The sequence below is a fragment of the [Roseibacterium] beibuensis genome (assembly GCF_039542305.1).
In the GTDB taxonomy this organism is placed as follows: Bacteria; Pseudomonadota; Alphaproteobacteria; order Rhodobacterales; family Rhodobacteraceae; genus Roseibacterium; species Roseibacterium beibuensis.
In genome coordinates this window covers 55,670-279,735 of sequence record NZ_BAABHW010000002.1, presented here as the reverse complement: position 1 = coordinate 279,735, position 224,066 = coordinate 55,670, and the positions used below count along the sequence as shown (strand labels likewise).

Annotated in this window: 219 protein-coding genes, 4 tRNA genes and 4 pseudogenes (2 of these 227 running past the window's edge); 150 read left to right on the top strand and 77 right to left on the bottom strand. The window is 65.4% G+C overall.

Translation table 11 applies throughout. From position 1 onward, the window contains the following. Positions 1–583, bottom strand: the 5' portion of a protein-coding gene (locus tag ABD923_RS07790; protein ID WP_259550113.1) for an enoyl-CoA hydratase. 203 nt of this gene lie to the left of the window's left edge; only the first 583 of its 786 coding nucleotides appear in the window; the start codon lies at positions 581–583; its stop codon lies beyond the left edge, outside the window. 27 nt (positions 584–610) lie between these two features. Beyond that, on the bottom strand, positions 611–1,834 hold the full coding sequence (locus ABD923_RS07785) for a CaiB/BaiF CoA transferase family protein (RefSeq protein WP_259550112.1): 1,224 nt from the start codon (positions 1,832–1,834) through the stop codon (positions 611–613). 119 nt (positions 1,835–1,953) lie between these two features. Between ABD923_RS07785 and ABD923_RS07780 the strand changes: the two genes are divergently transcribed. The 4 genes from ABD923_RS07780 to ABD923_RS07765 all read left to right on the top strand — a co-directional run bounded on the left by ABD923_RS07780 (position 1,954) and on the right by ABD923_RS07765 (position 7,511). After that, complete coding sequence (locus ABD923_RS07780) at positions 1,954–2,646, top strand: GntR family transcriptional regulator (RefSeq protein ID WP_259550111.1); 693 nt, start codon at positions 1,954–1,956, stop codon at positions 2,644–2,646. A 42-nt stretch (positions 2,647–2,688) separates the two neighbouring features. Then, on the top strand, positions 2,689–4,212 hold the full coding sequence (locus ABD923_RS07775; RefSeq protein ID WP_259550110.1) for a malonate--CoA ligase: 1,524 nt from the start codon (positions 2,689–2,691) through the stop codon (positions 4,210–4,212). Positions 4,213–4,315: 103 nt separating this feature from the next. Beyond that, entirely contained in the window at positions 4,316–6,127 is a 1,812-nt protein-coding gene (locus ABD923_RS07770; RefSeq protein WP_259550109.1) for an SLC13 family permease, read from the top strand. Positions 6,128–6,515: 388 nt separating this feature from the next. Beyond that, entirely contained in the window at positions 6,516–7,511 is a 996-nt protein-coding gene (locus ABD923_RS07765; protein ID WP_425584027.1) for a polysaccharide pyruvyl transferase family protein, read from the top strand. 30 nt (positions 7,512–7,541) lie between these two features. Here ABD923_RS07765 and ABD923_RS07760 read toward each other — a convergent pair whose 3' ends face one another. From ABD923_RS07760 to ABD923_RS07745, 4 genes are all read right to left on the bottom strand, one after another. Beyond that, on the bottom strand, positions 7,542–8,681 hold the full coding sequence (locus ABD923_RS07760) for a polysaccharide pyruvyl transferase family protein (RefSeq protein ID WP_259550107.1): 1,140 nt from the start codon (positions 8,679–8,681) through the stop codon (positions 7,542–7,544). Positions 8,682–8,727: 46 nt separating this feature from the next. Next, the gene (locus tag ABD923_RS07755; protein ID WP_259550106.1) at positions 8,728–11,355 is read right to left on the bottom strand and encodes a glycosyltransferase; all 2,628 of its coding nucleotides are present in this window, start codon (positions 11,353–11,355) and stop codon (positions 8,728–8,730) included. Between the two features lie 8 nt (positions 11,356–11,363). Further along, positions 11,364–12,779 (bottom strand): DUF6212 domain-containing protein, encoded by a 1,416-nt coding sequence (locus tag ABD923_RS07750; protein WP_259550105.1) that lies wholly within the window; start codon positions 12,777–12,779, stop codon positions 11,364–11,366. A 613-nt stretch (positions 12,780–13,392) separates the two neighbouring features. Beyond that, the gene (locus ABD923_RS07745) at positions 13,393–14,841 is read right to left on the bottom strand and encodes an NAD-dependent succinate-semialdehyde dehydrogenase (RefSeq protein ID WP_259550104.1); all 1,449 of its coding nucleotides are present in this window, start codon (positions 14,839–14,841) and stop codon (positions 13,393–13,395) included. Positions 14,842–14,956: 115 nt separating this feature from the next. Between ABD923_RS07745 and ABD923_RS07740 the strand changes: the two genes are divergently transcribed. The 9 genes from ABD923_RS07740 (at position 14,957) to hpaI (ending at position 22,775) form a co-directional block, all read left to right on the top strand. After that, entirely contained in the window at positions 14,957–15,709 is a 753-nt protein-coding gene (locus tag ABD923_RS07740; protein ID WP_259550103.1) for an IclR family transcriptional regulator, read from the top strand. A gap of 201 nt (positions 15,710–15,910) precedes the next feature. Next, positions 15,911–16,807, top strand: a complete 897-nt coding sequence (gene prpB / locus ABD923_RS07735; protein ID WP_259550102.1) for a methylisocitrate lyase — start codon at positions 15,911–15,913, stop codon at positions 16,805–16,807. A 27-nt stretch (positions 16,808–16,834) separates the two neighbouring features. Further along, positions 16,835–17,806, top strand: a complete 972-nt coding sequence (locus ABD923_RS07730) for a Bug family tripartite tricarboxylate transporter substrate binding protein (protein WP_259550101.1) — start codon at positions 16,835–16,837, stop codon at positions 17,804–17,806. A gap of 60 nt (positions 17,807–17,866) precedes the next feature. Beyond that, positions 17,867–18,253 (top strand): 5-carboxymethyl-2-hydroxymuconate Delta-isomerase, encoded by a 387-nt coding sequence (locus tag ABD923_RS07725; protein WP_259550100.1) that lies wholly within the window; start codon positions 17,867–17,869, stop codon positions 18,251–18,253. Positions 18,254–18,284: 31 nt separating this feature from the next. Further along, positions 18,285–18,728 (top strand): tripartite tricarboxylate transporter TctB family protein, encoded by a 444-nt coding sequence (locus tag ABD923_RS07720; protein WP_259550099.1) that lies wholly within the window; start codon positions 18,285–18,287, stop codon positions 18,726–18,728. Beyond that, the gene (locus ABD923_RS07715) at positions 18,728–20,251 is read left to right on the top strand and encodes a tripartite tricarboxylate transporter permease (RefSeq protein ID WP_259550098.1); all 1,524 of its coding nucleotides are present in this window, start codon (positions 18,728–18,730) and stop codon (positions 20,249–20,251) included. The genes ABD923_RS07720 and ABD923_RS07715 overlap by 1 nt, the downstream gene beginning before the upstream one ends. Before the next feature lie 48 nt (positions 20,252–20,299). Next, positions 20,300–21,190 (top strand): fumarylacetoacetate hydrolase family protein, encoded by an 891-nt coding sequence (locus ABD923_RS07710; protein ID WP_405048308.1) that lies wholly within the window; start codon positions 20,300–20,302, stop codon positions 21,188–21,190. Continuing rightward, complete coding sequence (hpaH, locus tag ABD923_RS07705) at positions 21,187–21,993, top strand: 2-oxo-hept-4-ene-1,7-dioate hydratase (protein WP_259550097.1); 807 nt, start codon at positions 21,187–21,189, stop codon at positions 21,991–21,993. The genes ABD923_RS07710 and hpaH overlap by 4 nt, the downstream gene beginning before the upstream one ends. A gap of 8 nt (positions 21,994–22,001) precedes the next feature. After that, the gene (gene hpaI, locus ABD923_RS07700; RefSeq protein ID WP_259550096.1) at positions 22,002–22,775 is read left to right on the top strand and encodes a 4-hydroxy-2-oxoheptanedioate aldolase; all 774 of its coding nucleotides are present in this window, start codon (positions 22,002–22,004) and stop codon (positions 22,773–22,775) included. Between the two features lie 31 nt (positions 22,776–22,806). Here hpaI and ABD923_RS07695 read toward each other — a convergent pair whose 3' ends face one another. Then, positions 22,807–23,580 (bottom strand): IclR family transcriptional regulator, encoded by a 774-nt coding sequence (locus ABD923_RS07695; protein WP_259550095.1) that lies wholly within the window; start codon positions 23,578–23,580, stop codon positions 22,807–22,809. A 158-nt stretch (positions 23,581–23,738) separates the two neighbouring features. Between ABD923_RS07695 and ABD923_RS07690 the strand changes: the two genes are divergently transcribed. The 5 genes and pseudogenes from ABD923_RS07690 (at position 23,739) to ABD923_RS07670 (ending at position 26,926) form a co-directional block, all read left to right on the top strand. Continuing rightward, a complete protein-coding gene (locus tag ABD923_RS07690; RefSeq protein WP_259550094.1) occupies positions 23,739–23,882 on the top strand; it encodes a hypothetical protein in 144 nt (47 codons plus the stop codon). After that, positions 23,845–23,946 (top strand): annotated as a pseudogene (locus ABD923_RS07685) (IS5/IS1182 family transposase); the annotation flags it as partial. The gene ABD923_RS07690 and the pseudogene ABD923_RS07685, both read left to right, overlap by 38 nt. Before the next feature lie 178 nt (positions 23,947–24,124). After that, positions 24,125–24,262: a hypothetical protein gene (locus tag ABD923_RS07680; RefSeq protein ID WP_345229452.1), complete on the top strand. Its 138-nt coding sequence runs from the start codon at positions 24,125–24,127 to the stop codon at positions 24,260–24,262. A gap of 431 nt (positions 24,263–24,693) precedes the next feature. Further along, positions 24,694–25,971, top strand: coding sequence for a threonine/serine exporter family protein (locus tag ABD923_RS07675; RefSeq protein ID WP_259550092.1), 1,278 nt, complete (start codon positions 24,694–24,696; stop codon positions 25,969–25,971). A 343-nt stretch (positions 25,972–26,314) separates the two neighbouring features. Further along, complete coding sequence (locus ABD923_RS07670) at positions 26,315–26,926, top strand: DUF2238 domain-containing protein (RefSeq protein ID WP_259550091.1); 612 nt, start codon at positions 26,315–26,317, stop codon at positions 26,924–26,926. A 198-nt stretch (positions 26,927–27,124) separates the two neighbouring features. Here the strand turns inward: ABD923_RS07670 and ABD923_RS19130 are convergent. Then, positions 27,125–27,199, bottom strand: a pseudogene (locus ABD923_RS19130) (hypothetical protein); the annotation flags it as partial. A 38-nt stretch (positions 27,200–27,237) separates the two neighbouring features. On the opposite strand from ABD923_RS19130, the pseudogene ABD923_RS07660 reads away from it, so the two are divergent. The 11 genes and pseudogenes from ABD923_RS07660 to ABD923_RS07610 all read left to right on the top strand — a co-directional run. Further along, positions 27,238–27,411: pseudogene (locus tag ABD923_RS07660) on the top strand (integrase core domain-containing protein); the annotation flags it as partial. A 264-nt stretch (positions 27,412–27,675) separates the two neighbouring features. Then, complete coding sequence (locus ABD923_RS07655) at positions 27,676–28,560, top strand: PaaX family transcriptional regulator C-terminal domain-containing protein (protein WP_259550090.1); 885 nt, start codon at positions 27,676–27,678, stop codon at positions 28,558–28,560. 162 nt (positions 28,561–28,722) lie between these two features. Next, positions 28,723–29,928: a 3-oxoadipyl-CoA thiolase gene (gene pcaF, locus ABD923_RS07650; protein WP_259550089.1), complete on the top strand. Its 1,206-nt coding sequence runs from the start codon at positions 28,723–28,725 to the stop codon at positions 29,926–29,928. A gap of 16 nt (positions 29,929–29,944) precedes the next feature. Beyond that, complete coding sequence (paaA, locus tag ABD923_RS07645; protein ID WP_259550088.1) at positions 29,945–30,949, top strand: 1,2-phenylacetyl-CoA epoxidase subunit PaaA; 1,005 nt, start codon at positions 29,945–29,947, stop codon at positions 30,947–30,949. 79 nt (positions 30,950–31,028) lie between these two features. Next, positions 31,029–31,313, top strand: coding sequence for a 1,2-phenylacetyl-CoA epoxidase subunit PaaB (gene paaB / locus ABD923_RS07640; protein WP_025312458.1), 285 nt, complete (start codon positions 31,029–31,031; stop codon positions 31,311–31,313). Then, the gene (gene paaC, locus ABD923_RS07635; protein WP_259550084.1) at positions 31,313–32,167 is read left to right on the top strand and encodes a 1,2-phenylacetyl-CoA epoxidase subunit PaaC; all 855 of its coding nucleotides are present in this window, start codon (positions 31,313–31,315) and stop codon (positions 32,165–32,167) included. Before paaB ends, paaC begins: the two co-directional genes overlap by 1 nt. A 12-nt stretch (positions 32,168–32,179) precedes the next feature. Beyond that, entirely contained in the window at positions 32,180–32,704 is a 525-nt protein-coding gene (gene paaD / locus ABD923_RS07630) for a 1,2-phenylacetyl-CoA epoxidase subunit PaaD (protein WP_259550083.1), read from the top strand. Between the two features lie 20 nt (positions 32,705–32,724). Beyond that, positions 32,725–33,801 (top strand): 1,2-phenylacetyl-CoA epoxidase subunit PaaE, encoded by a 1,077-nt coding sequence (gene paaE, locus ABD923_RS07625; protein WP_259550081.1) that lies wholly within the window; start codon positions 32,725–32,727, stop codon positions 33,799–33,801. A gap of 19 nt (positions 33,802–33,820) precedes the next feature. Further along, positions 33,821–34,576, top strand: a complete 756-nt coding sequence (locus ABD923_RS07620) for a Phenylacetic acid catabolic protein (RefSeq protein ID WP_259550080.1) — start codon at positions 33,821–33,823, stop codon at positions 34,574–34,576. A gap of 15 nt (positions 34,577–34,591) precedes the next feature. Continuing rightward, positions 34,592–36,652 carry a phenylacetic acid degradation bifunctional protein PaaZ gene (gene paaZ, locus ABD923_RS07615; protein WP_259550079.1) on the top strand — a complete coding sequence of 687 codons (2,061 nt, stop codon included), beginning with the start codon at positions 34,592–34,594 and terminating at the stop codon, positions 36,650–36,652. Then, positions 36,649–37,269, top strand: coding sequence for an acyltransferase (locus ABD923_RS07610; protein WP_259550078.1), 621 nt, complete (start codon positions 36,649–36,651; stop codon positions 37,267–37,269). The genes paaZ and ABD923_RS07610 overlap by 4 nt, the downstream gene beginning before the upstream one ends. On the opposite strand, the gene ABD923_RS07605 is transcribed toward ABD923_RS07610, so the two are convergent. The 4 genes from ABD923_RS07605 to paaG form a co-directional block, all read right to left on the bottom strand. Continuing rightward, positions 37,253–37,852: a TetR/AcrR family transcriptional regulator gene (locus tag ABD923_RS07605; RefSeq protein ID WP_259550077.1), complete on the bottom strand. Its 600-nt coding sequence runs from the start codon at positions 37,850–37,852 to the stop codon at positions 37,253–37,255. The genes ABD923_RS07610 and ABD923_RS07605 overlap by 17 nt on opposite strands. A gap of 99 nt (positions 37,853–37,951) precedes the next feature. Next, positions 37,952–39,262 (bottom strand): phenylacetate--CoA ligase PaaK, encoded by a 1,311-nt coding sequence (gene paaK / locus ABD923_RS07600; protein WP_259550076.1) that lies wholly within the window; start codon positions 39,260–39,262, stop codon positions 37,952–37,954. A gap of 29 nt (positions 39,263–39,291) precedes the next feature. Next, complete coding sequence (gene paaI / locus ABD923_RS07595; RefSeq protein ID WP_259550550.1) at positions 39,292–39,717, bottom strand: hydroxyphenylacetyl-CoA thioesterase PaaI; 426 nt, start codon at positions 39,715–39,717, stop codon at positions 39,292–39,294. A 14-nt stretch (positions 39,718–39,731) separates the two neighbouring features. After that, complete coding sequence (gene paaG, locus ABD923_RS07590; RefSeq protein WP_259550075.1) at positions 39,732–40,526, bottom strand: 2-(1,2-epoxy-1,2-dihydrophenyl)acetyl-CoA isomerase PaaG; 795 nt, start codon at positions 40,524–40,526, stop codon at positions 39,732–39,734. 105 nt (positions 40,527–40,631) lie between these two features. Here paaG and paaN point away from each other — a divergent pair, with 105 nt between their 5' ends. The 7 genes from paaN (at position 40,632) to ABD923_RS07555 (ending at position 48,874) form a co-directional block, all read left to right on the top strand. Next, on the top strand, positions 40,632–42,287 hold the full coding sequence (gene paaN, locus ABD923_RS07585) for a phenylacetic acid degradation protein PaaN (RefSeq protein ID WP_259550074.1): 1,656 nt from the start codon (positions 40,632–40,634) through the stop codon (positions 42,285–42,287). A gap of 37 nt (positions 42,288–42,324) precedes the next feature. Continuing rightward, entirely contained in the window at positions 42,325–43,473 is a 1,149-nt protein-coding gene (locus ABD923_RS07580; RefSeq protein WP_259550072.1) for an ABC transporter substrate-binding protein, read from the top strand. A gap of 87 nt (positions 43,474–43,560) precedes the next feature. Continuing rightward, positions 43,561–44,433, top strand: a complete 873-nt coding sequence (locus ABD923_RS07575) for a branched-chain amino acid ABC transporter permease (protein ID WP_259550070.1) — start codon at positions 43,561–43,563, stop codon at positions 44,431–44,433. A gap of 2 nt (positions 44,434–44,435) precedes the next feature. Continuing rightward, positions 44,436–45,392 (top strand): branched-chain amino acid ABC transporter permease, encoded by a 957-nt coding sequence (locus tag ABD923_RS07570; RefSeq protein WP_259550069.1) that lies wholly within the window; start codon positions 44,436–44,438, stop codon positions 45,390–45,392. Beyond that, complete coding sequence (locus ABD923_RS07565; protein ID WP_259550068.1) at positions 45,389–46,174, top strand: ABC transporter ATP-binding protein; 786 nt, start codon at positions 45,389–45,391, stop codon at positions 46,172–46,174. The genes ABD923_RS07570 and ABD923_RS07565 overlap by 4 nt, the downstream gene beginning before the upstream one ends. Further along, the gene (locus ABD923_RS07560) at positions 46,161–46,862 is read left to right on the top strand and encodes an ABC transporter ATP-binding protein (RefSeq protein WP_259550067.1); all 702 of its coding nucleotides are present in this window, start codon (positions 46,161–46,163) and stop codon (positions 46,860–46,862) included. The genes ABD923_RS07565 and ABD923_RS07560 overlap by 14 nt, the downstream gene beginning before the upstream one ends. A 2-nt stretch (positions 46,863–46,864) precedes the next feature. Then, on the top strand, positions 46,865–48,874 hold the full coding sequence (locus ABD923_RS07555; RefSeq protein WP_259550066.1) for a 3-hydroxyacyl-CoA dehydrogenase NAD-binding domain-containing protein: 2,010 nt from the start codon (positions 46,865–46,867) through the stop codon (positions 48,872–48,874). 693 nt (positions 48,875–49,567) lie between these two features. On the opposite strand, the gene ABD923_RS07550 is transcribed toward ABD923_RS07555, so the two are convergent. Next, on the bottom strand, positions 49,568–49,789 hold the full coding sequence (locus ABD923_RS07550; RefSeq protein ID WP_259550065.1) for a hypothetical protein: 222 nt from the start codon (positions 49,787–49,789) through the stop codon (positions 49,568–49,570). 567 nt (positions 49,790–50,356) lie between these two features. Beyond that, positions 50,357–50,434 (bottom strand) — tRNA-Cys (locus ABD923_RS07545). A 109-nt stretch (positions 50,435–50,543) separates the two neighbouring features. Here ABD923_RS07545 and ABD923_RS07540 point away from each other — a divergent pair. The 14 genes from ABD923_RS07540 to ABD923_RS07475 all read left to right on the top strand — a co-directional run bounded on the left by ABD923_RS07540 (position 50,544) and on the right by ABD923_RS07475 (position 60,135). After that, the gene (locus ABD923_RS07540; protein WP_259550064.1) at positions 50,544–51,710 is read left to right on the top strand and encodes an integrase family protein; all 1,167 of its coding nucleotides are present in this window, start codon (positions 50,544–50,546) and stop codon (positions 51,708–51,710) included. 164 nt (positions 51,711–51,874) lie between these two features. Further along, positions 51,875–52,075, top strand: a complete 201-nt coding sequence (locus ABD923_RS07535) for a helix-turn-helix transcriptional regulator (RefSeq protein ID WP_259550063.1) — start codon at positions 51,875–51,877, stop codon at positions 52,073–52,075. Next, positions 52,072–52,530: a hypothetical protein gene (locus ABD923_RS07530; RefSeq protein ID WP_259550062.1), complete on the top strand. Its 459-nt coding sequence runs from the start codon at positions 52,072–52,074 to the stop codon at positions 52,528–52,530. The genes ABD923_RS07535 and ABD923_RS07530 overlap by 4 nt, the downstream gene beginning before the upstream one ends. Positions 52,531–52,735: 205 nt before the next feature. Continuing rightward, positions 52,736–52,981, top strand: coding sequence for a helix-turn-helix domain-containing protein (locus tag ABD923_RS07525; RefSeq protein WP_259550061.1), 246 nt, complete (start codon positions 52,736–52,738; stop codon positions 52,979–52,981). Positions 52,982–52,984: 3 nt separating this feature from the next. Next, entirely contained in the window at positions 52,985–55,225 is a 2,241-nt protein-coding gene (locus ABD923_RS07520) for a primase-helicase family protein (protein ID WP_259550060.1), read from the top strand. Between the two features lie 752 nt (positions 55,226–55,977). After that, positions 55,978–56,625: a hypothetical protein gene (locus ABD923_RS07515; RefSeq protein WP_345229451.1), complete on the top strand. Its 648-nt coding sequence runs from the start codon at positions 55,978–55,980 to the stop codon at positions 56,623–56,625. Next, the gene (locus tag ABD923_RS07510; RefSeq protein ID WP_259550058.1) at positions 56,618–56,902 is read left to right on the top strand and encodes a hypothetical protein; all 285 of its coding nucleotides are present in this window, start codon (positions 56,618–56,620) and stop codon (positions 56,900–56,902) included. Before ABD923_RS07515 ends, ABD923_RS07510 begins: the two co-directional genes overlap by 8 nt. 192 nt (positions 56,903–57,094) lie before the next feature. Next, positions 57,095–57,256, top strand: coding sequence for a hypothetical protein (locus ABD923_RS07505; protein ID WP_259550057.1), 162 nt, complete (start codon positions 57,095–57,097; stop codon positions 57,254–57,256). 34 nt (positions 57,257–57,290) lie between these two features. Beyond that, positions 57,291–57,623 carry a hypothetical protein gene (locus tag ABD923_RS07500; protein ID WP_345229450.1) on the top strand — a complete coding sequence of 111 codons (333 nt, stop codon included), beginning with the start codon at positions 57,291–57,293 and terminating at the stop codon, positions 57,621–57,623. A gap of 184 nt (positions 57,624–57,807) precedes the next feature. After that, entirely contained in the window at positions 57,808–58,470 is a 663-nt protein-coding gene (locus tag ABD923_RS07495) for a coiled-coil domain-containing protein (RefSeq protein ID WP_259550055.1), read from the top strand. Then, positions 58,467–58,931: a hypothetical protein gene (locus ABD923_RS07490; protein WP_259550054.1), complete on the top strand. Its 465-nt coding sequence runs from the start codon at positions 58,467–58,469 to the stop codon at positions 58,929–58,931. Before ABD923_RS07495 ends, ABD923_RS07490 begins: the two co-directional genes overlap by 4 nt. Before the next feature lie 194 nt (positions 58,932–59,125). Beyond that, complete coding sequence (locus ABD923_RS07485) at positions 59,126–59,488, top strand: hypothetical protein (protein ID WP_259550053.1); 363 nt, start codon at positions 59,126–59,128, stop codon at positions 59,486–59,488. 58 nt (positions 59,489–59,546) lie between these two features. Then, positions 59,547–59,876, top strand: a complete 330-nt coding sequence (locus ABD923_RS07480; protein WP_259550052.1) for a hypothetical protein — start codon at positions 59,547–59,549, stop codon at positions 59,874–59,876. A 28-nt stretch (positions 59,877–59,904) separates the two neighbouring features. Further along, entirely contained in the window at positions 59,905–60,135 is a 231-nt protein-coding gene (locus tag ABD923_RS07475; RefSeq protein ID WP_259550051.1) for a hypothetical protein, read from the top strand. 62 nt (positions 60,136–60,197) lie between these two features. On the opposite strand, the gene ABD923_RS07470 is transcribed toward ABD923_RS07475, so the two are convergent. Then, positions 60,198–60,527: a hypothetical protein gene (locus ABD923_RS07470; protein WP_259550050.1), complete on the bottom strand. Its 330-nt coding sequence runs from the start codon at positions 60,525–60,527 to the stop codon at positions 60,198–60,200. Between the two features lie 210 nt (positions 60,528–60,737). Here ABD923_RS07470 and ABD923_RS07465 point away from each other — a divergent pair, with 210 nt between their 5' ends. Continuing rightward, positions 60,738–61,271: a hypothetical protein gene (locus tag ABD923_RS07465; protein WP_259550049.1), complete on the top strand. Its 534-nt coding sequence runs from the start codon at positions 60,738–60,740 to the stop codon at positions 61,269–61,271. Between the two features lie 39 nt (positions 61,272–61,310). Here ABD923_RS07465 and ABD923_RS07460 read toward each other — a convergent pair whose 3' ends face one another. Together ABD923_RS07460 and ABD923_RS07455 are read right to left on the bottom strand one after the other, a co-directional pair. Next, on the bottom strand, positions 61,311–64,250 hold the full coding sequence (locus ABD923_RS07460) for an ATP-dependent helicase (protein ID WP_259550047.1): 2,940 nt from the start codon (positions 64,248–64,250) through the stop codon (positions 61,311–61,313). 10 nt (positions 64,251–64,260) lie between these two features. Continuing rightward, positions 64,261–65,292 (bottom strand): DNA cytosine methyltransferase, encoded by a 1,032-nt coding sequence (locus ABD923_RS07455; RefSeq protein WP_259550046.1) that lies wholly within the window; start codon positions 65,290–65,292, stop codon positions 64,261–64,263. A gap of 87 nt (positions 65,293–65,379) precedes the next feature. Here ABD923_RS07455 and ABD923_RS07450 point away from each other — a divergent pair, with 87 nt between their 5' ends. Continuing rightward, the gene (locus tag ABD923_RS07450; RefSeq protein ID WP_259550045.1) at positions 65,380–65,799 is read left to right on the top strand and encodes a very short patch repair endonuclease; all 420 of its coding nucleotides are present in this window, start codon (positions 65,380–65,382) and stop codon (positions 65,797–65,799) included. 108 nt (positions 65,800–65,907) lie between these two features. On the opposite strand, the gene ABD923_RS07445 is transcribed toward ABD923_RS07450, so the two are convergent. Beyond that, positions 65,908–65,981: transfer RNA gene (locus tag ABD923_RS07445), tRNA-Cys, on the bottom strand. 200 nt (positions 65,982–66,181) lie between these two features. Between ABD923_RS07445 and ABD923_RS07440 the strand changes: the two genes are divergently transcribed. The 4 genes from ABD923_RS07440 to ABD923_RS07425 all read left to right on the top strand — a co-directional run bounded on the left by ABD923_RS07440 (position 66,182) and on the right by ABD923_RS07425 (position 70,701). Beyond that, positions 66,182–66,838: a protein-L-isoaspartate O-methyltransferase family protein gene (locus ABD923_RS07440; RefSeq protein WP_259550044.1), complete on the top strand. Its 657-nt coding sequence runs from the start codon at positions 66,182–66,184 to the stop codon at positions 66,836–66,838. Between the two features lie 105 nt (positions 66,839–66,943). Next, positions 66,944–68,362 carry a TolC family outer membrane protein gene (locus tag ABD923_RS07435; RefSeq protein ID WP_345229449.1) on the top strand — a complete coding sequence of 473 codons (1,419 nt, stop codon included), beginning with the start codon at positions 66,944–66,946 and terminating at the stop codon, positions 68,360–68,362. A gap of 178 nt (positions 68,363–68,540) precedes the next feature. Next, positions 68,541–69,791 (top strand): hypothetical protein, encoded by a 1,251-nt coding sequence (locus tag ABD923_RS07430; protein WP_259550042.1) that lies wholly within the window; start codon positions 68,541–68,543, stop codon positions 69,789–69,791. A 52-nt stretch (positions 69,792–69,843) separates the two neighbouring features. After that, positions 69,844–70,701 (top strand): rhomboid family intramembrane serine protease, encoded by an 858-nt coding sequence (locus tag ABD923_RS07425; protein ID WP_259550041.1) that lies wholly within the window; start codon positions 69,844–69,846, stop codon positions 70,699–70,701. A 77-nt stretch (positions 70,702–70,778) separates the two neighbouring features. Here ABD923_RS07425 and efp read toward each other — a convergent pair whose 3' ends face one another. Beyond that, positions 70,779–71,342, bottom strand: coding sequence for an elongation factor P (gene efp / locus ABD923_RS07420; RefSeq protein WP_259550040.1), 564 nt, complete (start codon positions 71,340–71,342; stop codon positions 70,779–70,781). 216 nt (positions 71,343–71,558) lie between these two features. Here efp and ABD923_RS07415 point away from each other — a divergent pair, with 216 nt between their 5' ends. Then, the gene (locus tag ABD923_RS07415) at positions 71,559–71,876 is read left to right on the top strand and encodes a DUF6280 family protein (protein ID WP_222191328.1); all 318 of its coding nucleotides are present in this window, start codon (positions 71,559–71,561) and stop codon (positions 71,874–71,876) included. Positions 71,877–72,063: 187 nt separating this feature from the next. Next, entirely contained in the window at positions 72,064–72,819 is a 756-nt protein-coding gene (locus ABD923_RS07410; protein ID WP_259550039.1) for a MipA/OmpV family protein, read from the top strand. Positions 72,820–72,853: 34 nt separating this feature from the next. Here ABD923_RS07410 and ABD923_RS07405 read toward each other — a convergent pair. Next, positions 72,854–72,940: transfer RNA gene (locus tag ABD923_RS07405), tRNA-Leu, on the bottom strand. A 288-nt stretch (positions 72,941–73,228) separates the two neighbouring features. Here ABD923_RS07405 and ABD923_RS07400 point away from each other — a divergent pair. Further along, positions 73,229–73,996, top strand: a complete 768-nt coding sequence (locus ABD923_RS07400) for a hypothetical protein (protein ID WP_259550038.1) — start codon at positions 73,229–73,231, stop codon at positions 73,994–73,996. Here ABD923_RS07400 and ABD923_RS07395 read toward each other — a convergent pair. From ABD923_RS07395 to ABD923_RS07375, 5 genes are all read right to left on the bottom strand, one after another. Continuing rightward, the gene (locus ABD923_RS07395) at positions 73,993–74,532 is read right to left on the bottom strand and encodes an adenine phosphoribosyltransferase (RefSeq protein WP_259550037.1); all 540 of its coding nucleotides are present in this window, start codon (positions 74,530–74,532) and stop codon (positions 73,993–73,995) included. The two genes, ABD923_RS07400 and ABD923_RS07395, sit on opposite strands and share 4 nt — an antisense overlap. Before the next feature lie 31 nt (positions 74,533–74,563). After that, positions 74,564–75,232 (bottom strand): DUF2927 domain-containing protein, encoded by a 669-nt coding sequence (locus ABD923_RS07390; protein WP_259550036.1) that lies wholly within the window; start codon positions 75,230–75,232, stop codon positions 74,564–74,566. 80 nt (positions 75,233–75,312) lie between these two features. Then, the gene (locus ABD923_RS07385) at positions 75,313–76,206 is read right to left on the bottom strand and encodes an alpha/beta hydrolase family protein (protein ID WP_259550035.1); all 894 of its coding nucleotides are present in this window, start codon (positions 76,204–76,206) and stop codon (positions 75,313–75,315) included. Positions 76,207–76,210: 4 nt separating this feature from the next. Then, positions 76,211–76,834, bottom strand: a complete 624-nt coding sequence (locus tag ABD923_RS07380; RefSeq protein WP_259550034.1) for a LysE family translocator — start codon at positions 76,832–76,834, stop codon at positions 76,211–76,213. 9 nt (positions 76,835–76,843) lie between these two features. Continuing rightward, on the bottom strand, positions 76,844–77,716 hold the full coding sequence (locus tag ABD923_RS07375) for an S-methyl-5'-thioadenosine phosphorylase (RefSeq protein WP_259550033.1): 873 nt from the start codon (positions 77,714–77,716) through the stop codon (positions 76,844–76,846). Positions 77,717–78,045: 329 nt separating this feature from the next. Between ABD923_RS07375 and ABD923_RS07370 the strand changes: the two genes are divergently transcribed. Then, the gene (locus ABD923_RS07370; RefSeq protein WP_345229448.1) at positions 78,046–78,399 is read left to right on the top strand and encodes a hypothetical protein; all 354 of its coding nucleotides are present in this window, start codon (positions 78,046–78,048) and stop codon (positions 78,397–78,399) included. Positions 78,400–78,601: 202 nt separating this feature from the next. Then, the gene (locus ABD923_RS07365; protein WP_259550031.1) at positions 78,602–80,227 is read left to right on the top strand and encodes a SulP family inorganic anion transporter; all 1,626 of its coding nucleotides are present in this window, start codon (positions 78,602–78,604) and stop codon (positions 80,225–80,227) included. Positions 80,228–80,260: 33 nt separating this feature from the next. On the opposite strand, the gene ABD923_RS07360 is transcribed toward ABD923_RS07365, so the two are convergent. After that, a complete protein-coding gene (locus ABD923_RS07360; protein ID WP_259550030.1) occupies positions 80,261–80,866 on the bottom strand; it encodes a flavin reductase family protein in 606 nt (201 codons plus the stop codon). 88 nt (positions 80,867–80,954) lie between these two features. On the opposite strand from ABD923_RS07360, the gene ABD923_RS07355 reads away from it, so the two are divergent. After that, positions 80,955–81,443: a GNAT family N-acetyltransferase gene (locus tag ABD923_RS07355; RefSeq protein WP_222191338.1), complete on the top strand. Its 489-nt coding sequence runs from the start codon at positions 80,955–80,957 to the stop codon at positions 81,441–81,443. Here ABD923_RS07355 and ABD923_RS07350 read toward each other — a convergent pair. The 6 genes from ABD923_RS07350 to ABD923_RS07325 all read right to left on the bottom strand — a co-directional run bounded on the left by ABD923_RS07350 (position 81,440) and on the right by ABD923_RS07325 (position 89,313). Continuing rightward, a complete protein-coding gene (locus ABD923_RS07350; RefSeq protein WP_259550029.1) occupies positions 81,440–83,059 on the bottom strand; it encodes a GMC family oxidoreductase in 1,620 nt (539 codons plus the stop codon). The two genes, ABD923_RS07355 and ABD923_RS07350, sit on opposite strands and share 4 nt — an antisense overlap. Positions 83,060–83,127: 68 nt before the next feature. After that, positions 83,128–85,368: a phosphoenolpyruvate--protein phosphotransferase gene (ptsP, locus tag ABD923_RS07345; protein WP_259550028.1), complete on the bottom strand. Its 2,241-nt coding sequence runs from the start codon at positions 85,366–85,368 to the stop codon at positions 83,128–83,130. 108 nt (positions 85,369–85,476) lie between these two features. After that, positions 85,477–86,637, bottom strand: coding sequence for a mandelate racemase/muconate lactonizing enzyme family protein (locus ABD923_RS07340; protein ID WP_259550027.1), 1,161 nt, complete (start codon positions 86,635–86,637; stop codon positions 85,477–85,479). 348 nt (positions 86,638–86,985) lie between these two features. Beyond that, positions 86,986–87,219, bottom strand: a complete 234-nt coding sequence (locus tag ABD923_RS07335) for a DUF1127 domain-containing protein (RefSeq protein ID WP_259550026.1) — start codon at positions 87,217–87,219, stop codon at positions 86,986–86,988. A gap of 120 nt (positions 87,220–87,339) precedes the next feature. Next, positions 87,340–88,578 carry an aspartate kinase gene (locus ABD923_RS07330; protein ID WP_259550025.1) on the bottom strand — a complete coding sequence of 413 codons (1,239 nt, stop codon included), beginning with the start codon at positions 88,576–88,578 and terminating at the stop codon, positions 87,340–87,342. 90 nt (positions 88,579–88,668) lie between these two features. Continuing rightward, positions 88,669–89,313 (bottom strand): SDR family oxidoreductase, encoded by a 645-nt coding sequence (locus tag ABD923_RS07325; RefSeq protein WP_259550024.1) that lies wholly within the window; start codon positions 89,311–89,313, stop codon positions 88,669–88,671. Positions 89,314–89,423: 110 nt separating this feature from the next. Here ABD923_RS07325 and ABD923_RS07320 point away from each other — a divergent pair, with 110 nt between their 5' ends. Both ABD923_RS07320 and ABD923_RS07315 read left to right on the top strand, forming a co-directional pair. Further along, positions 89,424–90,395 (top strand): threonine dehydratase, encoded by a 972-nt coding sequence (locus tag ABD923_RS07320; protein ID WP_259550023.1) that lies wholly within the window; start codon positions 89,424–89,426, stop codon positions 90,393–90,395. Between the two features lie 149 nt (positions 90,396–90,544). Then, on the top strand, positions 90,545–91,621 hold the full coding sequence (locus ABD923_RS07315) for an NAD(P)-dependent alcohol dehydrogenase (protein WP_259550022.1): 1,077 nt from the start codon (positions 90,545–90,547) through the stop codon (positions 91,619–91,621). Positions 91,622–91,633: 12 nt separating this feature from the next. Here ABD923_RS07315 and ABD923_RS07310 read toward each other — a convergent pair. From ABD923_RS07310 to glmU, 4 genes and pseudogenes are all read right to left on the bottom strand, one after another. Further along, positions 91,634–92,080, bottom strand: a pseudogene (locus ABD923_RS07310) (GNAT family N-acetyltransferase); the annotation flags it as partial. Positions 92,081–92,104: 24 nt separating this feature from the next. Beyond that, a complete protein-coding gene (locus ABD923_RS07305) occupies positions 92,105–92,230 on the bottom strand; it encodes a hypothetical protein (protein WP_345229447.1) in 126 nt (41 codons plus the stop codon). After that, entirely contained in the window at positions 92,227–94,038 is a 1,812-nt protein-coding gene (glmS, locus tag ABD923_RS07300; RefSeq protein ID WP_259550021.1) for a glutamine--fructose-6-phosphate transaminase (isomerizing), read from the bottom strand. Before glmS ends, ABD923_RS07305 begins: the two co-directional genes overlap by 4 nt. 18 nt (positions 94,039–94,056) lie before the next feature. Then, positions 94,057–95,424 carry a bifunctional UDP-N-acetylglucosamine diphosphorylase/glucosamine-1-phosphate N-acetyltransferase GlmU gene (gene glmU / locus ABD923_RS07295; RefSeq protein WP_259550020.1) on the bottom strand — a complete coding sequence of 456 codons (1,368 nt, stop codon included), beginning with the start codon at positions 95,422–95,424 and terminating at the stop codon, positions 94,057–94,059. A gap of 131 nt (positions 95,425–95,555) precedes the next feature. On the opposite strand from glmU, the gene ABD923_RS07290 reads away from it, so the two are divergent. Both ABD923_RS07290 and ABD923_RS07285 read left to right on the top strand, forming a co-directional pair. After that, a complete protein-coding gene (locus ABD923_RS07290) occupies positions 95,556–96,224 on the top strand; it encodes an HAD-IA family hydrolase (protein ID WP_259550019.1) in 669 nt (222 codons plus the stop codon). Positions 96,225–96,262: 38 nt separating this feature from the next. Further along, positions 96,263–97,480, top strand: coding sequence for a DegT/DnrJ/EryC1/StrS family aminotransferase (locus ABD923_RS07285; protein ID WP_259550018.1), 1,218 nt, complete (start codon positions 96,263–96,265; stop codon positions 97,478–97,480). A 91-nt stretch (positions 97,481–97,571) separates the two neighbouring features. Here the strand turns inward: ABD923_RS07285 and pyrG are convergent, their stop codons facing one another. Both pyrG and secG read right to left on the bottom strand, forming a co-directional pair. Then, positions 97,572–99,215 carry a CTP synthase gene (gene pyrG, locus ABD923_RS07280; RefSeq protein ID WP_222191352.1) on the bottom strand — a complete coding sequence of 548 codons (1,644 nt, stop codon included), beginning with the start codon at positions 99,213–99,215 and terminating at the stop codon, positions 97,572–97,574. Positions 99,216–99,398: 183 nt separating this feature from the next. After that, complete coding sequence (gene secG, locus ABD923_RS07275; RefSeq protein WP_259550017.1) at positions 99,399–99,770, bottom strand: preprotein translocase subunit SecG; 372 nt, start codon at positions 99,768–99,770, stop codon at positions 99,399–99,401. Positions 99,771–100,100: 330 nt separating this feature from the next. Here secG and ABD923_RS07270 point away from each other — a divergent pair, with 330 nt between their 5' ends. Continuing rightward, positions 100,101–101,396, top strand: coding sequence for an adenylosuccinate synthase (locus ABD923_RS07270; protein ID WP_259550016.1), 1,296 nt, complete (start codon positions 100,101–100,103; stop codon positions 101,394–101,396). A gap of 25 nt (positions 101,397–101,421) precedes the next feature. Beyond that, positions 101,422–101,670, top strand: coding sequence for a DUF2842 domain-containing protein (locus ABD923_RS07265; protein WP_259550015.1), 249 nt, complete (start codon positions 101,422–101,424; stop codon positions 101,668–101,670). Positions 101,671–101,713: 43 nt separating this feature from the next. On the opposite strand, the gene ABD923_RS07260 is transcribed toward ABD923_RS07265, so the two are convergent. After that, positions 101,714–104,389 (bottom strand): hypothetical protein, encoded by a 2,676-nt coding sequence (locus ABD923_RS07260; RefSeq protein WP_259550014.1) that lies wholly within the window; start codon positions 104,387–104,389, stop codon positions 101,714–101,716. A 151-nt stretch (positions 104,390–104,540) separates the two neighbouring features. Here ABD923_RS07260 and ABD923_RS07255 point away from each other — a divergent pair, with 151 nt between their 5' ends. From ABD923_RS07255 to ABD923_RS07225, 7 genes are all read left to right on the top strand, one after another. Further along, positions 104,541–105,194, top strand: coding sequence for a thiamine pyrophosphokinase (locus tag ABD923_RS07255; protein WP_345229446.1), 654 nt, complete (start codon positions 104,541–104,543; stop codon positions 105,192–105,194). A 74-nt stretch (positions 105,195–105,268) separates the two neighbouring features. Continuing rightward, on the top strand, positions 105,269–106,057 hold the full coding sequence (rpiA, locus tag ABD923_RS07250) for a ribose-5-phosphate isomerase RpiA (protein WP_259550012.1): 789 nt from the start codon (positions 105,269–105,271) through the stop codon (positions 106,055–106,057). A 76-nt stretch (positions 106,058–106,133) separates the two neighbouring features. Further along, entirely contained in the window at positions 106,134–107,600 is a 1,467-nt protein-coding gene (locus tag ABD923_RS07245) for an FAD-dependent oxidoreductase (protein WP_259550011.1), read from the top strand. 104 nt (positions 107,601–107,704) lie between these two features. After that, positions 107,705–108,874, top strand: a complete 1,170-nt coding sequence (gene hflK, locus ABD923_RS07240; protein WP_259550010.1) for an FtsH protease activity modulator HflK — start codon at positions 107,705–107,707, stop codon at positions 108,872–108,874. Continuing rightward, on the top strand, positions 108,874–109,764 hold the full coding sequence (gene hflC / locus ABD923_RS07235; RefSeq protein WP_259550009.1) for a protease modulator HflC: 891 nt from the start codon (positions 108,874–108,876) through the stop codon (positions 109,762–109,764). Before hflK ends, hflC begins: the two co-directional genes overlap by 1 nt. Positions 109,765–109,827: 63 nt before the next feature. Beyond that, entirely contained in the window at positions 109,828–110,031 is a 204-nt protein-coding gene (locus tag ABD923_RS07230) for a DUF2065 domain-containing protein (protein WP_259550008.1), read from the top strand. A gap of 244 nt (positions 110,032–110,275) precedes the next feature. Then, a complete protein-coding gene (locus ABD923_RS07225; protein WP_405048316.1) occupies positions 110,276–111,745 on the top strand; it encodes a DegQ family serine endoprotease in 1,470 nt (489 codons plus the stop codon). Between the two features lie 76 nt (positions 111,746–111,821). Here ABD923_RS07225 and ABD923_RS07220 read toward each other — a convergent pair whose 3' ends face one another. Further along, on the bottom strand, positions 111,822–112,382 hold the full coding sequence (locus tag ABD923_RS07220) for a peptidoglycan-binding domain-containing protein (RefSeq protein ID WP_259550007.1): 561 nt from the start codon (positions 112,380–112,382) through the stop codon (positions 111,822–111,824). A gap of 75 nt (positions 112,383–112,457) precedes the next feature. Then, positions 112,458–112,838: an OB-fold nucleic acid binding domain-containing protein gene (locus tag ABD923_RS07215; RefSeq protein WP_222191365.1), complete on the bottom strand. Its 381-nt coding sequence runs from the start codon at positions 112,836–112,838 to the stop codon at positions 112,458–112,460. 121 nt (positions 112,839–112,959) lie between these two features. On the opposite strand from ABD923_RS07215, the gene ABD923_RS07210 reads away from it, so the two are divergent. The 3 genes from ABD923_RS07210 to aspS all read left to right on the top strand — a co-directional run bounded on the left by ABD923_RS07210 (position 112,960) and on the right by aspS (position 116,021). Then, a complete protein-coding gene (locus ABD923_RS07210; RefSeq protein ID WP_259550006.1) occupies positions 112,960–113,283 on the top strand; it encodes a 2Fe-2S iron-sulfur cluster-binding protein in 324 nt (107 codons plus the stop codon). 11 nt (positions 113,284–113,294) lie between these two features. Further along, positions 113,295–114,140, top strand: a complete 846-nt coding sequence (locus ABD923_RS07205; protein ID WP_259550005.1) for a VCBS repeat-containing protein — start codon at positions 113,295–113,297, stop codon at positions 114,138–114,140. Positions 114,141–114,242: 102 nt separating this feature from the next. Further along, complete coding sequence (aspS, locus tag ABD923_RS07200) at positions 114,243–116,021, top strand: aspartate--tRNA ligase (RefSeq protein ID WP_259550004.1); 1,779 nt, start codon at positions 114,243–114,245, stop codon at positions 116,019–116,021. Positions 116,022–116,208: 187 nt separating this feature from the next. On the opposite strand, the gene ABD923_RS07195 is transcribed toward aspS, so the two are convergent. Continuing rightward, positions 116,209–116,685: a hemerythrin domain-containing protein gene (locus ABD923_RS07195; protein ID WP_259550003.1), complete on the bottom strand. Its 477-nt coding sequence runs from the start codon at positions 116,683–116,685 to the stop codon at positions 116,209–116,211. A gap of 74 nt (positions 116,686–116,759) precedes the next feature. Beyond that, positions 116,760–117,467: a response regulator gene (locus tag ABD923_RS07190; protein ID WP_259550002.1), complete on the bottom strand. Its 708-nt coding sequence runs from the start codon at positions 117,465–117,467 to the stop codon at positions 116,760–116,762. A gap of 204 nt (positions 117,468–117,671) precedes the next feature. Between ABD923_RS07190 and mce the strand changes: the two genes are divergently transcribed. Together mce and ABD923_RS07180 are read left to right on the top strand one after the other, a co-directional pair. Then, on the top strand, positions 117,672–118,076 hold the full coding sequence (gene mce, locus ABD923_RS07185) for a methylmalonyl-CoA epimerase (RefSeq protein ID WP_259550001.1): 405 nt from the start codon (positions 117,672–117,674) through the stop codon (positions 118,074–118,076). Then, complete coding sequence (locus ABD923_RS07180; RefSeq protein WP_259550000.1) at positions 118,076–118,357, top strand: DUF1467 family protein; 282 nt, start codon at positions 118,076–118,078, stop codon at positions 118,355–118,357. The genes mce and ABD923_RS07180 overlap by 1 nt, the downstream gene beginning before the upstream one ends. On the opposite strand, the gene ABD923_RS07175 is transcribed toward ABD923_RS07180, so the two are convergent. Beyond that, positions 118,326–119,033, bottom strand: a complete 708-nt coding sequence (locus tag ABD923_RS07175) for an EI24 domain-containing protein (RefSeq protein WP_259549998.1) — start codon at positions 119,031–119,033, stop codon at positions 118,326–118,328. The genes ABD923_RS07180 and ABD923_RS07175 overlap by 32 nt on opposite strands. After that, the gene (locus ABD923_RS07170; RefSeq protein ID WP_259549997.1) at positions 119,030–119,626 is read right to left on the bottom strand and encodes a nitroreductase family protein; all 597 of its coding nucleotides are present in this window, start codon (positions 119,624–119,626) and stop codon (positions 119,030–119,032) included. The genes ABD923_RS07175 and ABD923_RS07170 overlap by 4 nt, the downstream gene beginning before the upstream one ends. A gap of 201 nt (positions 119,627–119,827) precedes the next feature. On the opposite strand from ABD923_RS07170, the gene ABD923_RS07165 reads away from it, so the two are divergent. Then, positions 119,828–121,573 (top strand): phospholipase D-like domain-containing protein, encoded by a 1,746-nt coding sequence (locus ABD923_RS07165; RefSeq protein WP_259549996.1) that lies wholly within the window; start codon positions 119,828–119,830, stop codon positions 121,571–121,573. Between the two features lie 13 nt (positions 121,574–121,586). Here ABD923_RS07165 and topA read toward each other — a convergent pair whose 3' ends face one another. The 3 genes from topA to tldD form a co-directional block, all read right to left on the bottom strand. Then, on the bottom strand, positions 121,587–124,250 hold the full coding sequence (gene topA, locus ABD923_RS07160) for a type I DNA topoisomerase (protein ID WP_259549995.1): 2,664 nt from the start codon (positions 124,248–124,250) through the stop codon (positions 121,587–121,589). A gap of 161 nt (positions 124,251–124,411) precedes the next feature. Continuing rightward, on the bottom strand, positions 124,412–125,623 hold the full coding sequence (gene dprA / locus ABD923_RS07155; RefSeq protein WP_259549994.1) for a DNA-processing protein DprA: 1,212 nt from the start codon (positions 125,621–125,623) through the stop codon (positions 124,412–124,414). 113 nt (positions 125,624–125,736) lie between these two features. Further along, entirely contained in the window at positions 125,737–127,164 is a 1,428-nt protein-coding gene (gene tldD, locus ABD923_RS07150) for a metalloprotease TldD (protein WP_259549992.1), read from the bottom strand. Between the two features lie 193 nt (positions 127,165–127,357). On the opposite strand from tldD, the gene coxB reads away from it, so the two are divergent. From coxB to ABD923_RS07100, 10 genes are all read left to right on the top strand, one after another. After that, positions 127,358–128,248: a cytochrome c oxidase subunit II gene (coxB, locus tag ABD923_RS07145; RefSeq protein WP_259549990.1), complete on the top strand. Its 891-nt coding sequence runs from the start codon at positions 127,358–127,360 to the stop codon at positions 128,246–128,248. Positions 128,249–128,315: 67 nt separating this feature from the next. Next, a complete protein-coding gene (gene cyoE, locus ABD923_RS07140) occupies positions 128,316–129,260 on the top strand; it encodes a heme o synthase (RefSeq protein ID WP_259549989.1) in 945 nt (314 codons plus the stop codon). 3 nt (positions 129,261–129,263) lie between these two features. Further along, positions 129,264–129,461 (top strand): cytochrome C oxidase assembly protein, encoded by a 198-nt coding sequence (locus ABD923_RS07135; RefSeq protein WP_222191380.1) that lies wholly within the window; start codon positions 129,264–129,266, stop codon positions 129,459–129,461. Beyond that, positions 129,458–130,033: a cytochrome c oxidase assembly protein gene (locus tag ABD923_RS07130; RefSeq protein ID WP_259549988.1), complete on the top strand. Its 576-nt coding sequence runs from the start codon at positions 129,458–129,460 to the stop codon at positions 130,031–130,033. The genes ABD923_RS07135 and ABD923_RS07130 overlap by 4 nt, the downstream gene beginning before the upstream one ends. 28 nt (positions 130,034–130,061) lie before the next feature. Further along, complete coding sequence (locus ABD923_RS07125; RefSeq protein WP_259549987.1) at positions 130,062–130,877, top strand: cytochrome c oxidase subunit 3; 816 nt, start codon at positions 130,062–130,064, stop codon at positions 130,875–130,877. A gap of 86 nt (positions 130,878–130,963) precedes the next feature. Further along, positions 130,964–131,632 (top strand): SURF1 family protein, encoded by a 669-nt coding sequence (locus tag ABD923_RS07120; RefSeq protein WP_259549986.1) that lies wholly within the window; start codon positions 130,964–130,966, stop codon positions 131,630–131,632. A 10-nt stretch (positions 131,633–131,642) separates the two neighbouring features. After that, on the top strand, positions 131,643–133,031 hold the full coding sequence (gene thrC, locus ABD923_RS07115) for a threonine synthase (protein ID WP_259549985.1): 1,389 nt from the start codon (positions 131,643–131,645) through the stop codon (positions 133,029–133,031). Further along, positions 133,028–134,290, top strand: a complete 1,263-nt coding sequence (locus ABD923_RS07110) for a M16 family metallopeptidase (RefSeq protein ID WP_259549984.1) — start codon at positions 133,028–133,030, stop codon at positions 134,288–134,290. Before thrC ends, ABD923_RS07110 begins: the two co-directional genes overlap by 4 nt. Then, positions 134,290–134,874 (top strand): GNAT family N-acetyltransferase, encoded by a 585-nt coding sequence (locus ABD923_RS07105; protein ID WP_259549982.1) that lies wholly within the window; start codon positions 134,290–134,292, stop codon positions 134,872–134,874. The genes ABD923_RS07110 and ABD923_RS07105 overlap by 1 nt, the downstream gene beginning before the upstream one ends. Before the next feature lie 55 nt (positions 134,875–134,929). After that, positions 134,930–136,327, top strand: coding sequence for an FAD-binding oxidoreductase (locus tag ABD923_RS07100; RefSeq protein ID WP_259549981.1), 1,398 nt, complete (start codon positions 134,930–134,932; stop codon positions 136,325–136,327). 346 nt (positions 136,328–136,673) lie between these two features. Here the strand turns inward: ABD923_RS07100 and metG are convergent, their stop codons facing one another. The 4 genes from metG to ABD923_RS07080 all read right to left on the bottom strand — a co-directional run bounded on the left by metG (position 136,674) and on the right by ABD923_RS07080 (position 141,257). Continuing rightward, positions 136,674–138,383: a methionine--tRNA ligase gene (metG, locus tag ABD923_RS07095; protein WP_259549980.1), complete on the bottom strand. Its 1,710-nt coding sequence runs from the start codon at positions 138,381–138,383 to the stop codon at positions 136,674–136,676. Positions 138,384–138,476: 93 nt separating this feature from the next. Then, the gene (locus ABD923_RS07090) at positions 138,477–139,223 is read right to left on the bottom strand and encodes an SDR family NAD(P)-dependent oxidoreductase (protein ID WP_259549979.1); all 747 of its coding nucleotides are present in this window, start codon (positions 139,221–139,223) and stop codon (positions 138,477–138,479) included. Positions 139,224–139,322: 99 nt separating this feature from the next. Then, positions 139,323–140,540, bottom strand: a complete 1,218-nt coding sequence (locus ABD923_RS07085; protein ID WP_259549978.1) for an MFS transporter — start codon at positions 140,538–140,540, stop codon at positions 139,323–139,325. Positions 140,541–140,630: 90 nt separating this feature from the next. After that, complete coding sequence (locus ABD923_RS07080) at positions 140,631–141,257, bottom strand: ImuA family protein (protein ID WP_259549977.1); 627 nt, start codon at positions 141,255–141,257, stop codon at positions 140,631–140,633. 108 nt (positions 141,258–141,365) lie between these two features. Between ABD923_RS07080 and ABD923_RS07075 the strand changes: the two genes are divergently transcribed. The 4 genes from ABD923_RS07075 (at position 141,366) to ABD923_RS07060 (ending at position 145,641) form a co-directional block, all read left to right on the top strand. Further along, on the top strand, positions 141,366–142,412 hold the full coding sequence (locus ABD923_RS07075) for an aldo/keto reductase (protein ID WP_259549976.1): 1,047 nt from the start codon (positions 141,366–141,368) through the stop codon (positions 142,410–142,412). A 228-nt stretch (positions 142,413–142,640) separates the two neighbouring features. Continuing rightward, positions 142,641–143,558 carry a beta-keto acid cleavage family enzyme gene (locus tag ABD923_RS07070; RefSeq protein WP_259549975.1) on the top strand — a complete coding sequence of 306 codons (918 nt, stop codon included), beginning with the start codon at positions 142,641–142,643 and terminating at the stop codon, positions 143,556–143,558. Then, entirely contained in the window at positions 143,555–144,190 is a 636-nt protein-coding gene (locus ABD923_RS07065; RefSeq protein WP_259549974.1) for an SGNH/GDSL hydrolase family protein, read from the top strand. Before ABD923_RS07070 ends, ABD923_RS07065 begins: the two co-directional genes overlap by 4 nt. Further along, positions 144,187–145,641, top strand: a complete 1,455-nt coding sequence (locus tag ABD923_RS07060) for a carnitine 3-dehydrogenase (protein ID WP_259549973.1) — start codon at positions 144,187–144,189, stop codon at positions 145,639–145,641. Before ABD923_RS07065 ends, ABD923_RS07060 begins: the two co-directional genes overlap by 4 nt. On the opposite strand, the gene ABD923_RS07055 is transcribed toward ABD923_RS07060, so the two are convergent. Further along, positions 145,638–146,501, bottom strand: coding sequence for a helix-turn-helix domain-containing protein (locus ABD923_RS07055; RefSeq protein ID WP_259549972.1), 864 nt, complete (start codon positions 146,499–146,501; stop codon positions 145,638–145,640). The genes ABD923_RS07060 and ABD923_RS07055 overlap by 4 nt on opposite strands. A gap of 105 nt (positions 146,502–146,606) precedes the next feature. Here ABD923_RS07055 and ABD923_RS07050 point away from each other — a divergent pair, with 105 nt between their 5' ends. Genes ABD923_RS07050 through ABD923_RS07040 form a run of 3 tightly spaced genes read left to right on the top strand, consistent with a single transcriptional unit; the run spans position 146,607 to position 149,409 of the window. Further along, positions 146,607–147,512 (top strand): fatty acid desaturase, encoded by a 906-nt coding sequence (locus ABD923_RS07050; protein WP_345229445.1) that lies wholly within the window; start codon positions 146,607–146,609, stop codon positions 147,510–147,512. Between the two features lie 50 nt (positions 147,513–147,562). Continuing rightward, positions 147,563–148,474 carry a DMT family transporter gene (locus ABD923_RS07045; protein ID WP_259549970.1) on the top strand — a complete coding sequence of 304 codons (912 nt, stop codon included), beginning with the start codon at positions 147,563–147,565 and terminating at the stop codon, positions 148,472–148,474. Positions 148,475–148,476: 2 nt separating this feature from the next. Continuing rightward, entirely contained in the window at positions 148,477–149,409 is a 933-nt protein-coding gene (locus ABD923_RS07040) for an AEC family transporter (RefSeq protein WP_259549969.1), read from the top strand. 118 nt (positions 149,410–149,527) lie between these two features. Here ABD923_RS07040 and ABD923_RS07035 read toward each other — a convergent pair whose 3' ends face one another. Further along, positions 149,528–150,223: an NUDIX hydrolase gene (locus ABD923_RS07035; RefSeq protein ID WP_259549968.1), complete on the bottom strand. Its 696-nt coding sequence runs from the start codon at positions 150,221–150,223 to the stop codon at positions 149,528–149,530. After that, complete coding sequence (locus ABD923_RS07030) at positions 150,196–150,597, bottom strand: DUF983 domain-containing protein (RefSeq protein WP_259549967.1); 402 nt, start codon at positions 150,595–150,597, stop codon at positions 150,196–150,198. Before ABD923_RS07030 ends, ABD923_RS07035 begins: the two co-directional genes overlap by 28 nt. A gap of 125 nt (positions 150,598–150,722) precedes the next feature. Here ABD923_RS07030 and ABD923_RS07025 point away from each other — a divergent pair, with 125 nt between their 5' ends. The 4 genes from ABD923_RS07025 to ABD923_RS07010 all read left to right on the top strand — a co-directional run bounded on the left by ABD923_RS07025 (position 150,723) and on the right by ABD923_RS07010 (position 152,957). Next, positions 150,723–151,319 carry an EF-hand domain-containing protein gene (locus ABD923_RS07025; RefSeq protein ID WP_259549966.1) on the top strand — a complete coding sequence of 199 codons (597 nt, stop codon included), beginning with the start codon at positions 150,723–150,725 and terminating at the stop codon, positions 151,317–151,319. A 91-nt stretch (positions 151,320–151,410) separates the two neighbouring features. Next, positions 151,411–151,998: an RNA polymerase sigma factor gene (locus ABD923_RS07020; protein ID WP_259549965.1), complete on the top strand. Its 588-nt coding sequence runs from the start codon at positions 151,411–151,413 to the stop codon at positions 151,996–151,998. After that, complete coding sequence (locus ABD923_RS07015) at positions 151,988–152,404, top strand: hypothetical protein (protein WP_259549963.1); 417 nt, start codon at positions 151,988–151,990, stop codon at positions 152,402–152,404. Before ABD923_RS07020 ends, ABD923_RS07015 begins: the two co-directional genes overlap by 11 nt. Then, on the top strand, positions 152,397–152,957 hold the full coding sequence (locus ABD923_RS07010; protein WP_259549962.1) for a periplasmic heavy metal sensor: 561 nt from the start codon (positions 152,397–152,399) through the stop codon (positions 152,955–152,957). Before ABD923_RS07015 ends, ABD923_RS07010 begins: the two co-directional genes overlap by 8 nt. Positions 152,958–153,030: 73 nt before the next feature. On the opposite strand, the gene ABD923_RS07005 is transcribed toward ABD923_RS07010, so the two are convergent. Beyond that, positions 153,031–154,431, bottom strand: a complete 1,401-nt coding sequence (locus ABD923_RS07005) for a diguanylate cyclase (RefSeq protein WP_259549961.1) — start codon at positions 154,429–154,431, stop codon at positions 153,031–153,033. Between the two features lie 89 nt (positions 154,432–154,520). Here ABD923_RS07005 and ABD923_RS07000 point away from each other — a divergent pair, with 89 nt between their 5' ends. Next, a complete protein-coding gene (locus tag ABD923_RS07000; protein ID WP_259549960.1) occupies positions 154,521–154,799 on the top strand; it encodes a DUF3572 domain-containing protein in 279 nt (92 codons plus the stop codon). Between the two features lie 48 nt (positions 154,800–154,847). Here the strand turns inward: ABD923_RS07000 and ABD923_RS06995 are convergent, their stop codons facing one another. Further along, a complete protein-coding gene (locus tag ABD923_RS06995) occupies positions 154,848–155,291 on the bottom strand; it encodes a MarR family winged helix-turn-helix transcriptional regulator (RefSeq protein WP_222191405.1) in 444 nt (147 codons plus the stop codon). A 113-nt stretch (positions 155,292–155,404) separates the two neighbouring features. Here ABD923_RS06995 and ABD923_RS06990 point away from each other — a divergent pair, with 113 nt between their 5' ends. From ABD923_RS06990 to ABD923_RS06970, 5 genes are all read left to right on the top strand, one after another. Further along, entirely contained in the window at positions 155,405–156,157 is a 753-nt protein-coding gene (locus tag ABD923_RS06990; protein ID WP_259550548.1) for an HAD family hydrolase, read from the top strand. A 69-nt stretch (positions 156,158–156,226) separates the two neighbouring features. Next, on the top strand, positions 156,227–157,786 hold the full coding sequence (locus tag ABD923_RS06985; RefSeq protein WP_259549959.1) for a trimethylamine methyltransferase family protein: 1,560 nt from the start codon (positions 156,227–156,229) through the stop codon (positions 157,784–157,786). A 95-nt stretch (positions 157,787–157,881) separates the two neighbouring features. Next, complete coding sequence (locus ABD923_RS06980) at positions 157,882–158,469, top strand: heme NO-binding domain-containing protein (protein WP_259549958.1); 588 nt, start codon at positions 157,882–157,884, stop codon at positions 158,467–158,469. Beyond that, entirely contained in the window at positions 158,466–159,548 is a 1,083-nt protein-coding gene (locus ABD923_RS06975) for a GGDEF domain-containing protein (RefSeq protein ID WP_259549957.1), read from the top strand. Before ABD923_RS06980 ends, ABD923_RS06975 begins: the two co-directional genes overlap by 4 nt. A gap of 97 nt (positions 159,549–159,645) precedes the next feature. Next, the gene (locus tag ABD923_RS06970) at positions 159,646–160,962 is read left to right on the top strand and encodes an ABC1 kinase family protein (protein ID WP_259549956.1); all 1,317 of its coding nucleotides are present in this window, start codon (positions 159,646–159,648) and stop codon (positions 160,960–160,962) included. Positions 160,963–161,028: 66 nt separating this feature from the next. Here ABD923_RS06970 and cydX read toward each other — a convergent pair whose 3' ends face one another. The 5 genes from cydX to cydD all read right to left on the bottom strand — a co-directional run bounded on the left by cydX (position 161,029) and on the right by cydD (position 167,371). Beyond that, positions 161,029–161,145, bottom strand: coding sequence for a cytochrome bd-I oxidase subunit CydX (cydX, locus tag ABD923_RS06965; RefSeq protein WP_259549954.1), 117 nt, complete (start codon positions 161,143–161,145; stop codon positions 161,029–161,031). A 12-nt stretch (positions 161,146–161,157) separates the two neighbouring features. Beyond that, entirely contained in the window at positions 161,158–162,321 is a 1,164-nt protein-coding gene (gene cydB, locus ABD923_RS06960; protein WP_259549953.1) for a cytochrome d ubiquinol oxidase subunit II, read from the bottom strand. Positions 162,322–162,326: 5 nt separating this feature from the next. Beyond that, positions 162,327–163,952 carry a cytochrome ubiquinol oxidase subunit I gene (locus ABD923_RS06955; RefSeq protein WP_259549952.1) on the bottom strand — a complete coding sequence of 542 codons (1,626 nt, stop codon included), beginning with the start codon at positions 163,950–163,952 and terminating at the stop codon, positions 162,327–162,329. Positions 163,953–164,072: 120 nt separating this feature from the next. Continuing rightward, positions 164,073–165,722, bottom strand: coding sequence for a thiol reductant ABC exporter subunit CydC (gene cydC, locus ABD923_RS06950; RefSeq protein ID WP_259549951.1), 1,650 nt, complete (start codon positions 165,720–165,722; stop codon positions 164,073–164,075). Next, positions 165,719–167,371 carry a thiol reductant ABC exporter subunit CydD gene (gene cydD, locus ABD923_RS06945; RefSeq protein WP_345229444.1) on the bottom strand — a complete coding sequence of 551 codons (1,653 nt, stop codon included), beginning with the start codon at positions 167,369–167,371 and terminating at the stop codon, positions 165,719–165,721. Before cydD ends, cydC begins: the two co-directional genes overlap by 4 nt. A 95-nt stretch (positions 167,372–167,466) precedes the next feature. On the opposite strand from cydD, the gene ABD923_RS06940 reads away from it, so the two are divergent. From ABD923_RS06940 to ABD923_RS06860, 17 genes are all read left to right on the top strand, one after another. Further along, positions 167,467–167,967 (top strand): RrF2 family transcriptional regulator, encoded by a 501-nt coding sequence (locus ABD923_RS06940; protein ID WP_345229443.1) that lies wholly within the window; start codon positions 167,467–167,469, stop codon positions 167,965–167,967. Between the two features lie 273 nt (positions 167,968–168,240). Next, positions 168,241–168,654 carry an NADH-quinone oxidoreductase subunit A gene (locus tag ABD923_RS06935; RefSeq protein ID WP_259549948.1) on the top strand — a complete coding sequence of 138 codons (414 nt, stop codon included), beginning with the start codon at positions 168,241–168,243 and terminating at the stop codon, positions 168,652–168,654. Then, positions 168,651–169,253 (top strand): NADH-quinone oxidoreductase subunit B, encoded by a 603-nt coding sequence (locus ABD923_RS06930; protein WP_222191418.1) that lies wholly within the window; start codon positions 168,651–168,653, stop codon positions 169,251–169,253. The genes ABD923_RS06935 and ABD923_RS06930 overlap by 4 nt, the downstream gene beginning before the upstream one ends. Then, a complete protein-coding gene (nuoC, locus tag ABD923_RS06925; RefSeq protein WP_259549947.1) occupies positions 169,250–171,025 on the top strand; it encodes an NADH-quinone oxidoreductase subunit C/D in 1,776 nt (591 codons plus the stop codon). The genes ABD923_RS06930 and nuoC overlap by 4 nt, the downstream gene beginning before the upstream one ends. Beyond that, positions 171,022–171,498 carry an NADH-quinone oxidoreductase subunit NuoE gene (gene nuoE / locus ABD923_RS06920; protein WP_259549946.1) on the top strand — a complete coding sequence of 159 codons (477 nt, stop codon included), beginning with the start codon at positions 171,022–171,024 and terminating at the stop codon, positions 171,496–171,498. The genes nuoC and nuoE overlap by 4 nt, the downstream gene beginning before the upstream one ends. Further along, the gene (locus tag ABD923_RS06915; protein ID WP_259549945.1) at positions 171,495–172,805 is read left to right on the top strand and encodes a complex I 51 kDa subunit family protein; all 1,311 of its coding nucleotides are present in this window, start codon (positions 171,495–171,497) and stop codon (positions 172,803–172,805) included. Before nuoE ends, ABD923_RS06915 begins: the two co-directional genes overlap by 4 nt. Next, positions 172,802–175,408 carry an NADH-quinone oxidoreductase subunit NuoG gene (gene nuoG, locus ABD923_RS06910; protein WP_259549944.1) on the top strand — a complete coding sequence of 869 codons (2,607 nt, stop codon included), beginning with the start codon at positions 172,802–172,804 and terminating at the stop codon, positions 175,406–175,408. The genes ABD923_RS06915 and nuoG overlap by 4 nt, the downstream gene beginning before the upstream one ends. Continuing rightward, positions 175,405–176,373, top strand: a complete 969-nt coding sequence (nuoH, locus tag ABD923_RS06905) for an NADH-quinone oxidoreductase subunit NuoH (protein WP_259549943.1) — start codon at positions 175,405–175,407, stop codon at positions 176,371–176,373. The genes nuoG and nuoH overlap by 4 nt, the downstream gene beginning before the upstream one ends. Next, a complete protein-coding gene (nuoI, locus tag ABD923_RS06900; protein ID WP_222191423.1) occupies positions 176,370–176,885 on the top strand; it encodes an NADH-quinone oxidoreductase subunit NuoI in 516 nt (171 codons plus the stop codon). The genes nuoH and nuoI overlap by 4 nt, the downstream gene beginning before the upstream one ends. Beyond that, a complete protein-coding gene (locus ABD923_RS06895; protein WP_259549942.1) occupies positions 176,882–177,400 on the top strand; it encodes an NADH-quinone oxidoreductase subunit J family protein in 519 nt (172 codons plus the stop codon). Before nuoI ends, ABD923_RS06895 begins: the two co-directional genes overlap by 4 nt. Further along, positions 177,397–177,696: an NADH-quinone oxidoreductase subunit NuoK gene (gene nuoK / locus ABD923_RS06890; RefSeq protein WP_259549941.1), complete on the top strand. Its 300-nt coding sequence runs from the start codon at positions 177,397–177,399 to the stop codon at positions 177,694–177,696. Before ABD923_RS06895 ends, nuoK begins: the two co-directional genes overlap by 4 nt. A gap of 3 nt (positions 177,697–177,699) precedes the next feature. After that, entirely contained in the window at positions 177,700–179,652 is a 1,953-nt protein-coding gene (locus tag ABD923_RS06885; protein WP_259549940.1) for an NADH-quinone oxidoreductase subunit 5 family protein, read from the top strand. After that, positions 179,643–181,100, top strand: coding sequence for a complex I subunit 4 family protein (locus tag ABD923_RS06880; RefSeq protein ID WP_259549939.1), 1,458 nt, complete (start codon positions 179,643–179,645; stop codon positions 181,098–181,100). Before ABD923_RS06885 ends, ABD923_RS06880 begins: the two co-directional genes overlap by 10 nt. Then, positions 181,097–182,458 carry an NADH-quinone oxidoreductase subunit N gene (locus tag ABD923_RS06875; protein ID WP_259549938.1) on the top strand — a complete coding sequence of 454 codons (1,362 nt, stop codon included), beginning with the start codon at positions 181,097–181,099 and terminating at the stop codon, positions 182,456–182,458. Before ABD923_RS06880 ends, ABD923_RS06875 begins: the two co-directional genes overlap by 4 nt. Before the next feature lie 72 nt (positions 182,459–182,530). Then, on the top strand, positions 182,531–183,706 hold the full coding sequence (locus tag ABD923_RS06870) for a M20 family metallopeptidase (protein ID WP_259549937.1): 1,176 nt from the start codon (positions 182,531–182,533) through the stop codon (positions 183,704–183,706). Between the two features lie 45 nt (positions 183,707–183,751). Next, positions 183,752–184,087 carry an Hpt domain-containing protein gene (locus ABD923_RS06865; RefSeq protein ID WP_259549936.1) on the top strand — a complete coding sequence of 112 codons (336 nt, stop codon included), beginning with the start codon at positions 183,752–183,754 and terminating at the stop codon, positions 184,085–184,087. Positions 184,088–184,300: 213 nt separating this feature from the next. Continuing rightward, positions 184,301–184,948 (top strand): ATP-binding protein, encoded by a 648-nt coding sequence (locus ABD923_RS06860; RefSeq protein ID WP_259549935.1) that lies wholly within the window; start codon positions 184,301–184,303, stop codon positions 184,946–184,948. A 404-nt stretch (positions 184,949–185,352) separates the two neighbouring features. Here ABD923_RS06860 and ABD923_RS06855 read toward each other — a convergent pair. The 7 genes from ABD923_RS06855 to ABD923_RS06825 form a co-directional block, all read right to left on the bottom strand. Beyond that, a tRNA-Glu gene (locus tag ABD923_RS06855) sits at positions 185,353–185,427 on the bottom strand. Positions 185,428–185,503: 76 nt separating this feature from the next. Next, positions 185,504–187,246, bottom strand: a complete 1,743-nt coding sequence (gene recJ / locus ABD923_RS06850; RefSeq protein ID WP_259549934.1) for a single-stranded-DNA-specific exonuclease RecJ — start codon at positions 187,244–187,246, stop codon at positions 185,504–185,506. Continuing rightward, positions 187,243–187,797 (bottom strand): cysteine hydrolase family protein, encoded by a 555-nt coding sequence (locus ABD923_RS06845; protein ID WP_259549933.1) that lies wholly within the window; start codon positions 187,795–187,797, stop codon positions 187,243–187,245. Before ABD923_RS06845 ends, recJ begins: the two co-directional genes overlap by 4 nt. Before the next feature lie 3 nt (positions 187,798–187,800). Beyond that, positions 187,801–188,766, bottom strand: a complete 966-nt coding sequence (glpX, locus tag ABD923_RS06840) for a class II fructose-bisphosphatase (RefSeq protein WP_259549932.1) — start codon at positions 188,764–188,766, stop codon at positions 187,801–187,803. Positions 188,767–188,839: 73 nt separating this feature from the next. After that, complete coding sequence (locus ABD923_RS06835) at positions 188,840–189,526, bottom strand: ceramidase (RefSeq protein ID WP_259549931.1); 687 nt, start codon at positions 189,524–189,526, stop codon at positions 188,840–188,842. Between the two features lie 4 nt (positions 189,527–189,530). Continuing rightward, positions 189,531–190,817, bottom strand: a complete 1,287-nt coding sequence (locus tag ABD923_RS06830) for a homoserine dehydrogenase (RefSeq protein WP_259549930.1) — start codon at positions 190,815–190,817, stop codon at positions 189,531–189,533. Between the two features lie 85 nt (positions 190,818–190,902). Beyond that, entirely contained in the window at positions 190,903–191,169 is a 267-nt protein-coding gene (locus tag ABD923_RS06825) for a hypothetical protein (RefSeq protein WP_222192013.1), read from the bottom strand. A gap of 115 nt (positions 191,170–191,284) precedes the next feature. On the opposite strand from ABD923_RS06825, the gene ABD923_RS06820 reads away from it, so the two are divergent. Further along, entirely contained in the window at positions 191,285–191,866 is a 582-nt protein-coding gene (locus ABD923_RS06820; RefSeq protein ID WP_259549929.1) for a TetR/AcrR family transcriptional regulator, read from the top strand. Positions 191,867–191,945: 79 nt separating this feature from the next. Here the strand turns inward: ABD923_RS06820 and ABD923_RS06815 are convergent, their stop codons facing one another. Both ABD923_RS06815 and glyA read right to left on the bottom strand, forming a co-directional pair. Continuing rightward, on the bottom strand, positions 191,946–192,992 hold the full coding sequence (locus ABD923_RS06815) for a fatty acid desaturase (RefSeq protein WP_259549928.1): 1,047 nt from the start codon (positions 192,990–192,992) through the stop codon (positions 191,946–191,948). A 190-nt stretch (positions 192,993–193,182) separates the two neighbouring features. Next, on the bottom strand, positions 193,183–194,478 hold the full coding sequence (glyA, locus tag ABD923_RS06810; RefSeq protein ID WP_259549927.1) for a serine hydroxymethyltransferase: 1,296 nt from the start codon (positions 194,476–194,478) through the stop codon (positions 193,183–193,185). A gap of 245 nt (positions 194,479–194,723) precedes the next feature. Between glyA and ABD923_RS06805 the strand changes: the two genes are divergently transcribed. Further along, a complete protein-coding gene (locus ABD923_RS06805) occupies positions 194,724–195,491 on the top strand; it encodes an NAD kinase (RefSeq protein WP_259549926.1) in 768 nt (255 codons plus the stop codon). Between the two features lie 69 nt (positions 195,492–195,560). Further along, on the top strand, positions 195,561–197,840 hold the full coding sequence (locus ABD923_RS06800) for an NADP-dependent malic enzyme (protein WP_259549925.1): 2,280 nt from the start codon (positions 195,561–195,563) through the stop codon (positions 197,838–197,840). Between the two features lie 66 nt (positions 197,841–197,906). Here ABD923_RS06800 and ABD923_RS06795 read toward each other — a convergent pair whose 3' ends face one another. Further along, a complete protein-coding gene (locus tag ABD923_RS06795; RefSeq protein ID WP_222192006.1) occupies positions 197,907–198,158 on the bottom strand; it encodes a hypothetical protein in 252 nt (83 codons plus the stop codon). Positions 198,159–198,355: 197 nt separating this feature from the next. On the opposite strand from ABD923_RS06795, the gene prpE reads away from it, so the two are divergent. The 8 genes from prpE (at position 198,356) to ABD923_RS06755 (ending at position 206,051) form a co-directional block, all read left to right on the top strand. Then, entirely contained in the window at positions 198,356–200,245 is a 1,890-nt protein-coding gene (gene prpE, locus ABD923_RS06790) for a propionate-CoA ligase PrpE (RefSeq protein WP_259549924.1), read from the top strand. A 171-nt stretch (positions 200,246–200,416) separates the two neighbouring features. Continuing rightward, positions 200,417–200,827, top strand: coding sequence for a cytidine deaminase (locus ABD923_RS06785; protein ID WP_259549923.1), 411 nt, complete (start codon positions 200,417–200,419; stop codon positions 200,825–200,827). Next, on the top strand, positions 200,824–202,134 hold the full coding sequence (locus ABD923_RS06780) for a thymidine phosphorylase (protein ID WP_259549922.1): 1,311 nt from the start codon (positions 200,824–200,826) through the stop codon (positions 202,132–202,134). The genes ABD923_RS06785 and ABD923_RS06780 overlap by 4 nt, the downstream gene beginning before the upstream one ends. Then, the gene (locus tag ABD923_RS06775; RefSeq protein ID WP_259549921.1) at positions 202,134–203,342 is read left to right on the top strand and encodes a phosphopentomutase; all 1,209 of its coding nucleotides are present in this window, start codon (positions 202,134–202,136) and stop codon (positions 203,340–203,342) included. Before ABD923_RS06780 ends, ABD923_RS06775 begins: the two co-directional genes overlap by 1 nt. Positions 203,343–203,348: 6 nt before the next feature. Next, positions 203,349–203,507 (top strand): hypothetical protein, encoded by a 159-nt coding sequence (locus ABD923_RS06770; protein ID WP_259549920.1) that lies wholly within the window; start codon positions 203,349–203,351, stop codon positions 203,505–203,507. Next, positions 203,504–204,487 carry an adenosine deaminase gene (locus ABD923_RS06765; protein WP_259549919.1) on the top strand — a complete coding sequence of 328 codons (984 nt, stop codon included), beginning with the start codon at positions 203,504–203,506 and terminating at the stop codon, positions 204,485–204,487. Before ABD923_RS06770 ends, ABD923_RS06765 begins: the two co-directional genes overlap by 4 nt. Then, positions 204,484–205,116, top strand: coding sequence for a uracil phosphoribosyltransferase (gene upp, locus ABD923_RS06760; protein WP_222191999.1), 633 nt, complete (start codon positions 204,484–204,486; stop codon positions 205,114–205,116). Before ABD923_RS06765 ends, upp begins: the two co-directional genes overlap by 4 nt. Positions 205,117–205,271: 155 nt before the next feature. Further along, entirely contained in the window at positions 205,272–206,051 is a 780-nt protein-coding gene (locus tag ABD923_RS06755) for a hypothetical protein (RefSeq protein WP_345229442.1), read from the top strand. A gap of 58 nt (positions 206,052–206,109) precedes the next feature. Here ABD923_RS06755 and ABD923_RS06750 read toward each other — a convergent pair whose 3' ends face one another. From ABD923_RS06750 to ABD923_RS06735, 4 genes are all read right to left on the bottom strand, one after another. Beyond that, positions 206,110–207,132, bottom strand: coding sequence for a hypothetical protein (locus ABD923_RS06750; protein ID WP_259549917.1), 1,023 nt, complete (start codon positions 207,130–207,132; stop codon positions 206,110–206,112). Positions 207,133–207,217: 85 nt separating this feature from the next. Beyond that, a complete protein-coding gene (locus ABD923_RS06745; protein WP_259549916.1) occupies positions 207,218–208,852 on the bottom strand; it encodes an AMP-binding protein in 1,635 nt (544 codons plus the stop codon). Positions 208,853–209,105: 253 nt separating this feature from the next. After that, positions 209,106–209,324 (bottom strand): hypothetical protein, encoded by a 219-nt coding sequence (locus ABD923_RS06740; RefSeq protein ID WP_259549915.1) that lies wholly within the window; start codon positions 209,322–209,324, stop codon positions 209,106–209,108. A 527-nt stretch (positions 209,325–209,851) separates the two neighbouring features. After that, on the bottom strand, positions 209,852–211,057 hold the full coding sequence (locus tag ABD923_RS06735; protein WP_259549914.1) for an HNH endonuclease: 1,206 nt from the start codon (positions 211,055–211,057) through the stop codon (positions 209,852–209,854). A gap of 404 nt (positions 211,058–211,461) precedes the next feature. On the opposite strand from ABD923_RS06735, the gene ABD923_RS06730 reads away from it, so the two are divergent. The 4 genes from ABD923_RS06730 to ABD923_RS06715 are packed head-to-tail and all read left to right on the top strand — an operon-like array spanning position 211,462 to position 215,005. After that, a complete protein-coding gene (locus tag ABD923_RS06730) occupies positions 211,462–211,908 on the top strand; it encodes a hypothetical protein (RefSeq protein ID WP_259549913.1) in 447 nt (148 codons plus the stop codon). A 9-nt stretch (positions 211,909–211,917) separates the two neighbouring features. Continuing rightward, a complete protein-coding gene (locus tag ABD923_RS06725; protein ID WP_259549912.1) occupies positions 211,918–212,619 on the top strand; it encodes a hypothetical protein in 702 nt (233 codons plus the stop codon). Beyond that, positions 212,619–212,987: a hypothetical protein gene (locus ABD923_RS06720; protein ID WP_259549911.1), complete on the top strand. Its 369-nt coding sequence runs from the start codon at positions 212,619–212,621 to the stop codon at positions 212,985–212,987. Before ABD923_RS06725 ends, ABD923_RS06720 begins: the two co-directional genes overlap by 1 nt. A gap of 20 nt (positions 212,988–213,007) precedes the next feature. Then, positions 213,008–215,005 (top strand): polysaccharide lyase family 7 protein, encoded by a 1,998-nt coding sequence (locus tag ABD923_RS06715; protein WP_259549910.1) that lies wholly within the window; start codon positions 213,008–213,010, stop codon positions 215,003–215,005. Between the two features lie 177 nt (positions 215,006–215,182). Here the strand turns inward: ABD923_RS06715 and ABD923_RS06710 are convergent, their stop codons facing one another. Next, positions 215,183–215,440: a hypothetical protein gene (locus ABD923_RS06710; protein WP_259549909.1), complete on the bottom strand. Its 258-nt coding sequence runs from the start codon at positions 215,438–215,440 to the stop codon at positions 215,183–215,185. A gap of 335 nt (positions 215,441–215,775) precedes the next feature. Here ABD923_RS06710 and ABD923_RS06705 point away from each other — a divergent pair, with 335 nt between their 5' ends. From ABD923_RS06705 to ABD923_RS06660, 10 genes are all read left to right on the top strand, one after another. After that, positions 215,776–216,648 carry a hypothetical protein gene (locus ABD923_RS06705; protein WP_259549908.1) on the top strand — a complete coding sequence of 291 codons (873 nt, stop codon included), beginning with the start codon at positions 215,776–215,778 and terminating at the stop codon, positions 216,646–216,648. A 1-nt stretch (position 216,649) separates the two neighbouring features. After that, complete coding sequence (locus ABD923_RS06700; RefSeq protein WP_259549907.1) at positions 216,650–217,234, top strand: hypothetical protein; 585 nt, start codon at positions 216,650–216,652, stop codon at positions 217,232–217,234. Positions 217,235–217,538: 304 nt separating this feature from the next. Continuing rightward, a complete protein-coding gene (locus ABD923_RS06695) occupies positions 217,539–217,937 on the top strand; it encodes a MerR family transcriptional regulator (protein WP_259549906.1) in 399 nt (132 codons plus the stop codon). Positions 217,938–217,997: 60 nt separating this feature from the next. Further along, entirely contained in the window at positions 217,998–219,773 is a 1,776-nt protein-coding gene (locus ABD923_RS06690; RefSeq protein WP_259549905.1) for an acyl-CoA dehydrogenase C-terminal domain-containing protein, read from the top strand. A 61-nt stretch (positions 219,774–219,834) separates the two neighbouring features. Beyond that, positions 219,835–220,047, top strand: coding sequence for a hypothetical protein (locus ABD923_RS06685; RefSeq protein ID WP_222191990.1), 213 nt, complete (start codon positions 219,835–219,837; stop codon positions 220,045–220,047). Between the two features lie 64 nt (positions 220,048–220,111). Continuing rightward, positions 220,112–220,747: a glutathione S-transferase family protein gene (locus ABD923_RS06680; RefSeq protein ID WP_259549904.1), complete on the top strand. Its 636-nt coding sequence runs from the start codon at positions 220,112–220,114 to the stop codon at positions 220,745–220,747. Between the two features lie 52 nt (positions 220,748–220,799). Beyond that, positions 220,800–222,011, top strand: a complete 1,212-nt coding sequence (locus ABD923_RS06675; RefSeq protein ID WP_259549903.1) for an acetyl-CoA C-acetyltransferase — start codon at positions 220,800–220,802, stop codon at positions 222,009–222,011. A gap of 36 nt (positions 222,012–222,047) precedes the next feature. Next, positions 222,048–222,476: a hypothetical protein gene (locus ABD923_RS06670; protein ID WP_259549902.1), complete on the top strand. Its 429-nt coding sequence runs from the start codon at positions 222,048–222,050 to the stop codon at positions 222,474–222,476. Beyond that, positions 222,476–222,757 (top strand): hypothetical protein, encoded by a 282-nt coding sequence (locus ABD923_RS06665; protein WP_259549901.1) that lies wholly within the window; start codon positions 222,476–222,478, stop codon positions 222,755–222,757. Before ABD923_RS06670 ends, ABD923_RS06665 begins: the two co-directional genes overlap by 1 nt. 5 nt (positions 222,758–222,762) lie before the next feature. Beyond that, positions 222,763–224,066, top strand: partial view of a 3-hydroxyacyl-CoA dehydrogenase NAD-binding domain-containing protein gene (locus ABD923_RS06660; RefSeq protein ID WP_259549900.1) — the 5' portion only. It continues 898 nt past the right edge of the window; 1,304 of the gene's 2,202 nt are visible here — the first part of the coding sequence; it begins with the start codon at positions 222,763–222,765; the stop codon falls past the right edge of the window.

Here is a 224,066-nt window from a genome sequence, read left to right as displayed (position 1 = left end):
CCTGCGCTGTCTGCCCGACCTGGTCGTCGGGGACGACGCGATTGACCAACCCCATCACCTTCGCCTCGTCGGATGTGAAACGCCGCGCGGTAAAGAAGATTTCCTTGGCGAAGGAGGGGCCGACCACGTTGACCAGCCGGTTGATGCCTTCGAACCCGTAGCCCAGCCCCAGCTTGGCCGCGGGCACGGCGAATTGAGAGCTTTCGCCACAGATCCGCAGGTCGCAACACAGCGACAGGGCCACGCCGCCGCCGATGCAATAGCCGTCGATCTGGGCGATGGTGGGCTTGGGAAAGGCCTCGACCATGTCATAGACGCGCTTGGTGGTGGCGTTGTAATGGGCCACGGCCTCGGCGCTGGCGCGCTCGGTCTCGAATTTCGAGATGTCGGCACCCGAGACGAAGGCCTTTCCGCCTGCGCCCGACAGGATCAGGATGCGCACGGACGGGTCGGCGGCGAAGCGCGTCATCGCCTCTTCCACGGCTTCCCACATCTCAAGCGAGACGGCGTTCCGCTTTTCGGGCTGGTTGAAGATGATCCGGGCGATTTCGCCCGACTGCTCGGTCAGGATCTTGTCGGTCATGGCTGGTCCGTCTTTCTGTCGGATGGGTCAGGTGGCGCCCGCGGCTTTCATCTCTGCGATTTCGGCTTCGGAATAGCCGATCTCGGACAGGATGTCGGCACTGTGCTGTCCGGCCATCGGCGGCGGCGCGGCGATCTGGCTGGGCGTTCGGCTCATGATGATTGGCTGGCCCACAAGCTCGGTGTCGCCGCGTTCCTGGCTGGTCACGGGCTGGGCAAGGCCGAGGTGGCGTACCTGCGGCGTCTCGAATACCTGCGAGATGTCGTTGATCTCTCCCGCCGGCACACCGGCCTCGATCAGCATATCGATCCAGTGCGCGGTGGGCTGGGTGGCCGTGATCCCGGCAATCTCGGCGTTGAGCGCCTCGCGGTTTTTCGAACGGTCCGGCGCGGTCCCGTAGCGGGCATCCTCGATCCAGTCTTCACGCCCGAGCGCCTTGGCGAAGCGTTGCCAGATGACTTCGCCCGCGACGGCGATATTCATGAACCCGTCCGAGGTGGGAAACACGCCGGTCGGGATCGTGGTCGGGTGGTTGTTGCCGGCCTGTCCGGCCACTTCGCCGTTCATGAGCCAGCGCGCGGCCTGGAAATCCAGCATGAAGACTTGCGCCTGCAACAGAGAGGTCTGGATCCACTGCCCCTTGCCGGATTTCTGCCGCTCGAACAGCGCGATCAGGATGCCCTGCGCCGCGAATAGGCCTGCGCAGAGATCCGCAATCGGGATGCCCACGCGCATCGGTCCCCGACCGGGCTCGCCCGTGATCGACATGAGCCCGCCCATGCCCTGCGCGATCTGGTCGAAGCCGGGGCGGTCAGCCAGGGGGCCATCCTGCCCGAAGCCCGAGATCGAGGCATAGATCAACCCCGGGTTGGTCTGCGAGAGCGTGTCGTAGTCGATGCCGAGGCGTTTCTTCACGCCGGGGCGGAAATTCTCGACAACGATATCGGCGCTGTCGGCCAACCGCTTGAACGCCTCGAGGCCCTTCTCGGTCTTCAGGTCCAGGGTCAGGCTGCGCTTGTTGCGGTGCAGGTTCTGGAAATCCGGCCCCGAGCGTGGCCCGCCGAACTGCGCGGTGTCGACGGGCGCCTCGATCTTGATCACGTCGGCGCCCCAGTCCGCCAATTGGCGCACGCAGGTCGGTCCCGAGCGCACGCGCGTCAGGTCGAGAACACGCAGGCCTTGCAGCGCGGTGCTGGCCACGGGTGCGGCATCATGCGCGGCGGCCGAGGTCTGATTTGCGGGCTGGGCCATGTTCCTCCCCCATGGTCGTTCGGTTGCGTACTGGTGTATGGTAAACGTCGGCAGATGACAATAAAAATGTTAATTGTTGACAAAATGCCGTTGGCCGCAGCAAGACAAGGGCGATGGACATGAACATGAAACCGATCGGGGCGCGGCGGGCGACGCTGGCCACCGAAGTGCGGGCGGAAATCGAGCGCATGATCGTCGATGGCGAGTTGGCCGCCGGGGAAAAGATGAACGAACTGGCGCTGTCGAACGCGATGGGGGTCAGCCGCGGCACGGTCCGCGAGGCGATCCGCTCGCTTGCCGATAGTGGCCTGATCGACCTGATCGCCAACCGCGGCGCCTTCGTGCACGAGACCACGCTGGCCGAGGTGCGCAACCTCTACGATCTGCGCGGCGCGGTGTTCGCGATGGCCTGCGCGGCGGCGGCGCGGCGGGTGAACGAAGGCCTCGAGCCCGACTTGCCGGGCGCGCTTCAGGCCAATATCGAGCAGATGAAAGCGGCCATCGCGGAGGAGGATGTGCCGCGTTACTACGAACTGAACATCGAGTTTCACGACTTGCTTCTGGCCGGCGCGCAAAACCCCAAGGCGAAACTCATTTACGATAATCTCGTCAAGGAAATGCACCTGTTTCGCCGCAAGGGCCTGTCTCTGCCCACGAACATGGAAAAGTCGCTGGCCGAACACCTCGACATCGCCGCCGCTGTCGATAACGGCAAGCCCGAGGCCGCGCGCCGGGCTGCCATCGTGCATATCACCGAAGGCTTCTCGCGCTACATGAAGCTTCAGGAACAAGAGGCCGAGCCGGGCGCCTGATCCCGGCCCGCGCCGACCACTCTGCTTGCAGGAAGAGGACCCATGACCAACCCGCTTTTTGACGCCCTTTTCGCACCGCATGCCGGGCAGCAGACGCCCTTTCTTCACCTGCCCGATGGGGGCGCGATCGGTTACGCGGATTTCCTCGGCATGGCGGCGCAATATGCAAACGCGCTGGACAGCCTTGGCGTGACCCCGGGCGACCGCGTGGCGGTCCATATCCAGAAATCACCCGAGGCGCTGGCGCTTTATGCCGGGTGCGTCCAGCGCGGCGCGGTCTTCTTGCCATTGAACACGGCCTATACCCCGGCCGAGCTGGAATATTTCGTCGGCGACAGCGGGGCCGCGCTCTTCGTCTGCGATCCGGGCGAAGTGGCCGAGGTCGAGGGCATCGCGAAGGACAACGGCTGCCTTCTGTACACTCTGGCGGGCGATGGCAGCGGCTCGCTGAAAGATCTTCGTGCGGATCAAGCAACAACGGCCGCAGTGGCCGAGCGGGGTGAAGACGATCTCGCGGCGCTTCTCTACACCTCGGGAACAACGGGGCGGTCGAAGGGCGCGATGCTGACCCACCGCAACCTTCTGTCCAACGCCGAGGCGCTGGTCGAGGCGTGGCGCTTCACCGCCGAGGACGTGCTTTTGCATGCGCTGCCGATCTTCCATAGCCATGGCCTGTTCGTCGCCACCAACGTCTCGCTTCTGGCGGGCGGCTCGATGATCTTCCTGCCGAAATTCGACGTGGACACGGTACTGGCGCGGCTGCCCGAGGCGACGACCATGATGGGCGTGCCGACCTTCTACACCCGGCTTCTGGACGATGCGCGCTTCACCCGGGATCTTGCGGCCCATATGCGCCTGTTCATTTCCGGTTCAGCCCCGCTTCTGGCCGAGACCCATGAACGCTTCGCCGAGCGCACCGGGCACCGCATTCTGGAGCGCTACGGCATGACCGAAACCTCGATGAACACGTCGAACCCCTATGACGGCGACCGCCGGGCGGGCACGGTCGGCTTCCCGCTTCCGGGCGTCGAGGTGAAGGTCTGCGATCCCGAAACCGGGGCCGAGCTGCCGACGGGCGAGATCGGTGTGCTGGAGGTGCGCGGACCGAACGTCTTCAAGGGCTATTGGCAGATGCCCGAGAAGACGAAGGAAGAGTTGCGCGAAGACGGCTTCTTCATCACGGGCGATTTGTCGATGATCGACGCGGACGGCTATGTCACCATCGTCGGGCGCGGCAAGGACCTGATCATTTCCGGCGGCTACAACATCTATCCCAAGGAGATCGAACTGTTCCTCGACGAGCAGCCCGGCGTCCTGGAAAGCGCAGTCATCGGCGCACCGCATCCCGATTTCGGCGAGAGTGTCGTGGCGGTTCTGGTGGCGGAACCGGGCGGCACGCTCGACCTCGACGGCATCGAGGCCGCGACCCGCGCCAATCTTGCCGGGTTCAAGCGTCCCCGGCACGTCGCCGTGCTGGACGAGTTGCCGCGCAATACCATGGGCAAGGTCCAGAAAAAGGAACTGCGCGACCGCTTCGCGCATGTGTTCCAGGCGCAGGCCAGCTGACGCACACCGTCCCGAGGCGTATCTCGCGACATCGGGGCGGCTGGAGGCCGTCTGCGCGATAGGGTAGGGCGGTGGCAGGTCCACCCGTGCCGGAGCGCGCCCGATGCCCAGTGACGCGACCCTCGTCTTTTACCTGATGGGATTGGCGGCCATCATGATGGCCTCCAACCGCGTGCGCTATGACCTGATCGCGCTGTTCGTGCTGGTCGCGCTGGCGCTCTCGGGCATCCTGACCCCGGCCGAGGCCGTGGCGGGGTTCGGAGCGACCATCATCATCATGGTCGCGGGCCTGTTCGTCGTGGGCGAGATGCTGGACCGGACCGGCGTTGCGCGCAGCGTGGGCGACCTGATCCTGCGCCACGGCCGCGGACAGGAGGTGCGCCTCATGATCCCGCTCAGTGTCGGCGCGGCGATCCTCGGGTCGGTCATGTCCTCGACGGCCGTCGTGGCGATCTTCATTCCCATCGTCCTGCGCATCGCACGCGACAGCGGTATAAATGCCGCGCGCCTGCTGCTGCCCATGTCCTTCGGCGCGCTCATCTCGGGGATGCTGACGCTGATCGGCACGCCCGGCAATCTCGCCGTCTCTGACGCCTTGCGCGCCGCGACGGGGCAGCCGCTTGGCTTTTTCAGCTTCAGCCTCGTGGGTGCGCTCGTCCTTCTGGCGATGCTGCTTTTCTTCGTGCTGGTGGGCCGTCATCTGCTTGGTCCGCTGACGACCGACGGGACCGGACGGATGCGCCGCACCGACCGTTCCTTTGCCGAGCTTTACCGCAACCACGGTTTCGATCGGGTCGAGGTTCTGCGGCTTGAACGCGATGTCACCGGAAGTGCCGCCCGCGACCTGACCAGGACCGCGCCGCGGATCCTGTCGCGGTGGCGACGCGGGCCCGCGGGCACGCCCCATACGGCGCTGTTTTCCATCGGGATGGAGTTTCAGCGCGGCGACCTGATCGTGGTCACCGGCTCCGATGAAGAGATTGCCCGGTTTGGCGAGACCCCGGGCGTTGCGCCGTTTCGGTCCTTTTACAAGGATATGAACCGCTGGATCGACACGCTTGGCATCATGGAAATCATGATCCACCCCGAGGCCGGGATCAGGGGGCGTACCCTGTCCGACCTCGACTTTCGCGGGACCTACGGGCTCGAAGTGCTGGGTATCCTTCGCGACACGTCGCGCCTTGGCGAGATGCAGTCCACGCCCCTGCGCGGCGGCGACCGTCTGCTGGTCGCCGGGCCTTGGCCGAGGCTCGACGGGATCAACGCGGAGGGGCGCGATTTCGTCATTCTCGAAGAGCCAGCCGAGCGGGCACAATCGGTCCCGAATTCGAACAAGCTCTGGATCGCGCTGCTGATCCTGGCAGCCATGATCGGGGTGTCGGTCGGGGGGCTGTCCATCACGATCGCCGTGATCCTTGCGGCCGTCGCCGCCGTGATGACGGGCACGATCTCCGCGAACCAGGCCTATCGCTCGATCCGGCTGGAAACACTGGTTCTCATCGCGGGGATGCTGCCGCTCTCGACCGCGCTCGACAAGACCGGCGGCGCGGACATGATCGTGGACGCGTTGCTGCACATGGCCGGCAACGACAGTCCGCGTGCCGTCCTTCTGGCCCTTTTCGTTCTGACCATGTCGCTGAGTTGGATCCTGTCGAACACCGCGACCCTCGTCCTTGTCGCGCCAATCGCGGTGGAGGCGGCGCTCTCGATGGGCGTGTCGCCTGTCCCGATGGCCGTCGCCGTCCTGATCGCGGGGTCCTCGGGGTTCGCCTCGCCGGTTTCGTCGCCCGTTGTGACCCTGGTGGTCAACCCGGGCGGCTATCGCTTTGGCGATTTCCTGAAAACGGGTGGGCCGCTGACCGTCGTGGTCGCGGCGATCACCTTGCTGGTCGTGCCGCTGATCTTCCCGTTCTGATGCGATACAGCGCGGGGCGGACAACCGGATGAAACCGGCGCGCACCGGCCATCGCTATCGCATCCGGTTTTCTTCTTTGAATGAAACCACATGAGGCGGCGGGATCCCCGATCTGGTCACCCTGGTTATGGCCTGGATGCCGCGCAGTTCGGGAACGTTGAGGTGGGGCTGTCTTTCCGGTTCAAGTCTGGACGCGAGGTGCGGTAGGCGCTAGCCAAAACCGGTAGCGAAGCGCGGATCGCGGCGGGATCCGCCAGAAGATGGGACGGCTATGACCAGTGCTCTAGTTCATTTCAATCACACCGAAAGCCGCAACCTGACGACCTGGCCCGATATGCGGCGCTCGGCCTGGAAGCCGAACTACGGCGACATGCTGGTCTGTATCGCGATCCTGCGCGAGCTTGACCTGGGCGAGACCGTTCGCGTCGGCTTCGGCGGCACGCTCTCGCAGCCGGTGGAGCGGGCGATCATTCGCGGGTCGACCTATCTGCACAAGCATTTCAATTTCGACGATGCGAACAAGACCCTCGACAGCATCGACGCCCCCATGGCAATCGTCGGGCTTGGCGCGCAGAACCCGACGCAGGACGCCTCGTATCTCGACGGCAACGAGGGCGCGCGCGACTTCATCGCACGGCTGAACGAGAAATCCGCAAGCATCTCGGTCCGGGGCGATTTCACCGCCGCCGTGGTGGAGCGGCTCGGCGGCAAGAACATCCGCGTCACCGGATGCCCGTCGCTGTTCTATACGCTGAGCGCCCCGCAGGTCCGGGTGCCCGAGATGCTGGCCATGCCCGAGCGGTCGGTCGGCGTGTCGATCCATTCCGGCTTGTCGGCGAACATCTTCTGCCACGCGCCGCACGAGGCGCGCGCAATGCATGGCCGGGTCATCGCCTGGGCGCTGGAGAACGCGGCGAACCTCTCGGTCTTCGAACAGGGCGTGTTGCGGGAGTACGACATCGCCGACCACGACCTGCCCTTCGACGAACGACGGCAGGCCGCGTCCGAGGTGATCGCCCGCATGAAGGCCGAGGAGCTGTTTTCGCCCGAACGGCTGATGGCGCATATGGTCAGCGTCAAAAGCATCGAGGAGTGGCTGGCCAAGGCGCGGGACCTCGACGCGATCCTCGGCTTCCGATTCCACGGTAACATGGTGGCTCTGCTGCAGGGCAAGCCCTGTTACTACTACGTCTACGACTCGCGCCTGACGGAGTTCTGCGACGTCTACGGCTTGCCCTATCAGGACGTCACCGAAGATTGGCGCGACCCGGCGCAGGCGATGATCGACCATGACTGGGACGGTGCAAACGCCCGGATCGCGGCCTGTTTCGACGAGATGAAAGCGTTTTATTCGGAGAACGGGTTTGCGGCGCGATTTGCCTGACCCGTTTGCCATGCGCCGCCAGGCAGTTTTCTACATATCCTGGAGTGGCGGTGCCAAGCGATGCGTCACGCCTTGCCGTTCGAGGTAGTCGTAGAAGCGTGCGTAATTCTTGGGGTAAACGGCGTTGAAGCGGGATGAGTCGAGATGTTCGCCAATAATTTCGCGTATCGGTGTACCATTCTGGAATGTGCTTAGCTGAGCATGCGGTAGGCCGAGATGGTCGCAGAATTCCTGCGTCCGGCTGTCATGAACCACCCACAAGGCTGGGACCCCGCCATGCATCGCCGTCATATTGCCGTGGAAACGCGTACCAAGCGCGAGGTCGAAGCGGCCCCTGATGAAGTCGAGCCATTCGGGAACGTTGTAGAACTGCTGGAAGTTCTTCCGAACCCAGTCCTGATACTCCGAAAAATCGATACTGCCCTTGGCAAAACAGTTCGAGTGCCCTTTGGTCAACAGTGCCCGCGTTTCATCGGGGAGGTCATCGAGAGCAGCAACAGGTGGATGCTCCTTGAGCTGGTATTCGAAATGCGCCGATTGACCAATATGCGTTGCTCCACTCTTCATTGCAGGAACAACATATTCCAGTTCTTGCGATATATTCGTGATCGAAACCAGCGTTCGGTCCCATGGGGTGTCCGCGAATCCTTTACATATCTCGGGAAAGCGAAAGTCAGGCCGTCGACTTAGAAATGCAGATTGACAACCAATGATCTCGGCATTTCCGATCCCATACTTCAAGAGCAACTCTGCGGTAAACGCTCCTCGAACGGCAATGGCCTGTGAATGCGCGGCAAGAACGTTCATGAGGCGCAAAGTGTTTTCGTTAACCCAAGCGTCCTCGACTGTGGCATTTAAAGGTGCCTGTGCCCCAAGGCCGAAGACCACGACTGGGAGCCCAAGTGCTTCGATGAAGTCGGCCAACTCGGCATGCTTCTTGGTAAACTCAGGCTCGCGGTTCACTGGAATGGTAGTGGCTGCGACAAAGCCTAAATGGGTTATCTCTTCGCGAAGCTTTGCCAGCGTTGCTGGATCGGTATCCAGACGCTTGATCTCTTGATAGCCGCCTACGATTTGACGAGCTGCGAAGCCGTGGAGAAAGTTTCCAGTATTTTCTTTGGACCCAACATTGCCGCGGTCACGAATGCCGACAAAACCAATTTTACCCATCGAACTTATCAACTCCGAAAGTATGCTTCATTCTTTTGAAAAACACCTACGTGCCAACAGATTGAACGCGTGGCTTTTCTTGTGGAGTAATTATTGCCGCCAGGTCCGCCGTCGCGGCCGTCCAGTCCCGTACAGCGCCTGCCGCAACCGCGCGTTCGGCCAGGGGGGCGAGGTCTGGGCGGTTCTGGCTGAACCGGCGCAAGGCGGCCATGCACTCATCCACCGCGTTGTCTTGCGGCACCAGCACGCCGGTCTCCCCGTCCCGGAGCACCTCGCCCGTTGCGCCGACATCCGTGGCGATCACCACGGCGCCCGCGCGCATCGCCTCCAGCACCGTCAGCGGCAGCCCCTCGTAGCGCGACAGGAGCACGACCACGTCCGCCCAGGCATAGGCGGCGGCAAGGTCGCGGGGGCGCGACACCGGCGGCTCCAGCACGGCGGCAACCTCGGGCGGGAGGGCCGGGGCGTCTTCCGCGATCACGGCCTTGCCGAGCACCCGCCACGTGACGTTCAGCCGTTCCGCCTTTGACAGCCGGATCACCTCGGCCAGCCGGTCGAGGCCCTTCTGACGATCGAGACGGCCGAGATAGAGCACCCGCAGCGGCTCGGACTCGGAGCGCATGCGGCGGGCCGCGATGCGGCGCGCGGTGATATCGGGGTCAATCTCGAACCCTGGGGCGTTCTGAACCGGCACGATCTTGTCCTGCGGCACCCCCAAACCGTTCAGCCAGTCGCCGAGTTGGTGGGAACAGGGAACGAAATAGTCGAAGGCGTGTTCGTAGGCGACGCCGAGATAGGTGTTTCCCACCGGCCGCCCGAGTGGCGTGAGGTCGTTAAGGTGCAGGGAATTCAGTGTTTTGACCCCCATGCGCCGTAGCTGGCCCATAAGGCCGACGGCCGCGCCGCCATGGAAGTTGATCGCGGCGTCGAGCCAGTGCAGCAGTCCGAGGACAACGCCATGCCGGCCCGACTCGGCCCATTTCGGCACGTTGGTGCCGAGGTAGTCGCGCGCGCCGCCGCCCCAGGCGGAGAACCCGGCATCAGCCAGCAGATTGGTGGTTTCGAATGTCTCGCTCCAGTCCGGGGTCAGGGCGATGTCGTCGCAGCCGAGAACGAAGGCGTGGGGCACCCACCCGTGGGCGCGCAGGCCCCGGGCCATCTGCTGGGCCACCTTCTCGACCCCGCCGAATTCCACCAGTGGCAGCAAGAAACCGATATGGCGCCGCCCGTCGGGAACGCGGGGGAGGAGGGGGGCGCCGTCGAAGGCACGGCGTGGGAGCGTGTGTTCCCGCCCGCGCAGGTGCACGCCGGCGACGCGGTGGGTCCAGCGATGGTCAGCCGCGGCAGCCCATTGCGACGCCCGCATGCGGTGGACGAGCGACAGGGTGTCGAAGATCGCGCTGGGGCGCTTGAGCTTGGTCAGGATCGACGCGGCCTGCGGCAACTGCACCTCCAGCGTGGTGACCGGTGGGTCCGGGTTGCGGCGGGCGAGGCTGTCGATCCAGTCGGACTGCGGGTCGCGGATCACGTCGGAGAACAGTCGCGTCGGGACGGCGACGGCGACGGCCTTGCTGTGCTGGCCCGGCTTGTCGGTGTGGGAGGTGACGGAGACCGAAAGGCGGTCGCGCGCGCCGGTCTGCACGCTCAACGCCGCGATGGCGCCGGTTTCGCAGATCGTCTCAAGCTTCCAAAGCACCCAGTGCAGCAGTCGCGCCTCGCGCAACCCGTCGAGCACGGTCGAGGACAGAACGATATTGAAGGGCGGCGTCCGGTCGCGCCCGGGCGAAATTTGCGCATTCCAGTAATTCTGCTCGAACTCGGCGAAACCGATCCGATGGATGCCCGGTGCGTCGGGATCGACGCAACAGATGATCTCGCCCCGGTCAGCGATGTGGATGGCATAACGCGGCGCTTCGGCATGCTCCAGCGCGACGAGGCTGCGCGGCGTGTAGAGCGGTTTGTGCTTTTGCTGCATGGCCCCTTGCAGGGCCCCCCTGTCGCGCTCGGAGTCGGCCAGCATGCTTTCGGGACGCTTGCGGTAGAGGAAACCGAAATCCTCGATGTTCTTGCCGCGAAACCCCGACTGCGCTGCGGAAAGGAAGAAATCCCAATCCTCCCAGCCCATCTTGAAGCCGGTATCGAACAACACCCCTGCCTCGAAGACCCGTCGGCGGATCAGGCTCCCAGCTTCGCAGATATTCATGCCCGAATGGATCAGAAGCGAATAGTCGCCGCCGTAATCCCACTGTTTTTCAAGGCCGAACATGTCGATATTCGGATAGATCCAGTCCACCTCCGGCGCGGCGTCGAGCGCGGCGAGCGCGCGGGCCAGGGCGTCGGGATGGAGGCGGTTGTCGGCGTCGAGCATGTAGAGTGCCTCGACGCTCGGCAGATGCGCGAGCACATGCCGGATGCCGCAGTCGCGCGCGTCGCTCAGCCCGCCATTTGCCTTGCGCAGATAGGTCACGATTTCCGGATAGGCCATCGCATAGGTTGCGCAGACCTCGTCCGTTTCCTGAAACGGGCAGCCATCATTGACCAGGAGCAGCCGCAGGCCGCCCTCAAGCCGCTGCGCAAGCACCGACTCGATGGCCTCGATCAGGAGTGACGCATGCCTGAAGATTGGCACGATGACGGCCAGCCGTGGGGCGGCTGAAGCGAGGTCGGCTACCATGTCCGCACCTATGCCACCGTGAACCGGATCCGGGAGAACGTCGACCAGGCCCAGGACGTGTCGCCGGGCTGAACCGCCAGCCGCGTCATCAGTACGAGATCGTGATCATCCGACAGGGCCGTTTCGAGCGGGAGATGCAGTTCGCCGTTCGCCTGCGGGCTGAGCGTGACCCAGGGGGTTACGGCAACCAGATCGTCCGGTTCAAAGGTTTGCGGCCTGAAGCCTGCCTGTTCCGAAGGGGCGATGCCCATGGCGTATTCGATCATCGGCGCCTGGTTTTGTAGCGTTCGGATTCGCGCATCGAGGTGGACAGTTCCCGCTGGCGCGCCGGCTGAAAGTCGCATCGCGGATACCCCTTGCGGCATGGGGTGAACCAGGAGCGCCCCCTTGTCGGCCAGAAAACGGGAATGCTTGCTTTCCGGCGTCAGGTCCTCGGCCTGACCGAGCACGAGGTCGTCCAGGATGCGACTGCGTCGCGGGTCTGTCCCCGGATCTGCCGGGAGATGCGCGCTGGCCGGGATCGGCGCTTTGCTGTCCGGCAGGTAGGACCAGCAACGCAGCGCCAAGACACGCGGGTCGCTTCGGCCGCCGATACGGGCCTGTAGCCTTGGATCGGGATGGCTCAGCGAAGTGGCCAGCCACAAAGCGCCTTCTCCCTCCCAGCTCAGTTCGAGGATTGGCGTGAGCGCCGATGCCTCGAGCGAGCTGTGCAGGGCGAGGCGCACCGGCCCCTCCTTGATGTGTGGACCCGACAGCGTCCAGTGCCCTCTGACCTTATCGTCTTCCTTCGTCAGCAGGGTGATCGACAGCGTTCCCTGATCGGCAATATCGACATCCTCGATGAAGACCGCGACATCGCTGAGACCGGCGCTCGAGATCGGCAACCGCTGGACGAGGATATCGCCCTCGCGCAGTTCCAATGGTGCCATGTCATGCCCGGGCAGCAGGGACAGCGCGTCGGTTCTCTGCGCGAGATTGTTGTCGAGAACGAACTTCTCCACCTGCGCGAAGGCAGCCTGCATCTGGCTATGGCTCTGCCGCAAGGTGGCCAGCGACCGGGAGAGGTCCGCAGACCGGCGTGCCTGTCGTTCAAGAAGCCCGGTGAGGCTTTCCGTCAGGAAACGCAGCAACTCCGCCTCGCGCGCCTCTGGCTTCACCCGTGTCAGGTCGCATAGCGGGGGCGGCTCTGTTCCGGCCGCCTCGGCAATACTGGGAAGGAATTGTTCGACAGCCGTCATACCTGTCGCACTGCTTGCAGCCGTTCCAATGCAACGCGTCGCCAATTCATGGACCGAGTAGACCGCGCGGTCCGTGGCTGACACCACCTCTGCACCGCATTCATCGAGCACGGCCAACTCAACGGGTAAGCCAAGGGAGGTGACAAGCTCCACGTCCTGTTCCGGGATCGTCAGTAGGAGAGTCATGTACTGCCGGTAACCTTTTAAGTTGGTACATTTTTTTGGGGGGAACTTGCAAAATTTTGGAAGCTGCGCAACCCGGTATTTTCTACCCGAAAGCCTATCCGAAAAAGGTGAAAAAAGTGTTAATGGGCGGCCGGTTTCGGCATGTCTCAGCGGGGCTGTTCAGATGTGTTCTGAGCAACCAAGTGGCCAATTTCGTTCCGTTCAATCGCAATCCGCGAGACGTTGGCCGCTTCCTCGACTCCGTTTCCGACGGACGTGCGGCGGATTGCCGTACTGGCGGGCCTGTCAGGTGCCAATGGATCGGGGGTAGATGCGGATTGGTATGCCGCTCTGATCGAGAGGCGCGTGGTCGCCCCCGGCGTGGAGGTTCTGGTGGCCCTGGCGGACGCTCCCGATACCCCGCACGCCGACTTCGCCGCGCGCGGGGGGGGGCAGGCACCTCCTTGAAGCCGCTCTTCGGTCGGCTGGAAATGATTGCTCATCGTCACCCTCCGGCAGTTCGGGTGGGTGAAACGCGCAGTGACGGCAATTCAAATGGGTCAACGGTGCCCGACCCGACGCGACACCTGCATCGGGTTCATGTGATCTCTGTCAACGAATGATGTTCGTGTTTTCACACCACGCTGCTGGCGATGTATTTCATCTCGAGATATTCCTCGAGGCCGTGGCGGGAGCCTTCGCGCCCCAACCCGGATTGCTTGATGCCGCCAAACGGCGCCACCTCGTTTGAGATCATGCCGGTGTTGTGGCCGACGATGCCGTATTCAAGCGCCTCGGCGACGCGGGTCGATCGCCGCACTCCCTCCGAGTAGAAATAGGCCGCGAGGCCGAAGATCGTGTCATTGGCGCGGGCAATGACTTCTTCTTCGGTATCGAAGATGAAGAGGGGCGCGAGTGGTGCAAAGGTCTCCTCCCGCGCGACTGCCATGTCCTCGGTCACGCCTGAAATCACTGCAGGTGTGACGAACAGCCCCTCGCGGCGGTCGCCTCCGTGTAGGAGTTGGGCGCCGCGGGCGGTGGCGTCGCTGATATGCGCTTGGAACTTGGTGATGGCTTTTTCCTCTATCATCGGACCGATCTGCACATCTGCGTCGGTGCCGGGGCCGATTTTCAGCGCTGCGACCTTTTCGACCAGTTTTTTTGTGAAGGGCTTGGCGACTCCTCGTTGCACATAGATGCGGTTGGCACAGACGCAGGTTTGCCCGCCATTCCGGAATTTCGACGCCAGTGCCCCATCCACAGCAGCATCCAGATCGGCATCGTCGAACACGATAAACGGCGCGTTGCCGCCCAATTCGAGGCTGAGGCGTTTGATCGTGGGAGCGCATTGCGCCATCAGGAGCCGGCCCACCTCGGTGGAGCCGGTGAACGACAGCTTGCGCACCACCGGGCTTGCGGTGAGCACAGAGCCGATAGGTTGCGCTGGCCCGGTCACAATCTGCAGTACACCGGCCGGTAGCCCCGCGCGTTGCGCCAGTTCCCCCAGCGCCAGTGCGGTCAGGGGCGTGAGATCGGCTGGCCGTACAATCATGCTGCACCCGGCCGCTAGCGCAGGCGCAGCCTTGCGAGTGATCATGGCGGCGGGAAAGTTCCACGGGGTGATAGCGGCCACCACGCCGACCGGCTGGCGGATGACGGTGAGGCGATTGCCTTGCGTCGGGCTGGGAATGGTCTCGCCATAAACGCGCTTACCCTCTTCGGCGAACCACTCGATAAAACTGGCGGAATAGCTGATTTCTCCCACTGCTTCGGCCAAGGGCTTGCCCTGTTCGCAGGTCATGATCCGGGCCAGGTCGTCGGTATTCTCGATCACCAGATCGAACCAGCGACGCAGGATCGTGGCGCGGTCTTTGGCGGTGCGCTTGGCCCAGGCGCGCTGCGCTTGGGCCGAGATTTCGATCGCGGCTTCGACCTCGTCCGGTCCCAGCGAGGCAACATGGGTGATCTCGTCGCCGGTGGCGGGGTTGATCACGGCGAAACGCGCGCCGTTGCGCGCTGGGGTCCATCGCCCGTCAATCAGGGCATCGTGGCGCAAAAGCGATGGGTCTCTCAGATCAAGCATCTTGCATTCCGTATGGTTGTTCATTATACTGAAAACAGTTCAGCAGAGGGAACATTGCCGCAGGGCCTGATCCAAGTCAAGCCGGGTGCAGGCGGCGAAATTGGGGGAGGGCTTGATGTCTGACGACGCGAAGCTGGTGCCTGCCGTAGCGCGCGCCGTGGCGATACTTGACCTGATTGCCGGCGAAGGGCGGCCTCTGCGTCTGAGCGAGGTCGCGCAGCGGCTCGGCCTGCCAAAAAGCAGCGCGCACGGACTGTGCCAGACCTTGGTGAATTTGCGGCTCTTGATCGCGCATGGCGATGGTTTCGCCATTGGCCCCGGCGCCTTGCGATGGGCCGGGGCCTTCGATGGGCAGTTCGAGCTGTCGCGGAACTTTCACGATCAAGCCGCCGTAAATGGCGAACTTGCGTCTTACACGGTGAACCTTTCGGTGCTGGACGGAACCGATATCGTTTATGTGGCTTGCCGCAACGCGCCCTCCACGCTGGGCATAACCTTTCGTGTGGGCATGCGGATACCGGCAGCGTTTCCAGCCACTGGCAAGGCGATTCTTGCGGCACTCCCCGATGAAGAGCTGGCGCCGTTCCTGTCGCAGCTTCCGGCGCCGCTGACGTCATCAGGTGTGCGGACGCCCGACGCCCTTAGGGCGCAGATCGAAACTATCCGGGCATGCGGCTATTCAATCGATGCCGGCGAGGTGCGCCCGGGCATGACCTGTTTCGGCGCGGCGGTACGCGACCACCTTGGCCGCCCTGTTGCCGGTGTCGCGCTTTCGATGACCAGCGAAGAGGCGCGCAGTAGCCTTTGGTCGGAAGCCGGTGCGCGCATTGCCCGCTTGGCCGACTGTCTGTCAGGCCTGCTTCGCTGAGCCGGAAAAATCACTGAACGGCTTTTTCATCCGCACCTGGCGCACAGCGTCTGGGTGCCTGCCTGCGAATGTCACCCCTGAAAATGTCTCACAATGTGATACAAAGATTCTTTTGACATTAAGTTCGCCCACAATGTAAGACATTAGAAGAAGTCGAAGTTGGATTCGACCACATGATGGGACAGCGAAAGGACAGATAAGATGAGTGCGAATGCAGCGTCCGCGGGGGCGCGGTTTAGGCAGGCCCTGAATGAAGAGAGCCCGCTCCAGGTCATGGGCGCGATCAACGCTTACACCGCGATGATGGCCGAGCGTGTCGGTTACAAGGCGCTCTATTTGGCGGGTGCAGGGGTGGCGAATGCCTCCTACGGGTTGCCCGATCTGGGGGTCACCAACCTGACTGATGTGCTGACCGACTTGCGCCGCGTGACCGATGCGACGGATCTACCGGTGCTGGTCGATGTTGATACCGGTTTCGGCGGTGCTTTTACCATCGCGCGCCTCGTCCGCGGGCTGATCAAGGATGGTGCGGCGGCAATGCATATGGAAGATCAGGTGCAGCTCAAGCGCTGCGGTCATCGCCCGGGCAAGGAGATCGTGACCAAGCAGGAAATGCTTGATCGGATCAAGGCCGCAGTCGATGCCAAGACCGATCCGGATTTCTTTATCGTGGCGCGCACAGATGCGCTGGCGATCGAGGGGCTGCAAGGTGCAGTGGATCGCGCCAGCGCCTATGTCGAGGCCGGTGCCGACATGGTGTTCGCCGAGGCTTGTACCACGCTTGAGGAATACAAGGCCTTTGTCGAGGCTATCGATAGCCCGCACCCGGTTCTTGCCAACATCACCGAATTCTCCAAGACTCCGAATTTCACTTTGGACGAGTTGCGCAGCGTCGGCGTATCGGCCGCGCTCTATCCGCTTTCGGCAAACCGGGCGATGAACGCCGCAGCGCTCAAGGTGTATCGGCATATCCGCGAACATGGCGGTGCCAAGGAGCTTCTCGACATCATGCAGACCCGCGAGGAGTTGTATGACTTCCTAAACTATCATGATTACGAGAAAAAAATCGACGAGCTGTTCCAGAAGCAGAATTCCTAATCTCAAAACTGGCAGGGGAGGGCCGGTATGAAACGGACAATCACCACAGCAGCAATTTGCGCTTTCGGGCTGACAGCTGGGGCGCAGGGCGCCCTGGCGCAGACTTTCCCGAGCGAGCCGATCCGCATGATCGTTCCCTATAACCCGGGTGGCGGCACCGATGTGACGGCGCGCATTCTGGCCGAGGCGCTTGCCGATGTGCTGCCGCAGCCAGTCGTCATTGAGAACCGGCCCGGTGCATCGGGCATCGTCGGCACGGTTCTGGCGACAACGGCCGAGCCGGACGGGCACACGTTGCTATTCGCCATTCAGGCGACGGTCGCGTTGAACCCGTCATTGTTCCATGCGGCGACCTACGACGCGGCGACCGATTTGGATGCGGTCGCGCTGCTGACCGAGGCGCCTTATGTGATCACTGTGCCGGGTGACTCGGCGATCGCGGATCTTGACGACCTGGTCGCCGCTGCGTCCGGTGAGGTGCGCTTCACCATGGCGAACGGTGCCAGTGCCGCCTATCTGGGGGCTGCGCTTCTGGCCGCAGAGACCGGCGCCACGTTCGAACATATCCCATATTCGGGCACCGGCGATGCCATCTCGGACGCACTTTCTGGGCGGGTCGACGCGCTGATTTCTAGCCCGGTAGCTGTGTTGCCGCACATCGAAAGCGGGGCGCTGCGCGCGATCGTCAATACCGGGGCGAACCGTTTCCCGATGCTTCCTGATGTGCCGACGGTACAGGAATCGGGGATCGACGGTTTCAATGTCGCGGGCTGGTATGCCGTCGCGGCACCGGCCGGAGTGCCGGAGGACCGGCTCGAGATTCTGAACGCAGCCTTCAATGAGGTGATCGCCCGCGAGGACGTGGTCGAGCAACTGCTGCAGGCCGGGGTTGTGGCCTCTCCGATGGGACTTGAAGCGGCCGAAGTGTCGGCCTTTTTCCAGCGCGAGATCGATCTCTGGTCGGCTGAAATCGAGGCAGCCGGCATCGAGAAGCAGTGAAGTGCCGCGCGGCAGCCGCCATTTCCGGCGGCTGCCCGCAAGATAGCAAGGAGGCGAACAATGCCGCACGCATGGATCGAATACTCAGTCAATATTGAGGAAACGCCCGAACTCCAGGACCTGGGCAAGTGCCTTTATGACGCCATGCTGCAGACCGGCATTTTTCCAGTTGCCGGGGTGCGGATCCGCATACAGCCGGTGGTCAATTGTATGATCGGCGACCTGACCCCCGCGAATGCCTTTATCCACATTGCACTCAGGATTGGAGAGGGGCGCACGAACGAAACGATCAAGGCGGCCACCGATGCGATCTTCGAGCGGGTGTCGCACCATCTCAAGCCCCTCGCCGACCGACAACCACTGGCCGTGGCGATGGAACTGAGCGAGATCGACGGTCGATACAGTTACAAAATGAACAACCTGCGCGACTACATGCGTGCCGGCTGAACTGCACTTCGATCCAATCCGGAGGTTAGCTATGAAGGTGGCCAAAACCATTGCACCCGGCCTTGGCATCATGGCCCTCGGACTTGCCTTCCTGTGGTTTGGACGTGGCTATCCGGTGGGCACGATGCGCTCCATGGGGCCGGGCATGTTCCCGATGGCCCTTGCAAGCCTCGCCATTGGGACGGGCGCGTTGATCGTGCTGAGCGACTTCCTGCGTGGCGGCGAGCAAGACCTTGAGTTTCGCTGGCGCGGCGTTTTTGCGGTACTTGGTGCGCTGATCTGCTTCGCGTTCCTCCTCGAGCGAGCGGGACTGTTGATCACCGGGCTTCTGGCGGTCGTGATCCTGGCAATCGGCGAAGGCCGTGTGCGCCCCCTTGAGGCAACGATCGTAGGCCTAGTGCTTAGTGTTGCCATCTGGGCCGTGTTCGGCCGCGGGCTGGGCATGCCGGTAGACCTTTTTCCGCGGGGGGTCTGATGCAAGACTTTCTTTCCGGTCTGGCCGTGGCTTTCGACCCTGCGAACCTCATGTATTGCCTGCTAGGGGTAACGCTTGGCAACTTGGTAGGCGTGCTGCCGGGGATCGGGGCGATCGCGGCCATTTCCATCCTGTTGCCGGTGACTTTCTACATGGATCCTATCGCCGCCATCATTATGCTGGCCGGGGTCTATTACGGCGCCGAGTACGGCGGTTCGATCGCGTCAATCCTGCTCAACCTGCCGGGCACGGCTTCCAACGCGATCACGACGATCGACGGCTATCCTATGGCGAAGCGCGGCGATGCCGGTCTGGCGCTGCTGACGACGCAGGTATCCTCCTTCGTGGGTGGGTGCATGGGGATCGTGGCAATGATTGCCCTGTCGCCCCTGATCATGCAGTTTTCTCTGTCGTTCGGGCCGGCCGAATACTTCGCGACACTAGTGCTTGGGCTTGTGGCCGCTACGGTAGCGCTGCAGGGGCAGATGCTACGTGGGCTGGCGATGGTGTTCCTGGGAATGTTGCTGGGTACGATCGGGCTGGACCTCAACAGCGGCGCGGCGCGATATACGTTCGGCATGGCAGGATTGCTGGACGGGCTGAGCATCGTTGCCGTTGCAATGGCGCTGTTCGGCTTGCCTGAGGTGATCGCCAACCTTGGCAACCGCGCGCCGGCCGGTAAGGCAGTTTCGGTTACGGCGCGGGCCATGATACAGAACGTGCGCAAACTGGCGGCATGCATCCCATCTATGCTGCGTGGCAGCGCGGTTGGTGGATTTCTCGGGCCTCTGCCGGGGGCCGGCCCAACGATTGCATCGTTGATGGCCTATTCGTTGGAGCGCTCTTTCAACCGAAAGAATCCGATGTTTGGCAAAGGGGCGGAACGCGGTGTTTCCGCACCCGAAGCCGCCAACAATGCCGCCGCACAGACGGCATTTATCCCGACAATGACGCTGGGCATACCCGGCACGCCGACCATGGCGATCATCCTGGGCGCGCTGATGATCCACGGTATCGCGCCGGGCCCGCGTCTGGTGACCGATAATCCGCAGTTGTTCTGGGGTTTGATCGCCAGTTTCTGGGTTGGTAACCTTCTGCTTCTGTTGCTGAATATTCCGCTGATCGGGCTTTGGTCAAAGCTGGTCTCGGTGCCGCGGCGGTTCCTGTTTCCGGTGATCATAGCGTTGATATGCACCGGAGTTTATGGGCTGTCGAACTCAGTCTTCAGTATCTGGGTGGTCATTGCGATAGGTCTTTTGGGGCATGTGCTGCGGGTGATGGGGTTCAGCCCGGCGCCGATGCTGATCGGTTTTGTACTAGGCCCGATGGTCGAGCAGTATTTCCGCCGTGCCATGCTGATCTCGGGTGGCGACTTCACCTATCTCTTCGAAACGCCGACCAGTCTCGTTCTGCACGGGCTCACGGCGGCCATCCTGGCGTGGATGATGTTGCGCCCCATCGTTGGCTGGCTGCGCAGGAGCGCTTCCCAAAACCCTGACGCGAAGAATGGCGCGGGTGGGTGAACCTGCCGTCCGACCGCTTCGCCAAACCACCTCCAAGGAGTTTTGCCCATGTCAATGCAAGCTTGTCTTGCTTCGTTTACCTTGCCGGAAGATCGCGATGGACGCGTGCGCTACGGCTATCTGAGCGATGCAGGAATCGTCGATCTTTCCGTCCGGTTTTCCCACCGCTGGAGTAGCCTCGAAACTGCGGTTTCGATGGGTGCCCTGGAAGAGATGATGCAACTTGGCGAGCGCATGGCGCCTGATTTTGCACTCGCCGATGCGTGCCTCGAAGTGCCAATAACAACCCCTGAAAAGATCATCTGCGTCGGCGTTAACTATCCCGCCCGCAACGAAGAATACAACGACGGCAAAGATGCTCCGCCGAACCCGTCCTTGTTTCCGCGCTTTCGCCGATCATTTACTGGACATGATCGCCCGCTGATCCGGCCGAACGTGTCAACGCAGCTGGATTATGAAGGCGAGATCGTACTCGTTATCGGCAAGCCCGGGCGCCACATCCCTGAAGCTTCGGCCCTTGAGCATGTTGCTGCGTTGACCCTTTGCAACGAAGGTTCGGTGCGCGACTGGCTGCGCCATGCGAAGTTCAATGTGACACAGGGTAAAAACTTCGACGCCTCCGGTGCGATGGGGCCGGGGCTGGTGCCGTTCTCGGGCGAGGCGCAAATCGCCGATATCCGCCTGGAAACCCGCGTCAATGGCGAAACACGTCAGTCCGATAGGACCGGGCGAATGTTGTTCGGGTTTCGGCGGCTCATCAATTATATCTCGACATTCACCACGCTGATGCCGGGCGATATGATTGTGACCGGCACGCCCACTGGCGCGGGGGCACGCTTCGATCCGCCAAAATGGCTTGTGCCTGGCGACGTGATCGAGGTTGAGGCAGAGGGAATCGGTCTGCTTCGCAATACGGTGGCAGACGAGGCCGCGCGATGACCCTGACGTCGCAACAGATCACCGAGCTTGCGAACGAACTCGACGCCGCGGAGCGGGAGCGCAACCAAATCCCGCTGATTTCACAGCGCCATCCCGATGCCGGGTTGCAGGAGGCTTATGCAATTCAGGGCGAATGGGTGTCTCGCAAGGTAGCTGCCGGGCGCAGTCGGATTGGATGGAAGATCGGTCTGACGTCGCGCGCGATGCAGCAGGCGTTGAATATCGACACCCCCGATTCAGGCGTGCTGCTAGATGATATGCGTTTTGACGACGGCGGATCGGTGCCGGCCGGGCGGTTCATCCAACCTCGGATCGAGGCCGAGTTGGCCTTCGTCCTCGCGCGCGATCTGGCAGGACCGTCGCTTGAGGTCTGGGACATCTTTGCGGCGACTGAATGCGTCGTGCCCGCGATCGAGATTCTCGATACCCGAGTGGTCCGTCGTGATCCGCTGACCGGAGCATTGCGTACGGTGATTGACACCATCTCAGACAATGCAGCCAATGCGGGGATTGTGACGGGTGGGCGGCCATGCAAACCCACTGAAAACGATCTGCGCTGGACCGGGGCGATCGTGTCACGCAATGGCCAGATTGAAGAAACCGGCCTCGCCGCCGGGGTTTTAAACCACCCGGCTGTCGGCATCGCCTGGCTCGCGCGCGATCTGCACCGCAGGGGCCAAGCACTCAGAGCGGGCGAGATCGTCCTCTCGGGCTCTTTCATCCGCCCGGTCGAAACGGGCAATGACACAACAATCCATGCTGATTTCGGCCCGATGGGTACGGTCAGCGTGCATTTCGAATGAGGCGCGCGATGACAGCACATCTCAACGGCTTCAAGGCGGCGCTGTCAGCCTCGAAATTGCAGATTGGGCTCTGGCTTGGGCTAACCAGCCCGGTGACAGCAGAAGTCTGCGCGACGGCAGGCTATGACTGGCTTGTAATTGACGGGGAGCATGCTCCAAACGACGTTCCCGCCATGCTCAGTCAGTTGCAGGTCCTTGCAGCCTATGACGTCCATCCGGTGGTGCGCACGGTGGCAGGCGAGACCTGGATGATCAAGCAGGCGCTTGATCTCGGGGCGCAGACAGTCTTGGTGCCCATGGTCGAAACGCCCGAAGCCGCTGCCGAACTGGTTCGCGCCACCCGCTATCCGCCGATGGGATGCCGCGGAGTGGGCGCTGCACTGGCGCGGGCATCGAGATATAATCGCATTCCCGATTACCTTGCCACTGCGAATGATCAGGTCGCGTTGATCGTTCAGGTGGAAAGCCGCAGCGCACTGGCACAAGTGGCTGAGATCGCGGCCGTTCCCGGGGTCGATGGTGTGTTTATCGGCCCGGCTGATCTGGCGGCCGACATGGGGTTTCTAGGCGACCCCAGCGCGCCGGAGGTTCGCGCGGCGGTCCTGAGCGCGATCCGAGCGATCACCCGTGTGGGAAAGCCTGCCGGTTTGCTAACCTCGGACCGGTCGTTTGCAATGGAGTGCATTGCCGAAGGAGCGGTCTTCGTCGCCGTGGGCAGCGATGTGGGGCTACTGACCTCAAGCACCGCGGCCCTGCGCTCAGGATTTCCGAAATCCATCTGACATGGGCTAGGACCCGGATGCGCGCAAAGGCTCAGGCCGGGTTAAGCGGACGCTGCTTGGCCAGTTCGGAGCTGATTGCTTGGGTGGCGCCTGCCAGGGCGTCGATCACCATGGTTAGATGCGCGCCCGCCATACGCTCCATGATGGTTGAAACACTAAGTGAGGCTGCAGGTTTTCCCGAACTGTCGTGAATCGCCATAGCGACTGTACGCACGCCCAGATGACCAATATTGCGAACCACATGCCCGGTTTCGCGGGCGGCGGCGACATGGCGGGCAATATCCTCCGGGTCAGCATTCGCGGAAAGAAAGGCTTCGCGGTTGCGCGCGAGGATTTCGTCGGCTTCGGCGGGGCGTGTGGCGGCAAGGATCGCCACCCCTCCCGCACCAAGTCCGAGTGGACGGCGCATGCCGACCTCAAGTACGAAAGCCTTGACCGGAAAGCTCCCCGACTCTCGTGCAAGGCAGATGTTTTCATCACCGATACGGCGGGTGAGAAAGGCCGTGTCTCCGGTTTTTTCAACTAGCCCAGATATTGCCGGGGCATAGATATCTCGAAAATCGAAAAACGGCATGGCCGTCATCGCCCAGAGATTCAGCTTGGCGCCCAAGAAATAGCGTCGTGCCTTCACATCATGATCGACGATGCCTCGTTCGACCATGGAAGCCAGCAATCTGTGAAGTGTCGCCCGGCTCAATCTGGTGTCGTTGACCAGATCGTTCAGGCGAACGCCATCGCGACTCTGCACAGCAATCTGTTCGAGAATATCCAGCGCGCGATCAAGGCTCTGAGTGCCCTTGGCCATTACGTTGTCCGCCTTGATGGATCAGTTTCTGGTTTGGCGTGGTTATGAATTTTAGGTGCGCGCATGGCAAGGTTGTTGGATATAACTGAGACCTAGCGTCAGGATGCATTGATTTCTGTGGCGCTGCCTGACTCACGGCTCCTGAACGGAGCGGGCACATGAGCGATCGTTTCTGGCTGAGCGACGCGCAGATGGCAGGTTTGGCCGCTGAGCACGGCGAAGAGCAAACCGTGATGTTCGGCGCGACATACCTCCTGTTCGGAAAGGCTCAAGGACTGGAGGCGCGCCGCGACCCGTTTTGACCGCTGCCCCAAGGTGGTCCTGTCTGACATCGCGCCCGCAGCTCTCGTCATCTATTGGTTATGAACCCTGACCCTAAGGGGATAGTCAGCCAATTTGAATCTCCACACAGATTTGGCTTGGTCAGGGTGAGTTGGTGTTGGCGCACCGCTTTTCCATAACATAATATGCATACATATTATGTCTGGCCGACATCAAGAGCGCATGCTGGAAAGAAATGATGAGTCGTCCGCCCAGGTTCCCGGTGAAGAAGCTGATCAGCCTGAGCCAGGACCAGGCCGATCAGATCCGTGACTGCCGCTTCGATAAACGCATCGACAGCGAGACCGAGGCCATCCGCAAGCTCATCGAATTGGGGCTGGAGGCCGCGCGGAAGCAGTAGGACGAGGGGTAGGGCGGTCGGTGCAGAGGCAGAGCGGCGGCCTGAACGAAGCCCGCGGCGGCAAACAGGTGGGCGAAGCCTGGACAAAGCCTGGGCGCGTCCGGCCGGCCCGCATCACGCGGAGAACGCGTCTGGCATCACCCCAGAGAGACTGACCGTTGAAACAGTGCCCGCTCGATCGCCGCGCAGAAAGATGGGATAGCAAGATACCTCACGCGCCGGGGTGAAACCCCATGATCGACGCGAAGATGGGCGAGCGGTTTCGCTGCCGCTTGGCGCCCTCGCGACGAAAGCTGAAGAGGTTTCGAGGTGAATATCCGGTGCCAGCCGTTTCCGCAGTGCGAATGTTGCGAGACTGGTCCAAAGGGTCTCGTGTTGTCGCTCTCATTGATCGTCTTGCGGCTCTGGCGAAAGGGCGTCACAGCTAGTTCATGTCCGAGTACCCCGATCCCGTCATCGTCCGTCACCGCCACCTCGAACAAATCGCGATGGCGGCGCTGGCCGTCGGGCGGTTGTTGATGGAGACGGGGGCCAAATCCTCGGTGGTCAAGACGGGGATGCAGAAGATCGCGGCGGGGCTGGGGGCGGAGTCCTCGCACAGCCGCATCGGCTATGCCTCGATCACCATGACGGTCACCCACGGCGCCAACACCATCACGCGTATGATCTCGATCGGGCATCACCGCGTCGACATGCGCCTGAACCACGCGGTGCGCGACCTCTGCACACGGGCCGAGCGGGGCGGCATGTCGCCCGAGGATGTCTCGGCCGGGCTGGCGGGTCTGACGGGCCGGGTGCCTCACTATAGCAAAATCGCCATTGCGGTGGCCGCCGGGGTGGCTTGCGCAGCGTTCGGGCGTTTGCTGGGCACGGACTGGATCTCGGTCGCGCCGATCCTCGTGGCGAGCACGGTCGCGCAAGGGGTGCGCATGGCGCTGATCGCGCGCGGCACCAACGTGTTCGTCCTGATTGCCATCGTGGCCTTCCTCGCCTCGGCCATTGCCGGGGTGGGCAGCATCCTGGCCGGTAGCGAAACGCTTGGCATCGCCATGACGGCAGCCGTGTTGCTGCTGGTGCCGGGGGTGCCGTCGATGAACGCGCAGACCGACATCATGGAGGGGTTCCCGACCCTTGGCAGCGCGCGCTTCGTGACGGTGGCGATGATCCTGATCTTCATCACCGTGGGCATGGGAGTGGCCCGCATGATCGTGGCGCCGGGTCTGGACAGCCTGCTGGCGCCGCCGGCCTCGCTGCTGCACCAGGCTGTGTTCGGCGGGCTGGCCGCGGCGGGCTTTGGCCTGATGTTCAACTTCGGGATCGGCACCTTGGTCTGGGCGGCGGTGGCGGGGACATTGGCGCTGGCGGTGCGCACGACGGGGCTGGAGTTCGGCTGGTCGCTGACGGCGGCGTCTTTCGTCGGAGCGGTGGCGGTGGCGCTGTGGGTCGAGATACTGGGGGAGCGGTTCCTGAAGGTGCCCCATGCGGGTCAGACCTTGGCCGTGGCAGGTTGCATCCCGATGGTGCCGGGCGGGGCAGCGGCGCAATGCATCACGGGTCTGCTCGAGATATCGACCCTGTCGGCGGCCGAGGCGCAGGCCGCGCTGGTGGGCTCGGCCAGCGCCGGGCTGGAGGTGGTCTTTACCCTCGGCGCAATCGGCGCGGGTTTGACCATCGTGTGGTCCTTGGCGCCGCGACGCGAGTTTCCCTGAACGGTGGTCGGCAGGGCGCAAGAGAGGCGGTGAGATGCGAGCCGCTGTGGTCGTCGCCAAGGCCTTCCATGAGAGCGGAGCATGCCGACCGAACACCTCTTCATAGGCGCAAGCCTGTGCTTCGGGCAGCGGTGGCAGCCATCGGCTTTCCGGGGGTTGGGCCATGTTATCGCGGCATGCTGTTCCACGACTGTTGCGGATTGCCACTTTTGAAACACGACGTTCCTGTCCGCCGCCAAATGCCATGACGGATACGCGAAGGTTGCCCTCTCAGCATGGGGCTTCGCCGCTGTCACTATCGACTGGCTATGATTCCTGACCGAAGTCGATGTAGGTTTCTGCCATGGATAACAAACCAAAGCTCAGCGAGATCATAGTTGGTGGCTTTACAGTCACCTACGTGGCGGCCTTCACCATCTGGTTCCTGTCCACCGGCAACTTCGAGTTCATTGTCTACGTCGCGACCATGTTGGCCTTGATACTTCTGGTGGGATTGTCGCTGCGCAAGGCCGACTATCCGACGGCCATGCTTTGGGGCCTATCGATCTGGGGACTGGCCCATATGGCCGGCGGCGGTGTGCCGGTGTCCGGTTCGGTCCTCTACAACCTGCACCTGGTTCCGATCGTCGACAATGAACGCATGTTCATTCTGAAATACGATCAACTCGTGCATGCCTACGGGTTCGGCGTCACCGCGTGGGTGCTCCATCACCTGTTGACGCGTCACTTTCCCGACACGCGCGGAACGGCGACAGCCTTGATTTATCCGGCCCTGGCCTCGATGGGGCTGGGAGCGGTCAACGAGATCATCGAATTCTCGGCTGTTCTCATGGTTCCAGACACCAATGTCGGCGGCTACATCAATACCGCTCTTGACCTTTGCTTCAACGCCCTCGGTGCCGTCCTCGCGATGATCATCGTCGCGTTTGCGCGCCCCCGCGGCCAAGGGATCTAGCAACTGAATCTGCCAGGTCGTATGAGCCGCCCATTTCTGACGTCTTCTACACAACGCGTTCGCTATGGTGATCAGCTTTCTGACGACAGCGATGGTGATGACCCTATGGGGCTTGCCAGCTTTGCAGAGGCGATTTGCAAAGGGCTTCAGGCTTGGATTGTGATGTGCAGCGACCAAGGCGGCTTGGAACACCACGTGCCGAAGGGCGCGGCGCCCGTCAGCGATGGCTCGTTTCCTTCGAAGAGGTCCGCTGTCGTGTGCGACCGGCGCCAATCCAATGAGCGCTGCGGCCTCTTCGCCGGTGAATGTGCCGATCCCGGGCAGAATGCCTGAACGCGCACTGGTTTCTGACGCTTGCGGACGCCGCGGCAAAGTTGGAGCCTTGGCGTCGGCACTACAACGAGGACAGACCCCATAGCGCGATCGGATACAACGTCCCGATCGCCATGCATTATCCCGATGGCGTCACCAGCCCGTCATCGTGAAAGAGCCGGAAAAATCCAGCTTCCGGCGGTCCAACGTTGGGGAGCAGAGCAACACAAACCGGGCTCCGGTCGCGGCTGGAGGAAAGTTCGGTGACAGGTCACGGCCTCCAACCCAACTGGACGGGGCCGCGACGGAGCGGCGAGGACTGGCCGCAGCCCAATCGCTGACCGGGCGCGGCTCTGCCCAAGGTCTCAGGGCGCTTTTGCGTTGGGCGCAACTGCTCTACGTTCCGGTGACAACAGCCGGTCGCGATTCCAACGAACATGACGTCAGACACATTCGACACGAGCGATGCGGCGGCGGACTTGCTGGCCACGTGGGTCGCGCAGCCGCCGCGAGCGGCGCGGTTCATCGTCACGATCTATGGCGATGTCGTGGTGCCGCGCGGCGGCATCCTGTGGATGGGCACCTTGATCGAGATCGCCAATGCCGCCGGGCTGAGCGAGTCGCTGGTGCGCACGGCGGTTTCGCGGCTGGTGGCGGCTGGCCAGCTGATCGGCGAACGGGTGGGACGGCGCAGCTACTACCGCCTTACCGACCGCGCCCGGATCGAGTTCGCCGCCGCCGAACGGGTGCTGTTCTCGGGGCACGACGATGCCGAGGGCTGGGTATTTTTCGTGCCGGAGAACCCCGACACGCCCGCGCCCGACGGGTTTGCGCCCATCGCTAAGGGGGTGTGCCTGGGCCCGGCACGGCCCGACCAAGCCTTGCCGCCCGGACTGGTGTTTCAGAGCCAACTGGCCAAGGGCGTGTCGATGCTGCCTGACTACGCTGTGAAGCACTGGGACTTGCACGATGTGTCCGACGCCTATGCACGCATGATCGCGCGGTTCGCGCCCATGGCCCAGATGTACGCGGCGGGCGCGCGCCTGTTGCCGCGCGACAGCCTGGTGGCGCGTCTCATTCTGGTCGACGATTTCCGCGCGGCCTTCCTGCGCGACCCGCGCCTGCCCGCCGCGGCCTTGCCGGCGGACTGGCCCAGCCGGCAGGCGCGGGCGCTTTTCGCGTCGCTCTACCTTGCCTTGAGCGATTCCGCCGATTCGCATGTCGGCACCACGTTTCGCGACGCGGCGGGCCTGTTGCCGGGCGCAACCGTGCAGACCCGCAGCCGGCTTGCGACCCTGTCGGCGCAACGAAGCCCTGGGTAAACCCCCGGTTTGTCGGGCCGTTGAGCGCCGGACCGGTGCCGCGCAAAAGCATCACTAAATCGGTGAAAAAAGATTTTGTGTGTGATGTTTTCTCGTGTATAAGGTGACCGAACGGTCGGTCAAAGTGAGATCTTGCCCGACCTGTAAGGGGAGGAATTCTGAATGTCGGATGCTTTCATCTGCGATGCGGTGCGTACGCCAATCGGGCGCTACGGCGGGGCGCTGGCCTCGGTCCGGGCCGATGACCTGGCCGCGCTGCCGCTCAAGGCGTTGATGGAGCGCAACCCGCAGGTGGACTGGTCCAAGGTCGACGATCTGATCTATGGCTGCGCCAACCAGGCGGGCGAGGATAACCGCAATGTCGGCCGTATGGCGGTGTTGCTGGCGGGCATGCCCGTTGCCGTGCCGGGGACCACGATCAACCGGCTTTGCGGGTCGGGCATGGACGCGGTCGGCATGGCCGCGCGGGCGATCCGGGCGGGCGATTGCGACATGGTCATCGCCGGCGGGGTCGAAAGCATGAGCCGCGCCCCCTTCGTCATGCCCAAGGCCGAGGCCGCCTTTTCCCGCGCCAACGCGGTCTATGACACGACGATCGGCTGGCGCTTTCCGAACCCGAAACTGCATGACGCCTACGGCACCCATTCGATGCCGCAGACCGCCGACAACGTGGCCGAGCAATTCGGCATTTCCCGCGCCGATCAGGATGCTTTCGCCGCCCGCAGCCAGGCGCGCTGGGCCGCCGCGCAGCAAGCCGGGGTGTTCGGGGACGAGATCGTTCCCGTGCATGTGCCACAACGCAAGGGCGAGCCGCTGATCGTCGATACCGACGAGCATCCGCGCCCCGGCACCACGGTCGAGACGCTGGCCAAGCTGCGGGGCGTGAACGGACCCGATCTGACGGTGACGGCCGGCAATGCCTCGGGCGTGAATGACGGGGCCGGTGCGTTGGTCATCGCCTCGGAGGCGGCGGCGCGCGCCCAGGGCCTGACGCCCAAGGGACGGGTCGTGGCCATGGCCGCCGCCGGGGTCGAGCCGCGCATCATGGGCGTCGGTCCCGCACCCGCCGTGCGCAAGGTTCTGGACCGCGCAGGCATGACGCTTGACCAGATGGACCTGATCGAGCTCAATGAGGCATTCGCAGCCCAGGCGCTGGCCGTTCTGCGGGATCTGGGTCTGCCGGACGATGCAGACCATGTGAACCCGAACGGCGGCGCCATTGCCATGGGGCACCCCCTTGGCATGAGCGGTGCGCGATTGGTGACGACGGCGCTGTATCAGCTTCACCGCACCGGCGGGCGCTACGCGCTCTGCACAATGTGCATCGGGGTGGGGCAGGGGATCGCCCTTATCGTGGAACGCGTGTGAGCAGGAGATAGCCAAGATGTATGCCCAGATGGTCAAGACAGACGCCAGCGACATCAAGAAGCATCACCAGATGACGCCCGAGGAACGCGCGTTCCAAGAGCGGGTGGACCGTGGTGAAAAGATCGAGCCCAAGGAATGGATGCCCGAAGGGTATCGCAAGACGCTGATCCGCCAGATCGGTCAGCATGCCCATTCCGAGATCGTCGGCCAGCTGCCCGAGGGCAACTGGATCACCCGCGCCCCCACGCTCGAGCGCAAGGCGATCCTGCTGGCCAAGGTGCAGGACGAGGCCGGGCATGGCCTCTACCTCTACTGTGCGGCCGAAACGCTGGGTGTCAGCCGCGACGAGCTGTTGGAAAAGCTGCACAGCGGCAAGATGAAGTATTCGTCGATCTTCAACTACCCGACGCTGAACTGGGCCGATATCGGCGCGGTCGGCTGGCTGGTCGATGGCGCGGCAATCATGAACCAGGTGCCGCTGCAGCGCACCAGCTACGGCCCCTACAGCCGCGCTATGATCCGCATCTGCAAGGAAGAGTCCTTCCACCAGCGGCAGGGCTACGACATCATGATGAAGATGGCCCAGGGCACGCCCGAGCAGAAGGCGATGGCGCAGGATGCGCTGAACCGCTTCTGGTACCCGTCGCTGATGATGTTCGGCCCGTCGGACAAGGACTCGGTCCATTCCGCGCAGTCGATGGCGTGGAAAATCAAGATCAACACCAATGACGAGTTGCGCCAGAAATTCGTCGACCAGACGGTGCCGCAGGCCGATTACCTTGGTCTGACCATCCCCGACCCCAACCTTGCGTGGAACGAGGAAAAGGGCTGCTACGATTTCTCGGAGCCCGACTGGTCGGAATTCTACGATGTGCTCGCGGGCAACGGCCCCTGCAATAAGGAACGCCTGGGCGCACGGGTCAAGGCCTGGGACGACGGCGCCTGGTTCCGCGATGCGCTCAGCGCCCATGCCGAAAAGGCCGAGGCACGCCGCCGGTCGGCGATCCCTGCCGCCGAGTAAACCAGATCAGGCGCCGCGGGGCGCCTGAACCGCCAGACAAACGCAGTTTTTGCAACCCGCTCGCGGGAGGAGGAGAGTTATGTCCAGCGAATGGCCCCTTTGGGAGATCTTCATCCGAGGTCAGCACGGCCTCAACCACCGCCATGTCGGCAGCTTGCACGCGCCCGACGCCGAAATGGCGATCAAGAACGCCCGCGACGTCTATACCCGCCGCAACGAGGGTGTGTCGATCTGGGTGGTGAAATCGGGCGATATCACCGCCTCCAGCCCGTCCGACAAGGGCCCGCTCTTCGAGCCGTCGAACTCCAAGGTATACCGCCACCCGACCTTCTACGACATTCCCGATGAAGTGGGGCATATGTGATGCCGTCGCTGCCTGATATGACCACCCCGAATGTCGATGCCCTGGCCGCCGAACGTGCGGCCGGGCAGGGCGCCGCCGCCCCGGTCGAGATGACGCCGGATCTGCAGGCCGCGCTGGTCGAGTTCCTGCTGCGCATGGGCGACAACACGCTGATCCTCGGGCACCGGGTGTCGGAATGGTGCGGCCATTCGCCGGTGCTGGAGGAAGACATCGCGCTGGCCAACACCGCCCTGGACCTGATCGGTCAGACACAGCTTTGGCTGGGCCTGGCCGGCGAGATCGAGGGGCAGGAGCGGACCGCCGACAATCTGGCCTATTTGCGCGACGCCGCGCAATTCCGCAACGTGCTGCTGGTCGAACGCCCGAACGGCGATTTCGGCAACACGCTGATGCGCCAGTTCCTGTTCGACGCCTGGCATCACGTGATGCTGACGGCGCTGCAACGCTCGTCCGATCCGCGCGTGGCCGAGATTGCCGCCAAGGCGATCAAGGAAGTGGCCTATCACCTCGAACGCTCGGCCGATCTGGTGATCCGACTGGGCGACGGGACCGAGGAAAGCCACAAGCGCATGCAAGCGTCGCTGGAGGACAACTGGTCCTACACGGGCGAGTTGTTCGTGGCCGACGACAGCGACGTGGCCGTGGCCGAGGCCGGCATCGCGCCCGCCCCCGACAGCCTGCGGGCCGGGTGGGACGCGGTCGTGAACGACGTGCTGGAACAGGCGACGCTCAAGCGCCCCGAGGGCACCTATGTCCACCAGGGCGGCAAGCGCGGCATCCATACCGAGCACCTGGGATACATCCTGGCCGACATGCAGTTCCTGCAACGCGCCTATCCCGGCGCGACCTGGTAAGGGGGCAAGGCGATGCATCCGTCGACCCTGCCCTCGACCGAGCAGGTCTGGCGCTGGCTGTCAGAGGTGCCGGACCCGGAAATTCCGGTCATCAGCCTGACCGACCTGGGCATCATCCGCGACGTGGCCTGGGATGGCGACACGCTGGTGGTCACGGTCACGCCGACCTATTCGGGCTGTCCCGCGACCACGGTGATCAACCTCGATATCGAGCGGAAACTGCGCGACGAGGGGATCGGGAAGCTGCGGCTGGAGCGGCAGCTTTCGCCGCCCTGGACGACGGACTGGATCAGCGCCGAGGGCCGCGAAAAGCTGCGCGATTACGGCATTGCCCCGCCGGTCGACGGCACCGCCGCCGACGGGCGCCTGATGGCGCGGGTCGACCGGCTGTCCGGGTCCTCGAACCTGGTGATCGCCTGTCCGCATTGCGGATCGAACAACACCGAACGGGTCAGCCAGTTCGGCTCCACCCCCTGCAAGGCATCCTATCGCTGCAAGGACTGCCTTGAACCTTTCGACTATTTCAAATGCATCTGAGGATGCGGAGGTAACGCATCATGGCACGTTTCCATCCCCTCGAGGTCACCGAGGTGCGCCGCGAAACCCGCGACGCGGTTGTCGTCACGCTGAGGCCGCGGCCCGAGGACGTCGGGGCCTTCGATTTCACCCAAGGTCAGTATCTGACCTTCCGCCGCGACTTCGACGGCGAAGAACTGCGCCGCTCCTACTCGATCTGCGCGGGCAAGGATGAGGGCGTGCTGCGCGTCGGCATCAAGCGCGTCGATGGCGGCGCCTTCTCGACCTGGGCGAACGAGGAACTGGCCGCCGGCGCCGTGCTGGACGCAATGCCGCCGATGGGCAAGTTCTACACCCCGATCGAGCCGGACGCGGACAAGCATTACCTGGGCTTTGCGGGCGGGTCGGGCATCACGCCGCTTCTGTCGATCGTCAAGACCGTGCTGACTCGCGAGCCGAAGTCGAAATTCACGCTGGTTTATGCCAATCGGCAGGTCAGCTCGATCATGTTCCGCGAGGAGCTTGAGGATCTCAAGAACCTCTATCTCGGGCGGTTCTCGGTGATCCATGTGCTGGAAACCGAGGGGCAGGAGATCGACCTGTTCACCGGCCGCATCGACGCCGAAAAGATGACGGCACTGTTCGACCGCTGGATCGACGCCAAATCTGTCGACACGGCCTTTATCTGCGGGCCTGAGCCGATGATGCTGACCATCGCGGCCTCGCTGCGCGACCACGGCCTCAGCGACGATCAGATCAAGTTCGAGCTCTTCGCCTCGAGCCAGCCGGGCCGCGCCAAGGCCCGCCCGGTCAGCAAGACGGCCACCGGCACTGCCGAGTCGACCGAGGCGACCGTGACGCTGGATGGCGCCAGCCGCACCTTCCAGATGGAAACGCGCGACATGAGCATTCTCGATGCCGCGCTCGCCAACGATCTGGACGCGCCCTATTCCTGCAAGGCCGGGGTCTGTTCGACCTGCCGCTGCAAGGTGCTGGAGGGCGAGGTCGAGATGGCGATCAACCACGCGCTCGAGGATTACGAGGTGCGCGCGGGTTATGCGCTCAGCTGCCAGGCCATCCCGCTGACCGACAAGGTCGTCGTCAGCTACGACGAATGATCGCGAGAGGGAGGAACCCATGTCCGACACGATGAATATCGAAGACTACCTTGAACAGGGTGGGGTGTTGACCTCGCCGGCGAATGTGCCGGCCCGCTACCGGGGCGAGTTGCTGCGGCTGATGGGTTCGTTCGTCGACAGCGAACTGGCCGGATCGGCCGGGTTCGCCGCATCGATCAACTTTGCCCCCGGCATCAAGGAACGCATTTCCGCCAGTCGCATCACGCTGGAAAAGGCCGACCATGCCGAACGCGTGCTGGACGTGATGGGCAGTTTCGGCACCGACACGGGCCGCTATCAGAAACAGCATGACTGGGCCGCCCGCGTCGCACGCGATGCCGAGATCGGCACCATGCGGACCGGCGGCGATATGCGCCTGTCGGTCTTTCACTACCCGATCATCGGCTGGACGGACGCGGTTGTGATGAACGTGCTGATGGGCCTGGCCACCGGCGTTCAGATGACCGAGTTGACGCGCCTGTCCTATGCGCCGCTGGCCGAGGTGTTTCGCGAGATCGCCCCGCGCGAGGCCCGCCATGCCGAGTTGGGGATCGAGGGGCTGACCCGTATCGCCGCCACCGAAGAGGGGCGCGCCGAGGCCATGCAGTCGATCGCCTATTGGCGGCCGCGCGTCGCGTCGAGTTTCGGGCTTGCCGGCTCGCAGCGGTTCGAGACGCAAAAGCGCTTTGGCCTGCGCCGCACCCCCAACGAGGACCTGCTGGCCGCCTGGACCGATCGGCTCGACACGCAACTGTCGGCGCTGAACCTGACCTGAACAAAGGAAGACCCGATGACTATCACGACCAGGGCCCCGCGCCGACTGGAAAGCTATGTCTGTGGGGAATGGACCCGCGGCGCGAAGGACGGGGTCCCCCTGCTGGATGCCGCGACGGGCGATCCCGTTGCGCTGATTGACGCGACCGGCCTCGATTTCGGGGCCGCGCTGGACTGGGGCCGCGACCGGGGCGGGCGGGCGCTGCGCGCGATGACCTTTCACGAGCGCGCCCTGATGCTCAAGGCGCTGGGCCAGGCCCTGATGGGCATGAAGGAAGAGTTCTACGCCGAGAGCCTCGCCACCGGCGCCACGCGTGCCGATGCCTGGATCGATATCGAGGGCGGGATCGGCACGCTGTTGACCTTTGCCTCCAAGGCGCGGCGCGAATTGCCCAACGCCCGTGTCCTGACCGATGGCGAGGTCGAGCCGCTGTCCAGGGATGGCAGTTTCGCGGGCCAGCATATCTATACCCCGCTGCAAGGCATCGCGATCCATATCAACGCCTACAATTTCCCCTGCTGGGGGATGCTGGAAAAGATCGGGCCGAACCTGCTGGCCGGCGTGCCCTGCATCGTCAAGCCCGCCTCGCAGACCGCCTATCTGACCGAGTTGATGGTGCGCCGGATGATCGGCACCGGCATTCTGCCCGAGGGCGCGCTGCAACTGGTCAGCGGCTCGGCCGGGGACATGCTGGATCATGTCACCGGGCAGGACGCGATCACCTTCACCGGCTCGGCCGCGACCGGGCGCAAGCTCAAGACGCATCCGGCGGTCATCGAGAACGCCGCGCGTTTCACGATGGAGGCCGACAGCCTGAATGCCTCGGTTCTTGGCCCCGATGCCGCGCCGGGCAGCGAGGAGTTCGACCTGTTCGTCAAGGAGGTCGCGCGCGAGATGACCGTCAAGGCGGGCCAGAAATGCACCGCGATCCGCCGCGTGATCGCCCCGCGCGCCCATGTCGATGCGCTGGTGGCGGCGCTGTCCGAGCGTCTGGGCAATGCGGCGCTTGGCAACCCGGCGGACGAGGGCGTCCGCATGGGGCCCTTGGCCAGCCTCGACCAGCGCGTCGAGGTGCGTGACCGGATCGCCGCCTTGCGCGCCGATGCCGAGATCGTGGCCGGAAACCCCGACGATGTTCGCATCGTGTCGGGCAATGCCGAGAAAGGTGCCTTCCTGAACCCGGTGCTGTTGTATTGCGACACGCCCTTTGCGGCGCAGGCGGTCCACGATGTCGAGGCGTTCGGCCCGGTCTCGACCGTCATGCCCTATGACACGATGGACGAGGCGGTGGAGCTGACCCGACGCGGCAAGGGCTCGCTCGTGGCGTCGGTCTTTACCGATGACAAGACGGTTGCCGAAGAGATGGTGATCGGCATGGCGCCCTTCCATGGCCGGGTTCTGATCGGCAATCGCCGCTCGGCCAAGACCTCGACCGGCCATGGCTCTCCGCTGGCGCCGCTGGTGCATGGCGGGCCGGGCCGCGCCGGCGGGGGCGAGGAGATGGGCGGCATGCGCGGGGTCAAGCACTACATGCAGCGCAGCGCCGTTCAGGGCACCCCGCGTCTGCTGTCTGCGGTCACGGGCCGCTGGATCGACGGGGCCGAGGCGCAGCAGGGCACGCACCCGTTCCGCAAACCGCTGTCCGAGTTGCAGATCGGCGATCAACTGGTCACCGCCACCCGCCAGATCACGCAGGAAGATGTCGAGCATTTCGCCGCGTTCACGGGCGATACCTTCTACGCCCATATGGACAGCGACGCGGCCGCCGCGAACCCGTTCTTCGACGATCGCGTGGCCCATGGCTACCTGATTGCGTCTTTCGCGGCCGGTCTCTTCGTCGATCCCGCACCGGGCCCGGTTCTGGCCAATTACGGCGTGGACAATCTGCGCTTTCTGACGCCGGTCTATTTTGGTGACACGCTACAGGTGCGCCTGACCTGCAAGGAGATCAATCCCCGCGAGACCGCCGATCACGGCGAGGTGCGCTGGGATTGCCAGGTCACGAACCAGGATGGCGCCGTGGTCGCGCAATATGACGTTCTGACCATGGTCGCCAAGACATGGCCGCAGGCATGAACCGCATCTACGCCTGGGACGGGATCGTGCCGGTCATCGACCCCGCCGCTTTCGTTCACCCCGAGGCGGTGGTGATCGGCGACGTGCTGATCGGCCCGATGTGTTATGTCGGGCCGGGTGCGGTGCTGCGCGGCGATTTCGGCCGGATCGTCCTGGAAAAGGGGGCGAACGTGCAGGAAACCTGCGTCGTGCATTCCTTTCCCGACAAGGATGTCGTCGTCGAGGAGGCCGGGCATATCGGCCACGGGGCTGTCCTGCATGGCTGCCATATCGGGCGCAACGCGATGGTCGGCATGAACGCCGTGGTGATGGACGAGGCGGTGGTGGGCGAAAACAGCATCATCGGGGCGATGGCCTTTGTCAGGGCGGGGGCGCAGATCCCGCCCAACAGCATGGCGGTGGGTTCACCCGCCAAGGTGGTGCGCGTGTTGACCGAGGATGAGATCGACTGGAAACGCCGGGGCACCGGCGTCTATCAGCAACTGGCGATGGAGGCGCGCGACAAGCTGCGCCCGGCCACGCCGCTGGCCGCGCCCGAGGAAAACCGCCGCCGGGTCACCGCGCCGGTTTACGATCCGCTGATCGTGGAACGCGCGCGGTTCAGCGCACGGCCTTGACGCCCTCGAGCACCAGGGTCGTCGCGATATCGGCGTAATCCTCGCGGGTGATCGGGCCGCCATCCTTGAACCACATGTAGACCCAGTTCATGATCCCGAACAGCGACATGGTCACCGGCATCAACAGGGGGCGTTCTTTGCTGTCGAGCGCGGGGTTCAGGTCGCGCAGCACCGCAGAAAACCGCCGCACGATCCGTCGCTCGATCGCGAACAGGGCGGCTTTCTGATCGTCGTTCAGGGCCGATGTCGCGTTCAGCTGCACCTTGTGCTCGATATCGGCGCCCCGGTAGCAGTCCAGCACCGTCCCGACCAAACGGCGCAGCCGCTGCCGCGGCGGCAGGGATGCATCATCGGCCCCGGCAATCGTTTCGTCCAGTTCCTGCAGATGCGTGTGGATGATCGCAAAGATCAGCGCATCCTTGCTGGGGTAATAGTGGTAGAGCAGCGCCTTCGACACGCCCGCCTGCTTTGCGATCAACGACATCGAAGCCTTGTCCATGCCCTGTTCGGCAAAGACCGCAGCCGCGTTGTGAAGGATGCTGCGCTGTTTGTCCTCGAAATCATCCGCCCGTGTTCGCGCCATAGCCGCTCTCTTTCGCCCCCTGCTCATCGTGCCTGCGTCTCCGCAGGCACGGTCTGATTGTCATATTGGGTTAATGACTTTCTGTCACCAACCGGCCGGTCAATTCTTCGGGCGGTTGTCCACCACCCGCTTGGCCTTGCCCTCGGAGCGGGCAATCGCCTCGGGGTCGCGCACGTCGATCCGGGTCGAGACGCCGACCACCGATTTGATGTGATGCGCCAGTTCCTTGGCCGACGCAGCGCGGGCGCCCTCGTCGGTAAAGTTGGGCGCGCATTCGACATGCACGGTCATGTTATCCATCCGCCCGTCGCGGCGCAGTTCGATCTGGAAATGCGGCGTCAGCCCCGCGCATTTCAGGATCTGTTCCTCGATCTGGGTGGGGAAGACATTGACGCCGCGCAGGATGATCATGTCGTCGCTGCGCCCGGTGATCTTCTCGATCCGCCGCATCGTGCGGGCCGTGCCCGGCATCAGGCGGGTCAGGTCGCGGGTGCGGTAGCGCACCATCGGCAGCCCTTCCTTGGTCAGCGTTGTAAAGACCAGTTCGCCCATCTCGCCATCGGGCAGAACCTCACCCGTGTTGGGGTCGATGATCTCGGGGTAGAAGTGATCTTCCCAGATATGCAGCCCGTCCTTGGTTTCCACGCATTCCTGGGCGACGCCGGGGCCCATCACCTCGGACAGGCCGTAGATATCGACCGCCTGCATGTTGAACGCCTCTTCGATTTCCTGGCGCATGGCGTTGGTCCAGGGCTCGGCCCCGAAAATGCCGACCTCGAGCGAGCTTTCGCGCGGGTCGAGGCCCTGGCGGCGGAACTCGTCCAGGATCGACAGCATGTAGGAGGGCGTGACCATGATGATGCGCGGCTTGAAATCGTGGATCAGCGTCACCTGGCGTTCGGTCATCCCGCCCGAGATCGGCACGACGGTGCAGCCCAGACGCTCGGCCCCGTAATGCGCGCCAAGCCCCCCGGTGAACAGGCCATAGCCATAGGCATTGTGCAGCATGTCGCCGGGCCGCCCGCCGGCGGCCCGGATCGAGCGCGCGATCAGGTTCGACCAATGGTCGATATCGTCCTTGGTATAGCCCACGACGGTAGGTTTGCCGGTGGTCCCCGACGAGCCGTGGATGCGCACCAGCTTCGTCTGCGGCACGGCGAACATGCCGAACGGGTAGGTGTCGCGCAGATCCTGCTTGGTGGTGAAGGGAAACTTCGCGATATCGGCCAGCGTCTTCAGCTCTTCGGGGTGGACGTCATGTTCGATGAAGCGGTTGCGATAGAAGGGCGAGTTCTCGAAGGCATGTTTCAGCGACCGCTTCATGCGGTGAAACTGCAGCGCCTCGATTTCATCGCGCGAGGCGATTTCGATCGGGTCGAGATCCTGGCTGCGGGGCGTAAGGTCTTGCATTCTGTCCTCCCTTGGAAATGCGGCGCCGGTCAGACCGGCAGATGCGTACCCGAGACGGTACGCGAATGGCCGCGAAACTCGGCCACATGCGCCCCATCCTGATTGGTGATGCGGATATCGTAGATGCCCGACCGGCCGCGGCGCGACACCTCGGTCGCGGTGGCGGTCAGCCGGTCGCCTATGCGAACGGGCTGCAGGTAGGTGACCGAGCAGTGCTGCGCGACCGTCACGGCATTGTAGCTGTTGCAGGCAAAGGCAAAGGCGCTGTCAGCCAACGTGAAGATGTAGCCGCCGTGGCAATTGCCATGCCCGTTCGACATCGCGCCCGTGATGGTCATCGACAGGGTCGCCGCGCCGGGGGCGACATGGTCCAGCACCATGCCGAGGCGCTGGCTGGCACTGTCATCGTTCCACATGGCCTGGGCCGAGGCCTCGGCCAGTTCCTGCGGGCTCATATCGGAGACGGCCTTCATGCGCCCTTGAACTCCGGCTTGCGCTTGTCGAGGAAGGCCGCGACCCCCTCGGCATAGTCGGCGCTGCGCCCGGCCGTCTGTTGCAGGTCGCGTTCCATGTCGAGCTGTTCATCCAGAGTGTTGGTCGCGGCGGCCTGGATCAGCCGCTTGGTCAGGCCAAGCCCCAGTGTCGGCCCCGCGGCAAGACGGCTGGCCAGGGCCATGGCCTCGTCCATCAGGGTGTCGTCGGGCAGCGCCTTCCAGATCATGCCCCAGGCGGCGGCGGTGTCGGCATCGACGGGTTCGGCGGTCAGCGCCAGCGCCTTGGCGCGCGGCTCGCCCAGGATGCGCGCCAGGCTCCAGCTGCCGCCGGCATCGGGGATCAGGCCGATCTTGGAAAACGCCTGGATGAAGCGCGCCGATTGCGCGGCCAGAACGATGTCGCAGGCTAGCGCGATATTCGCGCCCGCCCCGGCGGCGACCCCGTTCACGGCACAGATCACCGGCTTTTCGAGGCTGCGAATCAGCCGCAGCGTCGGGTTGTAGAAGGTCTCCAGCGTATGGCCGAGATCGGGGGCTGGCCCGCCCTTGCGCGGGTCGCGATCGCCCAGGTCCTGCCCGGCACAGAACCCGCGCCCCGCCCCCGTCAACAGCACCGCCCGGATGGCCGGGTCCTCGTGCGCGCGCTCGATTTGTACCCGCAGGGCAAGGTGCATCTCCTCGTTGAAGGAATTCAGCTTGTCCGGCCGGTTCAGCGTCAGGCACAGCACGCCCTGTTGCAGCTCGGCCAATACGGTTTCGGTCTCGGTCATCGCAAATCCCTCCCTCGGTGCTGCAATTCCAGGCACTGAAAAAAAACCTTGCATAGACCGACCGTCCGGTCAATGATAATCCATGCCAACGAGGGGGGAGCTTCATTGGGCACGTTATTCGAGCAGCATCGGGGGCTATTGGACGACGCGCAGCGCGCCCTGGTCGCGCGCGGTTTCTGGACGCCGTTCCCCGAGATCCCCAGCGGCAAGGTTTATGGCGAAACGGCCCGCGACGATGGCCAGGTGGCGTTCGATTCGGCGCTGGGCGCCGCTTTCGAAATGCCCGGTCATCCGCAGGAGCGCCGCGTCGGGGCCGAGGCCTCGCCCTGGGGGTTTGATCTCGATATCACCTATCCGGCTGCCGATGCGCCCGCGCTGATCGCGGCGTCGCAGGCCGCCGCACCCGCCTGGACCGAGGCCGGGCCAGAGGCGTGGGTGGGTGTCTGCCTTGAAATCCTGACGCGGCTGAACGCCATGAGCTTTTTCATGGGCCATGCGGTGATGCACACGACCGGGCAGGCCTTTCCGATGGCATTTCAGGCCGGTGGGCCGCATGCGCAGGATCGGGGCCTCGAGGCCGTGGCGATGGCCTGGGCCGAAATGTCCCGCGTGCCCGAGATGGTCCTTTGGGAGAAGCCGCAGGGCAAGGCGGCGCCGCTGGTCATCGAAAAGCACTGGCAGGTCGTGCCGCGCGGCGTGGCGCTGGTCATCGGCTGCAACACCTTTCCGACCTGGAACAGCTATCCGGGCCTCTTTGCCAGCCTGGCCACCGGCAATACCGTGATCGTCAAGCCGCACCCATCGGCCATCCTGCCGCTGGCCCTGACCGTCCGCGTCGCGCGCGAGGTTCTGGCCGAGGCGGGGTATCCGGCCGACGCCGTGCTGTTGGCCGCCGACGCGCCGGGGGGCGAGATCACGCAGGATCTGGTGCCGGACCCGGCCGTACGGATGATCGACTACACCGGCTCGAACGCCTTTGGCGATTGGGTGCGCAGTCATGCGGCGCGTGACACGCAGGTCTATACCGAAGAGGCCGGGGTCAACAGCATCGTGATTGCCGGCACCGACGATTTCGCCGGCATGTGCGCGAATATCGCTTTCTCGCTGTCGCTCTATTCCGGCCAGATGTGTACCGCGCCGCAAGACATCTTTGTTCCGCGCGGCGGCATCGACACCGACCTTGGCCACAAGAGCTTTGACGAGGTCGCACAGGGAATCGTGGCCGCCGTCGATGCGCTGCTGGCGGACCCGGCCCGCGCCTCGGGCGTTTGTGGCACCTTGGCCAATCCCGCGACGCTGGACCGCGTCGCGCAGGCCCGCGGCCTTGGCCGCGTGATCCGCGACAGCCAGCCCTTGGGCGAGGGGCGCAGCGCGAGCCCCCTGATCCTGGCGGTCGAGGCGGGCGAGACAGACGCACACGAGGCGGAATGCTTCGGCCCGATCTCATTCGTCGTTGCGGTCGACGATGCCGAGGCGGGCGTGGTCCGTGCCGCCGATCTGGCACAGCGCAAGGGTGCCATCACCGCCGCGCTTTACGACACCGACGAGGACAGGATCCCCCGCGTGGCCGCCGTCTTTGCGCGCGCCGGGGTGAACCTGTCGGTCAACCTGACAGGCAACATCTACGTGAACCAAAGTGCCGCGTTCAGTGACTTTCACGTCACCGGGGCGAACCCGGCCGGCAATGCCAGCCTGACAGATGCCGCCTTCGTCGCGAACCGGTTCCGGGTCGCGATGTGGCGTCGACCGCATGCGGCCTGAGGACCGCCTGCACCAGTACCAAAGGGAGGAGAAACCCATGACGACGAAGACCCTGACGACGACGGCCCTGACCGGTATTCTCGCATTCGGCCTTGCGGGTGTGGCGATGGCCGAAATTCGGATCGGCGCCACGCTTTCGGAAACCGGCCCGGCCTCGTTCCTCGGCGACCCCGAGGCCAAGACCCTGCGCATGCTGGTCGACGAGGTAAACGCAGCCGGCGGCATCAACGGCGAACAGATCGAACTGATCATGTATGACGACGCCGGCGACCCGAACCGCGCGCGCACTTTCGCCACCCGCCTGATCGAGGATGACGAGGTCGTGGCCATCATCGGCGGCACCACCACCGGCACCACCATGTCGATCATGCCGATGGTCGACGATGCCGAGATCCCCTTCATCTCGCTGGCCGGTGCGATCCAGATCATCGATCCGGTCCAGCCCTTCACCTTCAAGACGCCGCATACCGACCGCATGGCCTGTGCGCGCATCTTCGAAGACATGCAGGCGCGCGAGATCACGCGCATCGGCATGATCTCGGGCACCGACGGCTTCGGCGCGTCGATGCGCGAGCAGTGCCTGTCGATCGTGGGCGAGCACGGGATCGAGGTCGTGGCCGACGAACGCTATGGCCCGCAGGATGCCGACATGACCCCGCAGCTGACCAATATCCGCGGCGAAGAGGGCATCCAGGCCGTTCTGAACCCGGGCTTCGGCCAGGGCCCGTCGATCGTGACGCGCAACTACGCCCAGCTTGGCATCGACATGCCGCTTTACCAGTCGCATGGCGTCGCCTCGCAGGGCTTCATCGATCTGGCCGGCGCCGAGGCCGCCGAGGGTGTCCGCCTGCCGGGCACGGCGCTTCTGGTCGCCGATCTGCTGGCCGAGGACGATCCGCAATACGCCGTGGTTCAGGCCTATACCCAAGCCTACGAGGCCGCCTACGACATGCCCGTGACCACCTTTGGCGGGTATGCGCATGACGCCTTCCGCATCCTCGTCGATGCCATCGAGCGTGCCGGGTCGAGCGACCCGCAGGACATCCGCGACGCCATCGAGGCGACCGACGGTCTGGTCGGGACCACCGGCATCTACACGATGTCGCCCGACGATCACCTTGGCCTCGACATCACCGCCTTCCGGATGCTGGAAATCCGCGACGGCGGCTGGACGCTGGTCGACTGATCGCCAGAGACATCACGGCCGGGCGCGTTCCTGCGGCCGGCCATTTCCGGATCCCCCTAGCGTTGCCCGCCTGCGGAGTGCCCCGACATGTCTGAACTCATGCAATTTCTCTTTTCCGGCGTGACGGTCGGCGCGGTCTACGCGCTCGTCGCGTTGGGGTTCACCATCATCTACAATGCCTCGGACGTCGTGAATTTCGCCCAGGGCGAATTCGTGATGCTGGGGGGGATGATCACCGTTTTCGCCCATGCCGCCGGTCTGCCCCTGCCGCTGGCGGCGGTGCTGGCCATCGTGGTCACCGGCGCGATCGGTGTGGCCTTGAACAAGCTGGCGATCGAGCCCGCGCGCGGCGCGCCGGTGGTCTCGCTGATCATCATCACCATCGGGGCGGCCATTTTCATCAAGGGTGTCACCAAGCTGGTCTTCGACAAGCAGTTGCACCGCTTTCCGGCCTTTTCCGGCGACACGCCGATCCAGATCATGGGCGCGACCATCCTGCCGCAAAGCCTGTGGGTGATCGCGGGCGCCGTTGCCGTGTTCATCGGGCTGTGGCTGTTCTTCACCCGCACCCTGACGGGGCGTGCGGTGCTGGCCACCTCGAACAACCGCCTTGCGGCGCAACTGGTTGGCATCAACACCAAATGGGTGATGACGCTGGCCTTCAGCCTGTCGGCGGCCATCGGTGCGCTGGCGGGGGTGCTGGTCACGCCCATCACGCTGACCAGCTATGACGTCGGCATCGCGCTGGCGCTCAAGGGGTTCGCCGCCGCGATGCTGGGCGGCATGGGCAACCCCAAGGGCGCGTTGGTGGGCGGCATCCTGCTGGGCCTGCTCGAGGCGCTGACCGCCGGTTACATCAGCTCGCAATACAAGGACGCGGCGGCCTTCATCGTGATCCTGGCGGTGCTCTTCGTCATGCCCCAGGGCCTCTTCGGTAGCAAATCAATGGATCGGGTGTAATCATGCGTCTCAGTTCCAAACAGATCAGCCTTCTGGTGCTGACGGCGCTGATCGTGCTGGCACCCTTGTTCTTCCCCTCGTCCTTTTATTACCGCGTGGGCGCGCTGGTCTTCATCAACGGGCTGGCCGTGGTGGGGATCGTGATCCTGACCGGCTATGCGGGTCAGATCAGCCTGGGGCATGCGGGCTTCGCCGGGATCGGTGCCTATGCCTGCGCGCTGGCGCCGGAACATTTCGGCATCCATGTGGGCCTTGCCGCCCTGCTGGGGGCCGCGATCTCGGCGATCCTGGCCTATCTGGTGGGCCGTCCCATCCTGCGGTTGCAGGGCTATTACCTGGGGGTGGCCAGTCTGGGCTTTGGTATCCTCGTGGCAATGGTCCTGTCGAACGAGGCCGCGGTGACCGGGGGGCCGGACGGCATCCAGGTCGATGATCTGGGCCTGCGCCGCCTGCTGAACGATCTCGGCCTCAGCCTCAGCAATTCCGAGTTCTGGTATGCGTTCAGCGGTTTTGCCCTGCTGGTCGGGGCCTGGATCGCCCTGAACCTGCACAACAGCCCGACCGGGCGGGCCTGGCGCGCGCTGCACGGCTCCGAGGTGGCGGCCCGCACGGTCGGTGTCGACGTCGCCCGCCTGAAACTGCAGGCCTTCGTGGTCTCGGCGGTCTATGCCTCGGCCTCGGGCTCGCTTCTGGCGCTGCAGAACCGCTTCATTACGCCCGAGGTGGCGGGATACATGCACTCGATCGAGATGGTAACCATGGCCGTTCTTGGCGGGGCCGGGTCGGTTCTGGGCGCGATCTTCGGTGCGACCATCCTGACGGTGCTGCCGCAGGTGCTGACCGTCTTTGCCGAATACGAGATGATGATGCTCGGGCTGGTGATGATGCTTGTTATGATCTTCATGCGCGAAGGGGTTCTTCCGTCGCTCCTGCGCCTGTTCCGGGGGAGGGAAGAATGAGCCTTCTGTCAGTCGAAGGGCTGGGCATCGAGTTCGGCGGCCTGCGCGCCGTCCACGATGTCAGCTTCAACGTGAAACCGGGTGAAATCGTCTCGGTCATCGGGCCGAACGGGGCCGGCAAGACCACGCTGTTCAACATGATCTCGGGCGTCTACCTGCCCGGTGGCGGCAAGGTGGTGCTGGACGGGGAGGACGTGACCGGCATGGCCCCGCATCTGCTGGCGCGGCGCGGGTTGTCGCGGACCTTCCAGAACCTGCAGATCTTTCAGCAGATGACCGTCCTGGAAAACGCCATCGCGGGCTATCACCTGCAGGAAAGCGGCCATGTCCTGTCGGACATGTTCAACCTGCCATCGTCGCGCAAGCGGGCCAGGGCGGCGGCCGAGGGGGCCTATGCCCTGCTGGAACGGGTGCGCCTGTCGCGCGCGGCCGAGCAGGAGGCCGGCAACCTGTCCTACGGGGCGCTCAAGCGGCTGGAGATCGCCCGCGCGCTGGCGCTGAACCCGCGCGTTCTGCTGCTCGACGAACCGGCGGCGGGCTGCAACGCCGTCGAAACCGAGGAGATCGACACCCTCATCGCCGAGGTGGCGAAAGAGGGCGTCGCCATTCTGCTGGTGGAACATGACATGAAACTGGTGATGCGGATCTCGAACCACATCGTCGTGCTGGATCACGGCGAAAAGATCGCCGAGGGCGACCCGGCCACGGTCAGCCGGAACCCCGACGTGATCGCCGCCTATCTGGGAACGCAAGCCGAGGAGGCGACCCATGCTGACAGTTGAGGGGCTGCGCTCGCGCTACGGGCGGATCGAGGTGCTGCACGGGATCGACCTGACCGTGACATCGGGTGAGATCGTCACCGTGGTGGGGGCCAACGGGGCGGGCAAGACGACGCTTCTGCGCTGCCTTTCGGGGGTGCAGCCGGTCACCGCGGGGGCGATCACCTTTCGCGGCGAGCCATTTACCACGGTGCCGGCGCACCGGCGGTTGAAGCTGGGCCTGGCCCAGTCGCCGGAGGGGCGGCAGATCTTCACCAACCTCTCGGTCGAGGAAAACCTGCGCCTCGGGGCCTTCCTGTTCACCGATGGCCGCGTCGATCGCGACATGGAAGATGCCTTCACCATGTTCCCGATCCTCAAGCAAAAGCGCAACCAGGTCGCGGGCGGTTTGTCGGGCGGGCAGCAGCAGATGCTGGCTATTGCCCGTGCGCTGATGGGTCGGCCCGCCTGTTTGCTGCTGGACGAACCCAGCATGGGCCTCGCGCCCTTGCTGGTGCAGCAGATCTTCGATGTGGTCAAAGGGTTGAAGGCGCTGGACGTCACCGTCCTGCTGGTCGAGCAGAACGCCTTTGGCGCGCTGTCGATCGCCGACCGGGGCTATGTGATGGAAACCGGGCAGATCGTGATGGACGGCCCGGCCGAGGATCTCATCGCCGACCCGCGCATCCGCGAAGCCTATCTGGGGATCTGATCATGGTCGTTTCCATTGCCCGCGAGGGCGAGATCGCTGTCGTCACCGTCGACAACCCGCCGGTCAATGCGTTGGGCCACGCCCTGCGCCAGGGTCTGTGGGAGGCCGCCGAAACGCTGGATGCCGACCCCGACATCCGCGCGGTCGTGCTGATCTGTGCGGGGCGCACCTTCATCGCCGGGGCCGACGTGACCGAGTTCGGCAAACCGCCCGTGCCGCCGCATCTGCCCGACCTCGTTGCGCGGATCGAGACGGCGGCCAAGCCCTGGGTCGCGGCGATCCACGGCTCGGCCCTTGGGGGCGGGTTTGAGGTGGCGCTTGGCTGCCGCTTCCGCGTGGCGCTGGCCGATGCGTCTGTCGGCCTGCCCGAGGTGACGCTGGGCATCGTACCCGGCGCGGGGGGCACCGTGCGCACCCCGCGGCTGGTGGGCGCGGAACAGGCGGTGGCGATGGTGACCACGGGCAAGCCGGTCAAGGCCCCCAAGGCGCTGTCGCTGGGCCTGATCGACACACTGATCGAGGGCGATCTGCGCGCGGGCGCGGTGGGTTTCGTCACCCAAGCGCTTGCGCTGCCATTGCCCGCGCCGCTGTGTGATCGGCCTCCGTCGGCCCCTCCCGGGGGGTTCTGGGCCGAGCAGGAAACCACCGTTGCCAAGGCCGCCAAGGGCGCGGCTGCCCCCTTGCGGGCACTGGCCTGCGTGAAACGGGCCGTGACGGGCGATTTCACAAGCGCGCTGGCCTTTGAACGCGAGACCTTCCTTGATCTGCGCGGCTCGGAGCAAGCGGCGGCGCTGCGCCACGTGTTCTTTGCCGAACGCGCCGCGCCGCGTCCGAAATCCCTGCAGGGGGTGACGCCGCGGTCGGTGGCCACCACCGCCGTGATCGGCGGCGGCACCATGGGGGCGGGCATTGCCGCTGCGCTGCGCAACGCCGGCCTGCCGGTGGTGATGGTGGAACGCGACGACGACGCGCTGGAGCGGGGCCTTGCCAATCTGGGCGGCATCTTCGACGGCGCGGTCAAGCGTGGCCGCCTGACGCCCGAGGGGCGGGCGGACCGCATGGCCGGCGTCACCGCAACAACGGATTACGCCGGTCTGGCCGATGTCGATCTGGTGATCGAGGCCGTGTTCGAGGAAATCTCGGTCAAACGCGCCGTGTTCGCGCAGTTGGGCGCGGTCTGCCGCCCCGACGCGGTGCTGGCCACCAACACCTCCTACCTCGATCCGCGCGACATCGCGGCGGGCCTGCCGACACCCGAGCGCTTCATCGGCCTGCATTTCTTCAGCCCGGCCCATGTGATGAAACTGCTGGAAATCGTGCCGACCCCCGACACCGCGCCCGAGGTGCTGTCCACCGGGTTTGCCTTGGCCAAGCGATTGGGCAAGATGCCCGTCCAGGCCGGGATCTGTGACGGGTTCATCGGCAACCGCATCCTCAAGCATTATCGCGCCGCGGCCGAGGACCTCGTGCGCGCGGGCGTCCCGATTGCCGAGATCGACGCCGCCATGCGCGGGTTCGGCATGGCGATGGGGCCGTTTCAGGCGCAGGATCTAGGCGGCTTGGACATCGCCTTCCTCCAGCGCGAGGGCGCGCGCGCCCGCGGCGAGAACGTTCCTCCCACGCTGAGCGATATCCTTGTGCGTGCGGGCCGCAAGGGCCAGAAATCCGGCGGCGGGTGGTATGATTACACGCCGGGCGACCGCACGCCGCAGCCCTCGGACGCGGTGGCCGACCTGCTGGCCGGCGAGGTCCAGCCAGGGCCCGCGATGGACCGCAACGCCATCGCCCGCCGTCTTGTGGCCGAAATGGCCGAAGAGGCGGCGTCGATCCTTGCCGAAGGCGTCGCAACGCAGCCGTCCGATATCGATCTGGTCAAGATCCACGGCTACGGCTTTCCCCGCTGGCGGGGCGGGCCGATGTTCCATGCCATGCAACGCGGCGCCGAGGGGCTGACGCAGGATCTGGGACACCCGCCCTCGGACGCGCTCATGGCATTAGTAGGCGAGTCATGACGGCCGCTTCCGGCCCTCGGATCCGGGGCAAACCCGACCGCGAACGCAGGCCCGTCGCAACCCGATCGCCCGAGGAGTTCATTCGGTCTTGCGAGAGAAACCGTTCTTGAGGCGGGGCAGGGGCGCATTGGCGTCTTGACGCAACCCAACCTGTTCAAGTGGTCATAGTCCGGCCCCGTGATCATCGGCTTGGCGGTGATGCCTTGCGTCCGTTTTCCGCTTTGGCGCGGCGAAATCGATGCTTCGCCAATGCCGCAACGGACACGGAAATGAAGCCAATTTGAGCCCAGGTTACTGGATGCTGCACCCTGCACCAATGTCGGATTCTGGGGCTGCGGCCAAAAAACGTGACAGAATCAAACCGAGTTTCGCCAAGGGTTTGTGGCACAAGGTTCTTCAACGCTTGCGGGCGCAACTCCACCCATGTCAAATACGACCCTTTTTGAGGCTGGCTTGTCGGGACACCCTTGTCGGAAGCCTGCCGCCATTCAACTCACTTGGTCAGCAGGACGGCCATATAGTATATTCCTGCGATAAACGCCTGGCCAAATACTCACAGCTCAGGCTTTACCTCTTGAAAAATTGTTCCACTGTAAAACTGATTAATGTTCAATGTGGAGGTGTCCTTGATCATGCTGCGATGAAATTTTTCAAATCTTGATGGTAGGTAAGCCAAAGAAGATAATTTCTGCCTCAATCATTATCACGATAATCAATAACAAAAAGAACGAAGCTTAAAACAAGGCAAGCGACAAATATAATTCTTACCGCAATGCCGGCTTCGGCCAAAAAAATGAAAGTCGATATAAAACTATAAATCATAAAAAGTGAGAAAAAGGGGATGAGGAATCCAAATACAAAAATTGCCAGTGATGGGTTGGCGGCCGGAAACCCACGCTCTTTGCGTCGCCACATCTTAAATAGCCTGATGTAAAACACAGAACACCTCCGAGTTGATGGACGGCTTTAGCGACAATGCAATGGTCAATTGGATCGACCACTTGCATTGATCAAAAAGCCATGGATCGACTCATTTGAAATATATGCTGGCCTGGATGGAGTTGCAACTGCAGTCGCCGCAGTCGTGGCTGGGGGGCTTGGAGGTTTTGCCGAATGGGAAATTGAACAAGCACTGCGTGCAATGCCTGAAATGTCAAAGTAGCAAGACACTGTGTCGGGATTTACTTCAGCTGGTGAATGGATTTCTCAAGACGGTCTTGCTACATATGGTTATATGGAGGCGTTAATAGCCGACTTCCCTGAGAATGCTCACGAAGCTATATAAAATATGGTTGATTTCATCGCTGACGCACTCGTTGGTGTTTTGACTTCTTTGAAACCCCGCCTCCTTCCCCACTTGTGCTCGATCTCGACGGCGATGGCATCGAATTGATGTCGCTGGATGGCAGCATCATAGGGCGTGTGTCCCACTTTGTGTCCCACTCGGCCGTCAAGCCGCGAAGCCTATGATTTAGAATGAAATGGAGGCGAGTACCGGAATCGAACCGGTGTACACGGATTTGCAATCCGCCGAACGGCCGTAACCGGTGGCAATTCGTCGTCACTCGGGGGCGTACGGTCCCTTGATAACAAAGTAGAATCTGTCCCGTAGCACCACCCGGCGTCATCCGGCGTCAACCCAGAAACTGTACTCGGGACCGTACTTATCATGGCCATATTCAAGTTCACGGAGGCGCGCGTCAGGGACCTGCCGCTCGGCTCGGGCATCCACCGCGACACCGAGGTCAAGGGCCTCATGTGCATCGCCCACAAGACAACCCGCACCTACGCCGTCCAAGGAGACGTGCGGCGCAACAAGAGACTGGTCCGTTCGGTCAGGGTCAAGATCGGCAAGACCGACCACATCCGCCTGGCCGAGGCCAGGAAGAAGGCCCGCGAGCTGATGAACCAGATACAGAGCGGGGTGGACCCGACCGCGGGCCCCGAGGAGAGCGGGATAACCCTGGAGCAGGCGCTTGAGGCCCACCTGTCCGAGCGCGACCTCCGCGAGCGTACCGCCAGCGACTATCGATACCACGTCGAGAAGTACCTGAGCCGCTTTCGGCGTCGGGCCGTGGCTGACATCTCACGCCAGGACGTCCGAGACCTCTACGACCAGATGCGGACGCGCAACGGGCCGACCGTGGCGGCCGGGGTCATGCGGTCGCTGCGTGCCTTGGTAAACACGGCGATGCGGCTGGACGAGACGATCAAGCGGAACCCGGTCGAGGCCGTTCGGGTGCCGCAGCCCAAGCGTCGGCGCGTCGGCGAGCTGGACGTCGGGGAGTTCTGGCTCCGCACTGGTGACATGGCACCCTGCGCACGGGACCTCGCAAGGGCGTTCCTGCTGACGGGCGCACGCCGCTCGACTCTGCTGTCGATCCGGCGCGAAGACGTCGACCTCGAACGCGGCGTCCTGCGGTTCGGCCACATGAAGACGATGGAGGAGTGGGCTTTCCCGATGGGCCCGCACCTGACCCGCATGGTGGCGGAGAGGATGGAGGCGGACGTTCCGCTATGCAGCGAATGGCTGTGGCCCTCTACAGTCAGCAAGACCGGTCACGTCGAGGCCCCGCGTCGGCGGGAGGGCGTGCCGAGCCCGCACGAGCTCCGGCACCATGCACGGACCCTGATGATCGCCGCCGGCGTGCCATACGCGGAGTCCGCGCTGCTGCTGGGCCAGCGTCTGCCCGGCGCCAGCGGCGGCTACGTGCACCAGGCGCACCTCGTCGAGGCGCTCCGACCGCACGCCGCGGCCTACGAGGCCCTGATCCTGCGGGAGGCGGGCGTCGCACCCGTTAACGTGGTCCAAATGGACCGCGCGGTGGGGGCCTGAGCGCTCGAAACAATAGTCCCCAAGCGGCCCTCGGGCGCGTATTCTGCTTGCATCGGGTGACACAGACCGACCCCGGATGACGAATCGGGGCCGGGGCCTCACCCACCGAACCCACAATCGAGCACACCGACGACGCGGGGTCTCCCCGCGCGAGGAGGACTTGCATGCAAGCACAATCGAACAAGACCACGGCCAGCCCGTGGATGACCACCGAGCAGGCCGCCGCCTACCTGAGCGTCTCAGGCGGGACCATGCGCAACTGGCGCTCACGCGGCGAGGGCCCGCGATACCACCTGCTCGGTGGTAGGCTGGTGCGGTACGAGGTGGAGGACCTCGACGCCTACATGCGGGAGGGCGCGGCGTGATCCGGACGCGCTCCTACGACCAACAGCGCGAGCCCGACCCCGACTACTCTAACGAGGAGGAGCGTGCAGTGCTTGCGGAGCGGATGCTCGAAGTAGTCCCCGAGATCAGGTCGATGGAAGCCTGCGACGGGATCGTCGAGGCCTGCTACCGCGTCGGCTTCAACGGCATGGACTGCCACACGCTGCGGCTGATCGCCCGCAGGCTCGGCCGGTTCCCCGTGTGTGTGGAGACCCTGGACGTGACCGACGGGAGGCCACGGACCGTTCGCGTGCATCTCGACGACGCCGCCGGGGCGTTGCGTTCACCACCGGACGAGAACGCCGACTTCTGGGAGGATCCGGTCCTGGTCGAGGAGGCCAAGCGCCGGGCACCGCGGGAGTGGTCGAAGGTGGAGGCGCGGCTTGAACGTGAGGCGCGACGCATAAGGCGCGACTTCGACCGTTCGCGTCCCTAAACCGCGCCAGCCCGACCACCAGCGCCGGAACTCGCCAAGGCCGCCTCGCCGCCCGGCGGTCTGCCAGCACTTGGAGCGCGGGCTACCCACGTTGGCATACGCGGGCGCGTCCGCGCGGCATCGTTTCAGAGAGAGTGAGCCGGTCGCCCTCACCGCCTGACGACGACCGGCCTCTTGATCCACCATGCGAGATTAGGAAGACCACATGACTGAGAAGAACAATACCGCCACGGCCGTCCCCGCCGTACCCTCGTTCGCCCCGGGACCCGACCTCCTGACCCCCGCCGAGGTCGCCCGGATGACCGGCCACACCCTCAACACCCTGGCGCAGTACCGATCGCGCCGGCTGAAGGGCCGGGACGCGCTCGGTCCCGACTTCGTCAAGGTCGGCCGCGAGCCCTACTATCCGCGTGCCGCCGTCGATGCATACCTCGCGGGACGGCGGGGCTGAGCCATGGCGGGACAATCTGAGGCGACCCGGGCGGGCCTGCGCTCGCTGCACGCCGCCTGCCGAGAGACCGACATAGAGCCAGCCTACGTCCTGCTGAGGGGCAAGAACGCCTTCCAGAAGGACTGGCCGAAACTGCGCCCAACGCTAGCCGAGGTCCTGGAGCACCTGGGCCGCTCGGCGGACAACTCGGTCGGCGTGCAGCCCGCATCCCTGGGCTGCGTCGTACTGGACTGCGACCACGGCGACGGGCCGGATGTCGGGGTCGAGTGGGCCGGTGACGCGCACGCCGTCACCACCCCGTCGTCATCTGGCAGCGCCCGCAAAGGCCACGTTTGGGTCCGCTGCGACGCCGCCGACGCCGTGGGCAATTGGAAGTTCCGGGTGGTGGACCCGATCGAGGGCGAGGCGGAGGGCGAGCTCAGGACGCAAGGCGGACAGGTGCGGTTGAACCCGCAGTCGGTCACGCTGCTCGCCCGCGCCGTCGAGGAGGGCAGGATGCGTGACGGTCGCCGCCTGTCCCCGTTGGCCTTCGCGGGCATAAGGACGAGCGGGGGCGCCGCAGCTTCGGACGACGTTGCCCTGGACTGGGACGATGGCGCCGACGTGGAATTCGACGAACTACCTGAGGCCCTGCGTGATCGCCTCGTGGAGCCGGTCGGTCCGGGTGAACGGTCGGAGGCCGTCGCGTCCCTGGTCTGGCAGCTCCTCGCCCGTGGCCTGTCGGCCGCTTCGGCGCTTTCTGTCCTCGCCGAGCACTGCGGCTTCGCCGTCGAGAAGTACGGCGACAGGCTGGAAGCCCAGGTCGAGAAGATCGCCCGAGACTACCTCGCCACCCGCGAGGCCGGGATAGCCAACGACTTCGACGACGTGGTAGAGGCTGGCGACCTGCCGGAGGGTGCGCAGCCCGAAGGCGGCGGGAACCCTATGACCCGCGTCGTGAAGGAGATGAACGAGCGGTTCTGCGCCGTCCTGGACGGCGGACAGTTCCAGGTCTTCATGGAGGAGCCCGACCCGATATTCGAGGGGCGCACCGCCTGGACCAGGCTGAGCCGCGAGGCGTTCCGGCACTACTTCGAGGACGAGACCCTGGCGCAGATCGGCGAGAAGAAGCGGATCAGCAAGGCGGACCTGTGGCTGTCGAGCCCGCATCGACGCAAGTACCCAGGCATCGTGATGGACCCTCAGGGCCTGGCGCACAACAAAGGCAAGCTGAACCTTTGGAAGGGGTGGGCCGTCGAGCCCGCGCCGGGCGACTGGTCGATGATGCGCGAGCTGATCGGAGAGGTTCTCTGCGACGGCGACGCGGCCTCGGAGGAGTACGTCCTCCGCTGGATCGCCTACATGTTACAGAGGCCCTGGGAGACGCCCGAGGTCGCCATCGCGTTCCGCGGCGAGGAGGGCACCGGCAAGGGCACCCTGGGCAGGTCGCTGATGCGCATCGCCGGCCAGCACGGGCTGACGGTCTCGCACCGTTCGCAGTTCGCGGGGCGCTTCAACTCGCACCTACGCAACTGCGTGTTCCTGTTCGCCGACGAGGCGGTCTGGCCCGGCGACAAGGAGGGCGAGGGCGTGCTCAAGCAGCTCGTGACCGAGCCGATCCTGTCCTACGAGGCCAAGGGGCGGGACATCACGCAGGGCAGGAACATGTTCCACATGATGCTGGCCTCCAACGAGGAGTGGATCGTGCCGGCGGGACCCGAGGCGAGGCGCTTCTTCGTGTCGGACGTATCGGACAGACGTCGCCAGGACCACGAGTACTTCGGCAGGCTCGGACGGCAGATGGACCAAGGCGGCCTCGCCGGGATGGCCCATGACCTGCTTGCCATGGACCTGAAGGGGTGGCGCCCGTCGATGGAGATACCGCAGACACGGGCGCTGGCCGACCAGAAGCTGAGGAGCATGAAGCCCGCCGCGCGCTTCTGGTTCGAGCTGCTGGGTTCGGGCGAGCTGCCGGTCGGCTTCGACGCAGATGGTAGAGAGATCGACTGGCGCACGGGCGCCGTGGTGCTCGGCCCACAGGAGAAAGACGCAACCGTCGAGGCCTTTGACGGCTTCCTCCGCCGCAACCAGCTCCGCAGCGAGAGGGCCACGCACAGGGCTCTGGTCAAAGAGGGCAAGCGGCTCGTGGGCCTGACGACAGGCAAACGGGAGGGTGGCTCAGAACGCACCTGGAACCTGCCCGCCCTGGACGATGCCCGGGCCAAGTTCGAGGCACGCTCTGGCGCCTTTGAGCTGTTCGACTAACTGGCGTGGGGACCGCCCACGGTAGCGGTCCCATCTTGCCATCGGGCTTCCTTTTCGGTGTGTTTGACCTGAACGAGCACCTGACTTCACGCCTGTGTGAGGTCTCAGAGCTGCCCCTCAGGACGCTTAGGACGCTTGCATAATATAAGCGTCCTGGCCTAAGCGCATGTTTCGGAAGCGAAAAAGACGCTAGGGCGCTATGACGCATAGGTTCTGGTTTCGTGGCTTTTTGCGTCTCGCTCTGGTCGCTCCCTTCGCCGAATTCGGTGCGGCTTGCCTGGTCGTTCAGAAAGCCGAAATGCAATATTAAGTGTCCTAAGTGTCTTAGTGTCATTTAGGTAATAAAAACAATAAGATACTGAAGGACGCTTTCAGGACGCTATGACACTTAGGCCGAACGGGGGCCAGGCCCCCTCTGTGTCCCGACCTCACGCCAGTGAGAGGTAGGCTCGCTCACATGTGTATTCGCTGGCGTACGACGCCGACGGGACGTGGCATCCTGACCTCGAACAGTGAGGAGCGAGCCGCCCGGAAAAACCTCGACGCCCGCCCGCCTGCCCACCAAAGGGCGCCCCTCCGATACACGATCAGGGGGCCTCGCGAAAGGAAGGGCAATCGAGTCAGGGGCTTGCCCGGGCGACGCCCCTCCAAGCACAGCCACGAGCACCGCGGATGCCGCACACGGCGGCCCCCTCGGCCCCCGAGATGGCGTGAAGCGAGGAGCTCGATCAGGTCGAATAGGAGTAACCAGCGTGAGCATCATGCGGATGAACAGGATCAGGCCGGCGCCCGATCCACACAGGCCGAGCCAACTGGCCCCGGTCGTGGCCCAGGTGTACGGCGAGAAGGGCGACGAGTTCCTCGGCTACCTGAGGCAGTTCGGGCACGTCACCTACGCCGCCAACATGACTGGCCTCACCCGGCGCACCTTCTACGACCGCCGGGCCAAGAACCCCGACTTCGCGGAGGCGTGGGACGACGCGGTGACCGCCTTCGAGGAGGAGCTCACCCAGCGCGTGGTCCAGACGGCCCTGGAGATGGGCACGGGCAGGTGGGTGCCGGTGATCGACCCGAAGACCGGCAGGCCCGAGCTGGATGACGACTTCGAGGTGGTCCACCGCTTCGAGACCAGCCACGTGGACCCACGGGTGCTTACGAAGCTGCTGGCCCTCCGCATGAGCTCCGCGGACGGCCCGGCCCAGACCAACGTCCAGATCAACAACCAGACGAACGTGCACAACGAGCTTCCGACCCGGAAGCCCAAGCTCGTCGGCGGCACCACCGGGTCCATACGGAGACCCCTGGGCAATCCCGAGGCTCCGGGTGCACATCCGGGCGTCGATGACGCCGAGGTGATCCAGGGGACGACACACGAGCCCGACGGAGACGACGATGCCTGATCCCTATCCACACGTGACCCTGGTGTCGCCGGGCGGCGTGCTCACGAAGCCATTCGCGGACGGCTCGCACCTCACGATGCGCGTCACCCTCGGCTACCTGTTCGGCGAGGAGGGCGTCCTGACCGAGATGCGTGAAAGGCGTGAGCCGGTGCCCTGGGAAAACGTGGAGGCCAGAGATACGGCCCTGGCGTCCATCCGAACGCGCATCGACCTCGAGGACGAAGTCAGGGCCGACCTGCTGGAGTGGGTCGGTGCCTCCCCGTTCTACGAGGACTGACGGGTGCCCGAAGCGGTCCAGCCCTGTGCCCGGCACTGTGCTCGTCCTGGTCGAACTGTCCTAAGCACCTGATCCGGCTGGGTCCGTCGCTTCCGGTCCCCCTGATCGTCAGTCAGGCGCGCGCCCTCACTGGCTTACGCGGAGCAGCCCGCGCGGCATCGTGCGTCGTAAACCCTCACGAGGAGACCGACGATGGACCAGACGCCGACCAGGATCATCACGCGCGAGAAGCAACAGCTCGCCGAGATGGAACGCAAGTTCGCCGAGGTGAAGCTACAACAAGAGGAACGTTTCGACCTCATGGAAAGGAAGCGCGCCCGCCTCGCTGAGATGGGCGTAGTGCTAGATGACTGAGCCGACCGAGGCGAGGCCGGTCCCGCCGCTGCCGGTGATACGGTACGCCGCCACCCAGCAGGAGGCCGAGGCCCTGGTCGAGGAGGCCGTGGCCGACTGGCCGCCGCTCCCCGGCCTGACCATGCGCGCCAACGCGGTGCGCCTCCTCGCCTCGATGTACCACGTCCACGGCTCGACGCGCTTCCCCCGCGGATGGGTCCGCCCCGCCATGCAGGCGTTCATCGCGGCGGGGGTGGATTGTCCGAACGCACGATGCTGGCGCTCCTATCGCTCCGACGTCCAGGACAACCCCGGCAGCTTCCTGTCCACGAAGGGCACCCCGACCCACCTGCTGCGGCAGATGGAGCTGGACCTCCTGGCCGAGTGACGCGCCAACAATCGACGCCCGAGACGCACACGCTGGTCCCCCACGCCGAGCCGACGCGACAGTGTGTGACGGTGCCGAGGTTCATGTCAGCCCTCCTTCCCGGCACGCGGACGGCGCGGTCCCGACTCCTTCTCCGGGGTCGTGCCGTCCGCCCCCCGACACGAGCCGAGAGGAACCCGACTGGATGAAAAACAGACAGGAAATTGAGACCCGCATCGCCGAGCTGCGCGACGAACGCGCCCGCCTGACCGACGAGCTGGACAGGGCGCGCGACGAGGCAAAGCAGGCCATCATCGAAGGCAGGAAGCCCGGCGGGACCGCCGCCGCTCTGGCCGAGCGCATCGCCATCGTGGACGAGGCCCTGGCCGAGCTCCAGGAACGGCGGGGCGCGGCGGCCGCGAGCGCGGAACGCCGTCAGCGGACTGTGCGGGCCGAGAACGCCCTCCAGACCACCGCCGAGCGGGCGAAGCTGGCCAAGGCAGTTGACGACGCGCTCTCCGAGCTGGCCGCCGCTTGGCCCGCCTACGTGGACGCACTGCGTAGGGACCTCGGAGCGACCTCCGCCGCCGGCGGCGACCTGACCGCAGTCGAGCGGTCGCTGACCAACAACCGCGCCGCCGAGCCCCTCGTCAAGGCGCTGATCCATGCCGGCGAGCTGACCATGACGCGGGCCCTCGGGATCGAGACCCCGATCCGGCCCCGCCACGCGATCAGCCTGGCAGCCGCCGAGGAGCGGGTCGCGGAGAGCCTGCGAACCGAGCTCCTGCGTGTCCGTGCCGAGAGCCCGCAACCGAACGTGGCCCGCGAGGCCAGACAGGAACTGGAACAGATGGAGAGAGCGAGATGAGCGCCAAGGATGGCCAGCGACACGCCGCGGAACTGAGGCGGCTGCAGGACCGCAAGAAGGAACTGGAGGACGCCCTCGGTCGCCTGGCGCGCGACGAGTCCGACGCCGAGGAAGTGTTGGAGCTCGCCAAGGAGGTCGAGCTCCTAGAGGAACAGGTCGCGACAGCGCGCGCGGCCGTGCAATCACAGGAGAACGACATGACCAAGAAAGAACCGGCCAACCCGCCCGTCGACGTGCGGAAGGCCGCAGCGGCGAACCGCCAGGCAGCCGAGCGGCAGCTCGACGAGCTGGCCAAGAGCATCCAGCAGCCCGGCGAGACCTTCGAGAAGGCCTACTCGCGGGCGCTCGACACCGACATGGGCCGATCGCTCATGATGACCCGCGACGACGCGCAGGAGCTGGAACGCGGCGGCGTGACCTCGATGCACCTCGCCGACGCCCGCAAGAGCCTGGCCCGATGACAGCCTGAACGACCGGGATCCGAGAAGGCCTGTGTCTCCATCCGAGACGCGGGCCTGCCCTTTTTGCGGTGTGTCTTCCGGGCCACACCATTATTTGCGCCTCCCCCTTCAAACGTTGGGTTACTCGCCCGAAGCCGTCTGCGATTCTCCTCCCACGGTCGCTGAGACCAGTTTCATCGAGAAGGAGTGCCGACATGGCCAAGACAAGACTGAAGATCGACGGCGAGACCACCGCGGACGGCGCCGAGGTCGTCGAACGCTACCGCGCCCTTAAAAAAGACGACCGGGTGGAAGTCCGCATTCGCCTGCCGCGTTCCGCCCTGAAAAACGCCGCCACCGCCCGCCTGCGCGAATACGTCAACATGCCCGAGGGCGACCTCGCCCTGGTCGGCGCGGTCCCGTTCCTGATGCGGGACTACGGCCATTGGTACGACGGCGAGCTGGTCGGCGACGCGCTGGTGACGGCCTACGGCGGCCGGAGCCGCGACGAGCTGAAGGCAGCTCGTGCGCAGGTCATGGATTGGTTCGACGCAGAGATCAGGGTCGCGAACTGCTGACCGCCAATCCGCCCACATTGCGAACCCCCGTAGGGGCAAATCGATCAAGGAGACACTGATGAAGATCGAGAACTTTCAAGTCGCGGACAACCCCAGCTCCGCTCTAGTCCAGTTCACCTACAGCGTACCGAGGCACGAACTGGCCCTGCCTGCAGAAGAAGAAGACGGGATCATCGAGGACGTCTACCTCTCGGAGATGCTGCACCACATCCTCCTGAACCACGGCCACCGCCTTCGTAGCGCAATCTTCGATCCGCTCATGGAGGGGATGCTCGTTTCCGGCGAGGACGTGATCGACCCTGCACTGGTGGAGGAGCTACGCGTCGACTTCGACTGTGCCCTGCGCGCCCGGTTGTGGGCTGGCTCGACGCCGAAGTCAGGCTCGTGAACTTTTGAAACCAACGAAAGGGAAAATCGTGAGAACAGATAACCTGTATGAAATCGCTGCCCTCATCATCAATCACAACCCGAAAGTAACCAGTGTACAACTTGCCTCCGTGCTGAACTGCTCCGAGAAAACCGCAGCAACCCTACGCAGCCTTTGGCGGCGCGCTGATGGTGATTGGAGAAAAATGCAAGAAATGAAAAACACGGCAAGTCGTGATTGCAAAGCAATAGCCCGAGCAAAGCTGAAGAGGGCGGCCTGATTGGTCAAGGCTCGATCCACGCAGAGCCGGACGCCACGCCCGGCGCTGCTACAAGGTCTATTCTAATCTCTCACTGCCCCTGCGACGCGCGTCGCAAAGTATTGTTGATTGGGAAGATCTGAATGTTCGATATCACACTCCGAACTCATAAAACTGCAAAGTGTCTCATATGCTTCTTTTGAAGCGATCATTACTTCGGGCAAGGTAGCATCCGTATTTAACTTAGGCCCTTTCTCAAAGCCCTCCGCACTGACTGAGCAAACCTCTGCGGTCCGGCCATGATCCCTGAGACATTGCGCTGTCAAATCCAGATGCATCAGATCAATGGTGTATTCCTTGCGATCTCGAAAATTTGAAACTTTGAGTGGGAAAGGAATGATTACCGCAGTCATGTGACGGCTCCTAATTCGAGTTGTTTTTCTGGATTGTGAAGCTGTTGAAGTTTCGGGGAAACCTTCGAAGCGCAGAGTGTTTGCCGGATTGCCGGACGGTAGCTTCGGCTCCATCCCAGTTCCGAAGCAATATGTGAGCGCCCAGCGGGGCTCGCGGGCTCCTCGCTTCGCGACATGGTGGACCCATCAACGCTGAGAAGGAGACCAGCCATGAGCAAGACCACCTACGTCGCCATCGCCCCTGACGGCTCACAGCACACCCGCAAGACCGACCGGACCTACACCCACGCCGTTCTGCTCGAAGGCAAGGAGGGATGGGGTGCGGTCGGCTTCTGCGGTCGTCCCGACCTAGCCGAGAAGAAGCGCGGAGAGCACCCCGGATCGATCGTGGTCGAGTGCGATGTCCTCGGTGACCGCGCGGCTGACATGCCCGCGCCTGAGGCCGCCGAGAACGCCGAGCCGACTGTGCCGGTCGCCAACGACGCGCCCGAGTGCGAGCAGACTGTGGACGAGAAGATCGCAGCGGCCACGGTGCACGGCCCTAAGCCGAAACGGACCATCGGCTCACTGGTGCAAGAGTTGCTGATGGACCCTGACCTCCGTTACCTTGCAATCGTGGATCGGGTCGTGGCCGAATTCCCCGACGCAAAGACTTCCGTCCGCTCGGTCGCGTCGATCGCCGCGGTCCTTCGCAAGAACGGTATCGATGTCCCGATGCGACGGCGCAATAATGTACAACGATAATCCGATACTTGGTCTGAGAGTCTCGCGGGTGCTACGTCCTCACAACCCCGCGAAATTCTCATCGAAATCGTCGAAGCATGAGGCGACCTTCTGACCAGGCCGTCCTGGGGTGTGGAGCGCAGGTGGCGCGGTACGACCCGAAAAATTCTGAGGCTCCATCGGGCATATCTTCTTGAAATCACATGCGGAACACTTCTGTTGAGACGGGCGCATCGGAAAGTCCTGAGATACGATCCCTTCAACTGCCCACTCAATATTAGCAATTGCCGCGTCCAGCGCCGCGTTTGTGATTGGCACCTCAACCCGCTGACCATCCTTCAGCAGATGTACAAATCCCGCTTCGGTTACGTTTCCAAGTATATCGACCGCTGCTTTTGCGTAGAGTTGAACCTGCAGGGACAGCTCAGTCCACTCCAAGTCGGAATTGGCCGCTGGGTCGTCTCCGCCCTCCATAGTCTTGAAGTCCACGACACACGCATCAATCACGTTTCCCTGATCGTCTTCCTCTATCATCAGGTCAATTGCACCCGATACGACAGTCCCTTCGGCGGGAATCTCAAAGCGTGCTTCAAGCTGCCTGCTTTGCGCAAAGTCCGACGCAAACCTTTCCACATAGTCTTTTACCAAGCCCGTCGCTCTGTCCTTGGCGCGTTCGTAAGGTCCTGGATTTGTGCTCGGATTGCGGCTTGGAAGCACATGCTTCAAGTTGAAGTTGGCTTCAGCAATCCTCTCAGCATCGGCAATTGTAGGAGTTGTGTGTGAAAACTCTTGATGAAGCTTCCCGATAGACGCGTGGACAGTTGAACCAAACCCAAACAAGTCGGGAATGGCGGGGCTGAAACCGAAAATCTTCCTGATCTGGTAGTCCTTTGGGCAGCGTAGATAGTATTTGACGTCCGAGAAACTGGTTGGAAAGTTGATTGCCTCAATGCGCTGCTGCGGTTGTTCATTCCCGCTGGAAACTGGAGGGGTACTTGCGTCGGTTGAGATTGCGGGATCGTTAAGATGTCCTGCGAAGGGTGAAACTCGCATGGCGCGGCGTCCTCCAGGCACCTGTGCTGAACCCGTCACATAAAGATATCGCTCAGCTCTCGTCAGCGCAGTATAAAACAGTCTGGCTTCCTCATCGCGTGTCGATTGATATGCCCCTCTATCGAGCGAGGTCTGCAACAGCGGTTCAGGAATCCATCCTGAATAACGGCTTCGGTTCTTAGGGAATCTTTGTGCTTCCACATCCACGACGAAGACAACTGGGAACTCTAGTCCCTTCATCTTGTGCACAGTTGACACAGTGACGGCATTCGGCCGATTGAGAATTTCACTTGAACTCGTATCGTAACCTTTCTCTGCAACAACAGAAAGGAAATTCAGGATACTGTTGAAGCGCCCAGTACTATCAACACTTGGAAATACAGCCTCTACGTCTTGAATTATACGGCTAAAAACACCAAGGTCCTGTACAACTGCATCATCGAAATTCGATTGCGCTAGCCCAAACGCCTCAAGGAGGTCAAATACGAAATTCTGTGGATACACCCGCCGCCTGGGTTGACCGGGAGTGACCGGCGCATGAATCATCCGGCCCCAACTTGCGAACACTGAGGCGAGCTTAGAAAAGTCGGAGTGGGGAAACGCAGGCTGGACCTCAGACGTGAAGAAAGCCGATAGAGTCGATCGATCTGGTGTCCCGCTGCGCAAAAGCTCAAACGAGCTTCTCATTGCTGCGACCTGAGGTCGATCGAATAGGCTACCTCCGGCCTCCAAGCTGAACGGGATTCCGCGCGCCGACAGTTCGCTTGAGTATGCCACATGACGCGGTGGATGATCGTTTGGTTCTGGTTGGCGGGTGGACCTCATAAGGATCGCGAAGTCCGAAGGAGCTAAACCGCGTATGCGCCCACTGTCTTCAACGTACCGGGTTCCGATCAGTGTTTCGATCGTCTGTGCGACCCAACTGGCTTCGTCCGCGCGATCATCGAACCAGAGGTTGCGAAACTCTCCCGGTTCGCTTGATGGGACAGCGGATGGGTTCTTCACGATCCTGTTGGCACCTAGTTCAGCGTGCGCCATTGCATCCGCGCTCCTGACAATAAGCTCAGTGCTACGGTAATTTGTGCCGATTGTGTGGGCGCTCGCGCCTGGGAATCTCGACTGGAATGTCTGGATTCGAGTAACGTCGGCGCCCCGCCAGCCATAGATCGATTGATCGTCGTCGCCCACGACCAAGAGCGAGTCACCTCCGGAATGCAGTTGCCTAATTAATTCGTCTTGGATTGGATTAATATCTTGATACTCATCCACCAAGAGATGTTGTACCTTGGAGACGACATGGGTTGCATTGCCCGCCTGCATGGCTTCAACCGCAAGCCGCTGCATGAATGAAAAGTCCAGAAACTCTCGTTGCAGAAGAAGGTCATTGAGGGCCGCAATGAAATTGCCAAGTTCGGCATCATGCGCTGCCACAGCTGCCTGCGAAAGCAACTCCTCATTGTAGAGGTTCCAGGTCTGCGCGGCGCCCGCAATTGTCTCAAAATAGGCATTACCCCGCGCGCGACTTCTCAGTCGATGCAAGTCCAAAGCCGGATAGTTTTCGATGAGGAATAGCTTTAGTCTATTCTCGTCGAGCACCTCAAATTGCCTGTATCGTGCGTCAATATCACCCAAGATGTACTGACAAAATGAGTGGATGGTGCCGATGAACATCCTGCCGAGGAAATTAGGATCGAGACCACTCGCCGCAAGCGCCTGAGATACCCTTAGCTTGATTGAGTCGGCAGCCTTTTCGGTAAAGGTGAATGCGACGATACTCTCCGGATTTGCACCACGATCAGCGATCAGCCATGCAATTCGATACGCTAGCGTCCTTGACTTCCCTGAACCAGCGCACGCCAAGGTAAGCACTTCACCAGCTGGGTCAGTGGCCGCTGCGAATTGCTCCTGGTTCAAATTCGCATGCAGGATTGAATCAATGTTTGGCATGTTCCACCAGTTATTGGGTTTGGAGGTTGTCCAGGCAGTTCGCAATTTCCCGTGCGTGATGTTCTGCGAACTTGGGCGGGAAAGCATTGCCAATCATCTGTGCGGCAGGGTATCTTCCTCGCTCCAAGCTGAAGTGATATCCACGCGGGAATCCCTGAAGCAAAGCTGCCTCACGAAGCGTGATGGGCCTGTCCTGTTCCGGATGAAGGAAACGCCCCTTGGACGGATTGATGCACCCGCCTGTGATTGTAGGGCTTTGGGTTGCCCAACTCATTCGCCCGTAAACATCTTTGAAACCATCTACTTTGGCGTGGCAATCGAGCCTAAGGTCTTTGGGCAAAGCGGCACGGCTGCCGCCATCAACCGGTATGGCCGCAATAATCTGCTCGACGCGTTGAGAGCGCTTTACCGTATAGTCGTGGAGCGGATCACTGCCGTGCCCGGGCTGAGGCATTTTCCCAATTGTTTGCCGGACAGTTCGTCGACGGCTTTTCGCTTTTGCAAAAACAGGCTCAGTGCCTCGTAGCGCAATGAGCACCATCCGGCGGCGGCGTTGAGGGACACCGAAGTCTCTTGCGTTCAGAACTCTTGCTTCGGACTCATAGCCTGCACATCTCAAGTGCTCTTGTACTGAAGCGAGACGGGCGTCGCCGTATAGCCCGGGGACGTTCTCCATCATCACCGCCTTCGGTTCTAGCTCTCTGACAAATCGTAGAAAATCAAAGATAAGCTCGTTTTGGGGGTCATCGATCCCAACTTTTCCGTTCAACGTTCTGAGCGTGGAAAAGCCCTGACAGGGCGGGCAGCCGGCAAGCAGGTCTAGCTCGCCAACCTCGAAACGCGCAGTTCTGGCCAGCGTAGCTGGCTCAATGGTCTTGATATCTCCTTCAAGGAGTCTGACACGTGGATGGTTCTTTCGATAGGTTGATGCTGCGAGAGCATCTGCCTCAACGGCACCGACAACTGAGAAGCCGGCTCGCTTCAAGCCGACGGTTAGTCCGCCTGATCCTGCAAATAGGTCAACGGCTAATTTCTTACTCATTGGGCAAACAGCACTCGATCGATCCTCGCTAGATTTATGCCACACGTATAGGCAGTCTACAAGGTATTGAGAAATGGGATTGCTAGGATGACTGATCATGTAGATCAAGCAACACGCAGTAGAATGATGGCGAAGGTCCGGAGCCAGAACACCAAGCCCGAGTTGGCAGTCCGCCGTTACCTGCATGCCCGAGGATTGCGCTTCCGGCTCCACCGCAGGGACCTGCCCGGAAAGCCGGACATGGTTTTTCCCTCCCGCCGCGTCGCAGTCTTCGTCCACGGTTGTTTCTGGCACCAGCACCCTGGATGCAGGCGGGCCAAGCTGCCGCAAACGCGGGCAGACTTCTGGCGAGAGAAGCTTGAGGCGAATGTCCGGAGGGACGCGGCCGCGCTGGCGGCACTTGAGATTTTGGGCTGGACCGCACTGGTTGTGTGGGAGTGTGAGATCGAAGGTGATGCGCTGGAAGAACTTTATCAGCGTATACAGGGGTCTTCGATCCACAAGTGACGGGCAGCGCCTGGAACAGTTTTTCGCCCCAAAACTGTGTCTATACTGTTCTCGGTAGTGGTGCCCAAGACGGATTTTCTGTAACGTATTGTTTTATATAAGGAATTTTGGAGGCGAGTACCGGAATCGAACCGGTGTACACGGATTTGCAATCCGCTGCGTCACCACTCCGCCAACTCGCCGCCGTGGTGTGATCGGTCAGGTAGCCCATCGTTGGGTCCAGCGCAAGATGCCTTGCATGGAGCGCTCGTGGCGACCGGCTATGGACGTCACGCCACATGTGGCGCGAAACCACCTTCCTCGGGCATCCGCGTGGTTGCGCGGCCCTGCGGCCTGTGCGAAGACACGTGACAACGCTAACTAGACGACGCGGTTCAGCTACATGACGGATTTCGCTTCCCGTCGCGTTACCATGGTGGACACGCAGGTGCGCCCCTCGGACGTGACCAAGTTTACCATCATCGATGCGATGCTCGAGGTTCCGCGCGAGGAATTCGTGCCGGATACCAAGCGCGAGCTGGCTTACGTTGGCGGCCCGATCGAGATCGCGCCGCACCGTCAGCTTCTCGACGCGCGCTCCACGGCCAAGATGCTCGATGCGCTGGAACTCGAACCCACGGACGTGGTGCTCGAAATCGGCTCGGGCCTTGGCTACATCACGGCGCTTCTGGCCCGCATGACCGAAGCGGTCGTGGCGCTGGAGGAAGACGGCGAACTTGCCGCCGAGGCCGAGGCGACGCTTGGCGCCCAAGGCGTCGTGAATGCCGCCGTCATCACCGGGCCGCTGCCCGAGGGCGCGGCAAAGCACGGCCCCTTCGACGCCATCGTGATCTCGGGCGGTGTCGAGGAGATCCCGACGTCGCTTTACGATCAGCTCAAGCCGGGCGGTCAGATCATCGCGATCTTCATGGAAGGTGCCTTGGGTGAGGTCCGTATGGGCTTCAAATCGCCCGAGGGCCATGTCAGCTGGCGGATGGAATTCAACGCGACGGCCGAGGTTTTGCCGGGCTTTGCCCGCGCCCCGAGCTTCGTGTTCTGAACAGCGCTCGGGCGACGGAAACCGGCGCCCGCTGCGTGCAAACCAAAGCGAAACCGGGCAGGCCGGAGCGGTCTTCGGATGCCCAGCACAGGGTGGTATGAGCGCATGCAGTTTCCGATGAAGCCGACCTTCCAAAGGATCAGGGCAGGGCTGCGCCTGACTTTGGCAGCGGGCGCGTTGGCCCTGGGTGGGATGGCAATGCCCGCCTCGGCGGATTCACTCCGGCAGGCCATGGTCGATGCCTATGCCAATTCCTTCCTTCTGGAGCAGAACCGCTACCTTCTTCGGATCGACGATGAGGGCGTGGCGCAGGCCATGGCGGCCCTGCGCCCGGTGCTGAGTTTCGTGGCCTCCATGGACCGGGACCTTGTTGCGGATACCACCACATCGACGGCCTCGCTGGTCGCGGAATGGGTGATCTACCAGGGTGGCGGCCGACGTGCCGCGATCGAAGGCGCGCGCGAGACCTTGCTGGCCGCCCGTCAGGAGCTTGTCGCGCTCGAGCAGCAGGTGCTGCTCGATGCAGTCACGGCCTACATGAATGTCTGGCGCGATATCCAGGTGGTCAACGTGCGCGAACGCAACGTGCGCGTGATCACCCAGCAATTGCGCGCCGCGCGCGACCGGTTCGAGGTGGGCGAAGACACGCGCACCGACGTGGCCCAGGCCGAAGCGGCACTGGCGCAAGCGCGCTCGGAACTGGCCGCTGCGCAGGGGACGCTGGAGATCAGCCGCGAACTCTTCAATCTCGCCATCGGGCGTTATCCGAGCGGTCTGTCGGGGCCTGGGTCGATTCCGGGCCTGCCGCGGACCGAGGCCGAGGCCGAGGCGCTGGCCCGTCAGAGCCACCCCAACGTGCTTGCGCTTCAGCACGAGGTGACCGCCGCAGAACTCGCCGTGGCCGAGGCACGGTCCGCCTACCTGCCGAGCGTTACGTTGGATGGCCGGTATTCCTACACCGATGTCGACCCTGCGCCTCTCACCGGCAATCCGGGGGAGGGGGCCTCCATCGGCATCACCCTGACCCAACCGATCTACCGGGGCGGGCAGCTTGCCTCGTTCGAGCGTCAGGCGTTGGCGCAGGCCGCCGCCGTGCGCGCGGGCCTCAACCAGCAGGTACTGGTCAACGTGCAGCAGGTCGGCAATGCCTGGGCGCAGATGCGTATCGCCAACGCCCAGATCCAGGCCGCGGATCAGCAGATCACGGCCGCTGAACTGGCGTTCGAGGGCGTGCAGGAAGAGGCATCGCTGGGCGCGCGCACCACGCTCGACGTGCTCGATGCCGAACAGGACGTGCTCGATGCCCGGATCGCGCGCATCCAGGCGCAGGCCGATCTTTACGTCGCCTCCTATTCCCTGCTGGCCGCGTCCGGCCTTTTGACCGTGGAGCATCTGGGCCTTCAGGTGCCCGAATACGATCCGGCGGCCTATGCCGAGCTCTTCGGCCGTGCCCCCGCCCGCTTTGCCTCGCCGCAGGGCGCGCAACTGGACAGCGTGTTGCAGCGGGTCGGCCGCTCGGATTGAATCCACGTGAAGCGGAGCGTTTAAGCCGCTCAAAACCTTTGAATTTAGCTATCCGTTGTGCGGATGGCCTCTTGCCTGTATCCTGCTGCGAAAGCCTCGGCGACACGGCCCGAAGAAACGGGCGGTTGCGCAAAGGGGCGCCGCGTCCGTGCGCGGCCACGGTTGAGGAGTGAGCAAGATGTCAAAGACCGCCAAGAGTTCCGACGAGATCGAGGACGTCCTGTCCTCTATCCGGCGTCTTGTCTCGGATCACCACGCCTCGGCGGTTCCCAAAGCGCAGCCGGGCCCTGCAGAGGTGGCCCGGGGCGACACTGATAAACTGGTACTGACGCCCGCGCTGCGCGTGACCGACCCGGATGATCCCTGGGCGCCTGTCCCTGTGCGCGATGATCCCGAGGCGGAGTTGTCCGAAGCCGAGGATGCAGCTTGTTCAGATGCGGAAGGCGGCCCCCTGTCCGAGGCAGATGAAGGGCAGGGCGACTGGCATCCGGATGACCGCCTGTCCGAGTTTGCCTCGGTCGGGTCCGAGGGCGATCACGATCAGGCCCCCAACGCCGAAGCGCCCTCGATGGCGACCGACCCGGAAGGGATCGCGGCCGGGCTGGAGTTCGACCCGACGAAGGATATGGACCTAATTGACGGCGCCCCCCCGGCAGAGGCGCAGGACAATGCACCGACCGACGAGCCGGTAACTGTCGATCAGGCCGTCGCCGAGCTTTTGGGCGAAACGCTGTCGGATGCCCCCGCCGAGTTCGAGCCCGAGACCGGGGATGTCGATTGGCCCGGCAGCAACGCCGACCGGGCCCTGCGCGAGCTTGCCACTGTCCGCGGTGTGCACCCCGTCGACCCGCCCGAGGCGGACTCTGCGCCCGAAGGCGAGGAAGGATCGAACATGACAGACCACGGGCCGACAGGCGACCCGGAGAACGCGGATTTCACACCGATCTTTTCGCGGCGGCCAGATGCCGAAACGCGGCACCACTCCGACGCCGAGGGCGCGGGAAAGGGCGACACCCCCATCGAAGCCGAAGTCGTGGAATTCGATCGGGCGGCCGACACGTCGGTCCCCGGGCCAAGGCCGGAACCGGGTTCGAAGGTCGAGGACGCCGCCGCCGACATAGAACACGGTCGCGACATGCGCCCCGGTGACCCCGAGGCCGGGCGTGCCATGCACTGGAAAACGGGGCCTGCCAATCGCGGCGACATGGCGCCCGATGAAGCCGATTACGAGGATCTGGGCGATGATCGCCCCTTCTCCTTCCCGGAGGATGAAACCGGAATTCTTGACGAGGAAACGCTTCGGGAAATCGTGGCCGAGGTGGTGCGCGAGGAGTTGCAGGGGGCGTTGGGGCAGCGCATCACGCGCAACGTCCGCAAGATGGTCCGGCGCGAAATCCGTCTGATGCTGGCGGCCGACGACCTCGACTGAGCGCGCTCACGCGCTTGACCTCTGCGCTTCGGCCCCCAAGTGTCGGACAGGCATGTTTCCGTTTCGCGATCATAACCCGTCCGACCGCACGCCCTATGTCACCTGGGCGCTGATCGCGGCGAATGTCGTCATTTTCCTCAGTTACTTCCCGTCGCTTTCGGGCAGCGAGGCGATGCTGGGCGCTTTCTTCGACCAATGGGCGCTGGTCCCGCGCGAGGTTCTTTCGGGTTTCGATCAGCACACGGTCCTGACCTCGATGTTCCTGCACGGCGGCTGGATGCACCTGCTGGGCAACATGCTGTTCCTCTACATCTTCGGCGACAACCTCGAGGATCTGCTTGGCCATCTCGGCTTCCTGGCCTTCTACCTCGCCTCGGGCGTTGCGGCAGCCGGTGGCCAGATCCTTGCCGACCCCACGTCGTCCATCCCGATGGTGGGCGCCTCCGGGGCCATCGCGGGGGTGATGGGGGGCTACCTGCTGCTGTTTCCACGCGCGCGTATCGACGTTCTGGTCATCATTGTCGTTATCTTCAAGGTGTTCACCATCCCCGCCTGGCTGATGCTGGGCATCTGGTTCGGGCTGCAACTGGTGAACGGCCTGGCGATGGATGTCGCGGGCGGCGGGGTTGCCTATTGGGCCCATGCGGGCGGCTTCATCGCGGGGCTCGTGCTGGTTCTGCCGGCCTGGCTGAAACGCGGGGGGCCTGAGTGGTGGTCGCGAACCCACGGCAAACCCCCGCATGAAGAGGTCAACTACGTGCTCGACCGTGACCGGCGCAGTCCCATTCCGAGGGTGCGCCGCGTCTCAACCCCGCGCGATGCGAAGGCGCCGCTGGCCGACCTCGGACGCATCCCGCGCTCGGGCACACGGCGCACGCCACGCTCGCCCTGGTCGGGCGGCAGAGATTGACGTCGCATTCCTGTAGCCAATGCAAAAAGGCCGGCGCCCTTGGCCCCGGCCTTTGAAATTTGGCGCTGATATCGGGGTCAGGCCCGCTCGGCGTATTCCATCGTTTCGGTGTTCACGACGATATCTTCGTCCTGCCCCACGAAGGGCGGCACCATCACCTTCACGCCGTTATCCAGCACGGCCGGCTTGAAGCTGTTGGCCGCAGTCTGGCCTTTGACCACCGGTTCGGTCTCGACCACCTTGCAGGTCACCTTTTGCGGCAACGTCGCGTTCAGCGCTTCGGAGTCGTAGAACTCCACCACGATCGTCATGCCGTCCTGGAGGAAGGGGCGGCGGTCGCCAAGGATCTCGGCCGGCAGTTCGATCTGTTCGTAGGTTTCGGCATCCATGAAGACGAGCATACCGTCCTGTTCATACAGGAATTGCTGGTCTTTCTGTTCCAGCCGCACGCGCTCGACCTTGTCGGCCGAGCGGAAGCGTACGTTGTCCTTGGACCCGTTGCGCAGGTTGCGCAATTCGACCTGCGCAAAGGCGCCGCCCTTGCCGGGCTTGACGTGGTCGACCTTCACCGCCGCCCAGAGGCCGCCGTTATGTTCCAGCACATTTCCGGGGCGGATCTCGTTCCCGTTGATCTTGGGCATCGTGTCAAAACCTTGGCAATAACTTGAGATAGTGTTGAGCGTCCCTATATCTGGCGCTGGAGACGCTGACAATACACCGGAACCTGTGGGGACTGACCACCAGCCATGCGCTGGAAGAATACCACACTTGCAATATTCGCATCCCTGCGCTGCATAGAATCTGGGCATAAGAGGCGTCACGCCGAAATTGCAAGAGCAAAAACAAAGGACGACGAAATGCGAGATTTCGTTGATGGCACCGCCTTCAACTTCGAACAGGGTCAGCGCGCGCGAAAACTTTTCGCGGCGGTCGTTCTGGCTGCGCTCGATGATGCGATTGCTGACGACAAGAAGTATGGCAACGGCCCTGAGCAAATCGCCCGCTGGGCGCGGTCGCGCGACGGGCGCGAGGTGCTTAGCTGTGCCGGGATCGACCCGAACGAACGCGTGGTCGAAGGCCTGATGAAATTCGTGGCCTGCGGTGTCCGCACCTCGGTGGCGCTGAGCCGCGAGGAAAGCGAACGTCGCAACCAGGCCGAGGCCGAAGCCGCCTGAGCCGACTTGACCCAAGCTGGCCGGTAAGGAGAAGCGCGCCCATGGAGGCGCGTTTTTCTTTTCTTGATCGCTTTTCCCTATCCGGACTGTGCTGGCTGTCGGCGCGTGCTAGGTTCCTCATTGCGGTCGTTGACGTCTTTCGAGGCCCTGAATGCGCTGCTGTCCAAAACGGAGCCAAGCCAAGATCATGAAGCTGCCCCACCTTGTTGCCGTACTCGCCTGCATGCCCTTTGCGGCGCAGGCCCAATCCGATTTCGAGCTGTCCTTCTCGGCCGGTCTCGGCGGGCAGGTGTCGCCGGACTATTTCGGGTCGGAGGATTACAGCGCCGGCGTCGCGGGTGGGTTTCAGTTTGGCCATCTGCGCCTGGGCGGCGTTGAAATCGGGGACCCCGATCCGAACGCGACGTCCTACGGCTGGCGGCCGCGCGGATCGTTCCGCTTCATCGGTGAACGGACGGATGACGATTCCCCCGAACTGGCAGGCCTCGACGATGTCGATTTCAGCGTCGAACTGGGTGGGGGCATCGGGTACACGGCGCAGAATTTCGCAGCCTTCGCCGATATCCGCTATGGCGTGATCGGCCACGAAAGCTTCGTGGGAGAGCTTGGAGCAGACGCTATTTTCCGCCCTTCGCAGGATCTGACCGTCACGGCAGGCCCGCGCATGCTCTGGGGATCCGAGGATTACACGGCCACCTATTTCGGCGTGACACCGGCCGAGGCCGGCGCCTCGTCCTTCACCGCCTATGACCCCGGCGCAGGGCTTGTCAGCTACGGGCTGGAGATCGGCGCGACCTACCAGTTGTCCAATGACTGGAGCCTCGACGGCACGCTGACCTGGGACCGGCTGGCCGGTGATGCCGCGGACTCGCCCATCGTGCAGAGCGAAGACAGCTTCGGCGTGTCGCTCGTGCTGATGCGGCGCTTTTCTTTCGGGTTCTGACCGGCATCCGCCGCTGTCCAAACGGGAGCTTGCATGGTGCGGGCGGTGGGACTCGAACCCACACGGCCATACGGCCCACGGATTTTAAGTCCGATATGTCTACCAATTCCATCACGCCCGCGACGGTCATGGGCTAGCCTTTTGGCGCGGGAAATACAATCGCGACAAATGGTTGGAAAGGTGGGCTGCGCACCGAAACTGGGACAGGGCGCGCAGCCCCTTTGACGTGACACGTCGTCAGACATCCGCGCCTTGGAGAAACGCGAACGCCCTCAGGATGTCGTTCAACGGTAAACAAATCGTAAATTTTCCGGCTTGCCCGGTTTGCGTCAGATCAATGTAGACCGTCGGATACTGCGGCAATTTGGCCTTGGGTCGCGCGACCGGATGCTCATGCGGGGAGCCCGCCATGCCGCGGAAGTTGAAAGAACTGGTGACGGTGTCACCGCCTACATTCGACAGATGCTCGTTCCAGCGGGTGGACCGGATGCTGGCCGCCCCGCACGCCCCCTACGATCGAGACTGGTTGATGGCCCGCTTCGCCGAGGGGCTCGAAATCCGAATGGTACGCCCCCCGCTGAAGGGGTTCGTCATGTTCCAGCCCGGCCGCCTGTCCTGGCGGCCGATCGAGGGCGGGACGCGCGCCGTCGTGGTGCATGATCTTCGCGTTGCGCCCGGCCCCGACGCGGCCGAGGCGGTGCGCCGCCTCTGGGCTGGCGTGGAAGGGTTCGCGACATACTATGGCTATGCCGCTGTTCTGGCCGTCACCGGGCGGGACGAGGGGCTGATTTCCCCCGATCTCGCGCCCGGTCGCGGTTGGATGACGCTGGATGAGACGGCGCGCAAGGCACGGCTTTGGGGGCGGGTTCTGCACGGGCCATGGCCGTTGGCGCGTCTGCCGCGCGATTGGCAAACCCGCGCGGCCTTGCTCGGGGCGGGTCCGGTGCTTCAGACCACCGGGGAAAGCGCGGCCCTTGAGGCGCGCGCCACCCGGCTGATCGAAGCAGCGGCGGCACGGGGGATCGTGCTGCGCCATGACAAGCTCATGGACCCCGAAAGCGCCCGGCACCGCGCCGTCTACCCGGCCGCGGTGTTCTCGGTCCTGCGCGATGGCGTGCGGATTGGCGGCGCTGAAATGCCCGACGCGGCGATCCTTGCGGCACTCGGGGGCGCCTAGGCCCCCTCGTAGTGGCACAGGGCGTGGACGGCCATGCCCATCGCCTCGAGCTTCTGTCGGCCACCGATTTCGGGCAGGTCCACCACGAAAGCGCAGCCCACGACCTCGGCCCCCAGCCGTTCGATCAATTTGATACCGGCCTCTGCCGTGCCGCCGGTGGCCAGCAGGTCGTCGACCAGCAGAACCTTGTCGCCGGGCTTCAGCGCATCGTCGTGAATCTCGACCGTCGCGCGCCCGTATTCCAGCGCGTATTCCTGCTCGATGGTCGCGGCGGGCAGTTTGCCTTCCTTGCGGATCGGAACGAAGCCCTTGGACAACTGGTGCGCCACCGCTCCGCCCAGGATGAAACCGCGCGCTTCGAGGCCCGCCACCATGTCGATCCGCTGTCCCACGAAAGGGGCGAGCAACTGGTCGATGGCCAGCCGAAAGCCCCGCGGGTCCTGGAACAGGGTCGTCACGTCACGGAACATGATGCCCTCGTGCGGGAAGTCGGGAATGGTGCGGATGTAGTCCTGCAGAACCTTGGTATCGAGCATCGGGCGGGGCCTTTCAGGTGACGAGGGGCGGTCAGAGCCGCGGGTAATGACGACGCAGGGCGGCAAGATCCTGCCCCCTGAGCCGGACGGTGGAGTTGCCGTTCTCGGCAAAGATCGAACGTTCGTAGGCGGGCGAGTCGATGTCGGTGACAAGGCCCATGGCCTGGACCAGTTCCTCCAGCACGACCGAGGCGATCTCGCGGCGGCGGATATCGGCGGAAATGGCAATGGCGGCTGCCGTGATCTCGGCCCCGCGCGACCGGATGGCGACGCGGCCGATGGCGATGTTGCTGCCGTCGAGCTCGGGCACACCGGTTCCGGTGATCCGGCCCCCTTGGCGTGCCCCGACCAGATGCAGGGGAATGTCGAAGGGCGGCTCGTAGACCCGCTCCAGAAAGAGGTGCGCGCCGGCGCCGTTGATCTCGTCTATGGCGTCATCCAGCGCCACATCCACGAGGTCGAAGCGGTAGTCGGGAAAGCCCGGCGCGATCTGCGCGATCCCGATGCGCAGCGACAGGCGTCGGTCCTCGGGCCAGCGGATGAACGGCTTGTTGCACGGACCATCCGGTGGCGCGGCGCAGGCGACAAGCCGATAGAACGCCTCGTCCGAGATCAGGCCGGGCACCTCGATATACTCCTGCGCGTCGGCGCGCAGGGGCGTCAGTCCGAGAAGGGCCAGGGTGATCAAGAGCCGAGACATGCGGTGTTGATGGCAAGCGCGCCGGGCGGGATCAAGGCGGCGGGTGCGCACACGGGCAGGGGTGTGGCGGCGCTGCCGGGTCATGCCAGGGCGTGGCGCAGGAAGGACAGCACGGCATCGCGCATTGCGCATGTCTCCGCATGTCCGCTGCCGGGTTCCGTCAGGATGGAGAGGGCGCCTGGGCAAGCCGCGTAGGCTGCGCGCAGGCGCGAAAGCGCCGGGGTCAAGGCCTCGGGCGGGGTCAGCGGATCATCGGCACCGGAACAGACCAACTGCGGGCGCGGCGCGATCAGGGCCGCGACATCGCCCATGTCCCCCGCTGCCAGCAGGCCCGGCACGGTCATGTACGGCCCATGTAGGTCATGGGCCCCGCTGTCGATCAGCGGGGCGATCTCGGCGAAGGCGCAAAGATGCGCGCAGGCACGAACACGCGGGTCCAGGGCCGCAAGCCAATAGGCATGCGTCGCGCCCATCGAGATCCCGAGCGTGGCGAGGCGGGTGGCGTCGATGCCGGGATCGCGGCAGAGAAAGTCCAGGCCTCCGGACAACTCCGACAGCATTTGCCCCAGGAGTGTTCGCCCGCGCCACAGCGCGGCCTTCGCCAGGGCGCTCTCCGGCCCGTCCTTTTGCCGGTCGCCAAAGCCCGGCATGTCGAGGCAGAGAACCGCAAACCCCGCTTCGACAAGGGCCGGCCCGTACGGGGACAGCAGCGCAGGCCGACCTGACAGCAGCTCAGTGCGTCCGATGCCGGGGGCGTTGCCATGGGCATGTGCATAGAGGAGGGCAGGGCGTGGACCGGCAGCGCGTGGGCGCAGCAGCGTTCCGGGCACGTCTTTGCCCGAGATGGTCAGGCGCACCGCCTCGACTGTCATCGTACCTTCTGTGGAGGCCTCTACGATGGCAACGCTTTCCAGCCCCGGCGGTCCGCCGGGATACCCCAGCAGGGACCACAGCGTGCCGGGTGTCAGTCCCATGGCCTCAGGCGCGGCGCAGGGTGGCCGTCAGCACACCCATGCCGATCAGCGTCGCGCCGCCGGCCCGCGTCAGCCACGCGATCGCCGAGGGCCGCACGAGGTGGCGGCGCAGGGTGTCGGCCAGAAGGGCGTAGGCCAGCGCGTTCAGGGCGGCGAGGCTGACGAAACTGGCGATCAGGATGCCGAATTGCGGCAGAAGCGGCGCGCCGGGGTCAAGGAATTGCGGCACGAAGGCGATGAAGAAGGCGATGGATTTCGGGTTCAGCGCCGTGACCGCCGCCGCATGCCCGAAGGTGTGGCGCGGGCTGACGATACCGGTTTCCGGCAGGGCGACCTCACCCGCGCGGGCCGAGCGGATCAGTTTGATCCCGAGCCAGACCAGGTAAACCGCCCCGACCCATTTCAGAAGGGTGAACAGGGTAGCTGAGGCCAGTACCAGCGCGCCGAGACCGGCGAGTGACGCGCTCATCGCGACGAGATCGCCCAAGGCGACGCCCGCCGCTGTCGACAGCGCCACGCGCCGCCCCTGGCTGAGGGCATAGGACAGGACCAGCAGGATGGTCGGCCCCGGTATGATCAGCAGCACGAAGGACGCGGCAAGAAAGGTCAGCCAGGTATCGAGGGGCATGATCAGATCCTATCCCAGGACGCGGCCCGCAACGGCGGCCAGTTTCTCGACCATCGCCGGGTCGCGTTTCTCCGGCGCGGTCAGGATCGCGTAGTCAAGCGCACGGTCGCAGCCATGGGGGCAGGGCGCGCGCTCCGCGCCCAACAGCGCGGGCAGGCGGGCTACCAGCGCACGGGCCTTGTCGGCATTGCCGGTCAGCGTGGCGATGATGTCGCCGATATCGACCGCCCCGTGCTCGGGGTGCCAGCTGTCATAATCGGTGATCATCGCGACCGAGGCATAGCAGAGCTCGGCCTCGCGGGCGAGCTTGGCCTCGGGCATGTTGGTCATGCCGATCACGTCGCAGCCCCAGGCGTCGCGATACATCTTCGACTCGGCCATCGACGAGAATTGCGGCCCCTCCATCGCGAGGTATGTGCCGCCGTCATGCACGGTGATCCCCTCGGCGGTCGCGGCCTCAAGGCAGGCCTTGGACAGGCGCGGGCAGGTCGGGTGCGCGACCGAGACATGGGCGACGAGGCCGGTTCCGAAAAAGCTCTTTTCGCGGGCGAAGGTGCGGTCGATGAACTGGTCGACGATCACGAAATCGCCCGGCGCCATCTCTTCGCGGAACGAGCCGCAGGCCGAAACGCTGATCACGTCGGTCACGCCAAGCCGCTTCAGCGCGTCGATATTCGCGCGGTAGGGCACGGTCGAGGGGGAATGCACATGCCCCCGCCCGTGACGCGGAAGGAAGGCCATGTCGACACCGCCCAGGCGCCCGGTCAGGATCTGGTCGGAGGGTGTGCCGAAGGGGCTGTCGACAGACACCCATTCCGCATTTTCCAACCCGTCGATGTCATAGACGCCCGATCCGCCGATCACGGCAATCTTCGTGAACATGGCTCGCTACCCTCATGATGTTTGCGACCACCAAGCAGAACCATCCTCTGGCCCGGGTTGCAAGACTCGCCAAGTTGACACATTTAGTGTCAAATAGAGTTTACAGGATGAAAATTTTTCATCCGAAAGAATAATGAACCGGAAGGACAAGGGTGCAGGCGCGGATTGTCATCTATTCCCGATCGGGACACAGCCGGGCCGTTGCGCGCGCGCTCGCGGATGAGACCGGGTGCGAGATCCTGGAAATCCTGTGTCCACGGTATCGCGGCCACTTGGGGTGGGCCCGCGCCCAAATCGATGCGCTGCGTGGCACCCTGCCTGATATTTCCATGTCCCAAGCGATCGGCCCGGCCGACCTGTTGATCGTCGGGGGCCCTATCTGGCGGGGCCGGTTGGCCGCGCCGTTGCGCCGCTTTCTCGAAGATCCGGCGCGTTTGCCGCCCGTTATCGGGGTGTTCGTCACGCGGGCGCGGGTGGGGTCGACCGCCTTTCTCGAGCCGGATATCAAGCACCTCACGGGCGTCGTGCCGCTCGAGGTGTTGAGCCTGCGCAGGCGCGATATTCGCAAGGCATTGGCCGCTCCCAGCGGCGAAGGGGTGATCGGGGCCTTTCTGAAAAGGTTGAAACCGCTCTTGGAAAAATCGACGATCCGTCCCTTCGTGCCCGCCGTCGTTCGCCCCTGACGTCATAAATCGCAGGGCAGCTATGCTGCTGTCGCATGCCGGCCACCCGCTGAGAGCGGTTTACGCTGCGGTGCAGCGATGGCAGTATGCACAAGAATACCGTGCTTTGGCCGGCCATTTGGCCTATGCGCGGGCCAAACATACGTGACGGCGCGCCGGCGACGCGAACCCTGGCGCCCTCCCCGAACCGGAAAGTGACGACATGACCCGCACCCTTCTGGCGGCGGTCGCCGGCCGCCTGTCGACCTCCGATCTGAATATCGTGCAAAACGGGATGAGCTTCGACCGGCTTCGGATCGAACTGCTCTCTGGCCTGACGGTCGCGCTGGCGCTGGTGCCCGAGGCCGTGGCTTTCGCCTTTGTCGCGGGCGTGCACCCGCTGGTCGGCCTTTACGCCGCGTTCATCGTGGGCCTCATCACCGCGCTGATCGGTGGGCGTCCCGGCATGATCTCGGGCGCCACGGGCGCGCTGGCGGTCGTCATGGTCAGCCTCGTGGCCGAGCATGGCGTGGAATACCTGTTCGCGACCGTTGTCCTGATGGGGATCATCCAGATCGCGGCCGGCGTGTTCAAGCTGGGCAAGTTCATCCGGCTGGTGCCGCACCCGGTCATGCTGGGCTTCGTGAACGGGCTGGCCATCGTGATCTTCCTCGCCCAACTCAGCCAGTTCCAGGTGCCGGGCAGCGCCGAACATGCCGGCCATGGCATGGCGAATGGCGAGTGGCTGTCGGGCCTGCCGCTTTACCTGATGCTGGGGCTTGTCGCGCTGACCATGGCGGTGATCTGGCTGCTGCCGCGCGTGACGACGATCATTCCCGCCCCGCTGGCGGGCATCGCCGTGACGGCGGCCATCGTGATCGGCTTCGGCCTCGACGTGCCGCGCGTGGGCGACATGGCCTCGATCGAGGGCGGTCTTCCCGCCTTCCACATCCCGGCCGTGCCGATGACGCTGGAAACGCTGTGGATCATCCTGCCCTATGCCCTGATCCTTGCCGCCATCGGCCTGATCGAAAGCCTTCTGACCCTGAACCTCGTCGGCGAGATCACCGGCGAACGCGGCGGCGCCAGCCAGGAATGCGTGGCCCAAGGCGTGGCCAATACCGTGACCGGCGTCTTCGGCGGCATGGGCGGCTGCGCCATGATCGGTCAATCCATGATCAACGTGAAATCGGGCGGGCGCACGCGCATCGCCGGCACGGCGGCGGCGCTGTTCCTGCTGGTGTTCATCCTGTTCGCCGCGCCCCTGATCGAGCAGATCCCGCTGGCCGCGCTGGTGGGCGTGATGTTCATGGTCGTGATCGGGACCTTCGCGTGGAACTCGCTCAAGATCCTGACCAAGGTGCCCCTGACCGATGCCGTCGTGATCGTGCTGGTGACCGTGGTGACGGTCTTGACCGACCTCGCCACGGCGGTGGTCGTGGGCGTCATCGTCTCGGCGCTGGCCTATGCCTGGCAGAACGCGACCCGCATCCATGCCAAGACCTACGAAACCCCCGAAGGCGCCAAGGTCTACCAGGTGCAGGGACCGCTTTTCTTCGGCTCGGCCGAGGGGTTCAACGAGTTGTTCGATGTCGAGAATGACCCGGGCCGCGTGGTGGTGGATTTCGCAGATAGCCGGGTCGCGGACCAATCCGCGCTGCAAGCCATCGAGAAACTGGCCGGTCGCTACGAGGCCGCCGGCAAGAGGATCGAACTGCGCCACCTGTCGCGGGATTGCCACCGCCTGCTGACCAAGGCCGGGCACCTGATGATCGATAGCGACGATGACCCCGATTACCAGATCGCCACGAACTACTCGGTGCGCACGGGTATCCTCGGCGGGCACTGACCCATCGGCGGGGGCGGGCCGGTCAGGCCTGCCTCACTCGCCCGGGCGCTTGAGGCTGAAGACCTCTCGCACGACAGAATAGTCGCGGTACCCCAGCCGGGTCAGCGGGTTGAAGGACAAGACGTCGAACAGGCCATCCTTCATGCAGTCGTCGCGCATGTGCACGCCCACGACCTCGCCGAAGACGGCAAAATTCGCCTCGCCCTCCAGCTTCACGATCTGCGTGAGGCGGCATTCCAGGTTGGCGGGCGCGGCGGCCACACGGGAACAGGCGATCGTCTCGCACTCGGCCCGATCGATAGCGGCCAGGTCGAACTCGTCCGTTTCCTTGGGCCATGGCCCGGAGGTCTGGTTCATCACGTCGCGCATCGCGTATTCCACGATGTTGATGCAGAACACGCCCGTGTCGCGGATATTGGCCACACTGTCCTTCGTGTCGCCGCGGTCATCCTTGCTGCCTGTCGATGCGAACATGACCTGCGGCGGGACATAGGCCACCGCGTTGAAGAACGAGTAGGGGGCAAGGTTTTCCGATCCATCCGCCCCGCGCGTCGAGATCCAGCCAATCGGGCGCGGCGTGACGATGGCGTTGAACGGGTTGTGGGGCAGGCCGTGGCCGTCCTCGGGTCGGTAGAACATGAGATGCGCGTCTTTCCTGGCGTGTTTGGCAAAGGGGTAGCGCCGTGCTAGGCCCTCGGCCAGAGGCAACCGGGCAATATTTTCGACCATGTACGCGCTGACCCGCGAAAATCCTGACGACCGCTGGGAGGTCGAGGCGCTTTACGACCTGTGCTTTGCACCGGGGCGAGAGGCCCTGTCGAGCTACCGTTTGCGCGATGGCATCCCCGCCGTGCGCGAATTGTGCCTCGTTGCACGCGATCCCGATGGCATTCTGGGGGGGGCGATCCGGTTCTGGCCGGTGCGTATCGGGCGCGCCGAGGCGCTTTTGCTCGGGCCGGTCGCCGTGCATCCGACCCGGCAGGGCGAGGGCTTGGGCGGTATGCTGATCCGCGAGGGTGTCGCGCGGGCCGAGGCGCTCAGTTGGCCGCGCATCCTGTTGGTCGGCGATGAGCCCTACTACAGCCGCTTCGGGTTTCGGCGTCTGGACGGGGTCGAGATGCCGCCGCCGACGAACCCCGCGCGTGTGCTGGGCGTGGGCGACTGGGACGGCGTCTCAGGCCGGGTGACCCGCTGGGGCGCCGAGGAAGGGCACTAGGCCCGCAGCCGCGCCCGGATCATGTCGCTGGCCTTTTCGGCGATCATCGTGACGGGGGCATGCGTGTTGCCCGAGGTGATCGTCGGCATGACCGAGGCATCCGCGATGGACAGGCCCGCGATGCCGTTTACCGTCAGCTCCGGGCTGACCACGGCCTCGGCATCCGACCCCATCCGCGCGGTCGAGACCGGGTGGAAGATCGTGGTCGAGATGTCGCCCGCCGCTTTCAACAGGGCCTCTTCGCCATCCACCTCGGGGCCCGGTTTGATCTCGACCGGGTTGAACTGCGCCATGGTCCTGGTCGCCATCAGCCGCCGCGCATGCTTGATCGAGTCCACCGCAACGCGCTGGTCCGCCGGGGCCGAGAAGTAATTGGGTGTGATCGCAGGGGCCGCGTCCGGCTCGGGGCTGGTGATGTGGCAGGAGCCGCGGCTTTCGGGCCGCAGGTTGCAGACCGAGACGGTCAGCGCCGGGAACGGGTGGAGCGGCTCGCCGAATTTTTCCAGCGACAGCGGCTGCACGTGATACTCGATATTCGGGGTTTCATGCTCGGGGCTGGAGCGCGTGAAAATCCCGAACTGCGAGGGCGCCATGGCCAGCGGACCCTTCCGCCCGAGCGCGTAGTCGAGCCCGATTTTCAGCTTGCCCATCGGGTTGGCGTAGTAGTCGTTCAGCGTGCGCGCGCCCTCGATCCGGTAGATCGTGCGGATCTGCAGGTGATCGGCAAGGTTCTCGCCCACGCCCGGTGTGTCCTGCACCACCTCGATGCCATGCGCGCGCAGGATCTCGCCGCGCCCTATGCCCGAGAGTTCGAGGATCTTGGGCGTTCCGATGGCACCGGCCGACAAGACCACCTCGCCGCGCGCCTTGGCGTGGAACAGCTGCCCGCCCTGGCGGAAGATCACACCCGTCGCGCGGCGGCCATCGAGGCTGAGGCGCTGCACCTCGGCATCGGTGACAATGCGCAGGTTCTCCCGCCCTCTCGCCGGGTCGAGGAACGCCTTGCGCGCGTTCCAGCGCACGCCACCGCGCTGGTTGACCTCGAAATAGCCCGCGCCCTCGTTGTTGCCGCGGTTGAAATCGTGGGTCTCGGGGATGCCCAGTTCCTTGGCGGCCTCGATCACCGCGTCGAGGATGGGCCAGTTGAGCCGTTGCTTCTCGACGCGCAACTCGCCCTCTGCGCCATGCTCGTCATCCGCGCCGCCGTGGTAGTTTTCGGAGCGTTTGAAATAGGGCAACACATCGTCCCAGCCCCAGCCGGGATTGCCCATCTGCCGCCAGAGATCGTAGTCGCGGGCCTGACCGCGCATGTAGATCATGCCATTGATCGACGAACAGCCGCCCAGAACCTTGCCGCGCGGGTAGTTCAGCGTGCGTCCGTTCAGCCCCGGTTCGGCCTCGGTCTTGAGGCACCAGTCGAGGCGCGGGTTGCCCATGGCGTAAAGATAACCGACCGGGACATGTACCCACGGATGGTTGTCATGCCCGCCCGCTTCCAACAGCAGGACGCGCGTTTTGGGATCTGCGGACAACCGGTTGGCCAAGACACATCCGGCCGAGCCTGCGCCGACGATGATGACATCCCAATCGCCGAACCCCTTCACGCCCTGTCCCATGCCTGACCCTCCCGTTGACGTGGGGTCTGGCTAGGCCAATCGTGCAGGGGCGTCCAGTGGGCGCGGGGTTATTGCCGCCGCAGCCACTCCATCACGGCCGGGCGCACCGACTGCGCGCCCTCGGCGCGGGCCTCGTTGATGACGCTGCGTGCCTCGCGCAGATCGACGCGGCGCAGGATCGACTTGACCGGCCCGATCGAGGCTGGCCGCATCGACAAGGTGCGCAAGCCCATCGCGGCAAAGCAGATCGCCTCGAGCGGGCGTCCGGCATCCTCGCCACAGAAACTCAGCGGCGTGCCCGTGTCCGAGCAGCGATGCACGATCTGTTCCAGGAAGGTCAGGAAGGACACGTTCAGGGTGTCATACCGCTTGCGCACGCGCTCGTTCTCGCGGTCGGCGGCAAAGAAGAACTGCTTGAGGTCGTTGCCCCCGATCGAGATGAAATCGGCCATCTCGAAGAATTGGCGCGGCGCAAAGGCAAGGCTGGGCGTCTCCAGCATCGCGCCGATTTCCAGCTTTTCGGGCAGGGTATGGCCGAGAGTCGCCTCGCGCTCCATCTCGCGCATGAGATGGTCACGGGCCGCCGTGAACTCCTCCAACTGGGCGATGAAGGGGAACATGACCGACAGGGGGCCGCCGTTCGCGGCGCGGATCAAGGCCTGCAACTGCATCCGCATGACGCCCGGCTTGTCGAGGCCCACACGGATCGCGCGCCAGCCGAGGGCCGGGTTCGGCTCCTCGGTGGGTTTCATGTAGGGCAGAACCTTGTCCGACCCGATATCGAGCGTGCGGAACACGACGCGCTTGCCCTGCGCCGCGTCGATCACACGCGCATACAGCGCCGCCAACTCGCCCCGGCGCGGCACCTTGTTGCGCGTCAGGAACTGCAACTCGGTGCGGAACAGGCCCACGCCTTCTGCACCCGAGGACGGCAAGGACGGCAGATCGGCCATGAGCCCCGCGTTCATCTGCAGCGACACGACCGTTCCGCAGAGGCTTTCCGCGGGCTTGTCGCGGATCGAGGCGTAGCGTTCCTGCGCTTCGGCCTGCATGGCCAGCTTGTCGCGAAAGGCCTGCGCCACGGTTTCCTCGGGGCGCAGGTGAACGATGCCCTCGTCGCCATCGACAAGGATGGGATCGCCGTTCAGCGCTTCGGTGGTGATGCGCTTGGCATGGATCACGAGGGGGATCGCCAGCGCCCGCGCCACGATGGCGGCATGCGACCCGACGGAGCCTTCCTCCAGCACGACGCCCTTGAGGCGGCGACCATAATCGAGCAACTCGGCCGGACCGATATTTCGCGCCACGAGGATCGGGTCGGGCGGCAGTTCCGCACCCGTATCCGTTCCCTGTCCCGTCAGCAGGCGCAGCAAGCGGTTCGACAAATCGTCGAGGTCGTGCAGCCGTTCGCGCAGGTAGGCGTCGGGCAGCGTTTCCATCCGCGCGCGGGCTGTCGATTGTTCCTTCTCGACGGCGGCTTCGGCCGACAGGCCGCGCTGGATGTCTTCCTCCATCCGGCGCATCCAGCCGCGTGAGCGGGCGAACATGCGGTAGGCTTCCAGCACTTCGCGCTGCTCGGCGTCTGCGGTCGGGGCGCGGGTCAGCAATTCGTCCACGTCGAGGCGAAGCTGGGCGATCGCATCGCGAAGGCGCTGGGCCTCGGTCTCGGGATCGTCGGACACGGGCTTGGTCACCACCACGCGGGGTTCGTGCAGCCACACATGGCCCATCGCCGCGCCTTCCTGGGCCACGGACCCGCGTAGCAACACCTGCTGCTGGTGCCGCGCGCTCATCGCCGCGCCCTCGCCGATGAAGGCGCCAAGCTCGGTCATCTCGGCGATGACCATGGCGACGACTTCAAGCGCGTAGACCTCGTCGCCCGAGAATTTCCGTGCTTCCTTGGACTGCACGACCAGCACGCCAAGCCGTTCGCCCAGGCGCTGGATCGGCACGCCGAGGAACGAGGAATAGGCCTCTTCCCCGGTTTCCGGCATGTAGCGAAAGCCGCGTTCGGCGGGGGCGTTCGGCGTGTTGATGGGCCGGGCCTGCCGTGCCACGCGGCCGACAAGGCCCTCGCCGATGCGCATACGCGTCACGTGCACGGCCTCTGCGGCAAGGCCTTGCGTCGCGCAGAGCTCCAGCGTGTCGGCGTCGCGCAGCAGGTAGATCGAGCAAACCTCGGTCCCCATCGAGTCCGCGATCAGGTGCGTGATCCGGTCCAGCCGTTCCTGGCCGGCAGCAGCCTCGGCCATCACGGCCTGCAACCGTGACAGCAGCTTGCGGCTTTCGCTTTCGGATTGCTCGACCATGACCCTCGCGCCTTTTGGCGCCAAGTTGGCGCCTGCCCCGGAAACGAGTCCTAGCGTGCGGGGCAGGGGGCGCGCAACGGAAGATGGGTTAATGGCCTGATCGGGCGGTCATTCCGCCAAGTCACGCATCACCGAGATGAGGTCTGATTTTCCGTCGAACCCGATGCCGGGCAGATCCGGCATGGTGATATGGCCATCCTCGACCGCGACGCCATCGGGAAAGCCGCCATAGGGTTGGAACAGGTCCGGGTAGCTTTCGTTGCCCCCGAGGCCCAGACCCGCCGCGATGTTCAGCGACATCTGGTGCCCGCCATGCGGGATGCAGCGCCGCCGGGACCAGCCCAATTGGTCCAACACCTCCAACGTGCGTTTGTATTCGACCAGCCCGTAGGACAGCGCGCAGTCGAATTGCAGCCAGTCGCGGTCCGGCCGCATCCCGCCATAACGCAGCAGGTTGCGCGCATCCTGGTGACTGAACAGGTTTTCGCCGGTGGCCATCGGGCCGGGGTAGAACTCGGACAGCGCGGCCTGAAGCTGGTAGTCGAGCGGGTCGCCGACCTCCTCGTACCAGAACAGCGGGTAGTCGCGCAGCATCTTGGCATAGGCGATCCCGGTTTCGAGGTCGAAGCGCCCGTTGGCATCGACGGCCAGTTGCGCCTCGGTGCCGATCTCGTCCAGTACGGCTTCGATCCTGCGCTTGTCCTCGTCGATCGAAGCGCCGCCGATCTTCATCTTCACGACGGTGTAACCCCGGTCGAGGTAGCTGCGCATCTCGGCGCGCAACTGCGTATCGTCCTTGCCGGGGTAGTAGTATCCGCCCGCCGCATAGACGAAGACGCGCGGCTCGGGTGCGCGCCCCTCGCTTTCGGCCAGCATGTGAAACAGCGGCTTTTCCGCCAGCTTTGCCACCGCGTCCCAGACCGCCATGTCGATGGTGCCAACCGCCACCGAGCGTTCGCCATGCCCGCCCGGTTTCTCGTTCACCATCATCGCGGCCCAGACCTTGGACGGGTCGATCAGGCCAGTGTCGTCCAGCAGGCTGTCGGGGTCGGCCTCAAGCACACGGTCGCGGAAGCGTTCGCGGATCAGCCCGCCTTGTCCGTACCGCCCATTGGAGTTGAAGCCGTAACCAACGACCCGCCGCCCATCGCGAAACTCGTCCGTGACCACCGCCACAAGGCTCGCGGTCATCTTGGAGAAGTCGATATAGGCGTTGCGGATCGGCGAGGCGATCGGCTTGGTCACCTCGCGAATGTCGATGATGCGCATCTGGTCTCGTCCCGTTGGTCCTGTTCGCGCCCCATGAGGGGGGACAGACGCGCCGGAGTGTCAAGGTCGGGACGGAAGGGCGCTGTGCATTGGACGAGGGATTTCTGTGCGGTAAGCGTCCTTGAGACCTTCGCACTCGCGGCGCGGGTCAGGCATCTGTCGGAGAACGGGAAGGACCCAAAGCGGTCGCCAGTCTGGGGACCTGGAGGGCCAGATGTAGCGAGATCACCGGCGCGGCTTCCATTGCCGCGCCGCAGCGGTGTTGCGCGAGGTCGCTTCGCCGTTGGCCCGGGCAACATACGGCACGTCCGGTGCGAACCCCGGACACAGCCTCAAGATATCGAAGGATCAGGACTTGATGAAATCGTCGAAGACATGCGCGACGATATCGTCGCGTGCGATGCCGCGCTCGGCCAGTTCCGCGTCGCTCAGCGCCTGAAGCGCATGGATGCGGTCGATACGCTGCTCTGCACCTGCGCTGACCGACAGCGCATGGGCAATGGCGGCGAAGATCTCGGCGACGCGCGCGCCGAAATGGGCAAAGGGGGAAGCGGCGGCGTGGGCCAGGCTGCTGGTCGTCATTGGAACCTCACGGATGCAAGTTGCCGGGTCGAGTTTCCAGGATATTATGCAGGTGCAGCATTTTTTGCACCGCCCAACCCCGCAAGCCCGCCTTGCGCCAGCCGCAATGGTCCCTTCGGATCAGGCCGCCTTGTCCAGCTCGAACGCGTCGTGCAGCGCCTGAACGGCCAGTTCCATGTATTTCCGGTCGATCAGGACCGAGACCTTGATCTCGGAGGTGGTGATGACCTTGATGTTGATCCCCTCGTCGCGGAGGGTCTTGAACATCTTCGCCGCCACGCCCGCATGGCTGCGCATGCCGATCCCCACGATGGAAACCTTGGCGACCTCGGTATCGGCGATCAACTCGGCAAAGCCCATCTCGCCGGCATCCCGCGCGTCCTTCAGCGCCTTCTCGGCGCGCTTCACCTCGTTCACCGGGCAGGAGAAGGTCATGTCGGTCATCCCCGCATCCGAGATGTTCTGCACGATCATGTCCACGTTCACACCCGCATCGGCGAGGGGGCCGAAGATCGCGGCGGCGATGCCGGGCCGGTCCTCGACATGGGTCAGCGTCAGCTTCGCTTCTTCGCGGGAATAGGCCACACCGGCCACGACATTGCTTTCCACGATATCCTCCTCGGCACAGACCAGCGTGCCCGCCTCGTCGCTGGGTTCCTCGAAGCTCGACAGAACCCGCAGTTTGACATTGTAGCGCATGGCCAGCTCGACCGACCGGGTTTGCAGCACCTTGGCCCCGAGGCTGGCAAGCTCCAGCATCTCCTCGAAGGCGATGCGGTCGAGTTTGCGGGCCTTGGCGGTGATGCGCGGGTCGGTGGTATAGACCCCGTCCACGTCGGTGTAGATATCGCACCGCTCGGCCCCGAAAGCGGCGGCAAAGGCAACGGCGGTGGTGTCCGACCCGCCGCGTCCCAACGTGGTGATGCGCCCCTCGGGGCTGATCCCCTGGAAGCCCGCGACAACGGCAACCTTCATGCCTTCGCCGAACTTGGCGAGGATGTTCTCGCTCGGGATTTCCTCGATCCGGGCGCTGGCATGGGCGCTGGTGGTCTTGACCGGCACCTGCCAGCCCTGCCAGCTGCGCGCGGGGACATCCATTTCCTGCAAGGTCATGGCCATCAGGCCGGCGGTCACGTTCTCGCCCGAGGACACGACGGCGTCATACTCGCGGGCATCGAACAGCGGCGAGGTTTCCTCGACATAGCCGACCAGCTTGTTGGTCTCGCCCGACATGGCGCTGACGATGACGATCACGTCATAGCCATTGGCCACCTCGCGGCCCACGCGCTTTGCGGCGCGTTGAATGCGGTCGAGCGAGCCAACGCTCGTGCCGCCGAATTTCATCACCAGAATGGGCATGAAATGCGCCCCGTCCCTCTTTGTCTCAGCGCGCCTCATAGGCCGCTGAACCCAGTGCCGCAAGGGCCGATCTGTCGGGGAGGGGCCATGTCAGAACGGGTGTGGCCGTCCGTCCCATGTCTCGAAACAGCCCGTCGTCTCCAGCGACAGGGCGTCGAACCGCGCGATCAGTCCCGATACGCTGTCGTCCAGGCCGATATCGGCGGCCTCGGTGCCCATGTCGGTGCGGACCCAGCCGGGGTGATAGATCCCCACCGCGATCCCGCGCGGGCGCAGGTCGGTGGCGAGGTTCCGGCCCAGGTTCAGCGCGGCGGCCTTCGAGGCGCGGTAGATATAGCTTCCCCCCGGTGCCCGCGTGTCCGACCCCATCTGGCTGGAGATGATGGCGATTTTCGGGGCGGCGGATTTCGACAGGTTCGGCAGAAGCGCCTGCACCGTCAGGAATACGCCCGTCACGTTCACCGCAAAGACCTCGGCCCACATCTCGGGCGGATAGCCGGTGTCGAGCGATTGATCCTTGTCGGGATAAACCCCGGCATTGCAGATCAGCAGGTCGATGGCCTGCCCATCCAGCCCTTTGGCCAGCGCGGTGACCGAGGCCGGATCGGCCACGTCCAGCGGTGCGCAGCCCTCGGCGCTGCGGGCGGTCGAGATGACGGTCTCGCCGCGACCCGCATAGGCCTCGGACAGCGCCTTGCCGATGCCACGGTTTGCGCCGGTGATAAGTATCGTCATGCCGTCCCTCCTGTCTGCCTGGCGCGACCCTAGGCCTCGCAGTGGGCTGCATACAAGGCGGCCTGCGCAGGGTAGGCTTCGCGAAAACGCACCGCGCCCGGAGGTTTTCGATGCAGTTCACACGTTCCGACCTTGAACAGGCCCACGCCCTCGTCACCCGCCAGATGCTGCCGACCCCGCAATATGCATGGCCGCAACTGGCCGAGCGGTTCGGAGCCGAGATCTGGATCAAGCACGAGAACCACACGCCCACCGGGTCGTTCAAGGTGCGCGGCGCGATCACCTTCATCGACTGGCTGAAACGCACCCATCCCGATGTGCCGGGCATCTGCACGGCGACGCGCGGCAACCACGGACAGGGGCAGGCGCGGGCGGCGGTGGCCGCCGGGCTGACGGCCAAGGTCTATGTCCCGCATGGCAACTCGGTGGAAAAGAACGCCGCGATGCGCGCCTTCGGGGCCGAGCTGGTCGAGTTCGGAGAGGATTTCGATACCGCCAAGGAAGAAGCGTTCCGCGTCGCCGGGGAAGAGGGGCTCTTCATCGTGCCGCCTTTCCACGAGGAACTGGTGCGCGGCGTGGCGACCTATGGGTTCGAGCTGTTCTCGGCCATACCCGACCTCGACACCGTCTATGTCCCCATCGGCTGCGGGTCGGGCATCTGCGGCACGATCCTTGCGCGCGATGCCCTCGGGGCCAAGGCCGAGATCGTGGGCGTCGTCAGCGAGAATGCCCAGACCGCCAAGCTGTCGGCCGAGGCGGGCCACGCGGTCGAAACGCAAACCGCGCGCACCTTCGCCGATGGCATGGCCGTCCGCGTCCCGGTGCAGGAGGCGCTGGACATCTACGGCGAAAAGGCCGCCCGGATCATCACCGTTTCCGACGAGGAGGTGGCCGAGGCGATTCGCGTCTACTATCGCGACATTCACAACCTTGCCGAAGGGGCAGGGGCCGCGCCGCTGGCCGGGCTGATGCAGGAACGCGCGGCGATGAAAGGCAAGAAGGTCGGCGTGATCCTGTGCGGCGGCAATATCGACACCGACTGGTTTCTGACCGTGATGCAGGGCGGGGTTCCCGAGGTTTGACCGCCGGGCGGGCGCCCTGGCCCCGCCCGGCGACCCTTCGGGCCAGCCGCGTCGTGGCACAGCGCGCTTGACGGAGATCAAGGAGCGCGCCGCCGCGCCCGTTTAGCCTGGGGCCATCCACAGGCTGGTGAACGCGAGAGGAGCATCCGATGTCCATGATGAAAGCGGCCGTCTTCGTCGAGAAGAACCGCATCGAACTGGCGGACAAGAAAATCCCTGATGTCGGGCCGAAGGACGCGCTGATCCGGGTGACGACCACGACCATCTGCGGCACGGATGTGCACATCCTGAAGGCCGAGTACCCTGTCGAAAAGGGACTGACCATCGGTCACGAACCTGTCGGCGTGATCGAGAAGCTGGGGTCTGCCGTCGAGGGCTTCGCAGAAGGCCAGCGTGTGATCGCGGGGGCCATCACGCCATCTGGCGTGTCGAATGCCTGTCTCTGCGGACAGTGTAGCCAGGACGGGCGCGGCACGCGGCATGGGTTCAAGCCGATGGGTGGCTGGCGGTTCGGCAACACGATCGACGGTTGTCAGGCCGAATACCTGTTGGTGCCGGATGCCGAGGCCAACCTTGCGCTTGTGCCGGACCATCTGACCGACGAACAGGTCCTGATGTGCCCCGACATCATGTCGACCGGGTTCGCCGGGGCCGAGGCGGGCAAGGTCCGGATTGGCGACACGGTCGCCGTTTTCGCACAGGGGCCAATCGGGCTATGCGCCACGGCGGGCGCCAAGCTGATGGGCGCGACGCGGATCATCGCCGTCGACGGCAACCCGAAGCGGCTCGAGATCGCGCGGAAGATGGGGGCCGACGAGGTCGTCGACATCTCGGCCGGCAATCCGGTCGACAAGATCCTCGAAATGACCGACGGTCGCGGCGTCGATGTCGCCATCGAGGCGCTGGGGCTGCAGACGACCTTTCAGAACTGCCTCGAGGTGTTGCGCCCGGGCGGCACGCTGTCCAGCCTCGGTGTTTATTCGGGGGATATCACGATCCCGCTTTCGGGGTTTCACGCGGGCCTTGGCGACCATACCATCGTGACCTCGCTCTGTCCCGGCGGCAAGGAGCGCATGCGCCGCCTGATGGACGTGATCTCGAGCGGTCGCCTCGATCTGAACGCAATGGTGACCCATGAGCGCAAGCTTGACGATATCGTGGAGGCCTATGACCTCTTTTCACACCAGCGCGACGGGGTTCTGAAGGTTGCGATCAAGCCGTTCTGAGCGCGGCGCGCCTTAGCGCGGGCGCGCCAGCTGCCAGTCGAGATGGCTGCGCACCGCGGGCCATTCGGGCGCGGTGATCGAGTAGACCGCCGTGTCGCGCAACGTGCCGTTCGGCATCCGCATATGCGCCCGCAGGATGCCGTCCAGCTGCGCCCCCAGCCGTTCGATGGCGCGGCGCGACTGGGTGTTCAGTCGATGCGTGCGGAATTCGACCGCCGTGCAGCCCCAGACCTCGAAGGCATGGCCCAGCATCAGCCGCTTGGCCTCGGTGTTCACAGGCCCGCGCTGCGCCGATGGGCCAATCCAGGTGGACCCGATCTCGACCCGGGGCAGGCCCGCGTCAATATTCATGTAGGTGGTCATGCCAACGGCACGCCCCTCGGCGTCGAGCGTTGCGAACGGCACCATGCTGCCGGCGGCCTTCAAGGCAAGGCGTCGGTTGATCTCGGTCGCCATACCCTGCGGCGACGGAACGGTTGTGTATCACAGACGGTCCAGCGCCCCCTCGGCCGAGGCGGCAGACAGGGCCTCGGCGTGGTCGTGGGACAGCGGCACAAGCTGCACGAAACGACCGGTCAAGGTGAGGTTGGCGGACCCCGGCAAGCTCATTCGACCGTCACCGATTTGGCGAGGTTGCGCGGCTGGTCCACGTCCGTGCCCTTATGCAGCGCCGTGTGGTAGGCGATCAGTTGTGCCGGAACCGCGTAAAGCATCGGGGCAAAGATCGGGTCGATCCGCGGCATGACCAGCGTCTGCCAGACTCCATCCCCGGCGATCTCGGCGCCTTCGGCATCGGTGATCAGCCAGACGCGTCCCTCGCGCGCCAGCACTTCCTGCATGTTCGACACGGTCTTGTCGAACAGGGCATCGCGCGGGGCCATGACGATCACCGGCACCGTCTTGTCGACCAGCGCGATGGGGCCGTGCTTTAGCTCGCCGCTGGCATAGCCCTCGGCATGGATATAGCTGATTTCCTTGAGTTTCAGCGCGCCCTCCAGCGCCAGCGGGAACATCGCCCCGCGCCCGAAGAACAGGACCGAGCGCGCCTCGGCCAGCTTGCCGGTGCGTTTGTGGATGCGTTCCTCCAGCGCGAGGGCCTGGTTGATCAGCCCCGGAAGGCCGCGCAGCGTTTCCAGCAACTCCGCCTCGCGGGCCGCGTCGATGCGACCCCGCTGGCGGGCGGCGAGGATGGCGAGGTTCGCCAGAACGCCCAACTGGTTCATGAAGGCCTTGGTCGAGGCGACGCCCACCTCGATCCCGGCGAGGATCGGCAGGGCAAGGTCGCTTTCGCGCGCGATCGAGCTTTCGGGCACGTTCACCACCGAAACGATCCGCGCGGCCTTGCCCTGGGCGTAGCGCAGGGCGGCCAGCGTGTCGGCGGTCTCCCCGGACTGGCTGACGAAAAGCGCGGTGGCCCGGTCCGACACGGGAGGCTCGCGATAGCGGAACTCGCTGGCGATATCGACATCGCAGGGCAGGCCGGCCAGTTGCTCGAACCAGTATTTCGCGACCGAGCAGGCGTAATGCGCCGTGCCGCAGGCCACGAGGATCAGGCGGTCGGTCTCGGCGAAATCGAGCGCGCCTTCGGGCAGGGCGACCCGCTCACCCGCAGAGTAATGGGTCAGACACTCGGCCAGCACGGTCGGTTGTTCGAAGATCTCCTTCGACATGAAATGCTTGTGCCCGGCCTTGTCGATCTGCGCGGTCTGGGCCGAGATCGTCCGCGCGTCGCGGTTCGCCAGCCTGCCCTTGGCGTCCCGGATCTCGACGCCGTCGCGGGTGACGAAAGCATAGTCGCCTTCTTCGAGATAGGTGATGAGGTTGGTCAGCGGCGACAAAGCGATGGCGTCCGAACCCACATACATCTCGCCGTCGCCATGGCCGATGCAAAGCGGGCTGCCCTTGCGCGCGGCGACGATCAGGTCCTCTTCGCCCTCGAACAGGAAGGCCAGCGCGAAGGCCCCTTCGAGATGCTTGAGCGTCTCGGTCGCCGCCTCGCGCGGGGTTTTCCCCTCATCGAGGAAAGACGCGCAGAGTTGCGCCACGGTCTCGGTATCGGTCTCGGATTCGAAGTTGCGGTCGGACAGGCGGCTGCGCAACTCGCGGAAATTCTCGATGATCCCGTTATGCACGACCGCGACGCGGCCCGTCTGGTGCGGGTGGGCGTTCTTGACGCTCGGCCCGCCATGGGTGGCCCACCGGGTGTGGCCGATGCCCGACTTGCCCGCCAGCGGGTCATGCACCAGCAGGTCCGAGAGGTTGTGCAACTTGCCCACCGCGCGGCGGCGGTCCAGCCGGCCATCCTGCACCGTGGCGATTCCCGCGCTGTCATAGCCGCGATATTCCAGCCGTTTCAGCGCCTCGACGAGGATGGGGGCGACCTCGTGCTTGCCCAGAACTCCGACGATCCCGCACATGGGGTTTCCTTTCCTGCTCTAGCCCTTGGCCTTTTCGGCCTTTATCGCGCGCAGGCGGTCCATCAGGCGCACCGCCAACCCTGCCTTGTTCACCTGTTTCGCCCGCCCCAGCGCCAATGCGCCGTCGGGGATGTCTTGCGTGATGACCGAGCCCGAGCCCGTCATCGCGTTGTCGCCCACCGTCACCGGCGCCACCAGCATCGTGTCCGACCCGATGAAGGCGTTCTTGCCCACCACCGTGCGGTGCTTGAAGACGCCGTCGTAATTGCAGGTGATCGTGCCCGCGCCGACATTCGTGCCGTCGCCGATCTCGGCATTGCCGATATAGGTCAGGTGGTTGACCTTGGTGCCTTCGCCGATCAGCGAGGCCTTCACCTCGACGAAATTGCCGATATGGGCGTTGTTGCCGATCTCGGCGCCGGGGCGCAGCCGGGCATAGGGGCCGACGATGGCGCCCGCGCTGACATGGGCGTCTTCCAGATGAGAGAAGGCCCGGATCGTCGCGCCGGACTCGACCGTCACGCCGGGCCCGAAGACCACGTAAGGCTCGATCACCGCATCGCGCCCGACCCAGGTATCCGCCGACAGGATGACCGTCTCGGGCGCGGTCATGGTCACGCCGTCTTCCAGTACCTCGGCCCGTTTCATGGTCTGGAACTGGGCCTCGGCGGCGGCCAGTTCGGCACGCGAATTGACCCCGAGCGTCTCAGCCTCGGAACACAGGACCGCCGTCGCCGACAGGTCGCGGCTCGCGGCAATCTCGGCGAGGTCGGTCAGGTAGTATTCGCCGGCGGCGTTGTCGGTATCCACCTGCCCCAGCAGATCCATCAGCAGGCGCGCATCGGCGGCCAGCAGACCCGAGTTGCACAGGTCGATCCCAAGCTGTTCGGGCGTCGCGTCCTTGGCCTCGACGATGCGCACCAGTCGCTCGCCCTCCATCATCAGCCGCCCGTAGCGCCCGGGATCGGCGGCGCGAAAGCCCAGAACGACGATGTCGTGGGCGGCGCGGGCCGCCTGCATCCGGCGCAGCGTGTCCTCGCTGACGAAGGGGGTGTCGGCGTAAAGAACGACGGCATCGCCCTCGAACCCCTCAAGCGCCGGGGCTGCCTGCAATACCGCGTGTCCGGTGCCGAGTTGCACCTCCTGCCGCACGCAGACCGCCTCTGGCGCGATCTCGTCCAGCGCGGCTTCGACCGCCTCCGCGCCGTGGCCCGTGACAACGACGATGCGCGATGGCTCCAGCGCGCGGCCCGTCGCCAGGGCATGGGCGATCATCGGCGCACCCCCGATCGGATGCAGCGGTTTCGGAAGGTCCGAGTTCATCCGCGTGCCGGCACCTGCGGCCAGGACGATCAAAGCGACAGGGCGATCGGGGTCGTGCGCCATTTCTTCGGTTTCCCTTGTTTTCTTTGCGTTCTATCCAAGGACACGAAGGGTGCCAAGCAGGGGCCCGGTCACTTTGCCCGACAGGCTGTTTCAGCGATGGGCAAAAAGACGCCGAAACCGAAAGGGCAGCCATGACGCGCACCGTGATCTTCGACCTCGATGGAACGCTGGCCGATACCAGCGGCGACCTGATCGCGGCGGCCAACATGGCCCTGTCCGAGATGGGATTTGCCCCGCAATTGAACCGGGGGCAGGACGATGCCACCGCCTTTCGCGGCGGGCGCGCCATGCTGCGCCTGGCCGCCGAGCGCATGGCGCTGGCCGAGGCCGAGGCGATGATCGAACGGGGCTACCCCCTGCTGCTCGACGCCTATGGCCGCGACATCGACCGCCATACCAGCCTTTATCCCGGCGCGATGGCGGCGGTAGGCCGCTTGCGCGCGGCGGGTGTCGCGGTGGGCATCTGCACCAACAAGCCCGAGGGGCTGGCCATCCAGTTGCTTGATCGCCTCGGCATCTCGGATCAGTTCGCCTCGCTGATCGGGGCCGACACCCTGCCCACGCGCAAACCCGACGCGGCCCCGTACCGCGCCGCCGTCGATGCGGCGGGCGGGGCGCTGGAGCGATCTTTCCTCGTGGGCGATACCGAGACCGACCGGAAAACCGCGCGGGCGGCGGGTGTGCCATGCGCGCTGGTCACCTTCGGGCCGACCGGCCGCGCCGTGGCAGAGCTTGAGCCCGAGGCGTTGGTCGATCACTTCGACGCCTTCGATACGGTCGTCGCACAGCTTCTTCCCTGACCTTGACGCGCAGCCTCTTCGGGCAAAAGGTGCCTCGCATGGACAAACCCGTTTTCACCGGCAGCTTCACCCAGCAAGAGCCGATCCCCGAGGCCGCCATCGAGGCCGCCATTGGCGTCATGCGCTCGGGGCGTCTGCATCGTTACAACCTCGCCGAGGGAGAGGTCGGCGAGGTGGCCTTGATGGAACAGGAGTTCGCGGCCCTCACCGGGGCGAAATACTGCCTTGCCGTGGCCTCGGGCGGATATGCCATGTCCTGCGCCTTGCGCGCGCTTGGCGTCGGGCCGGGCGACAAGGTGCTATCCAACGGGTTCACCCTTGCCCCGGTGCCGGGGGCCATCGCCAGCGTCGGGGCCGAGCCCGTCTTCGTCGAAACGACCGAGGCGCTGACCATCGACCTCGATGACCTCGCCGGACAGATCGGCGAAAGCGGCGCGAGGGTGCTGCTGCTCAGCCACATGCGCGGGCATATCTGCGACATGGATCGCCTGATGCAGATCTGCGACGGGGCCGGTGTCGCGGTGATCGAGGATTGCGCTCACACCATGGGCGCGGCCTGGGACGGGTTGCCCTCCGGCCGCCATGGGGTGATCGGCTGTTACTCGACCCAGACCTACAAACACATCAATTCCGGCGAGGGCGGACTATTGACCTCGGATGATGACGAGGTCATGGCCCGCGCTGTATTGTTGTCGGGAAGCTACATGCTTTATCCCCGTCACACGGCAAGGCCGCCTGTGGAAACGTTCGAAAAGGTAAAGTGGACCACGCCGAACGTGTCCGGGCGCATGGACCATTTGCGGGCCGCGATCCTGCGTGTTCAACTGGCCGACCTGCCGCGCCAGGTGGCGCGTTGGAACGCGCTCTACAAGATCGTGGAGGATGGGCTCCGCAACACCGCCGGGTTGCAGGTGATCGAACGCGCCCCGAAGGAATCCATCGTCGGGTCGTCCATCCAGTTCCTGTTGCCGGGCGCATCGCCCGAGACGATCGGGCAGGTCCTTCGCGGCTGTGCCACGCGCGGTGTCGAACTGAAGTGGTTTGGCGCGAAAGAGCCCGTCGCCTTCACCTCGCGCTACGATAGCTGGAGATACGCGAGGCCCAGGTCGCTGCCGCGCACCGATGCAATCCTGGCCGGGTTGCTGGACATGCGCCTGCCGCTGACATTCTCGACCGGGGACGCGGCCCAAATCGCCGGGATCATTCGCGACGAGGTTGGGCAAGCGCACCATCAGGCGGTGGATCGAGCGGGATAAGCACCACGCAGAAGAAACGGAAATCTCGAGATTTCCGTCCAGAAAATCTTCAGATTTTCTTACGGTTTTCTCGAGAAAACCGCCCCTTCGGTCAGACGAGGCGCGAGTTTTCCTTCGCCGCGCGGATGAAATCGGCAAACAGCGGATGCGGCTCGAACGGTTTCGATTTCAGTTCCGGGTGGAATTGCACACCGATGAACCAGGGGTGATCGGCCACTTCCACAATCTCGGGCAACCGGCCATCGGGCGACATGCCGGAGAACACCAGCCCCTTGTCTTCCAGCGCATCGCGGTACTTGATGTCCACCTCGTAGCGGTGACGGTGGCGTTCCTCGATCTGGCAGGAGCCATAGACCTGCGCCACCTTCGAGCCTTCCTTCAGCACGGCGTCATACGCGCCAAGGCGCATCGTGCCGCCCTTGTCGTCATCGGCCTTGCGCGTGACCTTGTAGTTGCCCTGCACCCATTCCTTCAGGTGGTAAACCACCGGGGTAAAACGCTTTTTCCCGGCCTCGTGGTCGAATTCCTCGGACCCGGCATCGCCCAGTTCGGCCAGGTTGCGGGCCGCCTCGATCACCGCCATCTGCATGCCCAGGCAGATCCCCAGGTAGGGGACCTTGCGGGTACGGGCGAACTCGGCCGCCTTGATCTTGCCCTCGGTGCCGCGCTCGCCAAAGCCGCCCGGCACGAGGATCGCGTCGAATTCTTCGAGGTAGGGGGCGGGATCCTCGCGCTCGAAAATCTCCGCGTCGATCCAATCGGCCGTGACCCGCACGCGATTGGCCATGCCGCCATGGGTCAGGGCCTCGGCGATGGATTTATAGGCGTCTTCCAGTTGCGTGTATTTACCGACTATGGCCACGCGTACCTCGCCCTCGGGGTTGTGGATGCGGTCGGCCACGTCTTCCCAGCGGGACAGTTCCGGCTTCGGGGCCGGGCTGATCTGGAACGCATCCAGCACCGCCTGGTCCAGCCCTTCGCGGTGATAGGCCAGCGGCGCCTCGTAGATCGACTTCAGGTCCTGCGCCGCGATCACGGCGTCCGGCCGCACGTTGCAGAACAGCGCCAGTTTCTCGCGCTCCTTCTGCGGGATCGGCCCCTCGGAGCGGCAGACGAGGATATCCGGGGCTAGCCCGATGGACCGCAACTCCTTGACCGAGTGCTGCGTCGGCTTGGTTTTCAACTCGCCCGAAGCCTTAATGTAAGGCAGCAGCGTCAGGTGCATGAACACGCATTGCCCGCGCGGCTTTTCCTGGCTGAACTGCCGGATCGCTTCGAAGAACGGCAGGCCCTCGATATCGCCGACCGTGCCGCCGATCTCGCAGAGCATGAAATCCACCTCGTCTTCGCCGATCGAGATGAAATCCTTGATCTCGTTGGTGACGTGCGGAATCACCTGGATCGTCTTGCCGAGGTAATCGCCGCGACGTTCCTTCTCGAGCACGTTCGAATAGATCCGGCCCGATGACACGCTGTCGGTCTTGCGCGCGGCAACCCCGGTGAAGCGTTCGTAGTGACCGAGGTCGAGGTCCGTCTCGGCGCCGTCGTCGGTGACGAAGACCTCGCCATGCTCGAAGGGCGACATCGTGCCCGGATCGACGTTGAGATAGGGGTCGAGCTTGCGCAGCCGCACGGTAAAGCCGCGGGCCTGCAACAGGGCGCCCAGTGCCGCCGATGCCAAACCCTTGCCAAGCGAGGATACAACACCGCCGGTGATGAAAATGAAGCGCGCCATATGTGCAGTCTCTCCCGTGTAAGGGGCGTCGAATCCAATCCGAATCCGATGCCTCAATCCCTTGGCCACGGGATTTGAGGATAACAGAATTCGGATGCGCTCTTCAAGCGCCCCCGCAAGATCATGTGAGGAATGGGGCTATGTCCCCAAGATATGCGGCGGAATTGTCCGCCGCGGCGTGTGTCAGTCGGCCCGCGGCGGCAGGGCCGGGGCATCGCCGGAGATCGGCGGCAACAGGTCATCGACCGGCGGCAGGATGTCGGCATCCTCGCCGGCACCGTCCTCGATGGCGGCGGGGCCTGCACCGATCCGGTCCAGGACCGAGTCGCTGGCCGAATTCTGCGCCGCGATGATCGTCAGCGTGATCGAGGTGGCCAGAAACGCAATTGCGAAGGCCCAGGTCAGCTTGCCCAGGGCGGTCGCGGCCTGACGGCCTGTCATGACACCGCCACCCCCGCCCATTCCAAGGCCGCCCCCTTCGGAACGCTGGAGCAGAACCACGCCGATCAGGCAGATGGCGAGGATGAGGTGGACGACGAGTATGACATTTTCCATTGGCGGGTCCTTGACGGCCGGGCTTTGGATTTGCGCCTACTTATGAGATGCGACAGGCCGCCGCAAGACCCAGGCGGCACAACTTTAAGGCGAAGAATGCCTGTTATTGCAAGCAATTTTCGATCCTCCCGTCATGTGCCGATGGATTTCCACGTCGTCGATGCCGCCACGAGGCCGATGCGCGCTCAGGCAGGCACGCGGCGAATGGGCGATTCGTCCGGGCGCCTTGCACGGTGCCCCTGAGAAATCGGTTTTCCCCGCGGGCGTGCGCGGCTATAGCTGCCGCGGTTTTCGCCTCGGGCGGATCGAACGGATAAAGGGACCAGCGGAATGGCAAACGTTGTCGTGGTCGGCGCCCAGTGGGGCGACGAGGGCAAAGGCAAGATCGTGGATTGGCTGAGCGAACGCGCCGATGTCATCGCGCGGTTCCAGGGCGGTCACAATGCCGGTCATACCCTGGTCATCGATGGCGCGGTCTACAAGCTGCATGCGCTGCCGTCCGGTGTCGTGCGCGGCGGAAAGCTGAGCGTGATCGGCAATGGCGTGGTGCTGGACCCGTGGCACCTGCTGAACGAGATCGAGACGATCCGCGCGCAGGGGGTCGAGATCACGCCCGAAACCCTGATGATCGCCGAGAATACGCCGCTGATCCTGCCGATCCACGGCGAGCTGGACCGCGCCCGCGAAGAAGCCGCCAGCAAGGGCGCCAAGATCGGCACGACCGGGCGCGGTATCGGCCCGGCCTATGAGGACAAGGTCGGACGCCGCTCGGTCCGCGTGGCAGACCTGGCAGACGATGCGACGCTGGAGGCGCGCGTGGATCGCGCCCTGACCCATCACAACGCCCTGCGCAAAGGCCTCGGCATCGACCCGATCGACCGCGAGGCGCTGATTGCGCAGCTGAAAGAGATCGCGCCGAAGATCCTCGAATATGCCGGACCCGTGTGGAAGGTGATGACCGAGAAGCGCAAGGCCGGCAAACGCATCCTCTTCGAAGGGGCGCAGGGCGCGCTGCTGGATATCGATTTCGGCACCTATCCCTTCGTGACCTCGTCTAACGTGATCGCCGGGCAGGCGGCCACGGGCGTGGGCATCGGCCCGGGCGCCATCGATTACGTGCTGGGGATCGTGAAGGCCTACACCACCCGCGTGGGCGAGGGGCCGTTCCCGACCGAGCTTGACGATGCCGACGGTCAGCGCCTTGGCGAGCGCGGGCATGAATTCGGCACCACCACGGGGCGCAAGCGGCGCTGCGGCTGGTTCGACGCCGCCCTGGTGCGCCAGACCTGCGCGACCTCGGGCGTGTCGGGCATCTCGCTGACCAAGCTCGATGTGCTGGACGGGTTCGAAACCCTGAAAATCTGCGTCGGCTACGAGTTGGACGGCGCGCGGCTGGATTACCTGCCGACCGCGGCCGACCAGCAGGCGCGCTGCACCCCCATCTACGAGGAAATGCCGGGCTGGTCCGAGTCGACCGAAGGCGCGCGCAGTTGGGCCGATCTGCCGGGCGAAGCGGTCAAATACGTCCGCCGGATCGAAGAGTTGATCGAATGCCCGGTCGCCCTACTTTCCACCTCTCCCGAGCGGGACGACACGATCCTCGTGACCGATCCCTTCGCGGATTGATCGAGCCAAGAACAAAGGGTGTGACATGGCGCTCAGCTACAAGGCCCGCAAACGCTGGTCCCTCGTGATCCTTCTGGTGGGGTTGCCGGCCTACATTGCCGCCGCCTGGTTCGTGATCAGCCTGTTCGACCGCCCGCCGATCTGGGTCGAACTGGTGGTCTATGTCGCCCTGGGCTTCGTCTGGGCCTTTCCGTTCCGCACGGTGTTCCGTGGCGTTGGCCAGGCGGACCCGGAGGCACGGCGCGAAGCGCCCAAGCCCGGCGAAGACCGGTAAGGTCGTCGCAGGCGGGTCGTTTCAACAGGACCGTCTGACGCGATCAGCCGTTGGTGCGAGAGCGCGCGGGCGCGGTCGCCATGCGATAGACGCCGGGGTCGGCTTCGACCAGAACGCCGTTGCGCATCAGGCTCCGGATGGCGTCGATTGCATCCTGCCGGGTGATGCTGTCGTCGGTCGCGAGGCGCACAAGCCGGATCAACTGGATCCGCTTGAAGTTTTCCTCGCCCAGATCGTGCGTGATGTATTCCGCCCCCATCTCGACCACTTCCTCGATCTCGACGGCATCGCTCGCTTCGAGTTGTTTCACGAAGGGCGTCACGAAATCGGGGAGATCCGGCTGCGCGCCGTCCTCTGATGCCGAAGCGGAGGCTGTCGGCTCAGCGCTCTGCTCCGCGGTGCTCAATTCCGGCCGGTCATCCCCATAGGTGCCGAGCGTGTCGTCGGACACCGTCATGGCGGCGGGGGCCTCCGCGAGGGCCTCGGGGGTCTCGGGGGCTTCGGTGGAATTCGCTTGTGCAGCGGGGCTGCCGCCACGCGACAGCGCGCGACGGGTCACGCCCGACATGGCCATCCCGGCCCGTTCCGCAAGGAAGGCGAGCGAGTTGGCCATCTTGCGCGGCGGCGGGGGTGTGTCATCATCCGCCATCGGACCGCCAATCGCGGCCTCCGACGGCGCGGACGGGCGCGGTTCAAGCTGCTCGGCCACATCCTCGACCGGAGGCAACGTATCGGCGGCGCTCGGTTCGGCTGGGGTCGGGCGAGGGGCCTCTGCCACGGTCGCGGAGGCCGTATCGGCCAGGGCGGCGTCCGTCCGGTCACGCCCTGCGGCCCCACTCGGCCGCGACGAAGCCTCGGCGCCAAGGCGGAAGGCGCGGACGTCGTTGGCACTGACGCGGCGGGGCCGGACGGGTTCGCTGGGGGCCGCGGCAACAGCCTCGTCCACGCGCTGTTCCGACACCAACACCAGCGGCGCCGGTCGCGCGGCGCGGCGGCGGCTGACATCGACCCGGACGCGGCTGGGGCGCATCACGCGGGCGAGGTCCTCGCGGTATTCTGCGGTTTCGTCCTGGGGCTCTTCGGGCACGCCGTCGATTTCGGCCAGACGCTTTTCTGCGACCCTGGCCGCGACGGCGGCCTTGAGATGTTCGATATTCGCCCGGCGCCGGGTCGTTTCGGCGTTGGACATCCGGCTATCGGTCGCGTTGAACAACCGGTCCACGTCCTGATCGCTGTCGCCCGCGCCCGGCGCTGCGGTGGGGGCGACCGGCTCTGCGTCCGGTTCCGGGCCCGCCACGGCCTCGTCGGAGGCCCCGGCGGCGTCATCTCCGTCATCGCCGGCCTTCGGCAGGCTCCCGGCGGCGGCGATCGCGGCAAGCTCGGCTTGCAGCGCGGCTTCATCCTCGGGCGGCAGTTCCGCCGTCTCGCTTTCCGCCTCATACTCCGCGTCCGCGGTCGACGGCTCCGCCGCGGCGGTCAGCGTGTTTTCCTCACCGAGCAGCGTCGCAATGGCCGAGAGCGTGTCCGCATCCGTGTCCCGATCCTCGGGCGTGGTCTCGGGTTCCGGTTCGGTGGAGGCCGCCTCAGGAGCGATCTCGATCGGGGTGTTGTCTGCATCCTCGGCATCGGCGTTTTCTTCGGCCAGCGCAGCCGCGCGGATCCGTGCAAGACGTGCCGCGACCGAGTCGCCCGCGACACCACGGGCATCCTCGAACAGCGCATCGGTTTCTTCGCGGCTCCAGGAGGCAATCGTGTCCTCGGCGCCGCTGAAAAACGCGTCATCGACGATGTCCTCGGCGGGGCTGGCCTCCGGTTCGTCCGCGGTCGCCGTGACCTCCTCGGCGTCGTCCTGTGGGGCCTCCGCGTCGCCCAGTTCCTGCGCGGCATTTGCGGCGGCCATGGCAGCGGCCATGGCGATCAGCGTATCCGCGCCCTCGGGGATCGACGCATCCGCAGGATCGGCCTGCGCATGATCTTCGTCCTCGGCCTCGGCAGCGTCTTCATCCACGTCATCGGCGGCATGCGTGTCGGCCAGATCCTCCGCCAGCGCGGCAAGGATGCTGTCGTCGCCAGCGCTCGTTTCATCCTCCGGCTCAACGTCTGCCTCGGCTTCGGAACCGGTTCCATCGTCAACGCCAGGCTCGTCCATCACCGTGTCGGCGAAGGCGGCGATGCCTTCTTCGTCGGACGCGGCGGGACGGTCTGTCTCCTCGGCCTGGGCTTCGGCGGGCGCTGGCCCGTCTGCCTCGGTCGCGACCTCTGTCTCTGTCTCAACCGTGCTGGGGTCGGCCTCGGGCTGTGTGTCGTCTGCCGTGTCGTCCTTTGCCTCCACCTCGAAATCACCCATGTCGGGGGCTTCGACGGGCGGCATGTAGGTGCCCGGCACCAGGCTGCTGGGCATCACCGTCTCGGCGCCGCGCAGCATGGTCGTCTGCGCCGCCGGTGTTTCGGCGGGCGACACGCTGTCGTCGGGGCGCAGGACGAGACTGTTTTCGGAAAAGCGCGCCTCGACCCGGCGCTGGATGGCGGCCTCGGTGATGCGATGCAGGGCTTCGGCGTCGGGCGTCGGCGGTTCGGCGCCGAAATACCGGTCCTCGGCGGCAAGGTCGCGGAAATACTCCGCAATGGCCTTCATGGCCGAAAACGGTTCGTCGAATCCTTCCAGTGTGCACGAAAAGGTGCCGTAGGAGACTGTAAGAATCTTGTTCGCGTCGCCCATATCACTATCACTCTGCTCGTCCGGCAGATGCCGGAAGTTATCACTTTGATGTTCGTTGGGACAAATTGATTCCAAATAATCTGGCCGGGAATTGGGCGCTTCGAAGGAGATTGATCGGTATGAAGGACAGAATTTGCCCTCAGAACCGCCATTGTTGACCAGATCGAGGCCCGTGACATTGCTTGGCGGCGGGGTCGTCGGGCCGGGCGATCTTGACCTTGCTTTGTCGCGCGCGCCCACGCTCATCGCCGCCGATGGCGGGGCAGGGGTGGCGTTGTCGGCAGGCTACCTGCCCGAGGCCGTGATCGGCGACATGGATTCGCTGGCCCCCGCCGACCGCGCCCGGCTGGACGGTCGGTTGTTTCCGATCGAGGAACAGGAAAGCACCGATTTCGACAAGGCGCTGCGCTCGGTCGCGGCGCCGCTGGTCATTGCCGTGGGGTTTGCCGGGGCGCGGATCGATCACGAGCTTGCGGCCTATCACACGCTAGTGACGCGCCCCGACAAAGCCTGCATCATGCTGGGCGCGGTGGATGTCGTCTTTCACATGCCGCCGCAGCTGACGCTTGCTCTGCCGGCCGGCACGCGATTCTCGCTGTTTCCGCTGGCCGAGTTGCAGGGCAGTGCGACGGGCCTGCGCTGGCCCATCGACGACCTCCTGTTCCACCCCGCACGCCGCATCGGAACCTCGAACCAGACTGTTGATCCCAACGTGACACTGCGTTTCGAGATGCCGGGGATGCTGGGAATATTGCCCCGCGCGCATCTCGATGCGGTGATCTCGGCGTTGACTGCGCGCGTTTAACACTCGCACAGCGCGCGCTCATTGGCTAAAGACATCGAAACGCTGTCAGACCCGCCAGACCACGGAGATCGCCCATGCCGGCCGAGCTGTCGCCCATCGACAAGGCAAAATACGTATCCGCCCGCCGCGCCGTGGAATTCGTCGAGGACGGGATGCGGGTGGGCCTCGGGACCGGGTCGACCGCCGCCTGGATGGTGCGTTGCCTGGGCGAGATGGTCCGCGAAGAGGGGATGATGGTCACCGGGGTCGCGACCTCGAAGCGCACGGCGGATCTCGCGCGCGAGGTGGGCCTCACCGTCAAGACGCTGGACGAGGTGCGCTGGCTCGACCTGACCATCGACGGCGCGGATGAATTCGACCCCAACCTCAACCTCATCAAGGGCGGGGGCGGCGCGCTCTTGCATGAAAAGATCGTGGCGACGGCCAGCGACCAGATGGTGGTGATCGCGGACCTCTCCAAAGAGGTGGACCGCCTCGGCACCTTCCCGCTTCCGGTCGAGGTCATCCCGTTCGGCTGGCAGACGACCAAGGCGCTGGTCGAAGAGATGCTGTCGAATGTCGAGGTCCTTGGCCGCTCGGCCAGCCTGCGCCTCAACGGGTCCGAGCCGTTCCGCACGGACGAGGGCAACTATATCCTCGATCTGCACCTGCGCCGCATCTCGAATCCCGCGCAGCTCAGCCTTGTGCTGAACCAGATCCCGGGCGTGGTCGAGAATGGGCTGTTCCTCGACATCTGCGACATCCTTGTGATCGGCAATGCCGACGGCACCGTCGAGGTGCGCGACATCAACAACGGCACCGTCGAGCATGAACGCGTCGACCTTGTCGACAGCGAGAACCTTTTCGTGGATAGCGGCGACTGATCGCCCCTCTGGCACGCGCCGCCCGACTATGGGATACCGACGCCCGACGTAGACCTGACCGAAGGGATCGGAAGCCATGGCGACATTCGACTATGACCTGTTCGTGATCGGTGGCGGATCGGGTGGGGTGCGCGCGGCGCGCGTTGCGGCGGCCGAGGGCGCCAAGGTGGCGCTGGCCGAGGAAAGCCGCATGGGCGGCACCTGTGTCATCCGTGGCTGCGTGCCGAAAAAGCTCATGGTTTTCGCTTCCGGCTACCGGGAAAGCTTTGCCGATGCCCGCGCCTATGGCTGGGATGTCGAGGATGGCGTGTTCCAGTGGGACAAGTTCCAGCCTCAACTCCACAAGGAACTGGACCGGCTGGAAGGGGTCTATCGCCACCTGCTCGACAATTCCGGCGTCGAGGTGTTCGACAGCCGCGCCGCCCTGGACGATCCGCACACCGTGCGCCTCGCCGATGGCGTCACCAAGACCGCCAAGCATATCCTGATCGCCACCGGCGGCCGGCCCGTGCGGCCCGATTTCCCCTGTGCCGACCTGGGGATCGTGTCGGACGACATTTTCGACCTGCCGGAATTGCCCAAATCCATCCTGATCGTGGGCGGCGGCTACATCGCCTGCGAATTCGCCTGCATCCTCTCGGGCATGGGCGTCGAGGTCACGCAGTTCTACCGCGGCGCGCAGATCCTGCGCGGCTTCGACGAGGAAGCGCGCGGCCTGATCGCCGAGATGATGCGCGAGCAGGGGATCGACCTGCATCTCGGCACCAACATCGTCGACATGGCCCCGGCCTCGGAGCGCCCCGACCCGGACGAGGAAAACCAGGCCGGCATGGGCGCCGACGTGCACCAGATGACCGCGCTGCAAACCGATGCGAGCGGCGGCGAGGCCTCGGCCAGGGGCGGCCCGCTCTGGGTCAAGTCCACCAACGGGCACGAGGGTGTGTTCGACCAGGTGCTCTTCGCCACCGGTCGCCGCCCAAACACGGACAACATGGGCCTTGAAGCGGCGGGCGTGAAACTTGGCCGCAACGGCGAGGTCATCGTCGACGCGTTCTCGCAAACGGCGGTGCCCTCGATTTACGCGATCGGCGATGCGACCGACCGCGTCAACCTGACGCCCGTGGCGATCCGCGAGGGCATGGCTTTCGTCGAGACGGTGTTCAAGGGCAACCCGACGCCGGTCGATCATGACCTGATCCCCTCCGCGGTCTTCACCCAGCCCGAGTTCGGCACCGTGGGTCTGACCGAGGAACAGGCGCGCGAAAATCACGAGATCGAGGTCTACTGCACCTCGTTCCGCCCGATGCAGACGGCCTTTGCGGGCAAGCCGGGGCGCGTTCTGATGAAGCTCATCGTGGATCGCGGCGACCGCAAGGTTCTGGGCTGTCATATCGTCGCGCCGAACGCGGGCGAGATGATCCAGATGGCCGGCATCGCGGTGAAGATGGGCGCCACAAAAGAGGATTTCGACCGCACGGTCGCGGTGCACCCGACAATGGCCGAGGAACTGGTGACGATGAAAACGCCCGTGCGCACGGTCTGACCAAGCTTGATTTTGCGGCGAAAACGCACAGCTTCCGATGCAATCACGGGCCCGAGGCCCATATATTAATCAAAGACACTCAATGTGTGAGGGAACGACAATCTATGGCTGGCAATAGTGGCGGCCCCTGGGGCGGCGGAGGCGGCTCAGGCGGTGGAAATCGCGGAAACAACAACGGGGGTGGGCGCGACGAAGGCCCACGCCGCCCGAGCGGCGGTGACCAGCAGATCCCCGAGATCGACGAGATTGTCCGCAGGGGGCAGGAACAGCTGCGCGTCCTGATGGGCGGTCGCGGCGGCGGCGGTCGTGGCCCCGGCGGTGGGGGCACTGGCCCTGCGCCGCGCGTGATCTGGATCGTCGGCGCCATCGCGGCGCTGTTGCTCTGGGCGTTCAATTCCTTCTACACGGTCCGCCCGGAAGAGCAGTCCGTCGAACTGTTCCTGGGGGAATTCAGCTCGGTCGGCGGCCCCGGCCTCAACTTCGCTCCCTGGCCGCTTGTGACCGCCGAGGTTCTGGCCGTGACGCGGGAAAACACCGTCACCATCGGCGCTAACCGTCCCGGCGCCTCGGATGACGGCCTGATGCTGACCACCGATGAAAACATCGTCGATATCGATTTCGAAGTGGTCTGGAACATCAACGACCCGGCGCTGTATCTCTTCAACCTGCGCGACCCCGAGGCGACGATCCGCGCCGTGTCCGAGGCCGCCATGCGCGAAGTGATCTCGCAGTCGCAACTGGCCCCGATCCTGAACCGTGATCGTGGCCTCATCGCCGACCGCGTCCAGCAGTTGATCCAGACCACGCTGGACAGCTACGACTCGGGCGTGAACATCGTGCGTCTGAACCTCGACCGCGCCGACCCGCCCGCCGAGGTGATCGACGCCTTCCGCGAGGTGCAGGCCGCCGAACAGGAACGCGACCGGCTGGAGCGTCAGGCCGACGCCTACGCCAACCGCGTTCTCGCCGGGGCCCGTGGTGAAGCCGCCCAGCTTCTCGAAGAAGCTGAAGGCTATCGCGCGCAGGTTATCAACGAAGCCCAGGGTGAGGCCGCGCGCTTCCTCTCGGTTCTGACGGAATACTCCAATGCCCCCGAGGTGACGCGCCGTCGTCTCTACCTCGAAACGATGGAGCGCGTTCTGGGCGATACCGACCTTGTCATCCTCGATGACAACGGCTCGGGCGGCGGCTCCGGCGTGGTGCCCTACCTGCCTCTGAACGAGCTGCGCCGCACGCAGCCTGACACTTCCACCGCAACGGGGAGCAGCAACTGATGAAACGTCTTGCCTATCTTGTGCCCGTTCTCGTTCTGGGCCTCGCGGTGCTGTCCAGCTCGATCTTCGTGGTCGATGAACGCCAGCGCGCGCTGGTGCTGCAATTCGGCCAGATCCGCCAGGTGATCGAAGAACCGGGCCTCAACTTCAAGCTCCCGTTCTTCCAGGAGGTGGTCTACTACGACGACCGCATCCTGTCGCTCGACACCGCCGAGATCGAGGTGACGCCCTCGGATGACCGGCGTCTCGTGATCGACGCCTTCGCGCGTTACCGGATCAATGATGTGGTGCAGTTCCGCCAGGCTGTCGGCGTCGGCGGCCTGCGGGCCGGCGAGGATCGCCTCGAAGGCATCATCAACCCCACCATCCGTGCCGTTCTGGGTTCGGACGGGGTGACTTCGAACACGATCCTGTCGCCGGAACGCGCCGCGCTGATGGACCAGATCACCGAGCAGGCCCGCGCACGGGCCGCGGTGCTGGGCTTGGAGGTGCTGGATGTGCGCCTGAAGCAGACGAACCTGCCGGCGCAGAACCTCGAAGCGACCTTCGCCCGGATGCGGGCCGAGCGTGAACGCGAAGCCACCGACGAGATCGCCCGTGGTAACGAAGCCGCGCAGCGTGTCCGCGCCCAGGCTGACCGGACCGTGGTCGAGCTGACCTCCGAAGCGCAGCGCGAGGCCGAGATCACCCGCGGTGAGGCTGACGCCGAACGCAACCGCATCTTCGCCGACGCCTTCGGCCAGGACCCCGAGTTCTTCGAGTTCTACCGCTCGATGACGGCCTATGAACGCGCCTTGCGCAACAACACCACCATGGTGATCACGCCTGACAGCGAGTTCTTCGAATATCTCGATGGGTCCGCCGGCGGCACGCCACCGGCCAACAGGTAACTTTCACCAGAGCGGGCGGCCAAGTGCCGCCCGTTTGCGTTTCACGAGACGACCGACGAGATCATGAGCGTGTTCTACATCCTGCTTCTCGGCTTTGGCACCGCGCTTGTCATCGAAGGTCTGATCTTTGCCTTCGCGCCCTCGCGATTGGACCAGATCCTGCGCATGTTCGCCGAAATCCCCGTCGAGACGCGCCGCCTGATCGGCCTTGTCGCCGTGGCCCTGGGGGCGGTTCTGGTCTCATGGGCGGTGAGTGGCGGGCTTTGATCCGCCTCCCGATATTACGGCCGCGTCACGCGCATGTGACGGACCCTGGCAACCGCGCGAGGCTCGAAAAGGTTGATCCGGGCGCAGTCTGCGCAAATATGAACATCAGCATTTGCAGCGATATTGCCGCTGCCCATCCGGCTTGACAGGAGGGAAGTCCGTGACGATCCAACAGGCCCCGGTTGAATTTCAGCCGTCCCCAGACCGCCATTCCGCGACCCCGGCCCGCGCCGCCGTGGCCCGCATGACCCACCAGGGCGCGATGACCTACCGGGCGATGATGACCGCGCTGATCGCGGCGCTGAGCATGCTGGCCCTCGTGATTGCAACGACGGACGCGCGCGCCCAATCCGCACCGCCGTCGTTTGCCGACCTCGTGGACGAGGTCGGCGATGCCGTGGTCAACATCACGACCTCGGCCGTCGTTGCCGGACGCCAGGGCGGTCCCGGCCCGATGCTGCCCGAAGGCAGCCCGCTCGACGATTTCTTCAACGACTTCCTCGACCGTCAGCAAGGCCCCGAGCAGCAACGCCGCCGGAGCCAGGCCCTCGGCTCGGGCTTCGTGATTTCCGAGGACGGGTTCATCGTCACCAACAACCACGTCATCGAAGGCGCCGACGAGATCCTCATCGAGTTCCGCTCGGGGATGGAGCTTGAGGCGACGCTGATCGGCACCGACCCCAACACCGATATCGCCCTTCTGAAGGTCGAAACGGACGACCCGCTGCCCTTCGTCACGTTGGGTGACAGCGAGGCGATGCGCGTGGGCGACTGGGTCATGGCCATGGGCAACCCGCTGGGGCAGGGCTTCTCGGTGTCTGTCGGCGTCGTGTCGGCCCGCGGCCGCGAACTGTCGGGCAGCTATGACGACTACATCCAGACCGACGCCGCCATCAACCGCGGCAACTCGGGCGGACCGCTGTTCAACATGGATGGCGAGGTGATCGGCGTGAACACCGCGATCCTGTCGCCCACGGGCGGGTCCATTGGCATCGGCTTCGCCATGTCGTCGGACGTGGTCACGAATGTCGTCGCGCAACTGCGTGAGTTCGGCGAAACCCGCCGCGGCTGGCTGGGTGTCCGCATCCAGGACGTGACCGCCGATATCGCCGAAGGCCTTGGCCTCGAAGATGCACGCGGCGCCCTCGTCACCGACGTCCCCGAGGGGCCGGCCCGTGACGGCGGCATCGAGGTGGGCGATGTGATCATCTCCTTCGCCGGGGAAGAGATCGACGATACGCGTGAACTGGTCCGCGTCGTCGGCGACTCGGGCGTTGACGAAACCGTGCGCGTCGTCGTCCTGCGCGACGGGGAAACCCAGACCCTGCGCGTGACGCTCGGCCGTCGCGAAACCGCCGAAGGCATGGGGCCGTCGGGCAATGGCAACGCACAGGGCCCCGAGCAATCCTCGGGCGAGGTGCTGGGGCTGGTCGTCACGCCGCTGACCGACGCGATGCGCCAGCAACTGGATGCGCAGGGCGTGTCGGGCGGTCTGGTGATCGAACAGGTCGACCCGGCCTCGGACGCCGCCGCGAAGGGTTTGCAGGTGGGCGACATCATCACCGAGGTCGCGCAGCAGCCGGTGCGCACCGCCGATGATTTCCGCGCACGGATCGAAACCGCCGAAGAGGCAGGGCAGAAGTCGATCCTTCTGCTCATCCGCCGCGCCGGCAACCCGCGCTTCGTGGCGCTGAGCCTCGAAGAAGACGAATAAGGCGCCCCGCCTTTCACAGACGAAACCCCCGGCACCGCGCGCCGGGGGTTTTTTCTTGCAGAAGTAGGGGGCGGGATCAGCCGCCGTCGCCGCCCTGCGCCGCCAGCTCCGGGTCCCAGATGGCGATGCCAAGCTGCCGCGCGGCGGCCAGCGACAGGATCGGGCTGTCGAGCCCTTGTGGCCGCTGGTAGGCGCGGATCGCGCGGCGTGTGCGGGTGTCCATCTCGCCGTTGATCGGCCCGTGGTAATGGCCGCGCGCCTCCAGGGCGCGTTGCAGCGAGGCGATGAATTCCGGGTCGCGCTCGGCCTGGCAGGGGGTCTCGAACCACAGCTCGCGCCGTTCCTGAACGATGCGCTGCTGCGTTTCGGTCATGAAGACCGCGGGTTCGCGCACCGCGCCATCGGTCGAGATCTGCGGCGGTTGCAGCATCACCTGTTCGGTCACGGTTTCGATCACGGCAGGCGTCACCTCGCGCCCGTAGCAGGCATTCGGGTCGGCATCGGGCGGACCCATCCCGCGGGTCACCTGGATGTCGGTTTCCACCGGGTCGATCACGGCCGAGAACACCTCCTCCGTTGTCGGCGTGCAGGCCGACAGGCCGCCCCAAAGGGCCGCAAGAAGGATCGGGTATCGCATGGGTCTGCTCTGACCTGCCGTTTATCGTTGCCCGCATCATAGCGCGTTTTGCCCCCTCGCGGAAGCGTTGTGCGCTCAGGGGCCATCGGCGGCGCGGGTCTGCTCATGCAGATGCACAAGCGCGTCCAGCATGTCCGAGATATCCTCGACATGCTCGGCGATCACATGCGCCACGCCCGATTGGCGCTGCACCCGTCCGGTCACGCGCAACAGCCGCCCCGCGATCACCGCACGGCGGAAGCGCTGGTAGATCTTCTGCCAGACGATGATGTTGGCGACGCCGAACTCGTCCTCCAGCGTCAGGAAGATCACCCCCTTGGCGGTACCGGGCCGCTGGCGCACCAGGACCAGCCCCGCCACCATGATCCGCGCCCCCTCGGGCGGCAGGTGCAAAAGGTGATGCGGCAGGCAATCGGGCGGCCTTGGCCAGTCGGGGGGGCGGATATCGGGCTCCATGAGAACAAAAATAGAACATACCCTGCGGCATGCAATCCCGAGTTTTTGTCTGGAAAGCCATGGCCCGGCATATTACCTGTCACCCGGATTTGCAGCACCGAGGAAAAGGGCAAGGCAGGACATGGCCAAGATCACCTATATCGAACACAACGGCACCGAGCATGTCGTGGACGTGCCCAACGGCCTGACCGTGATGGAAGGCGCGCGCGACAACAACATTCCCGGCATCGAGGCCGATTGCGGCGGCGCCTGCGCCTGTTCGACCTGCCATGTCTACGTCCATCCCGACTGGATCTCGAAACTGCCCGAGATCGACCCGATGGAAGAGGACATGCTGGAATTCGCCTATCAGCCCGATCCCGAACGCTCGCGCCTGACCTGCCAGTTGAAGGTGACGGACGCGTTGGACGGCCTGGTCGTGCAGATGCCCGAAAAGCAGATCTGAGGACCGCGCCGGTGGCGCCGCGCCTGCCGTTGCGCGCCTGTCGCGCGGGCGCCCGCGGCGCGGGGCTGGCCCTGGGCCTGTTGCTGGCGGGGGCAGGGGGCGCGCTTGCCTGCGATCAGCCGACCTGGGTCGGCGTCGCGATGGAGGGCTCCGTCACGCAGGCCAGCGGCCCGCACGGACCTGTCGCCGCCTGGTTCGAAGACCCCACGACGCGCTACGCGCACGCCGTCCTTGGCGACGCGATCGAGGCGGGCACGCTGGCCGTGCAACTCGATGATGTCCCCGATTGCACCACGGCCCGGATCATCCTGCCCGAGGCCGAGGTGTTCGAGGATCTCGCCCCGCGCCTGGCCGACCTGACCGGGGATGGCCGCCCCGAGATCATCGTGGTGCAAAGCCATGCCACCCAGGGTGCGCGCCTGTCCGTCTATGGCGTGGCCCCGAACGGCACGGATCTGACCCTTTATGCCGCCACCCCCCATATCGGGCGCGCAAACCGCTGGCTCGCACCGGTGGGCGTGGCGGATCTCGACGGGGACGGGACGCAGGACATCGCCTATGTCGACCGCCCGCATCTTGCCCGCACCCTGCGCGTCTGGCGCTTCACGCCCGATGGCGCGACCGGCGGCCGCCTGCAGGGGATCGCCAACCTGCCCGGCCTGTCGAACCACCGCATCGGCGAGGCCTTCATCACCGGCGGCATCCGCGACTGCGGCGCCGGCCCCGAGATCATCACCGCCGATGCGGGCTGGTCGCAGGTCATGGCGACGCGCCTGACGGAGGGTGCCCTGACCGCGCGCGCACTGGCGCCTTTCAGCCCCGAGGCCGTCGCGAACGCCCTTTCCTGCACGCCCTGACGCCTTGTCGGGGTTGACTTCGCCCGCCCCGCGCGGTGTATCGGCGCGACCCATGAGACGCGCCGGACGGCGCCGCAAAACCAAAGCCCAAAGGGACCGTAGATGCACGCCTATCGCAGCCACACCTGTGCCGAGCTCAGCAAGGAAAACGTGGGCGACACCGTTCGCCTGTCGGGGTGGGTGCACCGCATCCGCGACCATGGCGGGGTGCTCTTCATCGACCTGCGCGACCATTACGGGATGACGCAGCTGCTCTGCGACCCGGACAGCCCGGTGTTCAACGAGGTCGAGAAGCTGCGCGCCGAATACTGCATCCGCATCGACGGCAACGTGAAGGCCCGTGACGACGCGCTGGTGAACCCCAAGATCCCCACCGGCGAGATCGAGGTGTTCATCCGCGACATGGAAGTCCTGGGGCAGGTGAAGGGCGATCTGCCGCTCCAGGTCTTTGGCGATCAGGAATACCCCGAGGAAACGCGCCTGCGCTTTCGCTACCTCGACCTGCGGCGCGAGGCGATGCAGTCGAACATGACGCTGCGCTCGGACGTGGTGGCCTCGATCCGTCGCCGCATGTGGGATATCGGCTTTCGCGAATACCAGACGCCGATCATCACGGCCTCGTCCCCCGAGGGCGCGCGCGACTTCCTCGTGCCCTCGCGCCTGCATCCGGGCAAGTTCTACGCGCTGCCGCAGGCCCCGCAGCAGTTCAAGCAGTTGCTGATGGTGTCGGGCTTCGACAAGTATTTCCAGATCGCGCCCTGTTTCCGCGACGAAGACCCGCGCGCCGACCGCTCGCCCACCGATTTCTACCAGCTCGACATGGAGATGTCCTTCGTCGAGCAGGAGGACGTGTTCGGCACGGTCGAGCCGGTGCTGAAGGGCCTGTTCGAGGAATTCGGCGGCGGCAAGAAGGTGGACCAGGACTGGCCGCGCATCCCCTATGCCGAGGCGGCGCTGAAATACGGCACCGACAAGCCCGACCTGCGCAACCCGATCGAGATGCAGGTCGTGAGCGAGCATTTCGCGGGCTCGGGCTTTGCCATCTTCGCCAAGATCCTTGAACAGGACGGCACCGAGGTGCGCGCGATCCCCGCGCCCACGGGCGGGTCGCGCAAGTTCTGCGACCGGATGAATTCCTGGGCGCAGGGGCAGGGCCTGCCGGGGATGGGCTACATCTTCTGGCGCGAGGCCGAGGGCGCCCTGGAAGGCGCAGGCCCGCTGGCCAAGAATATCGGCCCCGAGCGGACCGAGGCGATCCGGCAGCAACTGGGCCTTGGCGCGGGCGACGCGGCCTTCTTCCTGGCGGGCAAACCGTCGGAATTCGAGGCCGTCGCGGGCCGCGCGCGGACCGAGGTGGGCGAGCAGCTCGACCTGATCGACAAGGATCGCTACGCCTTCGCCTGGGTTGTCGATTTCCCAATGTACGAGGCGGACGAGGAAACCGGCAAGGTCGATTTCAGCCACAACCCCTTCTCCATGCCGCAAGGCGGGCTGGAGGCGCTGGAGGGCGACCCGCTGGACGTGATGGGCTACCAGTACGACCTGGCGTGCAATGGCTACGAGATCGTGTCGGGCGCGATCCGGAACCACAAGCCCGAGATCATGTTCAAGGCGTTTGAACTGGCGGGCTATGGCGAGGACGAGGTGCGCAAGCGCTTCGGCGGCATGGTCAACGCGTTCCAGTATGGCGCCCCGCCGCATGGCGGTTGCGCGGCCGGGATCGACCGGATCGTGATGATCCTGGCCGACACCGCGAATATCCGCGAGGTCATCCTGTTCCCGATGAACCAGCGCGCCGAGGACCTGATGATGAACGCCCCGTCCGAGCCGACGGCGGAGCAGTTGATGGAACTGGGCCTGCGCGTGATCCCGCAGGAGTAAGTTTTCCACATGCTGTGGATAGGCCGCAGAAATCATGCGGTTTCTCCTTTGAAATTGCCCAAGGCGGTGTGGAGGCAGGTTGAAATCCTGCCAGCCGCCGGGGGCCTGAAATGAAAAGAGCGGCGCCTGCCGGATGCGGGCGCCGCTCTATTTTTGTCGGGCGGGGTGGAAAATGCCCCGGGGACGGTCAGTCTTCGAGACTGTCCTCTTTCTTCTCTTCGATCAGCTCGCCTTCCTGCGCCTTGCGCTTGAGGAAACGGTCGCCGTAGCCCTCGATCTCGGCCTCGTCGATCACCTCCCTGGCGCGGGTGAAGACCTCATCCTCTTCCTCCTCGATATGGTGGAGGTAGTCGTGCCGGAGCGTCTTGAACTTTTGCAGCCAGCCGGGCGAGGACATGTCCATCCCGTTCAGCTCTTCCATCAGGTCGTCGAGCTGCTGGTGTTCGTGGACCGAATGGCGGGCGGAATCCTGGCCCCAGGTTTTCGAGATCAGCTTAGAGTAAAACGTCTCTTCCTCGGCGGCGGCGTGGGCTTTCACGTCGTGGTAGAACTCGGACCACGCTTTTTTGCGACGGTCGCTGTCGCCGGAGGTGTCGGCGATCGTGTCCATCAGGTCGCGGTGGCAATCGTGGTCGGACTTGATGGCGGCGTAGATGGACGGCATGGCGAAACTCCCTGGCTGTGCTGCCGGGACAACCCGCGTGCGCGTCATCGGTTCCGCAAGACAGGTCATCGGGGTCACATCGCCATCGGGATGGATTGCAGCCGCCGCGAGATCATCGCGCGCAGATCGGCCTTGTCCTGACCGGCGAAGCCGCCATCCATGGCAAGCGCCCGGCCTTCCAGCGCGTCGTCCTCGGCGGACCGGGCCAGACCGAGAAGGAAGCGGCGCAGGTAGCCCACGGGCGGCGCATCGAGCGCGAGAAGGTCCATCGCGTGGGACAGATCCTCGCGCAGGGCGAAGGGGTCGGGGGTGACGGGCGTGACCTCGGCCTCGCGCGGGCCGGAGGGGCGCAACTCGGCGGGCAGGTGGCGCAGGATCTCGGCCTGGAAGGCGGCCAGCGAGTCGAGCGGCTTGGGCAGGAACCCGTTCGCGCCCGCGCTGAGCGCCTGTTTTGCCGCGGCCTCCCGCTCGGCGCCGGAGGTGCCGAGGATGATCGGCACGCGCGGCGTCAGCGCGTGCATCGCCGCGATCAGGTCAAGGCCCGAGCCGTCGGGCAGGCCCAGGTCGACGATGGCGACCGCCGGGCGGTAGACGTTGAGGTGACGTTCCGCCGAGGCGAGGCAATCGGCCCGGCGCAGCCGCGCGCCCGAGCGCAGGCACATCAGGCGCAGCGCCTCGGAGGCGAACACGCTATCCTCGACCGCGAGGATCGTCAGGCCCAGCAGCGGCCGGTCCGCCGACGGGCGCGGCCGGTAGAGAAGGTCGGTGAGTGCATCATCCATGCGAGCCATCCCCAGAAAATTCGAAACGAATCCCTTTGATCCGGACCAGTTCACACTGGCAGGGTTGAGAAAGGATTAAGATCGACCGCGCGCTGCCCGGTTTTTCGGCCCGTGCGCTTGCCCCCGCGTCCCTTCGCCCCTTGGCAAGGGCGGGGCAGGCGGGCCATATCGTGCCCCAACGCAAGGGACCTAAGGGAGAGACCCATGATCGGACGCCTGAACCATGTTGCCATCGCCGTGCCCGACCTCGAGGCCGCGAGCGCGCAATACCGCGACACGCTGGGCGCGCGCGTCGGCGCGCCGCAGGACGAGCCGGACCACGGCGTCACGGTCGTGTTCATCGAATTGCCGAACACCAAGATCGAGTTGCTCTACCCGCTGGGCGAGAACTCTCCCATCGCGGGGTTCCTGGAAAAGAACCCCTCGGGCGGGATTCACCATGTCTGCTACGAGGTCGATGACATCCTGGCCGCGCGTGACAAGCTGAAGGAGGCCGGCGCCCGCGTTCTGGGCGATGGCGAGCCCAAGATCGGCGCGCATGGCAAGCCGGTCCTGTTCCTGCATCCCAAGGATTTCAACGGCACGCTGGTCGAGTTGGAGCAGGTCTGATGAACGTCGTCACCGGGATCGTGCTTTACGCGATCATCTGGTTCATGACGCTTCTGATCGTGCTGCAAACCGGTGTCACCAGCCAGGACGAGGCGGGCGAACGGGTGCGCGGCACGCATGGCTCGGCGCCCGAGAATCCGCAGTTGAAGAAGCGGTTCCTGATCACGACGGTTGCCGCCTTTGCGGTCTGGGCCGTGGTGGCTGCGATCATCCTGACCGATTTCGTGACGATCGAGGATTTCGACCTGTTCACGCGCTTCGGGCTGGGCTCGACGAATTGAGGCGGTGATAGAGGTGGGTGAAGGTCGCGGCCCCGAGGATGGGGACGAGGATGTTCACCACCGGGATGGTCAGCGGAACGGTCATCAGCACCCCGGCGGCAAAGATCGTGGGACGGTTGCGGCGGCGGAAGGCGGCCGCGCCCGCCGCATCCGAGCGGCGTAGCGCCACGAGCTGCGCGTATTCGCGCCCCAGAAGAATGCCGTTCACCACCCAGAAGATGATGGGCGCAAGCGGGGCCACCAAGAGGTAGGCGATCAGCGCGACAAGGTTCACCGCGATCAGCACGCCGAGGAATTTCAGCGCGTCCAGCATCCCCTCGAGGATGCCGACCGAGCGGGCGGGCGGCAGCGAGGGGTAGTGCTTGCGCTCGACCGCGTCGGCGATGGTCTCAAGGAAAATGCCCATGAAGGCCGAGGCCACGGGCACCATCAGGAAGATCGACAAGACCAGCATCAGCGGCACCCCCGCCCAGGTCAGCGCGTTGTCGACCCAGGTGATGTCACCGATCCAGGGCAGGGTGATCGTTTCGGGCAAGAGCCAGCCCACCAGCACGACGAAGCCCGCGTAGAACCCCACCAGAAGCAGCAGGGTAAGGCCGATCCCGGCGGCAAGCACGCCGAGGAATTTCGGGTCGGTCAACTGGCGCAGGGCTTTGAGGAAACTGTCGAAAATCATGTGGTGATCCAACTGGTCAAGGTGTCGATATCGGGGCGCGGGCGATCGGGGGGAACGCGCGCCTCCTCCCCGATATGGATGAAACCGGCGATGGATTCACCGGGGAAAAGGTCCAGCCCCCGCGTCAGGAAGTCCGGGTCGGTCGCGCGCCAGCCGGTCAGCCAGCACGCGCCCCAGCCGCTGGCCAGCGCGGCGTTCACAAGGCTGAGGCAGGCGGCGGCGGCCGACATGAGCTGTTCGCGTTCGGGGATCTTGTCGGAAGGTTTCGGGCTGAACACGACGGCGACGATCAGGCCCGCTTCGGCGAAGCCGGTTGCGTCCTTTTCGATCCGCTCGGGGGCGAGGCCCTTGTCGGTGCCGATCTGCCGCGTGAGGTCGGCGAGGCGGGCGCAGGCGGCGCGGTCGAGCACGAGAAAGCGCCACGGCTCCAGCTTGCCATGGTCGGGGACGCGGGCGGCGGCGGTGAGCATGGTTTTCAGCGTCTCGCGGTCGGGCGCGGTGCGGCCCTGCATGCGCGGCGGGCGCGACCGGCGTGTCAGCAGGAAGTCCATCGCCTCGGGGTTCGGAGAAAGCGGGGGTGTCTCGACACTCATCACGGGTCCTGTTCGCGTGGCCACATGCGACATGTCGGCCTATCTTCCCCACATATCAAGATGCTGGCCCAATGGCGGCTTGCCCGGCGGTGGCCGGGGCCATTAGGCTCGCATGTGTTGGGGGAAGCATCGGACATGGCTGTGTTGGGGATCCGAGCCGTATTCTTGGTGTGCGTCGTCATCGCCGTCGCGGGCTGTGGCATGTCCGGGCCGACCACGCCCTCGGGGCGGCTGGCCGCCGCCTATGTGCCCCTGTCGGCGGAGGGGCCTGCGCAGCCTGACCAGCCTTTTGCCCTGTCCGATATCGGCGCCCGCGCGCTGCGGGTCGCGTTGGAGCCGCAATGGCGCGGTCTGCGGCCCGTGCGGGCGCAATGCGAGGGGCGGGCGATGCTGCTGGCCGGGGACACGCAAATCCCCTTGTCGCCGGATCGACCGCGCACGGCGCTGGTCGATGGCGCGGAGGAGGCGGCCTTGCTGTGGCAGCCCGACACGGGGGAGTGCACCCTTCAGGTCGGGCAGGCGGCCCCGCTGCGGCTGGCTCCGGAAACCGAGGTCGCGCCCCACTTGTCGCGACTGGCGCTCAGGGCCGATGACTGCCCGCGCGTTCCCGTTGCGCGCGGGGATCGCCTCGCGCAACTGGTGCAGGCCGAGTACGGGATGGTGGGCAGTTGCGTCCTGCCTGCGCAGGGGGCGCGGCTGTTGCATGACGGGATCGAGGCGTTGCAGTCCCGGCTGGACTCGCTGCTGGGCTACACGGTGCCGCGCGCGGCGCTGCTACAGGGCAACCCGGACATGGCGCTGGATTTCACGCGTGCGCCCGAGCTGGACCTGATCGCGATCTCGTCGCTGTTCCTGCGGGCCGACATGCAGGGCAGCCTGATCCAGCGCGCGTTGGAACATCACGCCCGCGCCGGGACCGAGATCCGCATCGCGCTGAACGAGGCGTTGATGCACGGGATCGACCGGGATTTCATCGACCGGTTCGCGGCGCGCTATCCCAGCGTGCAGGTCCAGTATTTCAGCTGGCCCGCGCCTGGGCTGGCCGGGTCGGCGGAGACCCTGCACCGGGTGCATCATGCGAAACTGTTCCTGACCCTGGGGGCGGCTCCGGGCAGTTCGCGGGCCATCATCGGCGGGCGCAACCTGCATGACGGGTATTTCTACGAAGAACCGTTCGATCTGTCGGCCTGGCCGCATTTGCAGGACTACACGAACCTGAACTGGTTCGCCGAGCATTTCTTCGTGATCTTCGACGATCTCGATGTTGAATTGCGCGACCCCACGATGGTGCGCAGCATCGCGGCGCAGGCGCTGGCCTTCTGGCATCGCGACGCGCGCACGCTGGAGGAAATGGCCCCGGCCACGGTCGCGCCTGCCGCCGCACCGGCCGCGGGCGCGCCGCTGATGCGCCATCTTGTGTCCCGCCCCTGGGCCGATGACGGGGCGCTGGAGCGCTATTATGTCGACCTGATCGACGCGGCGCGCGACGATATCCTGATCTTCTCGGAGTTCTTCTACCCGCCGCCCGCGATCGAGGCCGCGCTCTTGCGGGCCGAGGCGCGCGGGGTGCGGGTGCGCATCGTCTTGATGATGAGCTCTCCGGAGATCAGCGAGCGTTTCGTGACCTCGCTGACCGGCGCGTCCGTGGCGCGCCACGCGGATCGGTTCGAGTTCTACGCCTACCAGGGTTACGCGCAGCTGATGCATGTGAAGATGCTGGTGATCGACCACCGGCTGTCCGTCACCGGCAGCGTCAATTTCAACCGCCGCACCTATTACCACGACACCGAGAACCTGCTGGTCACGTTGGACCCGGGCTTCGCCGCGCGGTTGGAGCGGTTGGCCGAAGGGTTGATCGTTCAAAGCGAACCGCAGGCGCCGGGGCAGCCGGTTCCGTGGCTGGAACCCTTGCTGCGCCGGTGGCCCGCGATGTTGAACCGGCTCTAGGCGCGACCGGCGCTCAGGCCTTTTTCTTGGCGCGGGTCGTGGTCTTTTTCTTCTTGCCGCCCTTGGCCTGCTTCTCGGCGATCAGTTCGACGGCGCGTTCCATCGTGATGTCCTGCGGGTCGAGATCCTTGGGCAGGGTCGCGTTGACCTTTTCCCATTTCACGTAAGGACCGTAGCGCCCGTTCATCACGTTGACCGGCCCGCCCTCGGTCGGGTGTTCGCCCAACTCCTTGAGGGGCGCGGCGGTGGTCCCGCGCCCGCCGCGCTTGGCGGCTTTCTCGGCGATCAGTTCCACGGCGCGGTTCATGCCGACGGTGAACACCTCTTCCTCGTCGGGGAGGTTGGCGTAGATGCGCCCGTGCTTCACGTAAGGCCCGTAGCGGCCGAAATTCGCCTCGATCGGCTCGCCATCATCGGGGTGCTGGCCGACGAGGCGGGGCAGGTGCAGCAGGCGCAGCGCCTTGTCGAGGTCCATCGTCTCGGGCGTCCACATCTTGGGCAGCGAGGCGCGCGGCGGTTTCTTGTTCTCCTCCGTCACCTCGCCCAGCTGGACATACCAGCCGAAGCGCCCGTTGCGCAGGTAGACCGGTTCCGAGCTGTCGGGATCGACGCCAAGCATCTTGTCGTCGAGATCGGCGGTGCCGTCCTCGGCCTCGTCGCTGGGCGGGCCGAAGGGACGGGTGTAGCGGCATTCGGGATAGTTCGAACAGCCGATGAAGGCCCCGCCAGACCGCGCGGTGCGCATCGACAGCCGCCCCGCCCCGCATTTGGGGCACAGGCGCGGGTCGGACCCGTCGGGTTTCGGCGGGAACAGGTGCGGTTCCAGCACCTCGTTGATCTTTTCCAGAACGTCGGTGATGCGCAGTTCCGACGTTTCGGCCACGGCGGCCGAGAAATCGCGCCAGAAGCGTTCGAGCACGTCCTGGTAATGCTGTTCGCCCGCGCTGACCTCGTCGAGCTCGGTTTCGAGCTTGGCGGTGTAGTCGTATTCGAGGTAGCGGCGGAAGTAGTTCACCAGGAAGGCGATGACGAGACGGCCCTTGTCCTCGGGGATGAGGCGGCCCTTGTCCTTGGTCACGTAGCCGCGCGCCTGGATCGTGTCGAGGATCGAGGCATAGGTCGAGGGACGCCCGATGCCCAGTTCTTCCATGCGCTTGACGAGGCTGGCCTCGGTATAGCGCGGGGGCGGCTGGGTGAAATGCTGCTGGCCCAGAACGGCGCCGTCCCTGGACAGAAGCGCCGCGTCGGCGCGTTTCATCTCGCCGCTTGCGCTGTCATCCTCGATCACCGCGTCGCCCTCGCCGGCGGCCTTGGCGAAATCGGCGGCCAGCGCGCCCTTGGCGGGCTTGAGCGCCTCGCCCTCGGAGATCTGCGGCAGGCGCTTGCCATCCTCGTCCTCGGCGGCGTCGTCGCGGCCTTCCTCGTAGACCTTGAGGAACCCGTCGAACAGCACGACCTGGCCCGTGGCGCGCAACTCGACCTGCCGGTCGTCGCTGGCGATGGTGACGGTGGTGCGCTCCATCCGGGCGGCTTCCATCTGGCTGGCGATGGTGCGTTTCCAGATCAGGTCATAGAGTTTGCGCTGATCCTCTTCGGACAGCCGGATCTCGTCGGCCGATTTCGTCATGTCGGTCGGGCGGATACATTCGTGCGCTTCCTGCGCGTTCTTGGCCTTGTTCTTGTAGATGCGCGGGCTGGACGGCGTGTAATTCGCGCCGAAGCGGTCGGTGATCGCGGCGCGCGCGGCCTGCACGGCCTCGGGCGCCATGTCGATGCCGTCGGTCCGCATGTAGGTGATGTGCCCCGCCTCGTAGAGGCGCTGGGCGGCGGCCATGGTCTGTTTCGCGCCGAAGCCGAACTTGCGCGACGCCTCCTGCTGGAGGGTCGAGGTCATGAAGGGCGGGGCGGGGTTGCGCGAGGTCGGCTTGGCCTCGACCTGCGTGACCGAGAGCGCGCGGGAGGCGACGGCCTGCACGGCAAGCCCCGCTTCGGCCTTGTTGGGCAGGTCGTAGCGGTCGAGTTTCTTGCCGCCGAGGCTGACGAGACGGGCCTCGAAGCTCTGGCCGCGCGGGGTGTCGAGGATCGCCTTGACCGACCAGTATTCGCGGGGGCGGAAGGCCTCGATCTCCATCTCGCGTTCGACGACGAGGCGCAGGCAGACCGATTGCACGCGGCCTGCCGATTTCGCGCCGGGCAGCTTGCGCCAGAGAACGGGCGACAGGGTAAAGCCCACGAGGTAATCCAGCGCGCGGCGGGCGAGATAGGCCTCGACCAGTTCCATGTCGACATCGCGCGGCTCGGCCATGGCGCGGGTGACCGCATCCTTGGTGATGGCGTTGAAGGTGACGCGGCTGACCTTGCTGTCCTTTTTCAGCGCGCGGCGTTTTTGCAGGGCCTCCTGCAGGTGCCAGCTGATCGCCTCCCCCTCGCGGTCGGGGTCGGTGGCGAGGATCAGGTCGGGGTCGTCTTTCAGCGCGTCGGCGATCGCCTTGAGGTGCTTCTTGCTGTCGCTGGCGACCTCCCACTCCATCGCGAAGCCCTGTTCGGGGTCGACCGAGCCGTCCTTGGAGGGCAGGTCGCGGACATGCCCGTAGGAGGCCAGAACGGTATAATCGTCGCCCAGGTACTTGTTGATTGTCTTGGCCTTGGCCGGGGATTCGACAACGACGACGGGCATGGAACGGACACCTTGGATACGGGATCGTAATGAAGTTGGGCGGCCCGCAAATCGGCCCCCCGTGTTGGCGGCGGACCATGTGGGGCCGAGGGGCCGGTTGTCAATGCGGCATCCGGGGTGCGCTGTGGACAAGGCTACGCCTTGGAAAATTTCGGGCGATTTTACGAGGTGCGGCTGACCATGCCGCCAGCGGCGCGGGTGATGCGGCCAGCCATTTCGAGGATGGCGAGGGCTTGCGCGACCTCGCGCGGGGGGCGGGCGAGGTCGCGGATCAACTGGTCCTCGGCCACGGGCGAGGGGCCGAGCGTGCCGAGGATCAGCGCCTCGACCCCGCCGGGCGGGGTGGGCTGCCGGGGGCGCGGGGGATCCTGGCGGGCGTGCTGCCGCGCGGCCATCCGGGTCGCCGTGTCGGACTGGGGCAGGGGCGCGGGGGCCGGTTGGCCCAAGGCTTCGATCACGTCCTCGGCCGAGCGGATCAGAAGCGCGCCATCGCGGATCAGGATATTGGCGCCCGAGGCGCGGCTGTCCATCGGGTGGCCGGGAACGGCCATGACCTCGCGCCCCTGGTCGGCCGCGCAGCGCGCGGTGATGAGCGAGCCTGACCGCGCCGCGGCCTCGACCACGATCACGGCCCGCGAAAGGCCCGAGACGATCCGGTTGCGGCGCGGGAAATGGCGCGCCTGCGGATGCAGGCCGAAGGGCATTTCCGACAGCCGAAGGCCCTGGCGGGCGATGTCATGAGCAAGCTCGGTGTTCTCGGTTGGGTAGATCACGTCGAGACCGCCCGCCTGCACGGCGATGGTGCCGGTGCCGAGCGCCGCGGAATGGGCCAGCGCGTCGATGCCGCGGGCCAGCCCGGAAACAACGGTGAAGCCTGCGGCACCCAGATCGGTGGCAAGGCGGCGGGCCATGCGCGCCCCGAGCGCCGAGGCGTTGCGCGTGCCGACCATGGCGAGCGCGGGCCGCGCAAGCAGCGACAGATCGCCAAGCGCCCAGAGGATCGGCGGGGCATCGGAGATCTCGGCCAGCGCGGCGGGGTAGTCGGGATCGCCGAGGCAGAGCATGCGCGCGCCCAAACGCTCGGCGGCGCGCATCTCGGCCGCCGCCACGGGTTCGGGGCAGGGGGTATAGGCCTCGACCCCGGCGGCGCGGGCGACCTCGGGCAGGGCGTCCAGCGCGGCGTGGGCCGCGCCGTGTTCGGCCATCAGGCGAAGGTAGGTGGCAGGCCCCACCCGGCGCGAGCGGATCAGGCGCAGCCGCGCCAGCCGTTCTGCCGCGCCATCGGCGGGCGGCGGGGTATAGCTGACGGGCGCCTCGTAGAAGGCGGCGTCGGCCCATTGGGCCGCAGGGGGAGAATCGGCGACGGTCCACATGCCATAACGCTGGCGCGAAATGGTTAACCGATCCTTACCGCTTCGGGGCCAAAGCGCGGCGGTTGGCGGGCAAGGTCAAGGCGCCCGCCCCGCCGGTGCCGCCCCGCCGGCCCTCAGGCCGCCGAGCCACCCACGGTCAGGCCGCCGATCATCAGTGTCGGCTGGCCCACGCCCACGGGCACCCACTGGCCTGCCTTGCCGCAATTGCCCATCCCGGGATCGAGCGCCATGTCATTGCCGATGGCGCGGATGTTTTGCAGCGCGGTGGCGCCGTCGCCGATCAGCGTGGCGCCCTTGACCGGCGCGCCGAGCTTGCCGTTCTGCACCCGGTAGGCCTCGGTGCAGGAGAAGACGAACTTGCCGTTGGTGATATCGACCTGCCCGCCGCCGAATCCCACGGCATAGATGCCGTCCTTGAGATCGGCGAGGATATCGCCCGGCTCTGCGTCGCCGCCCAGCATGTAGGTGTTCGTCATGCGGGTCATCGGCGCATGGGCATAACTTTCGCGCCGCCCGTTGCCGGTGGGCTCCACCCCCATCAGGCGGGCCGATTGCCGGTCCTGCATGTAGCCCACGAGGATGCCATCCTCGATCAGCGTGGTTTTGTGGGCGGGCGTGCCCTCGTCATCCACGGTGACGGAGCCGCGCCGGTCGGGGATGGTGCCGTCGTCCAGCACGGTGACGCCGGGCGCGGCGACACGCTGGCCCATCAGCCCGGCGAAGGCCGATTGCTTCTTGCGGTTGAAATCGCCCTCCAGACCGTGGCCCACGGCCTCGTGCAGCAGGATGCCGGGCCAGCCGGGGCCGAGGACCACGTCCATCACGCCGGCAGGGGCGGGCACCGAGCCGAGATTGACCAGCGCGATGCGCAGCGCCTCGCGCGCCACGCCTTCCCAATGGGCGCGTTCGAGCAGGCCGGTCAGGCCGATCCGCCCGCCGCCGCCCGCGCTGCCCGACTCGCGGCGGCCGTTTTCCTCGACGATGATCGACACGTTCAGGCGCACCATCGGGCGCACATCGGCCACGCGGTGACCCTCGGGGCGCAGGATCTCGACCTCTTGCAGAGACGCGGCGAGGCTGGCTGAGACCTGCACGACGCGCGGATCGAGGTCGCGGGCGAAGGCGTCGATCTCGCGCAGCGTGTCGAGTTTCACGCCGAACTCGGCCCCCGACATCGGGTCGGCGTCGGTATAGAGGCGTGCATTGGTGCCCTGGGGCGGCGCGGCCATGGTGCCGCCGCCGTCGCCCACGGCAAGGCGCGTCGTTTCAGAGGCCCGGCGCAGGGCGGCTTCGGAGATCTCGGTGGAATGGGCATAGGCCGCGACCTCGCCCTTCACGGCGCGCAGGCCGAATCCCTCGCCCGCGTCATAGCTCGCGTTGCGCACGCGACCATCGTCGAAAACCAGAACCTCGGACCGGCGGCGTTCGAGAAACAGCTCGCCATCATCCGCGCCGTCGGTCGCGGCGCGCAGAATCGAAAGTGCGGCATTTTCGTCGATCTGGGTCTCAAACGGTCGAAAAGAAGGGGGAACTTGCGACATTCGGGGCTCCGCGCAGGGGTCAAAAATGATCTATGTCAAGTTCTTGCCAGGTGAGACATTTTTGACCAATGTGTTGATACTCGCTCAAGGATATGGTCCTAGCAGCTTGGAACGCAACGGTATGCCGAAACGGAGGAGCCCCGTGTCACGGGGCAAGAGGAGCGGCAGCCGGGACAGAACGGGACTTAAACGCATGGCACTTCGCAAGAAGCTTGGCGGCCTGACGGCTGCATTCGGAGCAACCCTGACAGCCGCGGCGGCAAGCGCGCAGACCGCTGGCCTGCGCGAGGGGCTGGAGATCATCGGTGCGCCCGAGCCGGGCGGCGTCAACATGCAGCCGGGGGTGACCAGCGTCGCGCAGGACATCCGCGCGCTCGATACGCTGCTTCTGGTGATCGTCACGGCGATCGTGATCTTCGTCACCGCCCTGCTGATCTGGACGATGCTGCGCCACAACGCCAAGGCGAACCCGGTGCCGTCGAGCTTCACGCACAACACCAAGATCGAGGTGACCTGGACGGTCGTCCCGCTGATCATCCTGATCGTGATCGGGGCCTTCTCGCTGCCGGTGCTGTTCCGCCAGCAGACCATCCCCGAGGCCGATGTCGTGGTGAAGGCCACCGGCTACCAGTGGTACTGGGGCTATGAATATCCCGAGCATGGTATCGACTACCTGTCGGTCATGCTGAACGAGGATGAACTGGCCGAGTACGGCTACAGCCAGGACGAATACCTTCTGGCCACCGACACCGCGATGGTCGTGCCGACCGGTCAGACCGTGGTCGTGCAGGTGACCGCCGCCGACGTGATCCACAGCTGGGCGATGCCCGCCTTCGGTGTGAAGCAGGACGGCGTGCCGGGTCGCCTGGCCGAATTGTGGTTCGAGGTCGAGCCGGGCCAGGAAGGCGTCTATTTCGGCCAGTGTTCGGAACTGTGCGGCGTGAACCACGCCTACATGCCGATCACCGTCTTTGCCGTGACGCCCGAGGAATACGAGGCCTGGGTCGCGGGCGAGGCGACGGCCTTCAACTCGATCGACGGCATGACGGCCCCGCAGGTGATCGAGCTGGCCGCAGCCGAGTAATTCACGAGATCGGGTGGGCGGCGCTGATGCGGCCCACCCTCACTTTCGACCGGGAGGGTCCGGCGCGATGAGCGACGCAACCGTCAACACCGAAGTTCAGACCGGCGCGCCCGAAGCGCGATTCGGGGACTACGTGCTGCTTCTGAAGCCGCGCGTGATGTCGCTGGTTGTCTTCACGGCGTTGGCCGGGTTGCTTGTCGCGCCGGGTAGCCTATCCCCCATGGTCGGCTTCACCGCGATCCTGTTCATCGCGCTGGGCGGCGGCGCCTCGGGCGCGCTGAATATGTGGTATGACGCCGATATCGACCGGATCATGAAGCGCACCAAGGGCCGCCCCGTTCCGGCGGGCAAGGTCACGGGCGGCGAGGCCCTGTCCATCGGGCTTTGGCTGAGCGTGATCTCGGTGGCGATGCTGGGGCTGGCGACGAACTGGGTCGCGGCCGGGCTTCTGGCCTTCACCATCTTCTTCTACGCGGTGATCTACACGATGTGGCTGAAGCGGGCGACGCCGCAGAACATCGTGATCGGTGGCGCCGCGGGGGCCTTTCCGCCGATGATCGGCTGGGCGGCCGTGACGGGCGGCGTGTCGATCGAGTCGGTGCTGATGTTCGGCCTGATCTTCATGTGGACGCCGCCGCATTTCTGGGCGCTCGCGCTGTTCATGAAATCCGACTACCACGAGGCGAAGGTTCCGATGCTGACCGTCACCCATGGCCGCAAGGAAACCCGCCGCCAGGTCTGGATCTATTCGCTGCTGCTGGCGCCGGTGGCGCTGGGCCTTGGCCTGACCTCGATCGGTGGGCCGATCTACCTGTCGGCGGCCATCGTGCTGAACCTGATCTTCGTGCTCCGCGCCAAAGCCGTCTGGCGGCGCGACGAAGCCACGGCCGAGGCCGACAGCTATGCCGCCGAGAAGCGGCTGTTCAAATTCTCGCTGAGCTACCTGTTCCTGCATTTCGGCGCGCTGATGGCCGATGCGGCGCTGCGGGCGGCCGGCGTCTGGGGGTGGTAAGAGATGCCGATCACTGAGACCCACGAATTGCACAAGCGTCGGCTGGGCCGGAATGTCGGCGTGGCGCTGAGCCTTGTCGGCTTTGCCGCCATCGTCTTTGGCCTGACCATCGCCAAGATCCAGGAAGGCGCGTCGATGGAGGCGTTCGACCACCAGCCGCGCGTCTCGGTCACCCCGGTGACGGAGGGGGGCGATCAATGAGCGGACAGGCCTCTCACCGCAAGACGGTCTTCGGCCTTCTGGGCGTGATCGTGGTGATGGCATCCCTCGCCTGGGCCGCCGTGCCGCTTTACGACTGGTTCTGCCGCGTGACGGGCTATGGCGGGACGACCAACGTGGCCGAGACCGAAAGCGACCAGATCCTCGACCGGACGATCCGTGTGCGCTTCGACGCGAGCCTTGCGCGCGACATGCCGTGGGAATTCCGCCCGGTCGAGCCGCATATGGATATCCGCATCGGCGAGACCGGGCTGGCCTTCTACGAGGCCTATAACCCGACCGACCGCCCTGTCGCGGGCACGGCCAGCTACAATGTCGCGCCTTTCGATGCGGGCAGCTATTTCGTGAAGATCGCCTGCTTCTGTTTCGAGATGCAGGTGCTTGAGCCGGGCGAGCGCGTGCAGATGCCCGTGACCTTCTATGTCGATCCCGAAATCGTGGACGACCCCGAAATCCGCGGCACGCCCGCGATTACCCTGTCCTACACGTTCCATGTGACGGACATGCCAGAAGATTATGCCGCGCTCGAACCAGCGACATCGGGCGGCAACTGAGACGACGACCGGGAGGACGGAGACACCCATGGCTCACGCAAAACACGACTACCATATTCTGCCACCGTCCATTTGGCCGCTCATGGCCGCTGGCGGTGCCTTCGCGATGCTGTTCGGCGCCGTGAACTGGATGCATTCCGGGTCGCCCTGGCTGTTCCTGATGGGCCTCGCTGCCGTGCTTTACGTCATGTACGGCTGGTGGGCCGATGTCGTGCACGAAAGCAATGACGGCGACCATACGCCGGTCGTGCGCCTTGGCCTGCGCTATGGCTTCATCATGTTCATCATGTCCGAGGCGATGTTCTTCGTCGCGTGGTTCTGGGCCTTCTTCAAGCACGCGCTCTACCCGATGAGCGCCTACGAGGGCTCGGTTTATTCGATGCCCGAGATCCATACGGTGGACCCGTTCCACCTGCCGCTGATCAACACGCTGGTCCTGCTCTTGTCGGGTTGCGCCGTGACCTGGGCGCACCATGCGCTGGTCCATAACGAAGACCGCAAGGATGTCGAATGGGGCCTTCTGATCGGCGTCGTGCTGGGCCTCGCCTTCACCGGGCTTCAGGCCTTCGAATACTGGGAGTTGATCGTCCATGACGATTGGACCTTCGGCGGCGACAAGTTCTTCTCGACCTTCTTCCTGGCGACCGGGTTCCACGGCCTGCACGTGATCATCGGCACGATCTTCCTGTTCGTCTGCTACCTGCGGGTGAAGGCGGGTCAGTTCACGCCCGAGAAGCATGTCGGGTTCGAAGCGGCGGCATGGTACTGGCACTTCGTCGACGTGGTCTGGCTGTTCCTGTTCCTGGCCGTCTACATCTGGGGCCAGGGCCAGATCGCCCACTGAGTGGCATCGCGCCCGCCTGTCGGGCGCGACTTGAATTTCGCGCAAAGGCCTGCCACTTGGCGGGCCTTTCCATTGGAGGCGACAAGATGCGGCGTATGATCTGGCCCCTGGTCTTCGGGATCGGCGGCGTGGCGATCCTGGTCAGCCTCGGGGTCTGGCAGGTGCAGCGGCTGGCGTGGAAAGAGGCGATGCTGGCCGATATCGAGGCGCGCATCGCCGACGCCCCGGTGGCGCTGCCCGAGGCACCGGATATGGAAGCGGACCGGTTCCTGCCGGTCGAGGTGACCGGGCAGTTCCGCGATGCCTATGCCCGTGTCCTTGTCAGCCAGCGCGGGGTGGGCGCGGGCTATCGCGTGATCTCGCCCTTCGACACCGGCGCGCGGGTGATCCTTGTCGATCGCGGCATCATGCCGACCGAGGGCGCGGTGCCCGCGCATGAGGGCGCGGTCACCGTCACCGGCAATGTCCATTGGCCCGAGGAAGTGGACGGCTTCACGCCCGAGCCGGACCTCGCCCGCAACATCTGGTATGCGCGCGACGTCGATGCGCTGGCCGCGCATCTCGACGCCGAGCCCGTCTTCGTCATCGCGCGGGACCTGTCGGTGGATGATGCCCCGATCACGCCTCTGCCGGTGACGACCGAGGGCATCCCGAACGACCACTTGAACTATGCCATCACGTGGTTTTCGCTGGCGGTGCTCTGGTTGGGGATGACACTCTATCTTCTGTGGCGTATCAGGCGACGAACGGTCTGAAGGACAAGCGATGCGGTATGTATCCACGCGGGGGACCGCCCCCGAGTTGAGTTTCGAAGAAGCGATGCTGACGGGTCTGGCCCGCGACGGGGGGCTTTACGTTCCCGCCGAGGTGCCGGTGATGTCCCAGGGCGATATCGCCGCGCTGGCCGGGCTGCCCTATGAAGAGGTCGCCTTTCGCGTGATGCGCCCCTTCATCGGCGACACCTTCACCGATGACGAGTTCGGCGCGCTGATCGAAGCCGCCTATGCCGGGTTCGGCCATGCCGCCCGCGCACCGCTCAAGCAGTTGCAGCCGAACCATTTCCTGCTGGAGCTGTTCCACGGCCCGACGCTGGCCTTCAAGGATTTCGCGATGCAGCTGATCGGTCAGCTGTTCCAGGCCGCGCTGAAGCGCCGGGGCGACCGGGTGACCATCGTGGGGGCGACCTCGGGCGATACCGGCTCGGCCGCGATGGAGGCGTTTCGCGGCCTCGACAACGTGTCGGTCTTCATCCTGTTTCCGCATGGCCGCGTGTCGGACGTGCAGCGCCGCCAGATGTCCACCGTGTCCGAGGCCAATGCCCATGCCCTCGCGCTGACCGGCGATTTCGACGATTGCCAGGCGCGCGTGAAGGACATGTTCAACGATTTCGACTTCCGCGACCGGGTGCGGCTGGCGGGCGTGAACTCGATCAACTGGGCGCGGGTGCTGGCGCAGGTCGTCTATTACTTCACCGCCGCCGTCAGCCTGGGCGCGCCGCATCGCAAGGTCAGCTTCTGCGTGCCCACGGGCAATTTCGGCGACATCTTCGCGGGTCATATCGCCAAGAAGATGGGGTTGCCGATCGAGCAGCTGATCGTGGCGACCAACCAGAACGACATCCTGCACCGGGCGCTGTCCTCGGGCGATTACGTCACCCATGGCGTCACGCCCTCGATCAGCCCGTCGATGGATATCCAGGTCAGCTCGAATTTCGAGCGCGCTTTGTTCGACGCCTATGGCCGCGACGGGGCCGCCGTGGCGCAGCTGATGGACGAGTTGAAATCGGGCGGCGGGTTCCACATCAGCCAGGGCGCGCTGCAAGGGTTGCGCGAAACCTTCGCCTCCGGCCGCGCCTCGGAGGAGGAAACCAGCGCTATGATCAAACGCGCGCGGGCCGAGATGGGCGAGTTGCTGTGCCCCCATTCGGCGGTCGGCGTGCATGTCGCGCAGGATTTCCAGGGCGAAACGCCGCTGGTCACGCTCGCCACCGCGCATCCGGCGAAATTCCCCGATGCGGTCGAGGCCGCGACGGGCATCCGCCCCGCGCTGCCGCCGCGCATGGCCGACCTGTTCGACCGCGAGGAACGCGTGACGCGGGTCGAGAATGACCTCTCGGCCATAGAGGCGCTGATCGAGGAGGGCGTGTTCGCGTGACGGTAGAACTTCATACCCTGTCGAACGGGCTGCGCGTCGTGACCGAGCATATGCCCTCGATGCAGTCGGCCTCGGTCGGGCTGTGGGTCAGCGCCGGGGGACGTCACGAGCGGGCCGAGCAGAACGGCATCGCCCATTTCCTCGAACACATGGCGTTCAAGGGCACGGCGCGCCGCACGCCCCAGCAGATCGCCGAGGAGATCGAGGATGTGGGCGGCTACCTGAACGCCTATACCTCGCGCGAGGTGACGGCCTATTACGCCCGCGTGCTGGCCGATGACGTGCCGCTGGCCATCGACCTGATCGCCGATATCACGCTCAACCCCGCCTTCGACCCGCGCGAGATCGAGGTGGAGCGCGGCGTGATCCTGCAAGAGATCGGGCAGGCCGCCGACACGCCCGACGACATCATCTTCGACTGGTTGCAGGAAGAGGCCTATCCGGGCCAGCCGCTGGGGCGCACGATCCTTGGCCCCGCCGAGCGCGTGCGCGGCTTTTCGCGGGGCGATTTCGACGGATTCGTGGCCGAGCATTACGGGCCGGGGCAGCTGATCCTGTCGGCGGCGGGCGCGGTCGATCATGACCAGATCGTGCGGCTGGCCGAGGCGGCCTTCGGCCACATGACGCCCGGCTCCGTCGCGATCCCCGAGCCGGGGCGCTTCGCCGGTGGCGAGAAGCGGGTCATCAAGGAGCTTGAGCAGGCGCATTTCACCCTGGCGCTGGAGGCCCCCGGCTATCGCTCGGACGATATCCATACCGCGCAGATCTACGCGACGGCGCTGGGCGGCGGCATGTCCTCGCGCCTGTTTCAGGAAATCCGGGAACGCCGGGGCCTGTGCTACACGATCTACAGTTCGGTCGGCGCCTTCGACGATACCGGCATGCTGACGATTTACGCTGGCACCTCGGGCGACCAGCTGGGCGACCTGGTTGGGCTGACGCTCGATGAGATCCGCCGCTCGGCCGAGGACATGACGGCGGTGGAACTGGATCGCGCCCGCGCGCAGATCAAGGCGGGGCTGTTGATGGGGCTGGAAAGCCCCTCGGCCCGGGTCGAGCGCATGGCGCGCCTCGTCGCGATCTGGGGGCGCGTGCCGCCGCTGGAAGAAAGCGTCGAGAAGATTGATGCCGTCACGCTGGAGGGTCTGCGCGCCCATGCCGCCGGGCTGGTGCAATCGGGTCGCGCGGCCATGGCGCTGTATGGCCCGGTGTCGGGCGCGCCCGACCTCGCCCATGTGACGGAGCGTCTGGCGGCCTGATGCTGAGCCGGAAGCGGCACGTTCGGATCGAAACGGATCGCCTGTCGCTGCGGTTGCCGCGCCATGCCGATTACCGCCCCTGGGTCGCCCTGCGCAGCCAGTCCGAGGCCTTCCTGAAACCGTGGGAGCCCGCCTGGGCCGTCGATCACCTGACACGCAAGGCCTTCACCAACCGGGTCTACTGGGCGCAGCGCGCGCTGTCGCAGGGCAACGCGGTGCCGCTTTTTATCCATCGCCGCGCCGATGAGGTGCTGCTCGGGGCCATCACGCTGGACAACATCCGGCGCGGGCCTGCGCAGGCGGGCACGCTCGGCTACTGGATCGGCGAGGCCCATGCGCGGCAGGGCTACATGCGCGAGGCGATCGAGGCCGTGGTGCATTACGCCTTCCGCTCGCTGGACCTGAGCCGGTTGGAGGCCGCCTGCCTGCCGGAAAACGTCGCCTCGCGCGGTGTGTTGGAGAAAACCGGGTTCAAATATGAAGGCGTCGCGCAAAGCTATCTGCAGATCAACGGGCGCTGGCGCAACCACGTGCTCTACGCCAATCTGCGCGCGGATCGCCGGGGGCGGACGGATGTCGGGTGAAAAGGCCCGGCCCATTGCCTTCCACGCCCCGCGCCAACGCGCTAGGTAACACAGCATGACCGATATCCTGAGCCTCCTGGCAGAGCGTCTGCCCCCGTCCGCCCTGCGCGAGGTCGAACCGCGCTACCTCGAAGAGCCGCGCGGCCGCTGGATGGGGCAGGGGGCCGCGCTTGTCCTGCCCGCCACGACGGCGGAGGTGGCGGAGACGATCAAGGCCTGTGCCGAGACGGGCACGCCGGTGATCCCCTATGGCGGCGGCACCGGCCTTGTCGGCGGGCAATTGTCCGAGTCTGGCCCCGCGCCGGTGATCCTGTCGCTGGAACGCATGCGCGCCGTGCGCGAGATGGATGCGCAGGCGGGGACCATGACGGTGGAGGCCGGCGCGATCCTCGCCGATATCCACGCCGCGGCCGAGGCCGAGGGCTGGATCTTTCCGCTGACGCTGGCCAGCCAGGGCTCGGCCCGGATCGGGGGGCTTCTGGCGACGAATGCGGGCGGGGTGAACGTGATCCGCTACGGCAATGCACGCGATCTCTGCCTCGGGATCGAGGCGGTGCTGCCGGACGGGACGGTGATGAACACGCTCTCGCCGCTGCGCAAGAACAACACCGGCTACGACCTGCGCCACCTGTTGATCGGGGCGGAGGGGACGCTTGGCGTGATCACGGCAGCCACGCTGCGCCTGTTCCCCAAGCCCGAGGCCACCGGCGCGGCGCTGATGGTGGTGCCGCATGCCGAGGCGGCACTGGGGCTGTTGCGCATGGCACAAGCCCGGATCGGCGAAGGCGTGTCGGCCTTCGAGATCATCAGCCGCACGGGCCTCGATTTCCTGAACGAGGTCGGTCCGGAGGTGAAACAGCCTTTCGACACGCCGCCCGACTGGATGTGCCTGGTCGATCTGGGCCTGTCCGGCGGCGCGCGGCCGGAGGAGGCGTTGGAAGAGTTGTTCGCCGAGGCCTTCGAGGCGGGGCTGGTCACGGATGGCGTGATCGCCCAATCCGAGGCGCAAAGGCAGGAATTCTGGGCGCTGCGCGAGAACATCCCGCTGGCCAACCGGCGGATCGGCGCGGTGGCGTCGCATGACATCTCGGTGCCCGTGGCGCGCATCCCCGATTTCATCGCCGAGGCGCCCGGCAAACTGGCCGAGATCGGAGAGTACCGGACCAACTGCTTTGGCCACTTGGGCGACGGCAACCTGCATTACAACGTCTTCCCGATGCCCGGCCGGACGCGCGCGGATCACGAGACCGAGCGCGGCGCGATCAAGCGAGCGGTACATGACCTGGTGCATGCGATGGGGGGCTCGGTCTCGGCCGAGCACGGGATCGGGCGGTTCAAGGTGGACGATCTCGAACGCTACGGCGATCCGGGCAAGCTGGCGGCGATGCGGGCGATCAAGGCGGCGCTCGATCCCAGGGGCATCATGAACCCGGGCGCGGTTCTGAAATCCTGACAGGTGTTTCGCGGCCTTTCGGCCGCGACCGGGGGAGGCGCGCCCTCGGGCCTCCTGCCGGAGGCCGCTCGGGTGCGCCTTGTGCCTCCGGCGGGAGTTTTTTCGCCAAGATGAAGGGACAGGTAACGCTTCGTTAACGTTAACGCGCCATGGTGGGGCCGCGCCGTGAGCTGGAGAGCGAAGCGGCGTCCAAGGTGAAGCCCCGTGCCCGGACAACACCGGTAGCCAATCCGCTAAAGTCGGGTGCGGGGTGGACCGGGGCGCACCGCCCCTGTCTTCATCTTGGCCGAAAAACCTCCGGGGGAGCCCGCAGGGCGGGGGCAGAGCCCCCATTTCCCGGAACCTGTCAGGTACGGATGCCGGAAAAGCGCGCCTGCCAGTCCTCGCGCGCCTCGTCGCTGATCTTGGCGAAGAGGACATCGGGCACCGTGAAGGTATGCCCGGCCGGAAGGGTGCCGACCGCCTGCGCCACGTTCTCGGGCCAGGACAGCTCGGTGCCCATGGCCTTGGCCATCGCTGCGGCCGCGTCGGGGATGAAGGGCGCGGACAGGCCGGCGTAGAGCGGGATGAGGTTCAGCGCGAAGCGGGTGATCGCGGCGGCGCGGTCCGGGTCCTCCTTGAAGGCGGTCCAGGGGGCGGCGGATTGCAGGTACTCGTTGCCCGCGGCCCAGATGGCGCGCAGCTCGGCCGATGCCTTGCGGATCTCGATCGCGTCCATGTGGTGCTGGTAGGCGGCCAGCCGGGTTTCCAGTTCCGCGATCAGGGCCTGTTCCTGATCGCCCATCTCGCCGCCTTCAGGCACGACCTCGCCAAATTTCGAGCGGCAGAACTTGGTGATCCGGCTAACGAAATTGCCCAGCACGTCCGCAAGGTCCTTGTTCACGCCGGCCTGGAAATTCTCCCACGTGAACTCGCTGTCCGAGGTTTCGGGGGCATGGGAGAGAAGCCACCAGCGCCAGTAATCGGCGGGCAGGATTTCCAGCGCCTGGTCCATGAACACGCCGCGCCCCTGGCTGGTCGAGAACTGGCCGCCATCGTAGTTCAGGTAGTTGAAGGACTTGATGTAATCGACCAGCTTCCACGGCTCGCCCGAGCCGAGGATCGTGGCCGGGAAGCTGAGCGTGTGGAAGGGCACGTTGTCCTTGCCCATGAACTGGACGTAGCGCACGTCATCGGCACCCTTGTCGGTGCGCCACCAGCGTTCCCAATCGGTGCCCTTGCCTGCATCGACCCATTCGGCGGCACAGGCGATGTATTCGATCGGCGCGTCGAACCAGACGTAGAAGACCTTGCCTTCCATGCCGGGCCAGTCGTCTTCGCCTTTCTTGACCGGGATGCCCCAGTCGAGGTCGCGGGTGATGCCCCGGTCCTGCAGCCCGTCGCCGTCGTTCAGCCATTTCTTGGCGATGGAGGTGGTCAGCACCGGCCAGTCGGTTTTCGAATCGACCCACTCTTCAAGCTGCGCGCGCATCGCGGATTGGCGCAGGTAGAGGTGCTTGGTCTCGCGCACTTCCAGGTCGGTCGAGCCCGAGATCGCGCTGCGCGGCTCGATCAGGTCGGTCGGGTCAAGCTGCTTGGTGCAGTTCTCGCACTGGTCGCCGCGGGCCTTGTCGTAGCCGCAATTGGGGCAGGTGCCCTCGATGTAGCGGTCGGGCAGGAAGCGGCCGTCGGCGTTGGAATAGACCTGTTTCTCGGTCACTTCGCGGATCAGCCCGGCCTCGGCCAGCTTGCCCGCGAAATGCTGGGTCAGCTTGTGGTTCTGCGGGCTGGAGGACCGCCCGAAATGATCGAAGGACAGGCGAAAGCCCTCGGCCAGCCCGGCCTGAACGCCCCACATCTCGGCGCAGTATTCGTCCACCGGCTTGCCGGCCTTGGCCGCGGCCAGCTCGGCCGGGGTGCCGTGTTCGTCGGTGGCGCAGAGGAACAGAACCTCGTCGCCGCGCGCGCGGCGGTAGCGGGCGTAGAGGTCGGCGGGCAACTGGCTGCCCACGAGGTTTCCGAGATGCTTGATCCCGTTGATGTAGGGGATCGCCGAGGTGATGAGGGTGCGCGCCATAGGGGACTCCTGCCGTGCTGTCGCGCACCGTTTAGCGCCCCCTGCGGCCAGAGGCCAGAGGTGCGAATGGCGTCCGTCCCGGTCAGGCCGTGCCTATTGCGCCGTATAGCCCCCGTCGACGAGGTGGTAAGAGCCGGTGATGAAGCTGGCGGCCTCGGACAGGAGGTAACAGGTCAGCGTCGCGACCTCTTCCGGGGTGCCCATGCGTTTGAGCGCATGGAGCCCGGCGAGATAGCTTTGGGTGTCCGCGTCGAGATGCGTGTCGATCAGGGCTGTATGGATAAAGCCCGGCCCCACGGCGTTGATCCGGATGTTGTCCGCGGCATGTTCCAGCGCCGCCGTTTTGGTCAGCCCCAGCAGCGCGTGTTTCGCGGCGACATAGGGCGAGGCCGTGGCGAAGCCGACGCTGCCGAGGATCGAGGCCATATTGACGATGGACCCGCCGCCGCCCGCCTTCATGACGGGAATGGCGTAGCGCATGCCGTAGAAAACGCCATGCAGGTTCACGTTGATCACCTGGTGCCAGCCGTCGAGCGGGTAGTTGCCCGTGGGCTCTGCCGGCCCGCCGATGCCCGCGTTGTTGACGAGCAGGTCCAGCCGTCCGGTCTTGGCCACGGCGAGTTTCACCATCGCCTCGACCTGGTCGGGTTTGGCCACGTCCGTCGCGCAGGAGATCGCGCCATGCCCGATCTCTTCGGCCTTTTCGGCCGCGTCCTCGGCGCTCAGGTCGGCCAGAAGGACCGTTGCGCCGCTTTGGGCCAGTTCCTTGGCGATGGCAAAGCCGATGCCGGAGGCCGCGCCGGTGACAATGGCCGTTTTGTCGTCGAATCGAATGTCCATGAAGACCTCCTTTGCCGGTCCTGTGAGCGGTTTGGGGTGGATTTCAGATTATGTCTCGCATGGGGCGCCGACTTTGATCCGGAACAAGGCGCGCGGTTTTTAGTCGTCGCCCCGGCGAAAGATCCGCCCGACAAGGAACGAGGTGCGCGGGATCCAGACATAGGGGGCGCGCTGGTCCGTGGGGGCACGGCGACGCATGCGCCACAGGCCGAAGACGAGCAGCCCGCCATGGGCCAGCGCGACGAAGGCGAACAGCGCCGCCGGTCCGTAAGCGGCGATCAGGCTGGAGGTCAGAAGCGGCGCGACGATGGCCCCGAGCGCGTAGAAGAACATCAGCGCGGCGGACAACTCGACCCTCTGGCTGTCCTCGGCCCAGTCATGGGCATGCGCCGCCGAGATCGAATAGATCGGGAAGGTGGTCAGCCCGAAGATCAGCGCCGCAAGGAAGATCGCGGCGAGGCCGAGGCCCGCGCTTGCCACGGTCAGGCCGCAGGCCGCGACGGAGGCGACCGAGAACCAGATCAGCACCTGCCGCCGGTCATGGCGGTCTGCCAGCCAGCCGGCGGGCACCTGCGCCACCGCGCCCCCAAGGACGAACGCGGCGAGGAAGAAACCGATCTGGTCGGGCCGCAGCCCGACTTCCGCGCCGTAAAGCGGGCCGACCATGCGAAACGAGGCGCCAGAGACGCCCGCGACGATCACACCGGCCACGGCCAGCGGCGACAATCGCCACGCAAGGCCCGGGCGCAGGCGGGGGGCGGTGCCGGTCTCGGGCTGGCTGAGCCGGGTCAGCGTCAGCGGCAGAAGCGCCGCGATGCACAGGAGCGCCAGGATGTTGTAGGAGACGTAGGAGGCGGGCGCGAGCACCCCGATCAGCAATTGCGCCGCCAGCGATCCGCCCGTGTCCACCATCCGGTAGGTGCCCATGGTGCGCCCGCGCGTGGCGTTCGTGACCTTGGCCTGAAGCCAGGCCTCGATCACCGTGTAGGCCCCCGCGATGCACAGCCCCGAGGCCACCCGCATCACAGCCCAGGCGTAGGGGTGGGTGACCAGCATATGCGCGATCAGTCCGATGGCACCCATGGCAGTGAAGGCGGCGAAGGCGCGGGAATGGCCGACCGAGCCCATCAGGCGCGGGGCGAACCAGCAGCCGATGAAGAACCCGAAGAAATGCGCCGAGCCCAGAAGGCCGATCTGCCGGTTGGTAAAGCCCAGTTCCGTGCCGGACAGCACGTCCAGCGGCCCCACACCCCCCGAGGACAGTTGCAACAGGATGACGGAGAGGAAGAGGGCGGCAAAGGAAATCAGCAGGCGCATGGGATCGAGGTCATTCGGGCAATATGCCTGACCTATCGCGTCGATCCGCGCGCCGCTGGCCTGTTTGCGTCAGGGGGCGTCGATTTCGGGTCAGGCGGGTTCGCGCGCGGCCGGGGTGGCGGCGATCTCGGGCGCGCCGCGCGGTCCGCGCCGGATCGGCCAATCGCCCGGTGGCGCCTCGCGCGCGCGGATGCGGTGCAGGTGCCACGCCCCCGGCGCGGGGCTTTTGTGGGCCGGGTCCAGCCGCCAGCGCGTCTCGATCCCCGGTGCGCCGCCGTCCCCCGGCGTCAGCAAGAGCGCCAGCGGCGCGCGGCCGGTGGCCTCGGCCCCGGCCTCGGCGGCGAGATGCAGGCGGCGCACGGGTGTCAGCGCGGGCGGCTCCGGCAGGTCGCCCACCACCAGCGGAACCGCGCCGCTGCGCAGGGCCTCTTCCATCGACCAGAGCAGGTCGCTGGCGCGGGTCGGCTCCACGAAAACCAGGCGGCCCGGCGCGATCTCCTCGACCATGCCGGCCATATGGGGGCGGTCCGGGTGCCAGGCGGGGCGAATCCAGAGCACCGGGCCGGTCGTGCCGCGCGCCAGCCACAGCGCCAGGCGCCGCCGCGCCGCGCCGCAAAACTCGTGCGCGCGTCCGGTGGCCAGCGCGAAGGGGGCGCAAAACGGCACCATCGGGCGCGGCTGTCGGTGGCTGTGACGGGTGATGCGGGTGGGGTCCATATGGTAAATGATATATGTTCCTGAAATGTTCTCAAGGCCTGCTTGCCCTCGGGGATGGGCGGCTTAGGGTGCGCGGCAATCGCGAAAAGAACAGGACAAGGGACAGCCATGCGCCGCATTCAACTGGGCAGCACCGATCAGACCATCACCGATTACTGCCTCGGCACGATGACCTGGGGCAACCAGACCCCCGAGGGCGACGCCCACCGCCAGATGGACATGGCGCTGGAGGCCGGGATCGACATCGTCGACACGGCCGAGATGTACCCGGTGAACCCCGTCACCGCCGAAACCGTCGGCCTGACCGAAACGGTTCTCGGCAACTGGAACGCGGCCAATCCGGGGCGTCGCGACGATTACGTGCTGGCCACCAAGATCACGGGCAAGAACAAGGCCTTCGTCCGGCCCGAGCAGGACATCACCGCGGAAACCTTCACCGAGGCGCTGGATGCCTCGCTGACCCGTTTGCGGACCGATCATATCGACATTTACCAGCTGCACTGGCCCAACCGTGGCAGCTACCATTTCCGCCAAAGCTGGACCTACGACCCCTCGCACCAGGACAAGGCCGCGACGCTGGCCAACATGCTCGAGGTGCTGGAGGCCGCGAAAGCCGCCCAGAAGGCGGGCAAGATCGGACATTTCGCCCTGTCGAACGAAAGCGCCTGGGGCACGGCGCAATGGCTGCGCCTGTCCGAGCAGCACGACCTGCCGCGCGTGCAGACGATCCAGAACGAATACTCGCTCCTCTGCCGCCTTTATGACACCGACCTTGCCGAACTGGCGGTGAACGAGCAGGTGACGCTTATGGCCTACTCGCCCCTCGCGGCGGGGCTGTTGACCGGGAAGTACCAGAACGGGGCGGTCCCGGCGGGCAGCCGGATGGAAGGCAATGGCGATCTCGGCGGGCGCGCAACCGACCGCGCTTTCGAGGCCGTGGCGGCCTACATGGCGGTCGCCGAGAAGCACGGGGTCGACGTGGTTCACATGGCGCTTGCCTTCACCGTGCAGCGACCCTTCCCGGTCTCGACGATCTTTGGCGCGACCACGTCCGACCAGCTTCGGCGCATCCTCGATGGGGTGGACGTGCACCTGTCCGACGAGGTTCTGGAAGAGCTGGCTGCGGTCCACAAGGCGCATCCGATGCCGTATTGATGGCGTGGGATGAACCTGTGGGTGGACTGTGGATAAATGCGTAATCCTGAATCATTGGGGTGAAATACTCGCATCCTCCCAGGAATAATGTCGAGAAATGAAAAGCGGGCATTGCGCCGAAACGATCCGGCCGCCCGCTTTTCGGAACGTTCCTGGCCCGATCAGCCCTTGCACCGCCAGACGCCCCATTGTGTCATGCCCGAAACGGCACAGCAGGAGGGCAAAGGGATGCCACTGACCATGACGCGCGAGGTGTTCATCACCTGCGCGGTGACGGGGTCGGGCCAGACGCAGGACCGAAGCCCGCATGTGCCCCGCAGCCCCGAAGACATCGCCGAAGCCGCCATCGACGCGGCCAAGGCCGGGGCGGCCATCGCGCATCTCCATGTCCGCGACCCCGAGACGGGCCAGCCGTCTCGCGACCCGGCGCTCTATCGGCGCGCCGTCGACCTGATCCGCGCCAGCGACACCGATGTCATCCTGAACCTGACGGCGGGGATGGGGGGCGATCTGGTGTTCGGCCCCCCGGACCGGCCCCTGCCACTGGCCGACGGCACCGACTTCATCTCGGCCGACGACCGTTTGACCCATATCGCCGAGTGCCGGCCCGAGATCTGCACGCTCGATTGCGGGACGATGAATTTCGCCGAGGCCGATTACGTGATGACCAACACGCCCGGCATGCTGCGCGCGATGGGGCGCCGCATGGAGGCGTTGGGCGTCAAGCCGGAGGTCGAGTGTTTCGACACCGGCCATCTATGGTTCGCGAAACAGCTTGTGGCCGAAGGCGTGCTGTCCGACCCGGCGTTGGTGCAGCTTTGCATGGGGGTGCCCTGGGGCGCGCCGAACGACCTGGCCACGTTCAACGCGATGGTCGCCGCCATCCCCGAGCATTGGACCTTTTCCGCCTTCTCGTTGGGGCGCGATCAGATGGCCTATGCTGCCGCGGCCATCCTGGCCGGGGGGCATATCCGCGTCGGGCTGGAAGACAATTTGTTCTTGGAAAAGGGCGTCTTGGCGACCAATGCTCAACTTGTCGAGCGGGCGCGCGGCATTGCCGAAGCCATGGGCGCGCGCATCCTCTCGCCCGCCGAAGTGCGCGAAAAGCTCGGGCTCAAGGCGTATCATCCGGAGGCGGCCCAATGACCACGATCCTGTGTTACGGCGACAGCAACACCCACGGCACCATGCCGTTCGAGGAGTTCGGCGTGCGGCGGCGGCATCTGCAGGGCAGCCGCTGGCCCGATGCCATGGCCGCCGCGCTCGGCCCCCGCTACCAGGTGATCGCCGAAGGGTTGCCGGGGCGCACCACGGTGCATGAGGACCTTGTGGAGGGCGGCAAACGCTCGGGCCTCGACGTTCTGCCGGCGATCCTGCACAGCCACGAACCGATCGACCTGCTGATCCTGATGCTTGGCACGAACGACCTGAAACCGCGCTTTTCGGTGACGGCTTTCGAGATTGCGCGCTCGGTCGAACGGCTGGTGATCCTGTCGCGCCAGCTTCTGCCGTCCCTGCCGATCCTGCTGTTCTCGCCCGCGCCGGTGCGCGAGGTCGGAACCCTGGCCGAGGTCTTCGCAGGGGCCGAGACGCGCCAGATCGGGTTGCCCGGCCATCTGCGGGACGTGGCGGATCGGCAAGGTTGCGGGTTCCTCGATGTCGGTTTGCATGTCGATGTCTCGCCCGTCGACGGCGTGCACTGGGAGGGGGAGCTGCACCGCACCTTCGGCGCGGTTGCCGCGGATGCCGTGCGGGCGCAGATGGAGGGGGGCGAATGACCCGAAAAGCGGCGATCCTTGGCGCGGGCGTCATCGGCGCGGGTTGGGCCGCGCGCTTTGCGCTCATGGGATGGGACGTCGCGGTGTTCGATCCGTCCCCGACGGCCAAGGCGACGGTCGAGGCCGCGTTGGACCGCGCCCGCGCCAGCCTTCCGGCCCTCTACGACTCGCCGCTGCCGCCCGAGGGGCGGGTGACCCATGCCGCCGATCTTGCAGGCGCGGTGCGGGATGCCGCGTGGATACAGGAGAGTGTGCCGGAACGCCTCGACCTGAAACACACGTTATTTCAAGAGGTTCAGGCGCATTGTTCACCTGGCGCGATCCTCGCCTCCTCGACCTCGGGCTTCACGCCGACCGAATTGCAGGCAGGGGCACAGCGGCCCGGACAGATCATCGTCGCCCATCCCTTCAACCCGGTCTACCTGTTGCCTCTGGTCGAACTGGTGGGGTCGGGTGAGACGCCGAGGGACCTGCTGGCCAAGGCCGAACAGGTTCTGGACAGTCTCGGCATGGCGCCGCTGACCATCGAGGCCGAGGTGCCCGCCCATATCGCGGATCGGCTTCTGGAGGCCGTCTGGCGCGAGGCGCTGTGGCTCGTGAAGGACGGGGTGGCGACCACGGGCCAGATCGACGATGCGATCCGCCTCGGGTTCGGTCTGCGCTGGGCGCAGATGGGCCTCTTCGAGACCTATCGCATCGCCGGTGGGGACGGCGGCATGGCGCATTTCCTGCGGCAGTTCGGACCCGCCCTGAAATGGCCCTGGACCAGGCTGATGGACGTGCCGGAACTGGACGAGGCGCTTGTTCAAAAGATTGCCGCGCAATCTGATACGCAGTCCGGCGCGCATTCCATCGCCGAGCTTGAGGCCATGCGCGACGACAACCTCGTCTCGATCCTGCGCGTCCTGAAGGATCGCAATGCAGGCGCTGGCGCGGTCTTGCGCGGCCACGAAGCGGGGCTTGCCTTGCCCGCGCCGGACCCGGACACGCCCGCGATGCCCGTGACCTTGGACCGGCAGGTGCCCGTCACCTGGGTCGACTATAACGGGCACATGAATGAGGCGCGATTTCTGCAAGCCTTTTCAAATGCCTGCGACCAGCTTCTGCATTGGGCCGGCATGACGCCCGAGGCGATCGCAGCGGGCCACAGCGTCTTTACCGTCGAAACCCATATCCGGCATCTGGACGAGGTGCAGATCGGCGATCGCATCCGGGTCAAGGCCCGCGTGATCGAGGGGGGCGGTAAGAAATTCCACATCTGGCAGGAGTTGTGGGTTGGCGACCGGCTTTGCGCGACCGGCGAACAGATGCTGTTGCATGTCGATCTGGCGACGCGCCGCTCCGCCGTGCCGCCGGACCGGATCGCCAATTGGCTGGCACGGGCCAAGGCGGCCCATGCCGATCTGCCATGGCCCGAGGGCGTGGGCCGCGCGGTGGGGCAACGCGCCTAGCGCACCGCGTCGCGCAAGCTGCGCAAATGGCCGGGGATGTCACGCGCCGAAATGCTGGCCTCGCGCACCAGCCAATCGAAATGCCGCGTGATGGTGCGCACGCGATCCCGGTCGCGAAAGGCGATGTAGTGCCGCCCCATGTAGATCACCGCCATTTTGGGGCCGAACACCGTGACCGGCGAGGAGTAGACGCGCCGCGCGTCGAACAGGAACATCCGCAGGCTGGGGTAGAAACGCTCATACACCTCCAGCAGCCAATCCAGTTGCGCCATCCGGATATCGGCATCGAGGCCCGCGTAGTAGGCCTCGCCCCGCGCGAAGCTTTCCAATTCGTGCAGGGCGAGCGCCATTTCGTAGTCGCTTTCGCTCAGGCTCATCCAATCCAGCCGCGCGGCGGCGGCATCGATGGCCTCGGTCGGGCGGCGATGGGTCAGGGGGGCGTATTCCCATTGCAGCATCGCGTCGGTCTTGAGCATGTCGGGCAGGGTCGCGGGGACATGGCGGATCTTGTAGCCCTCGGCCTCGCGGTGCCACGCGAAGATCTGGTCGTCGAGGCCGGTGGCCCGGCCGGTTTCCGAGATCGACAGCGAGGACTCGAGCAGCGCGCCCGCCTGTTCCGGCCGATCCGTCAGGCCGAGCAGCCAGTCGGCCGAAACATCGAGCGCCTGCGCCGCCGCCGCCACCACATGCCCGCCCGGCATACGCGTCTCGCCCGACGCGAGGATTTGCGTCACCGTGGAGCGATCCACTCCGATCGCTCGGGCTAGGGCCGCCCGGCTTTTTCCGGTCGACATCAAGGCGGCGGTCAGGCGGTCGCGAAACAGCGCCGCGCGATCACGCTTGGAGAGTTCTATCATCATCGTTGAGAAAAACCATCAGTGTTGAATTTGAATTGAGAAAACCCGGTCTCCCGCCCGGGCGCAAGCGGCCTTAGGCTCTCGGCTGGCGCAACGCTGCGCCGTTCAATGAAAACAGGGGGATATATGCGGATCGAATGGCCGACGCTCTTGCTGATCGTGGCAACTTACGGGGTTTGGGCGGCGGCCCTGTTCTGGATCGCCCCGTTTGCCCTGGTTCTCGCGCTGGCCGTGGCGGCGGTCGCCATCGCGATGCAAAGCTCTCTTCAGCACGAGGTCCTGCATGGCCACCCCTTCGCCGAGCGCCGCCTGGGCGAGCCGCTGGTGTTCGCCTCGCTCAACCTCGCCATTCCCTACATCCGGTTTCGTGACACGCATCTGGCGCATCACATGGATGCGCGCCTGACCGATCCCTACGAAGACCCGGAGTCGAATTATCTCGACCCGGCTGTCTGGGCGGTATTGGCGCCTTGGTTGCAGCGCGTGCTTGACCTCAACAATACCCTGCTGGGCCGCATGGTTCTGGGTCCGCTGATCGGGCAGATCGCCTTCATGGCCGAGGATTGGCGGCTGATCCGTGGCGGGGATCGTGGCGTCCTGATCGCATGGCTGGTGCATCTGCCCGCCGCAGCGGCGGTTCTGGCCCTCGTCGCGGCCTCGCCCATGCCGGTCTGGGCGTATCTCCTTGCCTGTTATGCCGGCCTCGGACTGCTCAAGATCCGGACCTTCCTCGAACACCAGGCGCATGACCGCGCGCGCGGCCGCACCGTCATTATCGAGGATCGCGGGCCGCTGGCCTTCCTCTTCCTCAACAACAACCTGCACGTGGTCCATCACATGCACCCCAAGCTGCCCTGGTACCGCCTGCCGAAGATCTATTTCAACAATCGTGCCAAGTACTTGGCCCGTAATGACGGGTATCGCTACGACAGCTACGCCCAGATCTTTCGCCGCCACCTGTTCCACGCCAAGGACCCGGTGCCGCATCCGCTCTATCCGCCCGCAAGCGATTGATCCGCACTGATTTCGCTTGAGGCGCGCAAGGATCGGGGCGACACAGCGCCATGCCCCTCTGGATTCCGGTCACCATCTTCGCCGCTTTCATGCAGAACCTGCGGTTCCTGCTGCAACGGCACCTGAAGGTCACGGGCCTGTCCACCGCCGGCGCCACATGGGCGCGGTTTGCCTATTCCGCCCCGCTCGTGGCGGCGCTGGCCTTTGGGTATCTCTGGCTCAGCGGTCAGGCGACGCCCGCCGCCGACCTGCGCTTCTGGGCCTTTCTGGTCCCCGGCGCCATCGGCCAGATCCTCGCCACCATGTGCGTGGTCGCGCTGTTTGCCTTCCGCAATTTCCCCGTGGGCGTGACGCTGGCCAAGACCGAGGTGATCCTCTCGGCGATCATCGGCCTGATCCTCTTGGGTGATACCGTCTCGCCCGGGCTGGTGGCGGCCATCGCCATCGGCTTTGTCGGCGTAGTGCTCTTGTCCGACCCGCCGAAGGGGGACACGTCACTGCCCCTGCGCCAGAGGCTGTTCAACCGGGCCTCGGGCTATGGCCTTGCCTCTGGCCTGCTGTTCGGAGTGTCCGCCGTGGGCTATCGCGGCGCCTCGCTCGCGCTGGACAGCGGCGATGTGTTTCTGCGGGCCAGCCTGACGCTCGCGGCGGCAACGGCGGTGCAGACCCTGACGCTGGGCCTTTGGCTGGCGTTCCGCGAGCGCGGCGAGATCGCCCGCGTTGCCGCCAGTTGGCGGGTCTCGGCCCCGATGGGCCTGACCTCGATGCTCGGCAGCCTGGGCTGGTTCACCGCCTTCACGCTCCAGACCGCCGCCGTGGTCAAGGCGCTGGGGCAGGTGGAACTGGTCTTCACCTTTCTCGTCTCGGTCTTCTGGCTCAAGGAACGTTCGTCGGCCAAGGAAATCGGCGGCGTCGTCCTGATCCTCGCGTCCATCGGTCTCATCTTCTGGAGGAGCGTCTGAGCATGCTGTCCATCGCCCTGGCCATCGCGCCGATTTTCTTGCTCATCGTCACGGGTTACGTCCTGCGGCGCGGCGGCATCCCCAGCATGGAGTTCTGGAACCTCAACGACCGGCTGGTCTATTTCGTGCTGATGCCGGCGCTGTTCTTCGTCCGGATCTCCGAAGCCGACCTGTCGGACCCCGTCCTGATCCCCTTCGCGCTGACCCTCTATGCCGGGTTCTTCCTTGCCGTGGCGTTCGGCATCGCCGCCGCTTGGTGGCTGCGGCGCGGCGGCGCGGTCGGCACATCCGTGATGCAGGGGGCAGGGCGCTTCAACACCTTCATCGCGCTGGCTGTGGCCGAGGCGCTGCACGGCCTTCCGGGGCTGCAACTGGCCGTCCTCGGCGCGGCGGTTCTGGTGCCCGTGGTCAACCTCACCGTGGTCTCGGCCTTCGCCGTGATGCTGCCCCGTCCCGGCGGGCGGGTGGTGCGCGGCGCGGCGCTCAGCCTGGCCACCAACCCGCTGATCCTGTCGATCCTCGCCGCGATCGCCTTCAACGCGCTGGGCTGGGCGCCGATCCCGGTCCTCTCCGAGACGCTCGCGGTGCTGGGGCAGGCGGCGTTGCCGATCATGCTGCTCTGCGTCGGCGCGAACCTCAAGATCCGTGGGCTCAGCGCCGATTGGCAGCCCATGGCCCTCAGCGCCATCGGCAAGCTGCTCGTGTTCCCCCTGGCGATCCTCGCCGCAGCCGCGCTCCTGCGCCTCGACCCGCTGGCCGCCCAGGTCGCCCTGATCTACGGCGCGCTGCCCACGGGGGTCGCGGCCTATACGCTGGCGCGCCAACTGAACGGGGATGCGCCGCTCATGGCCGCGATGATCACCGTCCAGACGGCGCTCGCCTTCGCGGTCATGCCGCTCTGGCTGTCGCTCGCGGCGCGGCTCTTCGGCAACTGACCCGTCCCCTTCATCTTGGCTGAAAAACTCCCGCCGGAGGCATCAGCGGCGCCGAGGGGCCTTGTGCCCCGAGACGCCGCTTCGCCGATCGCGGCCCAAGGGGCCGCGAAACCCCTGCTCAGAGCCGGCGAAACCGGCTGACATCCGTGGAATTGTCGAAGAAGGGCACGCCGGGATGGGCCGTGCCGGTCAGCTTGGCGGTCAGTTCCGCCAGCACCACCTCGGTGATGAAGGGCATGTCATAGCGGCGCACCTCGTCCAGCGGAACCCATTGCAGGTGGCTCAACTCGTCCTCGGCCCGGCTGAAATCATCTGGGTCGCTGGCCAGGGCGCCCGTATCCGCCAGAAGGAACCGCGCATCGAAGCGGCGCGGGCGGCCCGGCGGCGTGATCGCGCGAAACACGAATTCCAGCGCCCCGCCATCGGGCAAATGCCCGGTCGAAAGGTAGCCGCGCCAGCCTTTCGGTGCCTCGATCTCGCCGGCGCGCGCATCCGGTGCGCCCAGCAAAAGCCCGGTTTCCTCCCAAAGCTCGCGCGTCGCGGCGGCCAGCACCGCCTCGGCCGGGGTCTCTGTCTCTGTCGCCAGGCGGCTCACGCAGTCTTCGGCCGGTGGGCGCGCCCAGGGGATCGTGGCATCCACGGCATCCACCGCCCCGCCCGGAAAGACGAATTTCGACGGCATGAAAGCCGCGCTCTTGCCGCGCTGGCCCATCAGCACGCGCGGGCGGGTGGCCGCGTCGCGCAGCACGATGATCGTCGCCGCGTCCCTGATCGCTGTCTTGTCCACTAGAACCCGTGCATCCGCTTGGCCCATTGCACCCCCAGGATCAGGCCCTTGAACTTCGGCAAAAGGTAGAGCGCCATCGCCACCACACCGATCGAAAAGGTCACCGCCAGCACCCAGCCCGGCGGCTGGAACGCCTCGTAGGTGACCAGCATCGCCGTGCCCATCACCTTGGCCGTCACCAGGATCGACAGGTAGGCCGGGCCGTCATCGGCGCGCGCATGGCTCAGGTCCTCGCCGCAGGTGCTGCAGGTCGGCGTCAGCTTCAGGTAGCGCTCGTAGATCGCCCCCTGCCCACAAGAGGGACAACGTCCGCGCATGGCCTTCGCGATGGCGGGCCAGGCAGGGCGTTCGGGCGTGAGTGGTTCGAATTCGGGCCGCAGGGCCGGGTCGTCGTCATTCATGGCCGCCAAGATGGGGCGCGCGGCAGGCGCTGTCCAGCCGCCAATTGGCCAAGCAGTGTTTTTGCGACGGAAAGCTGCTTCTGCCCCGTGAGTCAGGACAGACAGGCAAACAAAGGAGATGAAGCATGTCGATTTGGAAAGCAGCACTTCTGAGCGCCCTGATCCCGATGGCAGCCCTGCCGGCCTTGGCGCAGGAGCAGGCCCCTCAGCCGCAAGCGGCGGGTCCCAACGCGGCCCTGATGTTCGACCGGTTCGATATCGACGGGGACGGCACGATCACCCGCGCGGAAATCGAGAACGCCCCGCAGCTCCGCTTCGAAGCGGCCGACGCGGACGGCAATGGCACCCTGGATCGCGACGAGTTGATCGCGCGCGGCACCGACAGGGCCCAGGCCCGTGTCGCCCTCGGCGTGGATCGCATGATCGCGGCCGCCGATGCCGATGAAGACGGAGTGCTCAGCGCCGAGGAATTCGCGGCGGCCCGTCCCGACGGCGGTTTCGGCCGGGGGGGCGGCATGGACCGCGGTGACTGTGGGGATCGCGGGGACCGTCAGTTCGGGCGCTTCGGCGGTCGCGCCAGCATGCCCGATCCGGCCCGGCTCTTCGGGATGGTCGATGCCGATGGCGATGGCGTCCTGAGCGAAGACGAGTTCCAGGCCGCGATGGAGCAGTTCATGCAGCGTCGTGACGGTGATCGCCGTGGCTGGGGCGGTCGCGGCTGAGCCGGAGCGAAGGATGACCAAGCCATGGGCTGGTTTGCCTGCAAGGCCGCCCGCCCATGGCACAAAGACCTCGCACGGGGTATGGGGAGCCATGGCAGTGCCGGATGCGGAATTGGATGGTTTGGGAGATGGCGCGTTGATGGTGCTGTTCGCCAAGGGCGATTCCGCCGCGGCCCGTCTGTTGACGGAACGCCTGCTGCCACGGGCGTGGCGCCATGCCTCGCGCGTGCTGGGCGATCCCGCCGAGGCCGAGGATATCGCGCAGGAAGCGATGCTGCGGCTCTGGCGCGCGGCGCCGGAATGGCGGCAGGATGGCGCGGCGCAGCCCTCGACCTGGTTGCACCGGGTGGTGGCGAACCTCGCCATCGACCGGTTGAGGCGCGCGGGCCGGTCCACCGGCCTCGACCCCGAGATCGACCCGCCGGACGATGCACCGACCGCCGAGGCGCGCATGATCGAGGACGGGCGGCGGTCCGCCCTGGACGCGGCGCTGGCGACATTGCCCGAGCGCCAGAGACAGGCGGTGGTCTTGCGCCATATCGAGGGCTTGGCGAACCCCGAGATTGCCGAGATCCTCGGCATCGGGGTGGAGGCGGTCGAAAGCCTGACCGCGCGAGGGAAAAGGGCGCTCAAGGCAGTGCTCGAAGGACAGAAGGAGGCGTTGGGCTATGGCGAATAACGCAGATCAGGGCGACCGGCTCGACCGGATGCTGGCCGAGGCCAGGGGCGCACGGCCTTCGTCTGACCTCATGGCGCGGGTGCTGGCCGATGCGGCCGCCATCCAGTCCGAGATCGCGCCGACGCAGGCCATGTCGGGGGGCACACAGGGTGCTGGCGTGGACCAAGCCGGCCTAACCGGGCGCAGGCGTTCGCGGTCGTTCCGCCCGGCCTGGGTCGCCGCGTTGGGCGGTTGGGGCGGTGTCTCGGGCGTGACCTTGGCCGGGGTCGTCGGTCTCGCCATCGGGTTCGCGATCCCCGACACGATCGACACGCTGAGCGGCGGGCAGATCTGGACCCTGTCCGGCGGGGCGGGCTTGACGCCTGACCTGACGACACTTGCATGGGAGGATGGCGGCGATGTCTGACCCGTTGAACGAACCCGGCCCCGCCGAGACGCCGCGCCGGAAGACGAGCCTTGCGGTCAAGGTCGTGCTGGCGGTCTCTCTCGCGTTGAACCTGCTGGTGGTGGGCGTGGTCGTCGGGGCCGTGTCGGGCCGGATCGGTCCGGCGGCCGGCGACGAACCGCCGGATTTGCGCAGCCTCGGCCTTGGGCCGTTCGCGATCGCCCTGGGCCATGACGGGCGCGATGCGGTGCGCGAGGCGCTGCGCGACCGGCGGGCGGAGTTCATTGCCGAGCGGCGGGCGATTGGCAACAGCCTGCGGTCGTTGCAGCAAGCTTTGTTGCAGGACCCGTTCGACCGGGACGCGGCAGCCGCGGCCATGGCCGAGTCGCGGGCCGCCGCCGAGGCCTTGCAAAGCTTCGGGCACGAGGCGCTGCTCGATCACCTCGCGTCGCTGCCGCTCGAGGAGCGGGAAGAACTGGCACAACATCTGAACCGTGCCATGCGACGTGTCGAGGGGCATGATCGCGACGGCGACCGGGATCGCGACCATGACGGGGACCGCGACCGCGACTAAGGTCCGTCGCCGTCCGCCATGCCCCGGACAAGCAGCCGCCGCCCCGGTTTGGGCGGCGGTTTCGTTTGTCGTTTCAAGCCGCTGGCCGGTTCGACAGCGTAACCTGGTCGCGCCCGAGGCGTTTCGCGCCGTATAGCGCCCGATCCGCCCGGTCGATGATGCTTTGCGGTGTCTCGCCCGTTTCGCCCGTCTCGCCCGGCGGGACCAGCGCAAGGCCGACGCTGAGTGTGACCGAGAGCGGCGCGGTGCTGTCACCCACGTCGAACGGCGTGTCACTGATCGCGTGGCGGAGCCGTTCGGCGCAGTCGAGCGCGGCGGCCCGATCCGCATCGGGCAGGGCGACGAGAAACTCTTCCCCCCCGATCCGCGCCAGCAGGTCCGAGCCGCGCAACTGCGCGCGCAGGCGGCGTCCGACCAGGCTCAGGACCCGGTCGCCGACTGAATGGCCGTGGCAGTCATTGATCGATTTGAAATGGTCGAGATCCAGCATCATCACGGCCACGCCGCGCCCCGGTCGGGCCATCATCAGGTCCAGTTGGAAAAGCGCGTAGCGGCGGTTGTGCAGCCCCGTCAGGCTGTCCGTGACGGCCAGTTCCAGCCCGGCGCGGACCGACGCGCGCAGATGGTCCGCCTGGCGTTTGCGGCTCAGTTGCGCGCGAATGCGAATGGCCAGTTCCTCGGGGTCGAACGGGTCATAGAGGATGTCCGACGCGCCCAAGTCCAGCGCGATGGCCGCGCGTTCGCTGTCGCCCTCGGGCAGGATCACCACCTTCGCCGCGTGCCGCGTATGGGGCCGCGAGCGCAGGTCCGACAACAGGCGCAGCCCGTCGTCGCGCCGCGCCAGGTCTGCCGCGATCACGAAAACGTCCGGGGCCGGCCCGCCCTCCGTGTCGCTTTCGGCAAGCGCCGCCTCGCGCGGCAGGATCACCACCTCGTCGCGCAGGCGCAGGTCGAGGGCCGACTTCCAGATCACGGCGTTGCGTGCGCCGGGGGCGACGACGCCGATCCGCGCAGGATGCTCGATTGCGGTGAACCCGGCCGGCGCCTCGGCAAGGCCCAGTGGTACGCCCGCCTCGTGGCGTTCGTGCAATTCGCGCACCGCGTCGCGCGCCCGCAGGAGCGAGCGTACCCGCGCCAGCAGCGTCACCTCGTCCACCGGCTTGGTCAGGAAATCATCGGCCCCGGCCACCAATCCCGCCATTTTCGCGTCGCGGTCCGATTTGGCGGTGATCAGGATGACGGGGATATCGGCGGTCTGCGGGTCCGCCTTGAGCTGTTGGCACACCTCCACCCCCGTCATGTCGGGCATCGCCACGTCAAGAAGGATCAGGTCCGGCCGTCCCTGCCGCGCCGCGCGCAGCGCCTCGGCGCCGCTTCCGGCTTGTTCCACGGTGTAGCAGGCTTGGGCCAGTTTGACCTTCATGACGATGCGATTCGTCGCTACATCGTCAACGATCAGAATTCGCCCCGTCATGCCTTCCTCGTACGCTGGTCCATCCAGAATACTAAAGGTGTCGCGCGGAATAGTTAACAAACCCTTTAACTCGGAGGGATCCCTTCGCAATGAAGCAAGAAGTTGCCGAAACGCGCGCCCTGCAGGTGCTGGGATGGCTGGCCGGAGACGAAGACCTCTTGCCGGTGTTCATGGGGGCGACCGGCGTCAGCGAAGCGGATCTGCGCGCGCGCGCCGCCGAGCCCGAGTTCCTGGCCTCGGTGCTCGATTTCGTCCTGATGGACGATCAATGGGTGATCTCGGCGGTCGGTGCGCTGGGATGGCCGCCGCAGGACGTCGTGACCATCCGCACGGCGCTTCCCGGCGGTCATCTGCCGAACTGGACCTGAGGCAAGCTCGAAAGGATTAGATTTCGAACCAGCGGCTTAGGTGCCGTCTCAGTCGTCCTCGCCCGCCGTCAGGCGGCTCAGCAGGGCCTTGAGCTGCTCTTCTTCCTCGCGCGTCAGCTTGGACGAGAAATGGGACATGTTCTCGGTGCAGAGCGGCATGGCCTTCAGCATGCGCGCGCGCCCTTCCTCGGTCAGCGAGACCTCGGTCGTGCGGCGATCCTCGACGCCCATCGCGCGGGTGATCAGCCCGTCGGATTCCAGCTGGCGCAGCGCGCGGGACGTGGCCGTGCGGTCAATTCCGACGAATCCCGCGATTTCCGAAGGGTTCTTCTGACCGTCTTCTTCCACGGCAAGCAGAATGCACCAACCCACGCGGGTCAGGCCGTGCTTGCGAAGGGATTCTTCCACCCTGCGCTCGACGATACGCGCCGAGCGAGAGATGTGATGGCCGATGCTGTCATGCAGGCCGTATCTGGTCGTGCTTCCATCCATGGTAGCCACGGCCTATACCCCTCGTGTAGGGGGAAGTCACGCGGAAATGATACACATTGTCGCTGACGAAAGGGCGGGCCCGGCCCGTCAACTAGGGAGGCAGCGTGCCTGACATGCCGATCCGGGGAATTCTGTTCGACAAGGACGGGACGCTGTTCGATTTCGAAGCCAGCTGGAGCGAATGGGCAGCCGGCCTGTTCCACGACCTGGCCGAGGGCGACCCGACCCTGACCGAGGCGCTGGCCGACAGGGCGGGCTATGACCTTGCGCGCCGCCGCTTTCTGCCCGGCAGCCCGGTGATCGCGGGCACCCTGGAAGAGGTCGCGACCTGCCTGCAACCGATCCTGCCGGCCGCGCGGCTCGACGCGCTTGTCCATCGTATGAACGCCGCCGCCGCCGAGGCGCCCATGGTGCCGGTTGCGCCACTCGCGCCCCTCTTGGCGGATTTGCGGGCGTTCGGGCTGAAGCTTGGCGTTGCCACCAACGCCGCCGAGGTCGAGGCGCGCGCGCATCTGACCGCCGCGGGGGTGGACGGTGCCTTCGATTTCCTCGCCGGGTTCGACACCGGCTACGGCGCCAAACCCGAGCCGGGCATGTGCTTCGCCTTCGCCGACACGCTGGCACTCGATGCGTCCGAGGTGCTGATGGTGGGCGACAGCACCCATGACCTGATCGCCGGGCGTGCCGCGGGGATGCAGGTGCTGGGCGTTCTGACCGGCCTCGCCGCTGCCGAGGACCTGGCCCCCCATGCCGACGCCATCCTGCCCGATATCGGCCATCTGCCCCTCTGGCTGGCGGCGGGCGGGCATCTTCCGGCTGAAACCGGCGCTTCGGGGCAAAAAGCGACGCGATCGGTCGCTATCTGAAAACAATTCCGCGACCGCGTCGGGCGACCCTGAGCAGACCGGACAGGACTGCAACCGCACGGGGACGCCATGAACGACGCCACGCCATCCCGCCGCCGCCGCCATGGCGGGCGCCGCACCGGCACGGATCGGGCCGCAGGGCCTGCCATCGCGCAAATGCCGTGGCGCATCCCGGTCAACACCGACCGCCCGACCGAGCCGCTGGACGAAGAGGGCGTGGCCGCGATCCATTCCGGCGCAATGCGCATCCTGTCCGAGATCGGGATCGAGTTCCTGAACGACACGGCGCTGGACCATTTGCGCCAGGCCGGCTGCCGGGTCGAAGGGCAGACCGTTCGCTTCGATCCGGATTTCGTGATGGAGATGGTGGGCAAGGCCCCCGCCGAATTCACCATCACCCCCCGCAACCCGGACCGCGCCCTGCCCATCGGCGGCAGGCACATGGTCTTCGTGAATGTCTCCTCCCCGCCGAACGCCTGGGACCTCGAACGCGGCAAGCGCCCCGGCGATTTCGAGACCTTCCGCGAGTTCATGAAACTGACGCAGTATTTCAACTGCATCCATATCGCCGGCGGCTACCCGGTGGAGCCGATCGACATCCATGCCAGCGTCCGCCACCTCGATTGCCTGTTCGAGAAACTGACCCTGGCCGACAAGGTCGCCCATGCCTATTCGCTGGGGCCCGAGCGGGTCGAGGACGTGATGGAAATGGTGCGGATCGCCGGTGGCCTGACGCATGAGGAATTCGACGCCAGCCCGCGGATGTACACCAATATCAACTCGGTCAGCCCGCTGAAGCATGACTGGCCGATGCTGGATGGCGCCATGCGGCTGGCGCGCCGGGGGCAGCCCGTGGTCGTCACCCCCTTCACGCTGGCCGGGGCCATGGCGCCCGTGACCATGTCCGGCGCCGTCGCCCTCAGCCTGGCCGAGGGGCTGGCCGCCATTGCGCTTCTGCAATGGATCGCGCCGGGCTGCCCGGTTGCGATCGGCACCTTCACCTCGAATGTCGACATGAAGTCGGGCGCCCCCGCCTTCGGCACGCCCGAATACATGCGCGCGACCCAGATGACCGGCCAGATGGCGCGGTTCTACGGGTTGCCCATGCGCGCCTCGGGCGTCTGCGCGGCCAATGTCCCCGACGGGCAGGCGATGTGGGAGACGAGTAATTCGATCTGGTCGGCGGTGCAGTCGGGCACGAACATGGTCTATCACGCCGCCGGCTGGCTGGAGGGCGGGCTGATCGCCTCGCCCGAGAAATTCGTGATGGATTGCGAATTGCTCCAGCAGGTGCAGCGCTATTTCGACCCCGCGCTGACGGCCACCACCGAGGATGATCTGGGCCTCGATGCCATCGCCGAGGTCGGGCCGGGCGGGCATTTCTTCGGCTGCGACCATACGCAGGCCCGCTACCAGACGGCCTTTTACCAGCCCTTTCTGTCGGATTGGCGCAATTTCGAGGCCTGGGCCAACGAGGGCGGCGTCTGGACCGCCGAACGCGCCCATCGCATCTACAAGCGTATCCTGGCCGAGTTCGAACCGCCCGAGATGGACATCGCGATCCGCGACGAACTGGCCGATTTCGTCGCCCGCCGAAAGGCCGAGGGCGGCGCACCGACCGATTTCTGAGATCGAAAGGGGTTGTTAACGATTGCATGGTAGAACCGTCTCCAAAGGGCCGCCTATTGGTGCGAAACCCTTGAAGGTAAGAGGCAGGTCGATCCATGCACGGTATGATCAACCGCGCGCTCCAGGGCTTTCTTGTGGCCCATTACGGCGAACGGTCATGGGACGAGATACGCGGCATCGCCGGCATCCCGCCCGAGGGGTTCGAGGCGATGCTGCAATACGACGAGGCGCAGACCCTGGCCTGTTTCGAGGCCGCCGTCACGGTGCTGCACAAACACCCCAACGCCCTGCTGGAAGATATCGGCACCTATCTCGTGACCAACCCCGCGTTGGAGCCGCTTCGGCGGTTGCTCCGGTTCGGGGGGGCCACGTTTCTCGACTTTCTTTTGTCGCTTGAGGACTTGCGCGACCGTGGGCGTCTCGCCATCCCGGATCTCGACCTTCCCCGCATCCGCGTCGAGGAACTCGATCCCTCCAGCTACCGCATCCGGGCGCAATGGAGCTTGCCCGGCATCGCGCCGATCCTTCTGGGCGGTTTGCGCGCCATGGCGGACGATTACGGTGCGCTGGCGCTGTTGCGCCTCGATGGGATGCGGCCGGGGGAAGAATGCCTGCATGTCCAGTTGCTGGACATGACCTTCGCGGAAGGGCGGCAATTCGTGCTGGGCGGCGTCGGCGCATGACCTTGGGGTTCGCCGCCACTCCGTCGCCTCTCGGCGCCGATACCAAGCGCGTGGTCGGCCTGTCCCCGCAGGTGTTGGACCGGTTGATGCCGATGCATCTCTGGCTCGACCGGCAGGGCCGCGTGATGCAGGCCGGCCCGACCATCGCGAAGATGATGGGCGGCGCGCCGGCGCTGGGCACCCGGTTGCTCGATCTCGTCGAGATCCGCAGCCCGTCCAATATCGCCGATTTCACCGCCCTGATCGCGCAGGAGGGGCGCCGCCTCAGTCTCGGCCTGCACTGCGCGCCGCATCTGCCCTTGCGCGGCGTCGTCAGCAGCCTGCCGGGGCAGGGTGGGGCGCTTCTCGACATATCGCTGGGCCTGAGCTTCGTGCGGGCCGTGGCCGAGTTTGACTTGAACCAGGGCGATTTTTCGCCCTGCGACCAGACGCTTGAACTGCTCTATCTCTACGAGGCCAACACCTCGATCGCCCATCTGTCGCGCCGCCTGACGGAACGTCTGCGCGCGGCACGTCTGGCGGCAGAGGCACAGGCCCTGACGGACGAGTTGACCGGCCTTGCGAACCGGCGTGCCATGGACCTGGAACTGGCGCGCGTTCTGGCGGATGAAACGGCGCATTTCGCGCTGCTTCACCTCGACCTCGACTATTTCAAACAGGTCAATGACACGCACGGTCACGCCGCAGGTGACCACGTGCTCCAGCAGGTCGGGCATATCCTGCGCTCCGATCTGCGCCGCGGCGATCTCGCCGCACGCGTGGGTGGGGACGAGTTCCTCATCATCCTGCGCAACTGCTTGTCGGAAGACGGCTTGCGGGAGGTGGCCAAACGCCTGATCGCCGGGATCGAGGCCCCCGTTTCGTTCGAAGGAAAGCTCTGCAAGCTCTCCGCCTCCATCGGGATCTCGACGACGGCGGGCTACCGGACCCGCCCGACCCCTGACGAGATGCTCGCCGATACCGACATGGCGCTGTACCGGGCGAAAAACGCGGGCCGCAGGCGGTTCGCCATTCACCTACCCGAACGGGGCGATGGGGGGGCGGCTGCCCGCGATGCAGAGGGTCACAATGCAAACTGAACGCGCACGGGCCGAGATGCCGCATGCGTCGCGCCTCGCAACGCGGACGATCGCGCCTAGATTGGTTGCATGGCGCAACTATCATACGAGTGACGAGATGTCCGACAAATCCAACCACTCCCGGTCCCGGGCGGTCCCCTCGTCACGGCTGGCGCGCATGGGGCGCATGGGCGGGCTTGCCACCGGTTTGGCGGGGGGCGTCGCCTGGGGCGGCGCGCGTGCGCTGGCGCGCGGCGAACGCCCGCGGATGGACAAGTTGCTGCTGACGCCCGGCAACCTGACCCGCGTCGCGGACAAGCTGTCCGAGATGCGCGGGGCGGCGATGAAGCTGGGCCAACTCCTGTCGATGGAGACGGGCGACATGCTGCCCCCGGAACTGGCCGATATTCTCGGGCGGTTGCGGCAGGACGCGCATTTCATGCCGCCCAAACAGCTCAAGACGGTGCTGGAAACCGCCTACGGGGGCGATTTCCGGACGAAATTCCGCGGCTTCGACACGCGCCCGCTGGCCGCGGCCTCGATCGGGCAGGTGCATCGCGCCACCGCCGCTGACGGTCAGGCGCTGGCCATCAAGTTGCAATATCCCGGCGTGCGCGCGGCCATCGACAGCGATCTCGACAACGTCGCGGCCCTGATCCGGTGGTCCGGCCTGATGCCCGAGGGGCTCGACATGGCGCCCTTGATGGAGGAGGCGCGGCGGCAGTTGCACGAAGAGGCCGACTACGACCGGGAGGGGCGCTACCTCGCCCGGTTCGGTGCGCTTTTGGCCGATGACGACCGCTTTGCCGTGCCCCGCTATCGCGAGGACCTGTCCGGCCCCGATGCGCTGGCCATGTCCTTCGAGGCGGCCGAGCCGATCGAGACGCTGGCCGATGCGCCCAAGCCGATGCGTGACCGGGTGATCTCGGCGCTGATCGAGCTGACCCTGCGCGAGTTGTTCGAGTTCCGCCTGATGCAGACCGACCCGAATTTCGCCAACTACCGCTGGCGGCCCGAGACGGGGCAGGTCGTGCTGCTGGATTTCGGCGCCAGCCGCGAGATTTCGGAGGAGGTGTCCGAGGGGCATCGTGCCCTGATGATCGCAGGGGTGCAGCGGGACCGCGAGGCGACCATGGCCGCGCTGGAGCGGCTGAATTTCATCAAGCCCGACCTTGCGGATCATCACCGCGACACGATCCTCGACATGGCCGAAATCGGGTTCGACTCGATGTCCGGCCCGTTCGAGTTCGCGGGCAACGACCTCGCCGACAAGATGCGCCGCCGGGGCATGGAGATCGGTACGGAGCGCGAGCTGTGGCATATCCCGCCGGCCGAGACGCTGTTCCTGCAGCGCAAGATGGGCGGGCTCTACCTGCTTGGCACCCGGATCGGGGCGCGGGTGGACCTCCCAACGCTGATGGCGCGCTACATGTGAAAAAAGGGCCGCATCACGAAGGATGCGGCCCAGTCTGACTTCGAAGGGAGTCGAAGCTGTTTCGGTTCAGTGCTCGTGTTCGTCGGCGAGCACCTGGTCTTCCCGCATCTCAAGCCACATCGCGTTCACGACGGCGAAGATGGCGGCGAGGGGAAGACCGAGAAGCCAGGCGAAATACCACATGGGTGTATCTCCTCAGTAAACGGTGTCGCTGTTGGCGGTGACATCGGCCTCGGTGACCTTGCCCCACAGCACTTTGTAGACCCAGGCCGTGTAGGCCAGGATCAGCGGCATGAAGATCAGCGTCACGATCAGCATGATGAACAGCGTCAGGTGGCTGGACGAACTGTCCCAGACCGTCAGCGACGAGTTCGGATCGACGGTCGAGGGCAGGATGAAGGGGAACATGGTCAGACCCACGGTCGAGATCATCCCGAAGATGCCCAGCTTGGACCAGAGCAGCGTGCCCACCTCGGAGGTCGAGCGCAGGCCGCGCACGGCCATGGCCGACCCGAGGAAGCCGAAGATCGGCGCGATGACGATCCAGGGCCGGTCCGTATAGGCGGACAGCCAGCTATCGGTGCGGGCCACCTCGGAATAGAGCGGGTTCGACGGACCGTTTGCGACAACCTCGGACACCATCTCGTACCCGGGGATGCCGACCGCCATCCACAGCCCCGCCGCCGCAAAGCCCACGATGGTGACCAGGCCGGTGACCGTGCCGATGTTGCGGGCGCGCCGGGCGACATTGCCTTCGGTTTTCAGCGCCAGCCAGGCCGCGCCATGGGTCAGCAGCATCGCCAGCGACACCACGCCCGTCAGCAGCGCGAAGGGATTGAGCAGGCCGAAGAACTTGGCCGCGACGCCCCCGTCATACATCGGGTAGAGCGTTTCGGTCAGGTGGAAGGGCACGCCCTGCAAGACGTTGCCGACGGCCACGCCGAAGATCAGCGCGGGCACCGCACCGCCCACGAACAGCGCCCAGTCCCAGCTGGACCGCCACGTCGCCGAGGCGCGTTTGGAGCGGTACTTGAACGCCACGGGCCGGACGATGAAGGCGGCCAGAACCACGAACATCGCAAGGTAGAAGCCCGAGAAGCTGACCGCGTAAAGCGGCGGCCAGGCGGCGAAGATGGCGCCGCCGCCGAGGATGAACCAGACCTGGTTGCCTTCCCAGACGGGGCCCACGGTGTTGATCGCCATGCGGCGCTCGGTGTCGGTTTTCCCGACAAAGGGGAGGAGCGCGCCCACCCCCATGTCGAAACCGTCGGTCAGTGCGAAGCCGATCAGGAGCACGCCCAGAAGCGCCCACCAGATGACCCGCAACACGTCGTAGCTGATAAGCTCGTGAAGGATCATGTTTCTTACTCCGCAGGGGTTGTCGAAGGGCCGGACGCGCCGGGGACGTTGCCGTCATGGGTGCGCAGGCGGTGCTCGTGACGGGCGGTCCAGGCCTCGGTTTCCTCGACATCGAGGTAGGGGCCTTTGCGGATGTATTTCACCATCAGCCCCATCTCGATGATGAAGAGGACCGAGTAGAAGGTGACGAAGCCCGCCAGCGTCAGCAGCAGCTCGGTCGCGCCCAGATGGCTGACCGAAAGGGCCGTCGGCAGGACGCCGTCCACCGTCCAGGGTTGGCGGCCGAACTCGGCCACGAACCAGCCCATCTCGGCCGCGATCCACGGGGTCGGGATCACGATGACCGCCGCGCGCAGGGCCCACCGTGGGAACTGCATGCCGCGGAACGAGGCGCGGTAGAAGAAGTAGAGCATCATGCCGATGAAGGCGAAGCCGAGCCCGACCATGATGCGGAACGCCCAGAACAGGGGCCAGACGGTCGGGATGGTGTCCTCGGCGGCCTGGGTGATCTGTGCATCCGTCGCCTCGCGCGGGTCGTCGACGTAGCGCAGCAGCAGGAAGGCAAAGCCCAGATCGGCCGAGTGTTCCTCGAAGGACAGGACGGCGGCTTCGGGCGGGGTGTCGCGGTTGGCCCGGATCGTCTGGAGCGCGTCATAGGCGACGATGCCGGACCGGATGCGGTCCTCGGCGCGGGCCTCCAGGTCGTTGATGCCGGGGATCTCGTCATCCAGCGACCGCGTCCCGATCAGGCCCATGGCCCAGGGGATATGCACGGCATAGTGGGTCTCGCGGTCTTCCTGGTCGGGGAAGCCGAACAGGGTGAAGGGGGCAGGGGCCTCTTCGGTGTGCCACATGGCCTCGATCGCGGCGAGTTTCATCTGCTGCGAGTGCGTTGCCGAATAGCCGGATTCGTCGCCCAGGATGACGACAGAGAAAGCCGAGGCGAGGCCGAAGCTGGCGGCCACGGCGATCGACCGGCGGGCCAGTTCGATATGGCGCCCCTTCAGCATGTACCACGATGACACGCCAAGGACGAAGACGGCGGCGGTGACATACCCGGCCGAGACGGTGTGCACGAATTTGGCCTGCGCCACTTCGTTGAACAGCACCTCGAAGAAGGACGTCATCTCCATCCGCATGGTCACCGGGTTGAATTCGGCGCCCACGGGGTTCTGCATCCAGCCGTTCGCGATCAGGATCCACAGCGCCGAGAAGTTCGAGCCGATGGCCACCAGCCATGTCACTATGGCATGAGCCACCTTCGACATCTTGTCCCAGCCAAAGAACATCAGGCCCACGAAGGTCGCCTCGAGGAAGAAGGCCATCAACCCTTCGATGGCGAGCGGGGCGCCAAAGATGTCACCCACGTAATGCGAGTAGTAGGACCAGTTCATGCCGAACTGGAATTCCATCGTGATGCCGGTCGCCACGCCCAGCACGAAGTTGATGCCGAACAGCGTGGCCCAGAATTTCGTCATTTGCCGCCAGATGGGGCGGTTGGTCATCACATAGACCGTCTCCATGATCGCCACGATGATCGACAGACCAAGCGTGAGCGGCACGAAGAGGAAGTGATACATCGCGGTCATCGCAAACTGCAGGCGCGACAACTCGACAACATCGAGCTCCATGTCTCCGTCTCCTCAAGACTCAGCCAGAGGGAGAATCCCGCCAGCCATCGAGAGGCGTTTTCGCGCTGTATGCGATTGTCTACTTTGATGCAGATCAAAAAAGTATAGTTGTGATATATTTTAAATTGCCAATGATCTGTTGCAGGCCTTTATTTCAGCCTGACGATGCGTCGCGATTAGAATAGCGGAGCGTGGAAGATGGGATCTGATCGCGGCCATGACCTTGGCTGAACCGGCCGGATCGAGGCCTTCGGTCGGCTCATCCAGAAGGAGAGCTGGAGGCTTTCTAAGCAAGGTCCGCACAAGCGCCAGACGCCGGGATTCGCCCCCCGACAGGCCGCTGCCCGCTTCGCCAAGCGCCATGTCCAACCCGCCGTTCCCGGCAAGGACCGGCCAAAGACCCACGGCGTCCAGCAGGGCCTCCATCTCCGTGTCGGTTGCGTCGGGGGCGGCGAGGGCAAGGTTGTCGCGCACCGTGCCGGAAATCAGCGCACTGCGCTGGGGCAGGTAGCCGAGCAGGCCCCTCAGGCGGCTTTCGTCAAGTTTTGCCAGATCATGCCCGGCGATGCGGATCTCGCCCGAAAGGGGCGAGGACACCCCCGAGATCGCGGCGAGCAGGGTGGATTTCCCGCGTCCGGAGCGCCCCGTCAGCGCCACCGTTTCGCCTGCGGCGACGGTCAGGGTCAGGGGGGGCAGCAACGGGATCTGCGACCCCGGCGGCGCAACGGCAAGGGCGCGCAACTCGATCAGGCCCGTGTCGTCCCGGCCAACCGGATCGCCGGGCGCATGGTCCTGAACCGGTTCCTCCAGCAATGGCACCACGCGCGCCGCCGCGTCCCGCATCCGCCCGATCTCGGCCACGCCGCGCTGAAGGGGGGCCAGCACCTCGGTCAGCGCCAGCGCGGCGAAGACGCCGATGGCGGCGGCGGCGGGCGGGATGACATTGGCCAGGGCCAGCAGGCCGCCGATGGCCAGGGTCCCGGCCGCCGCGATCAACCCGGCGGAGGCGACCAGCGTGTCGGCCCATCGGTCGAGCCGCGCAAGGTGGCGTTCGGCGGCCCGGCCCTCGGCCTCGGCGTCGAGCGCCATGCCGTGCGAAGCGGGGAGGGCGCCGGCAAAGGCCAGCCCGGTGCGGCCGCGCAAATGGTCGATGGCCCGGCTGCGGAAGGTTTGCCGCGCGGCTTCGGCCCGTGCGGCGGAGGCGATCCCTGCGCGCCCGGTTACCATCAGCACCGCGGCCCCGCCAAGAGCGAGCGGAAGGGTTACCGTGGCCGCGACCAGCGGCGTCACCAGCCATGCGATCACGGCGAAGGCCAGCGCCAGCGTTACGGCCCCGGCTGCGATCGGGAAGGCGAGGCGGATGGCGATGCCGTCCAGCGCGTCGACATCCGCCGTCAGCCTGTTGAGGGTTTCGGAGCTGCGCAGGCCCGAGAGGGTCAGCGCATCGCGGGCGGACAGGCGCTCCAGCAGGCGCACGCGCAGCCGCGCCAGCGCCCTGAGCGTGGCGTCATGGGTCAGCAGCCGTTCGCCGTAACGCGCCGCCGTGCGCCCCAGCGCGAGGAACCGAACGCCCGCCGAGGGGCGGAAGACGTCGAAGGCGATGCCGATCCCCGCCAGGCCAGCGGCCCCGGCGGCAACGATGAACCACCCCGAGAGGCCAAGCAGCGCGCCGCCCGCCACGAGCACCGCGACCGAGAGCAAGAACCCACGCGAGAGCGAGGCGCGTTCCTCGCGCCAGAGCAGAAGGAATATCCGGAGAAGGGGACTCATGCGGCACTCTCCTGCCGGGCGCGGCCCAGGTCGATCCGTGTTCCCATCGCCGCCGCGAGCGCGGCATCATGCGTCGCGACGATGACCGTGGCCCCCTTGTCCGACAGGGCGCAAAGGGCCTCGGTGATGTCGGCGGCCGTCTCGGCGTCGAGGTCTGCCGTCGGTTCATCGGCGAGGATGACCGGACGCCCCGACAGGGCGGCGCGCGCCAGCATGAGCCGGCGCGCCTCGCCGCCGGACACGCCCGCGCCGCTTTCCCCGAGGGGCGTTTCAAGGCCTTGGGGCAGGCGCGCCACGACATCTTCGGCCGAGGCGAGGGCAAGCCCGCGCGCAATGCTGTCGGCATCGGCCTCGGGCAGGCCGAGGGTCAGCGTGTCGCGCAGCGGGCCGCGCAGGAAATGGGGCGATTGCGGCACCCATGCGATCCGCGCGCGCCAGGCGTCCGCCGTCTCGGGGCCGACCGGCTTTTCCCCGATCAGGACCTGCCCCGCGTCCGGGGCGACCAGTCCGCCGATCAAGGCGATCAGGGTGGATTTGCCGCTGCCCGACGGGCCGGTGAAGGCGACCGAGGCCCCGGGCGCGATGTCGAGATCGGGAAACCGCATCGCGCCGAGGGACAGGCCGCGCAGCCGGATCGGCGTGGCCCCCGGCAGCGGGGTGGCCGCTGCGCCGTCGCCCAGGATCGTGCTGTCGTCGCCCGCCTCGATCCCGGTCAGGTCGCGGGCCACGGCCAGCGCCGCGGCCTTGTCATGCCAGGACGCGGCGAGGTCGCGCAGGGGCTGAAAGAACTCGGGCGCCAGCATCAGAAGAAAGACGCCCTCGGTCAGCGTCAGCGGGGTCGCATACGCGCCGAAACCCAGCTCGCCCAACAGGGCAAAGCCCACATAGACCGCGACCATCGCCACGCCGATGGCCGAGAACAGTTCCAGCACCGTCGAGGAGAGGAAGGCCACGCGCAGTACGGCCATCGTGCGCTCTCGCAGGCTTTCGGCGCGATCTTCGAAATCCTGCAACATGCGCGGGCGCGCATCGAGCAGCCTTATGTCCAGCAGGGCCCCCAACCGTTCCGACAGAAGCGTCGACAGGGTCCCGATCTCGTCCATCTGTTTTTCGCTGGCCTCGCGCGCGGCAAGGCCGACAAGCGCCATGAAAACGGGGATCAGCGGACCGGCCACCAGAAGGATCAGCGCGACCGTCCATGACATGGTCGCCGACAGCGCCAGCAGGACCAGCGGCACGATCGCGGCGCGCATCGCGGCGGGGCGGGCGCGCATGATATAGGGGCGGAGGTGTGGCAGCTTGTCGACCAAGAGCGCGGCGACGGCGGCCGAGTTCGCCCGCCCCTCCGCGCGCGGGGAGAGGCGTTCTTGCGTGGTCAGAAGGGCGGCGCGCTCGGCTGCGAGCACGACATCGGCGGATCGGTCCAGAAGCGCCGATGCCCGCACGGACAGGCCCGTTCGCAGCGCGCCGATCGCAAGAAACGCGGCGGAGGCCCAGAGGATCTGGGCGGTGGTGGCGGTTCCGGTCACCAGCGCCCCGAAGCTAAGGGCAACCAAGGCGGCCATCGCCGGCCAGAGCAGGGCCGCAATCGTGGTCAGTTGGGCCGCACGGCGAATCCGCGCTGCCTCGGGGGCGAGGGCGCGGGTCAACCTTTGCGTGGCGAGGTCGGGTGTGGGTCGTTTCAAAAAGCGCATTTCCGGTTTGGCTTATAATCCCAAGGGCGGGTGAAACGTGATCTGGGTCAATGTCGCATCTTGTTTTTGTATGCGATAGGCTGCCGAATGACCGGAGAGAGGCCCTTATGCGCCTGACGACAAAAACCAACCTTGCCATGCGTGTTTTGATGGCCTGTGCCGTCAATCCGGGGCGTATCCTGCGCAAGCACGACATCGCCCAGGTGGCCAACGCGTCCGAGGCGCATGTGGCCGTGGTTATCAACCAGCTTGGAAAACTCGGTTTCATCCGCACCACGCGCGGTCGGTCCGGCGGTGTGGAGTTGCGCCTCGCGCCGGAAGAAATCTCGGTGGGGCGCGTCTTTCGCCTGCTCGAAAGCGGTGTGCCCTTCGCGGAATGTTTCGACCGTAGCGCCAATACCTGCCCGATCTCGTCCTGCTGTCGTTTGAACGGTGCGCTTTCGGTTGCACTCGAAGCCTTCTACGCGACGCTGGATGGCATGACTCTCGCCGATCTGACCGGCGACAACCCGGCGCTCACCCGCATCCTGGCGCTCGACGAAGTGACCTGACCGAGGGGCTGTCGCAGGGGCGCCGCAGCCGCATCTGTCAGATTCGTATGACAGGGCCGGCAGGGTGCAGGAGGCTTTGATCGCGCACGGCGCGTGTGCCAACAAGGAATATGCGCCGTATACATTAGTGCACTGGCAAAAAACGGAAAACCGGCCTGCGAAATTTGATCTGGCTCAAGGTCCGGGTGTTGCATGGCTGTCAATTAGGGTTGACACGCGCCAGGGGCGGAACGACAGTCGCGGCCCCGTCTGTTCATGGTAAAGGAGCGCAAGGTGACAGAGGCTTTCTTCGGTCTCGATCCGAGGGCATCGCTTGCCATCCACGCTGTGGCCGCAATCGCGACGGTTGCTGCGGTGCTGGGTTTGGCCAAGGTCCTTCGTGCGCCGGGTGTGCCCAAGGATAGCTGGGGCATTTATGAATCCGGCGCCCCGGCCGATGCCGCCGCCAAGGCGCCTGTGCCGACCGCCTATTTCCAGATCGCCGCGTTTTTCGTGATCTTCGATTTCGAGGCGGCCGTCCTGTACACCTGGGCCTTGACCGCTGCCGAGGCCGGGGTGGGCGGGCTGTTGGCCGCTGCGGTTTTCATCGTCGTTCTGCTGGTCGCGCTGGCCTATCTCTGGCTCGATGGGGCGCTTGACGTCGGGGCACGCCCCGCGGGCTCTGCCAAGAAAGGGGGCGCGCGATGACCGAGCAACCCCGCTCCCTGCCGCCCGGCGTCGCCATGGCGCAGGGTCAGCTTTTCGCGCGGCTCGATGATCTGGTCGCGTGGTCCCGCAAGAACAGCTTCTGGCCGTTCAATTTCGGCCTGTCCTGCTGCTACGTGGAAATGGCCACGGCGCTGACGCCGGTCTATGACCAGTCCCGCTTCGGGGCCGAGGTGATCCGCGCGACCCCGCGTCAGGCCGATCTGCTGATCGTGTCGGGTACCGTTTTCACCAAGATGGCGGTGCCGTTGAAACGGCTCTACGAACAGATGCGCGAACCGCGCTGGGTCATCTCGATGGGGGCCTGCGCAAATTCGGGCGGCATGTACGACATTTACTCGGTCGTGCAGGGGGTGGATTCCTTCCTGCCCGTCGATGTCTACATCCCCGGGTGCCCGCCGCGCCCCGAGCAGTTGCTGGATGCGATGATCCTGCTGCAGCAAAAGGCCGGCCAATCTCGCCGTCCGCTCGGCATCACGCTGGGCGAGGCGCCCGCGGCCTTCAACCCGGCCCCGCGCAAGGATCTGCGCCACCATGACCGCGTGTCGATCACCCGCCTCGACGATCCGGAGGCGCCATGACGACCGACACCATGACCAAACCTGCCGAGGGGGTGGACGATCCCGTGGCCGACCTGCGCGCGCGGTTCGGCGACGCGATCCTGGCCGAGCAGCAGACTGTCGATACTTTCCCGATCCTCTGGATCGACCCGGCCCAGTGGGTGGCCGTGCATGACCACCTGCGTCACGGCGTGCCGCAACCCTTCACTCTGATGGCCGAACTATACGGCATCGACGAAACCACGCGCCGACATCGCGCCGGGCAGCCCGCGTCGGGGATCACGCTGGTCAGCCACCTGATCTCGCCCGAGCGCAACGCCGATATCCGCCTGAAATGCGCCTGCGATGCCGAGGCGCCGCGCGCGCCCACGCTGACGCAGGTCTACCCCGGTGCCGATTGGTACGAGCGCGAGGCGTTCGACATGTTCGGCGTCCGTTTCGACGGGCGGGCCAGCCATCGCCGCATCCTGATGCCGCCCGATTGGAAGGGGCATCCGCTGCGCAAGACCCACCATGCCCGCGCGACCGAGGTTGCGCCCTACCGCATGACGCCGGAGAGCTTTGCCGCGACCGAGGCCGCGAACGCGATCGACCCGGCCGAGCTTGGCCTTCCGACCGAACGCGACGGCGTCGAGTTGATGGTGCTGAACTTCGGGCCGCACCACCCCTCGACCCACGGGGTGTTCCGCATCGTGCTCGGCCTCGATGGCGAAGAGATCGTCTGGGCTTACCCCGATATCGGCTATCACCACCGCGGCGCGGAAAAGATGGCCGAGCGCCAGACATGGCATGGCTTCATCCCCTATACCGACCGGATCGATTACCTCGGCGGCGTTATCTCGGAAATGCCCTACCTGCTGGCGGTCGAGAAACTCTGCGGGATCGAGGTTCCGGCGCGGGCGCAATGCATCCGCGTGATGCTGTCCGAGTTTTTCCGCATCACCTCGCACCTGCTGTTCTACGGGACGCTGGCGCAGGATACGGGGGCGATGTCCCCGGTCTTCTACATGTTCGTGGACCGCGAGAAGGCCTACAAGGTCATCCAGACCATCACCGGCGCGCGCATGCACCCCGCGTTCTTCCGCATCGGCGGCGTGGCGATGGATCTGCCCTCGGGCTGGGACGAACTGGTGCGCGAATTCCTCGACTGGATGCCCGCGCGGCTGGACGATTACGAGCGGCAGGCGATGAATTCCGAGCTGTTCCGGATCCGCACGCAGGGCGTCGCCGCCTATGATGTCGAGACCTGCCTGAAATGGTCCGTCACCGGGCCGCATATCCGCGCGGCCGGCCTGCCGTGGGACATGCGCAAGCTGCGCCCATATTCGGGCTACGAGAATTACGAGTTCGACGTGCCGACCCGCACCGAGGGCGATTGCTATGCCCGCACCTGGGTCCGCGCGCAGGAGATGCGCGAAAGCCTCAAGATCATCCGCCAATGCCTCGACTGGATGCCCGAGGGGCCGATCAAGGCCGATCACCCGCTGGCTTTCCCGCCGCCGCGCGCCCAGACGCTGCACGATATCGAGACGCTGATCCACCATTTCACCGGCACCGCCTACGGCACCCGCGTGCCTGTCGGCGAGGCAACCGGGCAGATCGAATCCGCCCGCGGCTTCACCCAGTATTCCATCGTCTCGGACGGGGAGGGGGGCAGCTACCGCACGCGGATCCGCACGCCCAGCTTTGCCAACCTGCAAGCCATCCCCGAGGTCGCGCCCGGCATGACCGTGGCCGATTTCGTCATCTACCTCGCCTCGATCGATCACGTCATGTCGGATGTGGATAAATGAGCCTCTCGAAACATCTCCGCTCCGCCATCACCGAGGCGATGGACCACCATGGCGGCCCGCGCGCCGCGATGCTGGAATCCTTGCGAATGATCCAGCAGGAACATGGCTGGGTGAGCGACGAGCACCTCGAAGAAGCGGCCAACTTGCTTGGCGTCACCACCGCCGAGATCGAGGATGTGGCGACCTTCTACAGCCTGATCTTCCGCCAGCCGGTGGGCGAAAAGGTGATCCTGCTGTGCGATGGCGCGTCCTGCTACCTCAACGGGGCCGAGGATGTGCGCGACGCGGTGATGAAGCGCCTTGGCATAGGGTTCGGCCAGACCACGCCGGACGGGAAATACACGCTGATCAATATCTGCTGCGTCGGGGGTTGCGATCACGCGCCGGCAGGCGTGATCGGGCGCAACCGCAAACTGGTCGGCCCGCTGACGCCCGAAACCATCGACGAGATCCTGGGGGAGGACGCGAAATGAGCGCAGAGCAACCCCTTACGGGACGTGCACGGCCCGACCGCCGCCCCCATACGCTGAAGGAATGGCGCAAGCTGGGCGGCTACGATGCCGTCGAGCGCGGCCTCAAGACGATGACCCCCGAAGAGGTGCTGGACACCGTCGCGGCGGCCAACCTGAACGGGCGCGGCGGCGCGGGCTTTCCGGCGGCGACCAAGTGGCGCTTCATGCCCAAACCGGGCGAGGCGCCGGGCGACGGCCCGTCCTACTTCATCGTCAACGGCGACGAGATGGAACCGGGCGCTTTCAAGGACCGCATCCTTTTGGAGGCCGTGCCGCACCAGTTGATCGAGGGTGCGATCCTGGCGGCTTATGCCACTCATGCGTCCGAGATCATCGTGCTGATCCGCGATGCCTATCGCGACGCCATCGCCAACGTGACCCGCGCCATCGCCGAGGCCGAGAAGGCCGGGTATCTGGGCAAGAACGTGCTCGGCTCGGGCTTTGACGTGAAGATGTGGGTGCACCCCTCGGCGGGGCGCTACATCGTGGGCGAGGAAACCGCGCTGATCGAGGCGCTTGAGGGCAAGCGCGCCGTGCCGCGCAAGCGCCCGCCGTTCCCGGCGCAATCGGGGCTGTGGGGGCGTCCGACGACGGTGAACAACGTCGAAACCGTCTCGTGCGTCTCGCATATCGTGGGCAACGGCGCGCAGTGGTTCCGCGCGCTGTCCCGGACCGAAGAGGGCGGCACCAAGGTGTTCGGCGTCTCGGGCCGTGTGAACAAGCCCCAGATCATCGAAGCGCCGATGGGCACCACCGCCGCCGAGTTGATCGAGCGCGCGGGCGGTGTGTCCGGCACCGGCGTGCTGCGCTGTTTCCAGCCGGGGGGCGGGGCCAGCGGATTTCTGGAACCGGCCGAGGCCGATATCCCGCTCGATTTCGCCCATGTCGCCAAGGCGGGGTCCATGTTCGGCACGGGCACGATGATCGTGCTGGACGAAAGCGCCTGCCCGGTGGGCGTGATCGCGCGGCACATGGCGTTCTACGCGCGCGAAAGCTGTGGCTGGTGCACGCCGTGTCGCGACGGGCTGCCTTGGGTGGCGCAGATCATGGCGCGGCTGGAACGGGGCGAGGGTCGGATGGAGGACCTTCAGGTTCTGCGCGATACGGTCGAGATCGCTGGCCCGCGCGGGCGCACCTTCTGCGATCTGATGGGCGGCGCGATGGCACCGCTCGGGACCGGGTTGGCCCGCTTCGGCGACCTGTTCGAAGCCCATGTGCGCGAGGGCTGCTGCCCGATCGCCCGTGACTACGGGAGGGCCGCCGCATGAGCCGTATCCGCATCATCGTGAATGGCGAAACCCGCGAGGTCGAGGACGGGCAGGACATCCTGTCGGCCTGCACCCACGCGGGCGACGAGATCCCGCATTTCTGCTGGCATGACGCGCTGGGCTCCGTCGGGGCGTGCCGCCTCTGCGCCGTGCGCGTCCATAGCGGCCCCGAAGATGCCGAGGGCAAGATCGAGATGGCCTGCATGACGCCGGTGGCCGACGGCCAGCGCATCGAGGTGGCCGACGCGGAAGCCGAGGAAATGCGCGCCCATGTCATCGAGTGGCTGATGCGCAGCCACCCGCATGATTGTGCCGTCTGCGAAGAGGGCGGGGCCTGTCACCTGCAGGACATGACCGTCGCCACGGGCCACAGGACGCGCCGCTATGACGGGCCCAAGCGCACCCATCGCAACCAGGATCTCGGGCCGCTTCTGACGCACGAGATGAACCGCTGCATCGCCTGCTATCGCTGCGTGCGCTTCTACCGCCATTACGCGGGCGGGCGGGACCTCGACGTGATGGGGGCGCATGACCGCGTCTATTTCGGCCGCTACGAGGACGGCCCGCTGGAAAGCCCCTTCGCCGGCAACCTCGCCGAGGTCTGCCCGACCGGGGTGTTCAACGACAAGGGGTGGTCCAAGGATTACGCCCGCAAATGGGACATGACCGCGACGCCGTCGATCTGTTCGCAATGTTCGGTCGGCTGCAACATCTTCGCGGCGGAGCGCGGCGGGCGTCTGCGCCGCTTGCAGAACCGCTACAACGGCGAGGTCAACGGCCATTTCCTCTGCGACAAGGGCCGGTTCGGCGCGCTGCACCTGCCCGAGGGGGCGCGGCTGAGCGGGCCGCGCGTCCGGGGCCTCGATGTGTCGGTGCAAGAGGCGGTCACCGCGGCCCGTGCCGCATTGGAGCGCGGCGCTGTGGCCATCGGCTCGCCCCGCGCGACGCTGGAGACGAATTTCGCCTTGCGGCAACTGGTTGGGCCGGGCCGGTTCTTTGCCGGTCTCCCCGATCTGGAGGCACAGACCGTCGCCCGTATGGCAGGCCTTCTGGCGCGGCACGGTGCCCCGTCGCTGGCCGAACTGGAACGCTGCGATGCCGCGCTTGTTCTGGGCGAGGACCTGACCGGAACCGCGCCGCGCGCGGCCCTGTCGCTGCGCCAGACCGCGCGCAACGCGTCCGACGCTCTGGCCGCCGAGAAGGGCGTGCCGAAATGGTTGAACAACGCAGCCCAAGTGGCTGGTGAAGGACGGAAAACTCCCATCGCCCTTGTCACCATGTTGCCCGATGCATTGGATGATGTCGCGGCATGGTCCATGCGCCGCGCGCCCGAGGATATCGCGGCGTTCGGTCTAGCCATCGCCGCTGCGATCCGGGGGGAGCGCGCGAATGCCGAGGCCACGGCCATCGCCTCGGCCTTGCAAGCCGCCGAACGGCCCGCGGTTCTTTCGGGCTTCGGCCTTGCCCGGCCCGAGGTTGTCGACGCGGTGGCCGCGATCGCCGAGGCGCTGGGCGAGAAGACCCGCCTGTACCTCTTCCCGCCCGAGGTCAATTCCATGGGGCTTGCCCTCATGCAGGCGCGGGGACTTGAGCGCGCTGTCGAAGCGCTGGAGGCAGGCAAGGCCGAAACCGCGCTGATCGCCGAGGCCGATCTCTTCGAACGTGCCGATAGCCTGCTGGTCGATCGCCTGTTCGAGGCCGCGAAAGAGGTCGTCGTTCTGGACAGCTACGCCACGCGCACGACCGCCCGCGCCGGCATCACGATCCCTTGCGCCGACTGGGCCGAGGCGGCCGGCACCGTGGTCAATCACGAGGGCCGCGCACAACGCCGCTTTGCCGCCTATCCGGGCGCGCCCGCCGCCGCGTGGCGGACCCTTGCCAGCCTGTCCGACACGCTGTCGGGTTGGGCGACCGTCGATGATGTTCTGGCGGAACTTGGACAGGCCCTGCCGCATCTTGCCCCGGCCCGCGATGCAGCACCTAGCGTCACCTTCCGCACGCCGCTGGGCAAGATCGCGCGCGCGAATTGGCGGTTCTCGGGGCGCACGGCCCACGATCAGGCCGGCGGGATCGTACGCGACGCCGAGCGCGCCGATCCCGACAGTGCGCTCGCCTTCTCGATGGAGGGCACGCAAGGGGCGGGGGCGCCGCCGGCGCTCCGGACCGGATATGATGTGCCGGGCCTGCATTCTGCCTCTGCCGCGCCCTACCTGACCGACGCCAATGGCGGCCACTTGCAGGAGGGCGACCCGGGGATTTCCGTCCTTGCCGGGTTCCAAGGCCCTGATGTCGCACCGGCGCTGCCTGCGATGGAGCGTGGGATGCGGCCCGTGCCGCTGCATGATCCTTTCGCGGGTGACGAGGTCGGCCGCCGTGCCGACTACCTCGCCAAGCGCTACCCGCCTGCACAGGTCATGCTGCACCCGGCCGACGCGAAGCGTCTGCACCTGAAGGCAGGTGATCTGGCCACGGTCGATGGCCTGCATGCCGAGGCCGAAATCGTGATCTCCGATGCGATGCCCGAACACCATGTCGGCCTGTCGGCCGGTCGTGTCGCCCCGCGCAGCCTGTCGCGTATCGTCAAGATCGGGAGGCAGGGATGAACGCTGGTCTGACCATCTTGATGTCGCTTGCGCTGATCATGGCGCTGCTGGTTGCCGCGGGCGTGTTCACCTGGGTCGAACGGCGCGGCCTTGGCTTCTTGCAGGAACGCCTTGGCCCGAACCGCGTCGGTCCCTTCGGCTTCCTGCAATGGGTCGCCGACACGGTGAAACTGCTGACGAAGGAAGACGAGGTGCCGCCCGGCGGCGATGCCGTGACCTTCCGCCTGGCCCCCGCGCTTGCCGCGATCCCGGTTCTGGCGGGGTTTGCCGTGGTGAGTTTTGGCCCCGACCTGACCCTTTCCGCGCTCGATATGGGGGTGATCTTCGTCCTCGCGATGCTGGCGCTGACGGTCTACGCGATGGTGCTGGGCGCCTGGGCGTCGCACAACCGCTACGCGCTACTGGGCGGGCTGCGGGCGGCGGCGCAGATGCTGTCCTACGAAGCCTTCTTCGGCCTGTCGCTGATGGGCGTCGTAATGATCTCCGGCTCGTTGAACCTGGGCCAGATCGTCGAGGCGCAAAGCGGCCTGTGGTTCATCGTCACGCAACCGCTCGGCTTCGCACTCTTCATGCTTGCGGGCATTGCCGCGGCGCACCGCCTGCCCTTCGACTTGCAGGAATCCGAGCAGGACCTCGTCGCGGGGTTCATGACCGAGTATTCGGGGATGAGTTTCGCGCTGTTCTTCCTGGGTGAATACCTGGCCATCATCCTTGTCTCGGCACTGGCCGTGACGCTGTTCTTCGGCGGGTGGCTTGGGCCGATCCTGCCGGGGCCGGTCTGGTTCGGCCTCAAGGTGGGTGCGCTGGCGCTTGCCTTCATCTGGATCCGCGCGATCCTGCCGCGTCCGCGCTACGACCAGCTGGTGGCCTTTGCGTGGAAATGGGCGCTGCCGCTGGCCCTGCTGAACCTGCTTCTGACCGGCGCCATCGTGGTCCTTGCCGGGGCCGGGGGAGGTGCCGCATGAAGGGGATTCTCGACTCCATCGGGCGCGTGGGACTGAAGCTTTTCACCAAGAAATACACGCAGCAATATCCCGAGGAAAAACCCGATCTGCCCGCCCGCTACCGCGCGCGGATCGTGCTGACCCGTGACCCCGACGGGCAGGAACGTTGCGTGGCCTGCAACCTCTGTGCCGTGGCCTGCCCGGTCGATTGCATCGACGTGCAGAAGGGCGAAACCGAGGATGGCCGCTGGTATCCCGAAACCTTCCGCATCAATTTCGCGCGCTGCATCTTCTGCGGCTATTGCGAAGAGGCCTGCCCGACACAGGCCATTCAGCTGACCCCGGATTTCGAGACCGCCGACTACACCCGCGCGGGCCTGATCCATGACAAGGCGGATCTGCTGATCGCGGGGCAGGGCAAGCAGGAAGGGTATCGCTACTGGTCGGTGGCGGGCAAGGCCATCGACGGCAAGGACAAGGGCGAGGCCGAGAATGAGGCCGCGCCCGTCAACCTGAAGGATCTCACACCATGAGCTGGGGACTTGCCATCTGGGCTGCGACCGTGGCCTTCGGCGCCGCCATCCTCGCGGTCACCCGCCCCTCGGCGGTGCATGCGCTGCTGTTGCTGCTGGCTTCCCTCATCTCGCTGGGCGTCGGCTTTTTCGCCATGGCGGCCAATTTCGCCGGCGCGATCCAACTCCTGATCTACGCCGGCGCCGTGGTGGCCGTGTTCGTTTTCGTGGTCATGACCATCGACGCGGGCGATGAGGCGATGGCGGCGGAACGCGAATTGCTGCGCCATGCCTGGCGCTGGCCCGCGCTGATCGTCAGCCTCTCGGTGGTTCCCGTCATCTTCGGCATCGGCGGCGGCGCCATGGGCGAGGGGGATCCCGCGCCCGCGCTGGCAAGCGACCTCGGCCTGTTGATGTTCGGCGATTGGAGCGCCGTGACCGAGCTGATCACCCTTCTTCTGATCGCAGGGATGCTGGGCGTGCGCCACCTGGGCCGCAAGCTGGGTCCGCGCCTGCAGGAAAGGAACCCGGAATGACTGCGCTCAATATCCTTCTGGTTCTGTCCGCGGGCCTGTTCCTGGCGGGTCTGTTCGGGGTGGCCGCGCGCCGCACGATCCTGATGCAGCTGATCTCGCTCGAGGTCATGCTGGCCGGTCCCGCCTTGGGCTTCATCGCGGCGGGGGCGCATCACGGCTCGATCGAGGGGAGTGCCATGTTCATCCTCGTCCTTGGTCTGGCTGCCGCCGAGGTGGCGCTGGGCCTTGCCATCTATCTTCACATGCGGCGCGCCACCGGTGGCGACAGCGATGCCGCGACACGGCTGAGGGGATAAGCGATGCTGGCCTATCTCCTTCTCCTCGTGCCGCTGCCGCCGCTGGGCGGGTTCCTTCTTCTGGCGCTCGATCCCTACCGGCTGGATCGCCGCCCGGTGCTGGCCGTGTCGCTGGCCGCCGGGATCGCGCCGCTGGTCCTGTTCCTGCCGCTGGCCATCGCCTATTTCACGGGCGCTGTCGGCGACATGGTCGCCCCGGTCTTCACGCTGAACTTCGGCCAGTACGAGGTGGCGCTTGCCATGCAGCTTGACCCGCTGAGCGCCATCGGCGCCAGCACCGTCACGGTCGTGGCCAGTTGCGTGATGATCTACGCCGCCGACTACATGTCGGGCGCGCGCGTGGCCGATCTGCGCCGCTTCTTCGCCCTGATGAACCTGTTCCAGGCAGGCATGCTGTCGATGGTGCTGGCCGCCGACAGTATCGTCTTCTTCCTCGGGTGGGAGTTGATGGGCCTCTGCTCCTTCTTCCTGATTTCCTACAACATGACCTCGCCGCGCGCCTTCGCCGCCGGGCAGAAGGCCTTCGTCATGACCCGCATCGCCGACGCGGCGCTGTTGGCCGGTCTGCTGCTGCTGTTCCTCGAAGCGACCTCGGTGCGCATGGACGAGTTGATTCCGGCGGGTCTTGCCGCCGAGGAAAGCCGCGCGGCCATCATCGCGGTGCTGTTGCTGGTGGGGGCGCTTGGCAAATCGGCGCAATTGCCGTTCCAGACATGGCTGCCCACGGCGATGGCCGGGCCGACGCCGGTTTCGGCCCTGCTGCACTCGGCCACGATGGTTGCGGCGGGCGCGGTGCTGCTTGCCCGCTTCGCGCCGCTGATCGAGGCAACGCCGGGCGTGGCGGCCGCAACCGCCATCGCCGGTGTCGCCACCGCGCTGTTCGGGGCGCTCTGTGCCATCGCGCAGACCGATGTGAAGCGCCTGCTGGCCTATTCCTCGATCAGCCAGATCGGCTACATGCTGCTGGCCGTGGGGATGGGCGCGCCGGGTGTCGCCATGGCGCATTTCGTCATCCACGCCTTTTTCAAGTCGCTTCTCTTCATGGCGGCGGGGGTGCTGTCGCATGCCGGGGGCGGGTCGACCGAGATCGAGAAGCTGCGCGGCACGGCCTATGTCGCCCCGATCTCCTTCGCGACCTATACCGTGGGCGCGATGGCGCTGGCGGGCTTTCCGATCCTGTCGGCGGGCTGGTGGTCCAAGGAGGCCATCCTTGGCGCCGCGGTCGAGGCCGGCCCGTTCGGGCAGTTCCTGTGGCTGGTCGCGCTGGGCGGGGCCGCGTTGACCGGGGTCTATGCCTACCGCCCCGTGCTCTGCGCCTTGCGTAAACCGCGACATGACGCGCCCAAGGGCCATGAAAGCTGGCTGGCCGTCGCGCCGCTGATCTTCCTTGCCATCATGTCGGTGCTGGGTGGCTTTCTGGTCGAGCCGATCATCCACGAGATGGGCGGCCATGCCCCCCATGCCGGCCTTGGCATCGAGGTCATGGGCGCGCTGGCCGCCATCACCGGCCTGATCGGGTCGGTCGCCGTCACCTTCATCCCGTCCTGGAGCGCCCGTATCAAACGCGCGCGCCGCCTGCGGGCAGGGATGCAGATGGATGCGATCTACTACGCCTTCCTCGTGCGGCCCTATCGCCGGATCGTGCGCTTGCTGTCGGGCCGCGACGGGCGCCTCGGCAAGCATATCGGCGAGGGCCCCGAGGCACAGGAGGGCGGCATGGGCGACCCCGTGGGGACCGCCACCGTGGTCTTCGGCCTGTGGCTGGCGCGGGTCGTGACCGCACCTTTCATGCCTGACCGTTTCGACACGGTCATCATGCGCGGCGCGCGCGAAGCGCGGCGTGCCGGACTTTGGACGCGGCGGCTGCAGAGCGGTCGGCTGCGTGATTATGCGCTGGGTCTCGCGATGGGGCTGGGCGTTCTCGTAATTCTGGGATGGGGAATGACATGGGGTTGAGCTTACAGATTCTTCTGCCCTTCTTCGGGGGGCTGGCCGTGCTCTTCGCGCCTCGTTTCGGACGCGATTTCGAACGCTATGGCACGATCGCGGTGATGGCGCTGACGCTTCTGGTGCTGATCTTCAGCACGCTGAATGGTGACAGCGGGCGCTGGTTGCAACTTGTGCAGGCCGACTGGGCGCCGTCCTTCGGCATCCAGGTTCTTCTGGCGATGGACGGGCTATCGGCGGCGATGCTGGCGATTTCGTCCATCCTCGGCATCGTCTGTGTCTTCATCTCCTGGGAGGTGACGCACCGATCGGCCATGTATCACGCCGTGATCTGCTGGACGGTTGCCGCGGCGAACGGGGTGTTCCTTGCCTTCGACCTTCTGGTCTTCGCCTTCTTCTGGGAGCTGATGATCATCCCGGCCTTCCTGCTGATCGGCCTGTGGGGGCACGGCAACCGCGAACACGCGGCGATGAAATTCCTGGTTTTCAACGCGGTGGCGGGCCTTGGCCTGTTGGCGGCCGTTTTCTGGATGGGGGCCACCGCGCCCGAGATCACCTTCGATGCCTTCGTGCTGTCCGAGGCCGGGTATTCCACGCCGGTGCAGGTGATCCTGCTTCTGGGCTTCGCGCTGGCCTTCATGGTCAAGCTTCCGGTGCCGCCCTTCCACGCCTGGTTGCCCGACGCCCACACGCAGGCCCCCACGGCGGGTTCGATCCTGCTGGCGGGTCTTTTGCTCAAGACCGGCGCCTATGGCCTGTTCCGCTTCCCGCCGCTTTTGTTCCCCGAGGGGCTGATGGCCGTTGCCCCCTACGGCATGGCACTGGGCGCTTTCGGCGTGGTTTACGGCGCGATCCTTGCCTGTGGGCAGGTCGATGCAAAACGCCTGATCGCCTACACCTCCATCGCGCATATGAGCATCGTCTTGATGGGTGTGTGCGGCGGGGTGCATTTCGCGCTGGCCGGCGCAGGGGTCGAGATGATCGCCCACGCGTTCTCGTCCTCGGCACTCTTCCTGCTGATCGGGGCCTTGCAGCACCGCACCGGCACCCGCGACCTGCGCGAATTGGGCGGCTTGCAGAAAACCGCCCCGGCCTTCGCGACCTCCTTCGCGGTGTTCTTTGCCGCCGCGCTGGCCATGCCCGGCACCGCGAACTTCCTTGGCGAGGCGCTTGTGATTACCGGCATGTTCCAGGTCAACTGGGCCTTCGCCGCGATCGCGCTGGTCTCGCTGGTCGTCTCGGTCGTTTATGCCACGCGCCTGATCGGGGCGATCGTCTTCGGCAAGCCGAAATCCGAGACCGCCGTCTTCGAAGACCTCAAGCCCTACGAGCTTTGGCCGATCATCGCGCTTGGGGCCGGCACCATCGTCTTCGGCCTCTTCCCGCAGGTCCTGATCGGCTGGCTGCGCCCGGCCATTGACGCGGCGCTTCTGCCGCTGGGGGTGGGTGCGCCATGACGGACGGCTCCATCTGGTCGGTCGCACCGCTCGTCCTGCTGGGGCTTGCCGCGATCCTCTCCATGGTGTTGGCCCCGATCCAGCCGACGCCACGGGTACGCATCGCCGCGGCCCTGCCGATGGCGCTGGCCGTCGTCATCCTGCTTGCCCGCCTCGGTGCGCCCGAGGCCCCGATCAGCATGCTGCTGGCCGATGACGGCATGGCGCGGCTCGGGTCCGTCCTGGCGGCCGCCGCCGGCCTCGGCATCCTCAGCTTTACCCGGACCATCTGTACCGGGCGCGAGGGGCCCGCGCTGGTCGCGATCGCGGCTGCGGGCGGGGTTGCGCTGGCCTCGGCCAATCACGGCGCGACCCTGTTTCTGGGGCTGGAGCTGACGACCTTGCCCATGGTGGCGCTGGCGCTGATGCCGCGAACCGAAGCGGCGGTCGAGGCCGGGTACAAGCTCTTCCTGATCGCGGGGGTGGGGGCCGGGGCGCTGCTGATGGGCCTGGTCTTCGGCTTTGGCGCGTCGGGCAGCCTGCGGCTCGATGCGTGGTCGGTCGACGGGCCGGTCGCCGCAATCGGACTTGCCTTCGTTCTGGTGGGGCTGTCCGTGAAATTCGCGCTTGTGCCCTTTCACATGTGGTCGCCCGACCTTTTCGCGGGCGCTCCGGCCCCGGTCGGGGCCATCGCGGGGTCGATCTCCAAGATCGCCGTCGCCATTGCAGCCTTGCGTATCGGCCTGAGCCTGCCCGCGCCGGAAATCTGGACGCTTGGCCTTCTGCTGGCGGGCGGTGCCGCCGTGATCCTTGGCAATCTGGCGGCGCTGCGGCAGGACAACCTGCTGCGGATGCTGGGTTATTCCTCCATCGCGCATTCCGGATACATCGCGCTGGTCCTGTCGGTGGGGGGTGAGTTGATGGGCGAGACCGTGCTGGTCTACGTGGCCAGCTACGCGCCCGCCATCGTCGCGGCTTTCGCCGTTGCCGGGTTGATGGGCGCCGGAACGCGGCTCGAGGATCTGCGCGGCCTCGCCTGGTCGCGGCCCCTGGCCGGGGTGGCCCTGGGCGTGGCGCTTTTGTCCATGGCGGGCTTGCCGCCGGCGGTGGGGTTTGTCGCCAAGATCTACCTGTTCTCGACCCTCGCGGGAGAAGCCGCCTGGGGACCACTTGTCATCGCGGCCATCGGCTCGGCTCTTGGCTTTGCCTACTACCTGCGGTTCGCCGTGCGCATCTTCACGGCGCCAAGGCAGCCTGCGCCGCGCGCGACCCTGAACCGGGCCGATGCGGCGGCCATGGCGGCATCGATCGCGTTGCTCATCACGCTCGGCCTTTACCCGGAACCGCTGACCAGCCTCGTCGCCGCGTCGATGCCCTAGGGCGCAGGTCTTGGCAGGGCGCGCGATCGGGGGCAGGGTGCCGGGGAGCGACCCGACCAAAAGGCCGATGCGATGACCCATGGAGCCCCGCGCGCCGAGCGCCTGACCGCCGATCTCGCGCGGATGGTGGCGATCCCGTCGGTCAACCCGTTCGCGGAGCCCCCCGGACCGGGGCACCGCGAAGAGGAGATGGCCCAAGACCTCGTGGCGCACCTCGATGCGCTTGGGCTGGAGACGGGACGCCGCGACGTGGCCCCCGGCCGCCCGAATGTCTGGGGCCGCCTGCGTGGCACGGGGCAGGGGCCCACGGTCCTTCTGGCCGCGCATCTCGACACGGTGGGCACGGAGGGATACCCCGACGCCCACGCGCCGCGGATCGCCGAGGGTCGCGTCACCGGGCGCGGGGCCTGCGACATGAAAGCGGCCATCGCGTGCTACCTCGAGGTCGTCCGCCTGTTGCAGGAGGGCGATAGGCACCTGCCGGGGGACCTTCTGATCGCGGGGCTGTGCGACGAAGAAGACCAGATGATCGGCTCCCGCGATTGGGGCAGCCATGGACCCGCTGCCGATTTCGCCATCGTCGGTGAGCCCACTGGTCTTGCCATCTGTCCCGCTCACAAGGGGCAGTTATGCACCGTCATCCGGACCGAGGGGGTGGCCACCCATTCCTCGCGCCCCGAACTGGGGGTGAACGCGGTCGAACATATGGCGCAGGTGATCGTGGCCTTCGCGGACCTCGACGCCGCGCTTCAGAGCGATGGCCCGGCCCATCCGCTTTGCGGCCATGGGCGGTTTTCCATGAACGTGATCCGCGGCGGCACCATCGCCTCGGCCATTCCCGCGACCTGCGCGTTGGAGGTCGACCGGCGGTTCCTGCCCGGCGAAAGCCCCGAGGCGATCCTGGCCGATTACGAGGCCCGCCTGGAAGCGCTGTCGGACCGTTTGCCCGATCTGCGGGCGACCGTCTCCGCGCCCACCTTGTTGTCTGGCGCGCTCGATACGCCCCAGACCTCCCCCTTGGTGCAGGCCCTTGTTCACGCGACGGCGGCGGTGACGGGCAGCCCTGCCCGGGTCGGGGCCTTTCCCGGAGCGACCGATGCGCCGAACCTCGGCTGCCCGGCCGTCATCTGCGGCCCCGGCCATCTGGAACAAGCGCATAGCTGCGACGAGTGGGTCGCGGTGGAACAGATGGAGAAGGCCACGCAAATCTACCTCGCGTCCATCCTCGATCTCATGGGCCAGTCCTGACACCGCGCGCCCGTCGAGGCCGACGCAGACACACCCTCGAGCCCTTTGCTCGACGACAGCCGGGTGGATGCGTTTACCGCCGACCTTGGCCAGCCCGTGGCGGATCGCCTATTGCCGCGGTTCCTTGCAGAGGCGGATGAGGCCGTCCACGCCCTGACCGCGGCGGACAAACCGCTCCTGAACCTGTCGGAACCGGCCGAGACGGAGCACAAGCTGGCCGGCGCCGCCGCGACCTTCGGTGCCCTCGCCTTGCATGAGGCGCTCGCACGGATCGCGCCTCGGGCAAAATCGGAGGACCCCGATATGGCCCCCCTGTTGGCCCCGCTCGGGCAAATCTGGACGGAAACGCGCGAAGCCTCCGCAAGGCCTGCTGGATCATAGGCGTCGCGCTGGGTTTGCCGCCCTTCGGCCCGGGGCACCCTCGTTCAGATGGACCCAGAAAAACCGACCATGCACGGACAGCCAACGCTGACCACGCAGCCGGGCGGCTCAGCGCCGATCCTGTAGAAGTTTCCAGAAGGCGATGTATTGTAGCGCCAACACATCAGGCAAGGCATGGGGCCTTTGGTTACAAGTCCAAGGCGAGGGGACGTATTGACTGCAAACTTACTACTCGAATTCATCGGTCCGAGCGGTGTCGGCAAGACGACATTCATCGACACCTTCCTGGCGCACCGCCAGGAAACCTGGACCCACCGCAATGCCATAGACCTTTCGAAGCCATATCAGTCCACGCTGATCCACGAGTACTTCTTGCAGGGCAAGCTGCAACGGGTGCTACGAGAGTCCAACGACATGCTGAAACGTGTGACCCGCGTGCGGTATTTCGGCCGGGTTCTCACCATCGACGTGGCCGCGATGAATGCCCTGCCGACCCCTGCCGTCCTCGAAGAGGGTGTTTTCCAGCATTTTGGCGTGGAATTTCAAAAAATCGCAAAGCACTACCCGGGAGACTTCAAAAGCTTCATGGCGCTTCGTGCCTTCGTCAACCTGACCGGCGATCCGCAACGCATCCTCGACCAATCCAAGGAGCGCGGTGAAACCCGGTGGGCAATGGGGGACACTACGGATGGCTCGAATGACAAAAAGCTGATCAAGCAGATCGAGGACAGCCTCGCGTTCAGACAACGGCAGGCCAAAGAGCTTGAAGCCTACGGTCGCCCCGTTCTGACACTCGATGCCGAGATGCCGGATGAGGAAAAGCTGGCGATACTGGACGAGTTCATTAAGGAGCTGCAATGAGCCCCGTTTGGTCGGGTCGGTCTGTTGGCGCCATTGCGATCATCGCATAGCGATACGCCTTCGTCTTATAGATGCGGGGTGTCATTGCCCTGGGCCACCGCGCGCCTTCAGAATGCGAGTAATCTGCTCTCCGCCGAAGTTGCTGCGATGAGTTTACAAAGTAGAGCAGAGAGAGACGGGTTTCGCTGATGCGATGTTCGGTGCCGAAATCCGGGACGCCAGCGGCCTCTGTGTTCCCAAGGTCACAGAACGCCGCGTGGGTGAGAGCAACTGTGTAGCACATGGGCCGATAGGGCCGCAGGGTAGATCAAGTGCGCCCTGCCGTATTCAGGATGGAGCACGGGATATTGCATTGATCACATCGGCTCTTGCAGAATCCTGTGACCAAAAATTTTTGTGAGAAGTGGCAGCCCGTAGGGGAATCGAACCCCTCTTTCCAGGTTGAAAACCTGGCGTCCTAACCGATAGACGAACGGGCCACGCTTGGCGTGCGCGGTGTTTAGAAAAACCACGCGGGGGGTTCAAGAGGATTCTTTCGTCCCGGCGATGTATTTTTCATTCGGCCCAGGCGGCGTCTTCCAGCCGCAGCTGAACCCGGGCGCGACCGTTCCAGTGATTGAGCTCGACCCGGCCCGCCAGGTGGACCGGGCGGCCCTGGTGGGCTTGCAGCGCGTCGAGGCCGAGGCGCTGCGCGTCGAAGCAGATCGCATCGATGCTGCCGGTGCCGCCATCGGTGAAGGCCAGCTTGAGGTGGCCGTCGCCCACGGGGCGCGTCATGCGGATGCGCATGGAGGGGAAGGCGAAGCGCGGGGCAGGGGCCGCCGCGCCGTAGGGGCCTGCGGCCTCGATCTTCTCGATCAACTCGGGGCTGGCGGCTCCGGGCATCATCACGCCGTCGAGTCGCAGGTCCCCCGCGCCGCCCGTGCCGGCCCCCTGCTTGGCCAGCAACGCGCTCAAGCGCGCCATCGCCGGTTCCAGCTGTGCCCGGGTCAGCGACAGGCCCGCCGCCATCTTGTGTCCGCCGCCCTTCTCGATCAGCCCCTCGGCCGCAAGGCGTTGGATCGATGCGCCGAGGTCCACCCCCGAGACCGAGCGGCCAGATCCCTTGCCCTCGTCCCCGTCGAAGCCGATCACGATGGCGGGGCGGTGCGTGTGCTCTTTCAGGCGACTTGCGACGATCCCCACCACACCGGGGTGCCAGCCGTCTTCCGCCGCCCAGACCAGCGGCGCGTCGAGGCCGCGTTCCGCCGCTTGCGCCAGCGCGGCCTCGCGCACCCGCGCCTCGATCTCGCGCCGGTCGGTGTTGAGGTCATCCAGCCGCTTGGCCAGCGCCGCGGCCTCGCCCGCATCCGCCGTCGAGAGAAGCCGCGCACCCAGATCGGCCTGGCCGATCCGTCCCCCTGCGTTCACCCGCGGCCCCAGCACGAAGCCAAGGTGATAGCTGGCCGGCGGGCGGTCCAGCCGCGCCACGTCCGACAGGGCCACCAACCCGGGCCGCTGCCGCCGGCCCATGACCACGAGGCCCTGCCGCACGAAGGCCCGGTTCACCCCGGTCAGCGGGGCGACATCGGCCACGGTCGCCAGCGCCACGAGGTCCAGCATCGCCATCAGGTCGGGGCCTTTCACACCGGCCTCGCGCAGGCGGCGGTTCAATTCGACCAGCACGAGGAAGACGACAGCCGCCGCGCAGAGATGGGCCAGATCCCCCGTTTCGTCCTGCCGGTTCGGGTTCACGACAGCAACGCAGTCGGGCAGGTCGGCGGCGGCAAGATGATGGTCCAGCACGATCACGTCCGCCCCCTTGGCCGCCGCGATGGGCCCGTGTGACAGCGTTCCGCAATCGACGCAGACGATGAGGTCATGGTCGCGGGCCAGCGCCTCCATCGCAGCGTCGTTCGGGCCATAGCCTTCGTCGATGCGGTCGGGCACGTAGAGGGTCGCCTCAAGCCCCATCTCGCGCAGCCAGCAGATCAGGAGCGCGGCGGAGGAGCCGCCATCGACGTCGTAATCCGCGAAGATCGCGATGCGTTCGCGCCCGCGCAGGGCGGCCAAGAGCCGTTTTGCCGCCGGGTCCATGTCTTTCAGCACCATCGGGTCGGGAAGCAGATCGCGTAGCGCTGGGGCAAGGAAGCCCGCGGCTTCCTCGGGCGTCACGCCGCGTTGCGCCAATACGGCGGCCACGGGCGGTTCCAATCCTGCGCCCTGGGTCAGCGCGGCGGCGAGGCGTTCGGTCTCGACGCCGGGGCCAATCCAGCGCCGACCGGTGAGGGAGTCCGTCACGCCAAGGAATGCGGTCATGACGCGTGCTCCAGCAGGCGCTCCGTCGATACGGCGTCGACGAACTCGCCATGCAGGTGGGAGATCGCGCTGACGTGGATCTCCTCGGCACTCAATGGCGGCAGGTCGGACCAGCCTGTATCCGCATTCCCGCTAAAGGCCGCGCAGGCGTCATGTACCAACTGCACGGAGAAGCCGAGGTTGGCCGCCATCCGGCAGGTGGTCGAGACGCAGTGAGGCGTGGTCAGTCCGCAGATCACCAGATCGCGCGCGCCAAGCCCGCGCAGGTGCCCGTCGAGCGGCGTGCCGATGAAGGCGCTGTTGACCCGCTTTTCGAAGACGACTTCGCCGGGCAGCGGTGCGACCTCCGGCTTGAAGGCCACCCCGTCGCCCGACAGCGGGCTGCCGGGTTCGACCGAGCGATGGGCAATATGCACCAGCGGCGCGCCTGCCGTTCGCCAATGGGCCAAGAGCGCACCGGCGCGCGTTTCGGCGTCGGGATTGTTGCGCGCGCCCCAGCCGGGCGCATCGAACCCGCTCTGGATGTCGATCAGGATCAGCGTCGCCGCCATGCCTCAGCGCTTGGGGTTGCGATAGACCATGCGCCGGACGGACCCGGTCTTGGACCGCATGAGGATGGTTTCGGTCGTCAGGTGCGTGGGTTCGCGCTTGATCCCCGGCAGGATCGAGCCATCCGTCACGCCGGTCGCAGCGAAGATCACGTTATCGGTCACCATCTCGTCGCGCGTGTAGACCTTGTCGAGGTCGGTGATGCCCGCCTTGGCGGCGCGGCCACGTTCGTCATCGTTGCGGAACAACAGTCGGCCCCACATCTGCCCGCCCATGCATTTCAGCGCGGCGGCGGCCAGAACGCCCTCGGGCGCGCCGCCTTGGCCCATATACATGTCGATGCCGGTGATCTCGGCCTCGGCGCAATGGATCACGCCCGCCACGTCACCATCGGTGATCATGCGGATCGCGGCGCCGGTTTCGCGGATCTCGGCGATCATCTCGGCATGGCGGGGGCGTTCCAGCACGCAGACAGTAATGTCGGCGGCGGCGCAGCCGCGTGCCTCGGCCAATGCGCGGACCCGGTCGGCGGGCGACATGTCGAGGCTGACCACACCCTCGGGATATCCCGGGCCGATGGCCAGCTTGTCCATGTAGACGTCGGGGGCGTGCAGCATCGTGCCGCGCGGGCCCATGGCGATGACGGTCAGCGCGTTCGGCATATCCTTGGCCGTGAGCGTCGTCCCTTCCAGCGGGTCCAGCGCGATATCCACCGCCGGGCCGTCCCCGGCGCCGACTTCTTCCCCGATATAAAGCATCGGCGCCTCGTCGCGTTCGCCTTCGCCGATGACGACGACGCCCTCGATCTCCAGCTTGTTCAACTGTTCCCGCATGGCGTTCACGGCAGCCTGGTCCGCGGCCTTTTCATCGCCGCGCCCGACCCAGTCGGCCGAGGCGATGGCGGCGGCCTCCGACACGCGGGCAAGGCCCAGCGACAACATGCGGTCGTTGAAATCTACGGGGTGCGACATGGGATATCCTTGCGTGAAAGGGGCTTGGCCTCGGACTTACCCGCCGGGGCGCAAAGGGGCAAGGATGGGTGCGCTAACGTAGTCGCGCCAGTCCCCCGGTGCGCAAGAGCATCTGGAGAAGAAGGCCGATCATCACCCCGTTCAGCACATGCCACAGGAAATGCGTGCCGAGCGGCAAAGCCTCGCACAAATCGCGGTCCACGGTGCGCAGGATCAGCGACAGAAGGAACACGCCCGTCGCAGCCAAAAGCCAGGGCGCGGCAGGATGGCTCCACCGCCAAGTGAGCAGGGCAAAGGTGGCCAGCGCCAAGAGGGCGGGGGCGTATTGCGCCGAGCCGTTCAACGGGTCCGGCCCGGCAGGCTCGGTGCTGCCCTCGCCCATTGCCAGACGCGCGATCAGCACGGCCACCGTCACGACGGCCAGCGAGACGCCGGCCACCCGCACTGGCGGCATGCCGCCGATATAGCGCATCCCGGCCAGGACGAAGGTCGCGACGAATGTCCAGATCGGGACAACATCGGCCAGCGCGGACCAGGTGTTTGCAAAGGTGTGAAACAGGAACGATCCGACCCCGATCAGCCCGGCCAGCACGATCAGCAGCCATGCCGCCCAGTGGCGGATGCCAAGCCGTGCCGCCGTCACCCCGCCCCAGATCGCCGCCGCGATGAAGGCGAGGTTCGACCACGCGTTCCAAGGCTCGGCCCAGAACCCCGTGCCGACCCGTTCACAGTAGATGTCGACAGGGGCCAGCCAATCCATCGTCTCAGAGGTCGACGATGCGCAACGCCACGGGCTCGCCGACCATCACGCCGGTGCCGGGAAGGGCGGACAGGGCCGCGTCCAGATCACCCCGCGCAGTCTTGTGCGTGACGATCAGAACCGGCGCGTTCTCGCCGGAATGATCGTATTGGCGCATGCGGTCGATCGAGATGCCGTTATTGCCCAGAACGGTCGCCACCTTGGCCAGCGCCCCGGGTTTGTCCAGAAGCTCCATCCGCAGGTAATAGCTCTCCGGTGCCTCGGCGGTTGCGGCGGGCGCGTGTTTCAGGCTTGTCGCCGGCTGGCCGAAGACCGGCAGGACGATCCCGCGCGCGATATCGCAGACATCGCCCATCACGGCGCTGGCGGTCGGCCCTTCGCCCGCGCCGGGGCCGCGCAGCACGATCTGCTCGACAGCGTCGCCCTCGATCACGACCATGTTCGTGCCGCCGACCAATTGCCCGATGGGCGACGTCGCGGGCACGAGGCAGGGGGTCATGCGCTGTTCCAGCCCTCGGCCGGTCATCTGCGCCACGCCCAAGAGCTTGATCTTGTAGCCCAGATCGCCCGCCTGCCGGATATCGTCGATGGAAATGCGACCGATGCCTTCCAGCGTCATGTCGTCGAAGGCGACCTGCGTGCCAAACGCGATGGAGGCGAGGATCGACAGCTTGTGGCCCGCGTCGATGCCGCCCACGTCCAGTTCCGGGTCCGCCTCGAGATAGCCAAGCCCGTCGGCCTCGGCAAAAGCCTCCTCATAGGTGAGGCCGGCCAGTTCCATCCGGGTCAGGATGTAGTTGCAGGTGCCGTTCATCACGCCCATCACGCGGGTGATGGCGTTGGCGGCCAGCCCCTCGTGCAGGGCCTTGATGACGGGAATGCCGCCAGCCACCGCCGCCTCGTAGCGCAGGGCGACGCCCGCCGCTTCGGCCGCTTCGGCCATGGCCTGCCCGTGATGCGCCAGAAGCGCCTTGTTTGCGGTGACCACATGCTTGCCAGCGGCAAGCGCGGCCTCGGTCGCGGCCTTGGCAGGGCCGTCCGAGCCGCCCATCAATTCGACGAAGACATCGACATCGTCGCGGCGGGCGAGGGCGACCGGGTCATCCTCCCACGCGTAGGCCTTGAGCGAGACGCCGCGATCCTTGTCGCGCGACCGCGCGGAAACCGCGCTGACCTCGATCGGGCGTCCGCAGCGCGCGGCCAGCAGGTCGGCTTGTCGCTGCACGATTTTCACGACGCCCGCGCCCACGGTGCCAAGCCCCGCGATGCCAAGGCGGATAGGGTCGGTCATGTGGGGTCTCCGGAATATCAGACAGGCACGATCCCGCATCTGTTAGCCGCTTCGCGCAGCGGGTTCAACGCGAGGCTGTCTCGGATCAGGAGATCGACATGCGGCGGAGTTGCGCGGCCCGGCGGCGCAGGTCTGCTGCGCGGGACTCGAGGCTTTGCCCCTCGGCGGCCGCGCTGCGCGGCAACAGGGCGTCCACCTGTGCCAGAAGCGGGCCAAGCGGCACCAATTCGGGGTAGGGCGCGTTGCGCGATGCCTCCGTCAGCCGCGAGTCGAGATCGGGCATGCCACTGGAACAGGCCGCGAGCGCCAGCGCGGCGGCAGTCGAAAGGGCAAGGGGCAAGCGGCGTCGCATGCGCCAGAGGTAACCCCATGTGCCCGCGCAAGTCCAGCACGCAAGGCGACGCGGCGGCGCTTTCCGGCCCCCTTCGACAGTTGAATTGAACGCATGTTCAGATAATCTGGCGGACATGGCACGAAAACAGGGCTCTCACGCCGATATCACCGGCCCCAAGGTGCGCGACGCGGCGCTGCGCCTGTTCGCGCGGCACGGGTTTGCCGCCGTCTCGATGCGCCAGATCGCAGCCGAGGTCGGGGTGCAGGCCGGTGCGCTCTACCTCTACACCTCTGACAAGCAGGCGCTGCTGTTCGAATTGATGCGCGACCACATGGAAGAGCTGCTGGCCGACTGGCAGGCGCCCGATGCGCCGCCGACGGATCAGTTGGAGGATTTCGTCCGCCACCATATCCGGTTCCATCTCGGCCGGCCGGAACTCGTCTTCATCGCCTATATGGAATTGCGCAATCTCACGCCCGAGAATTTCGCCGTGATCGAGGGCCTGCGTCGGGATTACGAGGACCGGCTCGAGGCGATCCTGCGCGCGGGACAGCAAAGCGGCGTGTTCGCCGTGCCCGATACCAAGCTCGCCACGATGGCGCTGATCGCCATGCTGACCGGCGTTACCACGTGGTATCGCGAAGGCGGACGGCTGAACCGCGCCGCGGTCGAGGGCATCTATTGGGACATGGTCCGCAAGGCCGTGGCGGCTTGAGGCCGGTCCTGCAACGTCCATGATCAGGGTTCTGTCGAACCCGTTGTCGCGTCCCTCTGTTTCGTCAACCTGAGCGCATTCATGCCCCGCTGACCACGGGCCGGTGCCGGGCCTCGCGCGGGAAGGGGACCAGTCGCTCCTGCTCCTCGTCCCAGAGCTTCAGCGTGAAGGACCGCAGCGCCTCGGCCCAGCCGATGGTCTGCACCTCGTATTTCTCGCGCAGGGCGCGGTGGCAGGCCCGCAGGCGATAGCTGGGGATATTGGCGTTGAAATGGTGGATGTCGTGATAGGTGATGTTCGCCACGGCAAGGTCGAACCACCATCCCAGATCGAGGGCAGATGACCCCTGTAGCGCGGCCCGGGCCGGGTTCAAATCGGGTTTACGGTCCCACCACGTGTCCTCGAAATTGTGCTGAAGGTAGACGAGGAACACGCCGATGCAGCCGGCAATGAAAACGGTGGACGCGTAGATCGCCATCGCTGGCCAGCCCCCCAGAAGCCACAGCAGGGCGACCCATGCGACCAGACCCGCGTTGTGCAGCAGAACTCCGCGCGCATCGACCGTTCCCGCGTTCTTCGGCCAGCGATAAGCGAGCACGTAGGTAAACAGCCCCCCGATCGGGATCATGATCAACGGGTTTCGGTAGATCCGGTAGTAGAGGCGCCGCCACGGTCCGGCCTCACTCCATTCGCGACGCGTCAGCGTCAGGATCTCGGTCGTGTCACGCTCATCCAGGTTTCCCAGATGCGAGTGGTGCTGGTTGTGATTGTGCTTCATCACCCGGTAGGGCGTCAGCGTGAAAACTGAAAGCGCATGTCCCGCAAGGTCGTTCGCATGCTTGGATGTGAACAGCGATCCATGCCCGCAATCATGCTGGAGCACGTAGAGCCGCACGCCAGCCGTGGCGTTGATCACGACCAACGGGGCGATCAGCCACCATGTCGGCCACGAAGCCACGGCGGCCCACAGCGTCAGGAAGTAGACGGCAAAGGTCGCGACATAACTCAGGCTGGCCAGCCGGTCGTCGCGCGCGGTCCAGTCGCGGACAAAGGCGCGTATCTCGCGCTCGGCCTCTTGTCGATATTCGGGGGTGATCCGGGGGCGGATTGGCGAATCGGCAGTCATGGCATCAGTCTCGGTCCAAGGACAGATCATCGCTGGGCGCGCATACGTTTCCCAGCCACCGTCCACCTAGATGCGCACCTTGCCTCTGCAAGGTGACATGCATTTGAAAGCCCCGCAAGAAAACGCCGCCCGACGCTTAGGCGTGGGCGGCGAATAGCTTGTCAGACTTGGCGCGGGCGCGCCGTGTGCGTCAGAGATTGGGATAGATCGGGAAACGCTCGCAGAGTTCCAGGACTTCCGACTTCACCTTGTCCTCGACGGCGCTGTTGCCATCCTCGCCATTGGCGGCAAGCCCATCGACCACCTCGGTGATCCAGCGCCCGATCTGGCGGAACTCTTCTTCCGAGAAACCGCGCGTCGTGCCTGCGGGGCTGCCGAGGCGGATGCCGCTGGTGATCATCGGCTTTTCCGTGTCGAAGGGGATGCCGTTCTTGTTGCAGGTGATATGCGCGCGCCCGAGGGCTTTCTCGGTCGCGTTGCCCTTCACGCCCTTGGGGCGCAGGTCCACCAGCATCAGGTGCGTATCGGTGCCGCCGGTCACGATGTCGAGGCCGCCCTGCATCAGCTGATCGGCCAGCGCCTGCGCGTTCTTGATGACCTGGGTCTGGTAGTCCTTGAACTCGGGGCGCAGCGCCTCGCCGAAGGCCACGGCCTTGCCCGCGATCACGTGCATCAGCGGCCCGCCCTGGATGCCGGGGAAAATGGCCGAGTTGACCTTTTTCGCGATGTCCTCGTCATTGGTCAGGATCATGCCGCCGCGCGGACCGCGCAGGGTCTTGTGCGTGGTGGTCGTCGCCACATGCGCATGGGGGAAGGGCGACGGGTAGTGCCCCGAGGCCACGAGCCCTGCGAAATGCGCCATGTCCACCAGCAGGTAGGCGCCGACGGTGTCGGCAATCTCGCGCATGCGGGCGAAATCGATGATGCGCGGAATGGCCGAGCCGCCCGCGATGATCATCTTGGGCCGATGCTCGGCCGCAAGGGCTGCGATCTGGTCGTAGTCGATTTCAAGGTCGCTTTCGCGCACGCCGTATTGCACGGCGTTGAACCACTTGCCCGACTGGTTCGGCTTGGCGCCATGGGTCAGGTGACCACCGGCATCGAGGCTCATGCCCAGGATCGTGTCGCCCGGCGTCAGAAGTGCCGTGAACACGCCCTGGTTGGCCTGGCTGCCCGAGTTGGGCTGCACATTGGCGAAGCCGCAGTTGAACAACTGCTTGGCGCGGTCGATTGCGAGGTTCTCCGCGATATCGACGAACTGGCACCCGCCGTAGTAGCGGCGGCCCGGATACCCTTCGGCATACTTGTTCGTCATCACCGACCCCTGCGCCTCCATCACGGCGGCGGAGGTGATGTTCTCGCTGGCGATCAGTTCGATTTCGTCGCGCTGGCGACCCAGCTCCTTCTGGATCGCGTCGAAGATCTCGGCGTCGCGGGTCTCAAGGCTTTCGGTGAAGAAACCTTCGTCACGGTGAGAGGCGTTCATGGTCATCCTCCTTTCGAGGGGTGGCAGCGGGGCCGCGCCGCAGGGCAGGGCCAATTGCCGCTTGGTTTAGGGCATGGGGCCGGTGCGGGGAAGGGCGGAAAGCGGTGATTAATGACGCGGGAGCGTCACGGTGACCGGAACAATCCTGTGCCGCTGTCCCTCATCCGGGATTGAGTTTCGGGCCTGCCCGCGCGATGGTCCGACCGTTAGACGGCCCGGCAGGGCAGAAAACCCGGAGGTGCCGGATGCCCGCGGCCCGCAATATCGCCTTTCTGGCCTCGGACACGCCCCTCGCGCAGGACGCCAAGGCGCGCCTGACCGCGCGTTACGGCGATTTCGCACCGGAAGAGGCCGATGTCATCGTGGCGCTTGGGGGCGACGGGTTCATGCTGGCGACCCTGCACGCCACGCAGCAGATCGAGGCCCCGGTTTACGGCATGAACCGCGGCACCGTCGGCTTTCTGATGAACGAATACCGCGAAGACGGTCTGATCGACCGTCTGGAGACCGCCGAGGAAGAGGTCATCAACCCGCTGCACATGCGTGCGATCGCCGTGGATGGCACCGCCCACGAGGCGCTGGCTATCAACGAGGTCAGCCTGCTGCGCGCCGGTCCGCAGGCCGCAAAGCTCAAGATCTATGTCGACGGGCGCCTGCGGATGGAGGAACTGGTCTGCGATGGCGCGCTTGTGTGCACGCCCGCCGGGTCCACTGCTTACAACTACTCGGCCCACGGACCCATCCTGCCCATCGGGTCCGACGTGCTGGCCATCACCGCCGTCGCCGCCTTTCGCCCCCGGCGCTGGCGCGGCGCGCTGCTGCCCAAAAGAGCGGTGGTTCGGATCGAGGTGATCGACCCCGACAAGCGGCCCGTGATGGCCGATGCCGACAGCCGCGCGGTCAGCGACGTCGCCTCGGTCGAGGTCAGGTCCGAGCCGGATGTCGCGCATCGGATCCTGTTCGATCCGGGTCACGGGCTGGAGGAACGCCTGATCCGCGAACAATTCGTCTGAGGTCTCGGCGTCTCTGGTCCGTCGCGCGGACATGGTTTAAGGCTAAACCATCCAGACCGGAGGGACATCATGAACGAAGAAAAACACGAGGCCCTGCGCGCCGCCGCGCTGTTTTATCACGAGCATCCCCGCCCCGGGAAACTGGAGATCCGCGCCACAAAGCCGCTGGCCAACGGGCGCGACCTGTCGCGCGCCTACAGCCCCGGCGTGGCCGAGGCCAGCCTTGAAATCAAGGCAGATCCGGTCAATGCCGCCCGCTACACCTCGCGCGGGAATCTCGTTGCCGTCGTCTCGAACGGCACGGCGGTTCTGGGGCTTGGCAATATCGGTGCGCTGGCATCCAAGCCGGTGATGGAGGGCAAGGCCGTCCTCTTCAAGAAATTCGCGAATATTGATTGCTTCGACCTCGAGATCAACGAACCGGACCCCGAGAAGCTGGCCGACATCGTCTGCGCGCTGGAGCCGACCTTCGGGGCCATCAACCTCGAAGACATCAAGGCGCCAGATTGTTTTATCGTTGAACGGCTGTGCCGCGAGCGGATGAATATCCCGGTGTTCCATGACGACCAGCACGGCACGGCCATCGTCGTCGGCGCCGCCGCCACCAACGCGCTTCGGGTCGTCGGCAAGAAATTCGAGGATATCAAGCTTGTCTCGACGGGCGGCGGCGCGGCGGGGATCGCGTGTTTGAACATGCTGCTCAAGCTCGGCCTCAAGCGCGAGAATGTCTGGCTCTGCGATATCGACGGGTTGATCTATAACGGGCGCGAGGTCGGCATGACCCCGCAGAAGGCCGAGTATGCGCAAGGGTCCGACCCCAAAAGCCTCGACGAGGTGATCGAAGGCGCGGACATGTTCCTTGGCCTGTCGGGGCCCGGCGTGCTGACGCCCGAGATGGTGAGCAAGATGACGGATCGCCCCGTCGTCTTCGCCTTGGCAAACCCCACGCCGGAAATCCTGCCCGACGAGGTTCGCACGGTTGCGCCAGATGCCGTTATCGCCACGGGGCGCAGCGATTTTCCGAACCAGGTCAACAACGTCCTGTGTTTCCCCTTCATCTTCCGCGGCGCGCTGGATGTCGGTGCGACCGAGATCAACGACGCCATGCAGATCGCTTGCATCGAGGGCATCGCGGCGCTGGCCCGGGCCACGACCAGTGCCGAGGCGGCGGCGGCCTATGCCGGTGAGCAACTGACCTTCGGGCCGGAATACCTGATCCCCAAACCCTTCGACCCGCGTCTGATCGCCGTCGTTGCCGGGGCCGTGGCCGAGGCCGCGATGGACTCTGGGGTCGCCACGCGACCGCTGGACGACCTCGGGGCCTATCGCGACCGGTTGAACCAGTCTGTCTTCCGCTCTGCGCTGATCATGCGCCCGGTGTTCGAGGCGGCGTCCGGCACCTCGCGCCGGATCGTGTTCTGCGAGGGCGAAGACGAACGCGTGCTCCGGGCCGCGCAGGCCATGCTGGAGGAGACGACGGACAAACCGATCCTGATCGGCCGCCCCGAAGCCATCGACCTGCGGATCGAACGGGCGGGCCTGACGGTGCGGCCGGGCATCGATTTCGAACTGGTGAACCCGGAAAACGACCCCCGCTACCGCGATTATTGGGGCACCTATCACGAGGTGATGCAGCGCCGCGGCGTCACCCCTGACCTCGCCCGCGCCATCATGCGCACCAACACCACCGCCATCGGCGCCGTCATGGTCCATCGCGACGAGGCGGATTCGCTGATCTGCGGCACTTTCGGTCAGTATCTCTGGCACTTGAATTACGTCTCGCAGCTTCTTGAAACGCCCGACCTGACGCCCGTCGGCGCGCTCAGCCTGATGATCCTTGAAGATGGTCCGCTGTTCGTGGGCGACACGCAGGTCCACCCCGTGCCCAGCCCCGAGCAGATCGCCGAAACGGTCTGTGCCACGGCGCGTCACATCAAGCGCTTCGGGGTCGAGCCGCAGATCGCGCTGTGTTCGGGTAGCCAGTTCGGCAATCTCGAAAGCGACAGCGGGCGCCGGATGCGCGCCGCGCTCGACATTCTCGATTCACAGCCACGCTCGTTCACCTACGAAGGCGAAATGCACGTCGATAGTGCGCTGGACCCCGAGTTGCGCGAACGGATCTTCCCCAACTCGCGGCTGAATGGCCCCGCGAATGCGCTGATCTTCGCGTCGACCGATGCGGCTGGTGCGACGCGCAACACGTTGAAAGCCAAGGCAGGCGGTCTGGAGGTTGGTCCCATTCTCATGGGGATGGGCAACCGCGCGCATATCGTGACACCATCGATCACCGCGCGCGGTCTTCTGAACATCTCGGCGCTCGCCGGGACGCCCGTGGCCCATTACGGCTGAGGGGGAGGAGAGTCCTCAGCCGTTACAGCGTCCATCCAGAGAGGAGCCTGAATGGACGCAACCGGGTTACCCGAGGGTGATGCGCACCAGCGTGATGAACATCAGCGCGGTCGCGGCCAGCCCGACGAAGATCAGGGCGGGATAGCCGAACATCAGAACCGCCGAGGCGATAGCCGCCACGATCCCGAAGATGGCGGCGAAGGCGTTGTCCACGGGGCCATCCACGACCTCGCGCGCCATGCGGCCGATGACCGGCAGACGATAGGTGACATGGCGGGTGATCCACCGCTGCTGCGGGGCGTCGGGCATGGTTGTCATTGATAATCTCCTGTTCGCTACCGACACATATAAAAAGTTCTGAATGTGATGCGAGGGGCGGGGTGTCGCACTGCGACGATAAGGCGGTGTTCCAATGTATACGTTAGCGCTCTCATGTCGCTTGTGGGTCTCGTAATTGCGCGATGCGCCATTTAAACGATAGGAAATTACCGACACGGAGGAGGAGGGACAGCATCATGGCCTACGGCGAGATCTACGAGGCCGCCAAGCGCGACCCAGAAGCATTCTGGATGGAGGCGGCAAAGGGCATCGACTGGGACGTCCAGCCGTCCAAAGCCCTCTTCGACGAGAACGCACCGCTTTACGAGTGGTACGCCGATGGCAAGCTGAACGCCTGCTGGAACGCCGTGGACCGCCACGTCGAGGCCGGGCATGGCGATCGCACCGCGATCATCTACGACAGCCCCGTCACCCACACGAAACGCGAGATGACCTTCGTCGAATTGCGCAACCGCGTCGCGACGCTGGCCGGGGCCCTTCGCGCGAAGGGTGTCGAAAAGGGGGACCGGGTGATCATCTACATGCCGATGATCCCGGAGGCGCTTGAGGCGATGCTGGCCTGCGCCCGTCTCGGTGCCGTTCACTCGGTCGTCTTCGGCGGGTTCGCCTCGCATGAACTTGCGGTGCGAATCGACGACTGCAAACCGAAATGCATTATCGCCGCATCCTGCGGGATCGAGCCTGGCCGGGTCGTCCACTACAAGCCGCTGCTCGACGGCGCGCTCGAACAATCGACCCACCAGCCGGATTTCTGCGTCGTCTACCAGCGCGAACAGGAGGTGGCCCATCTCGAAGAGGGGCGGGACGTCAACTGGCACGGCTTCCAGTATGGCGTCGAACCGGCGGATTGCGTCCCGGTCGAGGGCAACCACCCGCTCTACATCCTCTATACCTCCGGAACGACGGGGCAGCCCAAGGGGGTCGTGCGCCACACGGGCGGCCATTCTGTCGCGCTGAACTGGACGATGCGCAACCTCTACGACATGAACCCCGGCGAGGTTTTCTGGGCCGCCTCCGATGTCGGATGGGTCGTGGGCCACAGCTATATCTGTTACGGCCCGCTGACCTTTGGATGCGCGACTGTCGTGTTCGAGGGCAAGCCCGTGGGCACCCCCGATGCCGGGACCTTCTGGCGTGTGATCCAGGATCACAAGGTGCGCTGCCTCTTTACCGCGCCGACGGCGTTCCGCGCGATCAAGCGTGACGATCCGACCGGCAGCCTTGTGGGCGACTACGACCTCTCCAGCCTTCGGTCCCTGTTCCTCGCTGGCGAACGGGCCGACCCGGACACGATCGAATGGGCGCAGGACAAGCTGGGCGTGCCGGTGATCGATCACTGGTGGCAGACGGAAACCGGCTGGGCCATCGCGGGCAACCCACTCGGGATCGAGAAGCTGCCGGTCAAGATCGGCTCCCCCTCGGTGGCGATGCCGGGATATGACGTGTGCATCCTCGACGAGGGTGGCCACCCGATGAAACCCGGCGAGTTGGGCGCCATCGCGGTCAAGTTGCCCTTGCCGCCGGGCACGCTGCCCACCCTGTGGGAGGCGGAAGAGCGGTTCCGCAAGGCGTACCTCACCCATTTCCCGGGCTATTACGAGACCGGCGACGCCGGCATGATCGACGAGGACGGCTATCTCTACATCATGGCGCGCACCGATGACGTCATCAACGTCGCGGGCCACCGCCTGTCGACCGGCGCGATGGAAGAGGTTCTGGCCGCCCATGCGGATGTGGCCGAATGCGCCGTGATCGGCGTGACCGATACGCTGAAAGGGCAGCTTCCGATGGGCTTCCTCTGCCTGAACAAGGGCGCTGAAACGACCCCGGAGCAGGTGGTCAAGGATTGCGTGAAGATGGTGCGCGACCAGATCGGCCCGGTCGCCGCCTTCAAGCTGGCGGTCGTGGTTGATCGTCTGCCCAAGACCCGCTCGGGCAAGATCCTGCGTGGCACGATGGTCAAGATCGCCGATGGCGAGGATTTCAAGATGCCCGCGACGATCGACGACCCGGCTATCCTCGACGAGATCGCCGAGGCCGTGAAGCCGCTGGGTTACGGCGGCTGACCTGATATTGCGGCAGTCGCCCGCCCCGGGCGCAGCCATCGCTAGCCAATCTCGAAAGCCAGCCCTCGGGCCGGCTTTTTGCTGCCGCCGGGGGAGGGTGGTCTTCGTCTTGCGCTTGAGGATACACCGCTTCACACTGTGGCTCAGCGGTTGCGTGAACGGAGGCGCCCCATGTCAGAAAGCCTGATCGACGCGGCGGATGCCGTGCGGGCAAAGGCCTACGCGCCCTACTCGAATTTCCAGGTCGGGGCGGCCATCCGCTCGGTCGAGGGGAATGTTCACCTCGGCTGCAACGTGGAGAATGTCGCCTATCCCGAGGGCACCTGCGCCGAGGCCGGGGCCATCGCCGCGATGATCGCTTCGGGCGACACGAAGATCGCGGAAATCGCCGTGATCGCCCAAGCCTCCGCGCCCGTGCCGCCCTGCGGCGGGTGTCGCCAGAAGATCGCGGAATTTGCCTCGGGCGACGTGGTCGTGACCATGGCGACGACGTCAGGCGAGACCTTGTCCATGACCGTGGCCGAGCTGCTTCCGGGCCGGTTCGATGCAGGCCATATGGATGCGTCCGAGGCCCGCACGTGACCGACGCCCGCGCCATTCTCGCCAAGCTGCGCGACGGGATCCATCCGACCGAGGCGGAACTGTTCTGGTTCGCCAATGGGCTTGCCTCCGGCGAGGTGACGGACGCGCAAGCCGGCGCCTTTGCCATGGCTGTCTGCACCAAGGGGCTGGGCAAGGCGGGCCGTGTACAGCTGACCACCGCGATGCGGGAAACGGGCGATGTCCTGAAATGGGATCTCGACGGACCGGTGGTCGACAAGCATTCCACCGGCGGCGTGGGCGATGCGGTCTCGTTGCTGCTGGCCCCGGCGCTCGCGGCCTGCGGTGCCTTTGTGCCGATGATCTCGGGGCGCGGGCTTGGTCATACCGGGGGCACGCTCGACAAGCTCGAAGCAATCCCGGGCTATCAGACGCAGGTCTCCATCGAGGACCTGCAAGAGATCGTGGCCGATATCGGCTGCGCCATCGTGGGCGCAAGCGCCGATATCGCGCCCGCCGACAAGCGCCTCTATGCCATCCGCGACGTGACCGGCACGGTAGAGTCGATCGACCTGATCACCGCCTCGATCCTCTCCAAGAAACTGGCGGCCGGGCTGGAATCCCTTGTCCTCGACGTGAAGGTCGGCTCGGGTGCCTTCATGGCCGACCCGGCCGATGCGCTGGCCTTGGCCCAATCCCTTGTCAGCACGGCGCAGGGCGCGGGCTGCATGACCTCGGCGCTGGTCACGGACATGAACCAGCCGCTGGCGCGCACCGCCGGCAATGCGCTTGAGGTGATCGAGGTGATGGAGGCCCTGACCGGGGGCGACACCGGGTCCGATCTTGCCCGCATCACCATCGCGCTTGGCGGCGAGGTGCTGGCGCTTGGCGGGCTGGCCGCCGATGCCGCCGACGGGGAAGGGCGGATCGCCTCCGTTCTGGCCGACGGACAGGCCGCTGAAATCTTCGGGGAAATGGTCGCCATCCTGGGCGGCCCGGCGGATTTCACGGAACGTTGGAGTGACAGGCTGCCAGCGGCGCCGGTGATGCTGGACGTGCATCCGGGGGAAAGCGGGGTGGTCGCAGCGATCGATGCGCGCGCCTTGGGCGAGGCGGTCGTGCATCTGGGCGGCGGGCGTCTGAAGCAGACCGACCGGGTGGACGCCGCGGTGGGCCTCTCTGCCATTGCGCGGCTCGGCGACCAGGTCGATGCGCAGACGCCGCTGTTGCGCATCCATGCGGCCAGCGAAGAGGCGGGCCGCGCCGTCGCGGCCAGCCTGCGCGGGGCTTTCGAATTGTCCGACAGCGCGCCGGATCTTCCGCCGCTGATCCACGAAAGGATCGGGTGATGCCCCGTGCGTTTCTCGTGGTGATGGACAGCGTCGGGATCGGCGGCGCGCCCGATGCCGACGACTTCTTCAACGGCGACCGGCCCGATACCGGCGCGAACACCGTGGGCCATATCGCGGCGGCCTGCGCCACGGGCGAGGCCGAGGAGGGGCGCAGCGGGCTTTTGCACCTGCCGCATCTCGACGCGCTGGGGCTGGGGGCGGCGCTCAGGCTGGCCTCCGGCGCGCGGGGCGAGGGGCTCGACGCCGACCCGGTCGGCCTGTGGGGTGCGGCGCAAGAGGTGAGCGCGGGCAAGGACACGCCCTCGGGCCATTGGGAACTGGCCGGTCTGCCCGTGCCGTGGGAGTGGAGCTATTTCTCCGACACGACGCCGGCCTTCCCCGATGATATCGTCGAAGAAACAAAGCGCCTGGCTGGCACCGACGGTATCCTCGGCAATTGCCATGCCAGCGGCACCGAGATCATCGCGCGCCTTGGCGCGCAGCATCAACGCACCGGCTGGCCGATCTGCTACACCTCGGCCGATAGCGTCTTCCAGATCGCCGCGCATGAAGAAAGCTTCGGCCTGGACCGCCTGCTGACGCTGTGCGAGGGCCTTGCGCCGATGCTGCATGACCGCCGCGTGGGCCGCGTGATCGCCCGGCCTTTCATCGGCGAACCGGGCAGCTATGCCCGGACCGGCAACCGCCACGACTATGCGATGACGCCGCCCGCGCCGACTCTGCTGGACTGGGCGCAAAGTGCTGGGCGCAAGACCATCGCCATCGGCAAGATCCGCGACATCTTTGCGGGGCAGGGCGTCGGCGAAGTGCTGAAAGGCGATGACCGGACCTTGATGGATCACCTCGCCACCAGCGTCGACTCAGCCCCGGATGGCAGCCTGACCTTCGCCAATTTCGTCGAGTTCGACAGCCTGTATGGCCATCGCCGCGACGTGTCGGGCTATGCGCGCCATCTCGAATGGTTCGACGCCGCCATCGGCCCCGTTCTGGCGGCGATGCGGCCCGATGACCTGATGATCCTGACCGCAGATCATGGCAATGACCCGACATGGAGCGGCACCGACCACACCCGCGAAAGGGTGCCCGTGCTTGCCAAGGGGCCCTATTCCGGGCAGATCGGCATCCGCGCCTTTGCCGATGTCGCGGCCTCGGTCGCGGCGCATCTGGGCATCCCGGCCGAGGGACCCGGCACCAGTTTTCTGTGAGGGCTCATGACCTCTGAACAAATCTATTTCGTGATGACCTTCGTGGTGGTCACGCTGGCCGTACGCTACATCGGTCCGCTGATCGGACGCCCGCGCACACCGTGGCGCGGCGCGATCATGTTCGGGTTCATTATCGCGTTCATCGGATGGGTGATCGGCGCATGAGAGAGATCCCGAAGGTCGAGCTTCACCTCCATCACGAGGGCGCCGCGCCGCCTGCCTTCATCCGGGGCCTGGCCAAGGAAAAGGGCGTCGACCTGTCTGGCATCTTTCGCGAGGACGGCAGCTATGCCTTTCGCGATTTCGTGCATTTCCTCAGCGTCTACGAGGCCGCGACCAGCGTTCTGACCAGCCCCAAGGATTACGCCCGCCTGACCCGCGCCGTGCTCGAGGAAAGCGCCGCCAACGGCGTCGTCTATTCCGAGACCTTCCTCAGCCCCGATTTCTGCGGCGGCGGCGATGTCGAGGCGTGGCGCGACTATCTCGCCGCGATCCGCGAGGCGGCTGAGGAGGCCGAGCGCGACTTCGGCATAACGCTGCGCGGTATCGTCACCTGCATCCGTCATTTCGGCCCCGAGGCAGCGAAGCCCATCGCGCTCTGCGCCGCCGAGACGGCGGGCGACTGGCTGACGGGCTTTGGGATGGCGGGCGACGAGATGAAGGGGAAACCCGCCGATTTCACCTGGGCCTTCGATTGCGCGCGCGAGGCCGGGCTGCGACTGACCGTGCATGCCGGGGAATGGGGCGGGGCGAAATCGGTCCGCGATGCGCTGGCGGCGCTCCGGCCCGAGCGGATCGGCCACGGGGTGCAGGCCATCGACGACCTGGCGCTGGTCGATGACCTGGCCGAGCAGGGGATCGTTCTGGAATGCTGCCCGGGGTCGAACGTGGCGCTCGGGGTCTGTCCGGGCTGGTCCGCCCACCCGATCCAGCGCCTGCGAGACCGCGGCGTGAAGGTCACGGTTTCCACCGACGACCCGCCGTTCTTCCATACCACCATGACGGCGGAATACGAAAACCTTGCCGCCACCTTTGGTTGGGGCGAAGAGGATTTCGCCGAGATCAACGCAACTGCCATCGACGCGGCCTTTTGCGACGAGGCCACGAAAGACAAGATCCGCAAGAAACTGGGGGACAGGACATGACCGAACATCTCACCGTGGTCGAGCATCCGCTCGTGCAGCACAAGCTGACCTTGATGCGCGAGAAGGATACCTCGACCAAGACCTTCCGCCAGCTTCTGCGCGAGATTGCGCATCTTCTGGCCTACGAGGTGACGCGCGAATTGCCGATGACGACCAAGACGATTGACACGCCGCTTTGCCCGATGGACGCGCCGATGATCGAGGGCAAGAAGCTGGCCCTGATCTCGATCCTGCGGGCAGGCAACGGCTTGCTTGACGGGATCCTCGACCTTGTGCCGGCGGCCCGTGTGGGCTTCGTCGGCCTTTATCGCGACCCCGAGACGCTGCAACCGGTGAAGTACTACTTCAAGGTGCCTGACGCGCTGGAGGAACGCATCACCATTGTCGTCGATCCGATGCTGGCCACTGGCAATTCCTCTGCAGCCGCAATCGACATGCTGAAGGAGGCCGGCGCCAAGAACATCCGCTTCCTCTGCCTGTTGGCCGCGCCCGAAGGGGTCGCCCGGATGAAGGAAGCGCATCCCGATGTGCCCATCGTGACGGCGTCGCTGGACGACCACCTGAACGACCATGGCTATATCGTGCCCGGCCTCGGCGACGCCGGCGACAGGATGTATGGTACCAAATAATCGTTGTTGCGCCTTTACTTGAGCAAAGTGTTGCGCCACTCTCGGGGCAGCAAACCTGGGGGGCTTGCATGCGGATTAACCGGATCGTCCGCGCCACCGTTTTCGGCTGTGCAACAGCCGTCGCGGCAACAGGCGCATCTTTTGCACAACAGGCCGTGCCGGCGGAAACCCCGCCGAGCAGCTATAGCGGTGAGCAATACGTGGACAGCCAAGGCTGCGTCTTCGTGCGCGTCGGCTATGGCAGCGCCACCGAATGGGTGCCGCGCGTCGGGCGCGACCGACGCCAGCTTTGCGGTTTCCAGCCGTCGCGCGTGGCCGGTGCAGGCCCTGCTCGGGGCAGCGTCGATCCGGCCAATCCCGGCCCGGGTGTCACCGTGATCGGCGGTCCCGCGTCGGCTGTTGCCGCTGCTTCGCCTGCCACAACACCCGCAACCGCGCCAACGGCTGCACAGACCCGCACGGTGATCCGGCAAACCCCCGCAGCGGTGTCGACGCCCGGTATCCGTGTTCTGCCGGCCCCCACCGCCACGGCCCCGGCAGCCGCCCGCCCGGCAACGCCAACGCCGCCGCCCACCGAGGTGCGCACGACATGCCCGGGTTTGACTGGGCTGACGGCGCAGTACCTGTCCGGCCCCGGCGTGCGCTGCGGCCCGCAAGCCGTTCATCCCGGCGATGCCGCGCGCGGCATCGACCGCGCGGGCGCGGCCCTGAACCCTGCCTCGTATAACGGTCAAACCCTGAGTTCGACCGGGCACCTGCCCGCGCGCATCGTTCCGCCGCCTGCACCGGAAAGGGTCATCCCGGCGGGCTACGTGCAGGTCTGGGATGATGGCCGGATCAACCCGCTGCGGGGTATTCGCCACGTTTCCGGCGAGGCCGAGATGGCCATGGTCTGGACCGATACGGTGCCTCGGCGCCTTGTGGTCGCCGAATAGGCGCGGCACGATCATTAGTGCCTGATCCCATGTGCCGTGCCAACGGGCCGCGCCGCGATCAGCCTCCCGAGCAAATCTCCTGCAAGCTGACCCACCGGTCATCCGGCAGGAGCGGTGCGCCGCTTGCTGTCCGCATCGGGTCCGCCTCGATCAGGCCGAGGACTGTCTCGCCCGACACGTCCTGCGCGAAGGCGTAAGGCTGTGTCGAGAGATTGGCATCGGCAAAGCGCGCGACGAGTGTCGCCTCGTCGACCGGTGGTTGGGGCCGGCTGAGCAACGTGACCGCGTGGGCGGCGAGGGTGTCATCGGCGATCTCCCCCGTCGTGAGCAGGCGGAAGGTCACGACCAGGCCCACATCCTCAAGCAGCGTCTGGATCGGGTCGCTTGCTTGTCGGCGCACGTCCTCTGCCAAAAGAAACCCGGCGAGAACCTCGGGTGTTTCAAAATCCTCGACCAGCGCGGCCGAGGCGACGATCAGGTTGCCCGGCAAGGCAATCGTGTCGGGGATCGTGGCCGGAAGGAGGATCACGCCCGGAACGCGCGCGCCCTGGAAGACCCGGTTGGTCAGGTCTTGCAGCGCTGCGCGCCCCCGGGCCGCCGTGCAGGGGCGACCGGCCAGCCGGGTGATCTCATCGAGGAGGGCTTCGCCGATCTCGGCGCGCTTGGCTTGCGGCAGCAGCGAGACCGTCTGCCGGGTCAACGCCTCGGGCAGCCAGAAAAGCGCCAAGGCCATCGCCCCGACACCCATCGTCGCGCTGAGCAACCACCTGAGCCGCCCTGGATGTGGACCGGACCGGCGGATCGCGGTCAGGACCTTTTCCAGGGCCTCGATCATGTCGGGGTCTTCGAGTTCCAACTGCTCGGTACTGTCCGCGCCGGGTGCGTAAAGCGCGGGCACCCGACCGGGGTTCTTGCGCTCGATTGCTGGAAGCGACCAATGCGTCAGCGCTGTTTCGGACGGGGTCGAGATCACAAGCGTCGCATCGCCAAGCGAGACCACGACCTCGCGGCGCTGGTCGGCGGGGCCTTCACGCCACAGGCCAAGGGCCTCGAGCCGCCGATATTGCTCCAGCGCAGTCATGGACACCTGTCATCCTGCTCATCGTTCTTTGTCAAACAGGATAACCGCTTACCCGGTTTTGCTCAACGCGTGATCCGACACGCCCCTACAACGCGGCGGCCGCTTTGCGCAGTTCGAATTTCTGGACTTTCCCGGTCGAGGTCTTGGGCAATTCCTGGAACACGACGTGTTTGGGCGTCTTGAAGCCGGCAAGGCGCTGGCGGACGAAATCGATCAACTCTTGTTCGGTCGCCTCGGCACCGTCTTTCAACTCGACAAAGGCGCAGGGGACCTCGCCCCACTTGTCATCGGGCTTGGCCACGACGGCCGACAGCAGGACCGCAGGGTGATGCATCAGCGCGCCTTCCACCTCGACCGAGCTGACATTCTCGCCGCCCGAGATGATGATGTCCTTGGCGCGGTCGGCGATCTGCACGTAGGTGTCGGGGTGCTGCATGGCGATGTCGCCGGTGTGGAAATAGCCGCCGCGGAACGCCTCGCGGGTGGCGCGGGGGTTCTTGTAATAGCCCTTCATCACCGCGTTGCCGCGCATCATGATTTCGCCAAGCGCTGCCCCATCCATCGGGATCTGCTCCATGTGCTTGGGCTCCATCACCGTGATGTGGTCCATCTGCGGCATGGGTACGCCTTGGCGCGCCTTGACGATGGCCCGGTCTGCCCCGTCCAGAACATCCCAGACCCCATCCTTGAAGGTGCATTCCGTGGCCGGGCCATAGGTCTCGGTCAGGCCGTAGACCTGGGTGATGTTGAAGCCCATCGTCTCGATGGCCGCGAGGGTCGCCGCGGCGGGCGGGGCACCGGCGGTAAAGACCTCGACCGTGTGGTCGAAATCCCGGCGCTCCTCGTCCTTGGCGTTGACGATCATGTTCAGCACGATCGGCGCACCGCCGAAATGGGTCACGCCCTCATCCGCGATGGCGTCGTAGATGTTCCTGGCCGTGATCTCGCGGCAGCAGACGGTGGTGCCGCCCACCACGGGCATGGTCCAGACATGGCACCAGTTGTTGCAGTGGAAAAGCGGCACGATGGTCAGGTATTTCGGGTAGAGCGTCATGCGCCACGAAATCGGCGTCCCCATCGAGATGAGATACGCCCCGCGATGGTGATAGACGACCCCCTTGGGCCGCCCCGTGGTGCCCGAGGTGTAGTTCAGCGCGATGGATTCCCATTCATCCTGCGGCATGATCCATTCGAACTCGGGGTCGCCCTCGGCCAGCAATTGCTCGTAGGTCACGTGTCGGCCACTGGCGTGATAGCCCGCCGCCTCGTCCGGCACCTCGACGATCAGGGGCAGTTCTTCGGTCTCCATCTCCTTCATCGCCGCCTCGACCGTGCCGAGGAACTGCGTGTCGCACAGGATGACCTTCGCCTCGCCATGATCGAGGATGTAGCTGATCGTGCCGATATCGAGACGGATGTTGATGGAGTTGATGATCGCACCACAGGCGGGCACGCCGAAATGCGCCTCGACATGCGGATAGGTGTTGGGAAGCACCGTTGCCACCACATCGCCCGGATGTACGCCGCGTTGCGCCAGGGCGGAGGCAAGCCGCGTGACCCGCGACATGTGCTCGGCATAGGTGGTACGGAAGGACCGGTCGACGACAGCCGTGCGGTTGCTGAAGATCTGCGCCGCGCGTTGCAGGTGGGACAGCGGCGTCAGCGGTACAAAATTCGCCGCGCGTCTCTCAAGCCCGGTTTCGTCCTTCATCCAGCCCATGGCCAACCTCCCTCTTGCGCAAGAATCTGAGGAAACACATGGCAAGCCGCGCAAGAAAAGGAAAGGGGGATTGACCTGCGCAACCGGACTTGCCGTGGCGTGGGGCGGCGAAGACGGAAAAAAGGCCCGCCCACGCGACTTGGGGACCGTGCGCGGGCGGGCAGATCGGGCCGGGGGAACGACCCGACCGAAGGGATATGAGTGATACGGATCGCGGCAGGGTTTCCGTCGAAATTTTTCTGGGCCGAGCGTCTCAGGACAGACGGCACCGCGCCAATGCATCCTCGTCGGGTGTCCACCCGAAACCGGGCGCATCGGGCACAGGCTGAAACCCGTCTTGCGCCTGCGCCATGTCTGGCATCAGCAACCGCACGATCCGCGCCTGCGCCTGGTTCACTTCGATGGCGCCCGTCTGCATCGCGCCGCACATCCAGTGCAGGTTCACAAAGTCCCAGCCCCCGGCGGGGGACACGGCCCGCCCGTCGGTAACGGCGTCTGCGCCGCCGACACCGCGGCGGCAAGGCCGCCCGCGAAAACCGCGTTGAGTTGGAGACCCCGACGCCCGCCTCGATCAGCAGATCGAACCGCTCGCCGCTCTGCTCCATCTGGCCAGCCGCCAGCGGAATGCCCTGCATCTCGGAGAACCACCGCAAGGCGTGGCGGTCGTAGCGATATACGGGTTCTTCCAGCCGGGTGAGGCTCGGCATCCAGCCCGTCACCACCCGTTGCGGGATCTCCAAGACTGGCAAGGACAAGCCACGGCCCGAACTCCTCGTGGCGAACTTCGAGGTGGGCGGATGAAAAAGCGGCGCTCAGAGGGGCTTTGAACTCGCCTTTAATGATACGCGCGGACGGCAGCTTTGAAGGCACAGGTGCCGTATGGATTTGAACACAACTGTTGGCGCGTTCTGAAAGTCCGCGAGGACGCTCGCACGACGCCTGACAAGTTACACTGGGGACGCAACCTAGCGACATGTAGTGTCGCACTGAATACCCGGTCTACTCGGCTTCCTCCAAGCCTGACTTCGGCAACATGGATGGATCACCACGGAGTGCTTCCAAAGCGGTTAGGCTTGGAGCCCGCTTGGCTCCAATCATGTGTGCGATATACTCCGGATAGGGTAGCGGCCCGGCTGCGGTCTGGGCGGGTGGGACAGTTACCCAACACACGCCATCCCGGTACTCAGAGCCGAGGCGATCCAGCAGAGAAATGTCGTCGGTGACCTGAACGCACATTACGCGACCGGTCGGTGCCGTGGCTACAAGTGCTAGCTTGTCAGACAGAAGATGAAGCGCGAGCTGCCATCCTCCGGGCCATCGTAGCTGATCATTGACCGGACCGAGATTGATGCCCCGCAAGTAGCCCGAGCCGTGTATGTTTAGTTGAAACCGTTTCTCCGGGTCGGCTTCGCGGAAACCCTTGCGGAGTTCTTTTGCATAGTCCGTCGAAATGAAGTCGTGGCCGAAAAGTCGATAGCCAACCGCGAGCGCCACTTTGGCAAGGAACCGTCCGTCTGCGTGCAGGTCAATTGCCACCTGAATGTGAACGTTCTCGCCGCGCTCGCGCAGTCCCTCAAGCTCGCGGACGATGCGCAAATCGTCAGCTTGCTGTGCGTCGAAAGGATCGAGTTCTTGGAACTTGCTTGCGTTCGCCGGGAGTTCCAAGTTGGTCACGAACCGCTTTGCCTTAGGGAAGTGCTGAAGGACGGATCGAAGGCTCGTGCAAACCCAGTAGGGTTCAGGGGATGTGAGGCTCAAGATGACCCGTCCTGCCTTGGACTTCTTCGAGCCTCGTCGCGGATCGCCCCCAGCGTAGGCGTTCCACGTATCTTCCTTCTCTTCCATTCGGATGTGCAGGACGTTCGCTCCAGGAGCACACACCCAGTAGTCGATGACCTCGCCTTCAGCGGGCCGCACGTTCTGAACTACGCCGAGATAGATGAGGGGAAGGACCCCTGTGGGTTGATCCGGTGACAGGTAGCTCAATGCGTCGTTCGCTCGCTCCCCGGTTATGGCGAAGCTCTTGATGAACCCGCCATCGACGAACACGCCAGACATGTTGTTGCAGCTTTGGCAAACGTCGTTGGTTTGCCAAAAGCCGGGGAGATAATCGCCTCCGAGAGCATCGGGCCAGATGTGCTCTTGTGAGAATTCGGCAGCCTCCTTTGTGTTTCCGCAGTAGATGCACTCGCGTTCGACAGACATAGGACGCTCCCTTTGCTGCTTTCGGGCAGATGGTGAGGAGATCGGACGCGGTCGAGGAAGACACGCTCACGAGGCCAAATTGGCCGATCTCCCCATTTATGTCGTGCGTTGACAGCATCACTCAGCGACGTCACAGAGGAAATACTCTGATGATAAAGACTTTCGTGCAAGCCGCAGCGAATGTCAGTTCCGTCCGCACCTTACCAGTTCGTAACCCGCGCGGCGAAGGTCGGCCATCGCCCAATGACGGCGATGGTCTTGGGTCCGCTTTGGGCTGAGAGCCGTCATCGGGAAAATCTTAGCCGGTCTGAGACAGTGAGGCCTTGGAGGTTCGTTCTGCACTGTCGTAGGTCGGCCCCCATAGTTGCGTCATCGAGCGTCGCTCGCTTGGGTTGGGCCTGCCGATGATGCTGACCGACGGCATGGGCTGGGTCTGGCAACGCCGGGTGACCGTCGGAGAGGGAGACCCGGCCACCGAGCTGCGTCACCGCCATGCCACGGAAGACGAGGCGCGGCGGGCGGCGCAGGCCGAGCGCGACCGGGGCATGCGCGCCTCGGGCAAGATCAATGTCACGCTTGCCGGGTTCCGGGGCGAGCTGATGGCCGAAGGGATCGTGGCGCTGGAGGGGATCAAGCCGGAGCTTGCCGGCGCGTGGACGCTGGACAGCGTGCGCCACGAGCTGGGCAGCGACCGGCTGCAGACCAGTTTCACGGCCGAGCGCGACAACGAAAGGGCAGGGGCGACCACCGCCCCGGCCGAGGACGAGGCCAACGTTGCCGCATCGCTGGAAACCGCCACGGGCTTCGTCCAGGCCCAGACCCTTCTTGCCCAACAAACCGCCTTTGCCTGAGGAGAGACCATGAGCGTCGAACAGAAAGTCGCGGAGCTGACCGAAGCGGTCAAAGGGCTCCTGAAGGTCGTGAACATCAAGAAAACCGCGCTCTTCGCCAGCACGAGCCTCGCCGAACGCGCCCGCGACGACGCCCGCAAGGCCGAGGCCGCCGCGAAACGCGCACGGGACGAGGCGATCGAGACACTCGCCCGCGTTTTCGGAGATCCCGACGCCGGATACACCATCGCGCTCGACTGGGACGAGATCACGCGGAAGCCCGACAGCTTTCCGGCCTCGGGCCATGATCATGGGATCGGCGAGGTCACCGGGCTGCAGGGCGCGCTGGACGACAAGGCGCCGCTCGCCTCGCCGGTTCTGACCGGCATCCCGGCGGCGCCGACCGCGGCACCCGGTGCGAACAGCACGCAGATCGCCACCACCGCCTTCGTCAGCGCCGCCGTTGCGGCCCTGATTGACAGCGCACCGGGGGCAATCGACACTCTGAACGAACTGGCGGCGGCGCTCGGCGATGATCCGGATTTCGCCGCCACCGTCACGAATAATCTCGCCACGAAACTCGCTGCGGCGGCGAACCTCGCGGATCTCGGCGATCCGGACGCGGCGCGCGGCAATCTCGGGCTCGGCTCGATGGCGACGCAAAGTGCCGCCGCGGTCGCGATCACCGGCGGCTCGATCGACGGCACGACCATCGACGGAGGGACTTTCTGATGAGCAACACCATTCAGATCCGCAGACGCAACTCCTCGGCGAGCGGCCCTCCTGCGGCCCTCAGATCCGGCGAGATGGCGTATTCAACGCCCGACGACATGCTCTACGTCGGCCGCGGCGATGACGGCAGCGGCAACGCGCAGTCGGTCCAGCCGGTCAACCTCGCCCGGACCGTCGCGGAGGCCGAACTGGCCGGGCTTGCCGGCACCGGCAGGCTCGTGCCGGGTCGGGTCTACCTGCTCAGCGACGCCGCCTATATCGCGCTGGCCCGCACGGCGGGCACCTTCGACACCTTCTGGCGCATCACCGTGTCCGACACGCCCCCTGCAAGCCCGGCCATGGGCGAGCTCTGGGTGGATATATCTTGAACCGACCCGAGGTCTGACGCATGGCAGAGAACCTGGTGCAGTTCCCCGAAGGCCCGATCTCCGACTGGACGTTCAGCGGCCTCGTCGATCCTTCCGACGTCACGCTGAGCAACGGCGTGGGCGGGGCCGGTTTCGACACGACGGGCGCGGCCTACAAGGGCATCTACGATCAGAGCGCCATGGCGTGGATCATCAACGCCGGGTTCAGGCCCTATGACAGCCCCCCCTCGGCCGTCCCCGCCCAGGAAGTCCTGCAGTTCACGACCCCGGCGAACTGCACCTCGATCCGTCTCTACCCGGCTCGCGCCTCGGGGTCGGCCTATCTCTACATCGTGGTGCCGGTATTGCCCGAAACCGACTACGTCGCCACGTTCTGGCACCAGCTCGTCGATGGCCAGCACCGGGTGGGCGGGGTCGCTCTGTGGCAGGGCAGGGAACCGCCTTCCGCGACCCCGCGCGGCCCGACCGTCATCGCCAGCGCCAACGCCTCTGGCCTCACGTCGGTCACCACCGCGAAACCCGCAGGCACGTCGGATGGCGATCTTCTGCTGTTCTTCGGGTCGAGCGACAACAGCCCCGGCCTGACCTACACGCCACCCGAAGGCGTTTCGAACAGCCTGTTCACCCGGCGGGAAGCCAATCATGACGGCGCGGCCATCACAGCGGAAGGATGGTGGAAGATCGCCGACGGAGAGGGCCCCGACTACACGCTCTCGATGAGCGGCGCCAAGGACACGAACTTCTCGATCCTGCGCATTCCCGGCGCGTTCGTGCCCGGCCCGATCGACGACGTCCAGGTCATCGTCAGCACCTCCAACAGCGAGCCCGTCCTGCCTGGATCCGGTGGCATGTCCCTGACCATGGATCACAAGAACAGCCGCGTCATCCGGTTCGTCGCCTGGGACGGCAGCAAGACCGTCACCGAGGCGCCCAGCTGGGACCATTCCGTTCTCCGCCATGTGGATTTCTCCGGAGAGGATCAGTTCTTCCTCGAGTTCGAGCAAGCCGACGGGTCATGGCTGCGGCCGGCCGCCGTGAACCTGTCGGGCCCGACGCGATGGATCGGCGTCACCCTCGTCATCCGGATGAACGGCGAAGGCCCCGTGACGGGAGAGTTCGACCTGCCGGACAACCTGGGCAGCGGCTCCGGGACCCTCGCCGGCATCCTGCCTTCGGGCTGGAAATGGCAGGCCCCCGTCAACGGCCTCGGCGACCGCAGCGCCACGGACGACAATATCGAAGTCGATGACCTCGAAGGCTACGAGAACGGCCCGTGGTACGACATCGACACGGATGGCCGACTGCTGCTGCTCGCCCCCGCCGACGGCGCCACCACGCCAAACACGTCCTATCCCCGATCCGAGCTGCGCGAGATGAACGGGGATGATCTGGCCGCATGGTCGTTCGATGGCTATGCCCGGCTCGATTTCGAAACGACCATCCTGCACACCGCCTACGATGTCGACGGCCTGCCCGGGGAGATCATCTTCGCCCAGGTGCATGGCAATGCGGCCGGCGAACTGTGCCGCCTGACCTTCGACGGCAAGGGCGGGGTTTTCTACACCAACGAGCACGCGCCCGACGGCCAAGGCGGCACGATCGACGTGGATACGCCGCTCCTCGACGATCAGGGCAATCCGACCGACATCCGGCGCGGTGAGACGATGACCGGGACGATCCTGGTCAGCGAAGGGACGCTCACGGTCTCGATGGTCCACGAGGGTGTCACCTACAGCGCCAGCGCGGCGATCGATCCCTATTGGACCGGGGCCGACCTCTACTTCAAAGCGGGGGTCTACTCCCTGGTCGGGGCCATCGGCTCGGGCGCCGGATCCGAGGGGCACGGCTATGCCGCCGTCCTGCTGTCTTCGGCCAAGGTCTCGCACGCCATGCCTGGCTCGGCCCGTTTCATGGTCTGGACGGGCACGGGCTTCGTCGAGGCCCCGCTGGCCTGCTACGACGGCACGGCCTTCGTCGACCGGCCACTCAAGCGGTTCGATGGCAGCGCCTGGAGCTGACAGCGGACAAACGGCCCGGTGAGGGCCAGGGGGCGTTGGCGCGCCCCCCGACACGGGGGCGATACTCAACTCTGCGGCAGCCGGTAACGGAGTGGTCCCCCTGGCTGCAGCAGTCGCGTGGCGCGCTCTTGCGGATGTATTGAGGTGACGAACCTCTATTGCAGGCCCCGCTATTGACTACTCCTCTATTGAGTAGCGGGCCTTGATCCTGTCAAGGAGCGCGTCGTCGATCTCAACCTTGGCTTCATACCAGTTGCGCTCCGCCCTCGGGTAACTCTCGCGCAGCAGGGCGAAGGCAGCGTTTTCAGACGGCTCCTCGACACCGAGAACCTCCACTGTATGGCCGCACTTTTGGCAAGTGACCAAAAGGCCAAGGCCATTCCCGAAATCTGTGTCCACGTAGTCTTCTTCAACCGATGCATAGACCTTTGCCATGCGTTTCTCCTTGCTTCAGATTTTTGAGTGGGCGGTCCGAACAGAGCTCATGAACAAAAGCGCAGCCCGACTATGCTGGTCGCTCATAGAAATCCACTTGGCCAACCGTAGAGGGAATTCACCAAACGAAAAAAGGCTTGCGTCTGAAATCTTGTGACCTCCCCCGAATCGCTTTCACATGCGCTCGGAAATCAAGTTTGGGAGGCGGCATGCCGGGCAAATCTGCGTTGATCCAGTATCGATATCTACTCACCGAAGAATTTGGGGACGATTACAACCTTAGAGATGTGGTGCTAGACGTGCTCCATAGGTCTCGATCCGAGGGACAACGCCCCTTGGCCGAAAAGGTCGGGTCGCGTCGGAAAGACCTCGACCAAGACAGCAGTTATGTAGTTCTTAACAAGTTCGGTACGCTAGGCGACGGTACGAAGTCCATCATGTGCGGCGAGTTGCTGTACGTGCGTTCGGGTAAAGAAGTTCCTGGCCTGGTGGAGTCTATCGACGACGACATACCAGAGCTCGAGATCGCTACTCTTACGCTTGATGAGCGAAACAGCTTGGTCGATGGCATTTTGTACTTCGGTCTGATCGACAATCATTTGGCGATCATCGAAGGGCAACGAGCACGGGCGCGAACCTTGGAGCGCTATCTCACCGCTCTTTTGAAAGATGCCGGCGAACTTGAATTTGACAGGTCGATTATTCTCAACACGAGAATAGAAGGCCTCCAAGCTCAAAACATCAGCCGACTGCAAATCAAACCACCACGAGCAAAAAAGAGAGAAGAAACCGAAAATGAAGCCGAGGAGGCGCAAGCCGCTGGTAGCCAAAAGGCGTCCGGCCACACCGTAATGGATGTCTTGCGCGTATTGGGAGTTGATAGAGACGAACTCCAGAAACTCGAAGAAAGCATTCCCCCAGGAGGCTGGATTGAAGGGATATTCAGCATGACCTTCAAGCAAAAGGGAAACCGAAAAGGCACCGTAAGTCGCGAACAGCTCGAAACCGCTTTCCGGAATCTGAATGACCAAGACATAGGGTTGTTCGAGCCAGGCGGGAGCTCTGAGAGCAAGGGCGGCTTGAAGCTCGGCAGTCGAAGGGAGATCGCAACGGTGGGACCGCTTCTGGATCGGGAGGCCGCTATGCAGGCGATCGTTGACATGTTAAAAACTTGGGCAAGAACAGGGAAGATCGACCTAGCCTTTTGACATGAGAAAAGCACCGCACATAGCCGTATTCACGGTTGGTTTGCTGATTCCAGCAAGGTCGATCGACGATGGTCTGGCGGCTTTGCTGGTTACATTTTTCGGACTGGTGGCTGCCGGCACCATACCCGCGATGTCTTTGCTCAGTGGAAGCGTGATGTCCCCCACGCGCTCAGTAGCCCGCCTCATAACTCTCAAAGCATCTTTGGACACCTTGCTGAGACAACTTTCTGGCATGCTGTATGCGTCTATCCTTGGGGCGGTAGCCGTCATTGTGCTGGTGTTCGGCGTGCCATCCTTGCCCATCGGATGGCTTCCGGTACCCGACTATCTGAGCTGGCTGATGGTGTTCGCAGCCGATTTTCCTGAGCGCGCCCTCCAAGCGTTGGTGCTACTTGCCCTATTTGTCGCAGGCGACAGAATTCGCGTCATCAAACTCACCTTCAAGATGGCTTTAAAGGCTCGGTTCGAGATGGCTCTTGAAGAAGCAAGGCGGCGAACAGACGAGAATGCACCAAGCGCAGAGGATGTTTCGGAGGCCTTCTCGACGCCACCCGGTTTTGGCGCAAAGGTGCCTTTCTCGCGCTGACGATACCAAAATTTTCGTTAAGCCATGGGTCGAGGGATAGGTGATCACGCAGGCGGCCAGCCGGTCGCCCGCGACCTCGGCTAGGTTGCTGTAAGATTCGCTGTCACGCACTGCAAATTTCGCCGTCACGCTACAGCTACAAACAAAAATTTCAAATCCCCCTACGTCATCTTTCCTTACGTTTCGTCAGCGCGAAAGTGACGTGACGTCCTATTTACGTAAACGTCATCCAGTCTTGTAGGATGCCTCTGTGACTCGCAAATCATGGGCCAGAACAGGCATGTTTGACATATCGAAAGACCTCATGACCCAGGAAACCATGACCATCCGTGAGATGTGCGATGCGTTCGACGTGACGCCCCGCACGCTTCGCTTCTACGAGTCCAAGGAGCTTCTCTTTCCGATCCGCGAAGGCCAGAAGCGCCTCTTCACCCGCCGCGACCGCGCGCGGCTCAAGCTGATCCTGCGCGGCAAGCGCTTCGGCTTCAGCCTCGAGGAAATCCGCCAGTTGCTCGACCTCTACTATGTCGGCGACCAGCAGACGACGCAGCTGTCGCGGACCCTCGATATCGCGCAGGACCGGCTGTCGGACATGGAGCGCCAGCGCGCCGAACTGGACGACGCCATCGACGAGTTGAAATCGCAGATGGGCCTTGTCAGCGACATGCTGGCTGCGCGCTCGACACGGGACGCGGCCGAATAATCGGCCGCCTTCCCTGCGAACAGGACCACAGCCCAAGACATCCCCGGGAGGATTTTGAGGATGCCGAGCTATACCGCCCCCACCAAGGACGCACAGTTCATCCTGCATGACGTGCTGAACATCTCCGGGAAAGAGATCCCGGGATTTGCCGATCTCGACCGCGATTTCACGGCCGCGATCCTCGAAGAGGCCGGCAAGATCGCCTCGGAAGTGCTGGCGCCGCTGAACATGGTCGGTGACACCGAAGGCTGCCGCCTCGAGAACGGTGTTGTGTACACCCCCACCGGCTTCAAGGCGGCCTTCGACCAGATGAAGGACGGCGGCTGGCCCGGCATCGACATGCCCGAGGAATACGGCGGGCAGAACATGCCCTACGTGATCGGCACCGCCGTGGGCGAATTCTTTTCCGCCGCCAACCAGGCCTTCACGATGTACCAGGGCCTGACCCATGGCGCGGCCTCGGCCATCCTTGCCCACGGCACGGATGCGCAGAAGGACAAGTGGCTGCCCAAGATGGTCAGCTGCGACTGGACCGGCACCATGAACCTGACCGAGCCGCATTGCGGCACCGATCTGGGGCTCATGCGCACCAAGGCCGAGCCGCAGGACGATGGCAGCTACAAGATCACCGGCCAGAAGATCTTCATCTCGGCGGGCGATCACGACATGGCCGAGAACGTCGTTCACCTCGTGCTGGCCAAGATCCCCGGCGGCCCCGAGGGTATCAAGGGCGTCTCCCTGTTCATCGTGCCCAAGTTCCTCGTGGATGACGAGGGCAACCTTGGCGCACGCAACGGCGTGTCCGTCGGCAAGCTCGAAGAAAAGATGGGCATCCACGGCAACGCCACCTGCGTCATGAATTACGACGAGGCGACGGGCTATCTGCTGGGCGACATGCACAAGGGCATGCGCGCGATGTTCACGATGATGAACGAAGCCCGCCTTGGCGTCGGCATGCAGGGCTTGGCCCAGGCCGAGGTCGCGTTCCAGAACGCCCTCGAGTATGCCAAGGACCGCCTGCAGGGTCGCGACGTGACCGGCCCCAAGAACCCCGACGGCCCGGCCGACCCGCTGATCGTGCATCCCGATATCCGCCGCAACCTGATGGAACAGAAGAGCTTTGCCGAGGGCGCGCGCGCCTTCATGCTCTGGGGGGCCACGCTGATCGACCAGGCGCACCGCGCCAAGGACAAGGATGCCGATGGCCTGATCTCGCTGATGACACCGGTCATCAAGGGGTTCCTGACCGACAAGGGCTTCGACATGACCGTGCAGGCCCAACAGGTCTATGGCGGGCATGGCTACATCGAGGAATGGGGCATGTCGCAATTCGCGCGCGATGCCCGGATCGCCATGATCTATGAAGGCGCCAATGGCGTGCAGGCGCTGGACCTCGTCGGCCGCAAGCTGGCGCAGGATGGCGGCAAGCACGTCATGGCCTTCTTCGACCTCGTGAAGACCTTCTGCAAGGACGAGGCCGAAACCGAGGGCATGGCGGAATTCACCGGCCCTGTGAAGACGGCGTCCAAGGATCTTCAGGCGGCGGCGATGTATTTCATGCAGGAAGGCATGAAGAACCCCAACAACGCCTTGGCCGGATCCTATGATTTCATGCACCTGTTCGGGCATGTCTGCCTTGGCCTGATGTGGGCCAAGATGGCGAAAGCGTCGCTCAAGGCGCTGGCCGAGGGCACGTCCGATCCGGTGTTCCACCAGACCAAGCTGGCCACGGCGCGCTTCTACATGGCCCGTCAATTGCCGATGACGGCGACGCATCTGGCACGCATTCAATCGGGTGCCGATCCGGTTATGGCACTGGAAGCCGCCAACTTCTAAGCTTCGGTCCGGGGCCATGCGGGGAGAGGCATGGCCCCGGATCACATCGAGGGAGGAGAGGATGCCAAAGCGTCTGCGGCTGACACGCCGACCGAATATCGCCATGAGCGAGGATGCCTATCGCCGCCTGCGCAGCCTGTCGTCAGAGGCCGGGCTTGACGAGGGCGAGTTCCTGTCCTTCCTGTTCGAAAACTGGTCGAGCTGCATCAACGAAGAGAAATTCGTCGCACGGCTGCGCCTGTTCAATTCCGAGCTGGACGACCGCAAGCGATGACCTTGACCCGTTTCACGTCCTTGCTCGCTCGTCAGCAGATGACCGGACCGGAGGAGCGCATCGCATGACCAACACGCTTTATTGCTTTGGCGAAAGCGGCAACGCCTACAAGGCCGCGCTGGCCCTGGAACTGGCCGGGATCTCGTGGGAGGCCCGCTTCGTCGATTTCTTCAACGGAGAGGCCCGCAGCCCGGAGTTTCGCGCCATCAACCCGATGGGCGAGGTCCCTGTCCTCGACGCGGACGGCACGATCCTGACCCAGTCGGGCGTGATCCAGGATTGGGTCATGGATGAAAGCGGCAAGCTGTGCGGAGACGGCGCCAGGGCCACGCGCCGCGAGATCGTGCGCTGGACGATCTTCGACAACCAGAAGGTCTCGGGCCAAGCCGGGCCGCTGCGGTTCCTGATGAACTTCCTGCCCGATGACAAGCGCCCGCAAGAGGTTATTGGGTTCATGGCCGGTCGCCTCAAGGCGGCCTTGCAGGTTCTGGAGGCAGAACTCGGCACCCGCGATTGGCTGGTGGGCGACAGCCTGACCTGCGCCGACCTGAGTTGCTGCGGATACCTCTATTACGACGAGCCCTTCACCTTCGACCGATCCGACTACCCCGCCATTTCCGCATGGCTCGACCGGATCGCCGCGACGCCGGGATGGAAGCATCCTTACGATCTGATGCAGCGGGCCTTCCCGTCTGCCTGACACACCAGTGCCCCGACGCCGGGGCGACCAAGTGACCAACGGAGCGCACATAATGACCGAAGCCTATATCTACGACGCGATCCGCACACCGCGCGGCAAGGGACGCAAGGACGGTGCCCTGCACGAGGTGACATCGGCCCGCCTGTCGGCCTTCACGCTCAACAGCCTGAAGGAGCGCAACAACCTCGACGGCCACGCGGTCGAAGACGTGATCTGGGGCAATGCCACGCAGGTGATGGAACAGGGCGGCTGCCTTGCGCGTACCGCCGTTCTGGCCTCGGATCTGGACGAGCGCATTCCCGGCCTGTCGATCAACCGCTTCTGTGCCTCGGGGCTGGAGGCCGTGAACCTTGCCGCCAACCAGGTCAAGGGCGGCGCAGGCGACGGCTATATCGCCGGCGGGGTCGAGATGATGGGGCGCGTCGCCATGGGCTCGGACGGGGCGGCCATCGCCGTCGATCCCTCGATCGCGATGAACACCTATTTCGTGCCGCAAGGCATCAGCGCCGATATCATCGCCACCGAATACGGGATTTCCCGCGATGACGCCGACGCGCTGGCCGTCGAAAGCCAGAACCGCGCCGCCGCGGCCTGGGCCGACAACCGGTTCGAAAAGTCGGTCGTTCCCGTCAAGGACATCAACGGCCTGACCATCCTCGACCGCGACGAATACATGCGCCCGGGCACCGACATGCAGGCGCTTGGCGCGCTGAAACCGTCCTTCAAGGACATGGGCGAGCAGATGCCCGGCTTCGACGCGATTGCCCTGATGAAGTACGCCCATCTGGAGGCGATCAACCACATCCACCATGCCGGGAACTCCTCGGGGATCGTGGATGGCGCGGCCGCCATCCTCATCGGCAACAAGGAATTTGGCGAGAAATGGGGCCTCAAGCCGCGTGCCCGCATCAAGGCGACGACCAAAATCGGCACCGACCCGACCATCATGCTGACCGGCCCCGTGCCGGCGACCGAGAAGATCCTTGCCGATAGCGGCATGTCGATCTCGGATATCGACCTGTTCGAGGTGAACGAGGCGTTCTCCTCGGTCGTGATCCGCTTCATGCAGGCCTTCGACGTGGACCATTCCAAGGTCAACGTGAACGGGGGCGCCATCGCCATGGGCCACCCGCTGGGCGCAACCGGCGCGATCATCCTCGGCACGCTGCTCGATGAGTTGGAGCGCAGCGGCAAGGGGACGGGTCTTGCCACGCTTTGCGTCGCCTCCGGCATGGGGGCCGCAACGATCATCGAGCGCGTATAACTCCGAGCAGACCCTGGCCCGAAAAGAGAGCGTCGCATGTCCGCAGATCCCGCGAAAATCTACCAGGATTTCCTCGACAGGACGGGCGACGCTCTGCTGGCCAACGATGCTGCCGCCTTCCTGGATCGTATCGTTCTGCCGCACCGCATCATGACCGAAACCGAGACCATCCTGATCGAGGACGCCGCAACCGCGCGCCGCCATTTTTTTGGCTTTGCCGCGGCGCTTCGGTCGCAGGGGGTCGATGTCTATGTGCGCACGGTGAAACGGGCCGAGCGTGTGGCACCCGATCGCATCATCGGCTGGCACGAGACCTTTATTACCTCGTCGGGAAAACTGGTCGCGCCGCGGTTCGAAAACCAGGTCGAGCTGATCCATCGCGATGGGCGTTGGGGGTCCATCTGGACCCGCCATTTCACCCGGTTCGTCGCGTGGCCGGATATTCTGCCGCGGGAGGGGCGCTGATGTTCGCGCACGCGAAAGAGATCTGCCAGGCGTGGCTCGACCGCGTCGGGGCCGATCTCTGGCATTGCCGGGTCGAAAGAGCGCACCGCACCTGCATCCTGCGAGGCGGCACCTACGCCCTCGATCCGTTTCGAAACGACATGGCGCTGGTCCTTCGGGCCGGCACCTGGCTGGGCGCTGGCCTGCGCTCGGCCTTTGATACCTGCACCTGCACAATCCTGTCGCCCGCTCACCTGATGGAGTCCAGGCGGACCCGGCCGGGCCAATGTAAAGAAGGATGATGACCATGACCGATTTCACCATGAAGATCGACGAGGACGGCGTTGCCATCGTCACCTGGGACGTGCCCGGCAAGTCGATGAACGTGCTGTCGCGCGAGGCATTCGCGACGGTCGAAACGCTGATCGACGAGGCGCTGGCCGATGACGCCGTCAAGGGCATCGTCATCACCTCCGGCAAGGACAGCTTCGCCGGCGGCATGGACCTGAACACGCTGGCCACGATCCGCGAAGAGTCGGGCGACGACCCCGCCAAGGGTCTGTTCGACTTCACCATGAACGGCCACCGCATCCTGCGAAAGCTGGAGCGCGCGGGCCTCGACCCCAAGACGAACAAGGGCGGCAAGCCCATCGCCTGCGCCATCCCCGGCACCTGCGCGGGCATCGGCACCGAGATCGCGCTGGCCTGTCATCGCCGCTTCATGGCCGACAATCCCAAGGCCAAGATCGGCCTGCCCGAGATCCTGGTCGGCATCTTCCCCGGCGGTGGCGGCACAACGCGCTATTCCCGCATGGTCGGCGCGATGGCGGCGGCCCCTGTCCTGCTGGAAGGCAAGATGCTGGAGCCGAAAAAGGCCAAGTCGGCGCAATTGATCGACGAGGTCGTTCCGGCGGACGAACTGCTGGCCAAAGCAAAGGCATGGGTCCTGTCGGCAAAGGACGCCGATATCGTCAAACCGTGGGACCAGAAGGGCTGGAAGATGCCCGGCGGCGCGCCCTATCACCCGGCGGGCTTCATGACCTTCGTCGGGGCCTCGGCCATGATCAACGGCAAGACCAAGGGCGTCTACCCGGCGGCCAAGGCGCTGCTCTCCTCGGTCTACGAGGGCGCGCTGGTCGATTTCGATACGGCCCTCAAGATCGAGGCGCGCTGGTTCACCTCCGTTCTGATGAACCCGTCCTCCAGCGCCATGATCCGGTCGCTCTTCCTGAACAAGGAAGCGCTTGAAAAGGGCGCAAACCGCCCGGCGGTCGAAGACCAACGCGTGAAAAAGGTCGGCGTTCTGGGCGCGGGCATGATGGGCGCGGGCATCGCCTATGTCAGCGCGAATGCGGGCATCGAGGTCGTCCTGATCGACGCGGCACAAGACGCGGCGGATCGCGGCAAGGCGCATGCCGAGGGCATCCTCGACAAGGGGATGAAGCGTGGCAAGGTCGCGCCCGAGAAGAAAGAGCAGGTCCTGGCCCGCATCACCGCGACGACCGATTACGCCGCGCTTGAGGGCTGCGACCTGATCGTGGAAGCCGTCTTCGAAGACCCCGGCGTGAAGGCCGAGGTGACGAAAAAGGCCGAGGCCGCGATGCTGGATAC

Coding starts and splice junctions, on each gene's coding strand:
- ABD923_RS07785 (WP_259550112.1), bottom strand. CDS start 1,834: ATGGCCCAGCCCGCAAATCAGACCTCGGCCGCCGCGCATGATGCCGCA.
- ABD923_RS07780 (WP_259550111.1), top strand. CDS start 1,954: ATGAACATGAAACCGATCGGGGCGCGGCGGGCGACGCTGGCCACCGAA.
- ABD923_RS07775 (WP_259550110.1), top strand. CDS start 2,689: ATGACCAACCCGCTTTTTGACGCCCTTTTCGCACCGCATGCCGGGCAG.
- ABD923_RS07770 (WP_259550109.1), top strand. CDS start 4,316: ATGCCCAGTGACGCGACCCTCGTCTTTTACCTGATGGGATTGGCGGCC.
- ABD923_RS07760 (WP_259550107.1), bottom strand. CDS start 8,681: ATGGGTAAAATTGGTTTTGTCGGCATTCGTGACCGCGGCAATGTTGGG.
- ABD923_RS07755 (WP_259550106.1), bottom strand. CDS start 11,355: ATGGTAGCCGACCTCGCTTCAGCCGCCCCACGGCTGGCCGTCATCGTG.
- ABD923_RS07750 (WP_259550105.1), bottom strand. CDS start 12,779: ATGACTCTCCTACTGACGATCCCGGAACAGGACGTGGAGCTTGTCACC.
- ABD923_RS07745 (WP_259550104.1), bottom strand. CDS start 14,841: ATGCTTGATCTGAGAGACCCATCGCTTTTGCGCCACGATGCCCTGATT.
- ABD923_RS07740 (WP_259550103.1), top strand. CDS start 14,957: ATGTCTGACGACGCGAAGCTGGTGCCTGCCGTAGCGCGCGCCGTGGCG.
- prpB (WP_259550102.1), top strand. CDS start 15,911: ATGAGTGCGAATGCAGCGTCCGCGGGGGCGCGGTTTAGGCAGGCCCTG.
- ABD923_RS07730 (WP_259550101.1), top strand. CDS start 16,835: ATGAAACGGACAATCACCACAGCAGCAATTTGCGCTTTCGGGCTGACA.
- ABD923_RS07725 (WP_259550100.1), top strand. CDS start 17,867: ATGCCGCACGCATGGATCGAATACTCAGTCAATATTGAGGAAACGCCC.
- ABD923_RS07720 (WP_259550099.1), top strand. CDS start 18,285: ATGAAGGTGGCCAAAACCATTGCACCCGGCCTTGGCATCATGGCCCTC.
- ABD923_RS07715 (WP_259550098.1), top strand. CDS start 18,728: ATGCAAGACTTTCTTTCCGGTCTGGCCGTGGCTTTCGACCCTGCGAAC.
- ABD923_RS07710 (WP_405048308.1), top strand. CDS start 20,300: ATGTCAATGCAAGCTTGTCTTGCTTCGTTTACCTTGCCGGAAGATCGC.
- hpaH (WP_259550097.1), top strand. CDS start 21,187: ATGACCCTGACGTCGCAACAGATCACCGAGCTTGCGAACGAACTCGAC.
- hpaI (WP_259550096.1), top strand. CDS start 22,002: ATGACAGCACATCTCAACGGCTTCAAGGCGGCGCTGTCAGCCTCGAAA.
- ABD923_RS07695 (WP_259550095.1), bottom strand. CDS start 23,580: ATGGCCAAGGGCACTCAGAGCCTTGATCGCGCGCTGGATATTCTCGAA.
- ABD923_RS07690 (WP_259550094.1), top strand. CDS start 23,739: ATGAGCGATCGTTTCTGGCTGAGCGACGCGCAGATGGCAGGTTTGGCC.
- ABD923_RS07675 (WP_259550092.1), top strand. CDS start 24,694: ATGTCCGAGTACCCCGATCCCGTCATCGTCCGTCACCGCCACCTCGAA.
- ABD923_RS07670 (WP_259550091.1), top strand. CDS start 26,315: ATGGATAACAAACCAAAGCTCAGCGAGATCATAGTTGGTGGCTTTACA.
- ABD923_RS07655 (WP_259550090.1), top strand. CDS start 27,676: ATGACGTCAGACACATTCGACACGAGCGATGCGGCGGCGGACTTGCTG.
- pcaF (WP_259550089.1), top strand. CDS start 28,723: ATGTCGGATGCTTTCATCTGCGATGCGGTGCGTACGCCAATCGGGCGC.
- paaA (WP_259550088.1), top strand. CDS start 29,945: ATGTATGCCCAGATGGTCAAGACAGACGCCAGCGACATCAAGAAGCAT.
- paaB (WP_025312458.1), top strand. CDS start 31,029: ATGTCCAGCGAATGGCCCCTTTGGGAGATCTTCATCCGAGGTCAGCAC.
- paaC (WP_259550084.1), top strand. CDS start 31,313: ATGCCGTCGCTGCCTGATATGACCACCCCGAATGTCGATGCCCTGGCC.
- paaD (WP_259550083.1), top strand. CDS start 32,180: ATGCATCCGTCGACCCTGCCCTCGACCGAGCAGGTCTGGCGCTGGCTG.
- paaE (WP_259550081.1), top strand. CDS start 32,725: ATGGCACGTTTCCATCCCCTCGAGGTCACCGAGGTGCGCCGCGAAACC.
- ABD923_RS07620 (WP_259550080.1), top strand. CDS start 33,821: ATGTCCGACACGATGAATATCGAAGACTACCTTGAACAGGGTGGGGTG.
- paaZ (WP_259550079.1), top strand. CDS start 34,592: ATGACTATCACGACCAGGGCCCCGCGCCGACTGGAAAGCTATGTCTGT.
- ABD923_RS07610 (WP_259550078.1), top strand. CDS start 36,649: ATGAACCGCATCTACGCCTGGGACGGGATCGTGCCGGTCATCGACCCC.
- ABD923_RS07605 (WP_259550077.1), bottom strand. CDS start 37,852: ATGGCGCGAACACGGGCGGATGATTTCGAGGACAAACAGCGCAGCATC.
- paaK (WP_259550076.1), bottom strand. CDS start 39,262: ATGCAAGACCTTACGCCCCGCAGCCAGGATCTCGACCCGATCGAAATC.
- paaI (WP_259550550.1), bottom strand. CDS start 39,717: ATGAGCCCGCAGGAACTGGCCGAGGCCTCGGCCCAGGCCATGTGGAAC.
- paaG (WP_259550075.1), bottom strand. CDS start 40,526: ATGACCGAGACCGAAACCGTATTGGCCGAGCTGCAACAGGGCGTGCTG.
- ABD923_RS07580 (WP_259550072.1), top strand. CDS start 42,325: ATGACGACGAAGACCCTGACGACGACGGCCCTGACCGGTATTCTCGCA.
- ABD923_RS07575 (WP_259550070.1), top strand. CDS start 43,561: ATGTCTGAACTCATGCAATTTCTCTTTTCCGGCGTGACGGTCGGCGCG.
- ABD923_RS07570 (WP_259550069.1), top strand. CDS start 44,436: ATGCGTCTCAGTTCCAAACAGATCAGCCTTCTGGTGCTGACGGCGCTG.
- ABD923_RS07565 (WP_259550068.1), top strand. CDS start 45,389: ATGAGCCTTCTGTCAGTCGAAGGGCTGGGCATCGAGTTCGGCGGCCTG.
- ABD923_RS07560 (WP_259550067.1), top strand. CDS start 46,161: ATGCTGACAGTTGAGGGGCTGCGCTCGCGCTACGGGCGGATCGAGGTG.
- ABD923_RS07555 (WP_259550066.1), top strand. CDS start 46,865: ATGGTCGTTTCCATTGCCCGCGAGGGCGAGATCGCTGTCGTCACCGTC.
- ABD923_RS07550 (WP_259550065.1), bottom strand. CDS start 49,789: ATGTGGCGACGCAAAGAGCGTGGGTTTCCGGCCGCCAACCCATCACTG.
- ABD923_RS07540 (WP_259550064.1), top strand. CDS start 50,544: ATGGCCATATTCAAGTTCACGGAGGCGCGCGTCAGGGACCTGCCGCTC.
- ABD923_RS07535 (WP_259550063.1), top strand. CDS start 51,875: ATGCAAGCACAATCGAACAAGACCACGGCCAGCCCGTGGATGACCACC.
- ABD923_RS07525 (WP_259550061.1), top strand. CDS start 52,736: ATGACTGAGAAGAACAATACCGCCACGGCCGTCCCCGCCGTACCCTCG.
- ABD923_RS07520 (WP_259550060.1), top strand. CDS start 52,985: ATGGCGGGACAATCTGAGGCGACCCGGGCGGGCCTGCGCTCGCTGCAC.
- ABD923_RS07510 (WP_259550058.1), top strand. CDS start 56,618: ATGCCTGATCCCTATCCACACGTGACCCTGGTGTCGCCGGGCGGCGTG.
- ABD923_RS07505 (WP_259550057.1), top strand. CDS start 57,095: ATGGACCAGACGCCGACCAGGATCATCACGCGCGAGAAGCAACAGCTC.
- ABD923_RS07495 (WP_259550055.1), top strand. CDS start 57,808: ATGAAAAACAGACAGGAAATTGAGACCCGCATCGCCGAGCTGCGCGAC.
- ABD923_RS07490 (WP_259550054.1), top strand. CDS start 58,467: ATGAGCGCCAAGGATGGCCAGCGACACGCCGCGGAACTGAGGCGGCTG.
- ABD923_RS07485 (WP_259550053.1), top strand. CDS start 59,126: ATGGCCAAGACAAGACTGAAGATCGACGGCGAGACCACCGCGGACGGC.
- ABD923_RS07480 (WP_259550052.1), top strand. CDS start 59,547: ATGAAGATCGAGAACTTTCAAGTCGCGGACAACCCCAGCTCCGCTCTA.
- ABD923_RS07470 (WP_259550050.1), bottom strand. CDS start 60,527: ATGACTGCGGTAATCATTCCTTTCCCACTCAAAGTTTCAAATTTTCGA.
- ABD923_RS07465 (WP_259550049.1), top strand. CDS start 60,738: ATGAGCAAGACCACCTACGTCGCCATCGCCCCTGACGGCTCACAGCAC.
- ABD923_RS07460 (WP_259550047.1), bottom strand. CDS start 64,250: ATGCCAAACATTGATTCAATCCTGCATGCGAATTTGAACCAGGAGCAA.
- ABD923_RS07455 (WP_259550046.1), bottom strand. CDS start 65,292: ATGAGTAAGAAATTAGCCGTTGACCTATTTGCAGGATCAGGCGGACTA.
- ABD923_RS07450 (WP_259550045.1), top strand. CDS start 65,380: ATGACTGATCATGTAGATCAAGCAACACGCAGTAGAATGATGGCGAAG.
- ABD923_RS07440 (WP_259550044.1), top strand. CDS start 66,182: ATGACGGATTTCGCTTCCCGTCGCGTTACCATGGTGGACACGCAGGTG.
- ABD923_RS07435 (WP_345229449.1), top strand. CDS start 66,944: ATGCAGTTTCCGATGAAGCCGACCTTCCAAAGGATCAGGGCAGGGCTG.
- ABD923_RS07430 (WP_259550042.1), top strand. CDS start 68,541: ATGTCAAAGACCGCCAAGAGTTCCGACGAGATCGAGGACGTCCTGTCC.
- ABD923_RS07425 (WP_259550041.1), top strand. CDS start 69,844: ATGTTTCCGTTTCGCGATCATAACCCGTCCGACCGCACGCCCTATGTC.
- efp (WP_259550040.1), bottom strand. CDS start 71,342: ATGCCCAAGATCAACGGGAACGAGATCCGCCCCGGAAATGTGCTGGAA.
- ABD923_RS07415 (WP_222191328.1), top strand. CDS start 71,559: ATGCGAGATTTCGTTGATGGCACCGCCTTCAACTTCGAACAGGGTCAG.
- ABD923_RS07410 (WP_259550039.1), top strand. CDS start 72,064: ATGAAGCTGCCCCACCTTGTTGCCGTACTCGCCTGCATGCCCTTTGCG.
- ABD923_RS07400 (WP_259550038.1), top strand. CDS start 73,229: ATGCCGCGGAAGTTGAAAGAACTGGTGACGGTGTCACCGCCTACATTC.
- ABD923_RS07395 (WP_259550037.1), bottom strand. CDS start 74,532: ATGCTCGATACCAAGGTTCTGCAGGACTACATCCGCACCATTCCCGAC.
- ABD923_RS07390 (WP_259550036.1), bottom strand. CDS start 75,232: ATGTCTCGGCTCTTGATCACCCTGGCCCTTCTCGGACTGACGCCCCTG.
- ABD923_RS07385 (WP_259550035.1), bottom strand. CDS start 76,206: ATGGGACTGACACCCGGCACGCTGTGGTCCCTGCTGGGGTATCCCGGC.
- ABD923_RS07380 (WP_259550034.1), bottom strand. CDS start 76,834: ATGCCCCTCGATACCTGGCTGACCTTTCTTGCCGCGTCCTTCGTGCTG.
- ABD923_RS07375 (WP_259550033.1), bottom strand. CDS start 77,716: ATGTTCACGAAGATTGCCGTGATCGGCGGATCGGGCGTCTATGACATC.
- ABD923_RS07370 (WP_345229448.1), top strand. CDS start 78,046: ATGTCCCAAGCGATCGGCCCGGCCGACCTGTTGATCGTCGGGGGCCCT.
- ABD923_RS07365 (WP_259550031.1), top strand. CDS start 78,602: ATGACCCGCACCCTTCTGGCGGCGGTCGCCGGCCGCCTGTCGACCTCC.
- ABD923_RS07360 (WP_259550030.1), bottom strand. CDS start 80,866: ATGTTCTACCGACCCGAGGACGGCCACGGCCTGCCCCACAACCCGTTC.
- ABD923_RS07355 (WP_222191338.1), top strand. CDS start 80,955: ATGTACGCGCTGACCCGCGAAAATCCTGACGACCGCTGGGAGGTCGAG.
- ABD923_RS07350 (WP_259550029.1), bottom strand. CDS start 83,059: ATGGGACAGGGCGTGAAGGGGTTCGGCGATTGGGATGTCATCATCGTC.
- ptsP (WP_259550028.1), bottom strand. CDS start 85,368: ATGGTCGAGCAATCCGAAAGCGAAAGCCGCAAGCTGCTGTCACGGTTG.
- ABD923_RS07340 (WP_259550027.1), bottom strand. CDS start 86,637: ATGCGCATCATCGACATTCGCGAGGTGACCAAGCCGATCGCCTCGCCG.
- ABD923_RS07335 (WP_259550026.1), bottom strand. CDS start 87,219: ATGACGACCAGCAGCCTGGCCCACGCCGCCGCTTCCCCCTTTGCCCAT.
- ABD923_RS07330 (WP_259550025.1), bottom strand. CDS start 88,578: ATGCCCATTCTGGTGATGAAATTCGGCGGCACGAGCGTTGGCTCGCTC.
- ABD923_RS07325 (WP_259550024.1), bottom strand. CDS start 89,313: ATGACGATACTTATCACCGGCGCAAACCGTGGCATCGGCAAGGCGCTG.
- ABD923_RS07320 (WP_259550023.1), top strand. CDS start 89,424: ATGCAGTTCACACGTTCCGACCTTGAACAGGCCCACGCCCTCGTCACC.
- ABD923_RS07315 (WP_259550022.1), top strand. CDS start 90,545: ATGTCCATGATGAAAGCGGCCGTCTTCGTCGAGAAGAACCGCATCGAA.
- ABD923_RS07305 (WP_345229447.1), bottom strand. CDS start 92,230: ATGAGCTTGCCGGGGTCCGCCAACCTCACCTTGACCGGTCGTTTCGTG.
- glmS (WP_259550021.1), bottom strand. CDS start 94,038: ATGTGCGGGATCGTCGGAGTTCTGGGCAAGCACGAGGTCGCCCCCATC.
- glmU (WP_259550020.1), bottom strand. CDS start 95,424: ATGGCGCACGACCCCGATCGCCCTGTCGCTTTGATCGTCCTGGCCGCA.
- ABD923_RS07290 (WP_259550019.1), top strand. CDS start 95,556: ATGACGCGCACCGTGATCTTCGACCTCGATGGAACGCTGGCCGATACC.
- ABD923_RS07285 (WP_259550018.1), top strand. CDS start 96,263: ATGGACAAACCCGTTTTCACCGGCAGCTTCACCCAGCAAGAGCCGATC.
- pyrG (WP_222191352.1), bottom strand. CDS start 99,215: ATGGCGCGCTTCATTTTCATCACCGGCGGTGTTGTATCCTCGCTTGGC.
- secG (WP_259550017.1), bottom strand. CDS start 99,770: ATGGAAAATGTCATACTCGTCGTCCACCTCATCCTCGCCATCTGCCTG.
- ABD923_RS07270 (WP_259550016.1), top strand. CDS start 100,101: ATGGCAAACGTTGTCGTGGTCGGCGCCCAGTGGGGCGACGAGGGCAAA.
- ABD923_RS07265 (WP_259550015.1), top strand. CDS start 101,422: ATGGCGCTCAGCTACAAGGCCCGCAAACGCTGGTCCCTCGTGATCCTT.
- ABD923_RS07260 (WP_259550014.1), bottom strand. CDS start 104,389: ATGGGCGACGCGAACAAGATTCTTACAGTCTCCTACGGCACCTTTTCG.
- rpiA (WP_259550012.1), top strand. CDS start 105,269: ATGCCGGCCGAGCTGTCGCCCATCGACAAGGCAAAATACGTATCCGCC.
- ABD923_RS07245 (WP_259550011.1), top strand. CDS start 106,134: ATGGCGACATTCGACTATGACCTGTTCGTGATCGGTGGCGGATCGGGT.
- hflK (WP_259550010.1), top strand. CDS start 107,705: ATGGCTGGCAATAGTGGCGGCCCCTGGGGCGGCGGAGGCGGCTCAGGC.
- hflC (WP_259550009.1), top strand. CDS start 108,874: ATGAAACGTCTTGCCTATCTTGTGCCCGTTCTCGTTCTGGGCCTCGCG.
- ABD923_RS07230 (WP_259550008.1), top strand. CDS start 109,828: ATGAGCGTGTTCTACATCCTGCTTCTCGGCTTTGGCACCGCGCTTGTC.
- ABD923_RS07225 (WP_405048316.1), top strand. CDS start 110,276: ATGACCCACCAGGGCGCGATGACCTACCGGGCGATGATGACCGCGCTG.
- ABD923_RS07220 (WP_259550007.1), bottom strand. CDS start 112,382: ATGCGATACCCGATCCTTCTTGCGGCCCTTTGGGGCGGCCTGTCGGCC.
- ABD923_RS07215 (WP_222191365.1), bottom strand. CDS start 112,838: ATGGAGCCCGATATCCGCCCCCCCGACTGGCCAAGGCCGCCCGATTGC.
- ABD923_RS07210 (WP_259550006.1), top strand. CDS start 112,960: ATGGCCAAGATCACCTATATCGAACACAACGGCACCGAGCATGTCGTG.
- aspS (WP_259550004.1), top strand. CDS start 114,243: ATGCACGCCTATCGCAGCCACACCTGTGCCGAGCTCAGCAAGGAAAAC.
- ABD923_RS07195 (WP_259550003.1), bottom strand. CDS start 116,685: ATGCCGTCCATCTACGCCGCCATCAAGTCCGACCACGATTGCCACCGC.
- ABD923_RS07190 (WP_259550002.1), bottom strand. CDS start 117,467: ATGGATGATGCACTCACCGACCTTCTCTACCGGCCGCGCCCGTCGGCG.
- mce (WP_259550001.1), top strand. CDS start 117,672: ATGATCGGACGCCTGAACCATGTTGCCATCGCCGTGCCCGACCTCGAG.
- ABD923_RS07180 (WP_259550000.1), top strand. CDS start 118,076: ATGAACGTCGTCACCGGGATCGTGCTTTACGCGATCATCTGGTTCATG.
- ABD923_RS07175 (WP_259549998.1), bottom strand. CDS start 119,033: ATGATTTTCGACAGTTTCCTCAAAGCCCTGCGCCAGTTGACCGACCCG.
- ABD923_RS07170 (WP_259549997.1), bottom strand. CDS start 119,626: ATGAGTGTCGAGACACCCCCGCTTTCTCCGAACCCCGAGGCGATGGAC.
- ABD923_RS07165 (WP_259549996.1), top strand. CDS start 119,828: ATGTCCGGGCCGACCACGCCCTCGGGGCGGCTGGCCGCCGCCTATGTG.
- topA (WP_259549995.1), bottom strand. CDS start 124,250: ATGCCCGTCGTCGTTGTCGAATCCCCGGCCAAGGCCAAGACAATCAAC.
- dprA (WP_259549994.1), bottom strand. CDS start 125,623: ATGTGGACCGTCGCCGATTCTCCCCCTGCGGCCCAATGGGCCGACGCC.
- tldD (WP_259549992.1), bottom strand. CDS start 127,164: ATGTCGCAAGTTCCCCCTTCTTTTCGACCGTTTGAGACCCAGATCGAC.
- coxB (WP_259549990.1), top strand. CDS start 127,358: ATGGCACTTCGCAAGAAGCTTGGCGGCCTGACGGCTGCATTCGGAGCA.
- cyoE (WP_259549989.1), top strand. CDS start 128,316: ATGAGCGACGCAACCGTCAACACCGAAGTTCAGACCGGCGCGCCCGAA.
- ABD923_RS07135 (WP_222191380.1), top strand. CDS start 129,264: ATGCCGATCACTGAGACCCACGAATTGCACAAGCGTCGGCTGGGCCGG.
- ABD923_RS07130 (WP_259549988.1), top strand. CDS start 129,458: ATGAGCGGACAGGCCTCTCACCGCAAGACGGTCTTCGGCCTTCTGGGC.
- ABD923_RS07125 (WP_259549987.1), top strand. CDS start 130,062: ATGGCTCACGCAAAACACGACTACCATATTCTGCCACCGTCCATTTGG.
- ABD923_RS07120 (WP_259549986.1), top strand. CDS start 130,964: ATGCGGCGTATGATCTGGCCCCTGGTCTTCGGGATCGGCGGCGTGGCG.
- thrC (WP_259549985.1), top strand. CDS start 131,643: ATGCGGTATGTATCCACGCGGGGGACCGCCCCCGAGTTGAGTTTCGAA.
- ABD923_RS07105 (WP_259549982.1), top strand. CDS start 134,290: ATGCTGAGCCGGAAGCGGCACGTTCGGATCGAAACGGATCGCCTGTCG.
- ABD923_RS07100 (WP_259549981.1), top strand. CDS start 134,930: ATGACCGATATCCTGAGCCTCCTGGCAGAGCGTCTGCCCCCGTCCGCC.
- metG (WP_259549980.1), bottom strand. CDS start 138,383: ATGGCGCGCACCCTCATCACCTCGGCGATCCCCTACATCAACGGGATC.
- ABD923_RS07090 (WP_259549979.1), bottom strand. CDS start 139,223: ATGGACATTCGATTCGACGACAAAACGGCCATTGTCACCGGCGCGGCC.
- ABD923_RS07085 (WP_259549978.1), bottom strand. CDS start 140,540: ATGCGCCTGCTGATTTCCTTTGCCGCCCTCTTCCTCTCCGTCATCCTG.
- ABD923_RS07080 (WP_259549977.1), bottom strand. CDS start 141,257: ATGGACCCCACCCGCATCACCCGTCACAGCCACCGACAGCCGCGCCCG.
- ABD923_RS07075 (WP_259549976.1), top strand. CDS start 141,366: ATGCGCCGCATTCAACTGGGCAGCACCGATCAGACCATCACCGATTAC.
- ABD923_RS07070 (WP_259549975.1), top strand. CDS start 142,641: ATGCCACTGACCATGACGCGCGAGGTGTTCATCACCTGCGCGGTGACG.
- ABD923_RS07065 (WP_259549974.1), top strand. CDS start 143,555: ATGACCACGATCCTGTGTTACGGCGACAGCAACACCCACGGCACCATG.
- ABD923_RS07060 (WP_259549973.1), top strand. CDS start 144,187: ATGACCCGAAAAGCGGCGATCCTTGGCGCGGGCGTCATCGGCGCGGGT.
- ABD923_RS07055 (WP_259549972.1), bottom strand. CDS start 146,501: ATGATGATAGAACTCTCCAAGCGTGATCGCGCGGCGCTGTTTCGCGAC.
- ABD923_RS07050 (WP_345229445.1), top strand. CDS start 146,607: ATGAAAACAGGGGGATATATGCGGATCGAATGGCCGACGCTCTTGCTG.
- ABD923_RS07045 (WP_259549970.1), top strand. CDS start 147,563: ATGCCCCTCTGGATTCCGGTCACCATCTTCGCCGCTTTCATGCAGAAC.
- ABD923_RS07040 (WP_259549969.1), top strand. CDS start 148,477: ATGCTGTCCATCGCCCTGGCCATCGCGCCGATTTTCTTGCTCATCGTC.
- ABD923_RS07035 (WP_259549968.1), bottom strand. CDS start 150,223: ATGGGCCAAGCGGATGCACGGGTTCTAGTGGACAAGACAGCGATCAGG.
- ABD923_RS07030 (WP_259549967.1), bottom strand. CDS start 150,597: ATGAATGACGACGACCCGGCCCTGCGGCCCGAATTCGAACCACTCACG.
- ABD923_RS07025 (WP_259549966.1), top strand. CDS start 150,723: ATGTCGATTTGGAAAGCAGCACTTCTGAGCGCCCTGATCCCGATGGCA.
- ABD923_RS07020 (WP_259549965.1), top strand. CDS start 151,411: ATGGCAGTGCCGGATGCGGAATTGGATGGTTTGGGAGATGGCGCGTTG.
- ABD923_RS07015 (WP_259549963.1), top strand. CDS start 151,988: ATGGCGAATAACGCAGATCAGGGCGACCGGCTCGACCGGATGCTGGCC.
- ABD923_RS07010 (WP_259549962.1), top strand. CDS start 152,397: ATGTCTGACCCGTTGAACGAACCCGGCCCCGCCGAGACGCCGCGCCGG.
- ABD923_RS07005 (WP_259549961.1), bottom strand. CDS start 154,431: ATGACGGGGCGAATTCTGATCGTTGACGATGTAGCGACGAATCGCATC.
- ABD923_RS07000 (WP_259549960.1), top strand. CDS start 154,521: ATGAAGCAAGAAGTTGCCGAAACGCGCGCCCTGCAGGTGCTGGGATGG.
- ABD923_RS06995 (WP_222191405.1), bottom strand. CDS start 155,291: ATGGATGGAAGCACGACCAGATACGGCCTGCATGACAGCATCGGCCAT.
- ABD923_RS06990 (WP_259550548.1), top strand. CDS start 155,405: ATGCCGATCCGGGGAATTCTGTTCGACAAGGACGGGACGCTGTTCGAT.
- ABD923_RS06985 (WP_259549959.1), top strand. CDS start 156,227: ATGAACGACGCCACGCCATCCCGCCGCCGCCGCCATGGCGGGCGCCGC.
- ABD923_RS06980 (WP_259549958.1), top strand. CDS start 157,882: ATGCACGGTATGATCAACCGCGCGCTCCAGGGCTTTCTTGTGGCCCAT.
- ABD923_RS06975 (WP_259549957.1), top strand. CDS start 158,466: ATGACCTTGGGGTTCGCCGCCACTCCGTCGCCTCTCGGCGCCGATACC.
- ABD923_RS06970 (WP_259549956.1), top strand. CDS start 159,646: ATGTCCGACAAATCCAACCACTCCCGGTCCCGGGCGGTCCCCTCGTCA.
- cydX (WP_259549954.1), bottom strand. CDS start 161,145: ATGTGGTATTTCGCCTGGCTTCTCGGTCTTCCCCTCGCCGCCATCTTC.
- cydB (WP_259549953.1), bottom strand. CDS start 162,321: ATGATCCTTCACGAGCTTATCAGCTACGACGTGTTGCGGGTCATCTGG.
- ABD923_RS06955 (WP_259549952.1), bottom strand. CDS start 163,952: ATGGAGCTCGATGTTGTCGAGTTGTCGCGCCTGCAGTTTGCGATGACC.
- cydC (WP_259549951.1), bottom strand. CDS start 165,722: ATGAGTCCCCTTCTCCGGATATTCCTTCTGCTCTGGCGCGAGGAACGC.
- ABD923_RS06940 (WP_345229443.1), top strand. CDS start 167,467: ATGTCGCATCTTGTTTTTGTATGCGATAGGCTGCCGAATGACCGGAGA.
- ABD923_RS06930 (WP_222191418.1), top strand. CDS start 168,651: ATGACCGAGCAACCCCGCTCCCTGCCGCCCGGCGTCGCCATGGCGCAG.
- nuoC (WP_259549947.1), top strand. CDS start 169,250: ATGACGACCGACACCATGACCAAACCTGCCGAGGGGGTGGACGATCCC.
- nuoE (WP_259549946.1), top strand. CDS start 171,022: ATGAGCCTCTCGAAACATCTCCGCTCCGCCATCACCGAGGCGATGGAC.
- ABD923_RS06915 (WP_259549945.1), top strand. CDS start 171,495: ATGAGCGCAGAGCAACCCCTTACGGGACGTGCACGGCCCGACCGCCGC.
- nuoG (WP_259549944.1), top strand. CDS start 172,802: ATGAGCCGTATCCGCATCATCGTGAATGGCGAAACCCGCGAGGTCGAG.
- nuoH (WP_259549943.1), top strand. CDS start 175,405: ATGAACGCTGGTCTGACCATCTTGATGTCGCTTGCGCTGATCATGGCG.
- nuoI (WP_222191423.1), top strand. CDS start 176,370: ATGAAGGGGATTCTCGACTCCATCGGGCGCGTGGGACTGAAGCTTTTC.
- ABD923_RS06895 (WP_259549942.1), top strand. CDS start 176,882: ATGAGCTGGGGACTTGCCATCTGGGCTGCGACCGTGGCCTTCGGCGCC.
- nuoK (WP_259549941.1), top strand. CDS start 177,397: ATGACTGCGCTCAATATCCTTCTGGTTCTGTCCGCGGGCCTGTTCCTG.
- ABD923_RS06885 (WP_259549940.1), top strand. CDS start 177,700: ATGCTGGCCTATCTCCTTCTCCTCGTGCCGCTGCCGCCGCTGGGCGGG.
- ABD923_RS06880 (WP_259549939.1), top strand. CDS start 179,643: ATGGGGTTGAGCTTACAGATTCTTCTGCCCTTCTTCGGGGGGCTGGCC.
- ABD923_RS06875 (WP_259549938.1), top strand. CDS start 181,097: ATGACGGACGGCTCCATCTGGTCGGTCGCACCGCTCGTCCTGCTGGGG.
- ABD923_RS06870 (WP_259549937.1), top strand. CDS start 182,531: ATGACCCATGGAGCCCCGCGCGCCGAGCGCCTGACCGCCGATCTCGCG.
- recJ (WP_259549934.1), bottom strand. CDS start 187,246: ATGACCGCATTCCTTGGCGTGACGGACTCCCTCACCGGTCGGCGCTGG.
- ABD923_RS06845 (WP_259549933.1), bottom strand. CDS start 187,797: ATGGCGGCGACGCTGATCCTGATCGACATCCAGAGCGGGTTCGATGCG.
- glpX (WP_259549932.1), bottom strand. CDS start 188,766: ATGTCGCACCCCGTAGATTTCAACGACCGCATGTTGTCGCTGGGCCTT.
- ABD923_RS06835 (WP_259549931.1), bottom strand. CDS start 189,526: ATGGATTGGCTGGCCCCTGTCGACATCTACTGTGAACGGGTCGGCACG.
- ABD923_RS06830 (WP_259549930.1), bottom strand. CDS start 190,817: ATGACCGACCCTATCCGCCTTGGCATCGCGGGGCTTGGCACCGTGGGC.
- ABD923_RS06825 (WP_222192013.1), bottom strand. CDS start 191,169: ATGCGACGCCGCTTGCCCCTTGCCCTTTCGACTGCCGCCGCGCTGGCG.
- ABD923_RS06820 (WP_259549929.1), top strand. CDS start 191,285: ATGGCACGAAAACAGGGCTCTCACGCCGATATCACCGGCCCCAAGGTG.
- ABD923_RS06815 (WP_259549928.1), bottom strand. CDS start 192,992: ATGACTGCCGATTCGCCAATCCGCCCCCGGATCACCCCCGAATATCGA.
- glyA (WP_259549927.1), bottom strand. CDS start 194,478: ATGAACGCCTCTCACCGTGACGAAGGTTTCTTCACCGAAAGCCTTGAG.
- ABD923_RS06805 (WP_259549926.1), top strand. CDS start 194,724: ATGCCCGCGGCCCGCAATATCGCCTTTCTGGCCTCGGACACGCCCCTC.
- ABD923_RS06800 (WP_259549925.1), top strand. CDS start 195,561: ATGAACGAAGAAAAACACGAGGCCCTGCGCGCCGCCGCGCTGTTTTAT.
- ABD923_RS06795 (WP_222192006.1), bottom strand. CDS start 198,158: ATGACAACCATGCCCGACGCCCCGCAGCAGCGGTGGATCACCCGCCAT.
- prpE (WP_259549924.1), top strand. CDS start 198,356: ATGGCCTACGGCGAGATCTACGAGGCCGCCAAGCGCGACCCAGAAGCA.
- ABD923_RS06785 (WP_259549923.1), top strand. CDS start 200,417: ATGTCAGAAAGCCTGATCGACGCGGCGGATGCCGTGCGGGCAAAGGCC.
- ABD923_RS06775 (WP_259549921.1), top strand. CDS start 202,134: ATGCCCCGTGCGTTTCTCGTGGTGATGGACAGCGTCGGGATCGGCGGC.
- ABD923_RS06770 (WP_259549920.1), top strand. CDS start 203,349: ATGACCTCTGAACAAATCTATTTCGTGATGACCTTCGTGGTGGTCACG.
- ABD923_RS06765 (WP_259549919.1), top strand. CDS start 203,504: ATGAGAGAGATCCCGAAGGTCGAGCTTCACCTCCATCACGAGGGCGCC.
- upp (WP_222191999.1), top strand. CDS start 204,484: ATGACCGAACATCTCACCGTGGTCGAGCATCCGCTCGTGCAGCACAAG.
- ABD923_RS06750 (WP_259549917.1), bottom strand. CDS start 207,132: ATGACTGCGCTGGAGCAATATCGGCGGCTCGAGGCCCTTGGCCTGTGG.
- ABD923_RS06745 (WP_259549916.1), bottom strand. CDS start 208,852: ATGGGCTGGATGAAGGACGAAACCGGGCTTGAGAGACGCGCGGCGAAT.
- ABD923_RS06735 (WP_259549914.1), bottom strand. CDS start 211,057: ATGTCTGTCGAACGCGAGTGCATCTACTGCGGAAACACAAAGGAGGCT.
- ABD923_RS06730 (WP_259549913.1), top strand. CDS start 211,462: ATGATGCTGACCGACGGCATGGGCTGGGTCTGGCAACGCCGGGTGACC.
- ABD923_RS06725 (WP_259549912.1), top strand. CDS start 211,918: ATGAGCGTCGAACAGAAAGTCGCGGAGCTGACCGAAGCGGTCAAAGGG.
- ABD923_RS06720 (WP_259549911.1), top strand. CDS start 212,619: ATGAGCAACACCATTCAGATCCGCAGACGCAACTCCTCGGCGAGCGGC.
- ABD923_RS06715 (WP_259549910.1), top strand. CDS start 213,008: ATGGCAGAGAACCTGGTGCAGTTCCCCGAAGGCCCGATCTCCGACTGG.
- ABD923_RS06710 (WP_259549909.1), bottom strand. CDS start 215,440: ATGGCAAAGGTCTATGCATCGGTTGAAGAAGACTACGTGGACACAGAT.
- ABD923_RS06700 (WP_259549907.1), top strand. CDS start 216,650: ATGAGAAAAGCACCGCACATAGCCGTATTCACGGTTGGTTTGCTGATT.
- ABD923_RS06695 (WP_259549906.1), top strand. CDS start 217,539: ATGACCCAGGAAACCATGACCATCCGTGAGATGTGCGATGCGTTCGAC.
- ABD923_RS06690 (WP_259549905.1), top strand. CDS start 217,998: ATGCCGAGCTATACCGCCCCCACCAAGGACGCACAGTTCATCCTGCAT.
- ABD923_RS06685 (WP_222191990.1), top strand. CDS start 219,835: ATGCCAAAGCGTCTGCGGCTGACACGCCGACCGAATATCGCCATGAGC.
- ABD923_RS06680 (WP_259549904.1), top strand. CDS start 220,112: ATGACCAACACGCTTTATTGCTTTGGCGAAAGCGGCAACGCCTACAAG.
- ABD923_RS06675 (WP_259549903.1), top strand. CDS start 220,800: ATGACCGAAGCCTATATCTACGACGCGATCCGCACACCGCGCGGCAAG.
- ABD923_RS06670 (WP_259549902.1), top strand. CDS start 222,048: ATGTCCGCAGATCCCGCGAAAATCTACCAGGATTTCCTCGACAGGACG.
- ABD923_RS06665 (WP_259549901.1), top strand. CDS start 222,476: ATGTTCGCGCACGCGAAAGAGATCTGCCAGGCGTGGCTCGACCGCGTC.